201 protein-coding genes and 3 tRNA genes (1 of these 204 only partly in view) are annotated in these 204,161 nt (G+C 66.3%); 85 read left to right on the plus strand and 119 right to left on the minus strand.

Going from position 1 to position 204,161, the window contains the following annotated elements; all coding sequences use genetic code 11:
* Positions 1 to 1,761 carry the 5' portion of a cobaltochelatase subunit CobT gene (gene cobT, locus SLG_RS18365; RefSeq protein ID WP_014078024.1) on the minus strand. It extends 66 nt beyond the left edge of the window, so the window shows 1,761 of its 1,827 coding nt (coding positions 1-1,761); its start codon is at positions 1,759 to 1,761; the stop codon falls past the left edge of the window.
* A gap of 244 nt (positions 1,762 to 2,005) precedes the next feature.
* Between cobT and SLG_RS18370 the strand changes: the two genes are divergently transcribed.
* Together SLG_RS18370 and SLG_RS18375 are read left to right on the plus strand one after the other, a co-directional pair.
* Positions 2,006 to 2,578, plus strand: coding sequence for a PEPxxWA-CTERM sorting domain-containing protein (locus SLG_RS18370; RefSeq protein WP_014078026.1), 573 nt, complete (start codon positions 2,006 to 2,008; stop codon positions 2,576 to 2,578).
* Between the two features lie 500 nt (positions 2,579 to 3,078).
* Positions 3,079 to 3,435 (plus strand): PEP-CTERM sorting domain-containing protein, encoded by a 357-nt coding sequence (locus SLG_RS18375; protein WP_014078027.1) that lies wholly within the window; start codon positions 3,079 to 3,081, stop codon positions 3,433 to 3,435.
* Between the two features lie 122 nt (positions 3,436 to 3,557).
* Here SLG_RS18375 and cobS read toward each other — a convergent pair whose 3' ends face one another.
* The 3 genes from cobS to SLG_RS18390 all read right to left on the minus strand — a co-directional run bounded on the left by cobS (position 3,558) and on the right by SLG_RS18390 (position 6,557).
* Entirely contained in the window at positions 3,558 to 4,565 is a 1,008-nt protein-coding gene (gene cobS / locus SLG_RS18380) for a cobaltochelatase subunit CobS (RefSeq protein ID WP_014078028.1), read from the minus strand.
* A gap of 83 nt (positions 4,566 to 4,648) precedes the next feature.
* Positions 4,649 to 5,947: an Hsp70 family protein gene (locus SLG_RS18385; RefSeq protein WP_014078029.1), complete on the minus strand. Its 1,299-nt coding sequence runs from the start codon at positions 5,945 to 5,947 to the stop codon at positions 4,649 to 4,651.
* A gap of 64 nt (positions 5,948 to 6,011) precedes the next feature.
* The gene (locus SLG_RS18390; RefSeq protein WP_014078030.1) at positions 6,012 to 6,557 is read right to left on the minus strand and encodes a J domain-containing protein; all 546 of its coding nucleotides are present in this window, start codon (positions 6,555 to 6,557) and stop codon (positions 6,012 to 6,014) included.
* A gap of 209 nt (positions 6,558 to 6,766) precedes the next feature.
* Between SLG_RS18390 and SLG_RS18395 the strand changes: the two genes are divergently transcribed.
* The 4 genes from SLG_RS18395 to SLG_RS18410 are packed head-to-tail and all read left to right on the plus strand — an operon-like array spanning position 6,767 to position 8,770.
* Positions 6,767 to 7,051 carry a BolA family protein gene (locus SLG_RS18395; RefSeq protein ID WP_014078031.1) on the plus strand — a complete coding sequence of 95 codons (285 nt, stop codon included), beginning with the start codon at positions 6,767 to 6,769 and terminating at the stop codon, positions 7,049 to 7,051.
* Positions 7,048 to 7,503, plus strand: a complete 456-nt coding sequence (locus SLG_RS18400; protein WP_014078032.1) for an NUDIX hydrolase — start codon at positions 7,048 to 7,050, stop codon at positions 7,501 to 7,503. The genes SLG_RS18395 and SLG_RS18400 overlap by 4 nt, the downstream gene beginning before the upstream one ends.
* Positions 7,504 to 7,517: 14 nt before the next feature.
* Entirely contained in the window at positions 7,518 to 8,405 is an 888-nt protein-coding gene (locus SLG_RS18405) for a tyrosine recombinase XerC (RefSeq protein WP_041392224.1), read from the plus strand.
* On the plus strand, positions 8,405 to 8,770 hold the full coding sequence (locus SLG_RS18410) for a hypothetical protein (protein ID WP_014078034.1): 366 nt from the start codon (positions 8,405 to 8,407) through the stop codon (positions 8,768 to 8,770). Before SLG_RS18405 ends, SLG_RS18410 begins: the two co-directional genes overlap by 1 nt.
* 27 nt (positions 8,771 to 8,797) lie before the next feature.
* Here SLG_RS18410 and SLG_RS18415 read toward each other — a convergent pair whose 3' ends face one another.
* The 4 genes from SLG_RS18415 to rsmI are packed head-to-tail and all read right to left on the minus strand — an operon-like array spanning position 8,798 to position 11,636.
* Complete coding sequence (locus SLG_RS18415; protein WP_014078035.1) at positions 8,798 to 9,406, minus strand: DedA family protein; 609 nt, start codon at positions 9,404 to 9,406, stop codon at positions 8,798 to 8,800.
* A gap of 29 nt (positions 9,407 to 9,435) precedes the next feature.
* Positions 9,436 to 10,395 (minus strand): glutathione synthase, encoded by a 960-nt coding sequence (gene gshB / locus SLG_RS18420; RefSeq protein WP_014078036.1) that lies wholly within the window; start codon positions 10,393 to 10,395, stop codon positions 9,436 to 9,438.
* 27 nt (positions 10,396 to 10,422) lie between these two features.
* Positions 10,423 to 10,779 (minus strand): YraN family protein, encoded by a 357-nt coding sequence (locus tag SLG_RS18425; protein WP_014078037.1) that lies wholly within the window; start codon positions 10,777 to 10,779, stop codon positions 10,423 to 10,425.
* A 17-nt stretch (positions 10,780 to 10,796) separates the two neighbouring features.
* Positions 10,797 to 11,636, minus strand: a complete 840-nt coding sequence (gene rsmI, locus SLG_RS18430) for a 16S rRNA (cytidine(1402)-2'-O)-methyltransferase (RefSeq protein ID WP_014078038.1) — start codon at positions 11,634 to 11,636, stop codon at positions 10,797 to 10,799.
* 11 nt (positions 11,637 to 11,647) lie between these two features.
* Here rsmI and SLG_RS18435 point away from each other — a divergent pair, with 11 nt between their 5' ends.
* Positions 11,648 to 12,850: a penicillin-binding protein activator gene (locus SLG_RS18435; RefSeq protein ID WP_041392226.1), complete on the plus strand. Its 1,203-nt coding sequence runs from the start codon at positions 11,648 to 11,650 to the stop codon at positions 12,848 to 12,850.
* Positions 12,851 to 13,051: 201 nt separating this feature from the next.
* Here the strand turns inward: SLG_RS18435 and fsa are convergent, their stop codons facing one another.
* Positions 13,052 to 13,705: a fructose-6-phosphate aldolase gene (fsa, locus tag SLG_RS18440; RefSeq protein ID WP_014078040.1), complete on the minus strand. Its 654-nt coding sequence runs from the start codon at positions 13,703 to 13,705 to the stop codon at positions 13,052 to 13,054.
* A 189-nt stretch (positions 13,706 to 13,894) separates the two neighbouring features.
* Here fsa and SLG_RS18445 point away from each other — a divergent pair, with 189 nt between their 5' ends.
* Positions 13,895 to 16,063 carry a primosomal protein N' gene (locus SLG_RS18445; protein ID WP_014078041.1) on the plus strand — a complete coding sequence of 723 codons (2,169 nt, stop codon included), beginning with the start codon at positions 13,895 to 13,897 and terminating at the stop codon, positions 16,061 to 16,063.
* 101 nt (positions 16,064 to 16,164) lie between these two features.
* Here SLG_RS18445 and SLG_RS21565 read toward each other — a convergent pair whose 3' ends face one another.
* Positions 16,165 to 17,346 carry a hypothetical protein gene (locus SLG_RS21565; RefSeq protein ID WP_014078042.1) on the minus strand — a complete coding sequence of 394 codons (1,182 nt, stop codon included), beginning with the start codon at positions 17,344 to 17,346 and terminating at the stop codon, positions 16,165 to 16,167.
* 93 nt (positions 17,347 to 17,439) lie between these two features.
* A complete protein-coding gene (gene ada, locus SLG_RS18460) occupies positions 17,440 to 18,480 on the minus strand; it encodes a bifunctional DNA-binding transcriptional regulator/O6-methylguanine-DNA methyltransferase Ada (protein ID WP_014078043.1) in 1,041 nt (346 codons plus the stop codon).
* Between the two features lie 233 nt (positions 18,481 to 18,713).
* On the opposite strand from ada, the gene SLG_RS18465 reads away from it, so the two are divergent.
* On the plus strand, positions 18,714 to 20,288 hold the full coding sequence (locus tag SLG_RS18465; RefSeq protein WP_014078045.1) for a S1C family serine protease: 1,575 nt from the start codon (positions 18,714 to 18,716) through the stop codon (positions 20,286 to 20,288).
* A 6-nt stretch (positions 20,289 to 20,294) separates the two neighbouring features.
* On the opposite strand, the gene SLG_RS18470 is transcribed toward SLG_RS18465, so the two are convergent.
* Positions 20,295 to 22,040, minus strand: coding sequence for a methyl-accepting chemotaxis protein (locus tag SLG_RS18470; RefSeq protein ID WP_041392232.1), 1,746 nt, complete (start codon positions 22,038 to 22,040; stop codon positions 20,295 to 20,297).
* A gap of 377 nt (positions 22,041 to 22,417) precedes the next feature.
* On the opposite strand from SLG_RS18470, the gene SLG_RS18475 reads away from it, so the two are divergent.
* The 5 genes from SLG_RS18475 (at position 22,418) to SLG_RS18495 (ending at position 27,283) form a co-directional block, all read left to right on the plus strand.
* Positions 22,418 to 22,972, plus strand: coding sequence for a F0F1 ATP synthase subunit delta (locus SLG_RS18475; protein WP_041393709.1), 555 nt, complete (start codon positions 22,418 to 22,420; stop codon positions 22,970 to 22,972).
* A 34-nt stretch (positions 22,973 to 23,006) separates the two neighbouring features.
* Positions 23,007 to 24,536: a F0F1 ATP synthase subunit alpha gene (atpA, locus tag SLG_RS18480; protein WP_014078048.1), complete on the plus strand. Its 1,530-nt coding sequence runs from the start codon at positions 23,007 to 23,009 to the stop codon at positions 24,534 to 24,536.
* A gap of 77 nt (positions 24,537 to 24,613) precedes the next feature.
* The gene (locus SLG_RS18485; protein ID WP_014078049.1) at positions 24,614 to 25,486 is read left to right on the plus strand and encodes a F0F1 ATP synthase subunit gamma; all 873 of its coding nucleotides are present in this window, start codon (positions 24,614 to 24,616) and stop codon (positions 25,484 to 25,486) included.
* 28 nt (positions 25,487 to 25,514) lie between these two features.
* Positions 25,515 to 26,960 carry a F0F1 ATP synthase subunit beta gene (gene atpD / locus SLG_RS18490; RefSeq protein ID WP_014078050.1) on the plus strand — a complete coding sequence of 482 codons (1,446 nt, stop codon included), beginning with the start codon at positions 25,515 to 25,517 and terminating at the stop codon, positions 26,958 to 26,960.
* A 68-nt stretch (positions 26,961 to 27,028) separates the two neighbouring features.
* Entirely contained in the window at positions 27,029 to 27,283 is a 255-nt protein-coding gene (locus SLG_RS18495; protein WP_014078051.1) for an ATP synthase F1 subunit epsilon, read from the plus strand.
* A 23-nt stretch (positions 27,284 to 27,306) separates the two neighbouring features.
* On the opposite strand, the gene SLG_RS18500 is transcribed toward SLG_RS18495, so the two are convergent.
* From SLG_RS18500 to SLG_RS18520, 5 genes are read right to left on the minus strand one after another with little or no spacing between them, the layout of a single operon-like run.
* Complete coding sequence (locus SLG_RS18500) at positions 27,307 to 28,332, minus strand: lysylphosphatidylglycerol synthase domain-containing protein (RefSeq protein ID WP_014078052.1); 1,026 nt, start codon at positions 28,330 to 28,332, stop codon at positions 27,307 to 27,309.
* Complete coding sequence (locus tag SLG_RS18505) at positions 28,325 to 29,119, minus strand: class I SAM-dependent methyltransferase (RefSeq protein ID WP_083853438.1); 795 nt, start codon at positions 29,117 to 29,119, stop codon at positions 28,325 to 28,327. The genes SLG_RS18500 and SLG_RS18505 overlap by 8 nt, the downstream gene beginning before the upstream one ends.
* Positions 29,107 to 30,369 carry a glycosyltransferase gene (locus tag SLG_RS18510; RefSeq protein WP_014078054.1) on the minus strand — a complete coding sequence of 421 codons (1,263 nt, stop codon included), beginning with the start codon at positions 30,367 to 30,369 and terminating at the stop codon, positions 29,107 to 29,109. The genes SLG_RS18505 and SLG_RS18510 overlap by 13 nt, the downstream gene beginning before the upstream one ends.
* Complete coding sequence (locus SLG_RS18515; protein WP_158512741.1) at positions 30,369 to 32,027, minus strand: glycosyltransferase family 39 protein; 1,659 nt, start codon at positions 32,025 to 32,027, stop codon at positions 30,369 to 30,371. The genes SLG_RS18510 and SLG_RS18515 overlap by 1 nt, the downstream gene beginning before the upstream one ends.
* Before the next feature lie 20 nt (positions 32,028 to 32,047).
* The gene (locus tag SLG_RS18520) at positions 32,048 to 33,034 is read right to left on the minus strand and encodes a glycosyltransferase family 2 protein (RefSeq protein ID WP_014078056.1); all 987 of its coding nucleotides are present in this window, start codon (positions 33,032 to 33,034) and stop codon (positions 32,048 to 32,050) included.
* Between the two features lie 260 nt (positions 33,035 to 33,294).
* On the opposite strand from SLG_RS18520, the gene SLG_RS18530 reads away from it, so the two are divergent.
* Entirely contained in the window at positions 33,295 to 34,821 is a 1,527-nt protein-coding gene (locus SLG_RS18530) for a CpaF family protein (RefSeq protein WP_014078057.1), read from the plus strand.
* Between the two features lie 116 nt (positions 34,822 to 34,937).
* On the plus strand, positions 34,938 to 35,744 hold the full coding sequence (locus SLG_RS18535) for a class I SAM-dependent methyltransferase (RefSeq protein WP_014078058.1): 807 nt from the start codon (positions 34,938 to 34,940) through the stop codon (positions 35,742 to 35,744).
* Positions 35,745 to 36,171: 427 nt separating this feature from the next.
* Here SLG_RS18535 and SLG_RS18540 read toward each other — a convergent pair whose 3' ends face one another.
* Entirely contained in the window at positions 36,172 to 37,362 is a 1,191-nt protein-coding gene (locus SLG_RS18540) for a trypsin-like serine protease (protein ID WP_083853439.1), read from the minus strand.
* A 327-nt stretch (positions 37,363 to 37,689) separates the two neighbouring features.
* Positions 37,690 to 40,365 carry an aconitate hydratase AcnA gene (acnA, locus tag SLG_RS18545; RefSeq protein WP_014078060.1) on the minus strand — a complete coding sequence of 892 codons (2,676 nt, stop codon included), beginning with the start codon at positions 40,363 to 40,365 and terminating at the stop codon, positions 37,690 to 37,692.
* A 413-nt stretch (positions 40,366 to 40,778) separates the two neighbouring features.
* On the opposite strand from acnA, the gene SLG_RS18550 reads away from it, so the two are divergent.
* Together SLG_RS18550 and SLG_RS18555 are read left to right on the plus strand one after the other, a co-directional pair.
* Positions 40,779 to 41,744, plus strand: a complete 966-nt coding sequence (locus tag SLG_RS18550) for a MarR family transcriptional regulator (protein ID WP_148276646.1) — start codon at positions 40,779 to 40,781, stop codon at positions 41,742 to 41,744.
* A 61-nt stretch (positions 41,745 to 41,805) separates the two neighbouring features.
* A tRNA-Val gene (locus SLG_RS18555) sits at positions 41,806 to 41,881 on the plus strand.
* A gap of 167 nt (positions 41,882 to 42,048) precedes the next feature.
* Here the strand turns inward: SLG_RS18555 and SLG_RS18560 are convergent.
* The 8 genes from SLG_RS18560 to SLG_RS18590 all read right to left on the minus strand — a co-directional run bounded on the left by SLG_RS18560 (position 42,049) and on the right by SLG_RS18590 (position 49,102).
* Positions 42,049 to 42,483 (minus strand): VOC family protein, encoded by a 435-nt coding sequence (locus tag SLG_RS18560; RefSeq protein ID WP_231848702.1) that lies wholly within the window; start codon positions 42,481 to 42,483, stop codon positions 42,049 to 42,051.
* Positions 42,484 to 42,618: 135 nt separating this feature from the next.
* Positions 42,619 to 42,960: an energy transducer TonB family protein gene (locus tag SLG_RS21855; RefSeq protein ID WP_231848811.1), complete on the minus strand. Its 342-nt coding sequence runs from the start codon at positions 42,958 to 42,960 to the stop codon at positions 42,619 to 42,621.
* 386 nt (positions 42,961 to 43,346) lie between these two features.
* A complete protein-coding gene (locus SLG_RS18570) occupies positions 43,347 to 45,500 on the minus strand; it encodes a TonB-dependent receptor (RefSeq protein WP_014078064.1) in 2,154 nt (717 codons plus the stop codon).
* A gap of 139 nt (positions 45,501 to 45,639) precedes the next feature.
* Positions 45,640 to 46,047, minus strand: a complete 408-nt coding sequence (locus tag SLG_RS18575) for a DUF2946 family protein (RefSeq protein ID WP_014078065.1) — start codon at positions 46,045 to 46,047, stop codon at positions 45,640 to 45,642.
* A complete protein-coding gene (locus tag SLG_RS21860) occupies positions 46,047 to 46,193 on the minus strand; it encodes a hypothetical protein (protein ID WP_158512743.1) in 147 nt (48 codons plus the stop codon). Before SLG_RS21860 ends, SLG_RS18575 begins: the two co-directional genes overlap by 1 nt.
* Positions 46,194 to 46,207: 14 nt before the next feature.
* Complete coding sequence (locus tag SLG_RS18580; protein WP_014078066.1) at positions 46,208 to 47,068, minus strand: class III extradiol dioxygenase family protein; 861 nt, start codon at positions 47,066 to 47,068, stop codon at positions 46,208 to 46,210.
* Between the two features lies 1 nt (position 47,069).
* A complete protein-coding gene (locus tag SLG_RS18585) occupies positions 47,070 to 47,444 on the minus strand; it encodes a protocatechuate 4,5-dioxygenase subunit alpha (RefSeq protein WP_014078067.1) in 375 nt (124 codons plus the stop codon).
* Between the two features lie 197 nt (positions 47,445 to 47,641).
* Complete coding sequence (locus SLG_RS18590; protein WP_014078068.1) at positions 47,642 to 49,102, minus strand: carotenoid oxygenase family protein; 1,461 nt, start codon at positions 49,100 to 49,102, stop codon at positions 47,642 to 47,644.
* Positions 49,103 to 49,306: 204 nt separating this feature from the next.
* On the opposite strand from SLG_RS18590, the gene dinB reads away from it, so the two are divergent.
* Positions 49,307 to 50,407 carry a DNA polymerase IV gene (gene dinB, locus SLG_RS18595; protein ID WP_014078069.1) on the plus strand — a complete coding sequence of 367 codons (1,101 nt, stop codon included), beginning with the start codon at positions 49,307 to 49,309 and terminating at the stop codon, positions 50,405 to 50,407.
* 273 nt (positions 50,408 to 50,680) lie between these two features.
* On the opposite strand, the gene SLG_RS18600 is transcribed toward dinB, so the two are convergent.
* On the minus strand, positions 50,681 to 51,322 hold the full coding sequence (locus SLG_RS18600) for an ankyrin repeat domain-containing protein (protein ID WP_231848703.1): 642 nt from the start codon (positions 51,320 to 51,322) through the stop codon (positions 50,681 to 50,683).
* A 64-nt stretch (positions 51,323 to 51,386) separates the two neighbouring features.
* Here SLG_RS18600 and SLG_RS18605 point away from each other — a divergent pair, with 64 nt between their 5' ends.
* From SLG_RS18605 to SLG_RS18615, 3 genes are read left to right on the plus strand one after another with little or no spacing between them, the layout of a single operon-like run.
* On the plus strand, positions 51,387 to 52,043 hold the full coding sequence (locus SLG_RS18605; RefSeq protein ID WP_014078071.1) for an SCO family protein: 657 nt from the start codon (positions 51,387 to 51,389) through the stop codon (positions 52,041 to 52,043).
* Positions 52,040 to 52,465 carry a YcgN family cysteine cluster protein gene (locus SLG_RS18610; protein ID WP_014078072.1) on the plus strand — a complete coding sequence of 142 codons (426 nt, stop codon included), beginning with the start codon at positions 52,040 to 52,042 and terminating at the stop codon, positions 52,463 to 52,465. The genes SLG_RS18605 and SLG_RS18610 overlap by 4 nt, the downstream gene beginning before the upstream one ends.
* Positions 52,422 to 53,159 (plus strand): M48 family metallopeptidase, encoded by a 738-nt coding sequence (locus SLG_RS18615; RefSeq protein WP_148276647.1) that lies wholly within the window; start codon positions 52,422 to 52,424, stop codon positions 53,157 to 53,159. Before SLG_RS18610 ends, SLG_RS18615 begins: the two co-directional genes overlap by 44 nt.
* Positions 53,160 to 53,201: 42 nt before the next feature.
* On the opposite strand, the gene SLG_RS18620 is transcribed toward SLG_RS18615, so the two are convergent.
* From SLG_RS18620 to SLG_RS18655, 8 genes are all read right to left on the minus strand, one after another.
* Complete coding sequence (locus SLG_RS18620; RefSeq protein ID WP_014078074.1) at positions 53,202 to 55,298, minus strand: transglycosylase domain-containing protein; 2,097 nt, start codon at positions 55,296 to 55,298, stop codon at positions 53,202 to 53,204.
* A 105-nt stretch (positions 55,299 to 55,403) separates the two neighbouring features.
* Positions 55,404 to 55,802 (minus strand): peptide-methionine (R)-S-oxide reductase MsrB, encoded by a 399-nt coding sequence (gene msrB, locus SLG_RS18625; RefSeq protein ID WP_041393723.1) that lies wholly within the window; start codon positions 55,800 to 55,802, stop codon positions 55,404 to 55,406.
* Positions 55,803 to 55,864: 62 nt separating this feature from the next.
* Complete coding sequence (locus tag SLG_RS18630; RefSeq protein WP_014078076.1) at positions 55,865 to 56,143, minus strand: DUF1971 domain-containing protein; 279 nt, start codon at positions 56,141 to 56,143, stop codon at positions 55,865 to 55,867.
* The gene (locus tag SLG_RS18635) at positions 56,140 to 56,589 is read right to left on the minus strand and encodes a group III truncated hemoglobin (RefSeq protein WP_014078077.1); all 450 of its coding nucleotides are present in this window, start codon (positions 56,587 to 56,589) and stop codon (positions 56,140 to 56,142) included. The genes SLG_RS18630 and SLG_RS18635 overlap by 4 nt, the downstream gene beginning before the upstream one ends.
* Before the next feature lie 61 nt (positions 56,590 to 56,650).
* The gene (locus SLG_RS18640) at positions 56,651 to 57,634 is read right to left on the minus strand and encodes a putative DNA polymerase III subunit delta (protein WP_014078078.1); all 984 of its coding nucleotides are present in this window, start codon (positions 57,632 to 57,634) and stop codon (positions 56,651 to 56,653) included.
* 10 nt (positions 57,635 to 57,644) lie between these two features.
* On the minus strand, positions 57,645 to 58,133 hold the full coding sequence (gene lptE, locus SLG_RS18645; RefSeq protein ID WP_014078079.1) for an LPS assembly lipoprotein LptE: 489 nt from the start codon (positions 58,131 to 58,133) through the stop codon (positions 57,645 to 57,647).
* Positions 58,133 to 60,658: a leucine--tRNA ligase gene (leuS, locus tag SLG_RS18650; RefSeq protein WP_014078080.1), complete on the minus strand. Its 2,526-nt coding sequence runs from the start codon at positions 60,656 to 60,658 to the stop codon at positions 58,133 to 58,135. Before leuS ends, lptE begins: the two co-directional genes overlap by 1 nt.
* A 123-nt stretch (positions 60,659 to 60,781) precedes the next feature.
* Complete coding sequence (locus SLG_RS18655; RefSeq protein WP_014078081.1) at positions 60,782 to 61,231, minus strand: DUF3576 domain-containing protein; 450 nt, start codon at positions 61,229 to 61,231, stop codon at positions 60,782 to 60,784.
* Between the two features lie 407 nt (positions 61,232 to 61,638).
* On the opposite strand from SLG_RS18655, the gene SLG_RS18660 reads away from it, so the two are divergent.
* Positions 61,639 to 62,352, plus strand: coding sequence for a hypothetical protein (locus SLG_RS18660; RefSeq protein WP_051003815.1), 714 nt, complete (start codon positions 61,639 to 61,641; stop codon positions 62,350 to 62,352).
* Between the two features lie 57 nt (positions 62,353 to 62,409).
* Here the strand turns inward: SLG_RS18660 and SLG_RS18665 are convergent, their stop codons facing one another.
* On the minus strand, positions 62,410 to 62,946 hold the full coding sequence (locus SLG_RS18665; protein ID WP_231848705.1) for a thiamine phosphate synthase: 537 nt from the start codon (positions 62,944 to 62,946) through the stop codon (positions 62,410 to 62,412).
* 73 nt (positions 62,947 to 63,019) lie between these two features.
* Here SLG_RS18665 and SLG_RS18670 point away from each other — a divergent pair, with 73 nt between their 5' ends.
* On the plus strand, positions 63,020 to 63,712 hold the full coding sequence (locus SLG_RS18670) for a YggS family pyridoxal phosphate-dependent enzyme (RefSeq protein WP_014078084.1): 693 nt from the start codon (positions 63,020 to 63,022) through the stop codon (positions 63,710 to 63,712).
* 34 nt (positions 63,713 to 63,746) lie between these two features.
* Here the strand turns inward: SLG_RS18670 and SLG_RS18675 are convergent, their stop codons facing one another.
* The gene (locus SLG_RS18675) at positions 63,747 to 66,605 is read right to left on the minus strand and encodes a TonB-dependent receptor (protein WP_041392239.1); all 2,859 of its coding nucleotides are present in this window, start codon (positions 66,603 to 66,605) and stop codon (positions 63,747 to 63,749) included.
* 143 nt (positions 66,606 to 66,748) lie between these two features.
* A complete protein-coding gene (gene pdeM, locus SLG_RS18680) occupies positions 66,749 to 67,420 on the minus strand; it encodes a ligase-associated DNA damage response endonuclease PdeM (protein WP_014078086.1) in 672 nt (223 codons plus the stop codon).
* A 122-nt stretch (positions 67,421 to 67,542) separates the two neighbouring features.
* On the opposite strand from pdeM, the gene trhO reads away from it, so the two are divergent.
* The gene (gene trhO / locus SLG_RS18685; protein ID WP_014078087.1) at positions 67,543 to 68,397 is read left to right on the plus strand and encodes an oxygen-dependent tRNA uridine(34) hydroxylase TrhO; all 855 of its coding nucleotides are present in this window, start codon (positions 67,543 to 67,545) and stop codon (positions 68,395 to 68,397) included.
* Here the strand turns inward: trhO and SLG_RS18690 are convergent.
* The 6 genes from SLG_RS18690 to SLG_RS18715 form a co-directional block, all read right to left on the minus strand.
* Entirely contained in the window at positions 68,344 to 69,441 is a 1,098-nt protein-coding gene (locus tag SLG_RS18690) for a retroviral-like aspartic protease family protein (RefSeq protein WP_014078088.1), read from the minus strand. The genes trhO and SLG_RS18690 overlap by 54 nt on opposite strands.
* 71 nt (positions 69,442 to 69,512) lie before the next feature.
* Positions 69,513 to 71,924 carry a ligase-associated DNA damage response DEXH box helicase gene (locus SLG_RS18695; protein ID WP_014078089.1) on the minus strand — a complete coding sequence of 804 codons (2,412 nt, stop codon included), beginning with the start codon at positions 71,922 to 71,924 and terminating at the stop codon, positions 69,513 to 69,515.
* Between the two features lie 31 nt (positions 71,925 to 71,955).
* On the minus strand, positions 71,956 to 72,153 hold the full coding sequence (locus SLG_RS18700) for a hypothetical protein (protein WP_014078090.1): 198 nt from the start codon (positions 72,151 to 72,153) through the stop codon (positions 71,956 to 71,958).
* A gap of 230 nt (positions 72,154 to 72,383) precedes the next feature.
* Positions 72,384 to 73,766, minus strand: coding sequence for a phosphoglucomutase/phosphomannomutase PgmG (pgmG, locus tag SLG_RS18705; RefSeq protein WP_014078091.1), 1,383 nt, complete (start codon positions 73,764 to 73,766; stop codon positions 72,384 to 72,386).
* Between the two features lie 67 nt (positions 73,767 to 73,833).
* On the minus strand, positions 73,834 to 74,244 hold the full coding sequence (locus SLG_RS18710; RefSeq protein WP_014078092.1) for a molecular chaperone DnaJ: 411 nt from the start codon (positions 74,242 to 74,244) through the stop codon (positions 73,834 to 73,836).
* Positions 74,245 to 74,247: 3 nt separating this feature from the next.
* On the minus strand, positions 74,248 to 75,048 hold the full coding sequence (locus SLG_RS18715) for a division plane positioning ATPase MipZ (RefSeq protein ID WP_014078093.1): 801 nt from the start codon (positions 75,046 to 75,048) through the stop codon (positions 74,248 to 74,250).
* Positions 75,049 to 75,157: 109 nt separating this feature from the next.
* Between SLG_RS18715 and panC the strand changes: the two genes are divergently transcribed.
* Positions 75,158 to 76,000 (plus strand): pantoate--beta-alanine ligase, encoded by an 843-nt coding sequence (panC, locus tag SLG_RS18720; RefSeq protein ID WP_014078094.1) that lies wholly within the window; start codon positions 75,158 to 75,160, stop codon positions 75,998 to 76,000.
* 121 nt (positions 76,001 to 76,121) lie between these two features.
* Entirely contained in the window at positions 76,122 to 76,421 is a 300-nt protein-coding gene (locus SLG_RS18725) for a sel1 repeat family protein (protein WP_014078095.1), read from the plus strand.
* A 45-nt stretch (positions 76,422 to 76,466) separates the two neighbouring features.
* Here SLG_RS18725 and SLG_RS18730 read toward each other — a convergent pair whose 3' ends face one another.
* From SLG_RS18730 to SLG_RS18745, 4 genes are all read right to left on the minus strand, one after another.
* Positions 76,467 to 77,612: a GNAT family N-acetyltransferase gene (locus tag SLG_RS18730; protein WP_014078096.1), complete on the minus strand. Its 1,146-nt coding sequence runs from the start codon at positions 77,610 to 77,612 to the stop codon at positions 76,467 to 76,469.
* Positions 77,613 to 77,680: 68 nt separating this feature from the next.
* Entirely contained in the window at positions 77,681 to 78,145 is a 465-nt protein-coding gene (locus tag SLG_RS18735) for a RidA family protein (protein ID WP_014078097.1), read from the minus strand.
* Between the two features lie 33 nt (positions 78,146 to 78,178).
* Positions 78,179 to 78,820 (minus strand): hypothetical protein, encoded by a 642-nt coding sequence (locus tag SLG_RS18740; protein WP_014078098.1) that lies wholly within the window; start codon positions 78,818 to 78,820, stop codon positions 78,179 to 78,181.
* Positions 78,817 to 79,089, minus strand: a complete 273-nt coding sequence (locus SLG_RS18745; protein ID WP_014078099.1) for a DUF3572 family protein — start codon at positions 79,087 to 79,089, stop codon at positions 78,817 to 78,819. Before SLG_RS18745 ends, SLG_RS18740 begins: the two co-directional genes overlap by 4 nt.
* 69 nt (positions 79,090 to 79,158) lie before the next feature.
* Between SLG_RS18745 and SLG_RS18750 the strand changes: the two genes are divergently transcribed.
* Positions 79,159 to 79,542: a response regulator gene (locus SLG_RS18750; RefSeq protein ID WP_014078100.1), complete on the plus strand. Its 384-nt coding sequence runs from the start codon at positions 79,159 to 79,161 to the stop codon at positions 79,540 to 79,542.
* Positions 79,543 to 79,650: 108 nt separating this feature from the next.
* On the opposite strand, the gene rpmG is transcribed toward SLG_RS18750, so the two are convergent.
* Positions 79,651 to 79,818 carry a 50S ribosomal protein L33 gene (rpmG, locus tag SLG_RS18755; RefSeq protein ID WP_014078101.1) on the minus strand — a complete coding sequence of 56 codons (168 nt, stop codon included), beginning with the start codon at positions 79,816 to 79,818 and terminating at the stop codon, positions 79,651 to 79,653.
* 280 nt (positions 79,819 to 80,098) lie between these two features.
* On the opposite strand from rpmG, the gene SLG_RS18760 reads away from it, so the two are divergent.
* The 3 genes from SLG_RS18760 to SLG_RS18770 all read left to right on the plus strand — a co-directional run bounded on the left by SLG_RS18760 (position 80,099) and on the right by SLG_RS18770 (position 81,640).
* A complete protein-coding gene (locus SLG_RS18760; RefSeq protein WP_014078102.1) occupies positions 80,099 to 80,422 on the plus strand; it encodes a hypothetical protein in 324 nt (107 codons plus the stop codon).
* Positions 80,423 to 80,436: 14 nt separating this feature from the next.
* The gene (locus SLG_RS18765) at positions 80,437 to 81,018 is read left to right on the plus strand and encodes a hypothetical protein (RefSeq protein WP_014078103.1); all 582 of its coding nucleotides are present in this window, start codon (positions 80,437 to 80,439) and stop codon (positions 81,016 to 81,018) included.
* Positions 81,019 to 81,148: 130 nt separating this feature from the next.
* Positions 81,149 to 81,640 carry a Dps family protein gene (locus SLG_RS18770; RefSeq protein WP_041393733.1) on the plus strand — a complete coding sequence of 164 codons (492 nt, stop codon included), beginning with the start codon at positions 81,149 to 81,151 and terminating at the stop codon, positions 81,638 to 81,640.
* Positions 81,641 to 81,718: 78 nt separating this feature from the next.
* Here the strand turns inward: SLG_RS18770 and SLG_RS22395 are convergent, their stop codons facing one another.
* The gene (locus SLG_RS22395; RefSeq protein WP_014078105.1) at positions 81,719 to 82,519 is read right to left on the minus strand and encodes a cold-shock protein; all 801 of its coding nucleotides are present in this window, start codon (positions 82,517 to 82,519) and stop codon (positions 81,719 to 81,721) included.
* Between the two features lie 273 nt (positions 82,520 to 82,792).
* Here SLG_RS22395 and SLG_RS18780 point away from each other — a divergent pair, with 273 nt between their 5' ends.
* The 6 genes from SLG_RS18780 (at position 82,793) to SLG_RS21105 (ending at position 88,215) form a co-directional block, all read left to right on the plus strand.
* Positions 82,793 to 83,410, plus strand: a complete 618-nt coding sequence (locus SLG_RS18780) for a ribonuclease D (RefSeq protein WP_014078106.1) — start codon at positions 82,793 to 82,795, stop codon at positions 83,408 to 83,410.
* Complete coding sequence (gene lptC, locus SLG_RS18785) at positions 83,403 to 84,092, plus strand: LPS export ABC transporter periplasmic protein LptC (RefSeq protein WP_014078107.1); 690 nt, start codon at positions 83,403 to 83,405, stop codon at positions 84,090 to 84,092. The genes SLG_RS18780 and lptC overlap by 8 nt, the downstream gene beginning before the upstream one ends.
* The gene (locus tag SLG_RS18790; protein WP_014078108.1) at positions 84,092 to 84,640 is read left to right on the plus strand and encodes an LptA/OstA family protein; all 549 of its coding nucleotides are present in this window, start codon (positions 84,092 to 84,094) and stop codon (positions 84,638 to 84,640) included. The genes lptC and SLG_RS18790 overlap by 1 nt, the downstream gene beginning before the upstream one ends.
* A gap of 151 nt (positions 84,641 to 84,791) precedes the next feature.
* On the plus strand, positions 84,792 to 85,568 hold the full coding sequence (lptB, locus tag SLG_RS18795; protein WP_014078109.1) for an LPS export ABC transporter ATP-binding protein: 777 nt from the start codon (positions 84,792 to 84,794) through the stop codon (positions 85,566 to 85,568).
* 44 nt (positions 85,569 to 85,612) lie between these two features.
* Entirely contained in the window at positions 85,613 to 87,121 is a 1,509-nt protein-coding gene (gene rpoN / locus SLG_RS18800) for an RNA polymerase factor sigma-54 (protein ID WP_014078110.1), read from the plus strand.
* A 151-nt stretch (positions 87,122 to 87,272) separates the two neighbouring features.
* A protein-coding gene (locus SLG_RS21105) for an IS630 family transposase (protein ID WP_014077526.1) occupies positions 87,273 to 88,215 on the plus strand; the annotation gives its coding sequence in 2 pieces (ribosomal slippage) (positions 87,273 to 87,608 and positions 87,610 to 88,215; 942 coding nt in all).
* A 55-nt stretch (positions 88,216 to 88,270) separates the two neighbouring features.
* On the opposite strand, the gene SLG_RS18810 is transcribed toward SLG_RS21105, so the two are convergent.
* Positions 88,271 to 88,456, minus strand: coding sequence for a DUF1328 domain-containing protein (locus tag SLG_RS18810; RefSeq protein WP_014078111.1), 186 nt, complete (start codon positions 88,454 to 88,456; stop codon positions 88,271 to 88,273).
* Positions 88,457 to 88,610: 154 nt separating this feature from the next.
* Positions 88,611 to 89,678: a peptidylprolyl isomerase gene (locus tag SLG_RS18815; protein ID WP_014078112.1), complete on the minus strand. Its 1,068-nt coding sequence runs from the start codon at positions 89,676 to 89,678 to the stop codon at positions 88,611 to 88,613.
* Between the two features lie 65 nt (positions 89,679 to 89,743).
* On the opposite strand from SLG_RS18815, the gene SLG_RS18820 reads away from it, so the two are divergent.
* A tRNA-Ser gene (locus tag SLG_RS18820) sits at positions 89,744 to 89,834 on the plus strand.
* A 192-nt stretch (positions 89,835 to 90,026) separates the two neighbouring features.
* Here SLG_RS18820 and SLG_RS18825 read toward each other — a convergent pair.
* The 4 genes from SLG_RS18825 to SLG_RS21870 form a co-directional block, all read right to left on the minus strand.
* On the minus strand, positions 90,027 to 91,235 hold the full coding sequence (locus tag SLG_RS18825) for a hypothetical protein (protein ID WP_148276648.1): 1,209 nt from the start codon (positions 91,233 to 91,235) through the stop codon (positions 90,027 to 90,029).
* A gap of 229 nt (positions 91,236 to 91,464) precedes the next feature.
* Positions 91,465 to 91,650 carry a hypothetical protein gene (locus tag SLG_RS18830; RefSeq protein WP_014078114.1) on the minus strand — a complete coding sequence of 62 codons (186 nt, stop codon included), beginning with the start codon at positions 91,648 to 91,650 and terminating at the stop codon, positions 91,465 to 91,467.
* 206 nt (positions 91,651 to 91,856) lie between these two features.
* Positions 91,857 to 93,197: a spinster family MFS transporter gene (locus tag SLG_RS18835; RefSeq protein WP_014078115.1), complete on the minus strand. Its 1,341-nt coding sequence runs from the start codon at positions 93,195 to 93,197 to the stop codon at positions 91,857 to 91,859.
* 54 nt (positions 93,198 to 93,251) lie between these two features.
* A complete protein-coding gene (locus tag SLG_RS21870; protein ID WP_014078116.1) occupies positions 93,252 to 93,764 on the minus strand; it encodes a nuclear transport factor 2 family protein in 513 nt (170 codons plus the stop codon).
* 270 nt (positions 93,765 to 94,034) lie between these two features.
* On the opposite strand from SLG_RS21870, the gene SLG_RS18845 reads away from it, so the two are divergent.
* The 8 genes from SLG_RS18845 to SLG_RS18880 all read left to right on the plus strand — a co-directional run bounded on the left by SLG_RS18845 (position 94,035) and on the right by SLG_RS18880 (position 103,193).
* Entirely contained in the window at positions 94,035 to 96,371 is a 2,337-nt protein-coding gene (locus SLG_RS18845) for a TonB-dependent receptor (protein WP_014078117.1), read from the plus strand.
* Between the two features lie 89 nt (positions 96,372 to 96,460).
* A complete protein-coding gene (locus tag SLG_RS18850; protein WP_014078118.1) occupies positions 96,461 to 97,192 on the plus strand; it encodes a nuclear transport factor 2 family protein in 732 nt (243 codons plus the stop codon).
* A 38-nt stretch (positions 97,193 to 97,230) separates the two neighbouring features.
* Positions 97,231 to 98,028, plus strand: coding sequence for an SDR family NAD(P)-dependent oxidoreductase (locus tag SLG_RS18855; RefSeq protein ID WP_014078119.1), 798 nt, complete (start codon positions 97,231 to 97,233; stop codon positions 98,026 to 98,028).
* Positions 98,029 to 98,141: 113 nt separating this feature from the next.
* The gene (locus tag SLG_RS18860; RefSeq protein ID WP_014078120.1) at positions 98,142 to 99,713 is read left to right on the plus strand and encodes an FAD-binding oxidoreductase; all 1,572 of its coding nucleotides are present in this window, start codon (positions 98,142 to 98,144) and stop codon (positions 99,711 to 99,713) included.
* Positions 99,710 to 100,099 (plus strand): c-type cytochrome, encoded by a 390-nt coding sequence (locus tag SLG_RS18865; protein ID WP_014078121.1) that lies wholly within the window; start codon positions 99,710 to 99,712, stop codon positions 100,097 to 100,099. Before SLG_RS18860 ends, SLG_RS18865 begins: the two co-directional genes overlap by 4 nt.
* Positions 100,096 to 100,629, plus strand: a complete 534-nt coding sequence (locus SLG_RS18870; protein ID WP_014078122.1) for a hypothetical protein — start codon at positions 100,096 to 100,098, stop codon at positions 100,627 to 100,629. Before SLG_RS18865 ends, SLG_RS18870 begins: the two co-directional genes overlap by 4 nt.
* Positions 100,630 to 100,683: 54 nt before the next feature.
* Positions 100,684 to 101,715 carry a LacI family DNA-binding transcriptional regulator gene (locus SLG_RS18875; RefSeq protein WP_014078123.1) on the plus strand — a complete coding sequence of 344 codons (1,032 nt, stop codon included), beginning with the start codon at positions 100,684 to 100,686 and terminating at the stop codon, positions 101,713 to 101,715.
* Positions 101,712 to 103,193 (plus strand): aldehyde dehydrogenase family protein, encoded by a 1,482-nt coding sequence (locus SLG_RS18880; protein WP_014078124.1) that lies wholly within the window; start codon positions 101,712 to 101,714, stop codon positions 103,191 to 103,193. The genes SLG_RS18875 and SLG_RS18880 overlap by 4 nt, the downstream gene beginning before the upstream one ends.
* A gap of 72 nt (positions 103,194 to 103,265) precedes the next feature.
* On the opposite strand, the gene SLG_RS18885 is transcribed toward SLG_RS18880, so the two are convergent.
* Together SLG_RS18885 and SLG_RS18890 are read right to left on the minus strand one after the other, a co-directional pair.
* Positions 103,266 to 103,814 (minus strand): YceD family protein, encoded by a 549-nt coding sequence (locus SLG_RS18885; protein ID WP_014078125.1) that lies wholly within the window; start codon positions 103,812 to 103,814, stop codon positions 103,266 to 103,268.
* Positions 103,815 to 103,817: 3 nt separating this feature from the next.
* Positions 103,818 to 104,333, minus strand: coding sequence for a ubiquinol-cytochrome C chaperone family protein (locus SLG_RS18890; RefSeq protein ID WP_014078126.1), 516 nt, complete (start codon positions 104,331 to 104,333; stop codon positions 103,818 to 103,820).
* Between the two features lie 154 nt (positions 104,334 to 104,487).
* On the opposite strand from SLG_RS18890, the gene SLG_RS18895 reads away from it, so the two are divergent.
* Positions 104,488 to 104,991, plus strand: coding sequence for an outer membrane protein assembly factor BamE (locus SLG_RS18895; protein ID WP_014078127.1), 504 nt, complete (start codon positions 104,488 to 104,490; stop codon positions 104,989 to 104,991).
* Between the two features lie 120 nt (positions 104,992 to 105,111).
* Positions 105,112 to 105,876, plus strand: coding sequence for a hypothetical protein (locus SLG_RS18900; RefSeq protein WP_014078128.1), 765 nt, complete (start codon positions 105,112 to 105,114; stop codon positions 105,874 to 105,876).
* Positions 105,877 to 105,918: 42 nt separating this feature from the next.
* Here the strand turns inward: SLG_RS18900 and SLG_RS18905 are convergent, their stop codons facing one another.
* Entirely contained in the window at positions 105,919 to 108,192 is a 2,274-nt protein-coding gene (locus SLG_RS18905) for an NADP-dependent malic enzyme (RefSeq protein ID WP_014078129.1), read from the minus strand.
* Between the two features lie 199 nt (positions 108,193 to 108,391).
* Here SLG_RS18905 and mutS point away from each other — a divergent pair, with 199 nt between their 5' ends.
* Both mutS and SLG_RS18915 read left to right on the plus strand, forming a co-directional pair.
* Positions 108,392 to 110,977: a DNA mismatch repair protein MutS gene (gene mutS, locus SLG_RS18910; protein WP_148276776.1), complete on the plus strand. Its 2,586-nt coding sequence runs from the start codon at positions 108,392 to 108,394 to the stop codon at positions 110,975 to 110,977.
* Entirely contained in the window at positions 110,974 to 113,760 is a 2,787-nt protein-coding gene (locus SLG_RS18915; protein ID WP_014078131.1) for a [protein-PII] uridylyltransferase, read from the plus strand. The genes mutS and SLG_RS18915 overlap by 4 nt, the downstream gene beginning before the upstream one ends.
* Before the next feature lie 90 nt (positions 113,761 to 113,850).
* Here SLG_RS18915 and SLG_RS18920 read toward each other — a convergent pair whose 3' ends face one another.
* Positions 113,851 to 114,642: a universal stress protein gene (locus SLG_RS18920; RefSeq protein ID WP_014078132.1), complete on the minus strand. Its 792-nt coding sequence runs from the start codon at positions 114,640 to 114,642 to the stop codon at positions 113,851 to 113,853.
* 293 nt (positions 114,643 to 114,935) lie between these two features.
* Here SLG_RS18920 and rpmI point away from each other — a divergent pair, with 293 nt between their 5' ends.
* The 4 genes from rpmI to pheT all read left to right on the plus strand — a co-directional run bounded on the left by rpmI (position 114,936) and on the right by pheT (position 119,105).
* Entirely contained in the window at positions 114,936 to 115,139 is a 204-nt protein-coding gene (rpmI, locus tag SLG_RS18925; RefSeq protein WP_014078133.1) for a 50S ribosomal protein L35, read from the plus strand.
* Between the two features lie 13 nt (positions 115,140 to 115,152).
* Positions 115,153 to 115,515, plus strand: coding sequence for a 50S ribosomal protein L20 (gene rplT / locus SLG_RS18930; RefSeq protein WP_014078134.1), 363 nt, complete (start codon positions 115,153 to 115,155; stop codon positions 115,513 to 115,515).
* A gap of 87 nt (positions 115,516 to 115,602) precedes the next feature.
* Positions 115,603 to 116,715 (plus strand): phenylalanine--tRNA ligase subunit alpha, encoded by a 1,113-nt coding sequence (gene pheS, locus SLG_RS18935; RefSeq protein WP_014078135.1) that lies wholly within the window; start codon positions 115,603 to 115,605, stop codon positions 116,713 to 116,715.
* Positions 116,712 to 119,105, plus strand: a complete 2,394-nt coding sequence (gene pheT, locus SLG_RS18940; RefSeq protein WP_014078136.1) for a phenylalanine--tRNA ligase subunit beta — start codon at positions 116,712 to 116,714, stop codon at positions 119,103 to 119,105. Before pheS ends, pheT begins: the two co-directional genes overlap by 4 nt.
* Before the next feature lie 10 nt (positions 119,106 to 119,115).
* On the opposite strand, the gene SLG_RS18945 is transcribed toward pheT, so the two are convergent.
* Together SLG_RS18945 and SLG_RS18950 are read right to left on the minus strand one after the other, a co-directional pair.
* Entirely contained in the window at positions 119,116 to 119,649 is a 534-nt protein-coding gene (locus SLG_RS18945) for a hypothetical protein (RefSeq protein ID WP_051003819.1), read from the minus strand.
* Between the two features lie 118 nt (positions 119,650 to 119,767).
* A complete protein-coding gene (locus SLG_RS18950; protein WP_231848707.1) occupies positions 119,768 to 120,286 on the minus strand; it encodes a hypothetical protein in 519 nt (172 codons plus the stop codon).
* 124 nt (positions 120,287 to 120,410) lie between these two features.
* Between SLG_RS18950 and SLG_RS18955 the strand changes: the two genes are divergently transcribed.
* Positions 120,411 to 121,991 carry a peptide chain release factor 3 gene (locus tag SLG_RS18955; protein ID WP_014078139.1) on the plus strand — a complete coding sequence of 527 codons (1,581 nt, stop codon included), beginning with the start codon at positions 120,411 to 120,413 and terminating at the stop codon, positions 121,989 to 121,991.
* A 5-nt stretch (positions 121,992 to 121,996) separates the two neighbouring features.
* On the opposite strand, the gene SLG_RS18960 is transcribed toward SLG_RS18955, so the two are convergent.
* On the minus strand, positions 121,997 to 122,377 hold the full coding sequence (locus SLG_RS18960; protein ID WP_014078140.1) for a bactofilin family protein: 381 nt from the start codon (positions 122,375 to 122,377) through the stop codon (positions 121,997 to 121,999).
* Complete coding sequence (locus tag SLG_RS18965) at positions 122,355 to 123,389, minus strand: M23 family metallopeptidase (protein ID WP_231848708.1); 1,035 nt, start codon at positions 123,387 to 123,389, stop codon at positions 122,355 to 122,357. Before SLG_RS18965 ends, SLG_RS18960 begins: the two co-directional genes overlap by 23 nt.
* Positions 123,390 to 123,868: 479 nt before the next feature.
* On the opposite strand from SLG_RS18965, the gene SLG_RS18970 reads away from it, so the two are divergent.
* Positions 123,869 to 123,960, plus strand: a tRNA-Ser gene (locus SLG_RS18970).
* Between the two features lie 111 nt (positions 123,961 to 124,071).
* On the opposite strand, the gene SLG_RS18975 is transcribed toward SLG_RS18970, so the two are convergent.
* Together SLG_RS18975 and hemN are read right to left on the minus strand one after the other, a co-directional pair.
* The gene (locus SLG_RS18975) at positions 124,072 to 124,779 is read right to left on the minus strand and encodes a sulfite exporter TauE/SafE family protein (RefSeq protein WP_014078142.1); all 708 of its coding nucleotides are present in this window, start codon (positions 124,777 to 124,779) and stop codon (positions 124,072 to 124,074) included.
* A gap of 86 nt (positions 124,780 to 124,865) precedes the next feature.
* Entirely contained in the window at positions 124,866 to 126,188 is a 1,323-nt protein-coding gene (hemN, locus tag SLG_RS18980; protein WP_014078143.1) for an oxygen-independent coproporphyrinogen III oxidase, read from the minus strand.
* A 136-nt stretch (positions 126,189 to 126,324) separates the two neighbouring features.
* Here hemN and SLG_RS18985 point away from each other — a divergent pair, with 136 nt between their 5' ends.
* Positions 126,325 to 127,011 (plus strand): OmpW/AlkL family protein, encoded by a 687-nt coding sequence (locus tag SLG_RS18985; RefSeq protein WP_014078144.1) that lies wholly within the window; start codon positions 126,325 to 126,327, stop codon positions 127,009 to 127,011.
* Positions 127,012 to 127,354: 343 nt separating this feature from the next.
* Here SLG_RS18985 and ccoS read toward each other — a convergent pair whose 3' ends face one another.
* From ccoS to ccoN, 8 genes are all read right to left on the minus strand, one after another.
* Positions 127,355 to 127,510 (minus strand): cbb3-type cytochrome oxidase assembly protein CcoS, encoded by a 156-nt coding sequence (ccoS, locus tag SLG_RS18990; RefSeq protein WP_014078145.1) that lies wholly within the window; start codon positions 127,508 to 127,510, stop codon positions 127,355 to 127,357.
* The gene (locus SLG_RS18995) at positions 127,507 to 129,651 is read right to left on the minus strand and encodes a heavy metal translocating P-type ATPase (RefSeq protein WP_014078146.1); all 2,145 of its coding nucleotides are present in this window, start codon (positions 129,649 to 129,651) and stop codon (positions 127,507 to 127,509) included. The genes ccoS and SLG_RS18995 overlap by 4 nt, the downstream gene beginning before the upstream one ends.
* Positions 129,648 to 130,139 (minus strand): FixH family protein, encoded by a 492-nt coding sequence (locus SLG_RS19000; RefSeq protein ID WP_014078147.1) that lies wholly within the window; start codon positions 130,137 to 130,139, stop codon positions 129,648 to 129,650. The genes SLG_RS18995 and SLG_RS19000 overlap by 4 nt, the downstream gene beginning before the upstream one ends.
* Positions 130,136 to 131,596, minus strand: coding sequence for a cytochrome c oxidase accessory protein CcoG (gene ccoG, locus SLG_RS19005; RefSeq protein WP_083853441.1), 1,461 nt, complete (start codon positions 131,594 to 131,596; stop codon positions 130,136 to 130,138). The genes SLG_RS19000 and ccoG overlap by 4 nt, the downstream gene beginning before the upstream one ends.
* 220 nt (positions 131,597 to 131,816) lie before the next feature.
* The gene (ccoP, locus tag SLG_RS19010) at positions 131,817 to 132,764 is read right to left on the minus strand and encodes a cytochrome-c oxidase, cbb3-type subunit III (RefSeq protein ID WP_014078149.1); all 948 of its coding nucleotides are present in this window, start codon (positions 132,762 to 132,764) and stop codon (positions 131,817 to 131,819) included.
* The gene (locus SLG_RS19015) at positions 132,757 to 132,948 is read right to left on the minus strand and encodes a cbb3-type cytochrome oxidase subunit 3 (RefSeq protein ID WP_014078150.1); all 192 of its coding nucleotides are present in this window, start codon (positions 132,946 to 132,948) and stop codon (positions 132,757 to 132,759) included. The genes ccoP and SLG_RS19015 overlap by 8 nt, the downstream gene beginning before the upstream one ends.
* Entirely contained in the window at positions 132,945 to 133,679 is a 735-nt protein-coding gene (gene ccoO / locus SLG_RS19020; RefSeq protein ID WP_014078151.1) for a cytochrome-c oxidase, cbb3-type subunit II, read from the minus strand. Before ccoO ends, SLG_RS19015 begins: the two co-directional genes overlap by 4 nt.
* A gap of 12 nt (positions 133,680 to 133,691) precedes the next feature.
* Positions 133,692 to 135,371, minus strand: coding sequence for a cytochrome-c oxidase, cbb3-type subunit I (gene ccoN / locus SLG_RS19025; RefSeq protein WP_014078152.1), 1,680 nt, complete (start codon positions 135,369 to 135,371; stop codon positions 133,692 to 133,694).
* Between the two features lie 174 nt (positions 135,372 to 135,545).
* On the opposite strand from ccoN, the gene SLG_RS19030 reads away from it, so the two are divergent.
* Positions 135,546 to 137,066 (plus strand): PAS domain-containing sensor histidine kinase, encoded by a 1,521-nt coding sequence (locus tag SLG_RS19030; RefSeq protein ID WP_014078153.1) that lies wholly within the window; start codon positions 135,546 to 135,548, stop codon positions 137,064 to 137,066.
* Positions 137,059 to 137,679 carry a response regulator transcription factor gene (locus SLG_RS19035; protein ID WP_014078154.1) on the plus strand — a complete coding sequence of 207 codons (621 nt, stop codon included), beginning with the start codon at positions 137,059 to 137,061 and terminating at the stop codon, positions 137,677 to 137,679. Before SLG_RS19030 ends, SLG_RS19035 begins: the two co-directional genes overlap by 8 nt.
* Before the next feature lie 243 nt (positions 137,680 to 137,922).
* On the opposite strand, the gene SLG_RS19040 is transcribed toward SLG_RS19035, so the two are convergent.
* Entirely contained in the window at positions 137,923 to 138,642 is a 720-nt protein-coding gene (locus SLG_RS19040) for a PEP-CTERM domain protein (RefSeq protein ID WP_014078155.1), read from the minus strand.
* A gap of 337 nt (positions 138,643 to 138,979) precedes the next feature.
* Between SLG_RS19040 and SLG_RS19045 the strand changes: the two genes are divergently transcribed.
* On the plus strand, positions 138,980 to 139,354 hold the full coding sequence (locus tag SLG_RS19045) for a response regulator (RefSeq protein WP_148276650.1): 375 nt from the start codon (positions 138,980 to 138,982) through the stop codon (positions 139,352 to 139,354).
* A gap of 55 nt (positions 139,355 to 139,409) precedes the next feature.
* On the opposite strand, the gene SLG_RS22415 is transcribed toward SLG_RS19045, so the two are convergent.
* The 3 genes from SLG_RS22415 to tldD all read right to left on the minus strand — a co-directional run bounded on the left by SLG_RS22415 (position 139,410) and on the right by tldD (position 142,369).
* Complete coding sequence (locus tag SLG_RS22415; RefSeq protein WP_014078157.1) at positions 139,410 to 140,525, minus strand: DUF924 family protein; 1,116 nt, start codon at positions 140,523 to 140,525, stop codon at positions 139,410 to 139,412.
* Positions 140,526 to 140,679: 154 nt separating this feature from the next.
* The gene (locus SLG_RS19055; protein WP_014078158.1) at positions 140,680 to 140,916 is read right to left on the minus strand and encodes a putative signal transducing protein; all 237 of its coding nucleotides are present in this window, start codon (positions 140,914 to 140,916) and stop codon (positions 140,680 to 140,682) included.
* 10 nt (positions 140,917 to 140,926) lie between these two features.
* Positions 140,927 to 142,369, minus strand: coding sequence for a metalloprotease TldD (gene tldD / locus SLG_RS19060; RefSeq protein WP_014078159.1), 1,443 nt, complete (start codon positions 142,367 to 142,369; stop codon positions 140,927 to 140,929).
* 172 nt (positions 142,370 to 142,541) lie between these two features.
* On the opposite strand from tldD, the gene SLG_RS19065 reads away from it, so the two are divergent.
* Positions 142,542 to 143,159 (plus strand): murein L,D-transpeptidase catalytic domain family protein, encoded by a 618-nt coding sequence (locus SLG_RS19065; RefSeq protein ID WP_014078160.1) that lies wholly within the window; start codon positions 142,542 to 142,544, stop codon positions 143,157 to 143,159.
* Between the two features lie 26 nt (positions 143,160 to 143,185).
* Here the strand turns inward: SLG_RS19065 and SLG_RS19070 are convergent, their stop codons facing one another.
* Entirely contained in the window at positions 143,186 to 144,385 is a 1,200-nt protein-coding gene (locus SLG_RS19070) for a L,D-transpeptidase family protein (RefSeq protein ID WP_148276652.1), read from the minus strand.
* Positions 144,386 to 144,526: 141 nt separating this feature from the next.
* Positions 144,527 to 144,757 (minus strand): zinc-finger domain-containing protein, encoded by a 231-nt coding sequence (locus SLG_RS19075; RefSeq protein WP_014078162.1) that lies wholly within the window; start codon positions 144,755 to 144,757, stop codon positions 144,527 to 144,529.
* Between the two features lie 144 nt (positions 144,758 to 144,901).
* Here SLG_RS19075 and SLG_RS19080 point away from each other — a divergent pair, with 144 nt between their 5' ends.
* Together SLG_RS19080 and SLG_RS19085 are read left to right on the plus strand one after the other, a co-directional pair.
* Complete coding sequence (locus SLG_RS19080; protein WP_148276653.1) at positions 144,902 to 145,561, plus strand: hypothetical protein; 660 nt, start codon at positions 144,902 to 144,904, stop codon at positions 145,559 to 145,561.
* 116 nt (positions 145,562 to 145,677) lie between these two features.
* Complete coding sequence (locus SLG_RS19085; protein ID WP_014078164.1) at positions 145,678 to 147,282, plus strand: ABC-F family ATP-binding cassette domain-containing protein; 1,605 nt, start codon at positions 145,678 to 145,680, stop codon at positions 147,280 to 147,282.
* An 86-nt stretch (positions 147,283 to 147,368) separates the two neighbouring features.
* Here the strand turns inward: SLG_RS19085 and rpsI are convergent, their stop codons facing one another.
* The 4 genes from rpsI to SLG_RS19105 form a co-directional block, all read right to left on the minus strand.
* Complete coding sequence (rpsI, locus tag SLG_RS19090) at positions 147,369 to 147,887, minus strand: 30S ribosomal protein S9 (RefSeq protein ID WP_014078165.1); 519 nt, start codon at positions 147,885 to 147,887, stop codon at positions 147,369 to 147,371.
* Positions 147,887 to 148,366 (minus strand): 50S ribosomal protein L13, encoded by a 480-nt coding sequence (rplM, locus tag SLG_RS19095; RefSeq protein ID WP_014078166.1) that lies wholly within the window; start codon positions 148,364 to 148,366, stop codon positions 147,887 to 147,889. The genes rpsI and rplM overlap by 1 nt, the downstream gene beginning before the upstream one ends.
* Before the next feature lie 141 nt (positions 148,367 to 148,507).
* Positions 148,508 to 148,831, minus strand: coding sequence for a divalent-cation tolerance protein CutA (gene cutA, locus SLG_RS19100; protein ID WP_014078167.1), 324 nt, complete (start codon positions 148,829 to 148,831; stop codon positions 148,508 to 148,510).
* Positions 148,828 to 149,895, minus strand: a complete 1,068-nt coding sequence (locus SLG_RS19105) for a COX15/CtaA family protein (RefSeq protein WP_014078168.1) — start codon at positions 149,893 to 149,895, stop codon at positions 148,828 to 148,830. Before SLG_RS19105 ends, cutA begins: the two co-directional genes overlap by 4 nt.
* Positions 149,896 to 150,068: 173 nt before the next feature.
* On the opposite strand from SLG_RS19105, the gene SLG_RS19110 reads away from it, so the two are divergent.
* From SLG_RS19110 to SLG_RS19115, 3 genes are all read left to right on the plus strand, one after another.
* The gene (locus SLG_RS19110) at positions 150,069 to 150,443 is read left to right on the plus strand and encodes a MerC domain-containing protein (RefSeq protein ID WP_014078169.1); all 375 of its coding nucleotides are present in this window, start codon (positions 150,069 to 150,071) and stop codon (positions 150,441 to 150,443) included.
* Positions 150,444 to 150,599: 156 nt separating this feature from the next.
* Positions 150,600 to 150,764 carry a DUF1674 domain-containing protein gene (locus SLG_RS21120; protein ID WP_083853442.1) on the plus strand — a complete coding sequence of 55 codons (165 nt, stop codon included), beginning with the start codon at positions 150,600 to 150,602 and terminating at the stop codon, positions 150,762 to 150,764.
* Between the two features lie 232 nt (positions 150,765 to 150,996).
* Complete coding sequence (locus SLG_RS19115; protein WP_014078170.1) at positions 150,997 to 151,563, plus strand: hypothetical protein; 567 nt, start codon at positions 150,997 to 150,999, stop codon at positions 151,561 to 151,563.
* A 118-nt stretch (positions 151,564 to 151,681) separates the two neighbouring features.
* On the opposite strand, the gene SLG_RS19120 is transcribed toward SLG_RS19115, so the two are convergent.
* The 11 genes from SLG_RS19120 to SLG_RS19170 all read right to left on the minus strand — a co-directional run bounded on the left by SLG_RS19120 (position 151,682) and on the right by SLG_RS19170 (position 160,013).
* Positions 151,682 to 152,044, minus strand: a complete 363-nt coding sequence (locus tag SLG_RS19120; RefSeq protein WP_014078171.1) for a HesB/IscA family protein — start codon at positions 152,042 to 152,044, stop codon at positions 151,682 to 151,684.
* A 51-nt stretch (positions 152,045 to 152,095) separates the two neighbouring features.
* Positions 152,096 to 152,581, minus strand: coding sequence for an SUF system Fe-S cluster assembly protein (locus tag SLG_RS19125; protein WP_014078172.1), 486 nt, complete (start codon positions 152,579 to 152,581; stop codon positions 152,096 to 152,098).
* Positions 152,578 to 153,834: a cysteine desulfurase gene (locus tag SLG_RS19130; protein ID WP_014078173.1), complete on the minus strand. Its 1,257-nt coding sequence runs from the start codon at positions 153,832 to 153,834 to the stop codon at positions 152,578 to 152,580. Before SLG_RS19130 ends, SLG_RS19125 begins: the two co-directional genes overlap by 4 nt.
* Before the next feature lie 41 nt (positions 153,835 to 153,875).
* Positions 153,876 to 154,628, minus strand: a complete 753-nt coding sequence (locus SLG_RS19135; RefSeq protein WP_014078174.1) for a SufD family Fe-S cluster assembly protein — start codon at positions 154,626 to 154,628, stop codon at positions 153,876 to 153,878.
* Positions 154,625 to 154,981: a hypothetical protein gene (locus tag SLG_RS19140; RefSeq protein WP_014078175.1), complete on the minus strand. Its 357-nt coding sequence runs from the start codon at positions 154,979 to 154,981 to the stop codon at positions 154,625 to 154,627. Before SLG_RS19140 ends, SLG_RS19135 begins: the two co-directional genes overlap by 4 nt.
* Positions 154,978 to 155,724, minus strand: a complete 747-nt coding sequence (gene sufC / locus SLG_RS19145) for a Fe-S cluster assembly ATPase SufC (RefSeq protein WP_014078176.1) — start codon at positions 155,722 to 155,724, stop codon at positions 154,978 to 154,980. Before sufC ends, SLG_RS19140 begins: the two co-directional genes overlap by 4 nt.
* Positions 155,724 to 156,191, minus strand: coding sequence for a hypothetical protein (locus tag SLG_RS19150; protein ID WP_014078177.1), 468 nt, complete (start codon positions 156,189 to 156,191; stop codon positions 155,724 to 155,726). Before SLG_RS19150 ends, sufC begins: the two co-directional genes overlap by 1 nt.
* 181 nt (positions 156,192 to 156,372) lie before the next feature.
* Complete coding sequence (gene sufB / locus SLG_RS19155) at positions 156,373 to 157,848, minus strand: Fe-S cluster assembly protein SufB (RefSeq protein WP_014078178.1); 1,476 nt, start codon at positions 157,846 to 157,848, stop codon at positions 156,373 to 156,375.
* Complete coding sequence (locus SLG_RS19160) at positions 157,845 to 158,300, minus strand: RrF2 family transcriptional regulator (RefSeq protein ID WP_014078179.1); 456 nt, start codon at positions 158,298 to 158,300, stop codon at positions 157,845 to 157,847. Before SLG_RS19160 ends, sufB begins: the two co-directional genes overlap by 4 nt.
* 233 nt (positions 158,301 to 158,533) lie before the next feature.
* Entirely contained in the window at positions 158,534 to 159,064 is a 531-nt protein-coding gene (locus SLG_RS19165; protein ID WP_014078180.1) for a GNAT family N-acetyltransferase, read from the minus strand.
* Positions 159,065 to 159,134: 70 nt separating this feature from the next.
* Positions 159,135 to 160,013, minus strand: coding sequence for a helix-turn-helix domain-containing protein (locus tag SLG_RS19170; protein WP_014078181.1), 879 nt, complete (start codon positions 160,011 to 160,013; stop codon positions 159,135 to 159,137).
* Positions 160,014 to 160,401: 388 nt separating this feature from the next.
* On the opposite strand from SLG_RS19170, the gene SLG_RS19175 reads away from it, so the two are divergent.
* The gene (locus SLG_RS19175; RefSeq protein WP_014078182.1) at positions 160,402 to 161,436 is read left to right on the plus strand and encodes a quinone-dependent dihydroorotate dehydrogenase; all 1,035 of its coding nucleotides are present in this window, start codon (positions 160,402 to 160,404) and stop codon (positions 161,434 to 161,436) included.
* A 110-nt stretch (positions 161,437 to 161,546) separates the two neighbouring features.
* Positions 161,547 to 162,542, plus strand: a complete 996-nt coding sequence (locus SLG_RS19180; RefSeq protein WP_014078183.1) for an adenosine kinase — start codon at positions 161,547 to 161,549, stop codon at positions 162,540 to 162,542.
* On the opposite strand, the gene SLG_RS19185 is transcribed toward SLG_RS19180, so the two are convergent.
* Genes SLG_RS19185 through SLG_RS19205 form a run of 5 tightly spaced genes read right to left on the minus strand, consistent with a single transcriptional unit; the run spans position 162,511 to position 167,802 of the window.
* Positions 162,511 to 162,777, minus strand: coding sequence for a ribbon-helix-helix domain-containing protein (locus SLG_RS19185; RefSeq protein WP_014078184.1), 267 nt, complete (start codon positions 162,775 to 162,777; stop codon positions 162,511 to 162,513). The genes SLG_RS19180 and SLG_RS19185 overlap by 32 nt on opposite strands.
* Positions 162,778 to 162,794: 17 nt before the next feature.
* A complete protein-coding gene (phbB, locus tag SLG_RS19190; protein ID WP_014078185.1) occupies positions 162,795 to 163,517 on the minus strand; it encodes an acetoacetyl-CoA reductase in 723 nt (240 codons plus the stop codon).
* Between the two features lie 31 nt (positions 163,518 to 163,548).
* Entirely contained in the window at positions 163,549 to 164,577 is a 1,029-nt protein-coding gene (gene hemH / locus SLG_RS19195; RefSeq protein ID WP_014078186.1) for a ferrochelatase, read from the minus strand.
* Positions 164,574 to 166,853 carry a xanthine dehydrogenase family protein molybdopterin-binding subunit gene (locus tag SLG_RS19200; protein ID WP_014078187.1) on the minus strand — a complete coding sequence of 760 codons (2,280 nt, stop codon included), beginning with the start codon at positions 166,851 to 166,853 and terminating at the stop codon, positions 164,574 to 164,576. The genes hemH and SLG_RS19200 overlap by 4 nt, the downstream gene beginning before the upstream one ends.
* A complete protein-coding gene (locus SLG_RS19205) occupies positions 166,846 to 167,802 on the minus strand; it encodes an Mrp/NBP35 family ATP-binding protein (RefSeq protein ID WP_041393777.1) in 957 nt (318 codons plus the stop codon). Before SLG_RS19205 ends, SLG_RS19200 begins: the two co-directional genes overlap by 8 nt.
* Positions 167,803 to 167,996: 194 nt before the next feature.
* On the opposite strand from SLG_RS19205, the gene hflK reads away from it, so the two are divergent.
* The 4 genes from hflK (at position 167,997) to SLG_RS19225 (ending at position 173,334) form a co-directional block, all read left to right on the plus strand.
* A complete protein-coding gene (gene hflK / locus SLG_RS19210; RefSeq protein WP_041392251.1) occupies positions 167,997 to 169,094 on the plus strand; it encodes an FtsH protease activity modulator HflK in 1,098 nt (365 codons plus the stop codon).
* Complete coding sequence (gene hflC / locus SLG_RS19215) at positions 169,091 to 169,936, plus strand: protease modulator HflC (protein ID WP_014078190.1); 846 nt, start codon at positions 169,091 to 169,093, stop codon at positions 169,934 to 169,936. Before hflK ends, hflC begins: the two co-directional genes overlap by 4 nt.
* 158 nt (positions 169,937 to 170,094) lie before the next feature.
* Complete coding sequence (locus tag SLG_RS19220) at positions 170,095 to 171,594, plus strand: Do family serine endopeptidase (RefSeq protein WP_014078191.1); 1,500 nt, start codon at positions 170,095 to 170,097, stop codon at positions 171,592 to 171,594.
* 141 nt (positions 171,595 to 171,735) lie between these two features.
* On the plus strand, positions 171,736 to 173,334 hold the full coding sequence (locus SLG_RS19225) for a helicase HerA-like domain-containing protein (RefSeq protein ID WP_014078192.1): 1,599 nt from the start codon (positions 171,736 to 171,738) through the stop codon (positions 173,332 to 173,334).
* Between the two features lie 164 nt (positions 173,335 to 173,498).
* On the opposite strand, the gene queF is transcribed toward SLG_RS19225, so the two are convergent.
* The gene (queF, locus tag SLG_RS19230) at positions 173,499 to 173,945 is read right to left on the minus strand and encodes a preQ(1) synthase (protein ID WP_014078193.1); all 447 of its coding nucleotides are present in this window, start codon (positions 173,943 to 173,945) and stop codon (positions 173,499 to 173,501) included.
* 77 nt (positions 173,946 to 174,022) lie between these two features.
* Between queF and sseA the strand changes: the two genes are divergently transcribed.
* The 3 genes from sseA to SLG_RS19245 all read left to right on the plus strand — a co-directional run bounded on the left by sseA (position 174,023) and on the right by SLG_RS19245 (position 177,137).
* On the plus strand, positions 174,023 to 174,868 hold the full coding sequence (gene sseA, locus SLG_RS19235; protein WP_014078194.1) for a 3-mercaptopyruvate sulfurtransferase: 846 nt from the start codon (positions 174,023 to 174,025) through the stop codon (positions 174,866 to 174,868).
* Entirely contained in the window at positions 174,865 to 176,091 is a 1,227-nt protein-coding gene (gene metC / locus SLG_RS19240) for a cystathionine beta-lyase (RefSeq protein WP_014078195.1), read from the plus strand. The genes sseA and metC overlap by 4 nt, the downstream gene beginning before the upstream one ends.
* Positions 176,092 to 176,372: 281 nt before the next feature.
* Positions 176,373 to 177,137, plus strand: coding sequence for a TorF family putative porin (locus SLG_RS19245; RefSeq protein ID WP_014078196.1), 765 nt, complete (start codon positions 176,373 to 176,375; stop codon positions 177,135 to 177,137).
* A 130-nt stretch (positions 177,138 to 177,267) separates the two neighbouring features.
* Here the strand turns inward: SLG_RS19245 and SLG_RS19250 are convergent, their stop codons facing one another.
* Positions 177,268 to 177,927 carry a peptidylprolyl isomerase gene (locus tag SLG_RS19250; protein WP_014078197.1) on the minus strand — a complete coding sequence of 220 codons (660 nt, stop codon included), beginning with the start codon at positions 177,925 to 177,927 and terminating at the stop codon, positions 177,268 to 177,270.
* A 116-nt stretch (positions 177,928 to 178,043) separates the two neighbouring features.
* Here SLG_RS19250 and SLG_RS19255 point away from each other — a divergent pair, with 116 nt between their 5' ends.
* The 4 genes from SLG_RS19255 (at position 178,044) to pgeF (ending at position 181,332) form a co-directional block, all read left to right on the plus strand.
* The gene (locus tag SLG_RS19255) at positions 178,044 to 178,568 is read left to right on the plus strand and encodes a sterol desaturase family protein (protein WP_014078198.1); all 525 of its coding nucleotides are present in this window, start codon (positions 178,044 to 178,046) and stop codon (positions 178,566 to 178,568) included.
* A 124-nt stretch (positions 178,569 to 178,692) separates the two neighbouring features.
* Positions 178,693 to 179,565, plus strand: coding sequence for a prolipoprotein diacylglyceryl transferase (gene lgt, locus SLG_RS19260; RefSeq protein WP_014078199.1), 873 nt, complete (start codon positions 178,693 to 178,695; stop codon positions 179,563 to 179,565).
* Entirely contained in the window at positions 179,555 to 180,568 is a 1,014-nt protein-coding gene (locus SLG_RS19265; protein WP_041392253.1) for a class I SAM-dependent methyltransferase, read from the plus strand. Before lgt ends, SLG_RS19265 begins: the two co-directional genes overlap by 11 nt.
* Positions 180,565 to 181,332 (plus strand): peptidoglycan editing factor PgeF, encoded by a 768-nt coding sequence (pgeF, locus tag SLG_RS19270; RefSeq protein ID WP_014078201.1) that lies wholly within the window; start codon positions 180,565 to 180,567, stop codon positions 181,330 to 181,332. The genes SLG_RS19265 and pgeF overlap by 4 nt, the downstream gene beginning before the upstream one ends.
* Positions 181,333 to 181,361: 29 nt before the next feature.
* Here the strand turns inward: pgeF and SLG_RS19275 are convergent, their stop codons facing one another.
* The gene (locus SLG_RS19275; protein ID WP_014078202.1) at positions 181,362 to 182,042 is read right to left on the minus strand and encodes an HAD family hydrolase; all 681 of its coding nucleotides are present in this window, start codon (positions 182,040 to 182,042) and stop codon (positions 181,362 to 181,364) included.
* 76 nt (positions 182,043 to 182,118) lie between these two features.
* On the opposite strand from SLG_RS19275, the gene SLG_RS19280 reads away from it, so the two are divergent.
* From SLG_RS19280 to SLG_RS19295, 4 genes are all read left to right on the plus strand, one after another.
* On the plus strand, positions 182,119 to 183,228 hold the full coding sequence (locus SLG_RS19280) for an ABC transporter permease (RefSeq protein ID WP_014078203.1): 1,110 nt from the start codon (positions 182,119 to 182,121) through the stop codon (positions 183,226 to 183,228).
* Entirely contained in the window at positions 183,225 to 184,049 is an 825-nt protein-coding gene (locus SLG_RS19285; protein WP_014078204.1) for an ABC transporter ATP-binding protein, read from the plus strand. Before SLG_RS19280 ends, SLG_RS19285 begins: the two co-directional genes overlap by 4 nt.
* A gap of 74 nt (positions 184,050 to 184,123) precedes the next feature.
* Positions 184,124 to 185,086 carry an MlaD family protein gene (locus tag SLG_RS19290; protein ID WP_014078205.1) on the plus strand — a complete coding sequence of 321 codons (963 nt, stop codon included), beginning with the start codon at positions 184,124 to 184,126 and terminating at the stop codon, positions 185,084 to 185,086.
* Positions 185,087 to 185,100: 14 nt separating this feature from the next.
* Positions 185,101 to 185,724, plus strand: a complete 624-nt coding sequence (locus SLG_RS19295) for an ABC-type transport auxiliary lipoprotein family protein (protein WP_014078206.1) — start codon at positions 185,101 to 185,103, stop codon at positions 185,722 to 185,724.
* Between the two features lie 27 nt (positions 185,725 to 185,751).
* Here the strand turns inward: SLG_RS19295 and pepN are convergent, their stop codons facing one another.
* Positions 185,752 to 188,355, minus strand: coding sequence for an aminopeptidase N (gene pepN / locus SLG_RS19300; protein WP_014078207.1), 2,604 nt, complete (start codon positions 188,353 to 188,355; stop codon positions 185,752 to 185,754).
* 240 nt (positions 188,356 to 188,595) lie between these two features.
* Between pepN and SLG_RS19305 the strand changes: the two genes are divergently transcribed.
* Positions 188,596 to 189,423, plus strand: a complete 828-nt coding sequence (locus SLG_RS19305; protein WP_014078208.1) for an epimerase — start codon at positions 188,596 to 188,598, stop codon at positions 189,421 to 189,423.
* On the opposite strand, the gene SLG_RS19310 is transcribed toward SLG_RS19305, so the two are convergent.
* Together SLG_RS19310 and SLG_RS19315 are read right to left on the minus strand one after the other, a co-directional pair.
* Positions 189,367 to 190,284, minus strand: coding sequence for a DMT family transporter (locus tag SLG_RS19310; RefSeq protein ID WP_014078209.1), 918 nt, complete (start codon positions 190,282 to 190,284; stop codon positions 189,367 to 189,369). The two genes, SLG_RS19305 and SLG_RS19310, sit on opposite strands and share 57 nt — an antisense overlap.
* Positions 190,281 to 191,282: a threonine aldolase family protein gene (locus tag SLG_RS19315; protein WP_014078210.1), complete on the minus strand. Its 1,002-nt coding sequence runs from the start codon at positions 191,280 to 191,282 to the stop codon at positions 190,281 to 190,283. The genes SLG_RS19310 and SLG_RS19315 overlap by 4 nt, the downstream gene beginning before the upstream one ends.
* 254 nt (positions 191,283 to 191,536) lie before the next feature.
* On the opposite strand from SLG_RS19315, the gene kdsA reads away from it, so the two are divergent.
* Positions 191,537 to 192,349, plus strand: a complete 813-nt coding sequence (gene kdsA / locus SLG_RS19320; protein WP_041393779.1) for a 3-deoxy-8-phosphooctulonate synthase — start codon at positions 191,537 to 191,539, stop codon at positions 192,347 to 192,349.
* 28 nt (positions 192,350 to 192,377) lie between these two features.
* On the opposite strand, the gene SLG_RS21125 is transcribed toward kdsA, so the two are convergent.
* From SLG_RS21125 to hemE, 12 genes are all read right to left on the minus strand, one after another.
* Positions 192,378 to 193,320, minus strand: a protein-coding gene (locus SLG_RS21125; RefSeq protein WP_014077526.1) for an IS630 family transposase whose coding sequence is annotated in 2 segments (ribosomal slippage) — positions 192,378 to 192,983 and positions 192,985 to 193,320 — 942 coding nt in all. Because the reading frame shifts where the segments join, the coding sequence is not laid out codon by codon here.
* Positions 193,321 to 193,527: 207 nt separating this feature from the next.
* Complete coding sequence (locus tag SLG_RS19330; RefSeq protein ID WP_014078212.1) at positions 193,528 to 194,454, minus strand: ParB/RepB/Spo0J family partition protein; 927 nt, start codon at positions 194,452 to 194,454, stop codon at positions 193,528 to 193,530.
* Positions 194,451 to 195,233 (minus strand): ParA family protein, encoded by a 783-nt coding sequence (locus SLG_RS19335; protein WP_014078213.1) that lies wholly within the window; start codon positions 195,231 to 195,233, stop codon positions 194,451 to 194,453. The genes SLG_RS19330 and SLG_RS19335 overlap by 4 nt, the downstream gene beginning before the upstream one ends.
* A complete protein-coding gene (gene rsmG, locus SLG_RS19340; protein WP_014078214.1) occupies positions 195,230 to 195,952 on the minus strand; it encodes a 16S rRNA (guanine(527)-N(7))-methyltransferase RsmG in 723 nt (240 codons plus the stop codon). The genes SLG_RS19335 and rsmG overlap by 4 nt, the downstream gene beginning before the upstream one ends.
* The gene (mnmG, locus tag SLG_RS19345) at positions 195,949 to 197,808 is read right to left on the minus strand and encodes a tRNA uridine-5-carboxymethylaminomethyl(34) synthesis enzyme MnmG (RefSeq protein WP_014078215.1); all 1,860 of its coding nucleotides are present in this window, start codon (positions 197,806 to 197,808) and stop codon (positions 195,949 to 195,951) included. The genes rsmG and mnmG overlap by 4 nt, the downstream gene beginning before the upstream one ends.
* 85 nt (positions 197,809 to 197,893) lie before the next feature.
* Complete coding sequence (gene mnmE, locus SLG_RS19350) at positions 197,894 to 199,192, minus strand: tRNA uridine-5-carboxymethylaminomethyl(34) synthesis GTPase MnmE (protein WP_014078216.1); 1,299 nt, start codon at positions 199,190 to 199,192, stop codon at positions 197,894 to 197,896.
* A 28-nt stretch (positions 199,193 to 199,220) separates the two neighbouring features.
* Positions 199,221 to 199,478, minus strand: a complete 258-nt coding sequence (locus SLG_RS19355; protein WP_014078217.1) for a DUF6489 family protein — start codon at positions 199,476 to 199,478, stop codon at positions 199,221 to 199,223.
* A gap of 115 nt (positions 199,479 to 199,593) precedes the next feature.
* Positions 199,594 to 200,280 carry a TerC family protein gene (locus SLG_RS19360; protein WP_014078218.1) on the minus strand — a complete coding sequence of 229 codons (687 nt, stop codon included), beginning with the start codon at positions 200,278 to 200,280 and terminating at the stop codon, positions 199,594 to 199,596.
* A gap of 25 nt (positions 200,281 to 200,305) precedes the next feature.
* A complete protein-coding gene (rho, locus tag SLG_RS19365; RefSeq protein ID WP_014078219.1) occupies positions 200,306 to 201,562 on the minus strand; it encodes a transcription termination factor Rho in 1,257 nt (418 codons plus the stop codon).
* Positions 201,563 to 201,743: 181 nt separating this feature from the next.
* Positions 201,744 to 202,415 (minus strand): nitroreductase, encoded by a 672-nt coding sequence (locus SLG_RS19370; RefSeq protein WP_014078221.1) that lies wholly within the window; start codon positions 202,413 to 202,415, stop codon positions 201,744 to 201,746.
* Between the two features lie 2 nt (positions 202,416 to 202,417).
* A complete protein-coding gene (locus SLG_RS19375; RefSeq protein WP_041393781.1) occupies positions 202,418 to 202,858 on the minus strand; it encodes a CopD family protein in 441 nt (146 codons plus the stop codon).
* A 133-nt stretch (positions 202,859 to 202,991) separates the two neighbouring features.
* Positions 202,992 to 204,023 carry a uroporphyrinogen decarboxylase gene (gene hemE, locus SLG_RS19380; protein WP_014078223.1) on the minus strand — a complete coding sequence of 344 codons (1,032 nt, stop codon included), beginning with the start codon at positions 204,021 to 204,023 and terminating at the stop codon, positions 202,992 to 202,994.
* Positions 204,024 to 204,161: the final 138 nt, after the last annotated feature.

A 204,161-nucleotide genomic window follows, 5' to 3' on the forward strand; every position in this document is an offset into this window, starting at 1 on the left:
GATCGTGACGGCGCGCTTGTAATAGCGCGTCACGTCATGGCCGATGCCGATCGCGATCAGCTCGACCGGCGACCGGCTCTCGATCCAGGCGATCACTTGCCGCAGATGCCGCTCCAGATAGGTGCCGTTGTTGACCGAAAGTGTCGAATCGTCGACCGGCGCGCCATCGGAGATGACCATCAGGATGCGTCGCTCCTCTGGCCGGGCCAAGAGCCGTCCATGGGCCCAGAGCAGTGCCTCGCCGTCGATATTCTCCTTGAGCAGCCCTTCGCGCATCATCAGGCCCAGATTGGCCTTGGCGCGGCGCCAGGGTTCGTCCGCCTGCTTGTAGATGATGTGCCGCAGGTCGTTCAGGCGGCCGGGCTTGGGTGGCCGCCCGGCGGCAAGCCACTGTTCGCGGCTCTGCCCGCCTTTCCAGGCCCGCGTGGTGAAGCCGAGGATCTCGGTCTTCACGCCGCAGCGCTCCAGCGTGCGGGCCATGATGTCCGCGCTGATCGCCGCGATGCCGATGGGGCGGCCGCGCATGGAACCGGAATTGTCGATCAGCAGCGTGACGACGGTGTCCCGGAAGTCGGTATCGCGCTCCATCTTGTAGGACAGCGAATGGGCGGGATTGACGACCACGCGAGCGAGGCGCGCCGCATCGAGCAGCCCTTCCTCCTGATCGAAATCCCAGCTGCGGTTCTGCTGGGCCAGCAGCCGCCGCTGCAGCCTGTGCGCCAGCTTGGAGACGGCACCCTGAAACGGAGCGAGCTGCTGGTCGAGGAAGCCGCGCAGGCGCACCAGCTCATCGACGTCGCACAGGTCGCGTGCGCCCACGGTTTCGTCGAACTTGGTGGTGTAGGCCGTGTAATTGAAGTCGGGCGGCAGGTCCGAGAAGGGACGGTTCGGCCGCACCGGCATGACGCCCTCGTCGTCCTGCGCGTCGCCATCGCCCTCGTCGTCCGAATCCGAATCGTCATCCTGACGATCCTCGGTCATTTCCTCGCCCGATTCGCCCTTGTCTTCGCCGCGCGTCTCGGCGCGGGACTGGTCGTCGTCCTCGGGCTGCTCGTCCTGATCCTGCTCGTCCTGCCTCTCCTGCTCGCCTTCCTCGCTTTCCTCATCCTCATCGGGCGATTCGGGCGGGACCTCGGCGCGCACCAGCTCGAGATGCTCGAGCATGGACATCACCTTGTCCTGGAACGCGGCCTGATCATCGAGGCAGAGCGCCAGCCCCTCGAAATCCGTCGCGGCCTTCTCGTCGATCCACTCGCGCAGATATTCGATGCCCTTGAGCGCTTCGGGAGGCGGTGCCTGCCCGGTCAGCCGCTCGCGCAGCAACAGGGCGACTGCGCCCTGAATGGGCACTTCGCTCGCCGACTGGGCGCGCGTGATGGGATCGGCATGCGTGCGCATGTCGAGTGCGGCCGCGAGATTCGCCCGCATGCCGGGATAGTTCCGGGAGCCCAGAGCCTCGTAGCGGACCATCTCGACCGCATCATAGACTGCCCGCGCCGCCGGCTGGGCAGGCGCGCGACTGGCATGGAGCCGCGCATCATGATGACGCAGCTTCAGCGCGAAGCTGTCCGCGAAACCCCGGGCAAGCGCCACCTGCTCGGGCGGCAGGCCGCGCGTGGGCGTGGGCACCTTGATCTGCTTGCCGACCAGATGAGGCGCATCGGCCGTGAAGCCGAGCTCGACTTCCGGGTCGTGCGCGATGGAGCGGGAAGCGCCGGCAAGGACATCCTTGAAGCGATCAAGCAGGGAACGGTCGGCCATGCGGATGGGGCTGAGCCAGGCTTGCCCGGCTGTCAAGCCTCTCGCCGCCGCGCGGACCGCCTGCAAGGTCGCTCGTTGGCGCCGTTAACTTCTTCGCTCGCTGCTGTCTCGCCGCGAGACAGCGCGAAAAGGCCAGGGAATTTCGTGGTTAAGCGCGTTTATGATCGGCCTCGCCTTCCCTAACTCCGCATCGGGGACATCGCCGCAAGCACCCGTTCGCGGTTTGCAAAGGAAGCCACAGCCCATGATCCGCGTCGTCAGCCTTATCGCCATCGCCATGGCCACCGCATCGCTGCCCGCGCAAGGCGTGCAGGCGACCGTCACGATCAACGGGCGGATCAGCCAGGTGGTCGGCGCGCTTCACTCCAGCGCGCATCTCTCGCCCGACGGCTTCGCCTTCTCCGTCCGGAACGGCGCCACCACGCAGCAGCTGTTCACCGGCATCGAAGGTGTCCGCGCGTTCAACCAGATCGGCCAGCTGAACAGCTGGGCCAACGGCTTTGGCGGCTCTTCCTACGGCTCGGGCTACAGCTTCACTCATTCCGTGCTCGGCAGCTACTTTACCCAGAGCCAGCAGGGCGGCGGCTATCGCTTCACGCACAGCGTGCTCGACAGCTATTTCGGATCGCCCTCGCCGGAGCCGGCCCTGACCGCCCAGCTGCGTTTCGCCGAACCGCTGACCGAGTCCCTCCCCATCGAGGTCGCCCCGATTGCCGGCACCGTCCCCGAGCCCGCCACCTGGGCCATGCTCATTGCGGGCTTCGCGGGGATCGGCGCCCTGATGCGCCGCCGGTCGCACGTCGCCAGCCTCGCCTGATCCGTCAGGCCGGCCCGCCGCGCGGGCCCTTTATCACCGGGCGGCCTGATCCCCGCGGAGACGCGGACGCCGTTGTGCCGCGCACAATCAGGTCGTGGCAAAGCGTGCACAGCTTATCGATGCTTTCGGCGCTGCGTGGCGGTAACGCCGCCCACCAAATGCATGAAATTCAATCGGAAAGATTCGGCATTCGTTTGCCGCCAAGCGCCTGAAGAGCCCATGAATCCGGGCTTTCCTGGCATTTCCGGAGCCACGACAGGCCGAAGCATCCGCGCCCGCAACGGGCTGATCCGGCCAGCCGGACCGGCTCCGGCCAGATTTGTCACGCGCCGTTAACTATGGCAAAGTTCTCCTGCTGCATCGCAATGAGAGCGATGACTGGTCGCTGATTCCGACGGCATTTTGCCGAGTGGAGCGGAAGATGAAGGCGCTGCAGCGACATCGAGCGTAACCGCGGCTCGGCCTCGCGAGAGGTCCGCCGCAAACAAGTGGGAGAACGCATGTTCAAGACTGCGCTCATGATGACGGCCGCCTCTGCCGTGTTGCTGGCGACTGCGCCGGCAGCGGCAACGGTGACGCTATCCGGGACCCCGGTGGCATCCTCCTCCCCGTTCGGGGAAAAGAGCGATTCCACGTTCAGCTGGGTCAACATCAAGCCCGGCGTATGGGCTTTTGAACCCGGAAAGCCGACCGTGTTCGAGGCAAGGGGCGGACCGGCTCCGATCACCGATTTCGATGAGGTCACGGCGCTGCCCGAGCCGATGAGCTGGGGTATGATGCTGATCGGTCTCACCGCCGTCGGCTGGACCTTGCGCACGCGCAAGCGTTCGGAGCAGAGGATCGTCTCCTTCGTTTGAGACGCCCCGTCAAATGATCGAAAGGGCGGTCCCTCGCGGGGCCGCCCTTTCTTTTTTCCGATGACGCTGGCGGGACCAACCGGCGCCTCATGGACCGGCGCGCGAACCCGTCAGGCGATCCTTCAGTCAGCCTTGGCCGCCACGCTTTCCGGCAGATCCTTGCCGAAGACGCGCTGATAATATTCGGCGACGAGCGCACGCTCGGCCTCGTCGCACTTGTTGAGGAACGACAGCCGGAACGCGAAACCCACATCCTTGAAGATCAGGGCGTTCTGCGCCCAGCTAATGACCGTGCGCGGGCTCATCACGGTCGAGATGTCGCCGTTGACGAAGCCCTGCCGGGTGAGCTCGGCGACCCGGATCATGTTCTGGACTTCCTTGCGGCCACCCTCGTGATCATATTCGCCGGACTTGGCCAGGACGATCTGCGCCTCGGTCTCGGCGGGCAGGTAATTGAGCGTGACCACCAGGTTCCAGCGGTCCATCTGGCCCTGATTGATCTGCTGCGTGCCATGGTAGAGGCCGGTCGTGTCGCCCAGGCCGACCGTGTTGGCGGTGGCGAACAGCCGGAACCAAGGGCTGGGCCGAATCACCCGGTTCTGGTCGAGCAGCGTCATCTTGCCGTCGGCTTCCAGCACGCGCTGGATAACGAACATGACATCGGGGCGACCGGCGTCATATTCGTCGAACACCAGCGCGACGGGGCGCTGCAGGGCCCAGGGCAGCAGCCCTTCCTTGAACTCGGTGACCTGCTGGCCATCCTTCAGCACGATGGCATCGCGCCCGACGAGATCGATGCGGCTGATATGCGCGTCGAGATTGATGCGGATGCAGGGCCAGTTGAGCCGCGCCGCCACCTGCTCGATATGCGTCGATTTGCCGGTGCCGTGATAGCCCTGCACCATCACGCGGCGATTGAAGGCGAAGCCGGCGAGAATGGCGAGAGTCGTGTCCGGGTCGAACACATAAGCGGGATCGGCATCCGGCACCCGCTCGTCCGCCTCGGAGAAAGCCGGGAGGGCCATGTCCACATCGATACCGAAGACCTGGCGCGCGTCCACCGTGCGGTCGGGAGCATCGAGCAGCACTTCGCTGCGCATGTCGGTATTGGTGTTCGGAATATCGGTCATATCGTCTTTTCCACAGAGTCGAGACTGCCCCTAACCGATCGGGGAAGGCTGTGTCGAGGGACAGGGGCTGTTCAGGGCGCCGATCATGCCTCCCATGCGGCGGGATCGTCTTCCTGTCCGATGAGCGCAAGCCCGTGCGCGATCGACGTCAGCTCGCCCCCGCTGGCGATGCGGCCGGCCCCGAAGCGGGTGTCGAAAAGGCGACGGATCGCCGGGATCAGGGACGATCCCCCGGTCAGGAAGACCTGGTCGATGTCCGCCTCGGTCACCCCTGCCGCCGCGAGCGCCTGATCGACGGTCGCATCGATCCGCGCGATGTCCGCCGCGATCCAGCGCTCGAAATCGGCGCGCTTTATATCGGCCTCGATGAGGAGGTCCTCCGCCTCGAACCGGAACGAGGCATGCTCCGCCTCCGACAGCGTCCGCTTGAGCGCGCCGACCGCATCGTAGAGCCGATAGCCCAGCTCCTGCTCAATCAGCATGATCATGCGCCCGATCGCGGCCGGATCGCTCGCGCTGCGCCGGAGACGGTCGAGCTCGGCCAGCGTCCGCCGGTTACGCATCAGCGCGAGCCGCGACCAGTCCGCGAAGTCCGCGAAATAGTTGCGCGGGATCTCCAGCAGCTTGTCGAACGAGCGATAGGTGCCGCCCTTGCCGAGCATGGGCAGGACGAGATGGTCGACGATGCGATAATCGAACGTGTCGCCCGCGATGCCGATGCCGGCCGACCCCAGCGGCTCGCAGCGACGATTCGCGCCCGGCGCAGCGATGCGGACGACCGAAAAGTCACTGGTGCCGCCGCCGAAATCCGCGACGAGAATGGTCGCCGGGCGCGTGAGCCGGCTTGCATAGCTGAACGCGGCGCCCAGCGGCTCGTACACATAATGGATTTGCGTGCCGAAGGCGCGGAACATGGCGTCGTAACGCTGGCGGGCCAGCGCCTCGTCCGGCCGGGCACCAGCATAGCGCACCGGCCGCCCGACAATGATCCGCTCGGGCCGTGCGTCAAGACAGCCGCCGGCATGCGCCACCAGCCTTTCGAGGAACTGGGCGCCCAGTTCCTCGAACCGGAACCGCTTATCGAACACGCTGGCATGCTCGAACAGGGCGCTGGCGGCCACGGACTTGAACGACTGGATGAACCGGCTGCCTTCCGGGAAATCGAGATATTCGGCGATTGCCCAGGGTCCGGCCTCGTGCGCCAGGCCGCCCCGCGTCGCTTCATCCTGCCAGAAGCACAGGGCCGAGCGGAAGACAGCACCGCTCGCTGCCTCTCCCTTGAACTCGACAAGGCGCGAGCCATCCCCGTCCGCCAGCGCGACGACGCTGTTGGTCGTGCCGAAATCGAGCCCGAGGGCGTGAACCGTCACGCCGTCTGGCATGGCCTGTCTCCGGTCTTGAAGGGCCGGCGCCTATGGCAGCCGTGGCACGGAACCGCAAGGCCGCTCAGGCGAATGCCGGTGCCTTGCGCAAATGGCCATAAGCCGCGATCACGTCCTGCAGCGCCTTCTCATGCGTGCGGTCGCCGCCGTTATGATCGGGGTGGAAGCGCCGCACCAGCTCCGTGTACCGTGTCCGCAGGGCCCGCCGGTCGGCATCCGGCGAGAGGCCAAGCGTCTTCAGCGCGGAACGATCCGCGCCCGAAAGCGGCTTGCCGTCGCGCCGCTCGGCCATGTCCGCGGCGCGGGAGCGGAAGCGGGCACCGATGGCATCGAGCGGATCGGCAAAGTCCGCCCAGCGCGGCGGCGGCGTGCCGCTGGCCGCCTGGGACGAGAATGCCCGCGTCTCGGCGCCCCAGCCCGAATAAGGCCGCTGGGCCTCGTCGATCTCTTCCGCGCTCATTCCCTTGAAGAAATTATACCCCTGGTTGAACGCGCGAATATGGTCGAGGCAGAACCAGCGCCATTGCGGCGGTCCGTCCGGCGCGTCCCGGCGATTCTCGGGAGGCGCGCGAAATTCCCCCGCCTCCTCGCAGCCGGGGACGAAACACATATGGCGCGTGCCTTCGACCCGCCCGTGGAAACGCGTGTGGCGACGTCGACCATTTTCACTGGCGTCCTGCCCTGACAAAACTGCGCGATCCTTTCTGCTTATATTGAGCGTCGCTGAAGACGCGGCCGGGCGAACCGGGGTCGCACCCGAAACCGGCCTGAAAGGCGAATTCTCGAACTGACTTTGGGCAAAGCGCCTATATATGGGAAATGACTGACTCTTCGCTAGGCCCGGTAGGGCGTGAAATTGCCGAACGGCTGATGGCCGCCCTGTCGCCTGACCGCCTCGTCGTGACCAATGACAGCGCGAAGCATCGCGGCCATCTGGGGGACGACGGATCGGGCGAAAGCCATTTCACCGTGGAGATCGTGACGGCGCGCTTCGCCGGCCAGTCGCGCCTGGCCCGCCAGCGCATGGTCAATTCCGCACTGGCCGATCTGCTGCGGGAAAAGGTCCATGCCCTCGCCATCGTCGCGCGGGCGCCCGGGGAATGATCCGGCGCGCCAAGCGGCCCGCTGCCCGGCTGCTGGTCCTCGACCCGCAAGGCCGGCTGCTGCTCTTCCGCTTCACGCCCGATGATCGCCCGCCCTTCTGGGTGACCCCGGGCGGTGCCGTGGACCGGGGGGAGACGTTCGAGCAGGCCGCCCGGCGCGAATTGCGCGAGGAAACCGGGCTGCTCCACGATCCGGGACCGGAAGTGGCGGTGCGCCACGTGACCTTCGTGACGCTCGAAGGCATCGAGGTGGATGCCGAGGAGCGTTATTATGCGGTGCGCGTCGAGGAAACGGCGATCGACACCTCCGGCCATACGAATGTCGAGCAGGCCTTCATGCTGTCCCACCGCTGGTGGACGCCCGAGGACCTGCTGGCGCAGGAGGAAGTCTGGTATCCGGTCGACCTCATCGACATCTGGCGCGATCTGCTGGACAGCCGGAGCGCGGCGTGAGCGCGGAGACGCCGATGGCGCTCATCGGGAGCTGGCGCGGATATCTCGCGCAGGGCCGGCGCCGCTCGCCTCACACCGTCCGGGCCTATGTGGCCACGGCGGAGCGCCTCATGGGCTGGATGGAGGAGATGGACGGCCGCGCCCCGGACCGCGCGGCGCTCCTGGCGCTGACGACGTCCGACCTGCGCGCCTATCTCGCGGCGCGGCGCGCGGAAGGCATCGAGAACAGCTCGACCGCCCGTGAGCTCTCCGCCCTGCGCGCTTTCCTCCGCTTCATCGGCGGCGAAGGCGCGTCCGTCCCGCTCATGCGCGGGCCGCGCGTGAAGCCCGGCGTGCCTCGCCCGGTGAGTCCCGACGAAGCCATCGCTCTCGCGCAGGACGTGGCGGAAACGGCGCGGGAAGGCTGGATCGGCGCACGGGACTGGGCCGTGCTGCTGCTCCTTTACGGCGCCGGCCTGCGCATCAGCGAGGCACTGGGGCTCATGGGCGATGCCTTGCCGCTGGGCGAGACGATCCGGGTGCTGGGCAAGCGCGGCAAAACCAGGGTGGTGCCGCTGCTGCCGCAAGTGCGCGAGGCGATCGAGGACTATCTCGCGCTGTGCCCTTTCGCGCCGGCCGGAGATGAACCGCTGTTCCGCGGCGCGCGGGGCGGCCCGCTCTCCCCCGCATTGATTCGCCGGGCGGTGCAGGGGGCCCGCAGGCGCCTTGGCCTGCACGAGCGGACGACGCCGCACGCGCTGCGCCACAGCTTCGCGACGCATCTCCTCGGCCGTGGCGCGGACCTGCGGGCGCTTCAGGAGCTGCTGGGCCATGCCAGCCTTTCCTCGACGCAGATCTACACCCGGGTGGACGCGGCTCATCTGCTCGACGTCTACCGCAACGCGCATCCCCGCGCGTCCTGATGGGCGCGGATGCCGCCGCCGCGATGCAGGCACGCCTGCGCGCCGACCTGAAGCAGGCCCTGCAGGCTCGCGCGACGCTGGACACGCGCGTGATCCGGGCCCTCATCGCCGCGATCGACAATGCGCAGGCCATCACGATCGATCTGGATGGCGCGGCCAGCGCCATGCGCGCCTTCGGCGATTCGTCCGGGGAGGTTTCGCGGCGAGCGCTCCCGGCTGACGCGCTGCGCACGCTGCTGATGCGCGAGGCGGAGGAACGGGAGACCGCCGCCTTGGAGTTGAAGGATCTCGGCCGACCGGAGGACGCCAACCGGCTCCTGGCCGAGGCGACGATCGTGCGGCGCTATGCTTCCGCGCCGGGATGACGGGCTGCGAGCGGCGCGGAGCTGTGGCTAGGCGCCCCGGTCCTGCCCCTTCCACCGCACCAGTCGCCACACATATGCGATGGCCATCAGCCCGACGGCCGCATTCGCGAGCGGCCCGAGCCAGTCATCGATCGCCTTGAAGTTGGCGCCGAGATAATAGCCCGCGCCCACCAGCACGACGTTCCAGATCAGCGCGCCACCGGTCGTCCAGAGCGCGAAACGCCATGGCGACATGCAGAAGAGCCCCGCCGGCAGCGAGATGATCGTCCGGAAGGCGGGCATGAAGCGGAAGATGAAGACGATCTTCTCGCCATGGCGCCGGAACATGTAGCGCAGCCATTTGATGTCGCGCCAGCGCAGGGTCAGCCATCGCCCGTGCCGTTCGACAAAGGGGCGCAGGCGCTTCCAGCCCAGCCGGTATCCCAGGAAATACCAGAAGAAATTGCCGATCGTGGTGCCGAGCGTGCCGGCGACGAGGAGCGGGAAGACCTCCATCCGGCCCTGCCCCACGCGAATGCCGCCGATGCCCATGATGAGTTCGGACGGGATGGGCGGGAACACATTCTCCAGCACCATCAGCAGGGCAATGCCCCAATAGCCGCCCCCGTCGATGAGGCGGACGACCCAGTCATTCATATCGGGTGCTCATGCGGACGGCCGGCGGCTCAGGCCGCCCGCTCCCGGAGACGGCGCTCGACGGCGTCCCAGATCATCGCCCCGGTGTCCGTGCCGTTGAAGGCGTCCATCGCCACGATGCCGGTCGGCGAGGTCACATTGATCTCGGTGAGATATTTGCCGCCGATCACGTCGATACCGACGAACAACAGGCCCTTCTCTCTCAGCTCCGGGCCGAGCGCCGCACAGATTTCCAGCTCGTCGGGCGTGAGATCGGTCTTCGCGGCCGTGCCACCGGCGGCGAGGTTGGAGCGGATCTCGCCCTGGCCGGGAATGCGATTGATCGCGCCCGCGACCTCGCCATCCACCAGCACGATCCGCTTGTCGCCCTTCGCCACATCCTTGAGGAACGCCTGCACCATGAAGCTCTCGACCCACATCTGGCCGAAAAGTTCCACCAGCGCGGCGAGATTTCCGCCGTCCTGACCGATCCGGAAGACCGCCGAACCCGCATTGCCGTAAAGCGGCTTCACCACGATCTCGCCATGCTCGGCCAGAAAGGCCCGCGTTTCATCGAGGCTGCGCGTGATCATCGTCGGCGGCATGAACCGGGCGAAATCGAGCACATAGAGCTTCTCGGGCGCATTGCGCACCGATGCGGGATCGTTGACCACCAGCGTCTCGCCGGTGATTCGCTCGAGCAGATGCGTCGCCGTGATATAATTGAGGTCGAAGGGCGGGTCCTGGCGCATCCAGACCACATCGACGTCCCGCCCGAGATCCAGCCGGACGGTCGCTCCGAAGCTGTAATGATCGCCTTCCACGCGCTGAACCGTCACTTCGCGGGCCTGCGCATAGAGCCGGTCATCCCGCCAGGTCATGTCATCGGGGCGGTAGTGATAGAGACGATGCCCGCGCGCCTGCGCCGAGAGCATGATCGCGAAGGTTGAATCGCCCGCGATGTTGAGCGATTCCATGGGGTCCATCTGCAAGGCGACCTTGAGCGACATGCGGGGCATTCCTCCCTTTGCGGGGCTTCATCCCCCGTGCCAGACATTCTCCAGATGGCGAGGCGGGCGGCCCGGCGCAAGGAGGATCACGTCGATGCGCATGTCGTCCCCCGGGCCGAGCCATGTGGCGGCCACTGCCTCGGCGGCAGCAGCGACACGAGCGAGCCTGCGCTCGTCGATGGCCTCGTCCAGCGACCGGGCGCTGGCCCTGGCCTTCACTTCGACGAAAGCGACCATATTGCCGCGGCGCGCGACCAGATCGATCTCGCCGGCCCGGGTGCGCACGCGCCGCGCCAGGATGGACCAGCCCTTGAGGCGCAGCCACCAGCCCGCCAGCCGCTCTCCCTGCCGGCCCCGCTTCTCGGCAGCGAGCCGGGAAGGCACGGGCCCGCCGCCTCGTGTCACGCCTTGCCCCGCAGGGTCATGGCGCGCGCATAGAGCGCCTTGCGGTCGAGCCCCAGCGCGCGGGCGACTTCCCCGGCGGCCTGCGAAACGGGCAGGCGCGCCAGCGCATCGCGCAGCGCTGCGTCGATCTCGGCTTCCTCCGGCGGCGGCCGCTCGCCCGGCGGGCCGACGACGAGCACGATCTCGCCCCGGGGCTCCCGCGCCGCGCAGGCAGCAGCCAGTTCCGAAAGCGAGCCGGTCAGCACTTCCTCGAAGGCCTTGCTGATCTCCCGGCACAGCGCGGCGGGCCGATCGCCAAGCACCGCCTGCATATCCCCGAGCGCCGCGGCACAACGCGGCCCGCTCTCGTAAAAGACCAGCGTCGCGCGCACCGACCGGATCTCGTCCAGCGTGTCGGACCGCGCTTTGGTCTTGCTGGGCAGGAAACCCATGAAGAGGAACCGGTCGCTCGGCAGGCCGGAAAGCGTGATCGCGGCAATGGCGGCGCAGGGGCCCGGAAGGCTCGTCACCATTCGCCCGGCCGCGCGCGCATCGCGCACCAGCTTGTAGCCGGGGTCGGAAATCAGCGGCGTTCCGGCGTCCGACAGAAGCGCCACCGCCTCTCCCGCCATGCGCTCGACGAGCCGGGCACGCACCCGCTCGTCGCTATGATCATGATAAGGCACCATCGGCCGGTCGGACCCGGCATGGCGCAGCAGCCGCGCGCTTACCCGGCTGTCCTCCACCGCGATCACATCGGCATCCCGCAGGATTTCGGCCGCGCGCGGCGACAGATCGGACAAGTTGCCGATCGGTCCTGCAACGATATATAGGCCGGGCGAAAGTTCAGCGGACATAGAGGTGAGCCATGGCAGAGAGGAGCCTTGCGGGGCAAGAGGGGGTTGGATTCGTACCGACCCGGTTGCGGCAGGGCCTTGCGCTGCTGGGCGCGTTGTTGCTGTCGGCGTGCGCCTCGGTCGTGCCGCGCACCGAGCCGCCCCCGCCACCCCCACCGCCGAAGACCGGCGATCTCGATCTCGACAAGGGACTGCCCACCGACACGCAGCGGCATCGCGTCGCGCTGCTGGTGCCGCTGAGCGGGACCAATGCGGGCGTCGGCCGTTCCATCTCCAACGCCACGACGATGGCGCTGCTCGACACCAAGACAGAGCGCCTGCGCGTCACCACCTACGACACCGGCAAGGGCGCTGCGGAAGCGGCGAAGCAGGCGGTGGCGGAAGGAAACCGGCTCATCCTTGGGCCGCTGACCGCTGACGAAGTGCGCGCCGCCGCGCCGGTGGCCCGGGCGGCGAAGGTCCCGATCATCAGCTACTCCAACGACGAGAGTGTGGCAGGCAATGGTGTGTTCCTGCTGGGCTACAGCCCCGAGCAGTCCGTGGAGCGCGTGGTCGGCTACGCCCGCTCGCGCGATCTCAGCAATTTCGCCGCACTGGTGCCGCGCGGCGTCTATGGCGAGCGTGCGGGCGCTGCGTTCCTCTCGCGCGTGAAGGCAGCCGGCGGCACCGTCGTCGCGATGGAGACCTTCGATCGGTCAGCTGCTTCGGTGCAGGCGGCGATCAAGCGCCTCGCGGCGAGTTCCAGCTATGATGCGCTGCTCATCGCGGATGTCGGGCGAATTGCGTTGCAGGCGGGACCGCTCGTACGGGCCAATGGCGGGGCCGATGTCCGCATCCTGGGCACGGAACTGTGGAATACGGAAACCGGCCTGACCAGCAGCGCTGCCCTGCGCGGCGCCTGGTATGCCAGTGTCTCGGACAATCTCTACCGCACGCTCTCCAGCAAATATCGCGCATCCTTCGGCACGGCGCCCTACCGGCTCGCCTCGCTCGGCTATGATTCGGTGCTGCTGGCCGTGCGAATCGCGGCGGACTGGAAGCCGGGCACAGCCTTCCCCGTCGGGCGCCTCACCGATCCGGAGGGCTTCTCCGGCATCGATGGCGCGTTCCGCTTCAGCCGGGACGGCATTGCCGAACGGGCGCTGGAAGTCACGGAGATCGGCGCCGGCGCCACCAGCGTGGTCGACCCCGCGCCCCGGGGCTTCGCCAAATAGGCGAGGCTCCCCGGCGGGGACGGCGCGGAAGGGAACGGCGCTGGCCGGTGGAATGGCTTACAGTCCGCCGGTCGATCCGAGGGTCCGCCATGGCGCGGAAAACCGCTCTTTTTTGCCGATCGGCGGCGGAGAAACCGGACAAAACAGGACAGATAAAAACAGGCACAGCCGCCGCCCTTGCCGGGGCGGCGGCTGCGGTCGTTACAGGATCGACTGGCCCGTCTTCGCCCAGTCGGCCGCGAAGGATGCAAGGCCCTTGTCGGTCAGGACATGGTTGAACAGCGCCTTGATGACTGCGGGCGGCGCGGTGATCACATCGGCGCCGATCTTTGCGCATTCCAGCACATGGATCGGGTGGCGCAGCGAGGCGGCGAGGATCTCGGTCTCGAAGCCATAATTGTCGTAGATCAGCCGGATGTCCTCGATGAGCTTCATCCCATCGAACCCGTTGTCGTCATGGCGGCCGACGAACGGCGAAATGAAGCTCGCGCCCGCCTTGGCCGCGAGCAGCGCCTGATTGGCCGAGAAGCAGAGCGTCACATTGACCATGCAGCCCTCTTCGCTCAGCGCCTTGCAGGTCTTGAGCCCGTCAATGGTGAGGGGCACCTTGATCGCGACATTGTCCGCGATCTTCCGCAGCACGGCGGCTTCCTTCATCATGGTTTCGTGGTCCAGCGCCACGACTTCGGCGGAGACGGGGCCGTCGACCAGCCCGCAAATCTCCTCCACCACTTCCAGAAACTTGCGGCCGGACTTGTGGATCAGGCTGGGATTGGTGGTCACGCCGTCCAGCAGGCCGGTCTCGGCGAGGTCCCGGATTTCGGCGGTGTCGGCTGTATCGACGAAGAATTTCATGGTCGGCGCGCTCCTGTCTCTCAAATCGTGGGGCGCCTATAGCGAAGGGCGCGGCGATGCGTAAGGAGATTGCGCCCGTCTTGCGCTGCTGGCGCGATGTGGTTCGAACGGCCCGGTGAGCATATATTCCGCGTGCGACCGCCATGCGGGTTCCAAGGTCCGGGCTCAGCGCCTAACTAGGCAGCTTCGATGACCCGCGCGCGCCTCATCCTGCTCAATGCCGCTCTTGGCCCCCTCGACTACCGCGTGCCGGCAGGCATGTCGGTGGAGCCGGGCAGCATCGTCGTGGCGCCGCTCGGCCCCCGGCCCATGACCGGCGTGGTCTGGGAAGCCGAGCGCTTTCCCGACGTGCCCCCGGTGGGCGACAATCGCCTGCGGCCGCTGCTTGGCGTGCTCGATGCGCCGCCACTGCCCGCGGCGTTGCGGCGCCTGATCGAATGGACCGCTGCTTATTATCTGGCGCCGCACGCCGCCGTGCTGCGCATGGCCCTTGCCTCCATGTCCGCTCTGGAAGGCGGCAAGACGGTCATCGAATACCGGCCGAGCGGCGCCTTGCCGGAGAGGCTGACCGCCCAGCGTGCGCAGGCGCTGGAGCGAATCGGCGAGCGGCAGGGCCTCGTGCGCGAGCTCGCGGCGATCGGCGATGTCAGCGACGCGGTCATTCGCGGCCTCATCAAGCAGGGCGCGCTCGAGGCCGTCGAGGTGTCGACCGACCTGCCCTTCCCCCGGCCCGACCCCGACCACGCCGCCATATCGCTGAGCCCGGGACAAGAAGCCGCCGCGCAGCGCCTCGTCGCGCAAGTGAGGTCCGGCGAATCCCATACCGTGCTGCTCGACGGCGTCACCGGATCGGGAAAGACCGAGGTCTATTTCGAGGCGATCGCGGAAGCACTGAGGCAGGGCCGCCAGACCCTCGTCCTGCTTCCCGAGATCGCGCTGACGGAACCGTTCCTCGACCGCTTCACCGCGCGTTTCGGCTGCGCGCCTGTGCCCTGGCACTCGGGCCTCAAGCAATCCGACCGGCGGCGGGCATGGCGCGCCATTGCCGAGGGCGAGGCCGGCGTCGTCGTCGGCGCCCGCTCCGCCCTGTTCCTGCCCTATCGCAAGCTCGGCCTGATCGTCGTCGATGAAGCGCACGAGACCAGCTTCAAGCAGGAGGAAGGCGTGCGCTACCATGCGCGCGACGTGGCGGTGATGCGCGGTCTCATGGAGAGCTGCCCGGTGGTGCTGGCGTCCGCCACGCCGGCCATCGAAACCCGCCATCAGGTGGAACTGGGCCGCTACGAGGAAATCAAGCTCCCGTCCCGCTACGGCGGCGCGGAGCTGCCCGAGATCATCGGGGTCGACCTGACGCACGACCCGCCGGATCGCGGGCGCTGGCTGGCGCCGCCGCTCGTCCAGGCCATGCGCGAGACGCTGGCGCGCGGCGAGCAATCGCTGCTGTTCCTGAACCGGCGGGGCTATGCGCCGCTCACCCTGTGCCGCCATTGCGGCTACCGCTTCCAGTGCCCCAACTGTTCGGCCTGGATGGTCGAGCATCGCCTCACGCGGCGCCTTGCCTGCCACCATTGTGGCCACGAAGTCCCGACGCCGGACAGCTGCCCGGAATGCCATGAGAGCGATGCGCTCGTGGCTTGCGGCCCCGGGGTGGAGCGAATCGCGGATGAAGTGAAGGCCCTCTTCCCGGACGCGCGCACGGCCATCGTCACCTCTGACACGCTCTGGTCGCCGGCCAGGGCGGCGGCGTTCGTTAGGGATGTGGCGGGCGGCGCGGTGGACATCATCGTCGGCACGCAGCTCGTCACCAAAGGTTATCATTTCCCGGAGCTGACCTTGGTCGGCGTGGTCGATGCCGATCTGGGCCTCGATGGCGGCGATCTGCGTGCGTCCGAACGGACCTATCAGCAGATCGTGCAGGTCTCCGGGCGCGCCGGGCGCGGCGAGAAGCCCGGCCGGGTCTTCATCCAGACGCGCGCGCCCGATGCGCCGGTAATGCGCGCGCTGCTCGAAGGGGACGATGCAGCTTTCTATGCGGCGGAAACCGCCAGCCGCCGCTCCGCCAATGCGCCTCCGTTCGGGCGATTCGCCGCGATCATCGTGAGCGACACGGACGCGGCGCTCGCACGGGAAACGGCCCGGCGTATCGGGGCTGCCGGGCCGCGGCAGGAGGGGCTGGAAATCTATGGACCGGCCGAAGCGACGCTGGCCGTGCTACGCGGGCGGCATCGCTGGCGACTGCTGGTTCATGCCCGACGCTCGATCGATCTGCAGGCCATCGTGCGCGACTGGCTCTCGGCGATCGACTGGAAAAGCAGCACACGCGTGAGCGTGGACGTCGATCCTTACAGCTTCGTTTGAGAGAAACACGACGCAGCCGCCCGGCGGTGGGAGGGGGGTGGTGCCGGGCGGCTGCTCGACCCTGTCAAAGGGCCGACATGCGTTCGAATGTTATCCGGAGTTTATGTACGGACGGGCTTCCAGCCCCGCGAGCGCGATGCGGCTGGCGCACCGAAGCTGTAGACAGGCTGACGCGCGGGCTCGGCTGCCGGCGCCGGGGCGGGCGTGACCTGCGCCGGACGGTGCGGCTCCTGCGCAGAGGCCATGGGAGGCGTGCCCTGGCGAAGGAGGAAGGAGGCCCGACGCAGGCGCTGACGACGCGTGCGGAACGGATTCTCGGCAGAAGGCGCCTCGGCGACCATCGCCTCCAGCGCGCTGTCGTGCTTGCCGTTTGTCGCCGGATTGGCTGCGCGCGCGGCGGCCGGGGCGGGTGCCGTAGTGGACACAGTGGCCGGCTCCACCGGATGCGCGGCGGGGGCCACCGTCGACACTGGAACTGCGTCAGGGTGCGTCACTGAGACCGGCTCGGCCACAACATGATCGCGAGCGGGAGCATACGCCGGGGCAATCGCCTCTTCGCCGCGCTTGCGACGACGGAGCATCACCAGGCCGCCCGCGCCAAGGGCGAGAACGGCACCGGCGGCGCCGAGGGCCCAATAGGCGGTCTCGTCGCTCTCAGCCTGCTGCGGCGTTGCGGCCATGGTTTCCGTAGCGGCCGGGCTCTCACCCGCGCCTTGCGGGGCAACGGTCTCGTTCGGAACGTCAGGTGCGACCGTGGCCGCGAGCGGAGCCTGGGCTTCCTGTGCCTCGGCTGCTTGGGTGGGCGTAGGGGTGGATTCGCGCGGGGCTTCAGCGGCCGGAGCGCGGGCTGAGCGCTGCGCGCCTTCACCCGAGTCGGCCGTCGAGGCGCGGGTTTCCGCACGCGGCGCAGCCGGCGCCTGGCGCGCTTCCGGTGCCGGGGCGTTCACCGCGGGAAGCGGCGGCGCGGCGACCGGAGCCGGCGAACTCACCGACGGAGCCGGGGCGGCCGTCGTGGCGACCGGCGGAGCACTGGTCGTGGGAGCACTGGTGGTGGGCGCACTGGTGGTAACAGGGGGCAAAGTCGTCTGAGGCAGCGGGATGGGCTGGCTCGACTGGGCACGCGGCACCACGATGGACGGCGCACCGGTTTGCGGGGCCGCGTCGGCAGGCGCGGGCTCGGAAACCGGCGCCGCGACCTGCGCGACCGCAGTTGTTGAAAGGAGCGCCAATGCGGCGGCAATCGCCGTCGGCGCAGGGCGGATGAGGGGGGTGTGGTTCTTCATAGCAGAGCAAAAACTCTGCGCGGGGATGGCGGGTTGCTTCAGAGGGGCCCGTTTCGGGGCGATTTGTTGGATATGAGCGCCAGAATGACGCGCTCAGCCCTGCGACTCGCGGGAAAGGAGCGCCTCTTTCCGCTCAACGCCATAAGCATAGCCGCCCAGAGACCCATCGCTGCGCAGCACACGATGGCAGGGAACGAGCACGGCGAGATCGTTTCGACCGCACGCCGATCCCGCCGCGCGGACGGCACCCGGCCGGCCCGCGGCGGCGGCGATCTGCGCATAGGTTCGCGTCTGCCCGGGCGGAATGGCGCGCAGGGCTGCCCAGACCGCTTGCTGGAAGGCCGTGCCCGCAACGTCGACGGGCAAGTCGACCGAACGGGCGGGGTCATCCACCAATGCCACCACATCGCGGACCACCGCCTCGAAATCGGCATCGGCCTCCACGATGCGCGCATTCGGGAACCGTGCGCGCAGGTCCGTCGCGGTTTCGTCGAACGCGATGCGGCAAAGGCCCCGCGCGGTCGCCGCGACGAGAAGCGGGCCGAGCGAACTTTCGGCCAGCGCGAAGCGGATGACAGCGCCCTCCCCGCCCTTGCGCCAGGCGGACGGGCTCATCCCCAGTCGCGCCTGCGCATCGGCATAAGCGCGGCTGGGCGCTTCATAGCCGGCTTCATAAATGGCGTCGGTGATCCGGCCCTGCCTGCCCAGTTCGTCCGCGAAGCGCCGCGCACGCAAGCCGCGGGCATAAGCCGCCGGGGAGACGCCCACCTCCCGGGTGAAGAGGCGCTGGAAATGGTGCGGCGCATAGCCCACGGCGGCGGCAAGCGCGGCGAGGGCAGGCGCGGTCTCGCTGTCGCCCAGGATGGCGAGGGCCTGATCGATCGCGCGCCGGTCCCGGCTCACCTCGTCGGGCCGGCAACGCAGGCATGCACGATAGCCCGCCGCGCGCGCGGCTGCGTTATCCGGATAAAGCCGGACATGTTCCGGGCGCGGATGGCGGGCCGGGCAACTCGGCTTGCAATAGATGCCCGTGCTCGTCACCGCGATGACGAACTGCCCGTCCTTGCTGCGATCACGCGCCTCGAAGGCCGCCAGTGCGGCGTTCTCGCCGAGCTCTTCAAGCATCGTTGGCATGGCATCTGGTCCTGTGGTTGCGAGCCGCGAAACGATCAAGGGCGCTCGCGGCGTTGACTATAGGCCTCGGCCCTTTGCCCGGACAACATGCGGATCGAACGGGCGCGCGATCCCGAAGGAACCGGGGCCTTGTCGTCCATGCCGGCGGCTCGGGCTTCCCATCGATTGCGATCAAAGCGGGCGCGTGCGAATTCCCCTGTCGGGGAAGCCCTGTCGACGCTAAGAAGCCCGGCATGACGGCATGCTTCCACGGACCGCGCTCGCGCCTCATTGCGGCCCTTCTCCTCTCGTTCCTGATGCTCGTGCGGGCGCCTTCCGCTCGTGCGGAAGTGCAGGACATTGCCGCGGCGTCGCGCAGCGTGGTCCGCGTGGCACTGGTCGCCACCGATGGCGACAATGCCTATTTCGTCGGCCATGGCAGCGGCGTGGTCGTCGCGCCGGGGAGGGTCCTCACCAACGCGCATGTCGTCGAGCTCACCCGCAGCGAGCCGAACATCGTCATCGGCATCATCCCGCCCCAGGGCAAGAAGAGCTTTGGCGGCAAGGTCATCGCTTATTCGCCGGGGAACGACCTTGCCCTGATCGCCGTGGACGGCGCATCGCTGCCCGTCGCCACATTCTTCACCGGTTCGCCGCAGGATGGCGACCAGGTGACGGCGATCGGCTATCCCGGGTCCGTGGACCGCGCGCAGGGCATGAGCCTGGAGGACATCATCCGGCCGATGGCGCCGGTGCGCACGTCCGGCACCGTGTCCGGCGGACGGGCCTCCAAGCAGTTCGACACCGTGCTGCACACCGCGCCGCTCGCCTCCGGCAACAGCGGCGGACCGCTGGTCGACCAGTGCGGGCGCGTGGTGGGGCTCAACAGCTTCGGCTCCCTCTCGGAAGGCAGCGATGCCGAATATGGCTTTGCGGTCTCCAATCGCGAGATCGCCAGTTTCCTGCGCCAGGCGGGCATCCAGGCCGCCCGCTCCAGCGAGGCCTGCCGCTCGATGGACGAGATCGAGGCGGCGCAGGAAATCGCCGACGAGCGGGCCCGCGCCGCGGCCGCCAAGCGCGCGAGCGACGCGGAAATGGCCCGGCGCGAACAGGTGATCGCTGCCCGCGCGCAGGCGCAGCAGGACGTGATTGCCCGGCGCGAGAACATGATGGCGCTCTCGGCCCTGCTGCTTGCCCTCGCCGTCGCCGCCGGCGGCATGGCGATGCTCGGCCAGTCCAAGGGCGATCTCACGCGCACCCGCCGGTTCGGCGCCGCAGCGGGCTTCCTGACGCTGGCCGCGATCGCCGTCTTCCTCCTTCGCCCCGGGTTCGGCAGCCCCAATGACGCAGAAGGGGGCGCGACGAATGAAGCGGCCGGGCCCGACAACATGGCGGAAGCGGCCCCCGCGGCCTCAGGGGATCGCCTTTGCCGGCTCGATACGAGCCTGAGCCGGGTGACCGTCTCGGAGACGCAGGACATGTCCTTCAACTGGCGGGCGGACGGCTGCGTGAATGGCCAGACGCAATATGTCCGGGCCCAGGAGCAGTGGGTGCGGATCCTCGTCCCCAGCGACGACGCGGCGATCTCCGTGCGCCGCTTCGATCCCTCGATCGGCCGCTATCGCACCGACCAGTATCTGGTGGACGCCGAGACGCTCGAGAATGCGCGGACGATGCGCGACGGCCTTGCCCGGTCGGGCTGCACGACGGATCCGCAGAAGCTGGCGGAGCTTGCCGCCGCGCAGGCCGACATCCAGGCCCTGCTGCCGGCGCAGCCCAACGAGCGGCTCGTCTACCAGTGCCAGGCTGCCACGCGCGGCGCGCCCTGATATCGGTCAGGCCGCGCTGCTCAGGTCGCCGCGCAGCGCACTGAACTCGCGGCCCAGCTCCGCGATCTGACCGGCAATCGCATCCGCCGTGTCCCGCAGGCACGCCGCCGTCTCGACCAGCTCGGACGAGCCGGCGCTCGCGTCCTGCGCCGCCTGCGCGATCTCGCGCATCTGGACATGCGTCTCGGAGATCGACGCCACCATGCGCCGACTCGCATCTTCCTGGGAGCCGGCGAGCGCCTCGACCGAATCGGCCTGCTCGCCGACGCCGGTCGCGAGTTGTTCGACAAGAGTCGTGCTCGCCAGGAAATCCGCCGCCGTCTCGTTCACGAAGGCGAGCTGACGCGCGATCTGCCCGGCCGCCTCGCCTGAATCGAGAGACAGCGCCTTGATCTCCCGCGCCACCACGGCAAAGCCGAGCCCCGCGTCGCCGGATCGATGCGCCTCGATATTGGCATTGACCGAAAGCAGATTGGTCTGCGCCGCCACGCGCTTGATGAGATCCAGCGCATGGCTGATGCCGCTCACCAGCTCCGAGAGGCGCTGCGCATGCGCGCGGTTGCGACCCGACTGGTCTATGACTTCATTGCTGTGCATGCGCGTGGTGCCCGCGCTGCTGCGCACGTCACCGACCAGCCGCAGCAGGCCGATGCCGTCCTTCTGCACCTCGTCCGCCCGCATGGCCGCCGCGGCGATGCTCCGCGCGATGGCGTCGGCGCGGTCCCGCGACTGCGAGGACGCCGTCGCAAGCGTCATCGCCATCTCGCGCATGATCGCGGAGGCATGGGAAAGCGCCGCCACGAGCTGGGACAAGGCGGCGTCGAACCGCGCGAAACCCTCGTCGACCAGCCGGGCGCGCGCCTGAGCGCGACGCGAATCGTCCAGCTCACGGCGGCGCAGCGCGTCCTCGGCCTGTTCCCGGTCGCGTCTCGACTGGTCCGCCAGGCGCGCTGCATCCTGCGCGTCACTCAACGCCCGCGCGATCGCCCCGATCTCATCCTCGCGCTCAAGGCCGGGCACCGCCTCTCCCGCGGGGCCCGTCCCGCCCTGCCGCACATGATCGGCAATGGCGACGAGCGGCCGCGCGAGGCGTCTCTCCGCCATGCGCGCGATCAGGATGCCGCCCGCGAGCGCGGCGATGGAGACGGCGACGAGCAACAGTTCAGCGGCAAAATTGACCCAGCGAAGCACCGCGCGATCCTGCCCGGCAGTCGCGCGCAGTTCCTCGGTCGTCCGGGCGATCTTCCCGAGCAGCGGGTCGACGCCGCCGAAGAACTGCCCGGAAAGGAAGAAGTCCAGCCGTTCGCGATCGCTTCGTTCGAGCAGGACCTGAAGACGATCCAGCGCCCGGTCGGCATCGGGCCGCTCCACCGAGAATCGCGTGGCCACGGTCGCGCCCGATTCGCCCAGCTCTCTCCAGTCCCGGCCCAGCCTGCTCCTGATATCCCGCAGGGCGGTCGCGCCGCCGGTCGGGTCGATGGTGCCGACACGCACCTTGTCGGCAATGGCCCAGCTCGTCTGATAGGCCGAAGCGATGGTCTGCAGCTGGCTCATCGGCACGATGCGCTGCTCCACCAGCCGGGTGGAAATGGTCCGGTTGATCGTCAGCGCGCCGAGCTGGGCCACGATCAGCAGCGAGAGCAGTGCCCCGGCGGCCAGCAGCAACCGGCGAAACTGTCGCGAGATCGAATCTCTTCTTTCGTATCGCGTGACGATGGTCCCGCCCGACTGCCCGTCGCGAAGCGCATGCATTGATATGGCCTCTTGCTGTTCCCTGGTCCGGCCCGCCGGATCCCCCTGCGCGGCCAGATAGTGAATCGCTCGTTGACGAACCATGAAGATTTCGGGAATATGGCTGTAATATCAATGTCATAAAACTGTCATCGAGCCGCGGAGGAGCGAGATCGCACGGTGTCGGCGATGCCAGGAATCGCCTCCGATGCGCGCATCGGGAGGACCGGCGGCGTCGCTCCGGCGGGCGGAAAGGCGGACCCGGCGCGCCACGTCGCCTCTCGACTTGCATCCGCGGGCCACCCCTGCTAACCGCCGCCGCGTGTCGAGGGGGGTGCTGCAACGCCTCCCCTTTTCTGGCGCAATTCAACTCGATGAAGACGAGGTATCAGGCGCGCGTGGAGAATTCCGGCGGTATTCAGGCTAGCTTGGCAGGGCGCTATGCGCTTGCGCTGTTCGAGCTGGCACGGGACGAGAAGGCTCTCGATTCGGTCGACGCGAGCCTGACCACGCTCAAGGCGGCAATTGCCGATTCGGCGGATCTGCGGACGCTCATCCAGAGCCCGCTCATCGGGCGCGACGCTGCGGGCAAGGCAATCGCTGCCGTGGCCGCCCAACTGCAGCTCGACATGCTGACGACCAGGACGCTGGGCGTGCTCGCACAGAATCACCGTCTCGGGCAGCTGCCGGCCGTCATTCGCGCGTTCCGCACCCTGCTCTCCGCCCACAAGGGCGAGACGCGTGCCGAAGTGACCTCGGCCTTCCCGCTGACCAAGACGCAGCAGACTGCGCTTGCCAAACAGCTCAAGGCACGCACCGGCCGCGACCCGGCTCTCGATCTCACTGTGGACCCCGCGATCATGGGCGGCCTCATCGTCAAGATGGGCAGCCAGATGATCGACGGCTCGCTCCGCACCCGACTGAACAGACTCGCCCAGGCGATGAAGGGCTGAAGAGCCCTCACAAAGGTTCGATGAAAGGCTGAACATGGACATCAACGCCGCAGAAATCTCGAAGGTCATCAAGGACCAGATCGCCAATTTCGGCACCGAGGCCGAGGTCAGCGAAGTCGGCACCGTGCTGAGCGTCGGCGACGGTATCGCCCGCATCCATGGGCTCGACAATGTGCAGGCCGGCGAGATGGTCGAGTTCGCCAATGGCGTGCAGGGCATGGCCCTCAATCTCGAGGCGGACAATGTCGGCGTCGTGATTTTCGGCTCGGACGCCGAGATCAAGGAAGGTGACGTCGTCAAGCGCACCGGCACCATCGTGGACGTGCCCGTCGGCAAGGGCCTGCTCGGCCGCGTGGTCGACGGCCTCGGCAATCCCATCGACGGCAAGGGCCCGATCATCTCCGATCAGCGCAGCCGCGTCGAGGTGAAGGCGCCCGGCATCATTCCGCGCCAGTCGGTGAGCGAGCCGGTGCAGACCGGCCTCAAGGCCATTGACGCGCTCGTGCCCGTCGGCCGTGGCCAGCGCGAGCTGATCATCGGCGACCGCCAGACCGGCAAGACCGCCGTCGCGATCGACGCCTTCATCAACCAGAAGGGCGTGAACGCCGGCACGGACGAGTCGAAGAAGCTCTACTGCATCTACGTCGCCGTCGGCCAGAAGCGCTCGACCGTCGCGCAGATCGTGCGCCAGCTCGAAGAAAATGGCGCGATGGAATATAGCATCGTCGTCGCCGCGACCGCATCCGAGCCCGCGCCGCTGCAGTTCCTCGCGCCCTATACCGGCGCCGCGATGGGCGAGTTTTTCCGCGACAACGGCATGCACGCCGTGATCGTGTATGACGATCTTTCCAAGCAGGCTGTCGCCTATCGCCAGATGTCGCTGCTGCTGCGTCGTCCTCCGGGCCGCGAAGCCTATCCGGGCGACGTCTTCTATCTGCACAGCCGCCTGCTCGAGCGCGCGGCCAAGATGAACGATTCGCTGGGTGGCGGCTCGCTGACCGCGCTGCCGATCATCGAGACGCAGGCCGGCGACGTCTCCGCCTACATCCCGACCAACGTGATCTCGATCACTGACGGCCAGATCTTCCTCGAGACCAACCTCTTCTATCAGGGCATCCGCCCGGCCATCAACGTGGGCCTCTCGGTGTCGCGCGTCGGCTCCGCCGCGCAGACCAAGGCGATGAAGAAGGTGTCCGGCTCGATCAAGCTGGAGCTCGCGCAGTATCGCGAAATGGCCGCGTTCGCGCAGTTCGGTTCGGACCTCGACGCCTCGACGCAGAAGCTGCTCAATCGCGGCGCGCGCCTCACTGAGCTGCTCAAGCAGCCCCAGTTCAGCCCGCTGCCCTTCGAGGAGCAGACCGTGTCGATCTTCGCCGGCACACAGGGCTATCTGGACAGCGTCGCGACTGTCGATGTCGTGCGCTACGAGGCGGCGATGCTCGCGCACTTCCGCGCGCATCACGCCGATATCCTCGCCGCCATCCGGGACAGCCGGGACCTTTCCGACGATGTCCGCGCCAAGGTCAAGGATGCGCTCGACGCCTTCGGCAAGACCTTCGCCTAAGCACGTGCCGGGCATCCGCACCGGCGGGTGCCCGGACGGGGTTCTCGCTTCAAAGGGAACACGACACAGGGAAAGACATGGCTAGCCTCAAGGAACTCAAGGGCCGCATCGTCTCGGTCAAGTCGACCCAGAAGATCACCAAGGCCAAGCAGATGGTCGCTGCGGCCAAGCTGCGCCGTGCGCAGGCCGCTGCCGAGGCCGCTCGCCCCTATGCGGAGCGCCTGGAAAAGGTGGTCGCCAGTCTCGCTGGCAAAGTGACCGGTGACAGCGCGCCCCGCCTGCTTGCAGGCACGGGCAAGGATGACACGCATTTGCTGGTCGTGGCGAACGGGGACAAGGGCCTGGCCGGCGCCTTCAACGCGAACATCGTCAAGGCTGCCGTCCTCAAGGCGCGCGCGCTGATCGCGCAGGGCAAGACGGTCAAGTTCTACCTCGTCGGACGCAAGGGCCGCGCCGTCATCTCGCGGACCTTTCCCGGCATGATCGTCGGCGAATATGACACGACCGAAGTCCGCACGCCCGGTTTCGACGAGGCCAGCGCGATCGCGCAGGACGTCTCGAACCGCTTCTTCGCGGGCGAGTTCGACGTTGCTCACCTCTTCTATTCGGGGTTCAAGTCGGCGCTCGCGCAGATCCCGACCGAGCAGCAGATCATCCCCGTCAAGATCCCGGCCGATGCGCCGGCCTCATCGGGCGCCGCGGTCGAATATGAGCCGGACGAGGAAGCGATCCTCGCTGACCTGCTGCCGCGCAACATCACGATCCAGATCTTCAAGGCCCTCCTTGAGAACATGGCATCCGAGCAGGGCGCCTCGATGACCGCGATGGACAATGCGACGCGCAACGCGGGCGACCTCATCAAGCGACTCACGATCGAATTCAACCGCAGCCGTCAGGCCGCGATCACCACCGAGCTGGTGGAAATCATTGCGGGCGCCGAAGCGCTCTAAACCGGATTAGAAGGCAAGGAACGAAACCATGGCAGCTACCAACAATGTCGGCAAGATCAGCCAGGTGATCGGCGCCGTCGTCGACGTGACCTTCGATGATGCGCTCCCGGCGATTCTCTCGGCGCTCGAAACGAGCAACAACGGCCAGAAGCTGGTTCTCGAGGTTGCCCAGCACCTCGGCGAGAACACCGTCCGCACGATCGCCATGGACTCGACCGATGGCCTGACCCGCGGTCAGGACGTGGTCGACACCGGCGCGCAGATCTCCGTGCCGGTCGGCCCCAAGACGCTTGGCCGCATCCTCAACGTCGTCGGCGAGCCGATCGACGAACGTGGCCCGGTCAATGCCGAGATGAAGGCACCGATCCACGCCAAGGCCCCCGAGTTCACCGACCAGGCGACCGAAGCGGCCATCCTCGTAACCGGCATCAAGGTCATCGACCTGATCGCGCCTTATGCGCGCGGCGGCAAGATCGGCCTGTTCGGCGGCGCCGGCGTGGGCAAGACCGTGCTCATCCAGGAGCTGATCAACAACATCGCCAAGGGCCATGGCGGCGTGTCCGTGTTCGCCGGCGTTGGTGAGCGCACCCGCGAGGGCAACGACCTCTATCACGAGTTCCTCGACGCAGGCGTCATCGCCAAGGATGCCGATGGCAACCCGACGAGCGAGGGCTCCAAGGTGGCGCTGGTCTTCGGCCAGATGAACGAGCCCCCGGGCGCCCGCGCGCGCGTCGCGCTCTCGGGCCTCACCATGGCCGAGTATTTCCGCGACCAGGAAGGCCAGGACGTGCTCTTCTTCGTCGACAACATCTTCCGCTTCACCCAGGCGGGCTCGGAAGTGTCGGCGCTGCTCGGCCGCATTCCCTCGGCCGTGGGCTATCAGCCGACGCTCGCGACCGACATGGGCGCGCTGCAGGAGCGCATCACCTCGACGACCAAGGGCTCGATCACCTCGGTGCAGGCCATTTACGTGCCGGCAGACGACTTGACCGACCCGGCCCCGGCCACCAGCTTCGCGCACCTTGACGCCACGACCACCCTGTCGCGCGCCATCTCCGAGCTCGGCATCTATCCGGCCGTGGACCCGCTCGATTCCACCTCGCGCGTGCTCACCCCCGCCGTTGTCGGCCAGGAGCATTATGAGGTTGCCCGTCGCGTCCAGCAGACGCTGCAGAAGTACAAGTCGCTGCAGGACATCATCGCCATTCTCGGCATGGACGAGCTCTCCGAAGAGGACAAGCTGACCGTCGCGCGCGCGCGCAAGATCCAGCGCTTCCTCTCGCAGCCCTTCCATGTGGCCGAGGTCTTCACCGGCATTCCGGGCAAGTTCGTCCAGATCGAGGACACCGTGAAGAGCTTCAAGGCAGTGGTCGACGGCGAATATGACCATCTGCCGGAAGCCGCTTTCTACATGGTCGGCGGCATCGACGAGGCTGTCGAGAAGGGCAAGAAGCTCGCCGCTGAGGCGGCCTGATCGCCCCCGGATGATTGAGAACCCTTCCCGCTCCCGCGGGGAGGGCCTTTGATGAAGGTATCGAGGCCATGGCCCTGCATTTCGAACTCGTGACCCCAGAGAAGCTTGTCCTGGCCCAGGACGTCCACATGGTCGTCGTGCCGGGCGCCGAGGGCGAGTTCGGCGTGCTGGAAGGCCATGCGCCCTTCATGTCCACCGTGAAGGACGGCGTGCTCAAGGTCTATGACCGCGACGGCGCCGAGCCCCGCCTGATCCCCGTCGAGGGCGGCTTTGCCGAAGTCAGCGAGGCAGGGCTTACCGTGCTGGCGGAAAAGGCGGGCTGAGCGGGCTGCGCGGCCGGATCCGGTCAGGACCCCGCGATCACGTCATTTCGAATGACCCCGGTTCGATCGAGCCGGGGTTTTTTCTCGTCTGCGCCCGGCGCACGGGCATAGCGAAGCAGGACGAGCCCCAGCGCGAAAGCCAGCAGGTCGCCCAGCGTCGTCACGAGCCGCAGCAGAAGTGCCGCGGCGATGGCGCGCTCGGGACCGATGATCGGTGCCAGCCCTTCGCTCAGGATGAACTCCCGCACGCCAAGCCCCGCCGGAGCGCCTACCACGAGAAAGCCCGCGACCCAGGCTCCGCAGAATATCGACACGCTCCGGGCAATCGTGGCGGGATCACGCGCAAGGGCAGGCTCAAGGAGCAACAGGGCACAGGCTGACAACAGCGCCCCCGCTATCGTGAGCAACACCGGTACGGCGAGGCGCCCCGGGGGGCTGAGGGTGCCGAGGGTGCCGAATCTGACGGCAAGCATCCCCGCGGCCAGCCGGCGGGTCCTGATTGCAAAACCGCCGACCAGGGCCACAAGCGCGAGGATGCCAGCGACGATCGCGGCCGCCCGCCACATTTCGTCGAGATGCGCCATGAGCAAGGGCGCGCCCAGAAGCGCCATGACCAACACGCCGATCGCCATTTCGATAGCGACCGAGGTGATGGTCAGGCGGACGGGAACGCCATGGCGAAGCGCCAGGGTCGCGCGGCCGATATGCTGTGCGATATTGCCCGGCAGATACTTCCCGAACTGCGTGGTCAGGAAGATCGCGGCTGTCAGGCCGATCGGAAGGTTCTTGCCGAGCATGGCAAGAATGGCGCGCCACGCCATGGCCACGAAGATGCATGCGATGAGGCAGAGCAGCACCGCCAGCGGCATGGCGGCGACCGCCTCCCGCGCCAGCGTCGGCAGGCTCTCCTGGAGCGAGTGAACGCGCTGCGCGAAGAACAGCAGGCACAGTAGGCCCATGACCAGCCCGAGACGGCGCAGCCAACGGACGAGCCCATCGCTCTTCCCTCCGGCAGGTGCGTCGACTTGGACGTCGTCCGGATCAGCCATCGGCCTTGCGTCCGACGCCGATCCATCCGGTCCCGTGCTCGGAGCGGCGGAAGAGACGCTGCAGCCGGACGGCGCCTTGCAGCATCTGCCGGCATGGGAATGCCGTCATCACCGGAAAAAGTCGCGTCTCCAGCCCGCGATCAACCCCGCTATTCTCCGTTGCCGCCTTCATCGATCTGCTGCTGGCCCCGGCCTTCAGCTTGCGGCCATGATAGGCATTACGCAGCGGTTCGATGAAGTTGGAGACGGGGAAACCATAGGCTTCAACTCGCACGTCGGTCAGGCCGGCGGCTTGAAGAAGCGCTTCGAACTGCGGTCTCGAATAGCGCCGGAAGTGGCCTGCGAAGATGTCCGAATTGCCCCACAATTTCATGTGCGCGGGCACGGAAAGCACGGCCAGCCCCCCCGGTTTCAGCCAGCCCACCCATTCACGCAGCGCCGCAAGGTCATCCTCGATATGCTCCAGGACTTCGAAGCTGAAGAGGTAGGAGAAATGCGCATGCCAGTCCTCCGGCGTCTCCCGTACCGTCATCCGTGCTTGCCCATTGGCGAAGACGTCCGAGAGCGCGCGCCCTTCGACCGACATTTCCAGCCCGGTGACATCGAAGCCGAGAGCAGCGAACTCCGAGAGCAGTGCTCCCGCGCCGCAGCCGACCTCGATGATGTTTCCGGGCGGCAGATCCCGCATGGCTTCCATGATGGAAGCGCGCCGGAGGATATAGCGCGGCGCAGGCACCCATCCACCCTCCGGGAGAGCGGGGCCAAAGGGCGACATTACGAGCGACATGCGGGTTCTCCCCGGGCAAGAGTCAGAAGCTGAACGAGGGCATCCACGCCATCGTCCGGAGACAGCGCGGCGCGGGCGGTTGCCGCGATCACCGCGGGGCGAGGCCGAGCGAAGGCTTGCGCAACCGCTTCCGCCAGCGCGGGCGCATCACCCGGCGGCACGAGGCGAATCGCATCGGGATAGCGCTGGGCAAGAGCGGCCACGGCAGGACTCGCGCGCGTGATGATCGCGCCGCCAGCGGCCAGTATCTGAAACATCTTGTTGGGAATGACGCGGGCCGCCTTGTCGCTGGTCCCGAAAATGCCGAGCGAAATGACCGCCCCGCGAATGATCGAGGGGAGCTGCGCATAGTCGACCCAGGGAAGCCAGGTGACGTTCCCGGGCGCGTGGCGGTCCAGAAAGGTCCTCGCCGCGGCATCTTCCTGCCCCCGGCCGATGATGAGCCAGTGGACCGGCGTGCCCACGCTCGCCAGTGCCGCCTCAAGGATCGTCTCGATGCCATGCAAGGGAATGAACTGGCCATAGAAGAGCGCATAACGGGGCGGCAGACCGGCAGGCGGCGCAGGCAAGTCGGCCCGGTGGCGCGCGTCCCAGAACAGGGGCTCGGCGCCGACCGGCACCGTGATGCATCGTGCAGCCGGCACGCCAAATGTTTCGCTGAAATATCGTCCATGCTCGTCCGTATCGACGAGCACGACATCGGCCATGGCGAGCGCAAGCCGTTCAACCTGCCACAACAGCCTTGCGCGCAGGCCCCCGCGACGCAGCCACTTGCGGTCGTTCACGATCGTGTCGTGCAACGGAATGAACGCATCGAAGATGATCGCCTGCCGACGCAGGCGCGCGAATGGCCACAGGACAAAGGCGTCGAGAATGGCCGGATAGGGCAGCAGGACAGGCAGCGTGCGCGGCTGACGCAGCAATTGCAGGATCGCGCGGGGATAAGTCGCAAGGGCCCGTGCGATCGCGATCGCCATCCGGCCCTTGCCGGCCACGGCCTTGTCTTCGATGCCCTGCCATATGTCGATATGGATTTCCCCGGCCAGCCTTCCCTTGCGCCGCAAGGCGTCGATCAGCAGCCTGACGCGCGGCTTGCCCTTGTCATAGCTTCCCCAGGCGACCAGCCGGACGTCCGCCTTCGCGCCGGTTCCCGCGTCTGCCGACGAGGACTTGGCAGAGCCAGCCCAGCCTGCGCCGGACGCTGCCGGTCGAGAAGGCGTCGAAGCGACGCGGGAGACGGTGTCGTACATCAGAACGACGTCACATAAGGCTCGGGGGGTGGTGGGCTGCCCGGGACGCGGAGGTCGCGCCCCCAGACGAGCCTGGCATCACGCGCGCCGCCTGCGCCAATCTCATGCCGCCCCCGCGCGAGGCGGACGATCGCGCCCGGCTGATAAGTCGCGCCGTCGAGGCGAACCGCGCCGTCGCGCACCGTATAAGGGCCCGGCACCAGCATATCGACGGGTTGGACGGCCGAGCCGCCCGGCACCTGGCGTCCGGCGACCCAGTAAGGGCCCCACAGATGGATATAGGTGCTGCGCATCACCGCCACGTCCCGCGGCAGGAACTCGGGCGCCGGCCCCTGTCCCTCGAACACCGCGTCGAACATCGGATCATTGGCCATGACCAGCGGAACGGTCTCGCGCGCCATGATCGCTTCCATGCTTGGCGACATGCCCATCCGGTACTGCTCGCCGCCCCATGGGGTCATGAAGATATTTGCCTTGGGGAAGCGGCCCAGCATGCCGCTGAAGTCGAAATAGGCCACCGGCTCGGGGAACATGGCTTCGGCCGCTTCGATAAGCTGGCGCTGCTTGTCGATCGGGCTGGGTGGCTCCAGCGCCCGCACGGTCAGGGCACAGACCAGCATCAGCAGAGCGAGCAGGCCGGCCCCGTAGCGCGCGGCAAGCATCTTCGCGCTCGCCGCGCAGGCCACGGCAACCGGCGGCAGCATGAAGGTGTAATAATAAGGCGCGCTATTATGATAGAAGGCCAAGGTCGTGAGCGGCAGGAACAGGCCGATAAGCGCAAGCCGTTCGGCGGGACGGAAAGCCGACTTCATCAGCGCGATGGGGAAAGCCAGGATGAAGAGGGTCAGCACCGGCGCCAGGATCGCGCCCTTCACCGCAAAGCGCCAATAAGGCGGTATCCCCAGGCTGAACATCTTGCCGGAAGAGCTGGCGATCACCGCCTTCGCCTGCTCATCGGCATATTCTCCCAGTCCCCGGGCGTGGAGCCAGTAGACCAGCGCGAAGACGATCGCCGCCAGGAGGCCGGTGCAGGCGACTCTCAAGGCATAAGCAGGGCTCCGCCCCAGCTCGGTCCATCGCAGCCAGAGGATGCCCGCGAAGGCCGGCGCATAAAGGACCGCCTTTATCGTCATCATGAAGGCCAGGCCGAGGAGAAGGCCCGTCGCAAGGATGGCTTTTGCATCCAGTCGCGAGCGCAGCAGGACCCAGAGGGCGAGCATGAGCAATGCCGCCGTCGGCGCATCGAAGCGGAAGGAAAATCCGTGCTGCAGGACGAACCCGGCCGAAAGATATCCAAGCGCGCAAAGCAAGGCGACGGTGCGATCTGCAAATCGCCCGGCAATCCCGACAATCGCTGCCAGGATCGCGATCTCGCTCAGATACATGAAGACACGGATGAGAAGGATGTGCTCGACGACCGAGCCGGGAACATGCACGACCCAGGCGAAGAAGCGGGTGTAGAGTGTCTGGAGCGGGAGCGTGAGCGTTCCTCGCGCCAGCATCTCCACGCGGCTGTAATGATAGAACTCGTCCCAGTTGATGGCCCTGCCGAAGACCATTTCCAGCTGGACGAGCAGGATCACCACGAGAGCGGCGATCGAAAGCGCTCGCGTGTTCATCCACGCCGGCCGCGCGAGGCCCTTCTCTCCTGCGTTCAAGCGCAATCCTGCCATGCGTGTCATGCTTGCCTCTTGCGGGGCTCACGCCGCGCGACGGGAGGGGCGAGGCCCTGCTCCTCCAGCTTGCGCACCCGCTCCAGCGTCATTTCAAGCAGTTTCCGGTTGCCCGCGATCAGATCGGCCAGAACGCCGAGCATGACGGATACGGTGCCGAGCACCAGCAGCGCGCCGCCCAGCACCAGCGACTGGACGTGCCCCGCACCCTCCCCCACCGCGTAATAGTAAAGGAACCGCACGATCGGGATCGCGCCGGCCAGGCTGCAAAGGCCGCCCGCCAGAACGAAAACCCGGAGCGGATTGTACATGGTGTAGGTGCGCGCCATCGTGACGCAGGTATTCAGGATGAACTGGGGAATGCTGCGGAACAGCCGCGAGGGACGGACCGTCCGGTTGGTCGGCACGGGCACGCTGACGATCCCGAGCCTCTTGCGCCCGGCCTGGATGAGCATGTCGGTGGTGTAGGAAAACTCGGTCGTGATCGCGAGGCGCTGCGCGGCTTCACGGCTGATGGCGCGGAACCCGCTGACGGCATCGGGAATGTCGGTCCGTGCCAGCCGCTGGACGACCGCGCTGCCCAGTTTCTGCAACAGGCGCTTGACCGGTCCGAAATGGGCATTGGTTCCCACCCCCCGATCACCGACGACGATGTCCGCCATGCCATTCATGATCGGAGCGACCAGCGCGGGAATGGCGGCGCCATCATACTGCCCGTCCGCATCCGTATTGACGATGATGTCCGCGCCGGCGGCCAGCGCGACATTGAGGCCGGTCTGGAAGGTGGCCGCCAGTCCACGATTGGTGCGATGACGCACGACATGATGAACGCCGAACCGCCGCGCCACCGCGCCGGTATCGTCATCGCTGCCATCATCGATGACCAGCAGTTCGATCTCGTCGATGCCTTCGATGCGGCGGGGAATCCGCAGGAGCGTATCAGGGAGGCTTTCCGCTTCGTTGAAGCAGGGTATCTGCACGATCAGCTTCATTCGCAGCCTTCCCCGCGTGGCGCGGTCTCGTCGCTCCGAATGCCGGCCCTGAAGGCCATGCACGAGCGCGCGTTCCTGCGGACTGCTATGCCAATGACGGTTAATTTTCCCTTGCGCGCCGATCCCGGCATCCCGGTTTCGGACAGGGTCGGAGCCTCGGGATCGCTCCCGTCGCAGCCCATTAGCCATTTCTCAAACCTTGCCGCCTAGTCCCGTAGGCACTGTGCCGGTCAGCCGGCGCCTCGAACATGGGCCGTGAGATGAGTGCATTTGGACGAAAGAACGGTTTGGGCGGCAAGTCATCCTTCGGCGTGGCCCGCCCGATGCACGTCTCCGGCGCTTCGCCTTTTGCTTCCCCGGCCGCGCCTGCGGGCGGTGCTCAGTTTCCGCCGATTTCGCCCGATCAACCTCCCCTCGGCGGGCCGTCGGCGGGGGCTTCGGGCCTCGACCGCAATGCCGATGCCATGGGGCGGCTCAACGAACGGATGAATTCGGAGCACGCGCCGAACGAGCAGGCGCAGGGATTCGAGGCGAGCGTCCACAAGATCAAGGAGCAGGTGCTGCCGCGCCTGCTCGAGCGAGTCGATCCGGAAGCGGCGGCCACGCTCACCAAGGATGAGCTGGCCGAGGAATTCCGGCCGATCATCATGGAAGTGCTGGCCGAGCTCAAGCTGACGCTCAACCGGCGCGAGCAATTCGCGCTCGAGAAAGTGCTGGTCGACGAACTGCTCGGCTTCGGCCCGCTGGAAGAGCTGCTGGCCGACCCGGAAGTCAGCGACATCATGGTCAATGGCCCGGAACAGACCTACATCGAGAAGAAGGGCAAGCTCCAGCTCGCGCAGATCCATTTCCGCGACGAGGAGCATCTTTTCCAGATCGCCCAGCGCATCGTGAACCAGGTCGGCCGCCGCGTCGACCAGACCACGCCGCTGGCCGACGCCCGCCTGCCCGACGGAAGCCGCGTCAACGTCATCGTCCCGCCCCTTTCGCTGCGCGGCACAGCCATCTCCATCCGTAAATTCTCCGCCAAGCCGATCACGCTCGACATGATGGCCAAGGGCGGCTCGATGTCCGAGAAGATGGCGACCGCCCTGAAGATCGCCGGCGCCTGCCGGTTCAACATCGTCATTTCCGGCGGCACGGGCTCGGGCAAGACGACGATGCTCAACGCCCTTTCGAAGATGATCGACCCGGGCGAGCGCGTGCTCACCATCGAGGACGCGGCCGAACTGCGCTTGCAGCAGCCGCACTGGCTGCCGCTCGAAACGCGCCCGGCCAATCTGGAAGGCCAGGGCGCGATCACTATCGGCGACCTTGTGAAGAACGCCCTGCGTATGCGCCCGGACCGCATCATCCTGGGCGAAATTCGTGGCGCCGAGTGCTTCGACCTGCTCGCCGCCATGAACACGGGCCATGACGGCTCCATGTGTACGCTCCACTCCAACAGCCCGCGCGAATGCCTGGGCCGCATGGAGAACATGATCCTGATGGGCGACATCAAGATCCCCAAGGAAGCCATCTCCAAGCAGATCGCCGATTCGGTGGACCTCATCGTCCAGGTGAAGCGCCTGCGCGACGGCTCGCGCCGCGTCACCAACATCACCGAAGTGATCGGCATGGAAGGCGAAGTGATCGTCACGCAGGAGCTGTTCAAATACGAGTATCTCGACGAGGATGCCGAGGGGCGGATCATCGGCGAGTACCGCTCGATGGGCTTGCGGCCCTACACGCTCGACAAGGCCCGGCAGTTCGGGTTCGACCAGGCCCTGCTCGACGCCTGCCTCTGAAGCGGCCGGGCGGGGCGCGCCTGCGCCGGTCCACGCGAAGATTTCAGCGGCTTGCCCTTCCGAAGGCATTGCGACACTGTGCGGGCTACGCAACGCCCTGCCAGGAGAGAGCTGCCATGTCCCCCTTCCCCATCCGAACCCTGTTTGCCGCTTTCGCGCTGACCGCCGGCGCGGGATCGACGGCGGCTTACGCCCAGTCTTCCGAGAGCCCGAAGGCCAGCGCCGACATCAAGGCCGCCGTCGCGGCGCCGGGCAGGACGCCGGCCAATGTCGCGCGGGACAAATATCGTCGTCCGGCCGAAACGCTGAGCTTTTTCGGCGTGCAAGGCGGGCAGACGATCGTCGAATATTTCCCGGCCGGCGGCTGGTACATGGAGATCCTCGCGCCGCTCACGGCAAAGGGCGGCGGCACCTATTACGGCGTGCAGCCGGCCGGCCGCTATCGCGACGCCGCACAGAAGACGGTCGACTCGAACCCGGCCCTTTCCGGCAAGGTGAAGCTCGTCGAGCTTGCGGACGTGCCCGCCGGGAGCGCGGACACGGTGCTGACGTTCCGCAACGTCCATAACATGGTGATGGGTGGCAACGCGCCGTCCGTTTTCTCGGCGTTCTTCCGGATGCTCAAGCCGGGCGGCGTGCTCGGCATCGTCGACCATCGCCTGCCGGAAGACAGGGACGTCGCGCTGGAGAAATCGAGCGGCTATCTCAAGGTCTCGACCGTCCGCAAGCTGGCCGAGGACGCGGGCTTCGTGCTGGATGCCAGCTCGGAAGTGAATGCCAATCCCAAGGACACGGCCGATTGGCCCAAGGGCGTCTGGACCCTGCCGCCCACCCTGCGGGAAGGGGACACGGACCGCGAGAAATATCTCGCCATCGGCGAGAGCGACCGGATGACCTTGCGCTTCCGCAAGCCGGCAGCCTGATCCACCGCGACGCGGGCGCCCCGCTCTCCCTCGGGGAGCGAGGGCGCCTGACTGCGCGATCGATGACAGCGCGGGGCGTGATGAGTCGTGGCGCGGCGATACGGAATGGCGGGCGGTTTTCGTTCGATCGGTAGCGACCCCTGATCGATCGGTGTCGCCGGGAACGCCGGCTTGCTTGCTATCGAGCGCCGGACGCTGGCCAGAAGCTCGGCAGGCTTCACTCTCCTGACGGCAGTCCCTCCCTGCCGGCCGCGCTAGCGCATTGGGATATGCCCGCGATTCTGGTGCGCAGGCTGATGGACGACCTCGCATAGCGAAAGAGCGCGCACCCGGCGCATGATGGCGACGCCGCGCGCTCTATATCTGATTTGGCATCTCGGTCATGGCCGGAAAGCCGCTTGGGCTTCCCGGCATCATGATTTCGATGTCAGGCGCCGGCGAGCGCCGTGCGGCGGGCCCGGATGCGCAGCGCGCTACCGAGAATGCCGAAGCCGGCGATCATCTGCAGCCAGACGGCCGGTTCGGGGATCGGAGCGATCGCCGGAACCAGGTTGCCGAGGATGAAGTCCTTGTGGAGGTAAACCGGCACAAAGCCGCCGAACTCACCGCAGCTGCTGTTCAGCCCGGTGCGGCAGTCGCCCCAGGCCGTCCCGAACGACAGACCATAAGAGTTGATCGACGCCAGCTTGCCATCGACGAAGCCCGGACCACCCGAGTCACCGCCAGCGATGCCGGCCTCGCGCTCACCATGGCCGAGATCGCAGAAGACCGCGCCCGCGGCACCGGCAATGTTGCTCGCCTGCGCGATGCGGCAGGAAGCGTCATTGGCGGCAAGACCGCTGTCGAAGTCCGCGATGTAGGAATATTCGATCTGCGAGAAGGGCTCGTCCAGCACGGTCGCCCAGTTGGTGCCGAAGAGCTCGTCACCCAGACGGAAGTCATAGGTGTTGTCGCCTTCGCGCAGCCAGCCCGTCTGTGCGTCGTTGCCGAGCGCACCACCGACAGTCGAACGACCGCCATAACCGGCCACGTTGAAATCGACGCCGGTCAGGTCATTCTCGAAGTAGAAATCATAGCTCTGGGCGAAATCGGGCGCCGCCTGATCGAGGCGGAGCACGGCGATGTCATTGTGGTCGATCACTTCACCGGTGTAGAGCGGGTTCACGAAGATATCGCTGACCGAGATCATCGACGACAGCGCGTTGAAGGGCACGCGAACGTCCCCGCTCGAACCGTCGTAGAAATAGGCGTCGACCGATGCCAGGCCGGCATCCGGCACGCCGCCGCTGCTGACGCAGTGAGCGGCCGTCACGATCGAGCGACGATCCGGCGCCAGCGAACCCGAGCAGATGAAGCGCGAGCCGTCATTGTAGGTCATGATGAGCGAAGCGACGCCTGCATGGACGCTGTAGTCCGGCAGGAAGGTCGGGTTGCCGCCACCCGAGGTCGGGCCGTCGGCGGTCGGGGTCATTGCGATGATGGTGTTCTGAGCGGTCCAGCTCATGTCGCCATAGGAGCCGGATGCCTTGTTTCCGGCCGCATGCGCAGCGCTGAGCGCCACGGGTGCGAGCAACGCAGCCGATACAAAGGCCGCGCGCCTTACGAACTTGATAGTCATGATGCCTCCCACTTTAGGTCCCACGACGCCGAGTCCCGTCGGCGTCCTTTAACCATGTTGCGACGCAAAAGCTGGGAGGTCAAGACGTGGTTAATAAGCTGTTAACCGAGCAGGATGTGCCACAGTGGCACGTTCGGAGCGCCGATCGGGGATAAGGCTGCTCGCAGGCCGCTCCCAAAGGCGACAAGGCGCCCGGTAAAAGCGACGTATTGAAGGCGCATGTGGAACTCGCGCGGGCAGTTGCGAACAAGCGTCAGCTGCCGCGTGGAGGAGTTCCTGCACCGGGAGAGGAGCACGGGACGCCGCCGCGCGGCGCCCCGTTGCGGGTCAGGCCGCCAGCTTCCTCAGAACATAAGGCAGGATGCCGCCGTTCAGGAAATAATCGAGTTCGTTCACGGTATCGATCCGGCAGAGCGCTTCGAAGGTGAAGGCAGTGCCGTCGGCGCGCTTCGCCTCGACCGTGACCATCTGACGCGGCTTCAGGCCGCCGACATTGCGGATCGTGAAGCTCTCGTCGCCCGTCAGGCCCAGCGTCTCGCGATTGACGCCGTCCAGGAACTGAAGCGGCAGCACGCCCATGCCGACCAGGTTCGACCGGTGGATCCGCTCGAAGCTTTCCGCGACGACGGCGCGCACGCCGAGCAGGCGCGTGCCCTTGGCGGCCCAGTCACGCGACGATCCGGTGCCATATTCCTTGCCGGCGATCACCACGAGCGGCGTGCCATCGGCCTGATGCTTCATCGCGGCATCATAGATGGGCATCACTTCGCCCTTGTAGCTGGTCATGCCGCCCTCGACGCCGTCCAGCATCAGGTTCCGGATGCGGATGTTGGCGAAGGTGCCGCGCATCATCACTTCATGATGACCGCGACGCGAGCCGTAGCTGTTGAAGTCGGCAGGCGCGACCTGACGCTCCTGCAGCCACTGGCCGGCGGGGCTGGACGCCTTGATCGAGCCGGCCGGCGAAATATGGTCGGTCGTGATCGAATCCGCGAAGATGGCGAGAGGCCGCGCATCGAGAATGTCCGACACCGGGGCGGGCGTCATTTCCATGCCCTCGAAATAAGGCGGGTTGGCAACATAAGTGCTGCCCGCGCGCCAGGCATAGGTGTCCGATCCCGTCACGTCGATCGCCTGCCAGCGATTGTCACCGGTGAAGACGCCGGCATAGCGGCTCTGGAACATCTCGCGGCTGATCGCGCCGTCCATCACCGAGCGGATCTCGTCGTTGCTCGGCCAGATGTCCTTGAGGAAGACGTCCTGCCCATCCTTGCCGGTGCCGATCGGCGTCTCGACGAAATCGGTCGTGACGGTGCCCTTGAGCGCATAGGCGACGACCAGCGGCGGCGAAGCGAGGAAGTTCGCCCGCACGTCCGGCGAGACGCGCCCCTCGAAATTGCGGTTGCCCGACAGGACCGAAGCGGCAACGATGTCGTTGCCGTTGATCGCCTTGCTGATCGGCTCGGCCAGCGGGCCCGAATTGCCAATGCAGGTCGTGCAGCCATAGCCCACGAGGTTGAAGCCGACGGCATTCAGATAATCCTGAAGGCCGGCCTTCTCCAGATAATCGGTGACGACCTGGGAGCCGGGCGCCAGCGAGGTCTTCACCCAGGGCTTGGGCTTGAGGCCGAACTCGACGGCCTTCTTGGCGACGAGGCCGGCGGCGACCAGAACGCTCGGGTTGGACGTGTTGGTGCAGCTCGTGATGGCTGCGATCACGACGTCGCCATCGCCGATGTCATGATCCTTGCCCTCGACAGGCACCCGCACGGCCGCCGCCTTGTTGTAGATCCGGGAAAGATCGTCGTTGAAGACGTCATCCACCTTGGTCAGCACCACCTTGTCCTGCGGGCGCTTGGGGCCCGCGAGGCTCGGCGTCACGCTGCCCATGTCCAGCTCCAGCGTATCCGTGAAGATCGGATCGGCCGCCTGCGGATCGAGCCAGAAGCCCTGCGTCTTGGCATAGGCTTCCACGAGCGCGATCTGGTCCTCGTCGCGACCGGTGAGGCGCATGTAATCGAGCGTCTTGCCGTCGATCGGGAAGAAACCGCAGGTCGCGCCATATTCCGGCGCCATGTTGGCGATGGTCGCGCGGTCCGCGAGGCTGAGCGAGGAAACGCCCGGCCCGAAGAACTCGACGAAGCGGCCGACCACGCCCTTGGCGCGCAGCATCTGGGTAACGGTGAGCACGAGATCGGTGGCCGTGATGCCCTCGGCCAGCGCGCCGGTCAGCTTGAAGCCGACGACTTCCGGGATGAGCATGGACACCGGCTGGCCGAGCATCGCCGCTTCTGCCTCGATGCCGCCGACGCCCCAGCCCAGCACGCCCAGGCCATTGACCATCGTGGTGTGGCTGTCGGTTCCGACGCAGGTGTCGGGATAAGCCACGGTTTCGCCTTTCGCGTCCACGCTCGTCCAGATCGCCTGTGCGATATGCTCCAGATTGACCTGGTGGCAGATGCCCGTGCCCGGCGGCACCACCTTGAAGTTGTCCAGCGCCTTGCTACCCCATTTGAGGAATTCATAGCGCTCGGCGTTGCGCTGATATTCCAGCGCCACATTGTCCTCGAAGGCCTGCGGCGTGCCGAACTCGTCGACCATCACCGAGTGATCGATGACGAGATGGACAGGGACCTGCGGATTGATCTTGCTCGCGTCCGCGCCCAGCGCGTTCATCGCGTCGCGCATCGCCGCCAGATCGACCACGCAGGGCACGCCGGTGAAATCCTGCATCAGCACGCGGGCGGGCCGGTACTGGATCTCGCTGTCCGACGCGACCGGGTTCTTCTGCCAGTCGATGATGGCCTTCACGTCGTCGGTGGTGACAGTGACGCCGTCCTCGAAGCGCAGCATGTTTTCCAGCAGCACCTTCATGGAGAAGGGAAGCCGCGAAACATCGCCGAAGCGAGCCGCCGCCTTCGACAGGGAATAATAGCCGTAGCGCTTGCCACCGACATCCAGCGTATCGCGCGTGCCAAGCGTGTCCTGTCCGGTCGCGGTCATCAGTTCTGTCTCCTCAATGTCTGTGTCGGACGCTCGGCGGAGGCGGGCTGAGCGGGCGGGCGAACGCCGGGCGCTGCGTCTTCACCGCTGGGCCATAGCGCTTCAAGGCAGTGTGTCAACGGGCGCCCGGACAAGGACTGTGGGCGCGGCGCGAGAGGGTCATCCCCGATATTCCTCCGGCATGGAGGAAGTTTCCGGCTCTGCTCCGGGCTGCTCTTGAGCTTACGCCAAAACGGATCAAACAGGGTTCAAAAGTGATTTATTATGGTACATAAAGTAAACAAACCAAATACATCTGGAGGGCGGAAATGAGATCGGACTTTGAGGTCGGCCGGCCGGGCGAGAGAATCCCCCTCATGGCGAGCATCGGCAAGCCGGTGGCGCCAGCGGAAACGAATCGAAAAACCGCACTCGTGATCGGAGCCGGCACAAGGGCGTGCGCCCTTGCGCGCGCGGCCAGCGGGGTCGGATTTGGCTGCACCGAACCGGAAGAACCCCGGCATGCGCTCGCGCGGCTGGACAAAACGGCCCGGCTCGACCTCATGTTGCTGGACGCGCGCGGCTTCGAGGCGGCGGCACTTCTGGAAACCGGGGTGGCCGCCGGCCTGCTTGACCATGTGCGGCGCATGCAGGCCCGGCTGGTGGTCATCACGGACCTTGCCGGCATCGATCCCCTTCTCGCGGCGCTCGACGAGGGCGAGACCGCGTTTCTGTGCGAGCCGGAAGATGCCGACATCGCCGCGCTTCTTGTTCTGGCGGCCACGCGCGCGACGCACCGCAGCGGGTTCTGCGACTCGACGGGACAGAGCGAGAAGATGCGCCTGGAAGAACTCAGCGAGGAAGTGCGGCGCCTCACGGCGACCATCGAACGCCTCACCGGACGACACAGGACTGCTTCTGAAGGGGGATCGCCAGACCGGTTCGCGGGACTCCGGACGACACGGACGGTGCCCAGCATGCCTGTGCATTTTCCGGCGAGCGGTGCGCCCGCCCGATCGACGCAGAGCCTTGATGAAACCGCACCAAGCCATGCCGAATTGCGCGCGCTGGTGCGGGCGCGGCGGATGCGGGACCAGTTTCTCCCGGCCGACCTGTTCGGCGAACCGGCATGGGACATGATCCTCGATCTCATGGCCGCCCGCACGGCCGGGCAGCGCGTGTCCGTATCCAGCCTGTGCATCGCGGCCGCCGTTCCGCCCACGACGGCGCTCCGCTGGATACGCCACCTGACGGACCGGGGCATCTTCATCCGCATCGACGATCCCATGGATCGCCGGCGCGTGTTCATAGAACTCAGCGAGTCGGCCGCCGAGGCCGTCAGCGCCTGGGCACTTTCGGTACGCAAGAAAGGTGGCTTGCTTGCCCCGGGGTTTCACTGAGCGCCGCGCTTGACCGGCGCCCCGATCGCCGCGATAGGGGCGGTGACCCGGACGGAGACGGGGGCGATTAGCTCAGTTGGTAGAGCGTCTCGTTTACACCGAGAATGTCGGCGGTTCGAGCCCGTCATCGCCCACCATTCCTATCCGCCGCGTGTCGCCGCTCACACCGCGCGGCTGACGGGCGCGAGGCGTCCGGCAATCTCCTTCACCTCCGTTCTGTAGACTCCTGGCAGCCATGGTCTGGCCGCGCCTTGATGAGCATCCAATGCTTCCCTTCCAGGCGCACGCCGGGGCCATCATCGTGTCAGCTTTCATGCTGCCAGCTCTTGAAGACGAATTCGAGACTGTAGCCATCCGGGTCTGCGACCTGCGCCGCGAAATAGCGAGGATCATAATGGAGCTGCGGGCCGGGTGCATGGATCTCCGATGCGCCGGCCGCCAGAGCCTCGGCATAAGCGGCGCGCACCATCGCTTCGGACCCGGCCACGAAGCCGACATGGACGGCGCCGGGCGCCGCCGCACCCTCCCGCAGCCAGAAGAACATGCGGCCCCTGGCACCGAAGCCCTTGAGATCCGGATGCCCGGCCGGGCCAGCCTCGCCATCATAATCGAGGCGCGCGGTGATGCCGAGAACGGGAAGCACCCTCTCGTAAAAGACGAGCGAGCGATGGATGTCGCTCACGGTGAGGAAGATGTGATCGAGCATGACGTCTCCCGGAGGAATGTTGGCGCTGGCCATCCAGATGGTCCGCGCCCTGATCGGCTGATTTTCCTGCGCCTGCAAGCGGGCCACTTGTCGGCGAGCAGCGCCTCGGACCTCACTTCATCTCGTCCCGGCCCCTCTGCGAAGGACTGCCTGCGCGGGAGATATGCTTCAATCGGGGCGTTCCCGGCCGAACGTGACAGGCACTTCGAACTGAAGCGCGTCTTCCGCCAGTTCCTCTGGCGGCGCCGGAAAGGGACTGGCCTGCCGGACGGACCGCAAGGCGATACCGTCGAGAAGCATGAGCCCGCTCGATTTCGTGACCTCGCACGAAATCAGCGCGCCGCCATGATCGAGCTGGAACCGGACTCGCACCGTACCCGCCATGCGCGTGGCGCGCGGGCGATGCGCCGCGATCTGCGCCCAGAGAATTTGCTGATAGGCCTGTAGGCGCGACGGCTCATCCGCCGATGGCGTGGTCTTCGGGGAAGGCACGGCGGGAGCGGACATCATCGACACGGCTGGGGCGGATGGCACCGCCGGAACAAGGGCAGGGAGCGGCACTGATCCCTCGAACGATCCGGCAGGCGGCTTCGCTTTGTCGCCGTGCAACGGCACCAACGATCTCTCGGCTCCGGGGGGCGCTGCGTCGCGGACCCCCTCGACGTGCCTCGTCTCGTGGCGAGGCAAGGGCTCCGCCAGCCGCGGCAGGGCAAAGACCCTGATAGCCTCTCCGCCTGACGCCACCGGCCGCGACGAAGGCGCCAGCAGGACGAGAAGCGCGACGAGCCCATGCACGGCAAGGGCCGCAACCATGGCGGCCGCCCGGCCCCCGCCCCGCCCGCCGAACGTCCGGCAAGCCGATCTGGCGGGCAGGGAGGGACCGGGCGGCACCATCGTCAGAAGCGGGTCGAGAGCCCGATGTTGAACGATCGGCCCCGTCCGGGCACCGGGCGCAATGGTCCTCCGGCGATATAGTCTCCCAGCGAGAGACCGCCGAGCGGCAGAGCATAGCCCGCGTCGAACAGATTCTCCGCCTCGACGCTCAGCCGCACCGCGCCCACCGTGTAGGCGACACGTGCCGTCACCAGAGCATAATCGTCGGTGCGCGGCTCGTTGCGCGTGATGTCCACCCGCTTCTTCTCCGCGACCCAGTCCAGGTCCACACCCGCCTCGAAGGCGCCCTGACGATGCTCGAGGCCCATCTTCAGGTTGAGCGGCATCTGGCGATAGAGCGCCCCGCCGTCCGAGAGATTGTCTCCATGGACATAGCTGAGCGCGAAGGTCATCGCGGTGCCATCGGTCCCCTTGCCTTCCCGCAGGCGGACCATGCCGGACACGTCGATGCCGTAGAACTCGGCCTTCTGGTTCACGAAGCCCAGCTGCACGAAGCCGCTCGGCATGCCCATCATGTCCGTGAAGGCCTTGATCGGGGTGGCATCGATATAGTCGTCGACATGGGTATAATAGGGCGCGACCTTGAGCGACCAGCCCGCCTGCTTGTCCTCCAGCGCGAGCGCGGCGCTCACGGTGTCGGCGCGTTCGGGCTTGAGATCCATGTTGCCGACATAGCCATTGCCGTCGCCATACCAGCCGATCATCCGGCTCGACATGGAGCCACGGCCCCAGGCATAGCGCTCGTAGAGATTGGGCGAGCGAACCTTGTGCGCATAGCCCAGTTCGAGCGCCACCAGATCGCTCGGCGCATAGCTGACCAGTGCCGATGCGCTCCAGTTATTGTCGATTCGCTTGCGGTCGCGCGCATTGAACGCATTCGCCGCCATGGCGTCGTCCATGTTCATCATGCTGGTCGAATAGGGCTGCACGTCGCCCGTATTCATGCTCACGCGATCGTATCGGACGCCGAAGAGCGTCGAGAGGGCTTCCGACCAGTGCCGCTCCCATTCACCGAAGGCGCCGATCCGGTCCCGATGGGCGGCATTCACGTTGATGTAGCGGTTCGGCCCCATCATCATGCTGCCCGCAACCGGCGGCCAATAGTCGTCCAGCCACTGATGATGGAACTCGGCACCGGCGCGGACGCTGTCCCGCGTGGAAACAGGCATATCGATCTTCAGCGCGGTGCTTGCGGAATGCACCTGCGTGTTCATCGGCATGCCCCCGTCGGCCGTGCCGCCCTTGTCGGCAAGGAAGTTCATTTCATGATCGGTGTCGCGATAGTCGGCCCGAAAATCGACCGAGCCCCAGTCGAAGCTGCCCTGATAGCGCCCGCTCAGGAACCAGCTCTTGTTGGAGGTCATGTCCATGTACTGGTTGGGAAACCCCTCATAGGGGGAAAAATGATAGCCGCCCTTCAGCTCGAAGAGGCCGGCCATGGATTGCCAGGCAAGCGCCAAGGCATGATCCGTCTTGGCATATTCGGTGGAACGCACGGTCCCCTTGCCGTCCCCGCCGGCATAATTGCCCGCTTCGGTATAGGAGCCGGTATAAGTGGCACTCAGCGTTCGCCCCGCGACGGTGAGCGTCGTGCCACCGCCAAAGCCATCGCCATTGGACCGGTAGAAGGCCGAGGCCTCGCCAGTGACGAGCAGGGCGCCGTCCGTGGCGAAACGCGGCGCCGGACCGCTCACGCTGATGACGCCGCCGATGCTGTCACCGCCCATGCTGACCGGGGACACGCCGGTGATGACCTGAATGGCATTCACCGTTTGCGGGTCCGTGTAGGAAAGCGGCGTGTTCATGTCATTGGGGCAGGCCATGTCGATAGGCGTGCCGTCGACGAGGATGGTGAAGCGCTGTTCCGAAAGACCGCGCAGCACCGGCATGGCCGAAAAGCCGCCGCCTGTGTTCGCGCTGACGCCCGGCAGGCGCGTGAGCAGGCCCGCGACGTCACTGGACTGGCTTTGCAGCCTGCGCAGCCGGTCCCGCGAAACCGTCTCGCTGGTGAGAGGCGCCGTCGCGATCTTGGCGGGGCCGGGGCCGGCCTCCACCTCGACAGGGGGCAGTTCATGCACAGGCTGGGCGAAGAGGGGCGCGCATGTGCAGGCGGACGTAAGAAGGGCAAGGCGCAGCGCGCCGGAAGCGATGGTCATGTATCGTACTTTCCATTGAATGCAGGTTTCCAGGCGCCGGGAGGCAGCCAGATCGGCCGCGCCCGGCGGGAATGGTGACGCGGCGCCAGTGCCGGACGGTCGGCGGCTGGCGACTTCAGGTCACGTCATCGATGCTTCATCAGGAAAGGGGCGGTCCCCGGAGCGGCGGGCGCAGGAACGGAGTCCGCCCACGCGAGGCGGGGCGCACAGGCACAAAGCCGGACACCAGGATGAACAGGGCGGCTGCCGCTGCGATGGGCGCATCGATCGCGCCCCAGGCCCCCATGCCGAGCGACGTGAACGGGCAATGCTGGTCCGGCTCGTCGCGATCGCTCGACTTGCCCGGTGCGCTCTCCATCGGGATGGCGATCTGGGCCGTCCTGTGAGTCGCGCCGTCGAAGCAGAGCTGAACGGTCAGGTAGCGGGTCTCAGCCTCCCGGCCGAGCATGAAGCCTTGCGGGATCAGCAACTTCACGCCCAGCGCGAGCGCGAACAGCCATATGGCCGCGACGCGATTGGCTCGCCAGAAGGCACGGATAGCGCTCATCACATGCGCTCATAGCGTTGCGGCAGGATCGCGCAATTGCTGCTGGCGATGGCAGCGAACAGATCGGTGCCGCGTGCCGGACGCCATGCGCTGTCGCCGCGAACATCAGAGCCCGCCGCGCCACCCCCGGCACGACGGGCTCTCATGCTGGTCCTGCCCCTCAGGCGACGCGGCTGAGCGCTTGCCCGGCTTCCAGCAGCATGGTGGCCGCTGCGGTGTTGGAAATGGGGATATGATAATTGCGGCTCACTTCATGAACATGCGGCCCCATGGCGCCCCGCGCGGCGATCCAGTTGACGATCTCGATGCCCTGGCTGCCGGCCAGTTCCACGATGTCCACGGCGCTGTGCGTGGTGAGCGCGTCCGGGTCGTCGCCCAGATTGTCCATGCAGAACCGGTCATAATCCTTGTTGATGAAGCCGGCACGCTCGCCATCGAGCTGGTGCGAGAGACCGCCGGTGCCGAAAATGACGACCCGTTCCGCGCCTTCCCATGTGAGCAGCGCCTCGTGCACGGCCCGTCCGAGCGCAAGGCAGCGCTTGGGGCTCGGCAGCGGATGCTGCACCGTGTTGATCGCGATGGGGACGATCTTCACCGGCCGGTTGTCGGCCCCCGGCCAGGACAGGGCGAGCGGCACGGTGAGCGCATGGTCCACCGTCATGTCCTGACACATGGTGATGTCGAACTCGCTGTTCACCAGATGCTCGATGATATGCCAGGAAAGCGCCTGCGCGCCCGGGAATGGCTTCATCACCGGCAGGCCCCAGCCCTCGTCGGCATTGTGATATTCGGCTGCGGCGCCGACCGCGAAGGTCGGCATCTTGTCCAGGAAGAAGTTCAGGCCATGGTCGTTGTAGAAGATCACGGCCACGTCCGGCCGCGCGCCTGCCAGCCAGCGATGGATGGGGTGGAAGCCGTCGAAGAAGGGCTTCCAGTAGGGATCATCCTGCAATCCCCGGGCGATCGCCCCGCCGATGGCGGGCACATGGCTGGTGAAGATGCCGCCGACGATGTGGGCCATCTCAGTTCTCCGCTTCCTGAAGGAGTTTTTGCTTGAACGCCTCGACCGTCATGCCGGTCTGCTGCGCGCCCACATCCTGCACGTTGAGGCCGAAGATGCCGGCCAGCTTGGCGAGATAGTAGATGTTGCCGCCCGCCGCGATCATGGCGAGCACATCGCGCGCGGCAACGGCGTCGCGCTGCGCGGGCGTCAGGCCGAAGCGGGCGCAATAGGCCTCCTCATCGGCGCGGAAGGCCTCGCGGTTCGCCGCGTCATTGAAGGAATAGCACATGGCGTTGAGGGCATAGCCGCGCGAAGCGGCATCGCCGTCGAACAAAGGCGTGCCCGGGATGGTCCGGCTTCGCTTCGTCGAAGCGGTGTCGACCGTCATGTTCATGAAACGCATCCTTCTGCAAACTCTCCTGGCCGAGGATCGGCCAAAACGCTGCTGTCGCATTGACGTGAATCAAATGATGATCATTCATCAACTGCCCGGAACACCGGAACAGACTTACGCCAGAAGGGAGCCGCGCACTCTGGCGCGGCCCCGGCTTCTGGCGGGGATGGACTCGTTTTTTGGCGAAGATGGAGACGTCAGGCGGCGACGGCCAGCCGACTTGCGTCGGCCCAGTTGCCGTGGAGGCCCTGCCGGATGCGCACCGGCAGCTTCGCGCGCGCGATGGGGCCTTGATCGACATGCTGCGCATCGAAAATCGCCAGATCGCTGTAGTTGGCGACATGATCGTCCACGAGCGCGATCACATAGCCGTCGCCTTCCGGCGCATCGGGGCTGCGGGGAATGAAACAGGGCTCCTGGATCGCGCAGCGGGGCCCGGCCCACCAGCTGCTCGACTTGCCCGTCGCCAGATCGATATGCCCCAGCGTATTGGTGAGCGCATAGAAGGCGCCGCCCGGCCCCTCATAAGGCTTCTCCGTATCGAGGATGAGCATCCAGCCATGGCGATAGGCCTGTGTCGCATAGCGCTCGTCGATGCGGGGGAACTCGTCTGGCCGGTCGAACAGCCGCTCGGTCTTCTCGAAACTGTCGCCGTTCGAGGCCATGTCCACCGTCCATCGGGTGAGAAAGCCCTGCCCGGCGACGGGATCGAAGGGCGCGCCATGCACATCGGGAAAGAAGGGGAAGCTGTTGTTCCGCGAGACGGGCATGTCGATATGCACTTTCGTGCCGTCGTTGAACGCGTTCATCACATGGCCGACGAAGCAGTTGCCGGTCTTGAACCAGCGCAGGTCGCGCGCGTCTCCGTTACGCGGCAGAATGCCCAGATAGCAGGGAAGCGTGGTGTCGAAGCCGAAGAAAGGCAGGCGCTGCTTCAGCCGGCCCCATGAACTGAGCAGGGGCATGACGGCGAAAACCGCATAGTCCTCGGTCACCCCGAAGTCGTGCATCATGCAGTAATAAGGGTTCTGGAAGGGAATCTCCTTCAGCAGCTCTCCCGTCGGGCTGATCTCGATATAGGCCATGTCCAGCGTCATCAGCCCCTTGGCGCCATAAGCGAAGGCGCAAAGATTGCCGGTGACGGGATCGATCTTGGGATGCGCGCAGAAGGTCTGGCTCTCCAGCTTGCCGTCGAAATTGGTGTAGCCCTCGGTCTCCAGCGTCAGCGGGTCCATGATGAGGCAGGGGCTGTCCTCCTTCATGGCATAGAGCTTGCCGGCATGGACCATCACATTGGTGTTGGCAGTGCCCCGGATCATGCCCTGGACGCTCGCATCGTCCGTCAGCGGATTGCGATAGGCGCCGAACAGCGACTTGCCGGCCTTGCGCTCCACTTTCCACTTGTCCGTCTGCGCGTAACGCTGCCGGAAATCGATCTTGCCGTCGTGAAAGCGGAACAGGCTCACCATGCCGTCCCCATTGAAGAACTGGTCATCCTCGAACCGGGGCGGGAATTGCGCATCGGGATGCACCCGGTGGAAGGTCCCGTTCAGTTGCGGGGGCACTTCACCCTCGATCTCGATGTCCAGAATATCGCCCTCGATCCGGAGCGGTCGAAGTGTCCCGGAAAAGCCGGGTGTCTGCGGGAAATGGGCCATGCATCCTCTCCATGCGTGAGCCACCAGTCTAGGGCTCGCCGGGCAGGCGCTCTTGATCTCGATCAATCCGGGAGAGCCCGTGCGCATGGGGCCGCGCCGCCGGTGCCATGGTGCACCGCGCCTCGGGTGATCCGCGCCAGATTCGCGAAACGCGCATCATTGTTCCCCTTTCGTTCGAACAGTTGCCGTGGCATAACGCGCCGCATGGAGGCGGCACCGGTCCAGCATCGCAAGATCATCCATGTCGACATGGACGCTTTCTATGCGTCGGTGGAGCAACGCGATGACCCGTCCCTTCGCGGCAAGCCCATCGCTGTCGGCGGGGGCGGCCCGCGCGGCGTCGTGGCCGCGGCGAGCTACGAGGCGCGTGTGTTCGGCGTGCGTTCGGCCATGCCGGGCGGACAGGCGCGGCGCCTGTGCCCCGAGCTCGTCTTCGTGCGTGCCCGTTTCGATGCCTATCGCGCGGTGTCCCAGCAGATTCGCGGCATTTTCGAGCGGTTCACGGATGTGATCCAGCCGCTCTCGCTGGACGAGGCCTATCTGGACGTCACGCAAAACAAGCTCGGGATCGTCTCGGCAACCTATGTCGCGCAGGAGATCCGCCGCCTCATTCGCGAGGAGACGGGGCTTACGGCGTCCGCAGGCGTTTCCTGCAACAAGCTCATCGCCAAGCTCGCGTCGGACCAGAACAAGCCGGACGGCCTGTGCATCGTGAAGCCGGAAGAGGCGGAAGCCTTCATGGCGGCCATGCCGGTCGGACGTATCCATGGCATCGGCCCCGTGACCGCGCGCCGCATGGCGACGCTCGGCATTCACAGCGGCGCAGATCTCAAGGCCTGGCCGCTGCCCGCCCTTCAGCGCCATTTCGGCAAGTCAGCCACTTTCTATCATGATGCCGCGCGTGGCATCGACGATCGTCCGGTGCGGGATCGCGAGACGCGCAAGTCGATCAGCGTGGAAGATACGTTCGAAAGCGATATCGGCGCCGAGGGCCAGTTGCTGGCGGAACTGGAGAAGATCGCCGCCCGTCTGTGGACGCGCGTCATCGCGGCGCGCGCGCTCGGCCGGACGGTGACGCTCAAGATCAAGCTCGGCGACTTCCGCATTCTCACCCGCTCGCGCACGCTACCCGCGCCGCCCGTCAATGCCGAGGACCTGTATGCGATCGGCACGGACCTGCTGCGCGCGCAGCTTCCCTTGCCGATCGGCGCGCGGCTGCTGGGGCTCGGCCTGTCCAATCTGGTCGACCCGTCGGCCGAAGAGGATGAGCAGGAGCAGGTCCAGCTCAGGCTTGCCTTCGGGTGACGCTAAAGTGGGTCGCTCGGCCAAACGGACTGGATTTTTTCGAACTGGCGAAGTCCGACGCGCTGAGCGCCTCATCAGGCTTGGGGCTGATCGACACTCAACCTCTGGAGCGCGTTCCCTCCCTGTAAAACGTCATGCTGAACTTGTTTCAGCATCCATCGCGCTTCAAGCTCCGGTCTCAGCCGCGAAATGGATGCTGAAACAAGTTCAGCATGACGGAAACATTGGCGGGAAGGGTGCCTGTTCGACGGAAGAAATAAATGTCGATCAGCCTTATAGCGAGGGCCCCTGCACGGCCTTGTCCTTCGGCGCACTCTGCTTGGCCGTCAGCGCCTCGATCATGCCGCCCACCGGCGGGCCGGCCTTGGCGTAATCGAGCGCGGACATGCCGGCCAGCGCATCGCGGCGATTGGGGTCCGCCCCATTGTTCATCAACAGCCTCACCATCTCCAGGTCGCGCATGTGGACGGCCCGGATCAGCGGCGTCTCGCCACTGCCGTTGGGCTGGTTGGGATTGGCCTTCTGCGCGAGCAGGCGCTGCGCGCCCTCGATGAAGCGCTTCTCCACCGCCAGCATCAGCGGGCTTCGTCCCGAATTGTCGGTGAGATCGGGCCGTGCTCCGCGGGCCAGCAGATAATTGGTCATGGTGAGATCGCGACGACCGATGGTGATGAGCAACGCCGTTTCGCCGTTCGTCTTGTCCTTGGTGTTGACCAGCGTGACGCCGGGCTGCTCCAGAAATTCCAGGATCTTGCTGTTGTCCGACTTCCGCACGGCCTCAAGGAACTTGTAGCTGTCCGAGAACTGCGCCGCAGCCGGCTGCGCGACGAGCAGGAGGCCGATCAGCGCCGCCAGCGCGGCCATGGCCCGTCGGGCCAGCGGACGCATCGTCAGGTCACGGCCAAGCTGTATCACGTCTGAAATCCCCCTCGTACCGGCAGGCTGCCTCTTGCGGTTGCGTTGGCTCCAATAGCAGGGCATGGCTGGCCCTGTCATGAACAAAGCCCGCAAAAACATCATTTTCATCCTGGCCGCGCTGAGTCTCGCGGGCTGCCAGACGGGCGGCCCCGGCAACGAAACCAGTGCGGTGCCGGAAGGCAATCTGGTCGGCGCCCGCATCGGCGGCGATTTCGCCTTGACGGACCAGACCGGCAAGACTGTCCGCTGGAGCGATTTCAAGGGCAAGTATCGACTCGTCTATTTCGGCTACACCTGGTGTCCCGACGTATGCCCGGTCGACCTGAACAAGTTCATGGCGGGGCTCAAGCTGCTGGAGGCTTCCGACCCTGAAAAGGCCGCGAAGATTCAGCCAATCTTCATCACCGTGGACCCGGAGCGGGACACGCCAGACGTCATCGCGCCTTATGTGGCGGCGTTCCACCCCCGCCTCATCGGTCTCACCGGCACGCCCGAACAGATCGAGGCGGTCAAGAAGGATTTCGTGGTGATCGCCGGGAAGGAAGGCGATCCGGCTGCCACCAGCGACTATCTCGTCAGCCATACCCGCACCCCGGCCCTGTTCGACCCGGACGGCAAGCCCATTGCCCTGGTGCCGGTCGACGATGTGCTGAACGATGACAAGGATTCGGCGCCGCCCGAGGCAGTGCGGGACTTTCTCGCGGCCTATGTGCGATGAACTTCTGGGAGCAGCCGCTCGAGACGCTTGACCGCGCACAGTGGGAAGCCTTGTGCGACGGCTGTGGAAAATGCTGCCTTCACAAGGTGGAAGATGCCGACACGGGCCACATCTATCCCACGAATGTCGCGTGCCGGCTGCTGGATCGGGAAACGGCCCGGTGCAGCAATTATCGCCAGCGCCGGGCCTTCGTGCCCGATTGCCTGCGCCTGACGGCCGCCAAGCTGCGCTCCATCGCCTGGTTGCCTGCCACCTGCGCTTACCGGCTGCGGGCGGACGGCGAGCCTCTGCCGGCGTGGCACTACCTCATCTGCGGCGACAGGGAAGCGGTGCATCGCGAAGGCCATTCCGTGCGGGGCTGGACCATTGCCGAAACGCTTGCCGGCGATCTGGAGCATCACATTGTCGAGCGCCCGCTCTGAACATGCGCTGATCCTCGCCGACGGCGCCACGGTGCCGCTGGTCGTCCAGCGCCATGCCCGCGCCCGCAGACTGCGCCTGCGCTTCGACGGCCTGGCAGGGGAGGCATTGCTGACCATGCCGGCGCGCGCCTCCCTGCGCACCGCGCTCGACTGGGCCGGGCAGCAGACGGGCTGGGTGGAAGCGCAACGCGCCCGGGCGGCGGGACGGGTGGTGCTGGGGGATGGCGTCTGGCTGCCCGTGCAGGGCGAGCCGTTGCTCATCGTCGCCACCGGCGCTCCGGGTCGCCGGATCGAGCGAGAGGGCGACCGGCTGCTCGTCGGCGGACCTGCCGACCATATAGGCGCGCGGATCTTGCGCTGGCTCGCCACTGAAGCACGCGCGGTGCTCACGGACGAGACGCGCGCGCTTGCCGGAGAGCACGGGCTGCCCCTCGGCCGCGTATCGATCGGCGATCCGAGGGCCCGCTGGGGAAGCTGCTCGGCGCGCGGCGACATCCGTTACAGCTGGCGACTGATCCTCGCGCCACCCCATGTGCGGCTCGCGACGGTCGCGCACGAAGTGGCGCATCTGCGGCACATGCATCATGGACCGGACTTCCATGCGCTCGTCCGGGCGATTTCCCCGGTCGACCCGGACGTGGCCCGCGCCTGGCTTCGCCGCGAAGGCACTGGCCTGCACCGCTACGTCGGCTGATCGCTCCGGCAGGGGCAGGGGCGGGAGGAAGCGCCGGGCCGGTCAGCCCTGCGGCCGCGCCGGCGCCGCTTGCGACGGGCTCGGACGGGGCGTCGGCTGCGATGCGGGGGGCGTGCGCTGGCCGCGGCCCAGCACTTCGTCGATCCAGCGCTGATCGATGCGCTGCGGTGCTTCTGCCGGGGCGGCCGGCGGCGTGGGCTGCTCGGTCTCGCCGGTGGAATCGGTCTCGGGAGCTACCGGCGCGTCGAGAGGCAGGCCATTCTCGTCGACCATCATGCCATTGTCCGGCTGGCCATAGGCCTCCTCGTCCGGCTCGAGCTGCCATTCGGGCAGCGTGACTTCGGTCTCGAAGGTTTCGACCGGCCGGTTCGCGACCGCGACTTTCATATAGTTCGCAAAGGCACGCGCCGGTGCGCGTCCGCCCGCGAGGCCGCCCACGGCGCGCCCATCGTCCCGGCCCATCCAGACGCCGGTCGTGATACCGCTCGAAAAGCCGATAAACCAGCCATCCTTGTTGCTGCTCGTCGTCCCGGTCTTGCCAGCGACGGGGCGGCCGATCTGCGCGTTGCGGCCCGTGCCGGTATTGACCGCGGTCTGCATCAGGTCCGTCATGCCCGCCGCCACCCAGGGCGCGACCAGAACGCGGCTGGTATCGTCCTTGTGCTCGTACAGCACTTCGCCGTCGGCCGTCGCGACCTTGAGGATGCCATAAGGCCGCACCGCGACGCCCTTGCGCGCGACGGAAGCGAAGGCCTGCGTCATGTCGATGAGGTGGACCTCGGACGTGCCAAGCACCATCGAGGGATGCGTGTTGATCGTCGTCGAAATGCCGAAGCGCCTCGCCATGTCCGCGACCGATGCAAAGCCCACTTCCATGCCCAGCTTGGCCGCGACCGTGTTGACCGAGTAGGCGAAGGCGGTCCGCACATCGATCTCGCCGACATTCTTGCGATTGTCGTTGCGCGGGCTCCAGCCGTTGATGGTCACCGGACTGTCGTTGACGCGGGTATCCGGCGAATAGCCCGATTCGAGCGCGGCCAGATAGACGAACAGCTTGAAGGCGGAGCCCGGTTGCCGCTCGGCGGTCGTCGCGCGATTATAGTTGGAGCTGATGTAATCCAGCCCGCCGACGAGCGCCCGCACCGCGCCGTCCCGATCCAGGCTGACGAGCGCGCCTTGCGCGCCAGACGGGACATTGCCTTTGATCGCGGCAACCGCCGCCCGCTGCAGGCGCAGGTCGATGGTGGTGTAGACGTCGAGCGGCTGCTCCTGCTCGTCGATCAGGTCGTCGAGCTGCGGCAGGACCCAATCGGTGAAGTAGCGCACGCTGTCCTGCGCTTTTTCCGGCACCATCTCGACACTGCCGAGATCCACGGCCGCCCGTTCGGCCTGGCTGATGTCGCCATTGGCCGCCATCACGTCCAGCACCACGCCGGCACGGCCGGTCGCCGCCTCGGCATCAGCCGTCGGCGAGTAATGGGAGGGCGCCTTGACGAGGCCCGCGATGATGGCGGCTTCCGCGAGATTCAGCTCGGTTGCCGGATGATTGAAGAATTTGCGGCTCGCTGCGTCCACGCCATAAGCGCCACCGCCGAAATAGACCTTGTTCAGGTAAAGCTCGAGAATCTCGCGCTTGCTGAACTTGCGCTCGATCGCCAGCGCGAGCACGATCTCGCGCAGCTTGCGACCGGCGGAATAGCTGTTGTTGAGGAAGATGTTGCGAGCCAGCTGCTGGGTAATGGTCGACGCGCCCTCGATCCGGCGCCCCTGCCCGCGCCGCTCGAACGCGCGCCAGGCGCCGCGTCCCATGCCGATCGGATCGACGCCCGGATGCATGTAGAAGCGCTTGTCCTCGACCGAGACGAGCGCGCGCGTCATGACTTCGGGAATCTGGTCGTAGCTCAGCCAGCGCCCGTAACTCGGGCCCAGCGAGACGATCACCGTGCCGTCCGCAGCGTGGACGCGAATCATCTGGCCGTTCGGCGAGCTTTTGAGCGCGTCAAATCCCGGCAATGACTGCATCGCGATCACGACCGCGATGGCCAGCATGATGAGCCCGGCGATGCCGAGCGCGATCCCGATCTTGAGCAGCCTGAAAAACCAGAGCCGGACGCGGCTCACCGCTTGTGCCTTGGCCATGCCTCGCCTTGCTTCGCTCCGCCCTGCCGCGCGCACGTTTCGCGCAGCACGCTAGAAGCGTTCCCCGCCTTTACACGCGCTGAATGGGATTTCCAGCCGCTTTCCTCAATCGTCCTTCGGCTCGAAATCGAGAGCGACACTGTTCATGCAGAAGCGCAGCCCTGCCGGTCCCGGTCCATCGGGGAAGACATGGCCGAGATGGCCGTCGCAGCGCGCGCAACGGACTTCCACGCGGCGCATACCGTGGGTACTGTCCTCATAGGCGGTGACGGCATCTTGCGCCATCGGTGCGGTGAAGCTGGGCCAGCCGGAGCCGCTGTCATATTTATGGCCACTGTCGAACAGCGGCAGGCCGCAACCGGCGCAATGATAAATGCCGGCATCCTTCAGCCCATCATATTTGCCGGCGAAGGCCCGTTCCGTCCCGTGCTCGCGCAGGACGTGATATTGCTCGGGTGTGAGCCGTTCGCGCCATTCGGCGTCGCTGAGATTCATCTTGTCCATGGCAGTGATATCGGGAGGATGCCGGCGAGCGTCAATGGCGCCGCGCCGCCCCGGCGGCATGCTCAGGCGGGCAGCGGCGGCAGACTGTGGAAATCCACCTGCATCCTCATGGGGCCAAGAGGCGTCACGAAGTGGATTTCGCCGGGGTTCACTTGCCCGGGGCTCCCGGGTGCGAGCAGTAATGTGCGACCGGTTTCGGGGAAGGTCAGCTTCAGCTCGCCTTCGATCACGCGGATCAGTCCCCAGGTGCCGGCCTTGGTGCTGTGGCTGGCGCGCAGCGCGGCGGGCAGGGTCTCCTCGTCGAAGACCGGCGTGGAGCGATAAGGCAGAGGGGCAGTCATGGCCGGCCGGCCTCGGTCAGCGATCTGGCCGCACGCTGGCGATCGACGGCGGCAAGATCATCGGGCCCGAAGAACATCGCCAGCTGCAGGCTCTGCGCGATGCGCTGCGCCCGGTCCTGCAGGGCGAGGGCGGCCGCGGGCGTCATCAGTTGATTGCTCACCTGCGCCCAGAGATCGAGCCATCGCTCGAACAAGGCCGGTGTGATCCGTGCGCGATGCTTCATGTGCGCCGGGACCGGGCGGCCCTTGTAACGGCCGCTCGTCAGCATCACCGAGGACCAGAAAGCGGCCAGCTTCTCCAGATGCGCCGGCCAGTCGTCGATCGCATCGTCGAAGATGGGCCCCAGCGCCGCATCGGCACGCACCCGATCGTAGAAGGCGGCCACCAGGCGGCTCAGTCTGTCTTCGTCAAGCTCGAGCAGGCCATCATGAATTTCCTGGGTCATGACATGGCATCTAGGGGCGGTGACGGGCGCCCGCCATCCGGCGATCTACGGATAGGCCTGCTCAGCGACGGCGGGCCGCCAGCCTCGCGACGTTGACCAGTTCCTGCGCCAGCACCGTTTCCCCCATGCCGTGCGAGAGGCGGCTCGTTCGCTCGGCCTGCGCCATGCGCCGAATGGCGCGCCCCAGATCGTCAGCCGACCAGCGCTGCGCGAGATCGTCGTCTCCCCGTCCACCGTAGCGCTGGCCCTGGCCCGCCTGCGTCTGCGCCAGCCCGACGGCTCTCTGGAGCGTGATGCGCAGGAGGCCGGCGAGCGATCCGCCGCTCTGGCGCAGCCGCGCCATCTCCTGCTCGGTGCCCCGGATGTTGCCGGAGAGCACGGTCATCGCCGCCTTGAACAGCTGCTGCTCGCCGCCCTCGGCGCCAAGCGCGTCCAGCGCTTCGTCGGTGGCCGCCCTGGGCGCTTCCGGCGTAGCATCGAGATAGAGGACAAGCTTCTCGATCTCGCCGGCCAGCAGGCCCCGTTCCCCGCCGGAGAGCGCAACCAGCCGTCGCGCGAGATCGCCGGGCAGTTCCAGACCGGACTCGCGCGCCATGGTGACGGCGAGCTGCTCGGCATTGCGGCCTTCCGGCGCATAGCTGACGATCGTCACGGCGGCTTTGTGCGCATCGCAGAAACCGAGCAGCTTGCTTGTCTTGCGCAGGTTGCCGGCAATCATCACCACCGGATCGCCAGTGGCATCCGCCTCCAGCAGCGTCTGCACCGCCGGCAGGACTTCCTCACCGGCCGGCTGGACGCGGATCCAGCGACGATCCCCAAACATGGAAATGGCGGCGGCTTCGTCCGGCAGGCGAGCAGGATCGCTGCGCAATGCCGCACCGTCCAGATCGACGCGTTCCGCGCCGGGTCCCATGGCCCGGGCAAAGCGGGCGGCCAGTGCCTCGCTGCCCGCTTCATCGGGACCGAAAAGCAGGTAGAGCCGGATGTCCGCGGCGGGATTGTCGAGCGCCTTGAGCGCCGCTGCATTGTCGGCGCGCAGGCTCATGCCGCGCCGGTCATGGCCGCGCGTCCAGCGCCACCCGCGCCAGCACGCGGTCCGCCACGATCTCGGTCAGCCGTTCGAGCGCGCTGTCCTCCGCGGCGACTGTCGCATATTCGCTCGACGTGACGTCGATGCCCGCGTCCCACCCGGTCGTGTCATCCAGCACCGTCTCGCCGCTGCTGGTGTCGACCAGCTGGTAGCGGGCCCGCAGAGTGCGCCGCTCGCGCGTCACCACGTCATTGGCGCGCACACCCAGCCCCTCGATCCGGTCGTCGAGCTGGACCTTGAGCAGATAGCGCGCCTCGCCATCGCCCATGGCAGCCAGCCGGTCGTTCAGCGCATTGCGCATCAGCCAGCCGCTCTTGCCCTCGATGGCTTCCACCCGCACGCCGGCAAGCGCGCGCGCCGCTTCGCCGCTGCGGCCGCCAGCATACATCGGCTGGAGGCCGCAGCCCGCGAGACTCGCGAGCAGAAGAAACAAGGCTGGGGCTGTCCTGCGCATCAGATGACCACATTGACCAGGCGGTCGGGCACGACAATCACTTTCTTCGGCGCCGCCCCGTCCAGGGTGCGGACGACATTGGGCGCGGCCAGCGCCAGCGCTTCCAGTGTCGCCTTGTCGGTGCCCTTGGCGACGGTCAGCGTATCGCGCAGCTTGCCTTGCACCTGCACGGCGATGGTCACTTCGTCCTCGACCAGCAAGGCCGGATCGACGACCGGCCACATGGCATCGGCAATCAGACCCTCGCCGCCCATTTCGGCCCAGGCTTCTTCCGCCAGATGCGGCGTCATGGGCGCGACGAGCAGCGCCAGCGTGCGGATGGCATCCGCACGGCTCGCGGACGGACCGGCCTTCTCGATCGCGTTGGCCAGTTCGTAGATCTTGGCGACGGCCTTGTTGAAAGCCAGCGCTTCGACGTCCCGGGCTACGCCGTCGATCGTCTGGTGCAGCTTGCGGTCGAGCGCCTTGTCGATCGCGCCGTCACCTGTCTCGGCGACCTTCCCGAAGATGCGCCACAGCCGATTGACGAAGCGCCAGGCACCATCGATGCCGGCCTCGGTCCACGGCAGATCGCGCTCGGGAGGGCTGTCCGACAGCATGAACCAGCGCACCGCGTCCGCGCCGTAACGCTGGATGATCTCGTCCGGGTCCACGACATTCTTCTTGGACTTGGACATCTTGACCACGCGGCCGAGCGTGACCGCTTCCCCCGTCCCGTCCACGAAATAGGCGCCTTCCCGCCGCACGACTTCCTCCGGGGAAAGCCAGCGGCCATCCGGGGCCTGATAGGTCTCGTGCGTGACCATGCCCTGCGTGAACAGGCTTTCGAACGGCTCCGTGATGCCGATCTTCTGGATGTGGTTGAGCGCCCGGGTCCAGAAGCGCGCATAGAGCAGGTGAAGGATCGCATGCTCGATGCCGCCGATATACTGCCCCACCGGCAGCCAGCTCTCGGCCTCTTCCCGATCGAAAGGCTTATCCGAAGGCTGGCTGGCGAAACGGATGAAATACCAGCTCGAATCGACGAAGGTGTCGAGCGTGTCCGTCTCGCGAACGGCAGCCTTGCCGCATCTGGGGCAATCGACATGCTTCCAGGTCGGATGCCGGTCGAGCGGATTGCCGGGCGTGTCGAAACTGACATCCTCGGGCAGGACCACGGGAAGCTGGTCCTTCGGCACCGGCACCACGCCGCAGCCGGCGCAGTGAATGAACGGGATCGGCGTGCCCCAGTAACGCTGGCGCGAGACGCCCCAGTCGCGCAACCGCCAGACCGTGGTGCCCTTGCCCCATCCGCCGGCTTCGGCGCGGGCGATCACCTCGGCCTTGGCGGCTTCGACCGCCATGCCGTCGAGGAAGCGCGAATTCACCAGCTTGCCCGGCCCGGTATAGGCCTCGTCATGGATCGGCGCGGTCTCCTCACCCGCAGGCGCGACGACGCGCTCGACCGGCAGCATATATTTGCGCGCGAAATCAAGGTCGCGCTGGTCATGCGCCGGCACGCCCATCACGGCGCCCGTGCCATAATCCATAAGCACGAAATTGGCGACGAAGAGCGGCAGCTTCCAGTCCGGATCGAAGGGATGGACCACCGACAGGCCGGTGTCATAGCCCTTCTTGTCCTGCGTCTCGACCTCGGCGGCGGCAGTGCCGGTGCGGCGGCACTCCTCGGCGAAGACCGCGAGATCGGCATCCTGCTGCGCCAGCGCCAGCGCGATCGGATGATCGGCGGCGATGGCGGCGAAGCTGGCGCCGAAGATGGTGTCCGGCCGGGTGGAGAAAACCTCCAGCCGCTCGATCCCCTCGACCGGCGTTTCCAGCGCGAAGCTGAATTGCAGGCCGACGCTCTTGCCGATCCAGTTCTCCTGCATCAGCCGCACCTTGTCCGGCCATTTGTCGAGATCGCCCAGCCCGGCCAGCAGATCGTCGGCGAAATCGGTGATCTTGAGGAACCACTGGCTGAGCTTGCGCTTCTCGACCAGCGCGCCCGAGCGCCATCCCCGTCCGTCGATCACCTGCTCATTGGCGAGCACGGTCATGTCGACCGGATCCCAGTTTACCGCGCTTTCCTTGCGGTAAATGAGGCCGGCTTCGTAAAGGTCCAGGAACAGGGCCTGCTCCTGCCCGTAATAATCGGGCTCGCACGTCGCCAGTTCGCGGCTCCAGTCGAGCGCGAAGCCGAGGCGCTTGAGCTGCGCCTTCATCGCCTGGATGTTGGAGCGCGTCCAGTCGCCGGGATGGACGCCCTTCTCCATCGCCGCATTCTCGGCAGGCATGCCGAACGCGTCCCAGCCCATCGGATGCAGCACGTCATGGCCGCGCATGCGCCGGAAGCGCGCCAGCACGTCGCCCATGGAATAATTGCGGACGTGCCCGATATGGATGCGTCCCGAAGGATAGGGAAACATCTCGAGCACATAGCTTTTCGGCGCACCGGGACGGGCGCCGGCCCTGAAGCTCTCTCGTTCGTCCCACACGGCCTGCCAGCGGGCGTCGGCCACGGCGGGATTGAAGCGTCTCTCGCTCACATCATGCCTCGTTTAACGGAGCTTTTCGGATTCCCCTGCGGGCGGGGCCGGCTCCCTTCATGAATTCCGCCTGTTCAGCCTGTCCGGTGCGGGCGGCACCATGCCGCCCGGCCGCAGCTTGGCTCAGCCGCCGATCGCGCGGCGACGCAGGTCGCGCGCCTTGGTGAGGATGATCTCCTCAAGCTTCTGCGTCGTCGCCGCCTGAACCGGCGCGTCGATCCATTCGCCGTTCTGCAGCGTCTGCCGGCTCGCCGCGACGCGCAACGCGTCGGCGCGCAGATCCTGGTCGAGGATCGTCACCGTCAGTTTCATCCGCTCATTGGTGGCCGCCGGATTGATATACCAGTCGGTCAGGATCACGCCGCCATCGGAATCGGTCTGGAGCAGCGGCATGAAAGCCAGCGTGTCGAGGCTCGCGCGCCAGAGATAGCCATTGACGCCGATACTGGTGACGCGCGACGCCGCGAGATCGGCACGCGGCCGCTCCCGGCCACCGCCGCAGGCCGCAAGGGCACAGCAGGAGAGTGCCAGCACCAGCCCGCTCGTCAGTCTCTTTCGTTCGCACCGAACCATGTCGTTCCGTTCCTGTGATGTCCGGCCTTGGCCGGGCTCCCTGTCGATCAGCCTCTATAGTGTACGTCGTCCGAGGCACAAGTGGCGGATTCCGCAGCCGGACGGGGCCGGAGATGCCCTTCGGCGGGGCCCGGCGCGCCATCCGTGAAGGGCGGCGGGGGCTTCAGGCCGGATCGATTCATGCTTGATCTGGCCCGCGACGATGTGAAAGAGAGCGGCCGAGGGGATGCGGCTTTCGCGGACAAGGCGGCGACTGTGGATAAATGGTCACGCTCCGGGGCAATTTACGTGCCGCGCTAGTTCGTTAAGACCCTTGATGCTATATCACGACTTCGCAATGCCCGGAGTCGGGCTGGGAGTGAAACGTGCGTTTGAGTCGGAGCCGTATCGCGATTTTTGGGGGTCTTTTGACCGCCGGTTCGCTTGCGCTCTCTCCTGCGCTGGCCGCGGTCGTCCAGGCGATGTCTCCGGGGTCGGAAATTTCCCCCGTATCGCTCAAGATGCTCGGCAGCATCGGTTCCTTCACACCGGTGACGACGGACGACAAGCTGGCGAAGGCCTATGCGCGGGCCGCGCGCGAATCGCAGAGCCGGGGTTTTCGCTTCACGCCGAGCAGTGGTTCGGTCAACGGGCGCTCGCTGACCATTCTCGTCAGGGCGCCGGGGGCAACGCCCTCTGCCTCCGATGGCACGTCCGGTCGCGTCCTTCCGAATCTGGGCGTGGCGCCGGTGGCGTATCGGCTGGGCGTCTCCAAGGGACTCAGCCAGTTCATGGCCGCGCCGGGCCTCGATCCCGCCATTCCGGATCCGATCCTCGAGAAGAAGCTCAAGGAGCCCGTGCCCAGCTATACGCTGCGTCCGAAGAAGGATCGCTTCTCGGCCAATGTCCAGATCGAGAATCGGGAGGCTACGGCCATTTCCCCGGTCGAGGAGGCGCCGCAGACGCTCAGCACGGAGCAGAGCTATGCGGTTGACGTGTCGAGCAGCTATCGCCTGACCCGCAACCTGAACCTGCAGGCCGGCGTCCGCTACAGGGGCCCGAACAATCGTCTCGCGCCCATGGTGACGGATCAGACGCAGGACAGCCAGGCCGTCTACGTCGGCACCACCTTCAAGTTCTGATCTCGGCCGTCTGAAATCGGTCAAGCGCGCTGCATTTGTGCGAGCGAAGCCGTCTTCTCACCGCCGCCGATAGCCCGACAAACCATCGATGGCGGCAAAGCCGTGCGCGCCCAGACGGCGGACCAGCGCGGCATGATGCGGACGAACCCCGCCCAGCGCGATAACCGGAACCGGCGAATAGCGAGCAAGCGCGGCGAACCGGACGGCGCCGAGCGGCCTGGCGTCCGGGTGAGAGCGCGTGGCGAAGAGAGGCGAGATCAGGACGGCATCGGCACCGGCACGAACGGCCGCGCGCAATTCGCGCTGGTCATGGACCGGGGCGCTGTGCAGCCATGGCCGCTCGCGACCGGTGGAAAATCGCGAAGGCTTCACCCGCCCATGATGCCCGTCCGCGCCCAGAGCGCGTGCTACCGCCGGATTGCCTGCGACCAGCAGGCGGCATCCGCGCCGCAGCGTCAGGGTGCGCAGGCGGTCGAACAGCGCGAGGCGCGCCGTCTGCGCCGTCGCATGGTGTCGCAGCACGACAGCCGATCCGCGCGGCAGCCGCGCCACGGCCCGCAGCAGCTGTGCTTCGCTCAGGCGCTCATCCGTCATGAGCCAGATGGCAGGGACATCCCCGCGCGATTTGCCGTGGCCTTGGCGCATGGGGCCTCTTATAGCGGCGCCGATGAACGGGCATAGCGACGAGATGACGGCCGCCGCCGGGCGATTGGCGGATGTCAGGGAAGCAATCCTGCGGGCCGAGCGGATTGCCGGCAGGGCCGCGGGATCGGTGCAGCTGATTGCCGTCAGCAAGACGCATGACGCCGATGCCATCCGCCCCCTCATCGCAGCCGGACAGCGGCTGTTCGGTGAGAACCGGGTTCAGGAAGCGCAGGCGAAATGGCCTGCCCTCCGCGCGGAAACGCCGGACATCGCGTTGCATCTGATCGGGCAGCTCCAGTCCAACAAGGCGGAGGATGCCGTCGCGCTGTTCAATGCGATTCACTCGGTGGACCGTCCCTCGCTGGTCGAGGCGCTGGCGAAAGCCATGGCGAAACTTGATCGCTGGCCGGAGTGCTTCATCCAGGTGAATATCGGGGAGGAGCCGCAGAAGGGCGGCTGCGCCATCGCGGACCTACCTTCTCTGCTGGAACAGGCGCGTGCGGTCGGCCTGCCGGTGGTCGGGCTCATGGCGGTGCCGCCGCTCGATGTCGAGCCGGCGCCCTATTTCGCCCTGCTGGACAAGCTCGCCCGCGATCATGGCCTGACTGGCCGCTCCATGGGCATGTCCGGCGACTACGAGACGGCGATCATGCTCGGCGCGACGCATGTCCGCATCGGGACGGCCCTGTTCGGCACCCGCCCGCCGGTCGCCTGACTCCCTCCCCCGCCGGGAGAGGGAGCCGGCATTTTCAGAACTTGCCGCGCAGCGTGATGCCGTAGGTGCGCGGCTCGGCCAGATAGGCCGAGAAGAGCTGGTTCGACATCGTCCCGAAGCGGCCGAGCTGCCCGGTCGACTGGTTGTTGGGGCTGGAGCTTTGCAGCGGGCTGTTGAAGGCCACCTGCGTATAGTCGCTGTCGAAGATGTTCTGTCCCCAGAACTCGATTGCCCAGCGTTCGTCCGGTCCCCGGATGCCGATGCGGGCATTGGTGACGATATAGCCATCCTGCCGCTTCTCGGGATAGAGGTCCGAGCCGGTGTTGTGATCGCCGGTCATGCGGGTATCCACATAGAGAAGGCCCGAATAGCCACCGCCGATGGGCGGCGTCCAGGCGAGGCTGGCGGTGGTCACCCAGCGCGGCGCGTTGCTGTTGTCCTGCCCTTCGAGCAGGAACAGCGCCGGATCGAGCGGGGTGGAGCCGCTGGCATTGCCGACGAGCTGATCGGCGAATTGCGCCTTCGCATAGGTAACGCCGGCCGTGCCGCGCAGATAGCGCGTGGGCGCGACATAGGCCTCCAGCTCCACGCCCTCGCTGATGAGGCCGGGCTTGGTATCCTCGCAGGTGCCATTCGCCGCCTTCGCACTCTTGCAGCCATTGATGTTCTGCACGACGAAGCTGGTGCCGTTGAAGGTGTTGAGCTGGAAGTTGCTGAACTCCTGACGGAACAGCGCGGCATTGAAGCCCCAGCTGCGCTTGTTGACCTTCAGGCCGATCTCGAACGCGTCCACCGTCTCGGCGCCGAACAGCAGCGAGGAGGCATCGGCATTGGTGCGCGGCGAGAAATAGGTGATCGGCGAGATGGCGGGGGCGACGCCCCGATTGCCGAGCTCGAAGCGATCGAGATTATAGCCGCCCGCCTTGTAGCCGCGCGAATAGCCGCCATAGACCATCACGCCGCCGCCGACCTTGTAGGAAAGGACGGCGGTTCCCGTGAACTCATCGTCATTGAAACTGTCCTGCAAGTCGAGGCCGTTCAGGCTGGTGCTCGCATTGCCCAGGCACGCGAGAGTCAGGATGCCGCCCGCGAGCTGTGCCGCGCTGCCGAGTTGCGCGTTGGTCGCAACGCCGGGCAGCGCAGAGGCCTGCAGCGCCGCGCACGTCGCATTGTTGTTGTTGAGATCGGCCGAGAAGCGCTTGCGCTCGTTGGTGTAGCGCAGGCCCAGCGTCAGATCGAGCCGATCAGTCAGGTGGACGATATTGTGCGTGAACAGCGCCCAGTTCTCGCTCTTCTGATAGTAACGCGTATCGGTGTCACCCGCACCGGTCGGGATCGTGGCGAGCGCCGTCAGACCCTGCCCCAGACCGCCCGAGATGGCCGCCGCCTGCGCCTGCGCGTTGGCCAGCGGCAGACCGGCATTCACGAAGGCCTGCGTCAGTCCGGCGTTGAGATTGGCCTGGGTGCCGGCGATCAGATTGCCCACGTCGGGCGTTGCCGGATTGCCGTCGATCGGTGCGCCGCAGAGTGCAAGCTGCGCCGGCGCCAGATTGCTGGTGTTGCCGGCGCCCGCCATCAGGCGGCAGGCAGCGAAGCGGCCATAATCTGCGCCGAAGCGGATATTGTCGCGCAGCGTCAGCTTCTCGTTGGCGTAATAACCGCCGACCAGCCAGTCGAGCGCCTCGCCGAAGGCCGAGCCCTGCAGGCGCAGTTCCTGCGTGAAGGTCCTGAACTGGCGGAACGTGCCGGGGTCGCGATAGAGCAGATCGGCAGTCGAATAATCATAATCGCCATAGTCTGCCGACTTATAGTCGCGATAGGCCGTAATGCTGGTCAGCTTCGCGCTGCCCAGATCATAATTGATCTCCGCGGAGACGCCCCAGTCCTTGAGATCGCTCACATAATCCCGGCCGGGCGTGATGCTGATCTTCCGCTCATAGGGATCCTGCGCGTAAGGCGTGGCGCCGTTCGGAAAACGGGTGCCCAACGCGCCGAGGATCGTCACGATCCGGTTGGTGGCGTTCTGCGCGTAGTTGGTCGGGCTGGTGCCGACTTCCTCGCCCGTGTCGATGAACACCGCGCCGCAGCAGCTCTCGTCGCGATTGGTATAGTCACCGATCAGACGGATGGAGAGATCGCTCGTCGGCTCGAAGAGCAGCTGACCGCGCAGGAAATAGCGATTGCGGTCATTGGTATCGCCGGTCTCCTTGCCGGTCGCATCGACGATCTTGAGGAAGCCGTCGCGGCGTGAATAGACGCCGTCGAGGCTGGCGGCGATCGTCTCGCTGATCGGGCCGGTGACTCGCCCGGCCGCGCGCCAGAACTCGTAATTGCCATAGCTCAGCTCGCCACTGGCGCCGAAAGTGAAGCTCGGGGCCTTGCTGACAATGTTGAGCAGACCAGCCGAAGCATTGCGCCCGAACAATGTGCCCTGTGGCCCGCGCAGCACCTCGATCCGCTCGATCTCGCCCAGATCGGTGAGGCCGGCGCCGGTGCGCGAACGATAGACGCCGTCGATGAACACCGCCACCGAGCTTTCAAGGCCCGGATTGTCGCCCACCGTGCCCACGCCGCGAATGCGCGCGGCGCCATTGGCTTCCGAGCCGGTCGAAGACACCAGCAGCGAAGGCGCGAGCTGGTTGAGCTGGCGGATATCGTTGGCGCCGCTGTTCTGCAACGACTGGGCCGTCACGGCGGAGACCGCGATCGGCACTTCGGCGAGGGGACTGGCGCGTCGGGTCGCGGTGACGATGATGTCGCCTGCGTTATCGGGATCGTCGGCCGCATCCTGGGGAAGGGAGCCGGCACTCCCGTCCTGGGCCAGAGCTGGCGCGGCGAGCGCGCAGAGCATTGCCGCCAGACTGGCGGACACAAAGAAGGCGGGCCGTTGCATGGCTGATACTCTCCTGCGTTCTTTTTTCGGGCGGCGTCTGCCGCTTCTGGCGAGAATCATACGCCATGCCCGATCGCGCTGGAATTCCCCCTTTTCCGTTGATTCGTCCCTGTTGCCGATTTGCGACACTGGCGTGGGTTTAGTCAGGCGGGAACGGAGAATCTGAGCAGCCGGTCGGAGATCGGGACGAGCGCTTCGCTCCCCTGTCCCACCAGTGCGCGGATTACCGGCGCCGCTACGTCAAGGCCGCCGGCATAAGCACCGAACGCCGGCATGATGAGCTTGCGTGCGCTCAGCACGAAGCAGCGCCGCGAGACGAGCCGCCCTCGAAGATTGAGGCGCCACTTGGGATGAAAATGACCGGATATTTCAGCCCCGGCTTCGTTCGGCCGAGCTTCGTGGCGCAGGATGATGTCCGCGACTCGGGTTTCATGCAGCGTTTCGCCGCCCATGTCCGGCGTCGGTCTCGGATCGTGGTTGCCGGTGATCCAGATCCAGCGGCAGCTTGCCGTGAGACGGGTGATGCGGCGGCGCGTGCCCTCATCCATGCGGTCGCAGGCACCCATGTCATGGAAGCTGTCACCAAGGCACCACACCTCGCGCGGGCGGATGCGCGCCATCAGCCCTTCCAGAGCGTCCAGCGTCGCGACACTGTCATAGGGCGGCAGCATGCTGCCCCGGCAGGCATAAGCGCTTGCTTTCTCGAAATGCAGGTCGGCGAGGATCAGGGCCGATCGTTCCTGCCACACCAAGGCCCCCTCGGGCAAAGCCTGCCAGGTCTGACCGCCGAAAGCGAAAAGGGATTGCGCGCCCATGGTGACGCTAATGACGCGATGCCGGCGCGCTTTCAATCGCTCTTTCGAACAAAAGCGGAACCCGGCCCAGCCCCGGACAATGCAGCATTCCCATGAGCCCGCTCTGCGCCTAGAGCGGCGCCATGTCCGACTGTCAGCCAGCGCCGGTGCGCGTCGCCGCTTTCTATCGTTTCGCGCCGATTGCCGAGGTCCAGGCGCTTGCCGAAGACCTGCGTGCGCAGGGCAGCCGGGACGGGCTGGTCGGCTCGGTCATTCTGGCGCAGGAAGGCGTGAACGGCACGATCGCCGGGGCGCCGGACGCCGTGGACGGCTTGCTCGATCGCTTGCGGGCGCTCCCGGGATGTGCCGATCTCGCCCCGCGCGTCCACCAGGCGGAAAGGCTCCCGTTCGCGCGCTGGAAGGTCAAGGTGAAGCCGGAGATCGTGACGATGGGACGCGAAGGGATCGACGCGGCGCATGGCGCGGGCATCCATGTGCCCCCCGCGCAGTGGAACGCGCTGATCGCCGATCCCGACACGATCCTCATCGATGCGCGCAATGACTATGAAGTGGCATTGGGCCATTTTGCCGGGGCCATCGATCCCGGGACGCAGGGCTTCGGCGATTTCCCCGCATGGTTCGACGCGCAGGCGGATGAATGGCGGCAGGAAGCGCAGGCCCGGGGGCGCAGGCCGCGCATTGCCATGTATTGCACGGGCGGCATTCGCTGCGAGAAATCGACCGCTTACGCGCGGGCGCGCGGGTTCGACGAGGTCTATCATCTGGAAGGCGGCATTCTCGCCTATCTCGCCGAAATCGAGGAAGAAGAGAGCCTCTGGCGAGGTGAGTGCTTCCTGTTCGACGAGCGCGTCTCCATCGCGCATGGCGAGCGGACCGGGGCCGCGGCCCTGTGCCCGGATTGCGGCCAGCCCTATCTCGTCGGCTCAGGGCAGGACTGCGGCCGGTGCGGCGGCGCTGGCGAGCCGGGCGGCATCTGACTTGCGGAAGCCGGTGTCGAGGTGGAAATCGACGCGCCGGCTGCCGAAATCGATCGCGATCCTGTCGAAGAGGCGCAGCATGCGCATGCCGAGCAGCATGGCGGGCTTGTCGGCAAGATCGAGCTCCTCGAAAGGCGCGGCGTCGAGGAACACCATGGGCACATTGTCCAGCGTCACAGACCCGATCGTGATGCGCCGCACGATGGTGAACAGCGCCGGCACCTCGGCCCCGGTCACGCTGGTGAGCATGGTGGGCTGCGGAGGCACCACGAGCTTCTTGAGCTTGAGGCTGCGGAACAGCGCCATGTTGCCAACGCTCATTTCGGCCCCGGTATCGAGGATCACGCTCACGCGGCGTCCCTCCACGCGGGAGTCCACGAGAATGAGCTGGCCGAAACGGCTGCGTGCCTGCACCACGATGGTATCCGGGTCGCTCGTGGGCGGCCGCCGCCGGCTTTCCCCGATGTCCATGCGCCGTTTCCTGAAGTCGAGCGTGAGGCGCTTGTCCTTCAGCGTATCGAGCCCGATCAGCCCGGCCCCGCCGAGATCGGCATGGGCGATGCTGAGCGCCTTGAGATCCTCGATGGCATGCTCGCCCAGCCTGAGGCCTTCCAGCGCCACGGAGGGGACGGTGACTCGCCCGGCCATGCTGACGATCTCGACCGGAGGCAGAGACGGCAAGGCAAGACGCTGCGCGAGTTCCGTCGCGACGATGGTGCGCTGGGAGCCGGTGTCGATGAGGAAATCATAGGAGCTGCCGGCGATCTCGACCGGCATGGTCATCCGGTCGGACCGGTCCTTGCCCAGCAGGAGCAGCCGCTCGGTCAGCTCGAACAGCGAGGGATCGAATGCCTGCCCGTCCTTCCCCGCACCCACGACGAAATCGCCGGGCACCGGGTCGGGCGAGGGAGCCGGGGCAGCCTTGTCCTGGGCCGTGGAACCCTGGGCCGTGGAGTTTTGTGCCATGGCCCCCGGCGCCGTGAACGGCGCGCCGAACGCCAGCGCCCCCAATCCTCTCATGATGAGCCTGCGTGCGAACGACATGACTCGACCTCTCCTTGGAGCGGCAGATTATCATGTCGCGGGCGCAGGCCAAAGCATCCCGTGCACTCTGCTCAGTCGGGCGTCATGGCGATCCGCGCAAGGGCTTCGGCCTCGATCAGCAGGGCCTCGTCCGTGGCGCGCCCGGCCACCTGCTCGCGGCCGATCATCACCAGCACGGGCACGGCGAGCGGGCTCACCCGGTCAAGGGACACATGCAGCAGCGTCCCGGCGGCACGATCGATCAGCTCGCCCAATCGCCCCACATCCGTCATCCGGGCACGGGCATCGGCCCAGGCGGCCCTCAGCAGCAGGTGGTCGGGCTCGTAGCGGCGCAATACATCGTAGATGAGATCGGTCGAAAAGCTGACTTGCCGCCCCGTCTTCCGCGCGCCGGGCTGCTGCCGCTCGATCAACCCGGAAATGACCGCCACGTCGCGGAAGGCCCGCTTGAGCAGGCTGCTGTCCTCGACCCATTCGACGAACTCATGGTCGAGGATATCCGCCGAGAAGAGAGGCGTGGGGTCCTTGACCGGTTCCAGCGCGTAGACCGCAAGCGCATAATCGTTGGAAACGAAACCGACGGGCTTCAACCCACGCTCTTCCATCCGGCGCGTGAGCAACATGCCGAGCGACTGGTGCGCGTTCCATCCCTCGAAGCTGTACACCACCATGTGATGCAGCCCCTCATGCGGGAAGGTCTCGACCAGCAGCTGGTCCGGCCGGGGCAGCACCGAGCGTATCGCCTGCATCGCGAGCCATTCGTGCACATCCTGCGGGAAGCGATGCCATTGCGCGGGATCGGCGAGGAACTGGCGGACCCGCCCCGCGAGATGAGTGGACATGGCCATGCGCGTGCCGCCCCAGCTCGGAATCCGCGCGGACTTCGCGGAGGCCCGAACGAGCAACTCCGCTTCGGTCTGCCGGACGACTTCGAGCGACATGCCCGAGAAGAAGAAACTGTCGCCGGGCGCCAGCGTCGCGGCGAACATCTCCTCCACCGTGCCCAGCTTGCGCCCGTTGGCGAAGCGAATGGCCACGGCGGGCTGATCGACGATGATGCCCGCATTGAGGCGGTGCATTTGCGCAAAGCGGGGATGGGCCAGCCGCCACCGCCCGTCGCGCTCATGCACCAGCCGCTGGAAACGGTCATAAGCGCGCAGGGCATAGCCGCCGGTGGAAACGAAACGCAGCATGTCATCGAGCTGCGCGCGCGTCATGTCGGCATAAGGCGTGGCGCTCGTGACTTCGGCGAGCAGCGCATCCGGTTCGATGGGCCCCGCGCAGGCCAGCGCCATGATATGTTGCGCCAGCACATCGCGTGCGCCGGGGCGGAAACGCTCGGCATCGCGCTCGCCCGCCATCACCGCGTCCCATGCCGCCTGCGCCTCGAGATACTCGAATCGGTTGCCCGGGATGATGATGGCCTTGCTGGGCTCGTCCATGCGATGGTTGGCGCGGCCGATCCGCTGAAGCAGGCGCGAGGATCCCTTGGGCGCGCCCATCTGGATCACGCAGTCTATGTCCCCCCAGTCGATGCCGAGATCGAGGCTGGCCGTGGCGACGAGGCCGCGCAGTTTGCCGGCCGCCATGGCCGCCTCCACCTTGCGCCGCGCTTCGCGGGAGAGGCTGCCATGATGGATGCCGATGGGCAGATTCGCATCGTTTCCAGCCCATAGTTCCTGAAAGATGAGCTCGGCCAGCCCGCGCGTATTGCAGAAGACAAGCGTCATGCGATGCGCCGCGATGATGTCGATCACCTGGCGGGCGGCATATTTGCCGCTGTGGCCGGACCAGGGGACCCGGTCCTCGGGAACGAGGATGGAGAGATCGGGCGGCGCGCCGGGCTCGCTCTCGACCAGCGCCACGCGATCCGCCTCTCCTGCCGGCGCGAGCCAGCGACGATAAGCGTCGGGCTCCGCAACCGTAGCCGACAGGCCTACGCGCCGGAGTTCCGGTCGCATGGCCTGCAGTCGGCTCAACGAGAGGCTGAGCAGGTCACCGCGCTTGTCCGCCGCGAAGGCATGGATCTCGTCGATGATGACGGTTTCGAGGTCCGCGAACAAAATGGCCGAATCGGGGTAGGACAGCAGCAGGGACAGCGACTCGGGCGTCGTCAGCAGCATCTGCGGCGGGCGCACCCGCTGGCGCGCCTTGCGTTCGGACGGCGTGTCGCCGGTGCGGGTTTCCACGCGGATCGGCAGCCCCATCTCCTCGATGGGCGTGAGCAGATTTCGCTGCACGTCGACTGCCAGCGCCTTGAGCGGCGAGATGTAGAGGCTGTGTAATCCGTCCCGGGGCCGGGACACCAGATCGGCGAGGCTGGGCAGGAACCCTGCGAGTGTCTTGCCTGCGCCGGTCGGCGCGACCAGCAGCGCGTGCCGTCCCAAGGCCGCGGCTTCGAGCATTGCAAGCTGGTGAGCGCGCGGCGCCCAGCCGCGCGCCGCGAACCAGTCGGTAATGGGTGCGGGAAGCGCGATGTCCATCCCTATAAGGTGGACATCGTTTCAGGCGGGCTCAAGCCTCCGTCGTGGTTCGATGATCCCGTCGCTTGTCTTCCTGATCGAGCTGATCGCGCAGGCGCTTGGCCGCCCGATCGCTGTGGGCGACATCGCCCGGTCCGGTTTCCCTCCGGTTGCGCCAGATCGCGTAGGCCAGCGTGAGCGCAAGTAGGATGGGGCCGGCTACCGTGATGAGCAGCCAGAACGAGTCCATGGGAATCTCCTGTCGTGGTCCATGGGAAAAACGCAGGGATCGCCAGGGGGTTGCACGAAGCGCCGACGAAAAAAAAGGCCGCCCCGAAGGACGGCCTTGGAAGTTTTAGGAGAGGATGCCTGAAAGGCCCGATCCGTATGCGTTACATACTAATTTGATGCAATTGCGAAATGACGCGCATCGAGTGCAGAAACTGCAATTGCGATCATTATCAAGACATCTGCTAGAGTTCAGTGTCCCGCCTGAGCGCCCCTTTGCAGGCCAGAAAGCGCCAGTTGTTCGTCGATCTGGGCCATCAGCCTGTCCAGCCCCGCCTCGTCCCGAGCCTCGGCCCGGGCCACAAGAACATCCTGCGTGTTGGACGCGCGCAGCAGCCACCAGCCGTCCGGCGTGTTGACGCGGGCCCCATCCGTGGCGTCGACCTGCGCACCCGATTCGCGCAGCCGGGCAAGCACTTCGTCGATCACGGCGAACTTGCGGCTCTCATCCACCTGAAAGCGCAATTCCGGTGTATTGACCATGGGCGGCATTTCGCCCCGCAGCTCCGTCACGGACTTGCCCAGATCGCTTGCCGCGCGAATCAGGCGGACGGCTGCGTAAAGCGCATCGTCAAAACCGTAATATTCGTGCTTGAAGAAGATGTGGCCGCTCATTTCGCCGGCGAGAGGGCTCCCGGTCTCGCGCATCTTCGATTTGATGAGGCTGTGCCCGGTCTTCCACATGAGCGGTGTGCCGCCAAGCTGCGCGACCCGGTCAAACAGGGCCTGGCTGGCCTTGACGTCGGCAATGATGGTCGCGCCGGGCACCGCCCTCAGCACCGGCTCGGCGAAGATCGCCAAAAGCTGGTCGCCCCAGATGATGCGGCCCTCGCCATCGATCGCGCCGATCCGGTCTCCGTCCCCATCGAAGGCGACTCCGAAATCAAGCGCCTTCTCCGCCACCAGGGTGCGCAGATCGGTGAGGTTCTTTTCCTCAGTGGGGTCGGGATGGTGGTTGGGGAACGTGCCGTCCACCTCGGTGAAGAGGGTGTAATGCTCGCCGGGCAACAGGCGGACGAGCTTTTCGACAATCGGGCCCGCCGCGCCATTGCCGGCGTCCCACCCGATCCGAAAGGCCTTGCCCTCGAAGCCTTCCACCAGCCGTGCGGCATAGCGGTCCGCGATCTCGACGGTCTCGCTCCCGGCCGAGCCGTCTACCCAGTCGCCGCTGGCGGCCATCGTCCCAAGCGACTGGATGTCCGGTCCGAAGAAGGGCCCATGGTGCAGGACCATCTTGAAGCCATTATAGTTGGCGGGATTGTGGCTGCCCGTGATCTGGATGCCGCCGTCGACGTCCAGCACGGCTTCCGCATAATAGAGCATGGGCGTGGGCCCGAGCCCGATGCGCAGCACATGGATGCCGCTTTCGTTGAGGCCACGCACCAGCGCTTCTTCCAGAGCGGGCGAGGACAAGCGGCCGTCATACCCGACGGCCACCCGGCTGCCGCCAGCCCGTGCCACGCGCGTCCCGAACCCGCGACCGATGGCGTATGCGTCCCCCTCGCCCAGCGTTTCCCCTATGATTCCACGGATATCATATTCGCGCAGCGTGGTCGGGTGGAACTGATGCGGCATGAAGTCTCCTGCGTCTCTGAAGGATGGATCGGGTTCGGTTGCGACCGGTCTTATTTTAGTATCATGGCTATTTGAGTAAAAGGTCGCGCGCCGCGTTGAGACGGGCGGCAAGTCCGGCGGAACCACCGGCATCGGGATGGTTGCGCGCGATCAGCCGGCGATGCGCGGCAATGATCGCATCGCGATCGGCATCGGGCGTCACGCCGAGGAGTTCGGCTGCTTCCGCCCGGCTGAGATCGGCCCGGCTCGTCGGCATGGGCGCGGGCGATGTCCGGCCTGTCAGCATGCCGCCGTAGCGCAGCCACAGCCCCGCACCGGTGGTCACCAGCGCGCCGACCACGGGCATGCCCTTCGCGACCAGCACGGCGCCGATGAGCGTGCCCGCAATGCCGAGCCAGGCCGCGGGGATCTGCTTGCGCCTTTTGCCCAGCCACAGCCAGAGGCCGAGCCCGGCAAGCGCGGCGAGCAGCAGCAGCATCGTTCAGGCGGCGGTTTGGGCCGGGTGCCCGCTGTTGAGCATGGGCAGCGCCAGCCCCGCGATCATTTCCCGCAATTCCTGCCGCGCCGCCACATGGCTGACGCCCAGTTCGCCCAGATGACCGCGATCGAGCAACGTCAGGCCCGAGGGAAAAAGCTCGCGGAAGATCACGCGTTCGGACAGGCCCGGGATCACGCGGAACCCCACGCGCCGCGCGAGTTCGGTCAGGGCGTCGCCCACGCGCTTCTGGTTGCGGGCTTCCATATGGTGCAGGCGATTGCGCAGGACGACCCAGTCGATCGAGGAGCCATCGGCCTTGGCGCGTGTCTTGCGCGTTTCCCACATCAGCTCGGAATAGAAGCTGAGGCGCTTCACCTTGAAATTCTCCGGATCCACCTGCCCGATGAGGTCGAAATCGACGAAGCTGTCATTCATCGGCGTCACCAGCGTGTTCGCCGCCGTCGCGGCGTAGCGGGCGAGCGGATCGTCACGGCCGGGCGTGTCGATCACCACGACGCGGGCGTTCGTGGCCGCGCTGGCGATCATCTCGTTCAGCCCCGCGGTGCTGTCGCCGTCATAGACGTGCCAGGACGGCGAGGGCAGTTCGGCAGCGCGGCGCTGGGCCGTTTCCGCGCGATTCTCCAGATAGCGTGCCGAGGTACGCTGCCGGTGATCGAGATCGATGACAGCGACGGAAATGCCCTGCGCCGCCAGCGCGACGGCGGCATGAACGCACGTGGTGGATTTTCCGGTCCCGCCCTTTTCATTGGCAAAGACGATGAGGTGCGGCGCTGCGCTGGTCATGGATCCCGTCGAAACTCTTCGTGATGGTCGCGGCCCCTTGACCGCCCGGGCCGGACAGGCGAAGCCAGCGACCGACCTTGTGACCGGCCTTATCGGAGCCTCGAGCGGCGTGCAAATCTTCCGTGACATTCCCTCGCTTCGCACCGGCGTGGCTGCCTTGCGTGCGAGCGGCGGCGGCATCGCCATGGTGCCGACCATGGGCGCGCTGCATGATGGGCACATGGCGCTTGTGGCCGAGGCGCAGGCGCGGGCGGCGCATGTGGTCGTGTCGATTTTCGTCAATCCCACCCAGTTCGGGCCCAATGAGGACCTTGCCGCCTATCCGCGCCGCGAGGAGACAGATGCGGCCATGCTGAAAGCGGCCGGCGTGGCTGCCCTGTGGGCGCCTGACGTGGACGTCATGTATCCGCAGGGCTTCGCCAGCAGCATTCATGTGGCCGGCCTGTCGGAAGGGCTGGACGGGCACTGGCGCCCCGGCCATTTCGACGGTGTGGCCACCGTGGTCGCGAAACTCCTGGGCCAGGTGCGACCGGACGTCGCCTGTTTTGGCGAAAAGGATTATCAGCAGCTCGCCATCATCCGCCGCATGGTCCGCGATCTCGATCTGGGCGTGAGGATCGTCGGCGTGCCGACGCAGCGCGATGTGGACGGGCTCGCCCTCTCCTCCCGCAACGCCTATCTCGGGCCGGAAGAGCGCGCCCGCGCCATCGCCTTGCCCGAGACTCTGGTCGTCGCCGGCGAGGCGATTCAGACCGGAGAGGACGTGCCGGCGATTCTCGCCTGGGCGACGCAATTCCTCCTCGATTCCGGCTTCGACTCGGTCGATTACTTCGCTCTTTGCGATGCGGAGACTCTCGAACCTGTCACCCGGCTGTATCGACCGGCCCGTCTCCTCGCCGCCGCGAGAATCGGCGGGACGCGGCTGATCGACAATATCGCCATTAACCTCTGAAACGCCCGGATCATCGGCGAAGAGACCGCGAGCACGGCTCACGCCTCACCGCGGCGTTAACCATTTCTCAAGCCGCCCATGATTGTTTCATCCCCATAGCGAAGTGAAGCTGGGGATTATCATGGCGAGCAGCATGGAGAGTGCCCGTTTTCTGATCGACAGCCGCATGCGGGAAGCGGCCTATGGTGATGCGCAGGCCCGTTTCGACCTGGGTGTTGCGTTCAGTTGCGGTACCGGTGGCGTCGACGTCAATCTCGTCGAAGCACATAAATGGTTCAATCTCGCAGCCCTTGCCGGCAGCGAGGAAGGGCAGGCGTGCCGCGCGGAGATCGCCGATGAAATGACCGCGCGCGAAATCGCCGAGGCCCAGCGCCAGGCCCGCGCCTGGCTGATGCAGACGGCACCCCGCTGCGCTGCATGAGCTGATCTGCGGCGCACGGCACGCAGCCCAACGCTCAAACAAGGTTCAGCGCTCGGGCTCGCTCCTGCGGAAAGGCGTGCGCTCTTCGAGCAGGGGCATGTCGCCGCTCAGCATCATGGCCTCGCGCTCCACATAATCCGCCACGGCCCTGCGAAAGCCGGGGTCCGGTATATAATGCGCCGACCATGTCGCGACGGGCCGGTAGCCGCGCGAAAGCTTGTGCTCCCCCTGCGCCCCGGCCTCCACGCGACTGAGGCCGCGCGCGATGGCCGCCTCGATCGCCTGATAGTAACAGAGCTCGAAATGCAGGAACGGCACGTCCTGCGTGCAGCCCCAATAGCGACCATAGAGCGTGTCCGAGCCGATGAGGTTGAGCGCGCCCGCGATCGGCACGCCATCGCGCAGCGCGAACATCAGGAGCACTTTCTGCGCCATCCGCTCGCCCAGCAGCGAGAAGAAGCGCCGGGTCAGATAGGGATGCCCCCATTTCCGGCTTCCGGTATCCTGATAGAAGCGCCAGAAATCGTCCCAATGCCGTTCCTGCAGGTCGCTGCCTGTCAGGTGGACGATCTCCAGCCCGGCCTGCGCCTTCGCACGCTCCTTGCGCATGTCCTTGCGATGCCGGCTGGAGAGGACGGCGAGGAAATCCTCGAAACTGCCATAGCCCTCATTGGTCCAGTGGAACTGCGTGCCTTGCCGGATAAGCCAGCCAGCCGAGCGGAACAGCTCCCGCTGGTCTTCGGTGATGAATGTCGCATGGGCCGAGGAAAGGCCGTTCTGGTCGATCACGGCCTCGATCCCGGCGATCAGCGCCGCGCCCCCCTCCCCGTCCCGGAGCAGCAGGCGAGGACCGGGCACGGGGGAGAAAGGCGAGGCGATCTGCAGCTTGGGATAATAATGTCCGCCCGCGCGCTCCCATGCATCCGCCCACCCGTGATCGAACACATACTCGCCCTGGCTGTGACTCTTGAGATAGGCCGGCGCGGCCGCGAGCAGTCCGCCCGCCTCATCATAGACGCCCAGCGGCGCCGGCGACCAGCCAGTGCCCGGACCAACACTGCCCGATTCCTCGAGGATGGCCAGAAAGTCATGGGAGACGAACGGATTGTCGCCCCCCGCGCACGCATCCCAAGCGTGGCCATCGATCGCAGCGACCGAATCATGCAGGTGGATCGTCGCGCCGTCCGTCATTCAGGAAAGGCGACCATCAAGCGGCTCGGCCGCCGGATAAGGGGATAGGAAAGAGGCGCCGCCTGGCATCAGGTCCGGATGGCGACGACGGCATCGATCTCGACCGAGGCGTCGAGCGGCAGCACGGGCACGCTGACCGCGCTGCGCGCATGCCGCCCTGCCTCGCCGAAAATCCGCACCATCATTTCGGAGCAGCCATTGGCGACCTTGGGTTGATCGGTAAAATCAGCGGTGCTCGCCACGAAGGCGCCGAGCTTGACGATCCGCTCCACGCGGTCGAGATCGCCGAGCGCCGCTTTCATCTGCGCCACCAGCATGAGCGCGCACCGTTCGGCGGCCTGCTGGCCCCATGCCAGATCGCGCTCGGCACCGAGCTTGCCGGTCATGAGCGCGCCATCGGCGGCAAAGGGCAATTGCCCGCTGATATGAAGCAGATTGCCCACCTGTACCGTCGGCACATAGGCGGCGACGGGGGCGGCGGGCTGCGGAAGGACGATGCCTTCTGCGGCGAGGCGGGTTTCGATGCTGCTCATGGACCTGAGCCTCAGCATGAGAGGGCGAGCGCGTCAAGTATGACGCAGATCTTCCGCGATGGCCTCGAACTCTTCGAGCCGCGCATTGATCCAGCGTTCCGCTTCGTTCCAGTCGTCGATCCGTGCGTGCGCTTCATGGGCCACATCCACATGCGGCGCCATTTCCGGCTCACCCACGAAATGCAGTCGCCAGCATTGGGGCGCATCCTGCGCCACGGACGCGTGGTTGTTCGCAAGATCGTCGATGAAGAGCGTGAGTGGTGCGCCGGTCTCTTCGATCAGCTTCGCGACAGCGGGCCCCTTCCCGCCGCGGTTGCCGATCACCCGGTAGGGCAGGCCGTGCCGATGGATCTGGTCCGCCCGCGCGGTCGCCAGCTCTTCCCCGATGTTCGTGACGATGACGATGTCGGCACGCTGCGCGAGCCGCGCCATGGTCGCGACGGCACCCGATATCGGCGTCTGGCGATGCATCTCCGTCTGGAAGAAGTCGTTCAGCAAGGTCCATATCCGCGCCCGCTCCACGGGATCGCCACTGTCCTTGTGACGCAGGGCCCGTTCGAAGCCTTCGGAGAAGCTGAAATGGATGCCGTGCAGTTCATCAAGCCAGGCGCGAAACGGCACGACCATGTGCATGAGCACTTCGTCGCAATCGCTGATGATGAGTGGCCGGCTCATCGGCCGATCCGCGCGCGGGCCGCCACCAGCGCGGCGGGCTCGACGGCGAGGTCCCGGGCGCAGGCGATGAGGTCCGGCTCATGGCTTATGACGAAATCCATGAGCGCGCCGAGCAGCGCGGAGTCGGCGAGCCCCGCCCGCAGTGAAGCGGGATCGAGCCCCGTCAGGGCCAGCATCCTGTCGGCACGAACCGAATCAGCCACAACCCACCCGATAAGGCGCAGCGCCATGCTTTCGTCCGCTTCGCTGATCGGATATTCGCTGTTCATCCGGTTAGACCTTGCGTTTCGGCAATCCTGTCGAGAAAACAGCATCGTCCATCGGCTCTGGGAGCAGCCGTGTCAAAACGTGTGTTGGTTGTCGAGGACAATGAGCTCAATCTGAAGCTCTTCTGCGATCTGCTCAAGGCGCATGGGCACGAGACGCATGCGGTGCGCGACGGGCGGGACGCATTCGCGGACGCCACGGCTTTCCAGCCGCATCTCATCATCACGGATATCCAGTTGCCGCATGTCACAGGGCTGGATCTCATCGCATCGCTGCGAGTCGATGCCAATCTCGCCACCGTGCCGATCATGGCCGTCACCGCTTATGCGGGTGTTGGCGACGAGGAGCGAATCCGGGCCGCCGGAGCGAGCGCTTATGTTTCGAAACCGATTTCGGTGATGCGCTTCATGGAAGTGGTGAACAGCCTGCTCGAGCAGCCGTCCGTCAGCATATGAACCGGGCCGGCCGTGACGGCCCGCACATACGCAAAAACCCGGGCGTTGCCACCCGGGCCAGCGATTCGTCCCGAACGGCGCGCCTTTAACGGTGCGCCGGGTCCGCCGTCACTTGATCTTGGCTTCCTTGAACTCGACGTGCTTGCGCACCACCGGGTCATATTTGCGGAAGGTCAGCTTCTCGGTCTGATTGCGGGGATTCTTCTTGGTCACATAGAAAAAGCCCGTGTCAGCCGAGCTGACCAGACGGATCTTCACTGTGGCGGGCTTCGCCATGGCCGGTTTCCTCAACAAAAATGCACTTGTTCGCCGAAGCGGTGAAGAAGCGCTCAAACTCGTGAAATATGGACGCTGCCTTGCCTGCAACGTCCGGTTCGGCGGCGGCCAATGCGGGAATCGCGCAACTTTGTCAAGCTTTGCTGGGGTTCCGGCGCGTCGTCTTCGTCTGCAACATGGGCCCTGCACCGCGGCAAGACAAACGCCGTCTTAACCCTGGATGTGGAATATGGCCATGGCGGCGGGCGAGGCCTGACCGCCGCTCGCCGCTGTGGGAGGAATGACGGTGCATCAGGACGCGACCTTGTTCGTGCGGGCCCAAATGCTGGGGCGCATCGAAACCTTGCAAGAGACATGTGCCACACTGTCCCTCGCGGCCCTGTGCACACAGCTGGATGAGGTTCGCTCCCTCGCCCGCCGGAATGACTATCACGCGGTCGAGGGGCTCGCGAGCATGCTCGAGTCGGTGATCGCCTATAACGGCCACCGGCAGATCGCGCTCAATTACCTCGCCCTGATGCGGGAGGCGGCCGAAGGCGAGACCATGGGGCCGGACTCCGCCCGGGTCTATCTTGCGGCTGCCGCGCTCCAGGGCTGTCGCTGACGAGATACTGAACGATGGACGCGCTGCTGCTGGCCCTGCTGATCGGGCTGCTGCTGGATCAGGGCGACCGATCCCAGAGGCTGGCGCGCAAGGTCGGGCCTGACGGAGCCGCTCTCGTCATCCTGATCGTGATGGCTGGCGCGGCGGTCTCGGCCGGGCTCGGCACGCTGATGGCGCGCCTGCTGCCCGGGGCTGCGGGCATTCTCTTTTTCTCTTTCACCCTGATTGCGGGCGGCCTCGGCCTGCTGGCCACGGGACGCAAGGCGACGCATGCAAAGGAAGCGCGCGCGACGGAAACCCACGCGATGGGGCAGCGCGTGACCGCGAAGCGCACACGACTCTATGTCGCCCTGCTGGCGAACCGACTCGCGGGACGCACCGCCTTCCTGCTCGTCGGCATTGCGGCGATGACCGGCAATGGCTGGGCCACCGCCATCGGCGGCGTGCTCGGCGGCCTCGCTGGCCTGCTCCCGCCGCTGTTCGCCGGCCGCGCCTATGAAGCAGCCTTCGCCCGCACGCGAATCATGCCCCTGCCGGGCGGCGCGCTCGTCATCGGCGGGCTGGGTTGCGCGCTCTGGTCGCTGGGGTTGCTCTGAATCAAAGATCGAGCCAGTCGATCGGTCTATCCATATGTATCCGTTCGCCAACGGCCTTGGGCCGTGCCATATCGGAGGCGGTCGCGGGAAGATCGCGACGGAGTGAGATTTTGTACCGATGGAGATCAAGATGACGGACAGTGCGCTCAAGACACCGACGGATCTCAAGGGAAATGCGGTCAAGGCGGTTGCCCATGCGCTTAACGGGCTGCTGGCGGATTATTACGCGCTTTACCTCAAGACCAAGAATTTTCACTGGCATGTGTCGGGCCCGCATTTTCGCGATTACCACCTGATGTTCGACGAGCAGGCTGCTGAAGTGCTGGCAACCACGGACCTGATCGCGGAGCGCGTCCGGAAGACGGGCAACACCGCCCTTCGCTCGATCGGCGATGTCGCGCGCCGCCAGTCGCTCAGCGATAACGAAGCCGAATTCGTCAGCCCCGCCGATATGCTTGCCGAGCTGCGGCAGGACAATCTGTCGCTGGTCGAGTCGCTGCGGGCCGCCAAGGAACTGGCCGGCGCCGCGAGCGACAACGCCACGGACGGCGCCATCGACGACTGGACCGATCAGGCCGAGCAGCGCGCCTGGTTCCTGTTCGAGGCCAGCCGCAACGTCTGACCTGCCCGCGTCACGCAAAAAAAGAGCCGGGAGCAAATTGCTTCCGGCTCTTTTCATATTGTTAGGTGCCGCTGGCCGTCAGTCGGTCTTGGGCTCCAGGTTGACGGCCGCGTATTTGCCGCGCCGATCCACCTCAAGCTCGAAGTCCAGGCGATCGCCTTCCTGAAGGGAAGCGAGCCCGGCCCGTTCCACCGCGCTGATGTGCACGAATGCGTCAGGCTGGCCATCGTCGCGCTGAATGAAGCCGAAGCCCTTCATCGCATTGAAGAACTTCACCGTGCCGCTCGCGCGCTCGCCGGTGAGCTGGCGCACCGGGGTGCGTTCCTGACGTTCTTCCCGCTCGGGCACAGGCAGAGCCTCGCCCTCGATCTGCAGTTCGGTAGCCGAGATCTTGCCGCCGCGGTCCACGAGCGTGAACTTGAGCTGCTGGCCTTCGGCAAGTCCGGTCAGACCGGCCTGCTCCACGGCACTGATATGAACGAACACGTCTTCGCCGCCATCGTCACGGACGATGAAGCCGAAACCCTTCTGGCCATTGAAGAATTTGACCGTGCCGGAGCCTTCGCCCACGACCTGGGCCGGCATTCCGCCACGACCGCCACCGCCGCCGCCGCCGCCGCGAAAACCGCCGCCGCCGCCACCGCCGCCACGGAAACCGCCGCCGCCGCCGCCGCCGCGATCACCGAAGCCGCCACCACCGCCGCCGCCGCCGAAACCGCCACGATCACCAAAGCCGCCTCTATCGCCGCCGAAACCGCCTCTGTCGTTCCGGGAGCCGCCGTATCCGCCGCCGAAATCGGAATATCCTTCGAACTGCGGTTCTCCGAAACCATCCCGCTTGTCCCTGCCGCGCCCGCGGCGTCCTCTGTCAAAACTCATGCCCTGTTAATCACTTTCGCGCGTCCCTTCTACGGTCATCACCCGTGCCGGACGACAAGCACGGAGACTCGGCCGAAGCCCAAACTCAGCCAAGTTTCGCTATAGCGGTATTTATCCACAAGGGCGAATGATTTTGGCGCGTTTCGTCGTGACGAAATGTTTCGTCGTCCGAATCTGGCAACCATGGCGTGTATTTCAAGCGCCTGACGCTACCCCGATCACTTTCTTCCAGGGAGGTTTCCCTGCGGCCGACATGCGGCTAAGGATGCCCTCATGACCGTATATCTGCATGAAGAAGACCTGCCCGCAGACGTTCTGGCCGAAGGGGCAGTGGCGATCGACACGGAAACCATGGGCCTCATCACGCCGCGCGACCGATTGTGCCTGGTCCAGATCAGCGATGGCCGGGGGGACGAGCATCTCGTGCGTTTCGCGCCGCACAGCAATTTCGCCGCGCCGAATCTGCGCGCCATCATCGCCGATCCGAATCGGCTCAAGCTCTTCCATTTCGGGCGCTTCGACATCGCCGCGCTCCAGCATTATCTCGGTGTGCTCGCCGCGCCCGTCTACTGCACCAAGATCGCCTCGCGGCTCACCCGGACATACACCGATCGCCATGGCCTCAAGGAGCTGGTGCGCGAGCTGCTGGGTTTCGACATCAGCAAGCAGCAGCAGAGCTCGGACTGGGGAAGCCCGCAACTGAGCGACGCCCAGCGGGATTATGCCGCCTCCGACGTGCGCTATCTTCATCTGCTCAAGGCCGAACTCGATCAGCGGCTCGCGCGCGAAGGGCGGACGGCACTGGCCCAGGCCTGCTTCGACTTCCTGCCCCATCGGGCGCTGCTCGATCTTGCCGGATGGCCGGAGACAGACATTTTCGCCCATGCGTGACCGCCGCGGCCATATACTGACCGGCGAAGAGATGGCCTTGTCCGCCGAGGCCACGGCCCAGCGGACGAAGCGGCAGCATTGGGCCACGCCCGGCGGCAGCCATGACAGGATGATCACGCTGCTCAAGCGCGTGCTGCCGGTGGTCGTCGCGGTCCTGGCCATCTTCCTGTTCACGGCCCCCTTCACGCATGAGAACGAAGTCAGCTTCGTCCTCGACAAGAATCGCGTGGACATGGCGACGGAACGGCTGAAGGTCGTGGAAGCGCTTTATCGCGGCGAGGATGCCAGCGGCCGGCCCTTTTCCCTGCGCGCCGGCTCGGCGTTGCAGCGCAGCTCGCGCGATCCGGTCGTCGAGCTGAACGAACTGGAAGCCCGGCTGCAGATGGAGAAAGGCGGCGCTGTCGTGACTGCCCGGCAGGGCAATTACAACATGGACAAGGAAACCGTCTCGGTAATCGGGCCGATCCAGTTCCAGAGCGCCAACGGCTATCGGCTCACCACCCGGGACGTGGACATCCAGTTGCAGCAGCGCAGTCTGCGCAGTCGGGGCAGCGTCGAGGGGCGCATTCCCACCGGGACATTCCGGGCCGACCATCTGAGTGCCGATCTTGAGGCCCGGACCGTGACTCTGGAAGGCAACGCTCGCTTGCGCATGGAACAATTTGGACGCAAGGGGCAGTGATGTTGCGCAACCCGTTGACCCTCTTTTCCATGGCGACCGGATGTGTGGTCCTGATGGCCATGATGCCGGACGGCCGCGCCGACGCGCAGGTGCTGCGCGGGCACGATACGACCGCCCCCGTCGACTTCTCCGCTGACCGCATCGAGGTTCAGGATCGTGCGGACAGGGTCGTCGTCACTGGCAATGTGCAGGTGACGCAGGCCGGGTTGACCCTCACCGCTCAGCGGCTCACCGTCGCCTATCATGACAATAATGGTGTCGAGATCGATCGCCTGGACGCCTCGGGTGGCGTCGTGGTGACGCGCGGCAACGAGCGGGCGAGCGGGTCGGTCGCGATTTACGATCTCAACCGGAAGCTGATCACGATGATCGGCAATGTGCAGCTCAATCAGGGTGGCAACCGCCTGACCGGATCGAGACTCGTGATCGACCTCAATACGGGCCGCTCAACCGTCGACGGCTCCGCCACCGGCGCGCCCGGCACGAGCACGTCGCCCGGCGGCCGGGTATCGGGAACGTTCAAGGTGCGCCAGCAGCCGGGGCAGTGAACGCGCGAATAAATCCGGCGCGGCCCCCTTGCGTTCTGCCGCGGCCATGCAAATTTCCGGCCACATGGAGATTGCGGGGAAAGTCGCAACATGCCAGCACTGAGGTGAATGGCCAGCGGCGGTCGGCAACCTGTCATGAAGAGGACCAAGCATGAGTGACGTGGCTGCTCCCCTCAAGCCGAACGGAGCGGAATCGGAAGCCGGCGAACATCGCCTTCAGGTCATTTCGATCGCAAAAAGCTATGACAAGCGCACCGTGCTCGCCGATGTCAGCCTTGAGGTCGGCCATGGGGAAGTGGTCGGGCTGCTCGGCCCGAACGGCGCCGGCAAGACGACATGCTTCTATTCCATCATGGGGCTGGTGAAGCCGGACAGCGGGCGGATCATCCTTGAGGGTGTCGATATCACTGGCCTGCCGATGTACCGCCGGGCCATTCTTGGTCTGGGTTATCTCCCCCAGGAGACCTCGATCTTCCGGGGCATGACGGTCGAGCAGAACATTCTGAGCGTCCTCGAGCTGGCCGAGCCGGATGCGGCCGCGCGGCGCGAGAAGCTCGAAACGCTGCTGGACGAATTCGGCCTTGCCCGGCTTCGCTCCAGCTCCGCGATGGCCTTGTCCGGCGGCGAGCGCAGGCGCTGCGAAATTGCCCGTGCCCTCGCGGCCAATCCCTCCATCGTGCTGCTCGACGAGCCGTTCGCGGGCATCGACCCCTTGTCGATTGCCGACATCAGGGACCTGGTGAAGGACCTCAAGGTCAGGGGCATCGGCGTTCTGATCACGGACCACAATGTGCGGGAGACGCTGGAAATCGTCGACCGGGCCTGCATCATCTATGACGGGAAAGTGCTGTTCGCCGGCAGTCCCGAAGAGCTGGTGTCCAACGCGGACGTGCGGCGCCTCTATCTTGGCGAGAGTTTCTCGCTGTGAGGCGCCCCTCGCCTCGCGGGATCCGCTGAGGAGATCGCCCGGGCATGACCTTGGCGCCTCGCCTCGATCTTCGGCAGAGCCAGTCGCTGGTCATGACGCCGCAGCTCCAGCAGGCGATCAAGCTGCTGGCGCTGTCCAACCTGGAGCTGGAAGCCTTCATCGGGGCTGAGCTGGAACGCAATCCCCTGCTGGAAGCGGGGGACATCGACAGCCGCCCCGCGCGGGAGGAAGTTGAGCGGCCCGACGGCGCCGAGCCTCTGTCCGGACCCGAAGCCGGAGCCGACACGCTGATGGGCCGGGGCGCGGGCGAAGCCGATTCCCCGCTGGATGTCGATTATGCCTCGGAAACCTTCATCGACGATGGCCCCGGCGACTTGCCATCCCCGCAGGCCGGCTCCGGCGCGGACGCGGGCGGCATGGGCTCGGCCTCCTGGAACGAGGATGCGCCGGACTTCGACAGCTTCGCGGCGGCCGATATCGGCCTGCACACGCATCTGACGCAGCAGGCGGAAGCGGCCTTGTCCGGCACATCCCTGCTCATTGCCCACCAGCTCATCGGGCAGATCGACGAATGCGGCTATCTCGAGGCCGATCTTCTCGAGACGGCTTACCGGCTCGGCGTCCCTCTGGCGCAGGTCGAAGAGGTACTCGCGGTCATCCAGGGCTTCGATCCCACCGGCGTCGGCGCGCGCACATTGAGCGAATGCATCGCGCTCCAGGCGCGCGAGGCCGATCGGTACGATCCGGCCATGGCCTGCCTCATCAACAATCTCGATCTGCTCGCCAAGGGCCAGATCGCCCATCTGCGCCGCATCTGCGGCGTGGATGAGGAAGACATGAGCGACATGATCCGCGAGCTGCGGACCTATGATCCCAAGCCGGGGCTGGCCTATGGCGGAGAAAAGCCGCCCGCCGTCACGCCGGACGTGCTGGTGACCGAGCGCGGCAAAGGATGGGCAATCGAGATCAATGGCGCGACGCTGCCACGCCTGCTGGTCAACCGGCGCTATCATGCCCAGCTGGCCGGGGGATCGCGCGACAAGACGACAAAGACCTGGCTTTCGGATTGCCTCGCAAATGCCAACTGGCTGATGAAGGCGCTCGATCAGCGGCAGCGCACGATCCTGCGGGTCACCGAGGAGATCGTCCGGCGCCAGGAAGGCTTCTTCCGGCACGGCGTGACGCATCTGCGCCCCCTGACGCTGAAGGTGATCGCGGATGCCGTCGATCTGCATGAATCGACGATCAGCCGCGTGACGAGCAACAAATATCTCGCCTGCGCGCGGGGCACGTTCGAGCTCAAATATTTCTTCACCAGTGCGGTGGCCTCGGCCGATGGCGGCGAGGCGGCTTCGGCGGAAGCGGTCAAGAGCCACATCCGGGCGCTGATCGCCGAGGAGAAGCCGGACGCAATCCTGAGCGACGACACGCTGGTCGATCTGCTGCGGCAGCGCGGCTTCGAACTCGCACGCCGAACAGTCGCCAAATATCGCGAAGCCATCGGCCTGGGCTCGTCGGTGCAGCGGCGCCGGCAAAAGGCAATGATGCGCTGATCGCTTCAGGCTGCTCGCCCGGCAAAGGGCAGCGGCGCGTGGACCTTTCCGGACATTTTAGAGCGTGATCTTGTTTGATTGAATCGATTGGGGATTCACGCGGGCTGATTTTTCTGATTCAACCTGCTGGCTGGGCAGGAGGCCAGCAGGGATGAGCCGAGCCTATTCGATTGATCTTCGTGAGCGGGTTGTTGCTGCGATGGCGTCGGGCGCTTCCGCCCGAACGGCAGCGGCGCAGTTTGGCGTGAGCGTTGCGAGCGCTGTGCGTTGGTCTCAGCGCCAGCGCCGGACTGGCGGGGTTGTCCCAGGCAAACTGGGCGGGCACCGCAAGCCGGTGTTGCTGCCGGAGCGGGAGTGGCTGCTGGCGCGTGTTGCAGCAGAACCCGATCTGACGCTGCGTGGCTTGCTGGCCGAACTGGCAGACCGCGGGGTGAAGGCGAGTTATGGCGCGCTGTGGTTGTTCCTCGAACGCGAGGGACTGTCGTTCAAAAAAAAGCCTGTTCGCCAGCGAGCAGGATCGTCCCGCCATCGCCCGCCGACGGATGCAGTGGCGCAAGTACCAGAACCGGCTTGATCCATCGCGCCTCGTCTTCATTGACGAGACCTGGGCCAAGACCAACATGACCCGCACCCACGGTCGCGCCTGGCGCGGACAGAGGCTGCACGCGAAAGTGCCGTTCGGTCACTGGCGCACACTGACCTTCCTCGCCGCGCTGCGCCACGACCGGATCGATGCCCCGTGCGTGCTCGACGGACCAATCAACGGCCAACTCTTCCTTGCCTATGTCGAGCAGTTCCTCGTCCCTACGCTTGCCCCGGGCGACATCGTCATCATGGACAACCTCGGCAGCCACAAAGGCCAGGCCGTGCGTGAGGCTATCCGCAGCTGCGGGGCCAAGCTCCTGTTCCTGCCGCCCTACAGCCCTGACCTCAACCCAATCGAGCAGGTCTTCGCCAAGCTCAAGACGCTCTTGCGAAAGGCAAACGAACGATCAGTCGAGGCAACATGGAAGCGCATCGGATCACTGCTCGACGCCTTCTCCCCCACCGAATGCGCAAACTATCTCAGAAATAGTGGCTATGCTTCAACCTAAGATGATCACGCTCTAGGACACATCCTCACGCCGGAGTCATGAGGCCGGAAGATCCTTAATCGAGCCGCTTCGAAACGCTCCTGCCTGCCAGCAGGCCCAGAACGAGAAAGAGGACGAAAAGGGCAAGGCCCGCAAGGACGAGGATCTTGGCGATGCCGACAAAGGTTCCCGCGGCGCCGCTGAAGCCCAGCAGGGCTGCGATGCCGGCAATGATCAGACAGATAACGGCAAGCCGAATCATGATTTCATCCCTTCCGATGTTCACGTTTGCCAACGCGCCTGGGGGAGGGGCGGTTCCCATCGGGGCAGGCAGTGGACGGCCGCCAGTCCGCCCGACGGAGCCATGGGCCGGTCCGTCAGAGGACTGAACGAAGCGAAAGCGGCCGCTCGCGCGCTCAGGGTTTACGACGAGTCGGAACCGGCATGCTGCAGACGTCGGCGCCGCCTGCAGGCACCTCGAAGAAGGGATCGCTGCGATTGGCGCGCGTGTTCACATAGCGCGCGAAGCTCTCGCTTTCGGTGGACAGATATTGAAATGAAGGCCGCTCGCGAGCGGGGAGATCACTTCCAGTCCGGATGGAAAGGATGGGGACCTGCTGCGCCTCATGCTCATAGAAACCCAGCGGCCCGGTGCCGCGCGGCAGGGTCGAGAGCTGCTCGATCCCCTCGATCACGCGACCCACGACAGCCACGTTGCGATCCAGGTGGCGCGGGGCATGGCCGATCACGGCGTAGAGCTCCGCGCCCGTTCCCGTGTCCGGCGCCATGCCGCGACCGACGCCGACCGTGGCGTAGCAGTGCACTGGCCACATATGCTCACCATCCGAAGCAAGTGGCCAGCCCTCCCGGATCTCGACCCAGGGCGCGAAAGCATCCCGTTCGTGCCAGCCGTTGGGCGCCTTCTCCGTGCGCGAGCCGGCCATGGCGAGCTCGGCGATGCGCGCCGCTTCCTTCTGCTCCGAAGCCAGGCTCTCGCTGAAATCGGCCAGCCCGTCCGCGGCAATCGTCCGGGTCATGGCATCGGCGACGGCGTCCAGCGATGCCTCATAGTCGCTGCGGGGCACCGGCCGCACCGTGGCAGGCACCGCTCGTGCCCGCGCGGCATCTTCCGCATGCGGATCGCCCCATTGAACCACATAATTGTCCTGCACGCGGTTGATGACGGCCCCATCATACCAGCGCGCCAGCGCCAGCGTCCTGATATTGCTCACCCAGCCCTGGCTGAAAGGCGGGGGCAGGAGCTGAATGACCACGCGCCGCGGCTTCCCCTCGGCATCGGGCGCCAGTGTCATGACCAGCAGGTCGCTTGCCGGGATGTCGATCCAGTCGCGCTGCGGCGCGGCCTGCACGATTTCCGCGGGCGAAAGCGCCGGGCCCTGCGCCTGCACGGCAGCGGAGGGAGCGAGGGCCAGCAAACAGGCGAGGAACCGCGCGTGGGGAACATATTTCATCATGACGGACATGCCACAGCGCAGAACCTTGCGAAAGTCGCAATAGCCCGCTAGGGCGCCCGAACTCCAGGGCATGCGGAGCGGTGGCCGAGTGGTCGAAGGCGCTCGCCTGGAAAGTGAGTATGGGTCAAAAGCCCATCGAGGGTTCGAATCCCTCCCGCTCCGCCATTTCAGTCCGAGATGTACATTCAGTCGGGCAAACCCCGATTTTGATTCGAGGCTGCCCCACTTGGCTTTCTGCAGCTTGGCCCGCTGGCGGGTGAGCGCAAATGGTTACGGCGACTGCAGGCCCTTCAGCATGAATGCGCCGCGGGCAGCCTTGGCGAAGGTCCGGTAACCGCCTGGCACCATTGCTGTCGACTACGGCGCCTTGTTAGGCCGAAGCCTCTCGGCATATCCGGTCAGTTGTAGCGCTTGTCTGGGAGACAAAGTGCGCCTTACTTGCTCAATGATCGCGTCCGCTTCGCGTGCATCACCCGATGCGAACTGGCAGCGCGCCAGTTCAATCAACGCGCGCTGCCGCACGGAAAGATTGCCGAACGGATCGAAGAAGGAGTCTATGCGCAAGACATCCTGCACGCCCGTCCAGCTAAATCTGACATCGTCCGCCGTGGCCGCTGCGAGATGACGGAATTGCCGTGAGGCTTGCGCAAGCGTGATCCGACCTGTCAGCAACTCGTAGCGGATACGCAGGAGGTTCGCCTCGGGGCCTTGCTGCCGCGCCTGGAACCGGTCCAGCACATTTCCTACCCACCGCCAATTGACAATGCCGGTTTCGGCTTGGGCGCCAAGAAGGTTGAACGACAGGATTGCCGCCAGATGCTCCGTCGTGGTCGCTGCCTCGACAGCGTCATCGTCGGGTCGATCGTAGGCGGAGGCCTTCACCAGTTCGATCGCCGGATCATGTGAGAGGATGTCATCCAGATCTGGCTTGTGAAAATAACCCACGACGACCAGCACGGTCTTGCCTGGATGGGCGATGGCCGCTGCACGGATGCGTCTTGCCTGGAGGAATGTCCGGTAGAGATAGAGGCGGCGCGGCAGATCCAGGTCTGCCCGGGGCGCAGGGGTCGTAGCCCAGTGTACGACGGCCGCCAGATTCTGCGGATCCTCGGCAGCGAAGAAGTCACGGGTCAAGCTTGCGCGATCCGGGAAGGTCAGGAAACCCTGAAAGCCGCTGGGACGGCGTATTTCCAGCGGTGTATCGAGGTCCAGTCCGAAGCCCAGTTTCGCGTCCTCGACCGGCGGCATCCAGTCGATCGGGCAGAGGGTGGCCCGCGACGCCTTGGCATAAGGTAGGATGATCCCCTGCACCTCATAGGTATATTCGTAATAATCGCCGCGCGCAGCCTGTTCGGGCGGACGCTCGATGCAGATGGCATCGGGTTGCACCTGTTTCAGATAGGCCGCCAACATGCCGGGCTGATCGCGTTCGGAGACGAGTTGGGTGCCATGATCGACCCCCAGCACGATCACGCGCGCGCGCGGCGCATCAGACGGGGCGGAACGCGCCATCTGCAGGGGAAACAGAGCTGTCAGTGAAAAGAAACAGGCAATCAGAAAACGCAAGAATGTGACTCCGAGCTGAGAGACTGGCGCACCACGCAAATACGCATGAGCGACTATTGCAGGGCGGTCTGAATGGGTATCCCCGCGCTTCTGATGCAGCAAGCGCATCATTTTCTGTCCGGCCACGCCGCCGCAGCCTTACAGGGTCGGCAAGCGACGCGTGACATGCCGCCGGGTAGCTTCGGCCGCGTCGGGACATCCGAACAGGGTCGCTGCTTGCCTCGTGCCGTCACAGCTTCCGGCAGCGCCGCGCTTCTACCAGCGGGGGTTTCAGCGCAGCGCTACTGAGGAACAGCAGCAGGATGAGAGCCGCGCCGATCGTCGGCAACAGCATTGTCCTGGGCGAAGGGCGGGCGATCTCGGCGCGTGTGACATCGTCGGCCCTCCAGCCGCCCCGGTCGATCGCGTGCAGCATGGCTGATTCTTCATACGAAAATTACATATCGGACCTGCCCGTCTCCGATATCCAGGAGAGTCGGAAGGCTGTTCGAGCGCCTTAGGGCGGAGTGCAGCCAGCGACCCGGACGGGCGTCAGGAGCGTTCCGCTATCGAGGTGCGAGATCCACCACTGGATAGAAGGGAGGTGCGCGGACTTGGTCCCGGGCTGATCGCCCTTCGCCCCTAGATGATGTCATCCTTGAGCGTGCGCGATGCTTTCCAGTAGTGGAAGGCGGCCCAGAAGGCGAAGCAGGCGCAGATCACCATGGCGTAGCGGATGCCGAGCGTGCCGGCCGCCGCGCACTCGACCGCGGTCTGGGCCGTGCTGCCGTGGCATTGCGCGGCGTAATCGCCCGCGAACATCCGTGCCGCGAACGTATCGCTGAGGAAGCCGACGAAGAGCGGGCCGATGCCCATGCCGACGAGGTTCTGGAAGAAGATGATGATGGCGGAGGCCGTGCCGCGCATGCGCGGCTCGACCATGTTCTGTACCGCGCCGAAGGTGGGGGCGTAGAATGTGAAGGCCAGTGTCGCGCCAATGACGACGAGCGGCATGGCGGTCTGCCAGTTGGGCATGGAGAGGCCGATCATGTAGAGCGGCGCGGCGCATGCGAGGCAGATGGCCGGCAGCCAGGCATACCAGCGCTCGTCCCGCTTGCCCGCCCAATCCGCGCCCATGCCGCCGAGGAGCGTGCCGGTCCCGTTGGAGACGGCCGTGACGATCCCGAAGAGAAGGCCGGCCTGAGTCATGCTCATCTCGTAGGCCCGGCCAAAATACATCGGCAGGAACAGCAGGATGCCGAAATTCACGAAACTGGTGAGGCCGCACGCCATGCCCAGATGCAGGAATGTGCGCTTGGCCCGCAGGATGCGCAGCATCGCCATGAAGCGGGGCGCTTCACGCGCCATGCTGGCGGGATCGTCGAACCGGCCGCGGACCGGCTCCTTGACCGTCAGGATGAGCAGGGCGAGCAGCATACCCGGCGCGCCCACCATGAGGAAGGTGTTTCGCCAGCCGAATGTCTCGCCAAGCCACCCGCCGCCGAAGCCGCCGATGAGCGAGCCGAAGGAAGCGCCGAGCGCCACCACCGCCAGCGCCGTGGCCCTTTTGTTGCGCGGAAAGCGATCCGACACCATCGAGACGGTGCAGGGGCTGGCCGCCGACTCGCCGATGCCGACGCCGAGACGGAGCAGCAGCAGCTGCCAGTAATTGGCGGCATAAGCGCTCAGCATGGTCGTCAGCGACCAGATGGTGGTCGCGATGGCGAGCAGCGGGACACGCTTGCGCCGATCCGCCAGCCGGGCAACCGGGATCCCGGCCGTCGTGTAAAGTAACGCAAAGGCAAGCCCGGTGAGCAGCCCGAACTGCGCATCGCTGATGCCCAGATCGGCCTTGATGGCCGGCCCGAGCGCGGCCACGATCACGCGATCGATGAAGCAGGACAGAGCCACCAGCAGCAGGATGAACATCATCCAGTAGGGGTAAGGCTCCGGCTCCGCCCCAGCTGTTTCATCAACCTTCATCGACTCTCCCCTCCCGGACAATTCTGTGCGCCCTTGATTGAGCGATGGTCTGTTTCAGTCCTTCGTGCCGGGCATTCCCGGTCCGCGATCGACCAGCGCGGTCCCGGCACCCAGTGCCGTGTCCGTCCACATGCGGACGTCCAGATCGGCGATTCGCCAGCTCTTCCCGGCGGACCGAAACAGCGCATGCCATGTGCCCATGCGCCAGGATGCGCCGCGCGGCCAGTACTGCCGGTGGAATTCATGGCGGAAAATCATGCAGTAGGCCGCCACCCGGATGTCTTCTCCCTCACGGCTGAGGCAGGTGGCATTGAACTGGTGCTGGTGGCCATAGGTCTGCGTGGCCCGCTGGCCCATGCTGCCGCCGATGAAGGCCTTGATGCCTTCATGGCCTTCGAAGACGCCCGGGCTGCCGTCCCGCAAGGGGTGACGCAGGATGCCGTCTTCGGTGAAGCAATCGAGATAAGCCGCCAGATCGCCCGAATCGATCGCCCAGGAATAGCGGGCCATGCGATCGGCGATCATGAGCCGGTCGCGCACCGGGATGTCGTCGAAATCCTCGATCATAGCGCGCTTCCCGCGTCGCCAGCCAATATCCGCGTCGTTTTCATCGCGCTCAACACGTCCTCTCCTCCGATATCCTCGCCGGGTCCTCCGCTTCGTCGCGTGGCCCCTGCATGGGCAACGTTGAAGCAGAACGCGCGATGTATGTAAAGTTTGCATTATCACTTGCGCATTCTCGCGACATTGATGTATCGGATACATAAATCCGGCGAGGTCAACTCTCCGGGCGCCCTGTCTTGGACGGGGCGGGCACATCATAGGAGAGGAGAGAAAATGATCTGTCGGTCTTATCCGAAACGCCGCGCCATCCGGGGTGCCTCTTTGCTCGTGCTGAGTGCGCTCGCCACGGCAGCACATGGCCAGCAGGCTGAAACGCCAGCGCCGCAGGACGACAGCAATGCCGACATCGTGGTGACGGCGCAGTTCCGGTCCACCAACCTGCAGGACACGCCGCTGGCGATCACCGCGCTTACTGGCGAGCAGCTTGCCGATCGCAGCTTCAACAACATTGCCGACGTCGGCAGGGCCGCGCCGAGCGTTACCTTGCGCCTCGCCAGTTCGGGCTATGGCAAGTCCACCCAGGCCTATATCCGCGGCATCGGCCAGACCGATTTCAACTTCGCGCTCGAGCCGGCCGTGGGCTTCTATGTGGATGACGTCTACCACGCGTCGCTGTTCGGCACGTCCTTCGACCTGCTCGACCTCGAACGGATCGAGATTCTTCGCGGACCGCAGGGCACGTTGTTCGGGAAGAACTCGATCGGCGGCGCCGTCCGCCTGATTTCGCAGAAGCCCCGGGACCGCTTCGAAGCGTCCATCGAAGGCACTTACGGCAGTTACGACCGGATCGATCTTCGCGGCATGGTGAACATCCCGCTGGTTGCGGAGCAACTGGCCCTGCGCCTCTCCTTCGCATCCAAGGAACGCGATGGTTATGTCGACCGGGTCGACTTCGCCTGCGCCTATCCGGAGCTCGCGGGCAATCTCACCCCCACGGTCTCGCAGCATGGCAACAGCTGCAAGCTCGGCACGCTGGGCGGCGAGAGCGTTCGCGCGGGCCGGGCGGCCCTGCGCTGGACGCCATCATCGGACATCGAGGTCAATCTGGCGGCAGAGATCATCCGCGACAATTCGGAAGGCGCGGCGGACTCGCTCATCTACATCAATACCGCTGCGACCGCGCTGGTGAATCACAACAATAATCGGCTGATTCCCGCTTATGGCATCCCCTATGACGGGCGCTTCATCGTCGATCCCTATGTGTCCTTCGCGTCCTATGACAGCAAGTTCCTGGGGCGCGAAGTGCCGGCCGTGAACACGGTCCATTCCGAGAGCTATTCCGGCGACATCGCCTGGAACATCACCGAGAATGTCCAGTTCAAGTCGATTACCGCTTATCAGAAGTTCAATGGCCGCTTCACGCAGAATGCCAACAACGCGCCGCTGCCTGTCGCCCTGACCGACAATATCGCCGGCTTCGAGCAGTTTACGCAGGAATTCCGGGTCGTGGGCACGTCCTTCAATGACATGCTCGACTGGGCCGCCGGCGTGTTCTATTTCGAGGGCGACAGCAGCCTGGGCGGCGGCGCCTATCTGGCCGCCTCGAACATCGGGTTCGATCAGAACGACAGCACCCATGCGAAGAACCGCTCTGCCTTCGCGCATGGCACGCTGCACCTGACCGAGCAGTTCTCGCTCACCGCCGGCCTGCGCTACACCAAGGAATCCAAGTCCTATCGCTTCGACCGGGTGAACGTTCCGGCGGGCACGCCCTTCTTCGCCGGCGGCGCCTTCACGTCGCCCGAAGCCGAGATGGACCGGGTGGATTATAAGATCGGCCTCGATTACCAGCTTACCGACCGGGTGATGGTCTATGGCCAGTTCTCGACCGGCTTCAAGGGCGGCGGCATCAATCCGCGCCCCTTCACGCCGGCGGCCGCCGTGCCCTTTGGCCCCGAGACGCTGAACGCCTATGAAATCGGCCTCAAGAGCGACCTGTTCGACCGGCTGGTGCGGCTCAACCTGGCAGCCTATCACAGCGATTATTCGAACCTGCAGCTGAGTGCGAACGGCTTCGACAATAATGGCGCGCCGAGCATCGTCATCGCCAATGCCGGCAGTGCCCGCATCAACGGCGTGGAAGCCGAGATGGAAATCCGCCCGGCCCGCGGGCTCCAGATCGACATGTCGGCCAGCTATACCGACTTCAAGATCAAGGATCTGGGGGCGGCGGCCGGCGTATCGGGCGGACCGACGCTGGACAGCAAGGCGCCGGGCGTCCCGGAATGGAAGTATAATGCCGGCATCCAGTATCGCGCCGAACTGGGCAATGGCGGAAGCCTGACGCCGCGCTTCGACGTCTATTACCAGTCCCGGCTGTTCAACGAGTGGACCAACAATCCGCGCGCAGCGGAAGATGGCTATGCGCTCGCCAATGCCCGCCTGACCTACAATGCGCCGGACGAGGAATGGTATGCGGCGCTCTCGGTGACCAACCTCTTCGACCAGTTCTATTATGTGAACCGGTTCATCCAGTCGGGCACCTACATCTTCACCGGCCAGCCCAGCAGGCCGCGCGAATGGGCGGTGACGGTCGGCCGCCGCTTCTGATCTTCGCGCCGAGGGGATGCCATCGGGCAATCCCCTCGGCGGTTTCTTTGGGGCAATGACAGCCGCTGCGCTGCCAAGGTCAGGGAGGCATGGAATTGGCAGAGGAACTCTCGCTGGCCGGACTGGCCGAGGAAGTCGCCCGGCTGCAGCATCGGCTGGGCGTGATGGAAGACATCCAGGCCGTACGGACGCTCCAGTTCAAATATGGCTACTATATGGACAAGGGCCTCTATGACGAGGTCGTGGATCTGTTCGCGCAGGACGGGCAGTTGCACTTCATGGGCGGCATTTTCCGGGGCAAGGCCGGGCTGAGGCGCCTCTACTGCGATCGCCTGCGCAGCAATTTCACCGATGGAAACAATGGGCCGGTCTACGGCCTGCTTGCCGAGCATCTGCAATTGCAGGACATTGTCGACATCGCGCCGGATCGGCAAAGCGCCCGGGGCCGCTTCCGCGCCTTCATGCAGGGCGGCAGCCATGTGACGAAAGAGAAGATCAATCCGCGCCTGCCGCTGCAATGGTGGGAAGCCGGTGTCTATGAGAACAGCTATGTGAAGGAAGACGGCGTCTGGAAGATCGCCGTGCTCGATTATCACATGTTCTGGCAGGCGGATTATGAAACGGGCTGGGCGCACAGCAAGCCCTATGCCGGCCATTTCTTCCAGAAAGTGTTTCCGGACGACCCGGGCGGGCCCGATGAACTCACTGACCGGGAGCCGAATTTCTGGCCGGAAACGCCGATCGTCGACTTTCATTATCCGCATCCGGTCAGCGGAGAGACCTGGTCGGGAGATCGGCCCGACGGACGGCGGCCGCGCTGAGCGCGCGTACCGCCGGAGCATAGACAAGGAGACGGACGATGCCAGCGCTTGCCGGTGAAATTGCGATCGTGACAGGCGCGGGGCGGGGTTTCGGCCGCGCCATCGCGGAACGACTGGCGAGCGAAGGCGCGGCCGTCGCGTTGATCGCGCGCAACAAGGCACAGCTTGACGAAGCCGTTGCCGGCATTCGACAGGCCGGCGGCGAGGCCATCGCGCTTTGTGCGGACGTGACCGATCCGGCGGATGTCGACCGGGCGGTGTCACAGGTCGAAGCAGAGCTCGGCGCCCCGACGATCCTCATCAACAACGCGGGCGTGCCCGGCCCTATCGGCCCCATCTGGGAGCTGGACATGGATGCCTGGTGGGCGGCTCAGCAGGTCCATATCCGCGCGCCCATGCTGTTCCTGCGGCGCCTCCTGCCGAGCATGGTCGAGCGCGACCGGGGCCGGATCGTCATTGTCTCGGCGATCGCCGCGCGGAAGGTGGCGCCCTATCTCAGTGCCTATTGCACGGGAAAGATTGCGCAGAACCGGATCGTGGAGGAAGCCGCGGCCGAGCTTGCGGATACAGGCGTGAAGATTTTCGCGATCGACCCGGGCTTTGTCTTCACCTCGCTCGCCCGCGACACCATGAACGCCCCCGCGGCGCAGAAGTGGCTCCCCGGCATGGTCGCTCGCCTCAAGGAAGTGTCCGACGGCTCCGAGACGGCCGCCGGGCTGGCGCGCTGCGCGCAGCGCTGTCTCGATCTGGTCTCCGGCCGCTATGATTCGCTGTCCGGTCGCTATCTGGAAATCCCCGATGATCTCGATGCGATTGTTGCATCCCTCCCCGCGTAGAAACCTCGATAATGTATCTTTTACATTTATCCGGCCGGTAATCGCTGTTTGCTATGTAATCCTTGCATTATAAACAGCCTGCCGATATGCAGGGGCATAGCAGGGAGAGAGTGATGTCCGAGCTGTTTCCGCCCAATCTAGATGCCCCCCGTTTTTCCCGCGCCCTGAAAGCCTTTGCGGGCGTCGTCGGATCGCAATGGGTCCTTTCAAGCGAGGAAGACCGCGCCAGCTATGTCGATCCCTATGCGCTTGGCGACGGGTTGAACCATGCGGCGTCTGCCGCGATCGCGCCGGCCAGCGCCGAGGAAGTGCAGGCGCTGGTTCGTCTCGCCAATGAGCACAAGGTCCCGCTATGGCCGACGGCACGCGGCAAGAATCTCGGCTATGGCTGGGCCGCGCCGGCGATGCCGGGCACGGTCGTGCTCGATCTTGGCCGGATGGACCGCATCCTCGATGTCGACGTGAAGTTCGGCCATTGCCTCGTCGAGCCGGGCGTGGGCTTCTACGATCTCTACAACTTCCTGCGTGAGAACGACATTCCTCTCTGGATGTCGTTGCCGGGCAATGCCTGGGGCAGCGTGATGGGCAATGCCCTGGAGCGCGGCCTGGGCTACACGCCCTATGGCGATCACGCCGCCAAGATCTGCGGCATGGAGGTCGTGACGCCAACCGGCGATCTGATGCGCACCGGCATGGGCGCGATGGCCGGCAGCAAGACCTGGCAGTCCTATCAGCATGGCTTCGGCCCCTCCTGGGATCAGGCCTTCGTCCAGTCCAATTTCGGCGTCGTCACGAAAATGGGCCTGTGGCTGATGCCCGAGCCGGAAATGACGCTGCGCGCGAAGATCGAGTTGCCGCAGGCCGACGACATCGGATGGGCGATCGATGAACTGCACCAGCTCCGCCTCAACAATGTCGTCGATCACAATTTCGTGTTCGGCAACTATCTGCACGACGCGGCCGTGCTGTCCCAACGCAGCGAATGGTATGATGGCAAGGGTGCGCTTCCCGATGCCATCGCCGACAAGATGATGAAGCATTACGACATCGGCTGGTGGCGTTTCTCGCTCGGCATTTACGGGCATGAAGGCATTGTGCGCGCCAAGGAACAGCTCATTCGCAAGGCACTCGAGCCGCATCTGGGCAAGCCGATCGAGTTCGAGGAATGGCATCGGGGCGAGCCGCTCGACCGGGCTGCGGCGCGCGCGCCCAGCGCCACGGCCCTGCAGATCGTCAACTGGTGGGGCGGCCGGGGCGGTCATATGGGCTTCTCGCCCGTCATGCCGCCCGACGGCGCCCTCGCCCGCAAGACGTTCCGCGCGATGAAGGCGCGTTTCGAGGAGCACGGCCTCGATTATTACACCTCCTTCACCATGGGGCATCGCCACATCAACAATGTGAACATCCTGCTCTATGATCGGGACGACGCTGATATGGTGTCGCGCGCCCGCAAGCTGTTCCATACCCTCATCGGCGATGCCAAGGCGGCCGGCTTCGGCGAATATCGCACGCATCTCGACTTCATGGACCCGGTTTCGAAAAGCTTCGATTTCAATGGCGGCGCGCTGGGCCGCTTCAACGAGACCGTGAAGAACGCCATCGATCCCAATGGCATCATCGCGCCGGGCAAGAACGGCATCTGGCCGGCCCCCTACAAGACGATCGGCACGGGAGACCCGGCATGAAGGCTCTGGGCATGACCATCGTGGCGGCATTGATCGCCGCTGGTGCCGCCGCGGGCAGCTTGGCTTCCCCGGATCAGGCCATGGTTGCTCCTGTCGCCGCCCCGGCGCCTGCCGGGCTGGATGGCAGGGGACTGTTCCTCAAGCATTGCGGCTATTGCCACCTGCCCGGAGGCACGGGCAGCATTCAGCTCGAACGGCGCTGGGGCAAGGCGCGTGCGCTCCTTGCCGAACGGACCGACCTTCCTGCCGAATATGTGAAGGGCGTGGCGCGGCAGGGCATCTTCAGCATGCCGCCCATCACGCGTGTCGAAGTGACGGACGATGAGCTCGACAAGCTCGCGGCCTATCTCGCCACGGCCGACAAGACCAAGGCGCATGTGCGATGATCCGGCGCGACCTTCTCAAGCTCGGCAGCCTCGCAACCGCTGGCCTTGCCTTCCCTGCCCCACTCTTCGCGGCAGTCGATGACGCGCAGGCCATGTCCGTCATCGTCGATCCCCGCTTCAAGGCCGCCCTTGCCTTCGCGGATGCCGCCCGTGGGAGCGGCGCGCGCGTATTTGCCAGCGAGGGCGATCTCGTGAGCGTCTGGCATGGGCCTTTGCGCGGTGCGTCGCCCGCCGGCCTGCGGGGTCTGACGGGCTATGGCGACATGGTCGTGGCGGGCGGTCTTGCCGCTGCCGCCCGACGACCATTCAGCTTTCGCATGTCGCATCATGTTGCGCAGGGTGAACAGTCGCACCGGCAATCCATTGGTTCACCGGCCCAGGCCGACGTGCTTCAGGCTGCGGGCGAGCAATGGCCGCTCGCGCTCTGGAGCCTGATGTCGGCCGGTTCGGGCGCCCCCGGCAATGTGCGGGCTCGGCGAACCGAAGCCGCCGGACGCGAGGGGACCTTGTGGTCCTGGGCCATTGCCTAAGCGACGTGGATCGCCCAAGCTGAGGGCATATTGATTTTGAGGGCGGCGAACTAAATGACGAATATGTCGAGCGAAGGACCTGTCCGCCGCCGGGCGGGAGCGACCCTTGCCGACGTCGCCAGAGCCGCGCGGGTTTCGACCGCCACAGTGTCGCGCGCACTCAATACGCCCGACCTGCTTACCAAGGAGACGCTGGGCCGCGTCCATGCCGCGATTGCCGAGACGGGCTATATTCCGTCCCTCACGACCGGCACGGTCATCACCAATCGCAGCCGGCTGATCGCCATCATGGCCCCGCCCACGCCGCTCGAACTGTTCGATACCACGGTCAGGGCCGCGGTCGCCGCGCTCGATGATGGGGGCTACCAGACCCTGCTTGGCATTTACGAGCGAAACGCGACCCGCGAGAAGATCGTGACCCAGATCCTCAGCCGGCGCCCCGGCGGGCTCATCCTCATCGGCCTGCCGATGTCGCCTGACGTCCGCGCCTTGCTGGTGGAATCCAATCTGCCGATCGTGGAGACCTGGGAGACGCCCATCACGCCCATCGATATGGTCGCGGGCATTTCCCATCATGACATCGGGATCGAGGTGGGCAATTTCCTGCTCCGCAAGGGCTATCAGCGGCCGATGATCTTCTCGACCGACAGCAGCCGTGGCCATATCCGGCGCTACGGGATCTCACGGGTGCTGATGGAAGCCGGCCGCCCGGAACCCAGGAGCATCGACCACACCCTGCCGGGCACGATCGGCGAAGGTCGGCGCAGCTTCGCCCGCATCTGGGAAGCCGGCGAGCGGCCGGACGTGATCGTCTGCTCCTCCGACTGGCTTGCGCAGGGCATCCTCATAGAAGCCTCGGTGCGTGGTGTGCGGGTGCCGGAGGATGTAGCGGTGGTCGGCTTTGGCGATTTCGATTTCGCGCGGGAACTGGAGCCTTCCCTGACCTCGGTCCGCATCGATGGCGCGGAAATGGGGCGGCAGGCCGCCACCCTCATGCTCCAGGCCTTGTCCAGGAGCCAGCGCGAGCGCGCCAAGGCGCCCCGCGTCGACATCGGCTTCACGCTCGTTGAGCGCCGCAGCACATGAGCGAGCCCACCGCGCCGCCGCCCGAAGTGCTGCGCTTCCTCGATGCCTCGCATGGCCTGCTGATCGACGGCGCCTGGCAACCGGCCGCGAGCGGCGAAACGCTGCCCGTGGAGGACCCCGCCACCGGCCGGACGATCGGCAGCATCGCGGCCGGCGGCGCGGCGGACGTCGACAATGCCGTTCGCGCTGCCGGGCACGCGCTCCGCGCGCCCTCCTGGCGCGCCATGCCGCCGGGCGAGCGGACGCGCTTGCTCTGGAGGCTCGCCGATCTCGTCGAGCGCGATCGAGAGGCGCTCGCGTTCCTGGAAAGCCTCGACAACGGGATGCCGCTCTCCCTCGCCCGGTTCAGCGTCGGCGGCGCGATATCGGGGCTACGCTATAATGCCGGCTGGGCAGGCAAGATATCGGGCGAAACGCCGACCGTCTCCGCGCCCGATCATCACGCTTACACCGTGTACGAGCCGGTGGGCGTGGTTGGCGCGATCATCCCCTGGAATCTTCCCCTGACGATGGCCGCGAACAAGATCGGCCCGGCGATCGCGGCGGGCTGCACCATCGTGCTGAAGCCTGCCGAGCTGACATCGCTTTCCGCGCTCTGGCTCGGCCAGCTCGTTCTGGAAGCGGGCTTCCCCGCCGGGGTCATCAATATCGTCACGGGGCTGGGCTCGCAGGCAGGCGCCGCGCTGGCGGCCCATCCACGCGTCTCCAAGATCAGTTTCACCGGCTCGACGGCGACCGGGCAGGCCATTGCCGCCGCTGCCCTGCCGACGCTCAAGCGCGTCACGCTCGAACTGGGCGGCAAGTCGCCCGTCTTCATCTTCCCGGACGCCGATCTCGATGCGGCGGCGCTGGGCGCGGCGAACGGCATCTTCCTCAATTCCGGCCAGGTCTGTGTCGCGGGCTCCCGACTGTACGCCCATCGCGGAGTGTTCGATCGCGTCGTGGAGTCAGTCGCGGCGCATGCCGGGGCGCTGCGTGTCGGGCCGGGGACCGCGGAAGGCACGCAAATCGGTCCGCTTGTGTCGGGCGGGCAGAAGCAACGCGTCGAGGGCTTCCTCGCGCAGGCGGCGACCGATGGCTGCACGGTGGTGGCGGGTGGTGATCTGGCCGATCCGGCAGGGCATTTTGTCCGCCCGACCGTACTCGCGGGCGCCGAACCGCATATGAGCGTGTATCGCGAGGAAATCTTCGGCCCCGTGCTGACGGTCATGCCGTTCGAGGCAGATGACCTCGATCTGATCGCCGCGCGCGCGAACGATACGCGCTATGGCCTGTCCGCGAACATCTGGACACGCGACATTTCCCGGGCACACAGGCTGGCCCGGCTGATCGACGCCGGGACCATAAGAGTGAACGGCGCCGGCATCGATCATGCCCTGCCGTTCGGGGGCTTCAAGCAATCGGGCTGGGGACGCGAGAACGGACGAGAGGGTATTCTCGCTCATATGGAGCTCAAGTCCGTATCCATTCGCCTGTGACGGCGGCAGGGCCGAGGCCTTGCGGTGGTCCCGACGTCGGGTTGCGCGCTGATGTCGAGCTCTGCGGCCCGCTCAGCGCTTCCCGCCGCCTTTCCCTGACAGCACGTCCCTGAACGCCGCAGCAAGCGAGCCGGCCTCATCCTCGCGGAGCACGCCAAGGGCCCGCAGCACCTCGTCGGCGCCCGCGGCCCGGGGATAGGGATCGAGATTGAGCGCGAGCGTCTGCGCCGCTGCTTCGCCGAGGTCGATTCTCTCGTCCTCCAGCGGCAGCAGGTCGCAATCCTCGTCGCGCAGCTCGATCTCGTCTTCCTCCGACTCCGCTGTCTCGAGATCCCGCACGAAGCGAATGACGAAAGGCGCATCCAGATGCGCCGGGACATCCTCGTCCGTGGCGACGCAGGCCTGCACCAGATCCGCCGTCACGGTCCCGTCGATGCGGTAACCATTCGCTTCCGGCGAAATCCGCGCGGATGCCTCCAGGCGATCGAGCCTCCGCAACCCGAAGCGCCCCGCGAGCGCGGCGCGCTCCTGGTCCGTGGCGCTGATGACATGTTCGCGCGTCCCCTCGCCTATTTCGTTGGCGCGGACGATACGGGAAAATTCGGGCGGCCGCTCCGGCATGGTTCAGCCCCGCAACCGGCCGGAAAGAAGCGCGTCGCGATCCTGCCCCGACAAGCGCCCGAAAAGCGCCCGCAATTCTCCCTCGAGATACGCAAGCGCTTCCGGCGCCGGCGCATTGCCGCGATAGAGATTTCTCACCAGCGCCTCCGAAAGGGGCGCCTCGCCGGCCAGACCCGCCCGATAGGCCGCCAGCCGGCCGCCAAGCGCCCCCACCATATGGCCCACCTGTTTGCCGACGACGACATCCCCGAAGCCGATCTGGCGAATCTGGGCATCCATGTCGTCGATGAAAAGCTCCGTCAGCCTGGCGGATTCGCCTTTCGCATCCAGCGCTTCGAGCCGAAGCAGCACCAGCGAGAGCACCGCCGCCACCATGTCGAACCGGCCGTCCAGCGAATCGGCCACGCCGCCGCGCTCATACCAGTGCGGTTCACGGGCCGTGGCGACGATCATCGCATAAAGGGGTCGCAGCGCCGCGCGATCATCCTTGCGAGCGAAAAGAGATGACAAAAGACTCATGTGCGGTTCAGCTTTGCGCAGCCAGGGAAAGTTCAGGATGGATCATGATGGCGGGTCTCCACCATCGGACAGTTGCATATTGATTGCAGAGGCTGGCAATGCAATGGGCGGCGAGGCCCGCCGGGCGCATTTTCGAGAAGGACACGAGCGGACGATGAACATGCAGCGAGGGATGAAGCGACCGCTCCTTGTGGCGAGCGTGGCGGCGATCCTGCTGCTCGCGGGCGGCTGCACCCGGATCCGGGCGCACCAGGGCTATCTTGTCGACCAGCTCATCGTCGATTCCGTGTTGCCCGGCGTGGACAACAAGGCCTCCGTGGAAGGCGCGCTTGGCCGGCCCACCTTCGTCTCGCAGTTCGGGCCGGAGCGCTGGTACTATGTGGCGCGCGATACGCGGGCGCTCGCCTTCAGTTCGCCGCGCCCGACGGAGCAGTTGCTCATCACTGTCCAGTTCGATGGTCAAGGCAACGTCGCCACGATCGATCGCAACGCAACGCTCGATCAGATCGCCAATCTGTCCCCCGTCGGCGCCAAGACGCCGACGCTGGGCCGGAAGCGGAGCCTCCTCGACGAGATTTTCGGCAATATCGGCGCGGTGGGTGCGGGCGGCATGGGCGGCGGCGGCGCGCCGACGGGCCCAGGCCCCAACGGCGGCTGACATCGTCGATCGTCCCGGTGATTTCCGGGACGCTTTCGGCTCGAAGGGCGCCGCGCATGTGGTTTTCCTTGCAATCGACCCGTTGTTGACTTCATGATGGGCAATTGAGGGAGAGCCGCGATGCAGCATTTCGGCGATCTGCAGCCCCTGGGGCGGCCGGATTTCTTTGCCGAGCAGGCGCCGGTCGGCAGATACAGCGCCAGGCGGAGCCGCTGGCGGTTCGCGGTGGGATCGCTTGAAGTCGGCTTCGACCGGGCAAGCGAAACCATCGATGCCGAAACGCCGCGACAACAGGCCGGGCCGCGTCTGGACTTCGCCCAGCGCCTCATGATCCTTGTCGGAACGATAAGCTGTGCCGCCCTCCTACTGGCGCTGGCCGGATGGATGTGGTCGAAGCGCGGCTCGTCCATCATGGGCGGGGAAACCGTCTCGGCTGCGATCATCGATCGCGAGGACGCTGCAGCGCCGGCGAGGCCGGACGAAACGCCCGTCGTGATCCCCACGAAGGCGGTACCGACCCGGCTGACCGCCGTCATCGAGCGGCAGGCGGCTGCCCCGGCGGTGGCACCCACGAAGCGCGCGTCCGTGGCCATCGCGCAGGGCGAGGCCATTGCCCCCAAGGCGGCCGCTATAGGTCCGGCGTCCGCGCCCGACGAAGCGATCGTCGCCTCAGGCAATTATCTGCTCATCCCGAGCGTGGCCCATGCGCTTTCCACTGCCATGGCCAGTGGGGAAGCGCAGAACTGGGTCGCCGGCAACTATCATGGCCTCGTCGTCGTCGGCGACGCGGAGCTCAAGGACAGCAAGCGCTGCCGGCAAGGCACCGTGTTGCTGCGCGATGGGTCGCTTCAGGGCCGGACCCAGCGGTTCGAGCGCTGCCTCTGAGCTGGCGCGCGGCCGGATCGCCGGCCGGACGCGGCGGTCGGTTCAGCGCGCGATGCCGCCGGCAGCGAGCACGGCAAGCGTCACCAGTTCCGAGGCGGTCGACGCCATGGCGGCAATCTGCACCGGCTGGCCCATGCCGATGAGCATGGGGCCGATCACGGAGTCCCCGCCCAGTTCCCGCAGCAGCTTGGCGGAAAGATTGGCCGACTGGAGCCCCGGCATCACCAGCACGTTGGCCGGCCCGGACAGGCGGCTGAAGGGATAGCTCTGCATGACGCGCGCATTAAGCGCCACGTCCGGTGCCATCTCCCCCTCATATTCGAAATCGACGTTGCGCTGGTCGAGCAGGCCGACTGCCTCGCGAATATTGTCGAGCCAGTTGCCGGGCGGATTGCCGAAGGTCGAATAGGAAAGGAAGGCGACGCGCGGCTCATGGCCCATCCGACGGGCGACGGCGGCGGTGCCAATGGCGATATCGGCAAGCTCGGCGGCGCCGGGACGCTCGTTGACGGTGGTGTCGGCCATGAACACCGTGTGACTGCGGCCGACAAGGACATGGATGCCGAAGCAGGTGCGATCCGGCGCTGGATCGATGACCCGGCGCAATTCGCGCATGGTCTGGGCATAAGTGCGGGTGACGCCGGTGATCATCGCGTCCGCCTCGCCCATCTTGAGCAGCAGCGCGCCGAAGATGTTGCGATCGCGATTGACCATCCGCTCGCAGTCGCGCCGCAGATAGCCGCGCCGCTGGAGGCGCTCGTAAAGCGCGTCGACCATTTTCGGCACGAGCGGCGAATTCACGCTGTTGTAGAGCTCGAAGCTTTCCGGGTCGCGGACGCCCAATTCCCTCAGCTTCTCATAGACGTCCTGACGGCCGACCAGCACCGGAATGCCATAGCCGCCGTCCCGGAACTGGATCGCCGCGCGCAGGACGACTTCCTCCTCGGCTTCCGCGAAGAGAACGCGCTTGGGCGCGGCACGCGCGCCTTCATAAGCGAGCGTCAGGACCGAGGTGGTGGGATTGAGCCGGGCGCGCAGGGTCTGCCGATAGGCGGCCATGTCCTCGATCGGCTGCTGCGCCACGCCCGATTCCATCGCGGCCTGCGCGACGGCGGCCGGCACCACTTCCATCAGACGGGGATCGAAGGGCGCGGGAATGATATAGTCCGCGCCGAAGCTGTGCGACTTGCCATAGGCCAGCGCGACTTCCTCCGGCACCTGCTCGCGCGCGAGCGAAGCGATGGCCTGCGCCGCGGCGATCTTCATCGCCTCGTTGATCGCCGTGGCCCGCACGTCGAGCGCGCCGCGAAAGATAAAGGGGAAGCCGAGGACATTGTTGACCTGGTTCGGATAGTCCGACCGGCCCGTCGCCACGATGGCATCGGGCCGCGCCGCCTTTGCGACGGGCGGCAGGATTTCCGGATCCGGATTGGCCATCGCGAAAATGATCGGCCGGGCGTTCATCTCGCCGATCCACTCGGGCCTGAGCGCATCCTTGGCGGAGAGCCCGAGGAAGATGTCCGCGCCCTTGAGCGCCTCATGCAGCGTCCGCGCCTCCGTGCGCACCGCATGGGCGGACTTGAACTGGTCCATGCCGTGCGTGCGCCCCTGATAGATCACGCCTTCGCGATCACACATGGTGACATTGTCATGCGGCACGCCCAGTGCCTTGATGAGTTCGGTGCAGGCGATGGCGGCAGCGCCGGCGCCATTCACGACGACGCGGGCCTCGCTGATGTCGCGTCCGGTCAGGTGGCAGGCATTGATGAGCCCGGCGGCGCAGATGATGGCCGTGCCGTGCTGATCGTCATGCATGACCGGAATGTTCATCCGCTCCTTGAGCGCCGCCTCGATCATGAAGCATTCGGGCGCCTTGATGTCTTCGAGGTTGATGCCGCCGAAGCTGGGCTCGAGCAGCGCCACCGCGTCGATGAAGGCCTGCGGGTCTTCGGTGTCCACCTCGAGGTCGATGGCGTCCACGTCCGCGAAGCGCTTGAACAGGACGGCCTTGCCTTCCATCACCGGTTTTGACGCCAGCGCTCCGAGATTGCCCAGGCCCAGGATCGCCGTGCCGTTCGAGATGACCGCGACGAGATTGCCCCGCGCGGTGTAATCATAGGCCGTCTGCGGATTTTCGGCGATCTCCCGCACGGGAACCGCCACGCCCGGCGAATAGGCCAGCGCGAGGTCGCGCTGCGTGGCCATGGGCTTGGAAGCGATGATCTCGATCTTCCCGGGCCGGCCGGCCGAATGAAAGAGAAGCGCCTCGCGCTCCGAGAATTCGATGGTCGTCTTGTCGCTGGTCGTATCTGTCATGGGAGTGGGGCCCTTCGATCAAGTCTGCCCTAGCGACAATCCGATCCGATCGACAAGGGGTGCGGACATGATTTCCGTCGCGGCAGGCGCCTTTTCGCCATCCGCATGCGCTGCTAACGCAATGCGCGTGACCAATCATGCCATTCCCGGGTCGAAGACCGACAAAGCCGCACGAAGCGCATCCAGCGCGCCTACGCCCATGATGGCCCAGTATCTGGCCCTGAAGGCGGAGGCGGGCGGGGACCTGCTTTTCTATCGCATGGGCGACTTCTTCGAGCTGTTCTTCGATGACGCCAAGGTGGCCGCGCAAGCCCTCGACATCGCGCTGACCACGCGCGGCGAACATCTCGGCGAGCCGATCCCGATGTGCGGCGTGCCCGTGCACAGCGCGGACAGCTATCTGGCGCGCCTCATCAGGGCGGGGCACCGCGTGGCCATCGCCGAACAGACCGAGACGCCGGAACAGGCCCGGGCGCGCGGCTCCAAGGCGCTCGTCGGCCGCGCGATCGTGCGCTTCGTCACGGCCGGCACGCTCACCGAGGAAGCGTTGCTGGACAGCCGCCGGGCCAACCTGCTGGCGGCCGTGGGCGAAAGCGGAGGCGCGAAGGCCGTCGCCGCAGCCGATATATCCACCGGCAGGCTGGAGGTGGTGACGCTCGAAGGAAATGCCATCGAGGCTGAACTGGCCCGCCTGGGCGCGAGCGAGGTTATCGCGCGGCCCGGACTGGCGGAAAGCATCCCGGCCGCCATGCCGTTCGAGAGTCGCAGTTTCGACAGCGCGCGCGCCGAAGAGCATATCCGCCGGCATTTCGGCGTCACGACACTGGAGAGCTTCGGCGCCTTCTCGCGCGCGGAACTTTCCGCGCTGGGCGGGTTGCTCGCTTATCTCGAGCATGTCGGCAAGGGCCGCATGCCGTTTCTCGCTGCGCCGGTCCGGCTGGGTTCGGGCGCACATCTCGCGATCGATCCGGCCACCCGCGAGAGCCTGGAGATCGTGCAGACGCAAAGCGGTCAGCGGGCCGGCAGCCTGCTGGCGGCCGTCGACCGGACGGTGACCGGCGCGGGCGCGCGGCTGCTGGCGGCCGATCTCTCCGCGCCCCTGATGAACCGCGAAGCGATCGAAGCCCGGCTGAGCCTCGTCCAGTGGTTCCACGACGATGGACCGCTCCGCGAGGATGTCCGTGCCCGACTGCGGGCCTTGCCCGATGTCGGTCGGGCGCTCGGCCGCATAGCCATCGGCCGGGGCAGCCCGCGCGATCTGGGGCAATTGCGCGATGGCCTCGATGCCGCCCATCGCCTGCGCGAGAGGCTGGGGCGCCTGCCCTCGCGGCCCGCGCTGCTTGACGACCTGCTGCCGCATTTCGACGGGCACGGGGAACTGATCGACATATTGAAGCGCGCCATCGTCGCCGCTCCGCCGACGGAAGCTGCCAATGGTGGCTATATCGCCGAGGGCTATGATGCCGCGCTCGACGAACTGCGCCGCCTGGCGGGGGACGGCCGGCGCGCGATCGCCAGCCTGGAAGCGCGTTACCGCGAGGAGACGGGGATCGCCGCGCTCAAGATCCGCCACAATGGCGTGCTTGGCTATCATGTCGAAGTGCCTGCCCGCCATGCCGATGCCCTGCTGGCGCAGGACAGCGGCTTCACGCATCGCCAGACCCTGGCCGGCGTGGTGCGCTTCAATTCGGTGGATCTTCACGAACAGGCGGGCCGCGTCGCCCAGGCCGGCGCGCATGCCCTCGCCGCCGAGGCAGCGCATTTCGAGGAGCTGGTCGCACGCACTGTCCGCAGGCGCGAGGCGATCGCCCGGACGGCGGACGCGCTGGCGCGGATCGATGTCGCGGCTGCCCTCGCGGAGCGCGGCGTCGAGGGCGGATGGACGCGCCCGGACTTGGTGGAGGATCGTTGCCTCGATGTATCCGGCGGTCGCCACCCCGTGGTCGAGGCCGCACTCGGGCGCGAAGGCGCTGCCTTTGTCGCGAATGACTGCCGGCTGGACGAGGACGATCGGCTGTGGCTGGTCACCGGGCCGAATATGGGCGGCAAGTCCACCTTCCTGCGCCAGAACGCGCTGATCGTCATCCTGGCGCAGGCGGGGAGCTTCGTGCCGGCCCGCGCCGCTCGGCTTGGCCTTGTCGACCGGCTGTTCAGCCGGGTCGGTGCTTCGGACAATCTGGCGCGGGGCCGGTCCACCTTCATGGTGGAGATGATCGAGACGGCCGCGATTCTCGCGCAGGCGACCGAGCGCAGCTTCGTCATTCTCGACGAGGTAGGGCGCGGCACCTCGACCTATGACGGGCTGGCCATCGCCTGGGCGGTGGTCGAGGCGATCCACGACGTGAACGCCTGCCGCTGCCTGTTCGCGACTCACTATCATGAGCTGACGCGCCTCGCCGAACGGCTGGAAGCGCTGTCTCTTCACCATGTGCGGGCGCGCGAATGGCAAGGCGATCTCGTGCTGCTGCACGAAGTGAGCGAGGGACCCGCCGATCGCAGCTACGGCATCGCCGTCGCCCGACTCGCCGGACTGCCGCCACAGGTGCTGGCCCGTGCCAGGGACGTGCTTGCCAGGCTGGAGGCCGGAAAAGCGCAGACTGGCGGCATTGCGGCCGGCCTCGATGATCTGCCGCTGTTCGCCGCCGCGCTGGCGCCGCAGCCCGACAAGGCACCCGATCCGCTGCGCGAGCGGCTGGCGCAGACCGACGCTGACAGTCTTTCGCCCCGCGAAGCGCTCGAGCTCGTCTATGCCCTCAAGCAATTATCGGACGCCGCTCCTATATGAGTGTCATGAACAAGCTTGCCGAATCGCTGCCCGGACGGCGCGCCATCATCGATCGCCGGCAAGTCGCCGATGTGCTGAACGCCGAGCTGGTCGGCCTCGGCGACGTTATGGCGCGCCGACAGGCGATCGTGGTCACGCTGCGCGAGGCGCTGGCGGCGGGGCGTCGGGAAGTGTCGGCAAGGCTGGCACGCAATCCCACGCGCGGCCGCGACGCAGTGACGGCGCAGGCCTTCCTCATGGACCAGATCGTGCGCCTGCTCTTCGACGCGACGGTCACGCATCTTTATCCGGTCAGCAATCCCACGGCGGCCGAGCGCCTGAGCGTCATCGCCGTGGGCGGCTACGGGCGCGGCGAGATGGCGCCGTACAGCGATGTCGATATCGGCTTCATCACGCCCTACAAGCCGACGTCCTGGACGGAGCAGGTGATCGAATCCATGCTCTATGCCCTCTGGGACCTGGGCCTCAAGGTCGGCCATTCGAGCCGATCGATCGACGAGACCATGCGCATGGCGAAGTCCGATCTCACCATTCGCACGGCGCTTCTGGAGGCACGCTTCATCTGGGGCGACCGTGGCGTCTATGACGAATGCGTGCGGCGCTTCGACAGCGACGTGATGCAAGGCACAGCGCGCAGCTTCGTCGCCGAGAAGCTGGCGGAGCGGGATGCGCGTCACAAGCAGATGGGCGACAGCCGCTATGTGGTGGAACCCAATGTCAAGGAAGGCAAGGGCGGCCTGCGAGACCTGCACACCCTCTTCTGGATCGGCAAATATGTGAACCGCGTGCGCACCGTCGCCGAGCTGGTGGATGTCGGCCTGCTGACGCGGGCGGAGCTCTCCCAGTTCCAGCGCGCCGAGAATTTCCTGTGGGCCGTGCGATGCCACATGCACGAAATATCGAACCGCGCCGAGGACCGGCTGACCTTCGATCTCCAGATCGAGGTGGCGCACCGGATGGGCTTCGTAGAGAAGCGCGGACGCCCCCCGGTCGAGCGCTTCATGCATCTTTATTTCCTGATGGCGAAGACGGTCGGCGATCTTACCGGCGTTTTCCTCGCGCATCTGGACGACACCATGGCCCGCAAGGGCCGCCGCTACATCCCGGCCATCTTCAGCCGTCCGCGCAAGCTGGACGGCTTCGTGCTGGATCGCGGCCGGATCGCCATTCCGCATGACGACTTCTTCCGCGAGCGACCGGTGCGGATGATCGAGATCTTCGCGCTGGCCGACAAGCACGATCTGCAGATCCATCCGAACGCCATGCGCGCCCTCAATCGTGACGCCGTCCTCATCGACCGGAAAGTGCGCAACGATCCGGAGGCCAATGCCCTGTTCATGGGCATCCTCACATCGCCGCGCGACCCCGAGAAAGTGCTGCGCTGGATGAATGAGGCCGGCACGTTCGGCCGTTTCGTGCCGGACTTCGGCCGGGTCGTCGCGCAGATGCAGTTCGACATGTATCATCATTATACGGTCGACGAGCACACGATCCGGGCGATCGGCCTCCTCTCGCGAATCGAGAAGGGGGACCTGCGGGAAGACCATCCGCTCGGCAGCGCAATCATCACCAGGATCAATTCCCGGCGCGTGCTTTACGTCGCGGTCCTGCTCCACGACATCGCCAAGGGACGGGGCGGAGATCACAGCCTGCAAGGCGCCGAGATCGCCGAGAAGCTCTGCCCCAGACTGGGGCTGACCGCCGCCGAGACCGAGACCGTCGCGTGGCTGGTGCGCTATCATCTGCTGATGTCGGCGACCGCCTTCAAGCGCGACCTGGCCGATTACAAGACGATCCTCGATTTCGCCGAAGTCGTGCAGAGCCCGGAGCGCCTGCGGCTGCTGCTGCTGCTGACCGTCGTGGATATCCGCGCGGTGGGGCCGGGTGTCTGGAACAGCTGGAAGCGCCAGCTCCTCACCGAGCTCTATGATGCCGCCGAGGAAGTCATCCGCCCCGGCCACAAGCAGCGGGGCAGGCAGGAGCGGATCGAGGAGAAGCGGCAGAAGCTCAGCCAGCGCCTCGGCATCGGGGACAAGGCCTTCGACAAGCTCGTGAAGCATTTTCCCCAGTCATACTGGATTGCCGAGCCTGACCACATTCTGGAGCAGAATGCGCGGCACCTGCTGTCCGCAGGGCAGACCGGTCTTTCGATCGAGGCACAGCCCTATCCGGAACGTGGCGCGACTCTGGTCACCGTCTATGCGGCCGACCATCCCGGCCTCTTCTATCGCATTGCCGGCGCCATCCATCTGGCGGGCGGCAACATCATCGATGCCCGCATCCACACGCTGAAGGACGGTTCGGCGCTCGACAATTTCCTGGTGCAGGATCCGCTTGGCCGTCGTTTCGATGCGCCCGAGCAACTCGCGCGCATCAAGACCTATATCGAGGACGCGCTAGCCAACCGGCAGAAGCTGCTGACCAAGCTCGACCAGCGGCCCCTGCCCCGCACGCGCGCGGAAGCGTTCGAGGTCGTGCCGCAGGTCATCATCGACAACAAGGCCTCGAACCGCTTCACCGTGGTCGAGGTGATGGCGCGTGACCGCCCGGCGCTGCTGCTGAGCCTTGCCTTCGCCCTGTTCCAGTCCAAGACCATGGTCCACAGCGCCCATGTCGCCACGTTCGGCGAGCGGGCTGTGGACACTTTCTATCTCACGGATCTGCTCGGCGGAAAGCTCGAGAGCAAATCGCGCCTGGCGACGCTGGAGCGGCGGCTGCTCGATGCCGCCGACAATCGATGCGGCGAATTGCTCGACGTCAACAACTTCGCCATGTCGGGCTGAAACGGCAACTGAAGCGTCCGGCGAAACCGGCCGTCCCGGCCCGACGCGTCCGTGAAGAGAGCGGCGCGCCGGGCGACGGGCGGCGTTGCTTCAGTGCGAGATCAGCACCGGCACCTGAGCCTTGGCCAGCAGTTTCCGGCTCGCGCCGCCGAAAATCTGTTCGCGCAGGCGGCTGTGCCCGTAGCTGCCCATCACGCACCAGCGCGCGCCCGATCCGTTCAGTTCGTCGAGCAGTTGCGTGCCGACATCGCCCGTCTTGGGGAGCAGACGGGCCGTGACCTTGCAGCCATGGCGATCGAGATAGGCCGCCACTTCGTCAGGGCTCGCTTCACCTTCGCCGATGGTCAGCACCTCCACTTCGCTGGCCAGCTTGAGCAGCGGAACCGCAGCGCGAACGGCTGCGTCCGCGGGCGCCGACCCGTCCCAGGCGACGAGGACCTTGCCAAAGAGATCGAGCCGCTTCTGGTCCGTCGGCACCAGCAGGATCGGCGCCGAGGTCAGCTCCGCCAGCCGCGCGGCGGCATTGCCCGACTCGGCAATCTCCCCGAGGCCCTGCTTGCCCACGACGATGAGGTCCACCAGACGGATACTGTCGGTGATCGCCACGTCGGACTGGCCGTGGACGCGCGCCCATTCATAGCTCACGCCTTCATTGGCCAGGCGAGGCTCGAGTCGCTCGACATTGCTGTCCTCACGCTCCCGCTCGTCCATGAGCAGGACGCCCGCGCCGCCGCCAACGCCGAATCCATCGGCAATCACCGGCATCTGCACGAGGTCGAGGCAGACCAGATGGCCCTCGACAGCCCTTACGACATCAAGCGCGGATTGCAGGCGCGCTTCCTGGCATACATCGTCATGAATCAGCACCATCACCGTTTTCATGGCAGCCTCCTCGCATTGGGCGGGCCCCGGCCCGCTTCCGGCTTGTGGCACATTGTGCCTGCCAGGCCGAGCTTGCCTTGACCGGAGTCAAAAACAACCCCGCATCCTGCAGGGCCTGCGCGTTGCCCGCGCGATTCCCGCTTGCCTCCCGGCGGGTCCGCGACTATAGCGCCGCGCTTCCATGCGACCATGGATGCCAGGGGACGGGCCGGCCGTAAGGGCTGCCGTGTTCGTCCGCAATCGTCTGCGTCATGCTCCTTGCGAGCGGCGCATAAACGGACAAGGAGACGAAAATGCCCAAGCTCAAGACCAAGAGCGGTGTGAAGAAACGCTTCAAGTTCACCGCCACCGGCAAGGTCAAGCATGGTGTGGCCGGCAAGCGCCACCGCCTGATCTCGCACAATGCGAAGTATATTCGCCAGAACCGTGGCACGGAGGTTCTCTCCGACGCTGACGTCGCCCATGTGCGCCTCTGGGCGCCCTACGGCCTGAAGTAAGGAGTAGAGCGACATGGCACGTGTGAAACGCGGCACGACCACGAAGGCGAAGCACAAGAGGATTCTGGATCAGGCGAAGGGCTATTATGGCCGTCGCAAGAACACGATCCGCATCGCCCGTCAGGCCGTCGAAAAGGCCGGGCAGTACGCCTATCGCGACCGCAAGGTGAAGAAGCGCAGCTTCCGCGCCCTGTGGATCCAGCGCATCAACGCCGCCGTCCGCATGGAAGGCCTGACCTACGGTCAGTTCATGCACGGCCTCAAGCTCGCGGGCGTCGAACTGGACCGCAAGGTCCTGGCCGACATCGCGATGCACGAGGGCGAGGCGTTCAAGGGCATCATCGCGCAGGCCCGCGCGGCACTGCCCGCCGCCTGATCGGCAGCGCAATCCTGTCTCGAAGGGCGCCGGGGTCACCTCCGGCGCCCTTTTCGTTTGCGCCGAATTAGGCTAGCGGACCCGCCCATGAGTGAAGTCACATCCCTGAAGGACGGCCTCGTCGCCGAAATCGCCGCCGCCGATACGCTCGATGCCGTGGAATCGCTGCGCGTCGGCGCTCTGGGCAAGAACGGCGTCGTGACCGCGCTGCTCAAGACGCTTGGCGCCATGACCCCGGAGGAACGGCAGGCCAGGGGCCCCGCTATCCATGAGCTGCGGGAAAGCGTGACGGCGGCGCTGGCCACGCGCAAGGCGGCCCTCGAAACCGCGGCGCTCGATGCGCGGCTCGCGGCCGAACGGCTCGACATGACCCTGCCCGCCGACCTGCCCCCGCAGGGCAGCGTCCATCCGGTCAGCCAGGTGATGGACGAGCTGGCGGAAATCTTCGCGGATCTCGGCTTCTCCGTCGCGACCGGCCCGGAGATCGAGGATGACTGGCGCAATTTCACGGCGCTGAACATCCCGGAGACGCATCCGGCCCGTGCGATGCACGATACATTCTATTTCGGCGACAATTATCGCGCCACCGGCGGCAATGGCGAAACGGCCGCGATGTTGCTGCGCACGCATACCTCGCCGGTGCAGATCCGAACGATGATGCAACAGGACGCGCCGATCCGCATCATCGCGCCGGGCCGAGTCTATCGCTCCGATTCGGACGCGACCCATACGCCGATGTTCCACCAGATCGAGGGCCTCGTCATCGACAAGGGCATTCACCTCGGCCACCTCAAATGGACGCTGGAGACCTTCCTGAAGGCCTTCTTCGAGCGGGAGGACATCGTGCTGCGCCTGCGCCCCAGCTATTTCCCCTTCACCGAGCCGTCTGTCGAGGTCGATGTCGGCTATACCGTCGAGAAGGGACAGCGCGTGATCGGCGGCAGCGGCGACGCGGAGAATGGCGGCTGGATGGAAGTGCTGGGCAGCGGCATGGTCCACCCCGCCGTGATCCGCAACAGCGGCCTTGACCCGGCGGAATGGCAGGGCTTCGCGTTCGGCACCGGCGTCGACCGGCTGGCGATGCTCAAATATGGCATGAATGACCTGCGCGCCTTCTTCGACGGCGATCTGCGCTGGCTGCGCCATTATGGCTTCTCCGCGCTGGATGTGCCCACGCTCAGCGGAGGAGTCGGCGCATGAAGTTCACATTGTCCTGGCTCCGGGAGCATCTGGAGACCGACGCCGCGCTGAGCGATATCCTGCGCGCGCTCAACGATATCGGGCTGGAAGTCGAAGGCGTCGAGAATCCGGCGGAGAAGCTGGAAGGCTTCCGCATCGCGAAGGTTCTCACCGCGAGCCCGCATCCGCAAGCGGACAAGCTGCAGGTGCTGAGCGTCGACGCCGGCGACGGCCCGATGCAGGTGGTTTGCGGCGCGCCCAATGCCCGTGCCGGGCTTGTCGGCGTGTTCGGCATGCCCGGCGCGACCGTGCCCGCCAATGGCATGGTGCTGCGCGTGGCCGCCATCCGCGGCGTCGAATCGAACGGCATGATGTGCTCCACCCGCGAGCTGGAGCTGGGCGAGGATCATGAAGGCATCATCGAGCTGCCGGCCGACGCGCCGGTAGGAACCAGCTTCGCCGATTATGCGCAGCTCGACGATCCCGTCATCGAGGTTTCCATCACCCCCAACCGGCAGGATTGCATGGGCGTGCGCGGCATCGCCCGCGATCTCGCTGCAAAGGGTGTGGGCACGCTGAGGCCGCTGGACGCGATCCTGGCCATGCTGCCTCCGGTCGTGCCGCAGGGGCCCGGGCCGGACGTGCGCACCGATGATCCGGAAGGCTGCCCCGCTTTCTACGCGCAGGCCGTGCATGGCGTCACGAACGGCGCTTCGCCGGACTGGCTACAGCGGCGACTGAAGGCGATTGGCCAGAAGCCGATCAGCGCGCTGGTCGATATCACCAATTACGTCATGATCGGCCTTGGTCGCCCGCTCCACGTCTATGACATGGCGCGCCTCCGGGGCGGGCTGGTCGCGCGCAAGGCGCAGCCGGGCGAGCAGGTCCTGGCCCTCAACGGCAAGACCTATGCGCTGACCAGTGCCATGACCGTGATCGCCGACGAGGCCGCCGTGCACGACATTGGCGGCATCATGGGCGGCGAACATTCGGGCGCGCAGGACACGACCACGGACGTGCTCATCGAGTGCGCTTATTTCACGCCCGAGAGCATTGCACGGACCGGCCAGGCGCTCGGCCTCACGTCAGACGCGCGCCAGCGCTTCGAGCGCGGCGTCGATCCCGCTTTCCTCGACGAGGGACTGGCGATCGCCACTCGGCTGGTGCTGGCGCTGTGCGGCGGCACGGCGAGCGAAGTGACGCGCGCGGGCACGCCGCCCGTGGAACGCCGGACCATCGCTTACGAGCCTGGCCTTGCCGAACGGCTTGGCGGGCTGGCCATCCCCGCGGACCGTCAAGCGGCGATCCTCGAAAGGCTTGGCTTCACGGTCGGCGCCGACTGGCAGGTGACGGTGCCGAGCTGGCGCCGCGACGTGCATGGGCCCGCCGACCTCGTGGAGGAAGTGGTCCGCATCGAGGGCCTGAACGAGGTGCCTTCCGTGCCGCTGCCCCGCGCGGCAGGCGTCGCGAAGCCGACCGCGACGCCGCTCCAGCTCATCGAGCGCCGGGCACGCCGGGCGGCTGCGGCGCGGGGTCTCAACGAGGCGATCAACTGGTCCTTCATTTCCGAAACGGAAGCGGCGCCCTTCGGCGGCGGCGACTGGACGCTGGCCAATCCGATCAGCGAAGACCTCAAGGTCATGCGCCCGACATTGCTTGCGGGCCTGCTCTCGGCGGCGCGGCGCAATGCCGATCGTGGTGCCTCTGCCATCCGCCTCTTCGAGATCGGCCGCCGCTATTTCCGCAAGGCGGATGGAAGCAGCGACGAGCGCCTTACGCTCGGCTTCGTGCTCGTGGGCGAGAAGCAGCCCCGCAGCTGGCAGGGCGGAAAGGCGCAACCCTTCAGTGCATTCGATGCCAAGGCGGAAGCCCTGACTCTGCTCGCGGCAGCCGGCGCGCCTGTCGCGCGGCTGCAGATGATGGACGAGGCCGGCAACGCCTATCATCCCGGCCAGTCCGGTACGCTGCGGCTGGGCCCCAAGAATGTGCTGGCCGCTTATGGCGTGCTCCATCCCCGCCTTGTCCGCGCCTTCGGACTTGATGGGACGGTGGTCGCCGGGGAACTGCATCTTGATGCGATTCCGCTGCCGAAGCGGACCGGCTTCATGCGCCCGCCCTACGCGCCGCCCGCCCTCCAGGCTGTCACGCGCGATTTCGCGTTCCTCGTGCCGGAAGCGCTGGAAGCCGATGCACTGGTGCGTGCGGTGCGCGGCGCCGACAAGGCTGCCATCGTGGATGCGCGCCTTTTCGACCTGTTCATCGGGCAAGGCGTGCCGGAGGGCCAGAAGAGCCTCGCCGTGGAAGTGACGCTGCAGCCCGGCGACAAGAGCTTCACCGACGAGGAACTGAAGGCCATCGCCGAGCGCATTGTCGCGGCGGCGGGCAAGCAGGGCGCGGTGCTGCGCGGCTGAGCCGTCGCGCCTACTTCTGCGTTTCGTCCTTCTTCTTTCCGTCTTCCTTCTTGGGAGCCGGGGGCGGTGGCAGTTTGCATCCGCGACTGACCGCCAGCCCGCGCAGATAGCCGCGCCGGGCCAGCCCGGCATTGACGGCAGCGTCGAACCGGCGCTCCGCGGGCGCCGCGCCGCTCACTTCGCGCACCAGCCCGCGAAAGGGGATGAGCGAATTGACCACTGCCTCGCCGCCCGCCGCGGCGAGCTTGCCGAACTTGTCCTCATTCTCCTTGCTGTTCCCGCCGAAGTCGGGCCCGAGCACGTCGTTCAGCTCCGCGATCTGCGCGACGAGCGTCCGGCACCCCGAGCCCGGGGAGGCATAAGGCTGGGAGACGGCGCGCGTCAAAACCTCGGGGATCTCGGTCTTCTGGATTCCGACGTCGCGCACGGGCTGCGTGGCGATTTCCCCGGCCTTGTCGAGCGTCTTGTCCCCTTCCTTTTCCTGCGCGTCCGCCGCGCCGGCAAGCGTCAATGAAAGGAGGACGGTGAGGACTGCGCGCGCCATGTGATTTTCTCCCTGTCGCATCAGAGCAACGGACCATCCGGGTAACTGATAGCCGTTGCTCTGGTTCCCTCGCGCGGATTCGCCATCCGCTGGCGGTGGACAAGGGCGCCCGTCGGCCTCATTCCGCCGCCGCCATGGCTGATGAGGCGCAGCTTTTCGCGGTGGCGAGACCCCGGAGATAGCCACGCCGCGCAAGCCCGGCATTGATCGCCGCGGTGCGTCGCCGATCCGCTGGCCCCGCGCCCGAGATTTCCCGCACCAGACCCCGGAACGGGATGAGCGAATTGACAATCATTTCCCCGCCGGCATAGGCAAGCTGCTCGACCTTGTCCTCATCGCTCTTGTCCTCGACGTCGAAATCGGGACCGAGCGCCTGATTGAGGCGAGCCAGCTCGTAATTGAGCCAGCGGCAATCCTGGCGACGCGGCACGGCATAGGGCTTCTTGACAGCCTCCTGGAGGACCGGCGGCACCTTGCGTTTGCTGATGCCGACATCCCGCGCGGGCTGGCTCGCGATGCGCCCCGCCTTCTCCAGTTCTTCTTCCTTGGGCGCCTGCGCGGACGGGCATGGTGGCGGGCAGCAGCAGGCCGGCCAGAACGGCACACAGGGGCGCGAGGGTCCGCCTCTGCGGCCCACGCGCCTTCTCCCGCACTCTGAACAGCTTGCGGCCCATGCCTGCCTTTCCCTATAGGAGCGCGATTTCGCTCCACTGACGGCCTCTTCCCCCCGGATCGCGCCACCCTACATCATCGGACAGCCCATGACGATTCCGTCCCGCCGCACTTTCGCGATCATTTCCCACCCCGACGCGGGCAAGACCACGCTGACCGAGAAGCTGCTCCTTGCGGGCGGCGCGATCCATCTCGCCGGCGAGGTGAAGGCGCGCGGCGCCAACCGCCGTGCGCGATCCGACTGGATGAAGATCGAGCAGCAGCGGGGTATTTCCGTCACCAGCTCCGTGATGACGTTCGAGCGGCCGGATGCCGACGGCAATGTGATCACTTTCAACCTGCTCGACACGCCGGGCCACGAGGATTTCTCGGAGGATACCTATCGCACGCTGACGGCCGTGGATTCCGCCGTGATGGTGATCGATGCCGCCAAGGGCATCGAGCCTCAGACGCGCAAGCTTTTCGAAGTCTGTCGCCTGCGTTCGGTGCCGATCATCACCTTCATCAACAAGGTCGATCGCGAAGGCCGCGATCCGTTCGGGCTGCTGGACGAAGTCGCCGACGCTCTCGCGCTGGATGTCTGCCCGATGAGCTGGCCGGTCGGGATGGGCGGCGCATTCGAAGGGATTTTCGACTTCGCGACCAATCGGCTGATGCAGCCCTCGGGGCCGAGCAAGGAATTCCAGGGCGCGGTTCATCAGCTTGACGGGCTCGACGATGCGGCACTGGAGCAGCATCTTTCCAAGGATGGGCTGGCGCAGTTGCGCGAGGAAGCCGAGCTTGCCCGCGGCGGCTATGCGTCCTTCGACCTGCAGGCCTATCTCCATGGCGATCTGACGCCGGTCTATTTCGGCTCCGCACTCAAGAATTTCGGCGTGGCCGAGCTGATCGCCGCTCTGTCCGCTTATGCGCCTTCGCCCCGCGCCCAGCCCGCCGAGCCGGCACCGATCGATCCCGGAAACGATGAAGTGACCGGCTTCATCTTCAAGGTGCAGGCCAATATGGATCCGCAGCACCGGGACCGGATCGCCTTCATGCGGCTATGCTCCGGCAAGTTCCGGCGGGGCATGAAGCTGACGCCGAGCGGCAGCGGCAAGCCGATCGCGGTGCATTCGCCCATCCTGTTCTTCGCGCAGGATCGCGAGATCGCGGACGAGGCCTTCCCCGGCGACATCATCGGCATTCCCAACCACGGCACCTTGCGGGTCGGCGACACGCTTTCGGAGAAGGCGGGAGTCCGCTTCACCGGATTGCCCAATTTCGCGCCCGAAATTCTCCGGCGCATCACGCTCAAGGACCCGACCAAGACCAAGCAGCTGCGCAAGGCGCTCGATGACCTGAGCGAGGAAGGCGTGATCCAGGTCTTCTATCCCGAGATCGGCAGCCAGTGGATCATCGGCGTGGTCGGCCAGTTGCAGCTCGACGTGCTCATCAGCCGCCTGGAGGCCGAATATAAGGTGGGCGCTGCCCTCGAACCGGCGCCGTTCGAGACCGCACGCTGGCTGTCCGGCGAGGGCCGCATGCTGGAGGATTTCGCCGGCGTCAATCGCTCCAGCATGGCGAAGGACAGGGACGGGAACCCGGTTTTTCTGGCCCGCTCAGCCTGGGATGTCGGATATCAGTCGGAGCGGCATCCCGAAATCAAGTTCAGCGCGACCCGGGAACGATAAGGGGCTCAGCCCGCCTCGCTCTTGACGAGCTTGAGGTCGGCCGCCTGTGCGCTGCCCTTGTGGCTCATCCTGCCGTCGATCTGCCCACCCGTGGCGATACTGATGATCTCGTACGTCACGTCGCCAGTGATCCGGGCGCTGGCCTCCAGGATCAGCTCGTCCACGGTGACAGCGCCTTCGATCAGGCCGGCGATGCGCGCGCTTTTCGCGGTCACATGGCCGGTGATGCGGCTGTCGGCTCCCTGTACGAGCTGCGTGCAACTGATGTCGCCTTCGACCTTGCCGTCGATGTGGAGGTCCACGGTCGCCTCGATATTCCCGCTGATGACGACATCGCCGCCGATGATCGAGAAGGGTGTGTGCTTAGCCCCGGTCGCTGCGGTCATGGACACGCCGCTTTGCTGTCTGCTGGACTTCGAGAACATCCTGCCGTGCCTCCAGAAAGGGACGCGGGTTCACTGCCGCGCCGTTCACCCGCACTTCGAAGTGGAGATGCGATCCTGTCGAACGGCCGGTCGAGCCCATGCGGCCGATCTTCTGTCCGCGGCCAATCGTCTGCCCCACTTTCACGTCATAGCCGGAGAGATGGGCATAACGTGTCATCAGGCCCTTCCCGTGATCGATCTCGATCGTGTTGCCATAGCCTTGCTGAACGCCGACATGGCTGATCTTACCCGGCGCCGCGGCGAGGATGGCCTGGCCGTGGGGACCACGGAAATCGATGCCGGCATGAAATGCCAGCATGCCGTTGAACGGGTCACGCCGATAGCCATAGGAGCTGGACTGCATGGGCGCCGCGGTCGGGCGGCCGGAGGGAATGGCCGCGAGCGTCGTTTCCAGCGCATTGAGGCGCGTCAGCAAAACCGCCAGATCGCGCAATTCCGGGGCGAAGTCGAACGACCGGGCAGCGGGGACGAAGGGGCCGCCCTGGCCGCTGGGCATCCTGCCGAGCGCGGCGGGATTGAGACCAAAGCTGCGTATGGCCTTTTCCACGCGGGCAAGGCGGGCTTCCGCTGCGGTGGCAAGGCTGGTCTCAAGCGCGCGCTGACGTTCGAGCAGGGCCTGCATGCGGGCTGTTTCGGGCGACACGCTGCTCAGGGGTTTGCCGGACGCGGCGGCGGGGCCATTGCCGGTTCCGCCTGCTGCAGCACCCTCCACGCCTTCCGGCGCGACACGCAGGTCGACTCGCTGGAGAACCTGCTCAAGCGCCTCCTGGCGCTGTTCGATATCATGCGCGATTTCGCTGACGGACCGCTTGTAGGCGTCCACCTGTGCCTCGCGAGAACTGAGCGCGGCCCGGTCGCGGGCGAGATCGCTCCGTTCCCACCACATGGCGGCCTGGCTCCAGAGCATCGCGAACGTGCCGATGGTCCAGAGCAGCACAACGAAAGCCGCCACGGCGGCCGCCATCCACTGAATGCGCGTTGAAATCCGAAGGAATCGCACCTGCCCGCCAGTGCGCAGGAAAATCTCTCGCTCTGGTGCGAGAGATTGCAGGAACGCGATCACCCCTCCGGGAGTTATGTTGTTCGATGCCACCCGATTGCTCTGTTATATATCATTTGATCAGAGGCGCTGGCGCTACCAGAGGACGCCTCTCCCGGCGAATCGTCCACCCCTCGGCCGCGACGAGTCGAAGGCAAGGCAAGGTGAACCGAGACAGATAGGCGCCGCGGACCCGAAATGAAGGGCCTGCGCGCCCGCGACTCGCCGGCAACCTGGTGCTGGGGCGGTCCTTCTGCGCGCCCTGCCGCCTTTCACTTTTTTCGCTGGAGAGGACTTGGCGCAGGATCGATGAAGGGGCGTTGCCACAGCAATTTTGCGCGGCTATAGGCCATCCCTCGCCATGTGGGGACGCCACTCCCCCGGCGCTGCGCGGAGACGTGGGTGAGTGGCTGAAACCAGCGGTTTGCTAAACCGTCGTAGCCTTAAGGGGCTACCGAGGGTTCGAATCCCTCCGTCTCCGCCACTTTTTCCGTCTCCGTCACCATTTTCCGGCTTCGCTATCCGCCAGAACGGTCAGGCATAGAGTTGCCGAGCCGGCCTGATCGTTCCTCGAATCAGCGCCGCCTTCCTGGCCTCACGCCGAGAACGGGCGGGCCAGCGTGCGGCACCATGTGCCGAAAGAAGCTTCGCTGGCGAGCAGGCTGAGCGCGGCCAGCGCAATCATGGCGGCGCCGAGCCAGCGTTCCCCGCGATGGGCGCGCAGGGCCGATTGCAGGCGGCCGAAACCGAGGCCGGCGGCGATGAGAGCGGGCAAGGTGCCGAGACCGAAGCCGAGCATGACGAGCGCTCCGCCAGCGGCACTGCCGGCGAACAGTGCGAAGAGCAGCGCGCCGTAGACCATGCCGCAGGGCAGTAGCCCCCAGGCGAGGCCACCGGCAAAGCGGCGCGCGGGGACTGGCATGTGCAGCAATGCCCGCGCCATCAGGCGACGCGGCGCGAAGCCATGGCCGAGCAAGGCCGGCGCCGGCGCCATCCCGGCCGTCACCAGACCCATCCAGCCGAGCGAAACGGCGGCGGCCCAGCGCAGCAGATGATGCCCCGCCGCGGCATCCACCTGCCCTGCTGCAAGGCCGCCCGCCGCACCCGCGAGGGCACCGAGCAAGGCATAGCTCAGGATGCGGCCGCCATGGAGCAAGGCCTGCGCGCGCATGTCCGCCGCTGGCGTGGTACAACCGCCGGCATAGCCGAACATCAAGGAGATGCCGCCGCACATGCCAATGCAGTGTAGGCTGGAAGCGAGGCCGAGCGCGACACCCCCGAGAAGGCTGAACGAGGAGGCCATCAGGTCTTCCGCGACCGGACGCCGCACCTCGCCCGGCGAGCATATGGCGTCATGGTGAGGCGTGGGTCGCTGGTCATCGCCCCGGCCTAGATGGCTGTACTGAAACGCTGCGGCTGCTGCGTACGCCAGCGGTCGAACAGCACAGCGATGACGCGGCCATAGGGCCGGCCCTCCTCCGTGATGCGCAACTGCTCCCCCTCCAGCGAAGCGAGGCCGCGCTCGAGGAAGGGCGCGAGGCCCTGGCCGATCGTGGCATCGCCGAGAAAGGCGCCGACATTCGCCGCGCGGCCGCAGAGCAGGTCCGCGATGATGGCAGCGCGGCGCTGGTCCTCCCGATCCCGCGCGACGCCGCGCTCGCCGGTGAGCAGGCCGGCGAGCGCGCCCATGCGATAGCGCCCGCTGTTCTTCTCGTTCTGCACGAGCAGGTCGGGGAACTCGCTGATCGCGGTGGCGCCAAGCCCGATGAGAATGCGCGCCTGATCGTCCGTGAAGCCCTGGAAATTGCGCCGCACCCGCCCTTCGCGCGCGGCGAGGGCCAGCGGATCGTGTGGCAGGGCGAAATGATCGAAGCCCACGGCGACATAACCGGCGGCGACCAGCCGGTCGTGCCCCAGCGCGGCCATGGCGAAGCGCTCGGCCTGGTCGGGGAGATTGTCCGCGCGGATGCGGCGCTGGCGCGGCAGCAGATGCGGCACATGGGCATAGCCGAACAGCGCGATCCGCTCCGGCGCGAGGGCGAGTGTCTCGTCCAGCGTGGCGGAGAGATGCGCGCGATCCTGTCCCGGCAGGCCATACATGAGATCAAAATTGATCGAGCTGACGCCCTGGGCGCGCAACGCCGCGACCGTCTCCACGATCATCTCGCGCGGCTGGACGCGGCCGATCGCTTCCTGGATCGCCGTATCGAAAGTCTGGACGCCGAGGCTGGCGCGCGTCACGCCGGCACGGCCGAGCACGGCGAACCAGTCCGCGCTGGTCGTGCGCGGATCGAGCTCAATCGAGATGTCCGCGCCTTCCGCGTCGAAAGCCCGGCGCATCGTGGCCAGCAGGCGCATGAACTGATCCGGGCTGAGCGCATTGGGACTGCCGCCGCCAAAGGCGATGCGGCCGACCTTCCCCCGCCCGCCCAGCCGGCCCGCGACCGTCTCCACCTCGGCGCACAGCGCATCGAGATAAGCGGTCAGCCGCTGAGCGCGATTGGCCCGGCCGGTGTTGCAGCCGCAATACCAGCAGATCTCCTCGCAGAAGGGGATATGCGCATAAAGGGAAACAGGCTCGTCCGGCGCAATGCGCGCGAGCGCGGCCTCCTGTTGGGCGGATCCGACGGCGGCCGAGAACTCGGCGGCGGTCGGATAGCTGGTGTAACGCGGCACGGGCCGCGCCAGCAGATCGGGATGGCAGCTCCACATGGACGGCACGCTAGCCGCTGCGCACCGCTGGTTCCTTGCGCTCGATCAAAGCGCGGCTTGCCTCCCGTCAAGGCTCCGGCCGGCCGCGTGGCCTAGGGCTGCGGCCATCGTTCAGGGAAAGAAAGGAACGAGAACCATGAAAGCAAGATTTCTCACCTGCGCCGCCGGCGCCCTCGCTCTGGTGATGCCGATGGCCGCGCAGGCGGGCACCCCGGACGGCAAGCTGCAGGTCAAGGTGCTTGGCACCGCGGTATTGCCGAACGGCGAAATCGACGAGATCCGCTCGGCAAGCGTGGCTCTGCCCGCCGGCACCGACACCAAGGCCAGCGACAATTATGTGCCGACCGTGGCCATCGAATATTTCGTCACGCCGTCCATCTCCGTCGAGACGATCTGCTGCACCACGGCGCACCATGTCGACGGTTCCGGCGCGATCGCCGGGGTGGACAAGTTGCTCGACGACATTCTCATCGTGCCCGCGACCTTCACGCTGAAATATCACCTGACCGGTCTCGGTGCGGTGAAGCCCTATATCGGTGCCGGTCCCAGCTACTTCCTGGTGCTCGATTCCAAGGTGGGCAGTGGCGGCGTGGCGGCCCTCGGGGCGGACAGCGGCAAGCTGAAGAGCAAGTTCGGCGCCGCGGTCCAGGCCGGCGTGGACATCGCGATTGGCGATCAGGGCTTCGGCCTGACGGTGGATGCCAAGCGCTATTTCATGAAGCCGATCGCGGCTTTCTACAATGCGTCGGGCGCCACGATCCTCGAGACCCGGCACAAGCTCGACCCGTGGGTCGTGAGCGCGGGTATTTCCTACCGCTTCTGATCTGATCCCCAACCGGGTCGCGGCAACAGCGCGGGCCCTCCGCAATGGAGGGACCCGCGCTTTGCTTTTGCAGCGAGGGCACGGGAGCGATGCGGTCCGGGCCTGTTGCTCCATGCCACTTACACGCGGGCAAAGCCTCAGCTTGTTGCGCGAGAGGACCGTTAACGATGTCGAGCATGGCTTGAGGGGCTGTCGATGAGCCGCACCATTGTCGTCCGGTCTCCGCAGGCCATCATCGGAGGCGCTATCCGCCCTCTCCAGGCGAGCGGCTGGTCCTTCCCGAACGGGTGCGAGCATGAAAAAGCGATCAGGCCTGGATCACTGCCGGGCAGGCATCCCGCCCTCAGGTCGCCGGGCTGTCGTCATCCTCGATGAGGATACGCATGGCGGCGCCGTCCGGATCGTCGAACTGCCCGGCCCGCAGTGACCAGAGGAAAGCCACGAGCCCGGTCAGGCCGAGCAGCAGCGCGACGGGGATGAGGAACAGGAGACCGTTCATTTGACTTTCCAGCGCAGGCGGAGCGAGTTGGCGATGACGATCAGCGAGCTGGTCGACATGGCGACAGCGGCGATGAGCGGTGTCACCTTGCCAGCCATTGCCAGCGGCACGGCGAGGACATTGTAGCCGACCGCCAGCGCGAAATTCTCCCGCACCACGCGCATGGTCGCGCGGGCGGCGCGGACGGCCACGGGAATGCCGCCGAGCCGGTCGCCCAGGAAAACGATGTCCGCCGCCTGCTGGCCGACATCGCTGGCCGAGGCGGGCGCCATGGAGACATGAGCGGCAGCCAGCGCGGGGCCGTCATTGAGGCCGTCGCCGACCATCAGGGGGCGATGACCGGCGGCGATGCGCGCCTCCAGCAATGCCATCTTGTCGGCCGGGCGCATGTCCCCCTCGCCCGGGATACCGAGTCTGTCGGAGACCGCTTTCACGGCGTCTTCCCGATCGCCGGACATGATCCGCGCGGGCAAGCCGAGCGCGGCAAGCTGGGCCAGCGCATCGGCGGCATCGGGACGCAACGCGTCCGTGAAGCGGATGATGTGCGGCGCATCGCCGAGCAGGTCGAGTGCCACGGCGGCGCGCCCGTCGCCATCAGCGGGCAGTTCTTCCGGGCGCGGGCGGCGCATGGCGACCAGATGGTCCCCATAACGCGCTTCCACGCCTTCGCCGGGCTTCTCCACCACATCTGTCAGCGCGGCCGGACCGACATCGGCCCCGCCCAGTGCCTGGCGCAGGGCGATCGCGAGCGGGTGACGGCTCGCCATCGCAAGCGCGCGAACAATGCCGCGTTCAGCCTCGCCGAGTGTCTCCAGTCCGTCAGGCACCGGGCGGCCGAGCGTGAGCGTGCCGGTCTTGTCGAGCAGCGCTTCATCGGCCTGCGCGAGCCGCTCCAGCGCGCTGCCATCCTTCACCAGCAGGCCCGCGCGCATCATGGTGCCGCAGACGACGACCTGCGCCACCGGCACGGCGAGGCCGAGCGCACAGGGGCAGGTGATGATGAGCACCGCGATGGCCACCAGCAGCGACTGGTGCCAGCCGGCGCCCGCGACCATCCAGCCCGCAAAGCTCAGGCCGGCGAGCAGGTGCACGACCGGTGCGTAGAGGCGCGAGGCGCGATCGGCGATGCGGACATAATGCGAGCGCGACTGCGCCGCGCCTTCCATCAGCCGCGCAATCTCCGCGATGGTGCGGGCCTCGCCGACCGCCGTGACCCGCAGTGTCACCGGCGCTTCCAGGTTGAGCGTGCCGGCAGTGGCGGTGTCGCCCGGCCCGGCCACCACCGGCGCGCTTTCGCCCGTGAGCAGCGAGAGGTCGAACCGGCTGCTGCCCTGCTCGATGATGCCGTCCGCCGCCAGCCGCTCGCCGGCCGCGACCAGCAGGCGGTCGCCCACGGCGAGCGCGTCGGCCGAGACCCACTGGCTGCCCCCCGCATCGTCGAGCCGCATGGCGCCGGGCGCGGTGCGCCGCACCAGCGCTTCCGCGCCGCTTGCCGCGCGGCCGCGCATCATCTCGTCGAGCACGCGGCCCGCGAGAAGGAAGGCGAGCAGCATCAGCGCGCCATCGAACCAGGCATGTTCGCCGCCCACGATCGTCTCGTAGAAGCTCATGCCGGTGGCGAGCGTGACGCCGATGGAGATCGGCACATCCATGTTGGTGGTGCCCGCCCTCAGTGCGCGGAAAGCCGATTCGAAGAAAGGCCGCCCGGCATAGGCAACCGCCGGAATGGCGATGAGCGCCGAGATCCAGTGGAAGAGATGGCGCGCATTGCCATCCGCGCCTGACCATACCGAGACGGACAGCAGCATCACGTTCATCGCCGCGAAGCCGGCAACGGCGAGAGCGCGGATCAGGCGCTTGAGCGCGGCGCTGCGTGCTTGGCTGGCGGCCCCCTGAAGCGATTGCGCCTCGAAGCCGATCGCGTCGAAGGCGCGGATGATGTCCGGCTCCTCGAGCGCGGGGGCATGCGCCACCGTGACCGTCTTGCTGGAGAAATTGACGCGCGCGCCCTCAATGCCGGGCTGCGCGGGCAACAGGCGCTCGATCTTGGCGATGCAGCCGGCGCAATGCATGTCCGGCACGGCGAAACGGGTTTCGACCGGCGTGCCGTTCCAGACCTCGCTGGCGTCATGATAGCTCATGACAGGTCGACGATGCGATTGAGCTCCCGGCCATGGGCCTGCGCCCGGACATGAATGATCCAGCGCCCGGCGGGCAGCGCGCCGACACTCTGATAACGGCCGCCGCCGATATGGCGGAACTGCATGGTCCGCTCGGGCGCGCGGCCGAGCGGATGGCGCACCAGCGCGGTGATCCGGGCATCGGTCATCGCCGAGGCAGCCTCGTGCAGCGTGACGTCCAGCCGCTGGCCGGGCGTGCGGGCGAGGTCCAGCGTCCAGCCCAGCGCCTCTTCCTCCCGGGCCTTCTCCAGCCAGCCATTGAACTTCTGGCTCGCGACATAGCTGTTCTCCACGACCTTGCCGCCGAAGGTGCTGCTGGCGAGGCGCGCCATGGTGAGATTGACCGCGATCACGATGCCGAAGAACGTGACCAGAATGGCAGCCATGTGCCGCCCGGTGAACCGGCCGGCGCCCTTGTGTGCCTGCCCGCCATCATGTCTGCCAGTCATTCGCTTTCCTCCGGACGAACAAAGCTTTCTGCATCGCGCGCCTTTTCGCCGCCATCACCCCCCGCCTGGACCGTGAACGCAAAGTCCTCCCGGGCGGAGCCGGTCGCGGGCGCGACGACATAGATATGTTCCTTGAGCACCTGATCGGCAGGCACCTCGACGGTGATGCTGCGTGCGGCGGATTCGCGGGTGTCGCTTTCCTTCCACATGCGCGCGCCGGGCAGCCCCTCGATGGCGATGGTCATTTCGCGCGGGCGATTCTCCATGTTGCGCAGCTTGATGAGCCAGGCATTGCGGATCGACCCGTCCGACAGGCGGACATATTCGGGATTGCGATCGGCATTGGCGGCGATGTCGATCCGCGCCCGGGTGCCGAGCGCGAACAGCATCGCGACGCCGATGGCGCACCAGAGGCCGAAATAGACGAGCGTGCGCGGGCGCAGCAGGCGCCGTATCGCGGGCACGGGCGCTTCGCCGCGCATCTCGCGCTCGCAGTCCAGCTCCGTCGCATAATCGATGAGGCCGCGCGGCCGGTCGATCTGGTCCATCACCTTGTCGCAGGCGTCGATGCACAGCGCGCAGGTGATGCAGCCGATCTGCGGCCCTTCGCGGATATCGATGCCGGTAGGGCACACCTGCACGCACTGCAGGCAATCGATGCAGTCGCCGAAATGCGCGTCGTCACTGGCGGCGCGCTTCTTGCCGTGGCTGCGTGGCTCGCCCCGCCAGTGCTTGTAGGTCACGATCAGCGATTTCTCGTCCGTCATCGCGGCCTGGATGCGCGGCCAGGGGCACATGTAGATGCACACCTGCTCGCGCATGAAACCGCCCAGGATGAAGGTGGTCATCGTGAGGACGAAAGTGGTGCCATAGGCCACGAAGGGGGCCTGACCGGTCCAGAACGCGTGTTGCAGCGTCGGCGCATCGGCGAAATAGAAGATCCAGGCGCCGCCTGTCGCGAAGGAGATGAGCAGCCAGACCGCCCATTTGCGAACCCGCTTCCAGACCTTGCTGGCCGTCCATGGCGCACGATCGAGCCGGATCTGCGCATTGCGATCGCCGTCGAGGAAGCGCTCGACATGCTGGAACAGGTCGGTCCACACCGTCTGCGGACAGGCATAACCGCACCAGGCCCGCCCAACGGCGGACGTGACCAGGAACAGGCCGACACCCGCCATGATGAGCAGGCCGGCGACATAATAGAATTCGTGCGGCCAGATCTCGATCGAGAACATGAAGAAGCGCCGATTGGCGAGATCGATCAGCACGGCCTGGTCAGGCGCATGGGGGCCGCGGTCCCAGCGGATCCATGGCGTCACCCAGTAGATGGTGAGCGTTACCGCCATCACCAGCCACTTGAATCGGCGGAACGGCCCGTCGACCTGCTTGGGGAAGACGGCCTTGCGCTTCTGATAGACGCCCAGCGGCGAATCGGTGATGTCGTTCATGCTATTCATGGCAGCACGTCCCAAGGGGGGAGAAACTCGTGCGCGCGACGCTAGCGAGTCTGACGCGCGAAGCATTGAGGCAGATCAAGAGGCTGCCTGCCCCTGCGTGGCTGCTGCCGGGTCGCCCATGAAGGCTCCCCGCCTCCATCACGCGATCGCTCCGCCCCCGCGTGGGGACGGAGCGACACGACAGACACCGGGCTCGGGGACGCGGGCCCGGTGCCGGAGCCTAGTTGGCCGGGGCGGCCGCCGGAGCCGCGCCGCCTTCGGCCTGCGCCGTCTCGACCGGTGCGGGCGGCGGGGTTGCCTCGCCGCCGCCACGCGAGTGGACATAAGCCGCCAGCATCTTGATCGTGGTCGGGCTCAGATGGCCCCTCCACGCCGGCATGACGCCACGGCGACTGTTGTTGATGGTCTGGGTCAGCGTCTCGCGATCGCCGCCATAGAGCCAGATGCCGTCCGTGAGGTTCGGCGCGCCGAACTCGCGCATGCCCTTGCCCTGTGGGCCATGACACACGGCGCAATTCGCCTCGAAAAGCGCGGCACCGCGCCGCGAGGATGCGCTCTGCTTCTCGTGCCCGCTGATGACGCGCACGAAGGAGACGGTGTCCTGAACCTGCGGCGCCGTGAGAATGCCGTCATGGCCAAAGGCCGGCATCAGGCTGTTGCGGGTCTCCGCTTCGTCCGGATTACGGATGCCGTGGGTGATGGTATATTCCAGCGTCTTGAGGTCGCCGCCCCACAGCCAGTCGTCATCGTTGAGATTGGGATAGCCCTTCGAGCCGCTGGCGCCCGAGCCATGGCACTGCACGCAGTGCGTACGGAAAGCAGCGGCGCCGCCCTGCACGGCCGCGTTCATCAGCTCCGGCTTGGCAGGCAGCTGCTCGATGGGAGTCACGGCGATCGCGGAGAGGATCGGTGCCTTGCGGGCGCCCTCCGTTTCCATCGTCTCGGCAAGCGCGCCGCGACTGGACCAGCCGAACACGCCCTTGGTGGCGCCGGTCAGGCCCGGCAATGCCGGATAGACCACGATATAGCCGATCGAGAACACGATCGTCGCATAGAAAGTCCACAGCCACCAGCGCGGCAGCGGCGTGTTCAGCTCCTCGATGCCGTCCCATTCGTGGCCGACGGTCTCGGTGCCGGTCGGCTGATCGATGCGTTTTTGCTCAGCCATGGTTCTTTTCCCTGTTCCTGGCCGCGCGCTCTTCCTCGTCCTCGACGAAGATCATCGTGGCGGCGGCATCGTTTCTGCGGCGCGAGCCGGGCAGGAACACCCAGATCACGAGCAGGAGATAGGCTGCCAGCATGACCGCAAGGCCATAGCTGTCGGCGAAGTGGCGCAAGTCATTGTAGCTCACCGCTCCACCTCCTGCGGCGCGGCGCTCTCGAAATCGACGAGGGTGCCGAGCATCTGGAGATAGGCGACCAGCGCGTCCATCTCGGTGAGGCGCGTGGGGTTGCCATCGAAATCGCGCGCCTGCGCCTTGGGATAGCGCTGCATGAGATCGGTGGTGTCCGCCTCGGGATCGGCCTGCGCGGCGAGGTCCGCATTGGCCTGCGCGATGTCGGTCTCCGTATAAGGCACGCCGACCCGGCTCAGGGCCGTCAGGTGCCCGGTCATGTCACCGGCCTTGAGATCCCGATCCGCCAGGAAGGCATAACCCGGCATGATGGACTCGGGGACCACGCTGCGCGGATCCTTGAGGTGCTGGACATGCCACTCGTCGGAATAGCGCTTGCCCACGCGGGCAAGGTCCGGCCCGGTCCGCTTGGACCCCCATTGGAACGGGTGGTCGAACATGCTCTCGGCCGCCAGGCTGTAGTGGCCGTAGCGCTCGACCTCGTCCCGGAAGGGGCGGATCATCTGGCTGTGGCAGTTGTAGCAGCCTTCGCGCATGTAGATGTTGCGGCCGGCCAGTTCGAGCGGCGTGTAGGGCCGCACGCCTTCCACCTTCTCCACGGTATTGTCGATCCAGAAGAGCGGTGCGATCTCCACGATGCCGCCGACAGTGACCACCGCGAAGGCGGCTATGGCGAGCAGCGTGACGTTGCGCTCCAGTTTCTTGTGCTTTTCAGCGAAGCTGGTCATGGCTTTGCGTCCTTATTCGGCGGGCTGGGCGTGAGGTGCGGAAGCTGGCGGGGCGATGGCCGGGCGATCCTTGGCGGGATCGAAGGCCGCGTCCGTCATCGGGGCTTCCTCGCGGAGATCGCCGCGGATCGTGCGCCACACGTTGATGGCCATCAGGATCGCGCCGGTCAGGTAGAGGACGCCGCCGAAGGCCCGCATCAGATACATGGGCAGCATGGCGGCCACGGTGTCCGAGAAGGCATAGACGAGGTAGCCGTCCGCCCCATATTCCCGCCACATCAGGCCCTGCATGATGCCCGAGACCCACATCGCGGAGGCGTAGAAGACGATGCCCACGGTCGCGAGCCAGAAGTGCCAGTTGACCATGCGCAGCGAATAGAGCCGCTCGCGGCCCCACAGGCGTGGGGTCAGATAATAGATGGCGGCAAAGGTGATCATGCCGTTCCAGCCCAGCGCGCCCGAGTGAACATGGCCGATGGTCCAGTCCGTATAGTGCGACAGGCTGTTGACGCTCTTGATGGAGAGCATCGGCCCCTCGAAGGTGCTCATGCCGTAGAAGGCGAGCGCCATGACCATCATGCGGATGATCGGATCGGTGCGGACCTTGTCCCATGCGCCGTTGAGGGTCATGAGGCCGTTGATCATGCCGCCCCAGCTCGGCATCCACAGCATGACCGAGAAGACCATGCCCAGCGTCTGCGCCCAGTCGGGCAGCGCGGTGTAGTGGAGATGGTGCGGGCCGGCCCAGATGTAGAGGAAGATCAGCGACCAGAAGTGGATGATCGACAGGCGATAGCTGTAGATCGGCCGCTCGGCCTGCTTGGGCACGAAATAATACATCATGGCCAGGAAGCCGGCGGTGAGGAAGAAGCCGACCGCGTTATGGCCGTACCACCATTGCGTCAGGGCATCCTGCACGCCCGCGAAGGCACTGTAGCTCTTGGAACCCAGCAAGCTCACGGGCATCGACAGGTTGTTGACGATGTGGAGCATCGCGATGGTGAGGATGAAGCTCAGATAGAACCAGTTCGCCACATAGATGTGCGGTTCGCTGCGCTTGATGATCGTGCCGACGAAGACGGCGAGATAAGCGACCCAGACGATGGTGAGCCACAGGTCCACATACCATTCGGGTTCGGCATATTCGCGCGCCTCGGTGATGCCGAGGAGATAGCCGGTCGCCGCCAGCACGATGAAGAGCTGGTAGCCCCAGAAGACGAAGCGGGCGAGGCCGGGAAAGGCGAGCCGCGCGCGGCAGGTGCGCTGCACCACATAGAAGCTCGTCGCGATCAGCGCGTTGCCGCCGAAGGCGAAGATGACCGCCGAGGTGTGCAGCGGCCGCAGGCGCCCGAAGCTCGTATATTCAAGCCCCAGGTTCAGCGCCGGAAAGGCGAGCTGGAGCGCGATATAGAGTCCCGCGAGGAACCCGGCGAGCCCCCAGAAGACCGTCGCGATGACGCCCCAGCGAATGGGGTCGTCATCGTAGCGGCTCTCGTCGGGCACGCGCAGGATACCCCGCGCGATCGCCGTATAATCGGCGCCGCTGATCGTGGCCCAGCACGCAATGAGCGCAGCGGCGCACACAATGGTCATGTGCACCGCGAAGCCGCCGTCCGCGGCCAGCGCCGCGGCCAGCATGGCGAACAGGGCGATGAAGAGGAATATCCCCGCGCGTATCGTCAATCCGGTCATGTGCAGTTCCCCAGTCGGCCCCTCCGGGCCTGATTCGAGGAGGCACGAATAAGCCCCCGGCCGCACGCCATCCTTGACCTCGGTCAAGACGCCCGGCAGTGAGGGGCTGTCGTGCCGGCCCGGGTGGGGGGTCCCGGTCGCGAGAACGCTGCGATCGCAGATTGGGCTGCCGGAATGAAGACGCAGGACACCACCTATTTCGCCGAGGAGCTCAATCTCCTCATCGATGCCGCGCAGGGTCTCGCCATCTACATGCTCGATCCGGCCGGGCGAGTGACGATCTGGAATCGCGGTGCCGAGCGGCTCAAGGGCTGGACCGAGGCGGAGATCATCGGCCAGCATGCCTCGATCTTCTATCCTCCCGATGCCCTTGCGGAAGGCCGGCCGGAAAGCGACCTCCTGCGCGCCCGGACGGAAGGGCGGCTGGAAATGGAAGACTGGCGGCTGCGCAAGGACGGCTCGGAATTTCTGGCGGCTATCTCGATCACGGCCTTGCACGAACCTGACGGCAGCCTGCGCGGTTTTGCCGAAATCGTGTCCGACGTGACCCAGCGGCGCGGCGCGGAGGACCTGCTGCGCTCGCAGGAAAGCCATTTGCGCTCCATTCTCTCCACCGTGCCGGACGCGATGGTGGTGATCGACGAGGAAGGGACCGTCCGGTCGTTCAGCACCGCCGCCGAAGCGCTGTTCGGCTATAGCGAGGCCGAGGTGCGCGGGCGCAATGTGAACATGCTGATGCCCTCCCCCGACCGCGAGCGGCATGACGGCTATCTCAAGCGCTATCTGGAGACCGGCGAGAAAAGGATCATCGGCATCGGCCGCGTGGTGTTCGCGCGACGGAAGGACGGCACCACCTTTCCGGTGGAGCTGGCGGTGGGCGAGGCCATGGGAAGCCGCGAGCGGCTGTTCACCGGCTTCATCCGCGATCTTACCGAGCGCCGCCGTACGCAGGAGCAACTCGAGACGTTGCAGTCCGAGCTCATCCACGTCGCGCGCGTCAGTGCCATGGGCACCATGGCATCGACTCTGGCGCACGAGCTCAACCAGCCGATCACGGCCATCGCCAATTATGTCGAGGCCGTGCGCCAGCAGTTCGGCCGCAACGATCCCGACGACCGCGCGCTGATCGACGAAGTGCTGGAGGAGACGGCGAAGGAAGCCCTGCGGGCCGGCCATATCGTCCGCCGCCTGCGGGACTTCATTGCGCGCGGCGAGGTCGAGAAGACCATCGAGAAACTGCCCGCCCTCATCAACGAAGCCTCCGTGCTGGGCCTCATGGGCACGCGCGAGATGAGCATCGAGCCGGTGTTCGACCTCGATCCCTATGCATCGCCCGTGCTGGTGGACAAGGTGCAGATCCAGCAGGTGCTCATCAACCTCATCCGCAACGCCTGCGAAGCGATGCGCGAGAGCGAAGAACGCCAGCTTATCGTTACCAGCCGCGCCGACGAGCAGCCCGGTTTCGTCCGCGTGATCGTGGCGGACAGCGGCCCCGGCGTGGCGCCGGACGTGGCACGGCAGCTGTTCCGGGCGTTCGTGAGCACCAAGGAAGACGGCATGGGACTGGGGCTTTCCATCAGCCGGACGATCGTGGAGGCCAATGGCGGCCGCATCTGGATGCAACCGCGCGAGGGCGGCGGCACCGAATTTCACTTCACGCTGATGCGTGCCGACGACGAGGAGGACCATGGCTGATCGCAAGCTCATCCATATAGTCGACGATGAAGAGTCCATCCGGAAGTCCACCGGCTTCCTGCTGCGGACCTCCGGCTATTCCGTGGAAACCTGGGCCTCCGGCACCGCTTTCATCAAGGAAGTGCGGCAAGCGGAACATGGCTGCGTGCTGCTCGACATCCGCATGCCGGGGATGGATGGGCTGGAGGTGCAGCAGGCCCTCGCCGACATGGGCGTGACCATGCCTGTGGTCATCATGACCGGCCATGGCGATATCCCGATCGCCGTCCGCGCCATGAAGGCCGGCGCCGTCGACCTGCTTGAAAAGCCCTTCGAGAAATCAGCGCTGCTTCGCGCCATCGAGGAAGGGTTCGCACGCATGGCGGCGGCGGACAGCGCCAGCAGCAGCGCGCGCGATGCCGAGGTGCGGCTCGCCGCCCTCACACCCCGGGAACAGGACGTCCTGACCGGCCTTGCGAAGGGACTGCCCAACAAGACGATCGCCTACGACCTCGGCATTTCGCCGCGCACGGTCGAAGTGCATCGCGCCAACCTCATGGTGAAGCTCGAGGTACGCAGTCTCTCGGACGCCTTGCGCATCGCCTTCGCCGCCGGCCTTGGCCTCGACGGCTAGCGGCGCACAAGACCGGACGACGAGGAATGGGCGGGGAGGCAATGAGCCGCCCGCCTCGAAACGGAACGGCGCCACGCGTCGCGGAGAGTAGTGATTTCCCTGCGCCTCCTCCCCTCACCTCGTGGTACAGACTGTGGAGGCCGACATCGGCCGGGCGGGATGCCACACTCGAAACCCTTAAGGAGGGGTCGGCGGTCGCAATGAAGGCGATCAGGTGGGCGCTCGCTCAGCACAAACTGCTGCTTAAACTAGCCGCACCGCCCGTGGCTGCGCTTGTCGCCGCAGACCTCCCCCAAGCAGACCGAAGCCGACAAGCATCAGCATCCAGGTGGAGGTTTCGGGAACAGCACTTACCTTCACCAGTGAAGCTTGAATGTTCGTCAGAACATAAGAGCCCTGCAAATAGGTAGTCGAGTTGATGAAGCCGAATGATCCCCACTGACCGTCGAACAGATCCAGAGGGGGCAGTTCATCGATCAGATCATTGTCACGAGCTGTCCCGGTAAAATCAAACTTCCCGAGAGAAAACGCAAGATTGATCGGGCCGAAGCCTAGGTCAACAGGAATGGAATCGCCGGTCACTCCATGAGTGCCTGAGATGCTGAAGCTGTCTACGTGCGGAAGAGAGGGCGACACATAGTGGTCGTTCCAAATCTGGATAGTGCTGTAGTCACTGAACAGATTCTCTGTGCTGAACGAGAACGCACCAGCCTGATAATGAGCGCTAACGAGATAGCCACCGTAGATGTTCACCGAAGGGTCTGCATCAAAGGTTGGTGACACAGAATAGCGATCAGTATCGAACTTGGCGATCATTGAGAAGGAATCGCCCACACCGATTGCCGAAGGTATATCCACCGGCTCGAAATGGCGATCCACACTCGAATAGGAACTGATCGTGCCGGAAAATGTCAGCTTATAGATGTCAGCCGAGGCGGGCTTAGCGACGAGCAGTCCAACCAACAGAAGTCCTGACCCAATCCGCATCTCATCCCCCCACGGCGTGTTGCAGAATCCTAACCGTAGGATAATTGGCGGTCAACCAAGCGGGATCGACCGCTAATGCTTATAAATGCTTCCGACGTCCTAAAACACGCCATGTGAGATCATCATGGACAGATGGATCGAGTAAACCGGGCCGGGCCAGAAGCAACATGTCCGCGCTGCCCGGCCGGCACTGTTGACGCGCTAAGGAGCATTACGTAGCGACTGGCGGCATCCGGCCTGCCATGGAACGGGAAATGATAATTCTCGGGACATGATAATGGAGTCCGCTCCGGTCTCCGCCGCAAGACATCAGATGCTGCTTCTCGAAGACGATCCCGGCGTTCGCCGGTCGATGCAACTCGTCTTCCAGGGGCAGGGCTATGATGTACGTGCCTTTGCGAGTGGCGAGGCGCTGCTCGGCGACGCGAGGGCCGTGCAGGCCGCTTGCCTGATTGCGGACTATGCCCTTGCCGGCAAGGACGGCATCTCCGTGCTTTCCAGTCTGCGCAGCGCCGGCTGGCAAGGCCCTGCCCTGCTGGTGAGCGCCTTCGCCACGCCGGACCTCGAGCGTCGCGCGCGACAGGCCGGCTTCGCCGAAATATTCGAAAAGCCCGTGAAGCTGCACCTGCTGATGGATGCGCTCGAACGGGCGAGAGCCGGTCAGCAGGCCCCGGACACGCTCTGCTAGCGGACTCGCGCCGGCTCGAACGGCGCCGTCCCTGCCTGGCTCGGCCTTTCTCCCGCTACCAGCGGCTTCCCGCGGCCACCGCTTCCTCTTCCTGCGGCAGCGTCGGGCGCCCCAGAGCGGCATTGCGGTGAGGGAAGCGGCCAAAGCGCGCGATGATGTCCCGATGCGCCTTGGCGAACTCCAGATTGAGTTCGAAGCCGGGCCGGCTGAACAATTCGACCGACAGGTCCTGATCGGCCAGATCCTCGCTGTGCATGAACGGCATGTAGAAGAAGGGCCGGGCTGCCTCCACGAAGGCATCGTCGAAGCCGCGCTGCAGGGCCGCACGCGCGATCTCGCGCGCCAGCGGGTCGGTCGCGAAGGCACGCGCCTCGCCGCGGAACATGTTGCGCGGGAACTGGTCGAAGAGCACCAGCGCGGCGAGCGCCGTGTCCGCATCGGCGAGGAAGTCTGCCGCCGGCCTGTCCCGCTGGGCTTCCCAGAGCGCGCGGAAGAGATGCAGGCAGCGGGCATCCTCTTCCTCGGTCGCATTGAACCAGCCGTCCGGGCCGATCTCGTTCAGCCAGTAATTGAGGACCGCCGCGACCCAGCCGGGATCGACCGGGGTCTTGTCGGTCGGGCGCTCGGGGAACCGGTCCTGCACGCGCAGCGGCAACCCATCGATGCTGCGCGTGCGGGTGGAAATGCGTTCGAGCCGCTCCGGCGTCTCATTCTGCTCGTGATAGCGGGCAAGCGTGGTGCGCTCCTTCTCGAAGCGCATGAACGGCACGCCCCAGCCGCAACTCTCCTGCACGCTCTCGACGGAAATGAGGAAGATCTGCCGGGTGCCCGGCAGGATCGCGAACCTCCGCGAGACCATGTCCCACTCGTCGTCCTGCGGCAGGATGGCGCGTCCGCGGCCATAGAGTCGCAGGATGAGCGGCGGCTGGTCGAAGGCGCAGAACATGACGGTGATGCGCCCGTCCGCCGCAAGATGCGCCTGCGTCTCGTTGCCCGATCCGCCCACGTCGAGATAGCCGACGAGGTTCGGCCCCAGCACGCGAAAGCTGTCCATCCCCTTGGGGCTGAGATTGATCCGCGCATCCGCCGCCGCAGTCGCCACGAAGAAGACCGGCTGCTTCTCGATGAAAGCGCGCTGTTCGTCGGTGATGGCGGTGAAGAAGTCGGACATAAGCTCTCGGTCTTTGCATCTGAGGCTGCGCACCCTGGCGCGCATGGGGCACACGCGCCGTTCGCGCGCATCGCGTCAGATTCTATCGCGTCCGGCCGGCGCTAGCCAGTCAATCTCACGGACTGCAGAGCCTCTGGCGGCAATCATGCGTCCGTCACGTCGCCCCATCCTGGTCGCTCCCGGGCCCCTCATCCTCGGCCAGCAGAGCCCGGGCGTCCTCCAGATCCTCCGCCAGCACCATCAGCCGCGCCTGGACGGCAAGCGGCGCGTCTTCGGCAATGTTCATGCCGGTGTCGAAGCAGAAAGCCGGGATGCCCGCCGCTTCCAGCCGGCCGCGCACGATCTGGGCAAGCATCGGATCGGCGTAGCGCTGCAGTTCGACAAGGCTCACCGCCGGCGCCTCACGCTGCCGTGCCGCCCACCGTCAGCCCTTCGAGCAGCAGGGTCGGCTGGCCCACGCCGGCCGGCACGCCCTGCCCGTTCTTGCCGCACATGCCGATGCCTTCGTCGAGTGCCAGATCGTTGCCGATGCCGATGACGCGATTGAGCGCGGTCGGGCCATCGCCGATCAGCGTCGCGCCCTTGATGGGATCACCGAGCTTGCCGTTCTCGACCTTGTAGGCCTCCGTGCAGGAGAAGACGAACTTGCCCGAGACGATGTCCACCTGCCCGCCACCGAAGCTCTTGGCGAAGATGCCGCTCTTCACACGCGAGAGCAGCTCTTCGGGATCGTCGTTTCCGGCCCGGGCGAAAGTGTTGGTCATGCGGGGCATGGGTGCATGGGCATAGCTTTCGCGCCGGCCATTGCCGGTGGGCGCGACGCCCATCAGCCGCGCATTGAGCCTGTCCTGCATGTAGCCGCGCAGGATGCCGTCCTCGATGAGCACGGTTTCCTGTGTCGGCGTTCCCTCGTCATCGATGCTGAGCGAGCCGCGGCGGGCCTGGATGGAACCATCGTCCACCACCGTCACGCCGGGCGCGGCGACGCGCTGGCCGATCCGCCCCGAGAAGGCCGACGTGCCCTTGCGATTGAAATCGCCCTCGAGGCCATGACCCACCGCTTCATGCAGCATGACGCCCGGCCAGCCGGGCCCGAGCAGCACGGTCATCTCGCCCACCGGCGCATTCACCGAGCGCAGGTTGACCTGCGCCTGGGCCAGCGCCTCGTCGATCGCGCGTTGCCAGGTCGCGTCCTCGAACAGGTCGTCATAGAGATAGCGCCCGCCAAGGCCGAAATAGCCTGTCTCGCGCCGGCCATTTTCTTCCATGATGATCGAGACGTTGAGCCGCACCAGCGGGCGCACGTCGGTCGCCATGAAGCCGTCCGCCCGGACGATCTCGACGACGGACCAGCTCCCGGCCAGCGCGGCGGAAACCTGCACCACGCGCGGATCGCGCGCGCGCGCCGCCGCGTCGATCTTCGCCATGAGGTCCACCTTCTTCGCGAAAGGCACGAGGTCGAGCGGATTGGCATCCGTGTAGAGATGGCGGTTGGTCCGCTGGGGCGGCGGCGCCATGCCCTGGCGCGCGGGGTCGAGCAGCTTCAGCGTCTCGGCCGCGCGACGAATGGCGGGCTCACTGATGTCGTTGGCATGGGCAAAGCCGGTCATCTCGCCGGTCACGCCGCGCAGGCCGAAGCCCGCGTCCGTGGAATAATCCGCCGTCTTCAGCCGCCCATCGTCGAAGCCGAAGCTCTCGCTGGCCATATATTGGAGGTAGAGCTCGCCATCCTCGCAGCCCTTGAGTGCCTCGGCGGTGAGGCGGCGGGCGCCTTCCGGGTCCAGCGCGCCGTCGCGATAGAGGAAGGCGCGCACATCGGTGATCTGGGAAGCAGAGTCTGTCATGCGCCCGATATAGGCGTGCGAACCATGATGGCCAATGACAAAGCCGGCAAAAGGAACCGGGGAGAGGCCGCATCTTGGAGAATGGCTCCGCATCCCTTATGTTGCAGGCGGGGGAATTGTTCGTGCTGCCACAGTCGCAACGTCCGAAGGGACATGGATCAAGACCGCTCCCATGAGCTCATATTCTCGTTTTCACAGACGTCATTTCCTGAAATTCGCCGGCGGGGCTGCCGCCTCGTCCCTGCTGATGCCTTCCGCGGCGCTGGCCGCCGGGGCCGGTGACGGCTGGACGAAGCTGCTCGAACGCGCCCGGCAGGCCCTCGATCAACATGAGGACGTCATCAGGCATCGGGACCGCCTCGTCCTGGTCGATTTCTCGCTGCCCTCGGCAACCCCGCGCATGATGCTGGTCGACCTGACACGGGGGCGCAGGCAACTGCTACGGGTGTCGCACGGGCGGGGATCGGATCCCGCGCATAGCGGCTGGCTGCGCAGCTTCAGCAATGTCTCCGGGTCGAACGCCAGTTCCCGGGGCGCCTACATTACGGCGGCGACTTATCAGGGCAAGCACGGGCGATCGCAGCGCCTCGTGGGGCTGGAAGAGAGCAACAACAATGCCGAGGCGCGCGCGATCGTGATCCACGGCGCCTGGTACAGCAATGATGACGTCGCGGCGCGCCTGGGCAAGCTCGGCCGCAGCGAAGGCTGCTTCGCCGTCAGCGAGGCGCAGATCGACCCGCTGCTCGACTGGCTGGGACCGGAACGGTTGCTCTACGCTGACCGGGTATAGAGCAGACCGGGAATCGCGGCGCTGCTTCAGCCCGCCGCGCAAGTGCGATCGGAGAGCTGGCGCACTGCCGCCAGGCCGGCCACGCCGAGATCGCGGCTGATGCCGGCATCGAGACCATAGATGTCGTCGAAGCTGTGCAGGCGCCCGTCGGCGTCGGCACGCGCGGTCATGTAGATGACAAAGACAGCCACCGGCCGGGGCAGCTTCGCGGTGATTGTCTCACGCGCCGCCACGGCTTCCTCGATGCGGCCCGGCGTCCACTCGGTGCCGGCCAGCATTCTGGCGGCGAGGTCGAATGGCCGGTCGGTGCGCACGCAGCCATGGCTGAACATGCGCGTCTCCTGCCCGAACAATGTCTTGCTCGGCGTGTCGTGCAGGAAGATGGATAGCGGATTGGGCATGTCGATCTTCATCTGACCGAGCGAATTGGTAGGGCCGGGCTGCTGGACGACATGGAGGTTCGCCCCGCTCCCCGTCCAGGTGTAGCCCCGCGCGCGCGCTGTGTCGGGCCGGTTGCGCACCAGAGCGCCGACGCTTTCCCGGATGATCGATTGGGGCACGGTCCAGGTCGGATTGAAGATGATGCCCGTCGCGGTGGTGGCGAACTGCGGCGTCGGCGTCGCGCGCTTGCCGACGATGACGCGATGCTCCGCCACGGACTTTCCCCCGTCCATGAGGCGAACGACATATTCCGGCACGTTGACGAGGAGATAGCGCTCGCCTAGATCGCGCGGCAGCCAGCGCCAGCGCTCGAGATTGGCGCGGACGCGGGCACGGTCGGACCGCGCGTCAGCCGGCAGGCTCGCCAAGGCCGCGCGCAGCATGCGATAATCGGCATTGGCCGGGGCCAGCCGGTCCAGCGTGCCCGGCACGTCGCCCGTGGCCAGCGCACGGTCGAGCAGTTCCAGCACCGCATCCGGCGTCAGATTGGCGGTTCGGAAATAAGAGAGGCGCCGCTGCGCGGCCGGCACGCGGCCATTGGCGAGATCGCGGGCCAGCAGCGCGAAGCTGCGTGTCGCGGCGGTATCGAGGGCCGTCTGATCGCGTGCGGCGAGCGCGGTCCGCAATCGATCCAGCTCATAGTCGGCCGGGTCGAGGCCATGCGTGCCGATCTTCTCGCCATAATCCAGCAGCCGGGCGGCTGCCTGCACGGTCCAGGGCGTGGCGGCATGGGCCGGCGGCGCAACGCACAGAAGGAAGGAAAGGGCGAGGATGAGGATGCGCACGGAGAATCTCCAGTCGTCGGGCAGCGGTTGCGCGCTGCCCTGCAGCAAGACGGACAGCGCGCGCGATCCCCGTTTCAGGCCGGAAGCGCCGCGTCCGCCATGACATGCATCAATTGGCCGCGTTTACACGGCCCGCGCTTCTCAGAGACTGGCGCCCGAGGAAATGTCCGGCTTGTTCACGATGTCCGGCGTATCGGCCGGCCCGCCCTCGAGCACGAAGCGGCGATCACAATAGCCGCAATCGACATAGCCATGCTCGTCGATTTCCAGAAAGACGCGCGGATGCCCAAGTGCGGCCGGAATGCCATCGCCCGATCCATCGCAGGCGACTCGGCGGGAATGGATGCGGATGATCTCGGGCGGGGCGTGCATGCCCTTGCGGTTAGCATCGGCATGCGCACGGGGCAATATGGACCGAACCAAAATGGCGCCCCCCCGGTTCGATGCCCTTGATCGAGCACAAGGCGCAGAGCCCGCATGCCGTGCCATCTGGCGGCAAGGCCGGGAGTGGAACAGATGAACGAGACGTCTCTTTCGGGCGCAGCAACGCGAATCGCCATGATCTCGGCCATCGCCTGCGCGGCGCTGGCCATCGCTTATGCCGTGGGCCAGATTCTTGAATGGACCGGCGCGCTGGGCTCGGCGGGAGGGCCGAACAGCAGCAGCACGCCGCTTGGCCTCGCCCTGCTGCTCACGCCGTCGCTGCTGCTCGGCTCGGCCTTCCTCATCCTCGCGGCAGCCCTCCACGAGCTGGCGCCGCCCGGTCGGCGGGTCTGGAGCCGGATGGCGCTGGCCTTCGCTACCGTTTACGCGACGCTCATCAGCCTCGTCTATTTCGTCCAGCTCACCTGGGTCGCGCCGCGAATAGCGGCCGGCGATCTCGCGGGGATCGAACCCTTCCTGTTCGTGCCTTATCGCAGCTTCCTCTTCGCGGTCGATCTGCTGGGCTACAGCATGATGAGTCTCGCCACGCTGTTCGGTGCCTTCGCACTGCCGGGCGGTCGCGCCAATGGCCCAGCCAGAAACGCGATGATCGCGAACGGCCTTCTGCTCCCTGCCCTCGCGCTCCAGATGTTCTGGCCCGGGCTGATCTGGGTCGGCGCGCTCTGGGGCTTCACCTTTCCCGCTGCGATGATCCTGATCGCGCGCCTGCTGCGCAGGTCTTCCCCCACCTGATCCTTTGATTCGCGGCGTTCCTGCGCCTATATGGTCACTTCACCCCGCTCAGGAGCGCATCATCATGGACAAGGCACTGGACCGTCATTCGTTCGTCCTCTTGCCGCAGGTGCTCCATGTCCGCTTCCGCTTTTCTCACCCTCGATCGCATTGCCGCCGCCCGGCCTGACGGAACGCGGCTCTTCCAGGATCTGACGCTCGCCATAGGGCGCGAGCGAGTCGGCCTTGTCGGTCGCAACGGCGCCGGCAAGTCGACGCTGCTCGCCATCATCGCGGGGGAAGCGCAGCCGCAGGCGGGGAGCCTGCATCGCGCCGGTCGCATCGGCATGCTTGCGCAGACGCTTCCGGGGCAAGGCAGCGTGGCGCAGGCGCTGGGCATCGCGCCGGCACTGGCGCGGCTGGACCGGCTCGAGGCCGGCCAGGGTTCGCCGGAAGACGCCGCGGAAGCCGACTGGACGCTGCGCGAGCGCCTCGACGGTGCGCTGGCGGACGCCGGTCTTGCCGGACTCCCGCCTCACCGAGACGTCGCCTCGCTGAGCGGAGGCGAGCGCACGCGCCTCGCACTGGCCGCCATGCTCCTCCCCGGCCCCGATCTGCTGTTGCTCGATGAGCCAACGAACAATCTCGACGAGGAAGGGCGGCAGGCCGTCGCGACATTGCTTGCCCGCTGGCCGGGCGGCGCGCTGGTGGCGAGCCATGACCGTGGCCTGCTCGAAGGGATGGACCGCATCGTGCAACTCGCCCCCTCCGGCATCGTCACGGTGACCGGGGGCTGGAGCGATTTCATTGCCGTGCGCAACGCCCTGAAGGAACAGGCGGACAGCGATCTGACGCGCGCCCGCCAGACGCTGGACCAGCAGGCGCGCGCGGCGCAGCAGCAGGCCGAGCGGCAAGCCCGCCGTGACAAGGCCGGCCGGGCGGTGAAGGCCCGTGGCGACTTGCCCCGCATCCTGCTCGGCAAGCGGGCCGATCAGGCCGAGCAAAGCGGCGGACGCGGGCGGCGCGCTGCGCAGGCGCGGATCGACGAGGCCCGGCGTGCTGTGGAGAGCGCCCGGCAGCATGTCGACGTGCTGACGCCTTTGCAGATCGACCTGCCATCCAGCGGCTTGCCGGGCAACCGGACGCTGTTGCGCATGGAGGACGTGGTCCTTTCGCGCGGGGGGCGGCGCCTGTTCGGCCCGCTGTCCCTCACCATCACCGGCCCGTGCCGCATCGCCGTGGAAGGGCGCAACGGCAGCGGCAAGAGCAGCCTGCTGGCGCTGATCACCGGTGCGCTACAACCGGATTCGGGGTGTATCCACCGCGTCGCCCCTGCCATGGCGATGCTCGATCAGCATGCCGCGCTCCTGGCGCCGCAGCTCGACCTTCTCGACAATCTGCGCGCGCATCACCCCGGCCTCACCGTGGGGGAAGCCCATGCCGTGCTGGCCCGGTTCGCCTTCCGCAATCGCGATGCGCGAAAGCCGGCGGGCGTGCTGAGCGGCGGCGAGCGGCTCCGCGCCGCGCTTGCCATCGTCATGGCCGGCCCGACGCCCCCGCAGCTCCTCATTCTGGACGAGCCGACCAATCATCTCGACGTCGAGAGCATCGAGATCCTCGAGGATGCGCTGCGGCGCTGGGACGGCGCACTCATGCTTGTCAGCCACGATGCGGCCTTTCTCGACCGGATCGGCATCGACGAGCGGGTGCGCCTCGGCGGAATGGAGACGCAGGGGGGCTGAAGCGGACCGCCCCAAAAAGAAAAGGGCCGCCCCGAAAGGCGGCCCCATCCCTTGCTTGACGGGATATGGAAACCCCGGCGTGCCGGTCAGCGCTTCGAGAACTGGAAGCTGCGGCGTGCCTTGGCACGGCCGTACTTCTTGCGCTCCACGGTGCGGCTGTCGCGGGTCAGGAAGCCCTCGGCCTTCACGGCGGACCGCAGGGTCGGCTCGTACTTGGTGAGCGCCTGCGCGATGCCATGCTTCACCGCGCCGGCCTGGCCGGAGAGGCCGCCGCCCTTGACCGTGCAGATCACGTCATACTGACCCGTGCGGTCCGTGACCGTGAAAGGCTGGTTGATGACGAGACGCAGCGTCGGACGCGCGAAATAGGTTTCCTGATCGCGGCCGTTGACCGTGATCTTGCCGGTGCCGGGCTTCACCCACACGCGGGCCACGGCGTCCTTGCGGCGACCGGTGGCATAAGCGCGGCCATACTGGTCCAGCTCCTGCTGGCGCAGCGGCGCGTTCGACACCTTCACGGGTGCCACCACTTCCGCGGCCGGCGCGTCGGCGTTGCCCTGGGTGAGGTCCTGCAGATCGGACAGCGAGTTGACGGTATCAGACATCAGGCACCAACCTTGTTCTTGCGGTTCATCGCCGCAACATCGAGCACTTCGGGGTTCTGGGCTTCATGCGGATGTTCGCTGCCCGCGAAGACGCGCAGGTTGCGCATCTGCTGGCGGCCGAGCGGACCGCGCGGGATCATGCGCTCCACGGCTTTCTCCAGAACGCGCTCGGGGAAGCGACCCTCGAGCACTTTCTGCGGCGAGGTTTCCTTGATGCCGCCGGCATAGCCGGTGTGCTTGTAATAGCGCTTGTCGGTCAGCTTGTTGCCGGTGAACCGCACCTTGTCCGCATTGATGACGATGACATTGTCACCGCAATCGACATGCGGGGTGAAGCTCGGCTTGTGCTTGCCGCGCAGGTGATTGGCGATGATCGTGGCAACGCGGCCGACGACGAGACCGTCCGCGTCGATCAGCAGCCACTTCTTCTCGACGGTCGCCGGCGTGGCCGACTTCGTCGTCTTCATGAGCGCCTTCATGGCCTCTTGCCTCCAGATGGATGAACCGGAAAAACAGCAAGGCGGCACCACGCAGGGCACCGCCAACGGCAGAGCTAATGGCCGCGAGGGCTGAAGAAGTCAAGCAAAACCGCCGTCCTGCTGACGGGTATCATGATACCGTCAAACTTCCGGGCTGGTTTCGCGCGTCACCCAGTCGGCATAAGCGGGGGTGGTGACGGCCGGCCAGCTCAGGATCGCGGGCAAGTCATAATCGTGCAGATCCCCCAGCGCTGCCATGAGCGCCTCGAGGCGCCCGGGCGCAGTCTTGAAGAGCACCGGGATCTCGTCCGCCTCTGCGACTTTCCCCTCCCAGGGATAGATGGACGTGCAGGGTGCCAGCAGATTGGCGCACGCGGCCAGCCGCTGCCCGATCATTGCGCGGGCGGCCGACTGTGCCGACTCGCGGTCGCCGAACAGGGCATAGACCAGAGCGATCTCGCTCATGCCGCGCGCGGCGTGCCCAGCCGATGCGCGCCCATGACCGCCACGCCCAGCAGCAGCGCGCCGACAAGCTGGTGCGCCACCGCCAGCACCATCGCGACGCCCGTGACCACGGTGGCGATGCCGAGCATGATCTGCGCCAATGTGATGGCGAGCAGCGCATAGGCCAGGCCTTTCGAGCCAGTGCGATGCAGCCAGCCCGCCATCCAGATAATGGCGCCGGCCGCGACCCAGGCCCACCAGCGATGCAGGAAATGGACGAGGAAGGGATCGCTCGTGATCGTCATCCAGAAGGAGCCCCACCATGTGATGCCCTCGGGCACCAGATGATCGTTCATCAGCGGCCAGGTGTTGGCGACATAGCCCGCGCGCAGCCCGGCGGTGAGCGCGCCCAGCAGGATCTGGAGAAACAGCAGCAATGCCGGGATGGCGCCCGCCAGCTTCAGCTGCGCGCTGCCGCCATGCGGCGTGCGGGCCAGCCGGGCGAAATCGCAGGCGGTCCACACCACGGCCGCGAGCAGGATGAGCGCCATGCCGAGATGGGCCGCCAGCATGGCAGGCTCGACATTGACCCGGTCGGTCAGGCCGCTGCGCACCATGAACCAGCCGACAGCGCCCTGCGCGCCGCCGAGCAGGAGCAGCACAACGAGCCGCGGGCCATAGCCGCGCGGCACCGCCCTGCGCACGGCGAACCAGACCAGCGGCACCGCATAAGCGAGGCCGATCAGGCGGCCGAGCAGCCGGTGAAAATATTCCCAGAAGTAAATCTGCTTGAAAGCGGCGAGCGTCATGCCCTGATTCATCAGCGCATATTGCGAGCTTTGCTTGTAGGCCGCGAACTCGGCCTGCCAGTCCGCCTCGGTCAGCGGGGGAATGGCGCCGGTCACCGGTTTCCACTCGGTGATCGAAAGGCCTGACTCGGTCAGGCGGGTCACGCCCCCGACGGCGACCATGAAGAGGATCAGCCCCGCGATCACGAACAGCCAGCGCGCGAGCAGCGCGGGACGCGCCGGCCCGCCCGGGGCGATGCTGGCGCGGGAGGGGGTCATCTGTGCGAACTCAGCCATGGCGGTTTTCCCATGCGCCGATGCGCGCGGGGAAGCAAGCCGGAGCCCGCCCCTTCCGCCACGCTCAGCCAGGGATCGCTTCCCACCGGCTCGCGGGACAACGGGCGCGCCCCACAAGTATACGAAATGTTATGTTGTATCTTAGCCTTGGCGGGAGTAGGGACCATTCTTCCATGACGAGCTTCGCAGCCTCTCGCTTCCCCCGTCTCGACGGCTGGGCCATTGGCCTTTCCGGCCTTTGCGCGATTCATTGCATTGCGACCGCGGTGGCCTTTGGCCTTCTCTCGTCCGTCGCCGGCCTGCTTGAGGCCCCGATCATCCATGAAGCCGGCCTGGCCATGGCCATGGTGCTCGGCGCCATCGCGCTCGGCAAAGGCGCTCGCGAACATGGCATGCTGCTGCCCGTGGCAGTCGGCGCGCTCGGCCTCGGCGTGATGGCAGGTGCGCTCAGCCTGCCCCATGGCTTTGCGGGCGAGATCGTCTATACGCTGGTGGGCGTGCTGCTCCTCGCCTTCGGCCACGAACTGAACCGCCGCGCCTTCTGGTGACGGAGTAGGCCGGGCGCGACTCGGGCGGGCGTGCGGACACGCTGCTGGCTCTTCGTCAGATATGGCGTCATAAAAAGCTTCAGCGCTCTTTTCTCAAGAACAAGTCACCCGATATCGGCCGTTTCGACGCACAGCGCTCAAGCGAGGGAAATCATCATGGGACGACGCCCCGATCACGTGAAGCCACCGGCCTATCTCTCCAAGAGTCCGCCCTGTCCCCAGCCGGCCGAATCAGAGTCGCAGCCGCGTCCCGATGAAGAACGGCCCGAGCCAACCCGTTATGGCGACTGGGAGATCAAGGGAATCGCTGTGGATTTCTGATCCACAGAGCGCGTCTCATCCGGTTTTTTGCACCTATCTTGCGGAATGTCCCTTTTTGGATCAGTTTTCGCATGCATTACCGTCACGATTGCGTCATATACTGTCGTCACTGCCCCGTCAGAGGGCAGAGAACGAGAATCGGGACGCTGGTCTTAGGACTTGATGCGGGTTTGAACGGCTTGGTGTTCCCACCATTGAGCCATCATGCCCTCATGTTTTCCGGACTGTTCAAGTGACCGATTCAAATCGAACTTCTGCTTCGACTGGCTTTCCCACACCGGTCGACGACGGAACGCCGGTCGGTCATCCCACGCCGGCCGGCGGACCGGCATCTTCCGATCAGCTCGAATTCTTCCCCGATGCCTCCCCCTGCCCGGCGCCGAGCGCTGCGGGGGCCGCGGTCACCGGAGCGATCGGCGATTTCGTGCTGGCCTGGGGGCGCCTCGAGCAAACCACCGCCGCCAAGCTCACGGAGATGCGCCAGTCCTTCGGCGATGTCCGCGCGATAGGCGGGCGCATCCGTCCGAACATGCAGAAGCTGCTGGCCGAATTGCGCGCCCTGGTCGCCATGCGCGACCGGCTCGACACGCAGGCGCTCGATCTCATCACGGACATCGATGGCAGCCTGCAGCGCGCCGCCCAGTTCCGGCTGATCGCCATTGATGGTGCCCAGGATGCGGAGGAAGACCGGCTGATCTGCCGGGACATCAAGAACGGCGCGGTGGAGATTCCCTGCGAGGAGATCGCGCGCGAGACCCGCCAGCTCGAACGCATTCGCGAGCAGATCGCCGCACTTTGAATGTGTCGGGGGTGGAAGAGGCCAGCCTCACGGGCAAGTCGCGGCCGGAACGTCAGGACCACGCTCCTGCCGACAGCCTGCCATTCCGGCGCGAGTGACGCGCCTTTCCCAAAACCGCTCAGACCGTGAAGCTCTCGCCGCAGCCGCAGCTTCCCTTCGCGTTCGGATTGTTGAACACGAAGCCGGCGGTGAAATCGCCCTCCACCCAGTCCATGGTCGAGCCGATCAGGTAGAGCACCGAGGCGGCATCGATGAAGAAGACCCCGCCCGGCGTCTCGATGCGCTCGTCGAACTGGCCGGCCTGCGCCACATAATCGACCGAATAAGCGAGGCCCGAGCAGCCCCGGCGCGGGGTCGAGAGCTTGACGCCGATCGCGCCTTCCGGTGCTTTCGCCATGAGATCGGCAACGCGCTGCTGCGCGGCAGGCGTCAGCATGACGGCGGCCGGGCGCGCGCGGGTGGTGGTCGTGGTTGCGTTCATCGTCTCGTCACTCCGTCGGCGGCCCTGCCCTGCGGCACGAGCCCGCCCTGCTCACAGCATGCCCAGTTCCAGCTTCGCCTCGTCGCTCATCTTCTGCGGGTCCCATGGCGGGTCCCACACCAGATTGACGTCCACCGTGCCCACACCGGGCACCGAGCCGACGCGCAGCTCGACTTCGCCCGGCATGGATTCGGCCACCGGGCAATGCGGCGTCGTCAGCGTCATGGTAACCGCGACATGGCTGCCCTCGCTGACCTCCACGCCATAGATAAGGCCCAGATCGTAGATATTCACGGGTATCTCGGGATCGTAGATTTCCTTGAGCGCCTCGATCACGGCGTCATATGTCGCGCCGCCTGGTTCGCTCGCCGGAGTCTCCACCGGTTTCTGCTGGAGGAAGCCCTCGAGATAGTCCCGCTGACGGGCGCCGCCCGCTGCCGGTTCCTGCGCGCCGCCGTCCGCGTCGCTCACCCGGGCCCGCGGCGGCGTCTCGCCCGCGTCCACTTCCTCGATCCTGATCCTGCTTTCCTCATTCATCCGAATATCGCCCTTACGCGGTCGAGGCCTTTGAGCAGCGCCTCGATGTCGCTTTCGTCGCTGTAGAGTCCGAAACTGGCGCGCGCTGTCGCCTCGACGCCCAGATGCGCCATGAGCGGCTGCGCGCAATGATGGCCCGCGCGAATGGCCACGCCGCTCTCGTCCAATATGGTGCCGATGTCGTGCGGATGAACCCCTTCCATCACGAAGGAGACGATCCCCGCCGCGTCATCCGGCCCGAGCAGGCGGATCGCGTTGATCTCACGCAGTGCCGCGCGCGTGCGCGCCACCAGCGCATCCTCATGCGCGGCAATGACGTCGAGCCCAATCGCCTCGACATAATCGATCGCGGCCGCCAGCCCGATCGTCTCGATGATCGCGGGCGTGCCTGCCTCGAACCGCGCCGGGGGCGGCGCGTAGGTCGTGCCGGCGAACGTCACCTTGTCGATCATCGCACCGCCGCCATGATAAGGCGGCATGGCGGCCAGGATTTCGCCACGCGCCCAGAGCACGCCGATGCCGGTCGGGCCATAAAGCTTGTGGCCGGAGAAGAGATAGAAATCGCAGCCCAGCGCCTGCACGTCGATGGCCAGACGCGGCGCGGCCTGGCAGCCATCGATCAGCAGCAGCGCGCCGGCGCCATGAGCGAGGTCTGCCGCGCGGCGTACGTCCAGCACGCTGCCCAGCACATTGGACACATGGGCCAGCGCGACGATCCTGTGCTCGGCCCGGATCATCGCTGCCATGGCGTCGAGATCGATCCGGCCATCCTGGGTGAGCGGCACGACATCGATCTGCGCGCCGGTCCGCTCGGCAATGAGCTGCCAGGGCACGATGTTGCTGTGATGCTCCAGCGTCGAAAGCAGGATGCGATCGCCCGCCTTGAGATTGGCGCCGCCCCAGCTCTGCGCGACGAGGTTGATCCCCTCGGTCGCGCCGCGCACGAAGACGATCTCGTTCTCCGAAGGCGCGTTGATGAACTGCGCCACGCGGCGGCGCGCCGCCTCGAACGCGAGCGTCATGTCGGCCGAGCGCGCATAGACACCGCGATGCACCGTCGCATAGTCCGTGCCCATCGCGCGCACGGTCGCGTCGATCACGGCCTGCGGCTTCTGCGCCGTCGCGGCCGTGTCCAGATAATGCCAGGGAGCCCCGTCCGCGGTGACGAGGCCAGGGAAATCGGTCCGCAGGGCGGCGCCGGCTCTCGTCTGGAGAGTCGCGCCGGAGAAACCGCGCCCCGGTGCCCCAGCCATTTGCTGGACATTTCCGGACAGGAGATTCGCGCTCGCGCCGCTCATGTCAGCGCCTCCAGCCGAGCCCGCGCCACGGCCGCGAAGCGCGCCTGCTCGGCCTCGTCCGCGATGTCGTCGAACAAACCCGCGATGAACGCTTCCAACAGCAGTGCTTTCGCTCCCGCTGGATCGAGCCCGCGCGACGCCATGTAGAACAGCGCGGCCTCATCGAGCTGGCCGATGCTCGCGCCATGCGCGCATTTCACATCGTCGGCGAAGATCTCGAGTTCCGGCCGGGCATGGGCGCTGGCGCCACGATCCAGCAGCATCGCCTTGAAGCTTTGCGCCGCATCCGTCTTCTGCGCGTCACGCGCGACGCGGATCTGCCCGAGATAATTGGTCGTCGCCCGGCCGGCCGCGATGGCGCGCACGGTCTGCGCGCTGGTCGCCTCCGGCTCGGCATGGTTGAGCGTCGTCACCAGCTCGATGGTCTGCGTGCCGCCGCCGATGAGCGCGGCCTTGAGTTCGAAATGGGCATGGCGGGCGAGCGTCACGTCGAATGTGACGCGGCCCAGCGCGCCGCCGCTGTTCAGCAAGTGCACGGCCAGCGTGCCGCCCGCGCCGATCTCGACGACATGATCGCGGATCACGCTCTCGCCATCGGCGGCGTCCTGCAGCAGCGCGAGCGTGCGCGTTTCGCCCGCGCCGACGACGATCCGCTCCGGCGCGGCGCCCGGCCAGGCCCGCGCGGCCGCATCGATGTCGCTGTAGCGCCAGGCTTCGTCGCGGCGGGTGGGGAGGGACAGGGCGGTCATGCGATGCCTTTCCGCTTCTGCTTGCGAACGGCGGCCTGATAGCGCTTCAGCAGCTTGGGCCGTTCCGCCGCCACGCAGTCGGCCAACGCGGCCTGATTGGTCGCGCCCTTGCGCACGCATGTTCTCGTCACCTTGCACACCGCCGCATCGACGTCCGGAAAGCCGGTCGTATCGCTCAGCACGCAATGATCGCGTCCCTTCGCATCCCGCGTGATAGCGACCGTGATGCTGTTGAGCCTGCGCCCCAGCACGAGGATGTCCTCCCCGGTCTGCGGCTCGGCGGTAGCGGCCGGCTGGGCCGTTGCCGCCCAGGGCAGGGCCAGGCTGACAAGGAAGACGAGTGCCCGGCTCACGCTGCGATCACCTCCGCATAGCCTTCCTTCTCCAGGGCCAGCGCCAGTTCCGGCCCGCCGGATTTCACGATCCGGCCGGCAGCGAGGACATGCACGAAGTCCGGCTTCACATAATCGAGCAGCCGCTGATAATGGGTGATGAGCAGCACGGCCTTGCCCGGTGCGCGCATGATCGCGTTGATGCCCGCGCCGACGGTCTTGAGGGCATCGATGTCGAGGCCGCTGTCCGTCTCGTCGAGGATCGCGAGCTTCGGATCGAGAATGCCCATCTGCACCATTTCCGCGCGCTTCTTCTCGCCGCCGGAAAAGCCGACATTCACGGGCCGCTTGAGCATCTCCATGTCCATGCCCAGCAGCGCTGCCTTCTCGCGCGCCAGCCGCAGGAAGTCGGCGGCGGAGAGCGGTGCCTCGCCCCGTGCCGTGCGCTGGCTGTTCAGCGCCTCGCGCAGGAACTGGACATTGGAAACGCCGGGAATTTCGACCGGATACTGAAAGCCGAGGAACATCCCCGCAGCGGCGCGCTCATGCGGCGCCATCTCCAGCAGGTCCGCGCCCTCGAAATGCACTGCGCCTTGCGTCGCCTCATAGCCGGGGCGGCCGCCGAGCGTGTAGGCGAGCGTGGACTTGCCAGCCCCGTTGGGACCCATGATGGCATGGATCTCCCCGGCATTGATGGCGAGCGACAGGCCCTTGAGGATCGGCTTGCCGTCGATTTCGGTGTGGAGATCGTCGATCCGGAGCATCAGGCCGCCCCTTCCTTCTCATGCGCGCGGATGAGCGTGCGCGCGGTCCAGAAGGCCATGTCGCGCACGTCGCCGGGGGCGGGGAACAGCGTGTCGATATGTCGCTTGATCGGCATATAGGGCCACCAGTCGGCGTCCGGCTCCGGCGCGCCCTTCTCCAGCAGGCTCACGACAAATTCGCTCACCGGCCCCATCCGGGCGAGGTTGGGCGCCTTCGCCTTATGAAAGGCCTTGTCCGTGCGAAGCCGCTCGGTGAAAGCCGCGTCACCCTTGGCCAGCGCGTCCCGGCACTCGGCCTGATAGGCATCGAGATCGCCGAAGTCCTTGACGGCGCGCGGCTGAAGCTCGCCCTCCTCCAGCTCATAATCCTCGGTCAGGATGCGGATCGCGGCCGTCCATGACTGGCCATTGCCGACATCCTCCGCGAAATCGGCGAGGGCATCCTGGATATCGTCTTCGTCGCTCAATTTTCAGTCCTTCAAACGTCTTTGCCCGGGTACGCCTTCGCTGGCGTGAGACCCTCTTCTCGATTGAAACATCCTGCGTCACCCCGGACTTGATCCGGGGTCCAGCTGCCTATGCTGTCACGCCAGAACAAGCGGGATGCCGGATCCAGTCCGGCATGACGTTGGGAGAAACCGCAGGAAATCACCCCACCGATCCTTCGAGGCTGATCCCCAGAAGCTTCTGCGCTTCCACCGCGAACTCCATCGGCAGCTGCTGGAGCACTTCCTTGGCGAAGCCGTTGACGATGAGGCTCACCGCCGCTTCCTGATCGAGCCCGCGCTGCATGGCGTAGAAAAGCTGGTCGTCGCTGATCTTGCTGGTCGTCGCTTCATGCTCGACGACGGCGCTGGGGTTCTTCACCTCGATATAGGGCACGGTGTGGGCGCCGCACCGGTCGCCCAGCAGCAGCGAATCGCACTGGGTGAAGTTGCGCGCGCCATCGGCATTGGCGGCCATGCGAACGAGCCCGCGATAGGTGCCGTTGGAGCGGCCGGCGCTGATCCCCTTGGACACGATCGTCGAGCGCGTGTTTTTACCGTTATGGATCATTTTCGTGCCGGTGTCCGCCTGCTGGCGGTTGTTGGTCACGGCGACGGAATAGAATTCGCCGACGCTGTTCTCGCCGTTCAGCACGCAGCTGGGATATTTCCAGGTGATGGCGCTGCCGGTTTCCACCTGCGTCCAGCTCACCTTGCTGTTGCGGCCCTGGCAGAGCGCGCGCTTGGTGACGAAATTGTAGATGCCGCCGCGCCCGTCCGCATCGCCCGGATACCAATTCTGCACGGTGCTGTACTTGATCTCGGCATCGTCCAGCGCGACCAGCTCGACCACGGCGGCATGGAGCTGGTTCTCGTCGCGCTGGGGGGCGGTACAGCCTTCCAGATAGGAGACGTAGCTGCCCTTGTCCGCCACGATCAGCGTGCGCTCGAACTGGCCGGTATTCTCCGCATTGATGCGGAAATAGGTGGAGAGCTCCATCGGGCAACGCACGCCTTCGGGAATGTAGACGAACGTCCCGTCCGAAAAGACGGCGCAGTTCAGAGCGGCGAAGTAATTGTCCTGCATGGGCACGACTTTACCGAGCCATTTGCGAACCAGATCGGGAAATTCGCGGATTGCCTCGCTGATCGAGCGGAAGATCACGCCCGCCTCTTCCAGCTCCTTGCGGAAGGTTGTGGCGACGGAGACGCTGTCGAACACCGCATCGACCGCGACCCTGCGCGAGCCCGCCACATTGGCGAGCACTTTCTGCTCCTCGAGGGGGATGCCGAGCTTCTCGTAGGTACGCCGAATCTCGGGATCGAGCTCATCCAGGCTCGCCAGCTCCGCCTTCTTGCGGGGCGCGGCATAATAATAGGCGTCCTGATAGTCGATCGGCGGCACGTTCAGCTTGGCCCAGTCCGGCGGGACCATGGTCAGCCAGTGACGATAGGCCTTGAGCCGCCAGTCGAGCATCCATTCCGGTTCATTCTTCTTATCCGAGATGAACCGGACCGTATCTTCCGAGAGCCCCTTGGGCGCGAAGTCCTGTTCGATGTCGGAGACGAAGCCCCACTCATAGTCGCTCACCTTGCGGGCGGCGGCCAGAGCCTCGGCATTCTTGACCTGCGCACTCATTGAACCGTCTCCATCGCGGGATTGTCGGCAATCGGCTGCTGCGCGGGGATCGCGATCAGCTGAGCCAGAGTCACCTGAGCGAGCGCGCCGCGCACCAGCGTGTTGACGCCTTGCCAATGCGGGCGAATCGCACAGGGGCGATCCAGCGCGCAGCAGTCCGAGCCCTCGGCATCCAGGCAGGCGGTGAGCGCGATCGGGCCGTCCACCGCCTCTATGATGTCCGCGAGCGTGATCGCGGCTGCCGGCCGGGCGAGCTTGATGCCGCCGCCGCTGCCCCGCGTTGCACGGATCAGCCCGGCGCGGCCGAGCAGGCTCGCAAGCTTCTGCCCCGTTGGCACGGGAATGCCCGCCTCCTGCGCCAAGCTCGCGGCATTGGCCCGCGCGCCACCGCAATGGGTGGCGGCCGCGCGCATCATCAACACGGCATAATCGGCGAGGCTGGACAGGCGCATTTGCGAACGTTTCTCAAATCGGACTAATTCACTCTGATTGGCACATGGGACTGTCGCGGTGCTAAATCAACCCGAAATTGCGCGCCCCGCCTCGCGTTCGCCCCGGCGTGACCGCAGGGACACGGCGAAGCGAGGCGCGGAAGGGCTTGCCCCGCTATTTGCTCCTACCGGCCACGTCAGCGATCTGATTTGCCGGCGCCCGGCGATCGGTTGCCGTTTCGTTCCGCAGCGAATTATCCGGGGATCGCCCGCGTCATCCAGCGAGCAGGATCGCCATAGGTCGCAACCTTGGCCGCGAGGTCAGGCGAAACCACGCCTTCGACGAAGCCAAGCGCGCGCCAGTAATCCGCCGCTCCTTCGACCGCGATCAGTTCCGCGCTGCGGATGCCGTCCCGCGCGGCCAGTTCGAATGCCCGCATGACGAGGCTTCGGCCCACGCCGAGGCCGCGCCCCAATGACGACACTGCAAGATCGTGAACGAACAGCACCTCGCGCGGCCCGCCATCGGCAAGAACAGCGCCCACTGGCGGTGGCGACTCGCGACGCCAGCCATGGGCAAGGAGATAGCCCAGCATCGCCTGTTCCCGCGGGCCTTCGCGCAGGGCAGCGAGGCAATATGAACCCGAAAGCATGATACGGCTGAGGAAGGGCGCTTCCGCCTCGATCAGGAAAGCGGGATAGGATGCGGACTGGATCGCGAGCGCGGCGGGCAAGTCCCCCGCACTGAGCGGTTGGATCGAAAAGGGAGGAGTTTCACGCGCCATGGCGACTTATCGCCGAGGCGCCGAGAGCCGGCAAGCGGCGCGCGCCGGTCCTGCCCGCAGCGGGTCCACCCTAGCTGATGCGGCTCAACCGGGCGATCTCGCCCTTGATATCCGCGCGGTTCATCGAGAGGCGGATGACGATGCTGGCGCGCTCCCGCAGCTCGGTCGGCGTCAGGCCAGTGAAATGCTTGATCTCGCGGATGAAATGGGACTGGTCGTAAAACACATCGCCGCCCACTTCGCTCCAGTCCAGCTCTTCGCGCGCCAACGCCTGAGCGCAGCGCAACGCGCGATATTTGCGCGCCAGATATTTGGGCGGCGCGCCGTAAAGCCGGTTGCACCAGCGCGCGATCTGCCGCGCGGAGAGGCCCGTGGCATCCTGCAGGGCGTCCACCCGGGGGGACTGCTCCGCGGCGAGCCAGCGATCGGTCTCCTCGATGAAGCGTCGCTCACCGCTTGAAACCGGATGGAGCTGGCCGCGAATGAAGGTCCAGAAGGCCTCCGCCGCCTTGTTCGGATCCTCGATGGACCGCAGGACCAGCAGCATGTCGCGCCAGACCGGACCGAATCGCACTGTGAGATCGGAGGCATCATCGGCCGCCCCGTCCGCATCGCCGGCGCGCAGGGCCGCCCAGCCGAGCGGCAGGACCGTGACGCCGACCACCTGCATGGGCCCCATCACATCGAAATGCGTTGCCATGCTGGTCGGCCCCAGCAGGCAGCATTCCGGCGTCTCCACCGTGCGGCCATCACTGAACAGATAATTGCCGGCTCCGGCGAGCATGAAGCGAATCTGCGCGAAGTCCGCCCGCGTATGGTCTGTCACGCGCGGCTGGTCCGCTGTGAACAGGTACATGGCACCGAAATGGCTCGCCAGATCGGCCGGAGGAACGAAGTAGCTGAGCGCGACCATATTGGCCGCATCCGCGACGGAGAATCTGTGACGCATGCGCGACCCTGACCACTCCTAGAGAAAGATGACGGTCGAACCCTCAGCGCGGCAGGTTCGGAACTCCGGAAAGGCGGCAAGAGTATGGCTTACGCATTCCCCCAATCAGGAAATGCGACTTTCGCATGAATCCGAGGTCAAGAAAACGAAAAAAGCGGTTCAGCCGGCAAAAGCCGGCCGAACCGCCGAAGTGCAAGGTCTCTAAGCCGGACGACTGAGAGCCCTTCGGGTCGCAACATTTGCTTAACCTGATTCGCGAACGCAGGATTGGACGGAATCGTCATGCGCACGCTCGGTGCGACGACCGGCGAAAAAGAACCCGCATGGGCGGGCGCCACAGCCTCCCCGCGCCTTTGACGGCAGCGGCGGCCACTGGCATAGCCGCGCGATGTATCGACTGCTCCGCCCCCTGCTTTTCTCCTTCGAAGCGGAAAAGGCGCATCGCCTCGCGATCGCCGCGCTCAGGTTGCCGCTGCCGGCCGCGCCGCCGCCCGATCCGATCCTGCGCCAGCAGCTGTTCGGTCTCGATTTCGCGAGTCCCGTGGGCCTCGCCGCCGGCTTCGACAAGGATGGCGAGATCGCGCATCGCATGGATCGGCTGGGCTTCGGCTTCGCGGAGCTGGGCACGCTCACGCCGCTGCCGCAGCCAGGCAATCCGCGCCCCCGCCTGTTCCGGCTGGAAGCGGACCGCGCCGTCATCAATCGCATGGGCTTCAACAATGGCGGTCAGGCCGCCGCCTGCGCGCGCCTCGCAGGGCACCGGGTGCCCGCCGGCTTCGTGCTTGGCGTCAATATCGGCGCCAACAAGGATTCGGCGGACCGCATCGCCGACTATGAAGCCGGCGTGCGCGCCATGGCGCCTCATGCCGCCTATCTGACGGTCAACATCTCCTCGCCGAACACGCCGGGCCTGCGCGCGCTGCAGGATCGCGGCGCGCTGGACGCGCTGCTTGGCCGCGTGATGGCCGCGCGCGCCGGCGATGGGCCCCCCATCCTCCTCAAGGTCGCGCCCGATCTCGAGCCGGCGGATATCGACGACATTGCCGAACTGAGCCTTCACCACCGGATCGACGGGCTCATTATCAGCAACACGACCATCAGCCGGCCGCCGCTGCGCTCCCGTCATGCCGACGAGGCAGGCGGCCTCTCCGGGGCGCCGCTGCACGACCTCGCGCTTGAGCGGCTGCGCGATTTCCGCCGGCGGCTGGGCGATCGCCTGCCGCTGGTCGGCGCGGGCGGCATCGGCGACGCTGATCAGGCCTATGCCCGCATCCGCGCCGGGGCGAGCCTCGTCCAGCTCTACTCGGCGCTGCTCTATGAGGGGCCCTGGCTTCCCGCACGCATCGGCCGCGGGCTCGCTGCGCGTCTCTGGCGGGACGGCTTCGCGTCCGTCGCGGACGCGGTGGGCGTCGACGCCGACTGACGGCGGCGCACCACGGAGCCCCATCCCCCGGTTGATCCCGCTCCGCCCCGCCGATAAGGAGAGGCGCGCGTCCCCGCGCTCCAGCTCCCCTGCCAGGAAGGGATTCCCGTTTGTCCGAACCCATTCTCGATGTCGTCGCGATCGGCAATGCCATCGTCGACGTGATTGCCGCCGCCGATGACGCCTTCATTGCCGAACATGCGCTCACCAAGGGTGGCATGCAGCTCATCGACGCGGAAACCGCCGACAGCCTCTACAGCGACATGGGCGCGGGACGGGAGATTTCGGGCGGTTCGGCAGCAAACACGCTGGCCGGCCTGGCAGCGCTTGGCGCCAAGTGCGGCTTCATCGGCCAGGTGTTCGAGGACCAGCTCGGCACGATCTTCGCGCATGACATCCGCACGCTCGGCATCCGGTTCGAGACGGCCATGGCCAAGGATGGCCCGCCCACGGCGCGCTGCCTCATCCTGGTGACGCCGGACGCGCAGCGCACCATGAACACGTTCCTTGGCGCTTCCCAGTTCCTGCCCGCCGCGGCCCTGGACCTCGACATGATCCGCTCCGCGCGGATCCTCTATCTCGAGGGCTATCTCTGGGACCCCGAGCAGCCGCGCGCCGCGATGCGCAGCGCGATTGCCGCGGCCCGCGAGGCGGGGCGGGAAGTCGCCTTCACCCTGTCGGACGCCTTCGTGATCGAGCGCCATCGTGACGACTTCCTTGCCCTCATCGATGAGGGGATGATCGACATTCTCTTCGCCAACGAGACGGAGATCCGCTCGCTCGCGCAGACAGAGGATTTCGAGGCGGCGGTCGCGCGCTTTGCGGACAAGCTGCCCACGCTGGTGGTCACGCGCAGCGAGAAGGGCGCGATCGCGATCCGCGACGGCGTGCGCCATCAGGTCGCGGCGTCACCCGTCGAGCGCGTGATCGACACCACCGGCGCGGGGGATCTCTTCGCCGCCGGTTTCCTCGCCGGCCATGTGCGCGGGAAGGCGCCGGCGGACTGCCTCGCGCTCGGCGCCCTCGCCGCGGCCGAGGTCATCTCGCATTACGGCGCCCGGCCGGAAGCGGACCTCAAGGAACTGGCGGGCAATCTGCTCGCCTGAACGCCTGCGCGAGCAGCCAGCAACGGATCGCGCTCGCCAGATTGGGGGGCTCGGTCCGCGCGATGCGCTCGGCATCGATCCGTGCGACGAGCGCGCTCAGCGGCAGGGCTTCCGCCCGGGCGCGCTCTTCCAGTGCATGCCAGAAGAGCGGCTCCAGGCTGATCGACGTGGTATGGCCGGCGATGGTCATGCTGCGCTTGACCGGGCCTGCGAAGACCGGCGGCGCCTCATCCATCGTCGCCTCCGCGCCTCTCAATACATGTGCTGGCCGCCATTGATCGACATGGTCGATCCGGTGACGAAGCCCGCATCCTCGCTGCACAGGAACGCGACGCCCCGCGCGATCTCCTCGGCATGGCCGAGACGGCCGACCGGGATGCGCGCGACGATCTTCTCCAGCACCGCCTGCGGCACGGCCGCCACCATGTCGGTATCGATATAGCCGGGCGCGATCGCGTTCACGGTCACGCCGGCGCGCGCGCCTTCCTGCGCCAGCGCCTTGGTGAAGCCGTGGATGCCCGACTTCGCCGCGGCATAGTTCACCTGGCCATATTGGCCGGCCTGGCCATTGATGGAGCCGATGTTGACGATCCGGCCCCAGCCGCGCTCGCGCATGCCGGGGAAGACCGCCTTGGCCATGTTGAAGCAGCCGCCCAGATTGATGCGGATGACTTCGTTCCACTCCTCGAAGCTCATCTTGAGCATCACATTGTCGCGGGTGATGCCGGCATTGTTGACCAGCACGTCGATGGGACCGAGATCCTCGGCCACCTGTGCGCAACCCTCGAGACAGGCCTCATGATCGCCGACGTCCCATTTGTAGGATGCGATTCCCGTGGCGTCGGTGAAGGCCTTCGCCCGCTCTTCGTTGCCGGCATAGTTGGCCGCCACCTTGTAGCCCATGTCCCGCAGGGCGAGGCTGATCGCCTCCCCGATGCCGCGCGTGCCGCCGGTCACGATTGCCACTCTGCTCATACGCATCCTCTCCTGATCTCAATCCGACATGTCAGCCATCCTGGCGCGGCAACCCCTCCGTCCAGCCCGCCAGTTCACGACCCAGCAGCGCCTGGTAGAATCGAATAGCGTCCGCGTCCGCGTTTAGACAGGGCAAAAAGGCGAAATTCCGGCCGCCCGAACCCAGAAAGCTCTCCTTTCCGCGCAGCGCCACTTCTTCCAGCGTCTCCACGCAGTCTGCCGAGAAGCCCGGCGTGAGCACCGCGAGCGATGTCACGCCTTTTCCGGGCAGCGCTTCCAGCACTTTGTCGGTGGCGGGCTCCAGCCATTTCGCGCGCCCGAACCGCGATTGAAACGACACCAGCACCTCCCGGCCCAGCGCCTCGCCCAGCAGTCTCGCCGTCTTCAGGCACTGGCAATGATAGGGGTCGCCCAGTTCCAGCGTGCGCTGCGGCATGCCGTGGAAGCTCGCCAGGATACGATCAGGCACGAAGGGCAGCGCGGCGACCTGCCGCTCCGTGCGCGCCCGCAGGACCTCGATATAGCCGGGATCGTCATGATAGGCGGGGAGCATGCGGATCGCGGGCTGCCAGCGCATGCCGGCCAGCGCGCGGCCGACCTCGTCCATCACCGTCGCCGTCGTCGCCGCGCAATATTGCGGATAGAGCGGCGCGACGAGGATGCGGTCATGGCCGCTGTCCTTGAGCGCTGCGAGCCGGGCCGCGATGGCCGGGGCGCCATAGCGCATCGCCCAGTCGACGGTCACGGCATCGCCCCAGGCCGCCTGCAGCCGGTGCGCGGCATCCCGGCTATGAACGGCGAGCGGCGAGCCACCCTCCATCCAGACCTGGCGATAGGCGTGGGATGATTTTTTCGGCCGGGTGTTGAGGATGATGCCGCGCAGGATCGGCTGCCACAGCAATTGCGGGATCTCGACCACCCGGGGATCGGACAGGAATTCGCGCAGGTAGCGCTTCACAGCGCCCGGCCCCGGATCGTCCGGCGTGCCGAGATTGACGAGCAGCACGGCGATCTTGCCGAACGCGACCGGCGCATGGCCGGCAGGCATTGCGCCGCTCATGCCGCCCGCTCCAGGAGAGGCAGCCGGCGGTAGCGCTTGCCGGTGAGCGTCGAGAGCGCGCTCGCGAGCGCAGGAGCGAGCGCCGGCACGCCGATTTCCCCGACGCCAACCGGTGCGGCGGCACTGTCCAGAAATTCCACGGTGATTTCCCCCACATCCGTCAGGCGCGGCAAGCCATAGTCGCCGAGCCGCATGCCCTCCGGGAGCGAGCGGCGATAGCGCGGCGCGGCGCCGAGCGCCATGGCCAGGCCGAAGATCAGCCCGCCCTCGATCTGCTGCCGCGCGATGTCCGGATTGACCAGCCTGCCGCAGTCCGCGACGGCCACGATCCGCTTCATCGCCACCTTACCCTGTTCCAACGCGATCTCGACGAGCACGGCGATGGCGCCCCCGCGCATCATGTGGCAGGCGATGCCCTGTCCGCTGCCGGCGACCCCGCCCTGCCAGCCGCCCAGCGTTGCCGCCGTGGTGAGGCATTGCGCGAGGCGGGGCTGCCCGCCCAGCATCTGGATCCGGAAGGACAGGGGCTCGACGCCCGCCACGACGGCGAGCTCGTCGATGAAGCTCTCGGTGAAGAAGGCGCCATAGCTGTCCGCATTGCCGCGCCAGCGCCCCGTGGGCAGGCCGATGTCGGCGGGATAATGGTCCACGGCGAAATGCGGGATGCCATAAGGCACGTCCATGCCCGAGACGGCCAGCGCGTCCGCCTCGCCGGCCGTCGCGGCCAGCGCGTGCGCGCGCGTCTCGCCATGACCGATGCGGCGCCAGAGCTGGGCCAGCGTGGCGGGCGCGGCGACCTTGGCGGACCAGCCTTCCACCAGCCCGCCGGGGCCGAGCTTCGCGGCCATGCGCGCCCGCGCCGGCGGCCGGGGGCAATCGCGGATGATGTCCTCCGAGCGGGACCACATGAGCTGCACCGGCACTTTCGCCGCGCGCGCGATCAGCGCGGCTTGCACGCCCGCCTCCACTTCCATCTTGATGCCGAACGAACCGCCCGCGAAGAGGGGATAGACCGTGACGGCGCTTTCCTTCACGTCCAGCGCGCGCGCCACGGCCCGCCGCGCGAGGACGGGGGCCTGCGTCGGCATCCAGATCTCGACATCGTCCGGCCGCACGCGCGCCGTCGCGGCCATCGGTTCCAGCGCGAGGTGGGGGGCGGGCGCGACGTCATAGTCGGCCCGCACGATACGCGCGCCCTCGAACACCGGGCCAAGCTCGCCCCGGCGGAAATAGCGGGCGCCGCCGCTGCCATCGAAGGCCGCGTCCAGCGCCGCGCCGATCGATACCTCGTCCACCTCCGGCCCATCGAGCACGAAGACGGGGTCCAGCCTGTCCAGCGCCTGGTTGGCCGCCCACCAGTTGCGCGCCGTCACCGCGACCCAGCCCTGCTCGCGCACGATGCCGATCATGCCCGGCACCTTGCGCGCGGCCCCCTCATTGATCGAGTCGAGCCGCGCGGCATTGACCGGGCCCTGGCGGATCGCGGCATAGATCATGTCCGGCAACCGGATGTCGGCCGCGTAATTGGCCGAGCCGTCGATCTTGGACGGCACGTCGAGCCTTGGCAGCGGCGCGCCGAGCAGCGCCTCGTCCCGCCGTTCGGGGCGATAAGGCAGCACTGCCGGCAGATCGAAGGCGGCGGCTTCCCGCGCCAGTTCGCCGATGCGAGCGCGGCGCGTGCCATCCGTCACGATCCCGCCCTGGATGTCGCAGCTTTCCCAGCCGACGGCCCAGCGCTCGGCGGCGGCCATGCAGAGCAGCACGCGCGCCGCCGCGCCGGCCTGCCGCAGATCGTCCGCGAAGGCGGGGACGGACGTCGATCCGCCTGTCAGCATCAGCGTCGATCGCAGGGCATATTCGTCGATGGCCTTTTCGCCCCATTGCCCGAAGGCCTGCCGCACGGGCCCGTCGAACCATTCGCGCGCCAGCAGCCGGTTGGCATAAAGCGGCCCGGGCGGCGCAGGCTGGACGGCGACGGTGCGCCAGTCCGCTCCCAGCTCGTCGGCGACCATTTGCGCGAAGAGCGTGAACACGCCCTGCCCGAGCTCGGCCTGGGGGACCATCACGATGACTTGCCCGTTGCCGTCGATCTTCAGGAAAGCGCCGAAGGCGGTCTCGCCCTCCACGACATCGGCCTGCTGTTCATAATGGCGCGGCCAGATCGCCCAAGCCAGCGCCAGACCGCCGCCGGCCGCGGCCCCGGTCAGCAAGGCGCGGCGGCTGATGCGGGGGAGCCCCGGCGCCTTGCGTGCCTGCCGATCGCGGGTCTCAGCCAATCGGCGCCCCCGTGCGCTGCGCATCCAGCCAGTGCGCCACCCGCTCGGCAATGGCGCGGAACGGCGCGCCGACCGGATCATCGCCGGCCGCCGGCGGCTGCCCCTCGTCGGAGGCGCGGCGCAGTGCGATGTCCAGCGGAACCCGGCCAAGGAAAGCCAGGCCCATGGCCGCCGCTTCCGCCTCGGCCCCGCCGGAGCCGAAGGGATCGGACACTTCCCCGCAATGCGGGCAGACATAGCCCGCCATGTTCTCGACCATGCCGATCACCGGCACCTTGGCCTGATCGAAGAAGCTGATGGCGCGCGCGGCATCGATGAGCGCGAGGTCCTGCGGGGTCGAGACGATGACGGCGCCCGCCGGCTTGTAGCGCTGGATCATGGTGAGCTGCACGTCGCCGGTGCCGGGCGGCAGATCAACGATCAGCAATTCCGTGCCGCGCCAGTCGGCATCGATGAGCTGGCCCAGCGCATTGCCCGCCATCGGGCCGCGCCACGCGATCGCCTGGCCGGGCTTGGCGAGGTGGCCCATGGAGAGCATCGGAATGCCCTGCGCATTCGGCACGGGGATGAGCCGCTTGCCTTCGGCTTCCGGCCTTTGCCCTTCGCTTGCCAGCAGGCGCGGCAGCGACGGGCCGTAAATGTCCGCGTCGACCATGCCGACCCGCTTGCCCAGCCGCTTGAGCGCCACGGCGAGATTGACCGCCAGCGTCGACTTGCCCACGCCACCCTTGCCGGAGCCCACCGCGACGATCACCGGCGCCGCCGATCGCTCCGCCGTCATGGCGATCCGCACGTCCGTGATGCCCGGATGGTCGCGGCCGGCCTGCATGACCTTTTCCGCCAGCGCGTCACGCCCGGCCGGATCGAGACCGCCGACATCGAGAACGAGGCTCAGCACGCCGTCGCGCAGGCGCAGCCCGCTGGCGCGCCCCTGCGCGGTCATGTCCATCCGCTCGGCCAGCGCCGCGTCGATCGCCTGTCCGGCGTCCCTCGATCCATCACTCATGCCGGCGCTCTTAAGCGCAAGTGGCGCCGGCGCAAAGCTTCGCGAGGCCGGAATTTATGCGTCGGGGGCGGAATATTGGCGCCCGCACCCTGTATTTCCCCGGATAGCCTCCCTATAGAAGTCTGATGGACACAGACATGACGCAGCGCCCCGGCCAGCCCTCGGCGATGAGCGAAGGCGGTCCCTGGGGTAGCAGGGATGAGGAACCATCGACCGGAAGAGGCGGCGACGGGCCGCGCAACCCGTGGACGCCGCCGCCGCGCGGCGAGCCGGGTGGCCGTGGCACGCGCGGGCCGAGCGCGATCGACGAACTGCTGCGCCGCGCGCGTGACAGCTTCGGCGGCGGCCTGCCGCCGCGGGCGGGCGGGCGCGCCATCTGGCCCTATCTGCTCGGCGGCGTCGCGCTCATCTGGATCGCGACGACCAGCGTGCACCGGATCGGACCGCAGGAACGCGGCATCGTCTCGATGCTCGGCAGCTACAGCCGCACGATCGGCCCCGGCATCAACTGGACGCTCCCCGCGCCTCTCGAGAGCGTCGCGGTGATCGACGTCGAGGAGATCCGCACCATCGATCTCGGCTCGGCCGGCGAGGAATCCGAGAAGCTGGTGCTCACCGGCGACCAGAACATCATCAATCTGGGCTATTCGGTGCGCTGGAACATCCGCGATCCCCAGCAATATGCCTTCCAGATCGCCGATCCGGACGCGACCATCGCGGCGGTGGCCGAATCGGCCATGCGCGCCGTCGTGGCGAACGTCTCGCTGACCGACGCGCTCGGCGCGGGCCGCAACGCCATCGAGAGCCAGGTGCAGGAGCGCATGCAGGGCATCCTGGACACTTATGGCGCGGGCGTGCGCATCCAGGGCGTGGCCATCAAGCAGGCCGATCCGCCGGACGCGGTCAACGACGCCTTCAAGGAAGTGAGCGCCGCCCAGCAGGCCGCGGAAACCTATCTCAACCAGGCCCGCGCCTATTCGCAGCAGCTCGCCGCCCAGTCGCAGGGCGAGGCTGCCGCGTTCGACAAGGTCTATGAGGAATACCGGCTCGCGCCGGACGTCACGCGCCGCCGCATGTATTACGAGACGATGGAAAAGGTGCTTTCGGGCGTGAACAAGACGATCATCGAGGCCAATGGCGTGACGCCTTATCTGCCATTGCCGGCCGTTCGTCCGCGCACGCCCACCGCGAGCGTCGAGGCCAGTCCGCAGCCCCAGCAGGGAGGCGGCCAGTGAGCTCCGTGCCACGCAACCCCGTCATCCTCGCCGTCCTGGCGACGATCGCGCTGTTCCTCATCGGCAGCACCTTCGCCATCGTGCCCGAGACGCGCCAGGCCGTCGTGCTGCGCTTCGGCGAGCCGGTGCGCATCTACAACAGCTACAAGCCCAACGAGACGTTCGGCCATACCGGCGCGGGGCTGAAGGTCCGTGCGCCGTTCATCGATCAGATCGTCTGGATCGACAAGCGCGTCCAGTCGGTCGCGATGGAGCGCCAGCAGGTGCTGTCCACGGACCAGCTCCGGCTGCAGGTGGACGCGTTCGCCCGCTATCGCATCGTCGATCCGCGCCGCATGTACATCTCGGCGGGGAGCGAGGAGCGCGTCGTGGACGCACTGCGGCCGATCCTCGGTTCCGCGCTGCGCAACGAGCTGGGCAAGCGGCGGTTCGACATGCTGCTGAGCCCCGAGCGCAGCGAAGTGATGCAGAACATCAACCGCAGCCTCAACCGGGTCGCCGCCCAATATGGCGCGGAGATCATCGACGTGCGGATCATGCGTGCCGATCTGCCGGACGGCACGCCACTGCAGAGCGCGTTCCAGCGCATGCGCACCGCGCGCGAGCAGGAAGCGCTGACCATCCGGGCCGAGGGCGCCCGCCGTGCCCAGATCATTCGCGCCGAGGCCGACGCCGCCGCCGCGAAGGTCTACGCGGCAAGCTTCGGCAAGGATCCGCAATTCTACGACTTCTACCGTGCCATGCAGTCCTACCGCACGACCTTCGCGCAGGACAGCCAGGGAGAGACCAGCGCGATCCTGGGCGCGGACAATGATTATCTCCGGCAGTTCCGGGGACGCTGAATGGGGCTGGCGCGGCGCCCGGGGGCGCCGTGCGGTCCATTCAATGCCGGTTAATCCGGCGCTCGTCATGGCCCCTCATGGGGAGCCCATCGGGTCCTTTCTCGGGTTGAACCGGGGCAGGACGCCATGAAGACAGTTTGATTGAGAGGAAGGTTTTCGTGCGCTACGCTTACGCAATTACCGCAGCTTTGCTCCTCGGCGGAACCACGCTTGCCCTGACGTCCCATTCGACGAGCGTGATTGCCCAGACCGCCCAGAACGAAGGGTCCTCGGCCGCCGCGCCGCAGGGTGCCCCGGCCAGCCTCGCCGACATGGTCGAGAAGCTCCAGCCGGCCGTCGTCAACATCTCCACGCGCCAGCGGGTGCAGGTGCAGAATCCCTTTGCCGGCACGCCCTTCGGCGGCCTCTTCGGCTTCGGCGAGGGCGGCCCGCAGACGCGCCAGGCCCAGTCGCTCGGCTCGGGGTTCATCATTTCGGCCGATGGCTATGTCGTCACCAACAACCATGTGGTCGCGCCCGGCGCGCGCGGCGCGACGGTGGACGAGATCACCGTCACGCTGCCCGATCGCACGGAATACAAGGCCAAGCTGGTCGGCACCGATCCCCGCTCGGACCTCGCTGTGCTCAAGATCAATGCCGACAAGCCGCTGCCGTTCGTCAAGTTCGGCGATTCCAGCCGCGCGCGCGTGGGTGACTGGGTGGTGGCCATCGGCAATCCGTTCGGCATCGGCAGCACCGTGACGGCGGGCATCATTTCCGCGCTCCACCGCAACACCGGCGGTGCCGAGCGCTTCATCCAGACCGACGCCTCGATCAACCAGGGCAATTCCGGCGGCCCGATGTTCGACATGCATGGCAACGTCATCGGCATCAACAGCCAGATCCTCTCGCCCACCGGCGGCAATGTCGGCATCGGCTTCGCCATTCCCGCGGAGCAGGCCGTCCCGGTCATCGAGACGCTGCGCAAGGGCCAGAATGTCCAGCGCGGCTATCTCGGCATCCAGATCAGCCAGCTTTCGGACGACATGGCCGAATCGCTCGGCCTGCCCAAGAATCGCGGCGAGTTCGTGCAGGCGGTGGAAAGCGGCAAGGCAGCCGAGAAGGCCGGCATCCGCGCCGGCGACGTCATCACGAAGATCAACGGACGCACGGTGACCCCGGACGAGACCCTGTCCTACATCGTCTCGAGCCTCCCGGTCGGCTCCACCGTGCCGATCGAACTGGTGCGCGGCGGCAAGACGGTGACGGTGCGCGCGACGATCAGCGAACGCCCGCCAGAGGAGGAGCTGGCCAACTTCTCGCAGCAGAACCCGGACGATTTCTCCGACCAGGACGAGCAGAGCACCCGCCAGGCGTCCCAGCAGTTGCTCGGCCTCGCCGTCCAGCCGCTCACACCGAACATCGCTCGTCAGCTCGGCATCGCGACGGAGACGCGCGGCGTCGTCATTTCCGCGGTCGATCCCTCGACGGACGCCGGCTCCAAGGGCCTTCGTCGCGGCGACGTGGTGATGATGGCCAATGGCCAGCCCGTCACGACCGAGGCCGAGCTGGGCAAGGCCGCGCAGGCCGCGAAGGACAGCGGCCGCAATGCGGTGCTGCTCCAGATCCTGCGGCGCGGCAGCCCGCCCATCTTCCTGGCGGTTCGCCTGCGCAGCTAGTAAGGATCGCGATCACGGCATGTACGGAAAGGGCGCGTGGGAACGCGCCCTTTTTCGTTGCCGCGCGGCGCGTTGAGCGCAAAAACTGTATCGAGGGTTCTGCCCGGGTCGCGCGCGGCCCGACATGGGAGGGTAAGGGCAATGACGGACGAGACATCCATCTTCATCGGCCTTGGCGGCGGGGAGCCGCAGAAGCTCGTCCTGCGCCGCGCCAATCGCCACGGCCTGATCGCCGGCGCCACAGGCACGGGCAAGACGGTCACGCTGCAGGGCCTTGCCGAGAGCTTCTCCGCCCGGGGCGTGCCGGTGTTCGTCGCGGACGTGAAGGGCGATCTCTCGGGCATTGCCATGGCCGGCTCGCCGACCGCGAAGAATGCGGACAAGCTGATCGCCCGCGCGCAGGAAATCGGCCTCGCTGATTATGCCTTTGCCGACAACCCCGCCATGTTCTGGGATCTCTATGGCGAGCAGGGTCATCCCATCCGCACCACCGTCTCTGAAATGGGGCCGTTGCTGCTGGCACGCATCATGGGCCTCAACGAGACGCAGGAAGGCGTGCTCACCATCGCCTTCCGCGTCGCCGACGAGGAAGGGCTGCTGCTCCTCAATCTGGAGGATCTGCAATCCATGCTCGCTTATTGCAGCGAGAAGGCGGACGAACTCACGGCCCGCTACGGCAATGTCAGCAAGGCCAGCGTCGGCGCGATCCAGCGCCAGCTTCTCCAGCTCGAATCGCAGGGCGGCGGGCATTTCTTCGGCGAGCCGGCGCTCGACATCCAGGATTTCATCCGGACCGACGAGAAAGGGCGCGGCTACGTCAACATCCTCGCGGCGGACAAGCTCATGCAGAGCCCCCGGCTCTACGGCACGTTCCTGCTCTGGCTGATGTCCGAACTGTTCCAGACGCTTCCCGAGGTCGGCGATCCGGACAAGCCGGTGCTCGTCTTCTTCTTCGACGAAGCGCATCTGCTGTTCGACGACGCGCCAAAGGCGCTGGTCGACAAGATCGAGCAAGTGGTGCGGCTCATCCGCTCCAAGGGCGTGGGCATTTATTTCGTGACGCAGAACCCGATCGACATTCCCGAGGATATTGCCGGGCAGCTCGGTAATCGCGTCCAGCATGCGCTGCGTGCCTTCACGCCGCGCGAGCAGAAGGCGATCAAGGCAGCCGCCGAGACCTTCCGGCCCAATCCCGCGCTGGACGTGGCCGAGGCCATCACGCAGCTACGGGTCGGCGAGGCGCTGGTGTCGCTGCTTCAGGAGGATGGATCGCCGTCCATCGTCCAGCGTACGCTCATCGCGCCGCCACGCTCCCGGCTGGGGCCGCTGGAGGCCAAGGAGCGGGCCATCATCCAGTCCATCTCGCCCTGCGAGGGCCAGTATGAGGAGGAAGTCGACCGCGAATCGGCCGAGGAGATTCTCGCGGCGCGTGCCGATGCCGCCATCGCCGCGGCCGCGGCCGAGAAAGCGCAGGCCGAGGCGGACAAGGCCGCCGCCGCGCAGGCGAAGGTCGAGGCGAGACAGCGCGAGGTCGAGGCGCGGGCCCGGGCGCGCGAGGCGGCCAAGCCCTCCAATCTCGACCGGGCGATCCAGTCCGCCACGCGATCCGCCGGCTCGTCGATCGGCCGGCAGGTCGCGAACGAGCTCGGCAAGCAGATCCTCGGCGGATCCTCACGCAGCCGCAGCGGCGGTCTGGTCGGCAAGCTCGTGCGCGGCGTGCTCGGCGGCCTGTTCAAATAGCTGTCCTACAGGGCGCCGCCGATGGCATGACGACCGCATGCGATCACCATGCAAGCCAGGTTTAATCGATGCAGTCGATCAGTATCCCGCGTGGGGAACCAAAACCTCACGACCCGTGGCGTGAACTTTGTAAACTTCCGCGGAAACCTGATCGACCGAAGCGATCAACCGCGTCCGCGATAGCCCGGCACGCCCTGATCGGGCAGCCACACGCTCTCCGGCGGCGGGCCGGACTGCCAGAAGACATCGATGGGAATGCCGCCGCGCGGATACCAGTAGCCACCGATGCGCAGCCACAGCGGCTGCATCTCCGTGAACAGGCGCTCGCCGATGCCGACCGTGCAATCCTCGTGAAAGGCCGCATGGTTGCGGAAGCTGCCGAGGAACAGCTTGAGCGACTTGGATTCGACGATCGTCTCGCCCGGCACATAGTCGATGACCAGATGCGCGAAATCGGGCTGGCCGGTCACCGGGCAGAGCGAGGTGAATTCGGGCGCCGAGAAGCGCACCAGATAGGGGCGCCCCTGCCGGGGGTTCGGCACATAGTCCAGAACCGCGTCCTCGGGGCTTGCGGGAAGGGCGCTCGACTGGCCCAGATGCTTGAGTGTCATGGCCGGGCCTTTAATATGATTCCCGTCCCGCGCGAACCCCCTTGCGCATCGGGGCAAACGGGAGAAGGGGAAAGGCCATGGATCTGCTCGTTTCAACCCAGTGGCTGGCCGATGCGCTCGGTGCCGCCGATCTGCGCATCGTGGATGCGACATCCTTCCTGCCCGGCACGCCGCGCGATGCCCATGCCGAGTATCTGGAGACGCACATAGCCGGCGCCCTGTTCCTGGATCTGTCGTCGCTGAACGATCCCGGCGATCCCCGTCCCGCGACCGTGCCGACGAACGCGCAATTCGCCGCGCGCATGGCGGAGCTGGGCATCGGGCAGGATGATCGCATCGTCGTCTATGACAACAGCCCGCTAGTGAGTGCGGGCCGCGCATGGTGGCTCTTCCGCATTTTCGGTGCCCGGCAGGTGGCGATCCTCGACGGCGGGCTTGCCCGCTGGATGGCGGAAGGACGACCAGTCGAGCAGGGGTCGGGTACGCCCGCCGCGTCGGACGGCTTCAATGCGCATCGGGACGATAGCGCCATCGCGACGAAAGCGGATGTTCTCGCCAATCTGGACAGTTGCGCTGCGCAAGTGGTCGATGCGCGCGGGGCCGACCGCTTCAGCGGTGCCGATCCCGAACCGCGCCCGGGCATGGCGTCCGGCCATATTCCCGGATCGGCCAACATGCCCACCGGCATGATGCTCGAACCCGATGGCCGGTGGAAGCGCGGCGAAGCACTGCGGCGCAGTTTCGCCGATGCCGGGGTCGATCTCGGCAAGCCGCTCATCATGAGTTGCGGCAGCGGAGTCACGGCCTGCAATCTCCTGTTCGGCGCGGCGCTCCTCGGCAAGGACGACGTGCGCGTCTATGACGGAAGCTGGTCCGAATGGGGCGCCGATCCCGCCACGCCCAAGGCGACCGGGCCGGCATGAGCGACAGCGGGAAGGACAAGGGCGGCAAGCCGCTGAGCGCTGCCACGCGGCTCGTGCAGGCCGGGCGGCGCGCGGAATGGACGGGCATGCCGGGGCAACCGGGCGGAATCGTCAACCCGCCTGTGTGGCGGGCATCGACCATCCTCTACGAGGACGTCGCGCATCTGCGCAGCGCAGACATCAGCGATCCGCACCGCCTCTATTATGGCCGGCGTGGCGCCCCGACGAGCTGGGCGCTGGCCGAGGCCATCACGCAGATGGAGCCGGAAGCGGCGGGCACGATGCTCTATCCTTCCGGTGTCGCGGCCATATCGGGCGCCTTGCTGGCCCTCCTCCGGCCGGGCGACGAACTGCTCATGGTCGACAGCGTCTATGGGCCGACCCGCGCCCTGTGCGAGGGGCTGCTGCGCGAGATGGGCATCACCACGCGCTATTATGATCCGCTGATCGGCAGCGGGATCGCGGACCTGTTCCAGGCGAACACGCGGGCAATCTTCATGGAGAGTCCCGGCAGCCTCACTTTCGAGGTGCAGGACATCCCGGCCATCGTCGCAGCAGCGCGGGAGCGCGGCATCGTCACGCTGCTCGACAACACCTGGGCAACGCCGCTGCTGCTGCCCGGGCTCGGCATGGGCGTAGACGTCTCCATTCTCGCCTGCACGAAGTATATCGTCGGCCACAGCGATGTCATGATGGGTTCGGTCAGCGCCAATGCCGCGCTCTGGCCCCGCATCCGCCAGGGCGCGCACACGCTTGGGCAGATGGCCAGTCCGGACGATGCCTGGCTCGCGCTGCGCGGCTTGCGCACGCTGGCGGTGCGGCTCAAGCATCAGGGCGAAAGCGCTCTGGCCATCGCGCGCTGGCTCTCCTGGCGGCCGGAAGTGGCGCGCGTGCTGCATCCGGCACTGCCCGACTGCGCGGGGCATGACATCTTCCTGCGCGACTTCGCCAGCGGCACCGGCCTCTTCGCGTTCGAGCTGGCGGGCGGCGGCGAGCGGGAACGTGCCACCTTCATCGACAGTCTTGGTCTGTTCGGCATCGGCTATAGCTGGGGCGGATATGAGAGCCTCGCCATTCCCGTCGACCTCAAAGGTCTGCGGAGCGCGACTGCCCCGGCGCGGGGCCCGCTCGTGCGCGTCAATATCGGCCTCGAGGACGTCGCCGATCTGATCGCCGATATCGAGCAGGCGCTCACCGTCTGGAAAGAGGCCATCGGCCCCTGACCGCGCACGGGTCTCCGGCTTCCCTTTTACAAGAAGCTGTTTTCGTTCCCTTTTCTCGGCACTCTCTGTCCCGGGAATAGCCTTCCCACGCGTTGCAAAGCTGCAACAGCGCCGGATTCAGCAACATTAAGTTACAAATTTTGCTTGTGCGATGCACAACGCGATGCAACCTGCGCGTGGATACAGGACAGGTTCCTCGGCTGCCCCAAGGGCGGGATAATGAAGGGATCGCCGTAACCGCAGGTAGGGACGATCGCATTTATCTCGACAAGGGGAATACCATGCGCAAGTCCATCATCGGCCTTTCGGCCTTCGCTATCCTTGCCTCCGCGACGCCAGCCCTGGCGCAGGAGGAGGCCAGCAGCCCAGTAACCATTTCCGGCTCCGCCACTCTCGTTTCCGACTATCGCTTCCGTGGCTTCAGCCAGAGCAACGAGAACATCGCGGTGCAGGCGGGCATCGATATCAGCCACGAGAGCGGCTTCTATGTCGGCACCTGGGGCTCGAGCATCGGCTTTGCCGGCAATGCCGAGATCGACGTCTTCGGCGGCTACACCACGGATGTGGCGCCGGGCCTCAATGTGGATGTCGGCATCCTGGCCTATATCTATCCCAAGGCCGGCTACAGCGATTCGACCATCGTCGAGCCCTATGTCACGCTGACGGGCACTTACGGCCCCGCCTCGCTCGCCGTCGGCATCAATTATGCCTGGGATCAGGCCTCGCTGGCCAGCCTCGATACGGGCGATAAGTCGTCCGCCATCTATGTGCACGCCGAGCCTTCGATCACCGTGCCCAACACCCCGCTGACCGTGGATGGCCATATCGGCTATTCCAAGAGCAATTCCTTCCTGGGCGGCTATGGCCCTGACCATCATGTCTGGGATTATTCGGTCGGCGTCTCCGGCGGCTATGGGCCCCTCACCTTCGGCGTCCATTATGTGAACACGGACGAAGCCCGGCAGCGGTCCTATGCGCCGGGCACGGGCGCCGAGGATCTCGGTGCGGATGGCGCGGTGATCTTCTCGGTCGGCGCATCCTTCTGAACTCACGAAAGCACGCCGCCGTCCGTGGGAACGGCGGCTTGCAAGGAGGCTGCGGGCCGGGCCGCAGCCTCATTTCGTTCAGCCCTATGATTCGGAAACGCCGGCAGGTCCGTGCCGGACATGCGAGTCGCTACTGAGCCGCTTTCGCGGCCGGCGCACGCCGCGCGGTGACGATGCGGATCTGCGGTTCGAGCATCTCGCCTTTCATCACGCCTTCCCCCGCCGTGGGGCTGCGGGGTGAATCGGCAATCGCGCGGACCACGTCCATGCCTTCGACGATCCGCCCGAACACGGCGAATCCCGGCTGCTTCTCGTCCGCATCGAAGCCGGTCATGTCTCCCAGGATGATGAAGAAGTCGCCGGTGCCCGTGCCTGGCTCGCCCCGTGCCAGCGAGATCGCGCCGTCGACATGGGAAAGCCCTGTCTGGCTCGTCGGCTCGTGTGGGACGGGCTTGAGGATGCGCTTTGGATCATTCTGGGTGCCGCCCTGGATGAAGCCGCCGGGTGTTCCGTCGCTCCACTTGAACGAACGATAGAAGACGGTGCCGTCGAGCCGCTTCTGGTCGACATAGCGCAGGAAATTGGCGGCGGTGAGCGGGGCACGCTCCACCTCCAGCGCGATGGTGATGGGTCCGCGCTCGGTGGTCAGGACCACCGGAACGGTCCGCGCCGGGACCGCGGGTGCGACCGCTTCCGCGCCCGGTGCCGGCGGAACCTCCTGCGCTGCGAGAGGAGAGATAGGCCCGCCGGCGACGGCCAGGGCTGCAAGAGCAAGGACGATCGTCTTCATGGCCTTGATGGTAGCGCAACCGCGTCCCGAGGCAAGGCGGGACGGGACGAGGCACCGCCCGTCCAAAAGCATCGCGGGCAATTCACATCGCGGCGCGGCGCGCCTATAGCGGCGCCATGAGCTGGCCCCTGCTCCTCCTCCTGTTCCTGGTGACCGTCGCGCTGATGGAGGGCTTCGCCTATGTCATGCATCGCTGGGTGATGCATGGGCCCGGCTGGTTCCTTCATGCCAGCCATCACCGGCCGCGAACGGGCCGGTGGGAACTCAACGATCTCTATTTCGTGATCTTTGCCCTCCCCTCCATCCTGCTCCTCCTGGGCGGCGTACAATGGGGCTGGGGAAACTGGGCCACGGCCGTCGGCGCCGGCATCGCCGCTTACGGCGCCATCTATCTCGGCTTTCATGACATCATCGTCCACCGCCGCGTGGCGCATCATTATGTGCCGCGCTCGCTCTACATGAAGCGCATCGTCCAGGCGCACCGGCTCCATCACGTCGTGGAGACCCGCGAAGGCAATGTGAGCTTCGGTTTCCTCGTCGCGCCCGCGCCCGAGACACTCAAGAAGCAGCTCGCCGGCATGGCGCAAGGCAGGCTCCGCCAGCCCGGCGGCGCTGCCGAAACGACCGTCGGAAAATCATAGCCCGGAACGGCACGGGTCTGAAGGATAAGCCGCGCCTCCTGATGCCCTTCCTCTCCGGCCTTGGTCTCCTTCCCGTCTTGCACTATGCAGCGCGCATGCAGCCCAGAACCGCCGGGGAAAAGAATTGACGATTGCGTTGCTCGCGGCCGCTGCCGCCCAGTCCATCCACTTCGACAGCCTGGGCCTGAACCCGGTTGCGCTCGACCTCGGCTTCTTCACGATCAAATGGTACAGCCTGGCCTATCTGGCCGGCATCCTGATCGGCTACTGGTATCTGACCGTGCTGATCCGCCAGCCCGGCGCGCCGATGGCCCGCCGCCACGCGGACGATTTCATCTTCTACGCCACGCTCGGCATCATCCTGGGCGGCCGGCTCGGCTATGTACTGTTCTACCAGCCCGATATCTTCCTGCGCCCGCTCGACATCTTCAAGCTGTGGGAGGGCGGCATGTCCCTGCATGGCGGCACCATCGGCGTGATCGTGGCGATCTGGTGGATGGCGCGGCGGGAGGGCCTGAGCTTCCTGCGCGTGTGCGATTATATCGCCTGCGTGGTGCCATTCGGGCTGTTCTTCGGCCGCCTCGCCAATTTCGTGAATGGCGAGCTGTGGGGCAAGGTGACGAGCGTGCCCTGGGCCATCGTCTTCCCCGATGCGCCGGGCGACCTGCCGCGCCACCCCAGCCAGCTTTATGAAGCGATGCTGGAAGGGCCGCTGCTGTTCGCCATCCTCGCCTTCTTCTTCTGGAAGACCAATGCCCGCTACGAGCCCGGCAAGCTCTTCGGCATCGCCGCACTCGGCTATGGCGCGGCGCGGTTCTTCGTCGAATTCTACCGCGAGGCCGATGCGCAGCTGATGGAGTTCGCCGAGCGCACCGGCCTTCACATGGGCCAGTGGCTCACCATTCCGCTGCTGGTGCTTGGCCTCTATCTCGTCGTCACGGCGAAGGGCCGGCGCACCCGCGTGGAGCCGACAGCTGGGACGAACAGTGTCGCCTGAGGGCGCCGACGGGGCTTCGCTTCTCTCGGTGCATGACTTCATGGCCGCCGCCAATGCGGCTTATTACGGCAGCCGCGATCCGCTCGGCCGCGCCGGCGATTTCACGACCGCACCGGAGATCAGCCAGATGTTCGGCGAGCTGATCGGCCTGTGCTGGGCCGATCTCGTCCTGCGGGCAGGCGCTGGCGAGCATGCGGCCTATGTGGAACTGGGCCCGGGCCGGGGCACGCTGGCCGCCGACGCCTTGCGCGCGATGAAAGGCGCTGGCCTCGCACCGCCCGTCCATTTCGTGGAAACGAGCCCGGTGCTGCGCCGCAGGCAGGCCGAGGCGGTGCCCGCCGCCCTCTCGCACGAGACCATCGACAGCCTGCCCGCCGACCGGCCGCTCGTCGTCGTCGCCAATGAATTCTTCGATGCCCTGCCAATCAGGCAGTTCGAGCGCATGCCGCGCGGCTGGCGCGAACGGATGGTCGCGGGCACGCGGTTCACGACTGGCGATCAGGACCGCGCGGACGACATCCCCGCCCCGCTTGCCGATGCCCCCATCGGCGCGATCGTCGAGCGATGCCCGGCCGGAGAGGCGATCATGGCGTCGCTCGCGGGCAGGATCGCTCGCCAGGGGGGCGCCTTGCTCGCGATCGATTACGGCTATGAGGGGCCCGCAACCGGCGATACGCTGCAGGCCATGAGCGCTCATCGCTATGCTGATCCCCTGGAGGCGCCCGGTTCGCGCGATCTCACCGCGCATGTCGATTTCGCGATGCTGGCCGCTGTCGGCCGCGCCCAGGGACTGCGGCCCTCGCCCTGCATCGGTCAGGGCGCCTTCCTCACGCACCTGGGCATTCAGGCGCGGGCCAGCGCCCTCAAGCGCGCCAATCCGGCGCGCGGACAGGAACTGGACGAAGCCGTGCAAAGGCTGGTCGCTCCCGATCAGATGGGCCGGCTGTTCCGCGTTCTCGCTCTTCGCCATCCCGAATGGCCCCAACCGGCAGGATTTGCATGACCATCGAAGTTATCCGCGCGGCGTCACTCGGCATGGTGCCCCATGGCTTTCTCGGCCGACAGGGCGGCGTTTCGACGGGCATTCATGCCGGCCTCAATGTGGGCCTGGGGTCGGACGACGAGCGGGACGCGATCCTGCGCAACCGGGATCTCGCGCGCGATGCGGTCCTTCCCGGATCGACACTGGTCACTCTGCATCAGGTCCATTCCGCCGACGTCGTCACGGTCACGGAGGCAATCCCGCTGGACGCGCGCCCGCGCGCCGACGCGCTGGTGACCGACCGGCCCGGCCTGCTGCTGGGCATTCTCACCGCCGATTGCGTGCCGATCCTTTTCGCCGACGAGACCGGCCGGGTCGTGGGCGCAGCCCATGCCGGCTGGAAAGGCGCACTGACCGGTGTCGCGGAAGCGACCCTCGATGCCATGGTCGCGCTCGGCGCCGCACGAGAAGGCATCGCCTGCGCGATCGGCCCGTGCATCGGCCGGGCGAGCTATGAAGTCAGCGCCGGCTTCGAGGCACCGTTCATCGCGCGCGATGGCGAGGATGCCCGCTTCTTCTCGGCCGGGCGGCCCGGCCATCTCCAGTTCGACATTGCCGGCTATGTCGCCGCGCGTCTGGCCGCGGCCGGCGTCGGTGCCGTCACGATGCTGGATGAGGACACGTACAGCCAGCCGGAGCGCCTCTTCTCCTATCGCCGTGCCTGCCATGCAGGAGAGCCGGGCTATGGGCGGCAGATATCATTGATCGGGATCGCGCAGGCCTGACCTCCCGGCAAGCGCGCCGGGTCGCCGCCTCACCAGCGGACGATCGGCCAGCCCCGCAGCGTGGCCAGCCGCTCAAGCTTGGCGTGCGGATTGGCCGCGACGCCCTCGTCGGCGAAGTCGAGCAGCGGCGCATCGGTCACATGGTCGCTATAGGCGCGGACATGCGCCTGATCGCGCTCGATGCCCTGCCCCTTCATCCAGCGCTCGATCATCCGCAGCTTGGCGACGTCGTAGCAGTTCTCCCCCGCGATCCGGGCGCGCAGATAATCGAAGTCCTGGCTGAAATGATCGGTCGCGATCACGTCGTCGAAGCCGAGGCGCCGGGCGATCGGCTCGACATAGAGGCGGAAGGATGCGGAGGCGATCAGCAGGCGATAGCCGTCCGCCCGGTCGTCCGCGATGCGGCGCAGCGCGCCGGCCCGCACATTGCCGGCCACGACCTTGTCGGCATAGGATTCAACGGCAGGCTGGATGCGCGCACGGTTGACGCGCCAGCCGATGAGCAGACCCTGATTGATTTCCTTCGCGCGCGCGCGGCTAACCAGCCGCAGGACATAACCGATCATCACCAGCCCGGCGACGGGGAGGAAAATGAGCCGCCAGGGCGCCACGCAGCGCGCCATATGGACCAGAAACGCAGCATAAGTGCCGGTCACCGTGATGGTGCGATCCATGTCGTAAATTGCAATCTTCTGCACGCCTGCATCCATTCCGGCTCTTCCGCGTTGAGGGCGCATGAGCCAAATCGGCTTGCCGCGCAATGCAAACTGGCACAGTGTGCAGTCGATGATCAAACCTGCCGACTTCAGCGAACGCGATGACGCGCAGGGCCGGACCATCGCTCTGACGGGAACGCTTTCACTTTCATGCCTCGACCATCTGCCGCAGCGGATGGATGCGATCGAGGGCGATGTCGCCCGCATCGACCTCAGCGAGGTCGATCATATCGACACCATCGGCGCCTGGATCGTCCATCGGCTGGCCGTCCGCACGCAGGCCAGCATCGTCGGCGCCAATGATGACGCCTCGCGGCTGCTCGACGTGGTGGCGCGCAACGATCAGCCGCTGGAAGAGCCGCCCAAGCCGCCCAATCCACTGGTGCGCATCGCGGACCAGATCGGCGAGGCGACCAAGCTGACCGGCACCACCATGGTCGGCCTTCTGGGCTTCCTCGGCGCCACCGTGATAAGCTTCGGCCATCTGATCCGGCATCCGCGCTCGATCCGGGTCAATGCCGTGGTGCAGCGCCTCGAGGTGGTCGGCGTGTCGGCGCTGGGCATCATTGGCGTGATGAGCTTCCTCGTCGGCATCGTCATTGCCCAGCAGGGCTCCGTGCAGCTCGAGCAGTTCGGCATGGAAGTGCTGACCGTCAATCTCGTGGGCCGGCTCACCTTCCGCGAACTCGGCGTGCTGATGACGGCGATCATGGTGGCCGGCCGATCCGGCTCGGCCTTCGCCGCGCAGATCGGCACGATGATGCTGAACGAGGAAGTGGACGCCATGCGCACCATTGGCGTGCGGCCCATGGAAGCGCTCGTCATGCCGCGCATCATGGCCGTGGTCATCATGATGCCGCTGCTCGGCTTCTATGCCTCGGTCGTCGCGGTCATCGGCGGCGGCTTCCTGTGCGCGATCGCGCTGGATATCCCCCCGATCACGTTCGTGCAGAGATTGCGGGAAGTCGTCCCGATCACCGATCTCTATGTCGGGCTGGTCAAGGCGCCCGTCTTCGGGCTCATCATCGGCATCGCCGGCTGCTTCCAGGGACTTCAGGTGCGCTCGAACGCGGAGGAAGTGGGCCTGCGCACGACGGCGGCAGTGGTGCAGGCGATCTTCCTGGTGATCGTGCTCGACGCAATCTTCGCGGTGTTCTTCACATGGATCGGCTGGACATGACGGACGCCATCACGTCCCCCAACCCCGCGCCGGGCGAACCGATCATTTCCATTCGGGGGCTCGTCAACCGCTTCGGCGAGCAGATCATCCACGATCAGCTCGATCTCGACGTGAAGCGCGGCGAGATCCTCGGCGTCGTCGGCGGCTCGGGCACCGGAAAGTCCGTCCTCATGCGCTCGATCATCGGGCTGCAGCGACCCGCCGCCGGCTCGATCAACGTGCTGGGCGAGCCGATGCTCGATCGCGACCCCAATGATCCCGCCTTGCTGGCCGTGCAGAAGCGCTGGGGCATCCTTTTCCAGAACGGCGCATTGTTCTCGACATTGACCGTCTCGGAAAATGTGCAGGTGCCCTTGCGCGAATATTATCCCGACATGACGCCCCGGCTTCGCGAGGAGATCGCGGCCTACAAGATTCTCATGTCCGGGCTTTCGGCCGATGCAGGCCCCAAATATCCGTCCGAGCTTTCCGGCGGCATGCGCAAGCGCGCGGGTCTCGCGCGGGCCCTGGCGCTCGATCCGGACCTGCTGTTTCTCGATGAGCCGACCGCCGGGCTCGATCCCATCGGTGCCGCCGCCTTCGACGAACAGACGCGCGAGCTGCAGCGCACGCTTGGCCTCACTCTGTTCCTGATCACGCATGATCTCGACACGCTGCATGCCATCTGCGACCGGGTAGCGGTGCTGGCGGATCGCCGCGTCATCGCGGTCGGCACGATCGACGAGCTGCTGACGCTCGACCATCCCTGGATACAGGAATATTTCAACGGACCGCGCGGCCGGGTGGCGCACGGCATCACGGCACTGGCGGACGCGCGATGACACGGCGCGCTGGCCCGGCATGGACAGGCGCGCACAGGCTCGCCATAACCCGCTCTGGAAGGCACAGGGGATAGATGGAAACACGATCCAACAATGTGTTCGTGGGCGTGATCGTCCTGTTGCTCGCGGCCCTCGCGATCGGCGGTGCGTTCTGGTTCGCGCGGATCAGCGAGGCGGACCAGCGGGAATATGACATATTCTTCCGCCAGTCGGTCAGCGGCCTCGCCAAGGGTTCGTCGGTGACTTACTCCGGCGTGCCTTCCGGGCAGGTCAAGAACATCGAGCTCTGGCACAAGGACCCGCGTTTCGTGCGCGTCCGCGTCGTCGTCGATCGCAAGACGCCCATCCTTCAGGGCACGACCGCGACGATCAATGGCGTGGGCTTCACCGGCGTTTCGGAAATCCAGCTCGCCGGCGCTGTGCGGGGCGCGCCGCCGCTCGGATGCCCCGAGCGGGACCGCGATTCCGTCTGCCCTGAAGGCGTACCCGTCATCCCGACGAAACCCGGCGCGCTTGGCGAGCTGCTGAACAGCGCGCCGATGCTGCTGGAGCGGATCACGACGCTGACCGAGCGACTGACCGAGCTGCTCGACGATCGCAACCAGCGGAACATCGCGGGCATTCTCGCCAATATCGACAAGCTGACCGGTGATCTCGCGGCAAGCGGTCCCGAGCTGGCCCAGACGATCGTGCAGACCCGCGCGACGCTGGAGAGCGCCGCCAGGGCCGCCGATGCGCTCGCGCAGGCAGCGAACAATACCAATGAGCTGGTGACGAGCGAGGGCAAGCCACTGATCGCCGATCTTCGCGCCACCGTTCAGTCCGCCCGCTCCACGCTGGATGGGCTGGACGCGACCATCAAGGACGCGAAGCCCGGCGTCGACGTGTTCACGCGGGACACGATGCCGCAGATCGGGCTGCTGGTCCGGGATCTGCGGCAGATGTCGCGCGCGATCCTCGCCGTGACCGAGAGGATCGATCAGCAGGGCGCCGGTGGCCTTATCGGCTCGCCGGCCCTGCCGGATTACAAGCCATGACAGGAAGGGCCGCCATGACACCGTTCCCCGCGCGCACGCGGATCATCGCGCTCGCCATGCTCGCCCTTGCCAGCCTGTCGATGACGGGTTGCGTGCGGATCGGCACGAAGCCGCCCGAGCGCCTCCTGTCGATCGCGGCCGCGACCTCGGCCCCGGCCGGCCAGACCCTGTCGGCCTCGCGGGATTCGGTCCTCTTCGTCGATCTGCCGACCGTACCGCGTGCGATCGCTACGGTGCGGGTAGCCGTGCGCACCGGCGACACCAGCTTTGCCTATGTGAAGGATGCGCTCTGGGTGGACGTCCCGGCGCGGCAGTTCCAGGGCCTGCTGGCGGAGACCATCCGCACGCGCACCGGCCGGCTCGTCCTTGACCCCACGCAGTTCCTGGCCCGCCGGGGCCAGCTCCTGGAAGGGAGCCTGCTCGAATTCGGAATCGACGCGGGACGGCGCCTCGCGATCGTCACATATGACGCCAGCCTGCTGGCGCCCGACGGGCAAAGCCTGACGCGCCAGCGTTTCACCGCCTCGGTGCCTGTCACGGCCATCGACAGCCAGACCGTGGCGCCAGCCATCAGCGAGGCGGCCAATCAGGTCGCGACCGCCGTTGCCGACTGGCTCAAGGAGCGGCCGGCCAACTGACCGCGCCGCTCCGGCGTCTTGCCGCCCTCAGGCCAGGCTCTTGGTGGCCTGCTCCAGCACATCCCGGGACAGTCCCGGGGTGGCCGCGATCCGCTCCAGCTCAGCGCGCATCATTGCCCCGCGCGCGCCATCGAAGCGGCGCCAGCGGCCGAGCGGTGGGACCAGCCGTGCCGCCGTCTGGGGATTGAGTTTGTCGAGCGCGATGATCGCGTCCGCGACCATGCAATAGCCCTTGCCGTCCGCCCGGTTGAATGCCCACTGATTGGCCGCGAAGGCCGAATAGAGCGCGCGCGCCCGGTTCGGATTGGCCAGCGTGAAATCGGCATGGCCGGCGAGCGCCTGCACGATCTCGACCGTGTCGGGATGGAAAGCCAGCGCCTGCGTCTGGAACCATTTGTCCACGACCAGCGCGTTGCCGGCATAGCGGCGGTAGAAGGCCGCCAGCGCCTGGTCGCGCTCGGGCGTTTCCCGATTGACGAGGATGGCGAGGGCCGCCTGCCGCTCAGTCATGTTGTCCGCCCGGTCGAACTGGCCGAAGGCAAGCGCCGAACCGTCGGGCGCGCCGGATGCCACGAGATAGGAGAGCGCCACGCCGCGCAACTTGCGGGCCGCCCGCGCATCTGCCGAAAGGGAGAAGCCGTTGCGGGCACATTCGGCATGGAGCGCGCGCCACTCGGATTCGAGCGCTTCGCCGATGCCGGTCATCAGCCGCTCGCGCGCCGCATGGATGGCGTCGGGATCGACGACCTGCATCTGGTCGCCCAGATAGGCCTCGCTCGGCAGGCGGACGGCCTCGGCCACGAAGGAGCGGTCGAGCGTCGGATCCGTGATCGTCCTGCGGATCGAATCGATGATGACGTCGCTTTCCAGCGGCGCGCCGGAGATATGCGCGAGCAGGCCATTGATCATCAGCTGCTGCATCGCTTCATAGCGGCTGAACGGATCATCGTCGCGCGCGGCGAGGAAGGCGAGATCCTGCGCGCTTTGCTCCGCCTCGACGATCACCGGCGCGGCAAAACCGCGGTTGAGCGACAGGACCGGCGCCTGGGCAAAGCCTTCCCGGCGCATTTCGAGCTGGTCGCGCGTCAGCACCACCAACTCCTCGCCCCCATGCTCACCCGTTGCCGGATCGAACAGCGCGAACTTGACGGGAATTGCCATCGGCGCCTTCTCGGGCTGGCCGGGCGTCGGCGGCAACGTCTGGCGCAAGGTGAGCGACAGGCTGCCGCTGGCCGGATCGTAGCGCTGCCGCACGGTGAGGCGTGGCGTACCGGCTTGGCTGTACCAGAGGCGGAACTGACCCAGATCGATCCCGCCGCCATCTTCCATGGCCTTGACGAAATCCTCGCACGTCACGGCCTGGCCGTCATGGCGGTCGAAATAGAGGTCAGTGCCCTGCCGGAACCGCTCCGGGCCCAGCAGCAGCGCGATCATGCGGATCAGCTCGGCGCCCTTGTTGTAGACGGTCGCGGTGTAGAAGTTGCTGATCTCCATATAGGATTCGGGCCGCACCGGATGCGCCAGCGGACCGGCGTCCTCCTGGAACTGGGCTGCGCGCAACGTGCGCACGTCCTCGATGCGCTTGACTGCCGCCGATCCCATGTCCGCCGAGAAGCACTGGTCGCGATAGACCGTGAAGCCTTCCTTCAGGGACAGCTGGAACCAGTCCCGGCAGGTGACGCGGTCTCCCGACCAGTTATGGAAATATTCGTGCGCCACGACGCTCTCGATCGCGTCGTAGTCCGGATCGGTCGCGGTTTCGGGATCGGCCAGCACGTAGCGCGAGTTGAAGATGTTGAGGCCCTTGTTCTCCATCGCCCCGAAATTGAAGTCCGAGACGGCGACGATGTTGAACACGTCGAGGTCATATTCCCGGCCATAGACGCGCTCGTCCCAGGCCATGCTGTTCTTCAGCGCCGTCATGGCGTGGCTGGTGCGCGGCAGGTCTTCCTCTCGCACCCAGATCCCCAGCCGCACCGCGCGGCCGCTCATGGTGGTGAAGCTGTCCGCATTGCAGGCCAGGTCACCGGCCACCATCGCGAAGAGATAGCTCGGCTTGGGATAAGGATCGACCCAGCGGGCCCAGTGCCGGCCATCGGGCAACTCGCCCTCTTCCACCGGATCGCCATTGGCCAGCAGCACCGGATAGGTCGCCTTGTCGGCGCGCATCGTGACGTCATAGCGCGAGAGCACGTCCGGCCTGTCCGGAAAGAAAGTGATGCGGCGGAAGCCTTCCGGCTCGCACTGGGTGCAGAGCAGGCCGCCCGAAGCATAGAGGCCCATGAGCTGGGTGTTGGTCGCGGGCGCGATCTGCACTTCCGTCTCGACCTCATGGGCATTGCCGGGCAGCGCGATGACGAGCACATCATCGTCCAGCCGCCAGTCTGCCGGGCTCAGCGCCTTGCCGTCCACCGCGACGCTCAGCGGAACCAGCCCGTCCCCGTCGAGGCGCAGCGGCCGGTCATGCCGGCCAGCGCGCGTGACGCTGAGCCGCGCCTTCACGCGCGTCGCGTGCGCGTCGAGGTCGAACTCGAGCCGGATGTGGTCGACCAGCCAGAGCGGCGGTTGATAGTCCTCGCGGCGAATGACGGGAGGCGTGGCGGGGGCGTGCGTGGTCTGGGTGTCTGCCATGGCCTATCCCTATGATGCCGCAGGCAAACGCACAACCTGGCATGGGCCCGGATGAGACGGGCGACACAGGACCACCGCACCATGCGTCGCCTTCGTGCATCTGTCCCCGCCCAGGGCCCACTGCGGGCAACATGACGTCATGCTGACCGATGGCGAATGGCCCTTGCCCGCGCCGGGGAAAGGCGCCAGTCCGGCAGCGAAGGCGCGGGCATTGGCCCGTCGGCCATTTCCGGAGCCGGCATGGCAAAGCATCTTCTCATTTTCGGGCTCGGCTACAGTGCCGGCCGGCTCGCGAGGCGCCTTGCCGCAGCGGGCTGGACGATCGAGTCCACCGGACGCGCCGGTTCGATGCCGTTTGACGACGCCGGACGTGTCCATGACGCCATCGCCCGCGCCACGCATATCCTCTCCTCCGTGCCCCCCACGGAAGCAACCGACCCGGTTCTGGATCGCTACGGAGCGGCACTGCGAGCCGCACCGGCCGCGTGGATCGGCTATCTTTCCTCCACCGGCGTCTATGGCGACACGGGCGGAGCCTGGGTGGACGAAAGCGCGCCGACGGGCGGCGGGCGGCGCGATGCCCGCGCGCGGGCGGACAGCGCGTGGCAGGCGCTCGGCCGACCGGTCCATATCTTCCGTCTGCCCAGCATTTACGGCCCCGGGCGCAGCGTGCTGGATCGCATTCGGGCAGGGAAGGCCCGTCGCGTCGCACTGCCCGGGCAGGTCTTCAGCCGCATCCATGTCGATGATATCGCCGCGGGCGTGGTCGCCGGCATGGATGGACCGGCAGGCGTCTACAATCTCGCCGATGACCGCCCCTGCGCGCACAATGACGTCATTGCCTATGGCTGCGCCTTGCTGGGCCAGCCGCGCCCGCCCTTGCTGCCGCTGGAGGACGCCGGACTCTCGCCTGCCGCGATGGCTTTCTATGCCGAGAACCGGCGCGTTTCGAACGGCAAGGCCCGGCGCCTGCTGGACTGGACGCCGGCCTTTCCCGATTATCGCGCCGGTCTAGCGGCGTGCCTTGCCGCGGAAACGGGCGCGCAAGGCGATGACCATGCCGCCTAGCGCCAGCAGCACGCCGGCAATCGCCAGCGACGTCCAGCGATAGCCCTCAAAGAGGGTAGAAAGCCCCATCGCGAGGATCGGGACGAGGACGCTGCTATACGCCGCCGGCCCCGCGCCGATCCGCTGGATGAGGCGGAAGTAGAGTGGAAAGGTGATGACCGAGCCGGCAATCGCCAGATAAGCGACGCCCAGCCAGTATGCGGGACGCGGGTCGATCACGGGCGGGCCAGTCGTGATCCACGCCCAGACGGCATCCGCCGCCGCGCCAATCGCCATCGCCCAGGTGAGCAGGCTCGCCATCGGCACCGTGCGCGCAAGCGGCGCCGCCTGCATGACGTTGGACACCGACGCGAACATCACCGCGATCACGCAGATGCCGAAGCCCAGCAGGACCTGCGCCGGCGTCGCCATCACGCTGGTGCGATACTCATTGAGGAAAAGCAGGGCGATACCGGCAATCGCCACGGCCGAGCCGAGCACGAAGCCGCCGGTCACGCGCTCGCCGAAGAAGATGCGGGCGAGCAGGCTGTTGGGGATCATCAGCAGCGCATAGACCAGCGCGCAGAGCCCGGAAGTCAGGAAGACCTCGGCCCGGTAGAGAAGATTGAAGTTGAAGGCGAATTGCGCGAGGCCGAGCGCGGCGGCGAACAGCATCGCCCGCCGGTCGATCGCCAGCGAGGCGCCGCTCAGCCGCGCGACCACAGCCATGCCGAGCGCCGCCAGCGCGAAGCGATAGCAGACGGACCAGCCCGGCGGCACGATCGCGAGCTGATCGCGGATCACGATCCAGGTCGAGGACCAGATGAGGGTGACAGTCGCGAACGGCAGGATGATGCCACTCGCGGAAGGGGCTTTGCTCACAGAGCGGAGAGCGCGGCGGCGAGCGGCGCCACCTCGGCCTCGCCCTGATGCCAGCTCGTGACCAGCCGCGCGGCGCCGGCCCCCCAGTCGTAGAAGGCGAAGCCCTGCCCGCGCAGCCGGGCGGCCTCGTCCGCCGAGAGACGCAGAAACAGCTCGTTCGCCTCGACGGGATGGAGCAGCCGCTCGCCCGCCGCCTGCGCCAGAATGGTCGCGGCGGCATTGGCGGCGCGCGCGTTCGCCAGCCACAACTCGCCCTCCAGCATGGCGTGAAGCTGGGCGGCAATGAACCGGCCCTTGGAAAGCAGATGGCCGGCCCGCTTGCGCCGCCGCCGGGCCTCGTCCGCCCGGGCGGGATCGAAGAGGATCAGCGCTTCCGCGTTGAGCGCGCCATTCTTGGTGAAGCCGAAGCTCAAGGCATCCACGCCCGCGCGCCACGTGACGTCCGCGGGCGCGCAATCGCGGCTTGCGATCGCATTGGCGAAGCGCGCGCCGTCCATGTGTAGCGCCAGCCCATGCTCGCGGCAGAAGGCGCCGATCGCCGCCAGCTCGTCGGGCGTGTAGACCCGGCCATATTCCGTGGCATTGGTGAGCGAGACCGCATGCGGCTGGACCTGATGCACGTCCCTGCGGACCTGCGCCATCCGCTCGCGCAGGCTCTGCGCCGAGAGTTTTCCACCCTCGGCGCGGCAGGTCATCAGCCGCGCGCCACCGGTCTGCAGTTCCACGGCACCGCATTCATCCGCGACGATATGCGCGTCCTCATGCGTCAGCACCCCGCCATAAGGGGGGCACAGCAGCGCAAGCGCAAGCGCATTGGCGGACGTCCCCGTCGAGGTCCAGATGACCGCCACGTCCCGTTCGAACAGCGCTGAAAAACGCGCGTCGAGCCCTTGGCTGAGCGCGTCGCCATCATAAGCGGTATCCACGCCATTGGCGGCCTCCATCGCCGCCAGAAGCGCGGGATGGACAGGGGCTGCATTGTCGGAAAAGAACTGCATGGCACCCCGCGCATGGCGTCTCACACGGGCCTCGTCAATGCAGCGTGGAACCGCGATTGTCGAAAAGGCGCGCGCATCCATGGCTGCGGGCTTTCCGCGCGGCGACGGCCCCGCTAATGCGGCCGGAAACTTTCAGGAAGGAACGCATGTCCGATGAGGATGCCCGGTCATTTCAGGCCCCCAGCCGCGCCGACCCCGCGCAGGCCGCGCGGAAACCGGTCTCGCCTGTGACGGCCGTGCAGCCCCGCACTGTCATGGTCGGCGATATCGCAATCGCCAATGACCGGCCGCTGGCGCTGATCGCCGGCCCCTGCGCGATGGAATCGCGCGCACATGCGCTGGAGACGGCGCAGGCCCTGGTCGAGATGACCGGCGCGCTCGGCATGCCGCTCATTTACAAGAGCAGCTTCGACAAGGCGAACCGGACCTCGGTCGATGCCGCGCGCGGAATCGGACTCGCCGCCGCGCTCGACATCTTCGCCGAGGTGAAGGCCCGTTTCGGCTGCCCCGTCATCACCGATGTGCATGAGGCCGGTCAGTGCGCCCCCGTGGCCGAGGTAGTGGACGTGCTGCAGATCCCCGCCTTTCTCTGTCGCCAGACCGATCTCCTGCTTGCAGCCGCGGGCACCGGGCGTGCCGTCAATGTGAAGAAGGGGCAGTTCCTCGCGCCGTGGGACATGGCGAATGTCGCGGCCAAGCTGATGAGCACCGGCAATGAGAAAGTGCTGCTTACCGAGCGCGGCGCGAGCTTCGGCTACAACATGCTCGTCAGCGACATGCGCGCGCTGCCCGTCCTTGCTGAAACCGGCTGCCCGGTGGTGTTCGACGCGACGCACAGCGTCCAGCAGCCCGGCGGGCGCGGCACGAGCTCCGGGGGCGAGCGGCGTTTCGTCCCCGTCCTGGCGCGAGCGGCGGTCGCGGTCGGCGTGGCGGCGGTCTTCATCGAGACGCATGAAGCGCCGGACCGCGCGCCAAGCGATGGCCCGAACATGGTCCCGCTGGATGAGCTGCCCGCGCTTCTCGCTGATCTTCAGGCCTTCGACCGGCTGGGCAAGAATCGGGCCTGAGGCCGGGAGACATTAGAGCGTGATCATCTTAGGTTGAAGCATAGCCACTATTTCTGAGATAGTTTGCGCACTCGGTGGGGGAGAAGGCGTCGAGCAGTGATCCGATGCGCTTCCATGTTGCCTCGACTGATCGTTCGTTTGCCTTTCGCAAGAGCGTCTTGAGCTTGGCGAAGACCTGCTCGATTGGGTTGAGGTCAGGGCTGTAGGGCGGCAGGAACAGGAGCTTGGCCCCGCAGCTGCGGATAGCCTCACGCACGGCCTGGCCTTTGTGGCTGCCGAGGTTGTCCATGATGACGATGTCGCCCGGGGCAAGCGTAGGGACGAGGAACTGCTCGACATAGGCAAGGAAGAGTTGGCCGTTGATTGGTCCGTCGAGCACGCACGGGGCATCGATCCGGTCGTGGCGCAGCGCGGCGAGGAAGGTCAGTGTGCGCCAGTGACCGAACGGCACTTTCGCGTGCAGCCTCTGTCCGCGCCAGGCGCGACCGTGGGTGCGGGTCATGTTGGTCTTGGCCCAGGTCTCGTCAATGAAGACGAGGCGCGATGGATCAAGCCGGTTCTGGTACTTGCGCCACTGCATCCGTCGGCGGGCGATGGCGGGACGATCCTGCTCGCTGGCGAACAGGCTTTTTTTTGAACGACAGTCCCTCGCGTTCGAGGAACAACCACAGCGCGCCATAACTCGCCTTCACCCCGCGGTCTGCCAGTTCGGCCAGCAAGCCACGCAGCGTCAGATCGGGTTCTGCTGCAACACGCGCCAGCAGCCACTCCCGCTCCGGCAGCAACACCGGCTTGCGGTGCCCGCCCAGTTTGCCTGGGACAACCCCGCCAGTCCGGCGCTGGCGCTGAGACCAACGCACAGCGCTCGCAACGCTCACGCCAAACTGCGCCGCTGCCGTTCGGGCGGAAGCGCCCGACGCCATCGCAGCAACAACCCGCTCACGAAGATCAATCGAATAGGCTCGGCTCATCCCTGCTGGCCTCCTGCCCAGCCAACAGGTTGAATCAGAAAAATCAGCCCGCGTGAATCCCCAATCGATTCAATCAAACAAGATCACGCTCTAGCTGCGGATTTTTCGCCGGTCGGATCTTTCGCGACCGACCGGCAATAGGTCTTGCCGCCTCGGGCCGAACGAATGCCTGTGACGGATAACACCGGCGTCCCCGCGAGCTATACCTCAGAAACCGCCGCCGGTGAGCTTCTGGCAGATCATGTCGAGCTGCTCGAGGCTGGAATAATTGAGCGTGAGCGAGCCCTTGCCGTTCTCGAACGCAATGCCGACCTTGAGGCCGAGCAGGTCGGAAAGATGCTGCTCCATCGCGACGAGATCGGGGTCGCGAGCCCCGCCAGCATTGCTTGTTTCTTCACGTGGAGAACGGCCTTCTCGCTTGAGCCGTACGAGCTTCTCGGTTTCGCGCACGGACAAGCCCTTATGCGCGATGTCGCGAGCCAGTTGCGAGCAGTCGGCCGCGCCGATCAGCGCGCGCCCGTGCCCCATGCTCAGCTGCCCGCCCATCACGAGATCCTGCACATCGTCTGGAAGGTCGAGAAGGCGCATCAGGTTGGCGATGTGGCTCCGAGACTTGCCGACGATCCGCGCCAGCGCATCCTGGCTATGCTGGAATTGGTCGATCAGCCGCCGATAGGCCTGCGCTTCCTCTATGGGGTTCAGGTCCTCGCGCTGGATATTCTCCACCAGCGCGATTTCCAGCGTCTCGGCCTCGCTGAAATCGCGGACGATCGCAGGAATTTCGTGAAGCTGCGCTTTCTGCACGGCGCGCCAGCGCCGCTCGCCCGCGACGATCTGATAGCGCCCACCGGCGACCGGGCGCACGATGATGGGCTGGATCACCCCGCGCGCGCGAATGCTCTCCGCCAGTTCATCCAGCGCCTGCTCGTCGAATTGCCGACGCGGCTGCTCGGGATGCGGCGCTATGCGGGAGACCGGCAGGAACTGGACCGAGCGATTATTCTCTGGCCGCCCGCCATCCGCACCGTCATTGCTCACGGGCACGTCTTGCGTCACGTCGCCCAGCAGGGCCGAGAGACCCCGCCCCAGCGGTCGCCGCGCTTGCGCCCGGTTGGTCACGTCACCTTCACTCATGCCGCAACCTCCGCCTTGGGCAGCTTGTCGATCAGTTCCCGGGCCAGCGCCATATAGGCCTCCGATCCAGCGCAGCGCATATCGTAGATGAGCGCCGGCACGCCATGACTCGGCGCCTCGGAAAGGCGCACGTTGCGCGGAATCACGGTCTTGAAGACCAGATCACCCAGACAGGCGCGCACATCCTCCGCCACCTGTTCGGTCAGCCGGTTGCGCCGATCATACATGGTCAGTGCCACGCCGAGGATCGACAAGTCCTCATTGAAGCGCGCACGGATACGCTCGAATGTCTGGAGCAGTTGGGACAGACCCTCCAGCGCAAAGAATTCGCATTGCAACGGCACGAGAATGGACTGCACTGCCACCATGGCATTCACGGTGAGCAGCCCGAGCGAAGGCGGACAATCGATCAGGCAAACGTTCCAACGGTGGGTCCCGGCCGATTGCAGCGCATTGAGGAGACGATGGGTGCGCTGCTCCACTTCGATCAGCTCGATCTCCGCGCCGGACAGGTCTTGTGTTGCCGGGATGATATCCAGGCCGGGGACCAGGCTGCGAATGACCGCGTCATCAATGGTGCAATCGCCCATCAGCAGATCATAGCTGGACCGCTTGCGATCGCGCACCTGCACGCCGAGCCCCGTCGACGCATTTCCCTGCGGATCGAGATCGATCAACAGGGTGCGGTGGCCTGTCGCTGCAAGCGCGGTGGCGAGATTGATCGCGGTCGTTGTCTTGCCGACCCCGCCTTTCTGGTTTGCGATAGCAATGCTGATCATGACCGTACTCGCGCGCCGCGAGATCTGGTTGCCGCTCGCTTCGGGCGCTGGCGAAGCGATGCTGCACTGCGGGGCGCCGGGCCCCGCCCGGGCCTGTGGAGGTCCTTGATTGTCACGACGACACTCTCGGGATCGGTGATGCTATGTTCCACGTGAAACATAGCTTGCCAGTCCTGACGGATGTTTTCCAGTTCCTTCTCGCCATTTCGGCCCTTCGGCAGCAACCAAAGCGTCTTTTCATCCGAAAGATGAGCGGCGCTCGCGAGGAGACGATCGAGCGGAGCGTAAGCGCGCGCGGAAATGACGGCTGCCGGCGCCTCCCCATGAACGCGCTCGACTTTTCCCGTCACGACCTCGACATGTGCCAGTCCCAATGCGTCCACACAGCGCTGGAGAAACGCGCTCCGCAAAGGCCTGACCTCGATCAGCTTTACAGGACCCGATCGGAGGCACGCCACGACCATGCCGGGAAATCCTGCACCCGTGCCGAGATCGATCCATGCGCCCTCACCTGCCCCGGCGCCTTCGGAAAGAGCGAGGAGCTGAGCCGAGTCCACGATATGGCGGGCCCAGAGATGCTCCCGGCTTGCCGCCGATATCAGATTCTGTCGTTCCGATTCTTCGAGCACCATATCCGCAAAAGCCCGCAACCGTTCACCAGCTGCCCCCTGCCACCAGCCATGCCCATCAAGCCACGCTTTCGCTTCCTCTTCGGTCATGCCGCATGCTGCCGAATGGCCACGAGAAGTGCTGCCAGGGCTGCGGGCGTTATGCCCCTGATTCGCGCCGCAGCACCCAGCGTCTCGGGGCGCGCCAAAGTCAGGCGTTCGACCATCTCCGTGCTCAGGCCCCCGATCGCGCCATAGTCCAGATCGTCCGGCAGTCCGATCGCCTCATTCGCCCGCAGCGCCCGCACCTCGGCATTTTGCCGCTCAACATAGGGCGCGTAAACGGCATCCTGCATAAGCTCATCCAGAAGCTCTCCGTCGCCCGCCTCTCCCAGGGCCGGGGCCACCTTCAGGAGATGATCGACCGTCACCGCGGGAAAGCGCGCCCACTCATGCAGCGGGCGCTTGATTCCGTCATCCTTCACATCCGCACCAGCAGCGCGCAATATGTCCGCCCCCACAACTGCGCCGAGGGCCTGGACAGCTTCTTCCCGGCGCACTTCCCGCTCGTGCCACCAGAGTTCACGCTCCTCCCCCAACAGGCCGAGTTCGAGCCCGACAGGCGTCAGCCGCGTGGCTGCATTGTCGGCACGGAGCCTCAAGCGAAATTCCGCACGTGCGGTGAGCATCCGATAGGGTTCAGTGATTCCCTGCAAGCACAGGTCATCCACAAGGACCCCAAGATAGCTTTCCGCCCGATCAAGAATGAGAGGTGCAAGATCGCGCGCATGAGCAGCCGCATTGGCACCGGCGAGCAAGCCCTGCGCGGCCGCCTCTTCATAGCCGGTCGTTCCGTTGATCTGCCCGGCGAGGAAGAGTCCGGGCATCGCCCGCAGCGCGAGCCGCCTGTCCAGCGCGCGCGGATCGATATGGTCATATTCGACCGCATAGCCCGCCACCGCAACCTCGACTTGGGCAAGCCCAGGCAATGTCCGGAGAAATGCGCGCTGCACGTCCGCTGGCAGCGATGTGCTCAGCCCATTGGGATAAACGAGATGGGTGTCCAGACCCTCTGGCTCCAGAAAGACCTGATGCCCATCCCGGTCGCCAAAGCGGACGATCTTGTCCTCTATGGACGGGCAATAACGCGGGCCCCGTCCTTCGATATCCCCCGAGAAGAGCGGCGACTGGCCGAGATTATCCCGAATGATCGCATGAGTATGCTCGTTGGTACGGGTGATGGCGCAGCGCAGTTGCGGCAAGCTCTGCCTGCCCTCCCCGCCCAGGAACGACATGGTCCAGTGCTCGCTATCGCTCGGCTGCTCCTCCAGCGCGGACCAGTCTATGGTTCGGCCGTCAAGCCTCGCCGGGGTGCCTGTCTTGAGGCGTCCCATCGGCAGATCGAGCTCGCGAAGCTGGCGCGCCAACTGGCTCGCGCCATGCTCATCGATCCGCCCGCCCTCGATGCGCTCCGCACCCCGGAACATCAGGCCACCGAGAAATGTGCCGGTCGTGAGCACGACGGCGCGGCCCTCAACACCAGTGCCATCCGCAAGGACGACGCCACTCACCAACCCTCCTGCGCGCTGCTGGAGCGCAGCGACCTCACCCCGAAGGACGTGAATGCGCTTCTGCTTTTCCACCGCGCTTTGAACCGCCGCGCGATACAGCCGGCGATCAGCCTGCACCCGGGGACCCCGCACGGCGGCACCCTTACTGGCATTCAGCATCCGCCGATGAATGGCCGCTGCATCGGCCGCTCTGGCCATGATGCCGTCGAGGGCATCGATCTCGCGAACGAGATGCCCTTTGCCAAGGCCGCCAATGGAAGGGTTGCAGGACATCTCGCCGATCCGCGTGGGATCGGCCGTGATCAGCGCGACGCTGGCCCCGCGACGCGCGGCAGCTGCCGCAGCCTCGGTCCCTGCATGACCGCCGCCGACAATGATGACATCGAAACCGTCCATGGCTCGCCTCTAGAACGCATGGTCACAATGGTCAAAGCGGAACGGACTTGGCGTCACTGTTCCACGTGGAACAATGTAAACGCACTCACTTTCCGATGCAGAATCCGGAAAAGACCTCATCGAGAACGGCGTCAGTGGTGGATCGGCCGGTGAGCTCATCCAAAGAGGCCAGAGCCTGCCTCAGGCATTCGCCCACGAGAATCTCATCATCCAGTTCCCCGGCCTCGCCGACGGACAGCGCCGCACGCCCCACAATCTCTCGTTGACGTTGCGACAGGGCATAATCTCCCGGGATCGGTAGGAGTAACATTGCCTGCGCACAAATGGCCCCGACCAGCCGATCCATCCCCTCGCCCGAGACAGCGGAAATCGCGAGGCCTTCTGCATGCCTCTGCCCGAGATCCGCCTTGGCCTGAACGCAAATCACGTACCCTGTGACGCCAGGGCGATCTGCCGGGTCGCCAAGCCACAGGATGATATCCGCCCCCGAAAGAAAAGCCGATGCCCGGGATATTCCGATACGCTCGATCTCGTCGCTCGAATCCTCGCGCAGCCCGGCCGTATCCGCAAGGATGATGGGAATGCCATTCAAGGAAATAGTGGCCTCGATCACATCCCGCGTCGTGCCGGCATGCGGTGAGACGATCGCCGCTTCCCGCCCCACAAGATAGTTGAACAAGGTGGATTTGCCGGCATTGGGCGGCCCGCCAATGGCTACCCTGATGCCTTCCCGCATCCGTTCGGCACCCGGGCGGACCAGCTCACTTTCCATATCACGGGCGATCGTGCGGCAGTCTTCTGCAAGCGCATCGCTTATGGCCCCGGCGCGCGACACATCATCCTCATCCGCAAAATCGAGCTGGGCTTCCACCTGCGCGGCGAGCCGCGTGAGCGCCTGCGTCCACGTGGAAATACGCCGGGAGAATTGCCCAGCCATCATCGCCATTGCAGCGCGGCGCTGTAGGGCCGTCTCGGCGGCCAGCAGGTCGCCCAGCCCTTCGATGGCCGCCAGATCGGTCCGGCCATTCAGGAAGGCCCGTCGCGTAAATTCACCCGCCTGCGCAAGGCGCAGACCCGGTAGGGCCGCCAGCGCCGCTTCGATACCGCGCACCACGGCCCACGACCCATGACAATGGAGCTCCGCCATCGGCTCACCCGTCTCCGTCCGGTCCCCCGGAAAGCAGATGAGCAGACCCTCGTCCAGCAGCTCCCCACTTGTCGGATCGACAAAGCGCCGCAGCCCCGCCTGGCGCGGCGGTGGCAGATCGCGCGTGGTCAGGCGCCGCGCAGCATCGAGAGCGTCCGGGCCCGAGAGCCGAATGACGGCAATGGCGGCCGGCGGCCTGCCACTCGACAAGGCAAAGATGGTATCGGGGCTCGCCATGGAGAATGAACCGCGAGAGACGGGAGTCTCAGCCGTCCTTCTTCGCGGGGCCCCCGGCAGCGGCATTCATGCCGAGGTCCATGAAGCTGGAGAACAGCTTCATGCCAGCGTCGCCCAGCGGCGAAAGACTGCGGAACATCCGTTCCATCTGCTCGAGATTGGTCTGCCCGCTCATCGTGTCGAGAACGGTCTGAACATAGAGGTCATGGATCGGCCTCATGTCCGGCAGGCCCAGAAAGGTACGGGCTTCCTCGGGCGTGCATTGCACATCGACATTGAATTTCATGGTCGCGATGCTCCGACTGTGATCCGCCAGCTTCTGCCATGCCCGATCTTTCGGCCTTTGGCCACCGGCTTGCCGGCAACCGGACTGCCGCAAGGCAGCACGCGGTTGCCAGTTCCTACTGGAACAACTGCAGCAGACCGATCTTCTGGTCAGTGATGCCAGTATAGATCATCGTCACAGCCACATAGAGGATCACCAGCAGGCCGATCCAGGCAATCCAGCGATAACGCTCGATATATTTGGCGATGATGTTGGCCGCGAGACCCATCAGGGCAACCGCGAAGACGAGGCCGATCATCAGGATACCCGGATGCTCGCGCGCTGCACCGGCAACCGCCAGCACATTGTCGAGGCTCATCGAGACATCGGCGATGGCCACGGCCCAGGCCGCGCCCAGGAAGCTCTTCGCCGGCTTGAGGCCGCTGCTCTCGTCGCCTTCGATCTCGGGCGATCCGGGGCTTTCCACCGCGGCGGCGCCATGGCCGATCTCGCGATACATCTTCCAGGCGACCCAGAGCAGCAGAACGCCGCCAGCGAAGACCAGCCCGATTACCTGCAGGAGCTGCGTGACCACCAGCGCGAAGCCGATGCGCAGCACCAGAGCGGCAATGATGCCGATCAGGATGACCTGGCGGCGCTGGTGGGCGGGCAGGCCCGCCGCCAGCGCGCCGATCACGATCGCATTGTCGCCGGCTAGAACGATGTCGATGAGCAGCACCTTGCCGAAGGCCGACCAGGCGCTGAGGTCGCCCGAGAAGAGATGCGCGATATCCGCGACGATGAGGTTCCAGATGTCGGTCATGACGAAGTGATAACCCCCGGCTCGCCTACTGGTTCATTGTGGCGAAGAAATCCTCGTTCGTCTTGGAATCCTTCATCTTGTCCAGCAGGAACTCCATGGCGTCGATCGTGCCCATCTGCATGAGGATGCGGCGCAGCACCCACATCTTGGAGAGCTTGTCCTTCTCGACCAGCAGCTCTTCCTTGCGGGTGCCGCTCTTGCCCACGTCCAGCGCCGGGAAGATGCGCTTGTCCGCCACCTTGCGGTCAAGCACGATCTCGCTGTTGCCGGTGCCCTTGAACTCCTCGAAGATCACTTCGTCCATGCGGCTGCCGGTGTCGATCAGCGCGGTGGCGATGATCGAGAGCGAACCGCCTTCCTCGATGTTGCGCGCGGCACCAAAAAAGCGCTTGGGCCGCTGCAGCGCGTTGGCGTCGACACCGCCGGTCAGCACCTTGCCGGAGCTGGGGACGACCGTGTTGTAGGCGCGGCCAAGGCGCGTGATCGAATCGAGCAGGATGACCACATCCTTCTTGTGCTCGACGAGGCGCTTGGCCTTCTCGATCACCATTTCGGCGACCTGCACGTGGCGCGTGGCAGGCTCGTCGAAGGTCGAGGAGACGACCTCGCCCTTCACGCTGCGTTGCATGTCCGTGACTTCCTCGGGCCGCTCGTCGATGAGCAGCACCAGCAGGAAGACCTCGGGATGATTGTCCGTGATCGCCTTGGCGATGTTCTGCAGCAGCACGGTCTTGCCGGTGCGCGGCGGCGCCACGATGAGCGCGCGCTGGCCCTTGCCCTGCGGCGCGATGATGTCGATCACGCGTGCCGACTTGTCCTTGACCGTCGGGTCGAGCGTGTCGAGCTTCAGCTTCTCGTCGGGATAGAGCGGCGTCAGATTGTCGAAATTGACGCGATGGCGCACCACGTCCGGATCGTCGAAATTGACGCTGACGAGTTTGGTCAGCGCGAAATATCGTTCGCCATCCTTGGGCGCGCGGATCTCGCCTTCCACCGTGTCACCGGTGCGCAGGCCGAAACGACGGACCTGGTTGGGGGAAACGTAGATGTCGTCAGGACCGGCGAGATAATTCGCTTCCGGGCTGCGCAGGAAACCGAAACCGTCCGCCAGCACCTCGATGGTGCCCAGACCCATGATCTGCTCGCCATTTTCCGCCTGCTCCTTGAGGATGGCGAACATGAGATCCTGCTTGCGGAGCGTCGATGCGCCCTCCACGCCCAGTTCTTCCGCCATGGCGACGAGTTCGGCAGGCGCTTTGCGTTTGAGATCCTTGAGATGCATTTCGAGAGTCCGGAAATTGGCGTGTGGAGCCAGATGGAAGGATTTTTTGCCGGATTCGCCATTCGACGGCGTGGGGAACGCGCGGGTCGCGATCCGGAAAGGAACAGCTCCGAATTAGGGGCTGGCCCGCCCCAAGTCAAGCGACCGGAGACGGGGCGGAATCCGGCGCAGATATTATGTCTTAGTCCTTGAGAATATGAAGGATTTCTTCCGGATCGGCGCGGTCTGCGATCACAGTGTTCACTGGCGCATGCGGATCGGCCCGGCCGATCGAGAGCCCGCAATAGAGCGTCAGATGGTCCGGGACGCCAAGCTGTGCACGCACCGTGCTGTGAAAGACGGACCAGCTGATCTGCGCGCAGCTGTCCAGCCCGGCTTCGGTCAGCAACAGCATCACCGTCTGCAGATAGATGCCCAGATCCGCCCATTGCGAAGGTCCGGCGGCCTTGTCGATGAACAGGAACATCGCGGCCGGCGCGCCAAAGGCCTGGTGGTTGTTGTAGACGTAGCGCAGCCGGCCGTCATGATCCTCGCGAGCGATGTCCATGGCGGCATATTGCCGCTCCCCGCAATGAAAGCGGCGAGCGGCATAAGGGTCTTCCAGCGGCTCGGGATAGACCGGGAAGGGCCGCTCGTCGAAGGCGGGCGGAACGACGCTGCGGGCCCGCGTCGCGTCCCGGAGCGCCTCGAGCCGGGCACCGGTCACCAGCCACACATGCCAGGGCTGGATATTGCTGTTGGAAGGGGCCCGCAGCGCCTTGCGGAGCACTGTCTCCAGCAGGCTCTGGTCGATCGGCTCGGGCAGGAACGCACGGATGGACCGGCGGCTGGCGACGGCATTGCTCACGTCCATGGTCAGAAGGGCCGTACGATCACGAGGATGACGACGAAAGTGACCAGAAGCGCGGGCACTTCGTTGATCATCCGCAGCCGCTTTTCCGGCCAGGGCCGCTGGCCTGCGGCGAGCTTTTTCGAATAGCCCACCATCCAGCCGTGGAAGCCCGAAAGGATGAGCACGAGCAGCAGCTTGCCGTGGAACCAGCCCTGGCTCCAGGCCCCGACATGGAATGCCAGCATCAGGCCGAAAAGCCAGACCAGCACGAGCGAGGGATTCATGATGATGCGGCGAAGTCGGCCTTCGCGCTCGATCCAGGCGAGATCCTCGGGCGATCCGAGGTCCGTCTGCTGATGATAGACGAAATAGCGCGGCATCATGAACAGGCTGGCCATCAGGAAAATCACGAAGATGACATGGGCGGCCAGAACCCAGGGATAGGCGGCGCCCAGAAATCCGATGCCCGGCAGGATCGACATGGAAAGTCTCGTTTCTCTTTGTTTGCGGCTTGCCCGACCGCCGCCTTCTAGAACCGCGCGAGGAAAATTGGAACGGCCGGAATCACGGGTCGCCGCAACGCCTCCGGACTGTGGCTCAGCCGCGCACGCGCCGCACCAGCCGCTCGACATGCTCGATCGGTGTATCGGGCAGGATGCCATGGCCCAGATTGAAGATATGCGGGCGATGCTGCAGCGCTTCGAGGATCGTGTCGACCGCCCGGTCCAGCGTCTCGCCTCCGGCAATGAGCGCGAGGGGATCGAGATTGCCCTGCACCGGCAGCCCGGCCGGCAGCGCCTTATGGGCCCAGACGGGATCGATGGTCTCGTCCAGTCCGAGCGCGTCGACCCCGGTTCCCTCGGTATAATCGGGCAGTTTCGCGCCCGCGCCCTTGGGGAAGCCGATGACCGGCGTTTCGGGATGGCGCGCCTTGAGCGCTGTCACGATCGCTGCGTTGGGTGCGATCACCCACTGGCGGAACTGCTGGGGGCTGAGCGATCCGGCCCAGCTGTCGAAAAGTTGCACGGCATCGACGCCTGCTTCGATCTGGGCCGAGAGATAATCGATCGTCGTCGCCACGATCGACTCGATGATAGCGCCGAACCGGGCGGGCTCCTGATAGGCCATGCGCCGGGCCGCGGCGTGATCCTTGCTGCCCGCGCCGGCCACCATATAGGTCGCTACGGTCCAGGGGCTGCCCGCAAATCCAAGGAACGTGGTCTCTGGAGACAAGGCGCGCTTCACCTTGCGGACGGTCTCGATAACCGGTGCGAGGCGCTCCGGTGCGGCCTGAAGCGTCGCGAGCTCGGCCTTCGCCAGCGGCGGCGCGAGGCGCGGTCCTTCGCCTGCCTCGAACCAGAGGTCCTGCCCCAGCGCGTGCGGCACCACCAGAATGTCGGAAAAGAGAATGGCGCCATCGAAGCCGAACCGGCGGATCGGCTGGAGCGTCACTTCGGCGGCCGCCTCGCTGTCATAGCACAGGTCGAGAAATCCGCCCTTTTCCGCGCGCAAGGCCCGGTATTCGGGGAGATAGCGCCCGGCCTGGCGCATGAGCCAGAGCGGCGGGCGGCTGGGCCGCTGTCCGCGCAGAACGCCGAGCAGGGGCGGCAGGACAGTCCGGTCATCCACGAGTCTATATCCTGAATCTAAGTTAAAGAGGGTTGTTGGAATCTGTTGGGGCGTGGAAGCCGGGCATTATTGCTTCCTCCGCCTTTTGCCAACAGCTTGACCTTTCCGTTGCCGCGGCCACGCGATGAGTCCCGGCAT

The sequence above is a fragment of the Sphingobium sp. SYK-6 genome, from assembly GCF_000283515.1.
Lineage (GTDB): Bacteria > Pseudomonadota > Alphaproteobacteria > Sphingomonadales > Sphingomonadaceae > Sphingobium > Sphingobium lignivorans.

Coding starts and splice junctions, on each gene's coding strand:
- SLG_RS18875 (WP_014078123.1), top strand. CDS start 100,684: ATGACGAATATGTCGAGCGAAGGACCTGTCCGCCGCCGGGCGGGAGCG.
- atpA (WP_014078048.1), top strand. CDS start 23,007: ATGGACATCAACGCCGCAGAAATCTCGAAGGTCATCAAGGACCAGATC.
- SLG_RS18640 (WP_014078078.1), bottom strand. CDS start 57,634: ATGAGCCTGCGCGCCGACAATGCAGCGGCGCTCAAGGCGCTCGACAAT.
- rho (WP_014078219.1), bottom strand. CDS start 201,562: ATGCATCTCAAGGATCTCAAACGCAAAGCGCCTGCCGAACTCGTCGCC.
- SLG_RS18570 (WP_014078064.1), bottom strand. CDS start 45,500: ATGACCATCGCTTCCGGCGCGCTGCGCCTTGCCCTTCTTACGTCCGCC.
- mnmE (WP_014078216.1), bottom strand. CDS start 199,192: ATGGCGAGCCCCGATACCATCTTTGCCTTGTCGAGTGGCAGGCCGCCG.
- phbB (WP_014078185.1), bottom strand. CDS start 163,517: ATGAGCAGAGTGGCAATCGTGACCGGCGGCACGCGCGGCATCGGGGAG.
- SLG_RS19280 (WP_014078203.1), top strand. CDS start 182,119: ATGATCAAACCTGCCGACTTCAGCGAACGCGATGACGCGCAGGGCCGG.
- SLG_RS18915 (WP_014078131.1), top strand. CDS start 110,974: ATGAGTGTCATGAACAAGCTTGCCGAATCGCTGCCCGGACGGCGCGCC.
- SLG_RS18865 (WP_014078121.1), top strand. CDS start 99,710: ATGAAGGCTCTGGGCATGACCATCGTGGCGGCATTGATCGCCGCTGGT.
- SLG_RS18880 (WP_014078124.1), top strand. CDS start 101,712: ATGAGCGAGCCCACCGCGCCGCCGCCCGAAGTGCTGCGCTTCCTCGAT.
- SLG_RS19255 (WP_014078198.1), top strand. CDS start 178,044: ATGAGCTGGCCCCTGCTCCTCCTCCTGTTCCTGGTGACCGTCGCGCTG.
- SLG_RS18700 (WP_014078090.1), bottom strand. CDS start 72,153: ATGGACTCGTTCTGGCTGCTCATCACGGTAGCCGGCCCCATCCTACTT.
- SLG_RS18985 (WP_014078144.1), top strand. CDS start 126,325: ATGAAAGCAAGATTTCTCACCTGCGCCGCCGGCGCCCTCGCTCTGGTG.
- SLG_RS18590 (WP_014078068.1), bottom strand. CDS start 49,102: ATGGCCCATTTCCCGCAGACACCCGGCTTTTCCGGGACACTTCGACCG.
- SLG_RS18470 (WP_041392232.1), bottom strand. CDS start 22,040: ATGCATGCGCTTCGCGACGGGCAGTCGGGCGGGACCATCGTCACGCGA.
- SLG_RS22415 (WP_014078157.1), bottom strand. CDS start 140,525: ATGTCCGACTTCTTCACCGCCATCACCGACGAACAGCGCGCTTTCATC.
- hemH (WP_014078186.1), bottom strand. CDS start 164,577: ATGAGCGGCGCAATGCCTGCCGGCCATGCGCCGGTCGCGTTCGGCAAG.
- rplT (WP_014078134.1), top strand. CDS start 115,153: ATGGCACGTGTGAAACGCGGCACGACCACGAAGGCGAAGCACAAGAGG.
- SLG_RS18900 (WP_014078128.1), top strand. CDS start 105,112: ATGCAGCATTTCGGCGATCTGCAGCCCCTGGGGCGGCCGGATTTCTTT.
- SLG_RS18745 (WP_014078099.1), bottom strand. CDS start 79,089: ATGAACAGCGAATATCCGATCAGCGAAGCGGACGAAAGCATGGCGCTG.
- SLG_RS18400 (WP_014078032.1), top strand. CDS start 7,048: ATGATCCGGCGCGCCAAGCGGCCCGCTGCCCGGCTGCTGGTCCTCGAC.
- SLG_RS18530 (WP_014078057.1), top strand. CDS start 33,295: ATGAGTGCATTTGGACGAAAGAACGGTTTGGGCGGCAAGTCATCCTTC.
- SLG_RS19315 (WP_014078210.1), bottom strand. CDS start 191,282: ATGCAGTTCTTTTCCGACAATGCAGCCCCTGTCCATCCCGCGCTTCTG.
- SLG_RS19045 (WP_148276650.1), top strand. CDS start 138,980: ATGCTGCTTCTCGAAGACGATCCCGGCGTTCGCCGGTCGATGCAACTC.
- rpmI (WP_014078133.1), top strand. CDS start 114,936: ATGCCCAAGCTCAAGACCAAGAGCGGTGTGAAGAAACGCTTCAAGTTC.
- SLG_RS18385 (WP_014078029.1), bottom strand. CDS start 5,947: ATGCCAGACGGCGTGACGGTTCACGCCCTCGGGCTCGATTTCGGCACG.
- SLG_RS19105 (WP_014078168.1), bottom strand. CDS start 149,895: ATGGCTGAGTTCGCACAGATGACCCCCTCCCGCGCCAGCATCGCCCCG.
- SLG_RS18560 (WP_231848702.1), bottom strand. CDS start 42,483: ATGGCCAGCGCCAACATTCCTCCGGGAGACGTCATGCTCGATCACATC.
- SLG_RS19110 (WP_014078169.1), top strand. CDS start 150,069: ATGACGAGCTTCGCAGCCTCTCGCTTCCCCCGTCTCGACGGCTGGGCC.
- metC (WP_014078195.1), top strand. CDS start 174,865: ATGAGCGACAGCGGGAAGGACAAGGGCGGCAAGCCGCTGAGCGCTGCC.
- SLG_RS19185 (WP_014078184.1), bottom strand. CDS start 162,777: ATGGATGAGGCGCCGCCGGTCTTCGCAGGCCCGGTCAAGCGCAGCATG.
- SLG_RS19335 (WP_014078213.1), bottom strand. CDS start 195,233: ATGATCAGCATTGCTATCGCAAACCAGAAAGGCGGGGTCGGCAAGACA.
- SLG_RS18740 (WP_014078098.1), bottom strand. CDS start 78,820: ATGAGCCGGCCACTCATCATCAGCGATTGCGACGAAGTGCTCATGCAC.
- hflK (WP_041392251.1), top strand. CDS start 167,997: ATGACGCAGCGCCCCGGCCAGCCCTCGGCGATGAGCGAAGGCGGTCCC.
- pgmG (WP_014078091.1), bottom strand. CDS start 73,766: ATGCCGCATCAGTTCCACCCGACCACGCTGCGCGAATATGATATCCGT.
- SLG_RS21860 (WP_158512743.1), bottom strand. CDS start 46,193: ATGAGAGCCCGTCGTGCCGGGGGTGGCGCGGCGGGCTCTGATGTTCGC.
- SLG_RS18765 (WP_014078103.1), top strand. CDS start 80,437: ATGGACGCGCTGCTGCTGGCCCTGCTGATCGGGCTGCTGCTGGATCAG.
- kdsA (WP_041393779.1), top strand. CDS start 191,537: ATGGTCGGCGATATCGCAATCGCCAATGACCGGCCGCTGGCGCTGATC.
- rpsI (WP_014078165.1), bottom strand. CDS start 147,887: ATGTCTGATACCGTCAACTCGCTGTCCGATCTGCAGGACCTCACCCAG.
- tldD (WP_014078159.1), bottom strand. CDS start 142,369: ATGACAGACTCTGCTTCCCAGATCACCGATGTGCGCGCCTTCCTCTAT.
- SLG_RS19245 (WP_014078196.1), top strand. CDS start 176,373: ATGCGCAAGTCCATCATCGGCCTTTCGGCCTTCGCTATCCTTGCCTCC.
- SLG_RS18495 (WP_014078051.1), top strand. CDS start 27,029: ATGGCCCTGCATTTCGAACTCGTGACCCCAGAGAAGCTTGTCCTGGCC.
- SLG_RS18690 (WP_014078088.1), bottom strand. CDS start 69,441: ATGTCGTTCGCACGCAGGCTCATCATGAGAGGATTGGGGGCGCTGGCG.
- SLG_RS18665 (WP_231848705.1), bottom strand. CDS start 62,946: ATGACGGATGAGCGCCTGAGCGAAGCACAGCTGCTGCGGGCCGTGGCG.
- SLG_RS18710 (WP_014078092.1), bottom strand. CDS start 74,244: ATGCTGCTGCTGCTCGCCGCGCTTGCCGGGCTCGGCCTCTGGCTGTGG.
- SLG_RS18920 (WP_014078132.1), bottom strand. CDS start 114,642: ATGAAAACGGTGATGGTGCTGATTCATGACGATGTATGCCAGGAAGCG.
- lptE (WP_014078079.1), bottom strand. CDS start 58,133: ATGCGCAGGACAGCCCCAGCCTTGTTTCTTCTGCTCGCGAGTCTCGCG.
- SLG_RS19305 (WP_014078208.1), top strand. CDS start 188,596: ATGGCAAAGCATCTTCTCATTTTCGGGCTCGGCTACAGTGCCGGCCGG.
- SLG_RS19290 (WP_014078205.1), top strand. CDS start 184,124: ATGGAAACACGATCCAACAATGTGTTCGTGGGCGTGATCGTCCTGTTG.
- SLG_RS18905 (WP_014078129.1), bottom strand. CDS start 108,192: ATGACAGATACGACCAGCGACAAGACGACCATCGAATTCTCGGAGCGC.
- atpD (WP_014078050.1), top strand. CDS start 25,515: ATGGCAGCTACCAACAATGTCGGCAAGATCAGCCAGGTGATCGGCGCC.
- pdeM (WP_014078086.1), bottom strand. CDS start 67,420: ATGGGCGCGCAATCCCTTTTCGCTTTCGGCGGTCAGACCTGGCAGGCT.
- SLG_RS18405 (WP_041392224.1), top strand. CDS start 7,518: ATGGCGCTCATCGGGAGCTGGCGCGGATATCTCGCGCAGGGCCGGCGC.
- SLG_RS18995 (WP_014078146.1), bottom strand. CDS start 129,651: ATGAGCTATCATGACGCCAGCGAGGTCTGGAACGGCACGCCGGTCGAA.
- SLG_RS19120 (WP_014078171.1), bottom strand. CDS start 152,044: ATGAACGCAACCACGACCACCACCCGCGCGCGCCCGGCCGCCGTCATG.
- SLG_RS18580 (WP_014078066.1), bottom strand. CDS start 47,068: ATGGCCCACATCGTCGGCGGCATCTTCACCAGCCATGTGCCCGCCATC.
- SLG_RS18725 (WP_014078095.1), top strand. CDS start 76,122: ATGGCGAGCAGCATGGAGAGTGCCCGTTTTCTGATCGACAGCCGCATG.
- hemN (WP_014078143.1), bottom strand. CDS start 126,188: ATGTGGAGCTGCCATCCCGATCTGCTGGCGCGGCCCGTGCCGCGTTAC.
- SLG_RS21120 (WP_083853442.1), top strand. CDS start 150,600: ATGGGACGACGCCCCGATCACGTGAAGCCACCGGCCTATCTCTCCAAG.
- cobS (WP_014078028.1), bottom strand. CDS start 4,565: ATGACCGATATTCCGAACACCAATACCGACATGCGCAGCGAAGTGCTG.
- SLG_RS19125 (WP_014078172.1), bottom strand. CDS start 152,581: ATGAATGAGGAAAGCAGGATCAGGATCGAGGAAGTGGACGCGGGCGAG.
- SLG_RS18500 (WP_014078052.1), bottom strand. CDS start 28,332: ATGGCTGATCCGGACGACGTCCAAGTCGACGCACCTGCCGGAGGGAAG.
- SLG_RS18870 (WP_014078122.1), top strand. CDS start 100,096: ATGATCCGGCGCGACCTTCTCAAGCTCGGCAGCCTCGCAACCGCTGGC.
- ccoG (WP_083853441.1), bottom strand. CDS start 131,596: ATGAATAGCATGAACGACATCACCGATTCGCCGCTGGGCGTCTATCAG.
- rpoN (WP_014078110.1), top strand. CDS start 85,613: ATGACCTTGGCGCCTCGCCTCGATCTTCGGCAGAGCCAGTCGCTGGTC.
- ccoN (WP_014078152.1), bottom strand. CDS start 135,371: ATGACCGGATTGACGATACGCGCGGGGATATTCCTCTTCATCGCCCTG.
- SLG_RS19170 (WP_014078181.1), bottom strand. CDS start 160,013: ATGCGTCACAGATTCTCCGTCGCGGATGCGGCCAATATGGTCGCGCTC.
- SLG_RS18770 (WP_041393733.1), top strand. CDS start 81,149: ATGACGGACAGTGCGCTCAAGACACCGACGGATCTCAAGGGAAATGCG.
- SLG_RS18445 (WP_014078041.1), top strand. CDS start 13,895: ATGACCCGCGCGCGCCTCATCCTGCTCAATGCCGCTCTTGGCCCCCTC.
- pepN (WP_014078207.1), bottom strand. CDS start 188,355: ATGGCAGACACCCAGACCACGCACGCCCCCGCCACGCCTCCCGTCATT.
- SLG_RS18895 (WP_014078127.1), top strand. CDS start 104,488: ATGAACATGCAGCGAGGGATGAAGCGACCGCTCCTTGTGGCGAGCGTG.
- SLG_RS18435 (WP_041392226.1), top strand. CDS start 11,648: ATGGCAGAGAGGAGCCTTGCGGGGCAAGAGGGGGTTGGATTCGTACCG.
- SLG_RS18790 (WP_014078108.1), top strand. CDS start 84,092: ATGTTGCGCAACCCGTTGACCCTCTTTTCCATGGCGACCGGATGTGTG.
- msrB (WP_041393723.1), bottom strand. CDS start 55,802: ATGGACAAGATGAATCTCAGCGACGCCGAATGGCGCGAACGGCTCACA.
- SLG_RS18370 (WP_014078026.1), top strand. CDS start 2,006: ATGATCCGCGTCGTCAGCCTTATCGCCATCGCCATGGCCACCGCATCG.
- SLG_RS19080 (WP_148276653.1), top strand. CDS start 144,902: ATGAACGAGACGTCTCTTTCGGGCGCAGCAACGCGAATCGCCATGATC.
- SLG_RS18655 (WP_014078081.1), bottom strand. CDS start 61,231: ATGGTTCGGTGCGAACGAAAGAGACTGACGAGCGGGCTGGTGCTGGCA.
- SLG_RS18830 (WP_014078114.1), bottom strand. CDS start 91,650: ATGCTGCACGCGATCGACCGGGGCGGCTGGAGGGCCGACGATGTCACA.
- sufC (WP_014078176.1), bottom strand. CDS start 155,724: ATGCTCCGGATCGACGATCTCCACACCGAAATCGACGGCAAGCCGATC.
- lptB (WP_014078109.1), top strand. CDS start 84,792: ATGAGTGACGTGGCTGCTCCCCTCAAGCCGAACGGAGCGGAATCGGAA.
- SLG_RS18860 (WP_014078120.1), top strand. CDS start 98,142: ATGTCCGAGCTGTTTCCGCCCAATCTAGATGCCCCCCGTTTTTCCCGC.
- SLG_RS18670 (WP_014078084.1), top strand. CDS start 63,020: ATGAACGGGCATAGCGACGAGATGACGGCCGCCGCCGGGCGATTGGCG.
- rsmG (WP_014078214.1), bottom strand. CDS start 195,952: ATGACCGAAGAGGAAGCGAAAGCGTGGCTTGATGGGCATGGCTGGTGG.
- SLG_RS18610 (WP_014078072.1), top strand. CDS start 52,040: ATGAACTTCTGGGAGCAGCCGCTCGAGACGCTTGACCGCGCACAGTGG.
- SLG_RS19165 (WP_014078180.1), bottom strand. CDS start 159,064: ATGGCGCGTGAAACTCCTCCCTTTTCGATCCAACCGCTCAGTGCGGGG.
- acnA (WP_014078060.1), bottom strand. CDS start 40,365: ATGACCGCGACCGGACAGGACACGCTTGGCACGCGCGATACGCTGGAT.
- SLG_RS19355 (WP_014078217.1), bottom strand. CDS start 199,478: ATGAAATTCAATGTCGATGTGCAATGCACGCCCGAGGAAGCCCGTACC.
- rsmI (WP_014078038.1), bottom strand. CDS start 11,636: ATGTCCGCTGAACTTTCGCCCGGCCTATATATCGTTGCAGGACCGATC.
- lptC (WP_014078107.1), top strand. CDS start 83,403: ATGCGTGACCGCCGCGGCCATATACTGACCGGCGAAGAGATGGCCTTG.
- SLG_RS18585 (WP_014078067.1), bottom strand. CDS start 47,444: ATGAACATGACGGTCGACACCGCTTCGACGAAGCGAAGCCGGACCATC.
- SLG_RS18675 (WP_041392239.1), bottom strand. CDS start 66,605: ATGCAACGGCCCGCCTTCTTTGTGTCCGCCAGTCTGGCGGCAATGCTC.
- SLG_RS18630 (WP_014078076.1), bottom strand. CDS start 56,143: ATGACTGCCCCTCTGCCTTATCGCTCCACGCCGGTCTTCGACGAGGAG.
- ccoP (WP_014078149.1), bottom strand. CDS start 132,764: ATGGCTGAGCAAAAACGCATCGATCAGCCGACCGGCACCGAGACCGTC.
- SLG_RS18540 (WP_083853439.1), bottom strand. CDS start 37,362: ATGACTATCAAGTTCGTAAGGCGCGCGGCCTTTGTATCGGCTGCGTTG.
- cutA (WP_014078167.1), bottom strand. CDS start 148,831: ATGAGCGAGATCGCTCTGGTCTATGCCCTGTTCGGCGACCGCGAGTCG.
- mutS (WP_148276776.1), top strand. CDS start 108,392: ATGATGGCCCAGTATCTGGCCCTGAAGGCGGAGGCGGGCGGGGACCTG.
- SLG_RS19085 (WP_014078164.1), top strand. CDS start 145,678: ATGTCCGCTTCCGCTTTTCTCACCCTCGATCGCATTGCCGCCGCCCGG.
- SLG_RS18575 (WP_014078065.1), bottom strand. CDS start 46,047: ATGAGCGCTATCCGTGCCTTCTGGCGAGCCAATCGCGTCGCGGCCATA.
- SLG_RS19370 (WP_014078221.1), bottom strand. CDS start 202,415: ATGGACGTGAGCAATGCCGTCGCCAGCCGCCGGTCCATCCGTGCGTTC.
- SLG_RS18520 (WP_014078056.1), bottom strand. CDS start 33,034: ATGAAGCTGATCGTGCAGATACCCTGCTTCAACGAAGCGGAAAGCCTC.
- SLG_RS18395 (WP_014078031.1), top strand. CDS start 6,767: ATGACTGACTCTTCGCTAGGCCCGGTAGGGCGTGAAATTGCCGAACGG.
- queF (WP_014078193.1), bottom strand. CDS start 173,945: ATGACACTCAAGCATCTGGGCCAGTCGAGCGCCCTTCCCGCAAGCCCC.
- SLG_RS18735 (WP_014078097.1), bottom strand. CDS start 78,145: ATGAGCAGCATCGAAACCCGCCTCGCCGCAGAAGGCATCGTCCTTCCG.
- SLG_RS18845 (WP_014078117.1), top strand. CDS start 94,035: ATGATCTGTCGGTCTTATCCGAAACGCCGCGCCATCCGGGGTGCCTCT.
- SLG_RS18890 (WP_014078126.1), bottom strand. CDS start 104,333: ATGAGTCTTTTGTCATCTCTTTTCGCTCGCAAGGATGATCGCGCGGCG.
- SLG_RS18815 (WP_014078112.1), bottom strand. CDS start 89,678: ATGTCCGTCATGATGAAATATGTTCCCCACGCGCGGTTCCTCGCCTGT.
- SLG_RS19065 (WP_014078160.1), top strand. CDS start 142,542: ATGAGCTCATATTCTCGTTTTCACAGACGTCATTTCCTGAAATTCGCC.
- SLG_RS19000 (WP_014078147.1), bottom strand. CDS start 130,139: ATGACTGGCAGACATGATGGCGGGCAGGCACACAAGGGCGCCGGCCGG.
- SLG_RS18505 (WP_083853438.1), bottom strand. CDS start 29,119: ATGTCGCTCGTAATGTCGCCCTTTGGCCCCGCTCTCCCGGAGGGTGGA.
- SLG_RS18635 (WP_014078077.1), bottom strand. CDS start 56,589: ATGACCCAGGAAATTCATGATGGCCTGCTCGAGCTTGACGAAGACAGA.
- SLG_RS18410 (WP_014078034.1), top strand. CDS start 8,405: ATGGGCGCGGATGCCGCCGCCGCGATGCAGGCACGCCTGCGCGCCGAC.
- SLG_RS19205 (WP_041393777.1), bottom strand. CDS start 167,802: ATGGACATGACCGCGCAGGGGCGCGCCAGCGGGCTGCGCCTGCGCGAC.
- SLG_RS19175 (WP_014078182.1), top strand. CDS start 160,402: ATGTATCGACTGCTCCGCCCCCTGCTTTTCTCCTTCGAAGCGGAAAAG.
- fsa (WP_014078040.1), bottom strand. CDS start 13,705: ATGAAATTCTTCGTCGATACAGCCGACACCGCCGAAATCCGGGACCTC.
- SLG_RS19295 (WP_014078206.1), top strand. CDS start 185,101: ATGACACCGTTCCCCGCGCGCACGCGGATCATCGCGCTCGCCATGCTC.
- SLG_RS18730 (WP_014078096.1), bottom strand. CDS start 77,612: ATGACGGACGGCGCGACGATCCACCTGCATGATTCGGTCGCTGCGATC.
- SLG_RS18975 (WP_014078142.1), bottom strand. CDS start 124,779: ATGGCCTCCTCGTTCAGCCTTCTCGGGGGTGTCGCGCTCGGCCTCGCT.
- SLG_RS18510 (WP_014078054.1), bottom strand. CDS start 30,369: ATGTACGACACCGTCTCCCGCGTCGCTTCGACGCCTTCTCGACCGGCA.
- SLG_RS18960 (WP_014078140.1), bottom strand. CDS start 122,377: ATGACCGCAGCGACCGGGGCTAAGCACACACCCTTCTCGATCATCGGC.
- SLG_RS18375 (WP_014078027.1), top strand. CDS start 3,079: ATGTTCAAGACTGCGCTCATGATGACGGCCGCCTCTGCCGTGTTGCTG.
- sufB (WP_014078178.1), bottom strand. CDS start 157,848: ATGAGTGCGCAGGTCAAGAATGCCGAGGCTCTGGCCGCCGCCCGCAAG.
- pgeF (WP_014078201.1), top strand. CDS start 180,565: ATGACCATCGAAGTTATCCGCGCGGCGTCACTCGGCATGGTGCCCCAT.
- pheT (WP_014078136.1), top strand. CDS start 116,712: ATGAAGTTCACATTGTCCTGGCTCCGGGAGCATCTGGAGACCGACGCC.
- pheS (WP_014078135.1), top strand. CDS start 115,603: ATGAGTGAAGTCACATCCCTGAAGGACGGCCTCGTCGCCGAAATCGCC.
- SLG_RS18715 (WP_014078093.1), bottom strand. CDS start 75,048: ATGACCAGCGCAGCGCCGCACCTCATCGTCTTTGCCAATGAAAAGGGC.
- dinB (WP_014078069.1), top strand. CDS start 49,307: ATGGAGGCGGCACCGGTCCAGCATCGCAAGATCATCCATGTCGACATG.
- SLG_RS19160 (WP_014078179.1), bottom strand. CDS start 158,300: ATGCGCCTGTCCAGCCTCGCCGATTATGCCGTGTTGATGATGCGCGCG.
- SLG_RS18945 (WP_051003819.1), bottom strand. CDS start 119,649: ATGGCGCGCGCAGTCCTCACCGTCCTCCTTTCATTGACGCTTGCCGGC.
- SLG_RS18760 (WP_014078102.1), top strand. CDS start 80,099: ATGACGGTGCATCAGGACGCGACCTTGTTCGTGCGGGCCCAAATGCTG.
- trhO (WP_014078087.1), top strand. CDS start 67,543: ATGTCCGACTGTCAGCCAGCGCCGGTGCGCGTCGCCGCTTTCTATCGT.
- gshB (WP_014078036.1), bottom strand. CDS start 10,395: ATGTCGCTCAAGGTCGCCTTGCAGATGGACCCCATGGAATCGCTCAAC.
- SLG_RS18835 (WP_014078115.1), bottom strand. CDS start 93,197: ATGAAGGTTGATGAAACAGCTGGGGCGGAGCCGGAGCCTTACCCCTAC.
- SLG_RS18695 (WP_014078089.1), bottom strand. CDS start 71,924: ATGGACATCGCGCTTCCCGCACCCATTACCGACTGGTTCGCGGCGCGC.
- SLG_RS19250 (WP_014078197.1), bottom strand. CDS start 177,927: ATGAAGACGATCGTCCTTGCTCTTGCAGCCCTGGCCGTCGCCGGCGGG.
- SLG_RS19330 (WP_014078212.1), bottom strand. CDS start 194,454: ATGAGTGAAGGTGACGTGACCAACCGGGCGCAAGCGCGGCGACCGCTG.
- SLG_RS18885 (WP_014078125.1), bottom strand. CDS start 103,814: ATGCCGGAGCGGCCGCCCGAATTTTCCCGTATCGTCCGCGCCAACGAA.
- SLG_RS18855 (WP_014078119.1), top strand. CDS start 97,231: ATGCCAGCGCTTGCCGGTGAAATTGCGATCGTGACAGGCGCGGGGCGG.
- SLG_RS18955 (WP_014078139.1), top strand. CDS start 120,411: ATGACGATTCCGTCCCGCCGCACTTTCGCGATCATTTCCCACCCCGAC.
- SLG_RS21855 (WP_231848811.1), bottom strand. CDS start 42,960: ATGATGTCCGCTCCCGCCGTGCCTTCCCCGAAGACCACGCCATCGGCG.
- SLG_RS18850 (WP_014078118.1), top strand. CDS start 96,461: ATGGAATTGGCAGAGGAACTCTCGCTGGCCGGACTGGCCGAGGAAGTC.
- SLG_RS19130 (WP_014078173.1), bottom strand. CDS start 153,834: ATGGCTGGGGCACCGGGGCGCGGTTTCTCCGGCGCGACTCTCCAGACG.
- SLG_RS19225 (WP_014078192.1), top strand. CDS start 171,736: ATGACGGACGAGACATCCATCTTCATCGGCCTTGGCGGCGGGGAGCCG.
- SLG_RS18390 (WP_014078030.1), bottom strand. CDS start 6,557: ATGTGTTTCGTCCCCGGCTGCGAGGAGGCGGGGGAATTTCGCGCGCCT.
- SLG_RS19135 (WP_014078174.1), bottom strand. CDS start 154,628: ATGACCGCCCTGTCCCTCCCCACCCGCCGCGACGAAGCCTGGCGCTAC.
- rplM (WP_014078166.1), bottom strand. CDS start 148,366: ATGAAGGCGCTCATGAAGACGACGAAGTCGGCCACGCCGGCGACCGTC.
- SLG_RS19035 (WP_014078154.1), top strand. CDS start 137,059: ATGGCTGATCGCAAGCTCATCCATATAGTCGACGATGAAGAGTCCATC.
- SLG_RS22395 (WP_014078105.1), bottom strand. CDS start 82,519: ATGAGTTTTGACAGAGGACGCCGCGGGCGCGGCAGGGACAAGCGGGAT.
- SLG_RS21870 (WP_014078116.1), bottom strand. CDS start 93,764: ATGATCGAGGATTTCGACGACATCCCGGTGCGCGACCGGCTCATGATC.
- SLG_RS18465 (WP_014078045.1), top strand. CDS start 18,714: ATGACGGCATGCTTCCACGGACCGCGCTCGCGCCTCATTGCGGCCCTT.
- SLG_RS18535 (WP_014078058.1), top strand. CDS start 34,938: ATGTCCCCCTTCCCCATCCGAACCCTGTTTGCCGCTTTCGCGCTGACC.
- SLG_RS19285 (WP_014078204.1), top strand. CDS start 183,225: ATGACGGACGCCATCACGTCCCCCAACCCCGCGCCGGGCGAACCGATC.
- SLG_RS18620 (WP_014078074.1), bottom strand. CDS start 55,298: ATGGCCAAGGCACAAGCGGTGAGCCGCGTCCGGCTCTGGTTTTTCAGG.
- SLG_RS19030 (WP_014078153.1), top strand. CDS start 135,546: ATGAAGACGCAGGACACCACCTATTTCGCCGAGGAGCTCAATCTCCTC.
- SLG_RS18780 (WP_014078106.1), top strand. CDS start 82,793: ATGACCGTATATCTGCATGAAGAAGACCTGCCCGCAGACGTTCTGGCC.
- mnmG (WP_014078215.1), bottom strand. CDS start 197,808: ATGGACGGTTTCGATGTCATCATTGTCGGCGGCGGTCATGCAGGGACC.
- SLG_RS19275 (WP_014078202.1), bottom strand. CDS start 182,042: ATGGATGCAGGCGTGCAGAAGATTGCAATTTACGACATGGATCGCACC.
- SLG_RS19075 (WP_014078162.1), bottom strand. CDS start 144,757: ATGCACGCCCCGCCCGAGATCATCCGCATCCATTCCCGCCGAGTCGCC.
- SLG_RS18415 (WP_014078035.1), bottom strand. CDS start 9,406: ATGAATGACTGGGTCGTCCGCCTCATCGACGGGGGCGGCTATTGGGGC.
- ccoS (WP_014078145.1), bottom strand. CDS start 127,510: ATGAACGGTCTCCTGTTCCTCATCCCCGTCGCGCTGCTGCTCGGCCTG.
- ccoO (WP_014078151.1), bottom strand. CDS start 133,679: ATGACCAGCTTCGCTGAAAAGCACAAGAAACTGGAGCGCAACGTCACG.
- SLG_RS18810 (WP_014078111.1), bottom strand. CDS start 88,456: ATGATTCGGCTTGCCGTTATCTGTCTGATCATTGCCGGCATCGCAGCC.
- SLG_RS18485 (WP_014078049.1), top strand. CDS start 24,614: ATGGCTAGCCTCAAGGAACTCAAGGGCCGCATCGTCTCGGTCAAGTCG.
- SLG_RS18605 (WP_014078071.1), top strand. CDS start 51,387: ATGGCTGGCCCTGTCATGAACAAAGCCCGCAAAAACATCATTTTCATC.
- ada (WP_014078043.1), bottom strand. CDS start 18,480: ATGCCAACGATGCTTGAAGAGCTCGGCGAGAACGCCGCACTGGCGGCC.
- sseA (WP_014078194.1), top strand. CDS start 174,023: ATGGATCTGCTCGTTTCAACCCAGTGGCTGGCCGATGCGCTCGGTGCC.
- rpmG (WP_014078101.1), bottom strand. CDS start 79,818: ATGGCGAAGCCCGCCACAGTGAAGATCCGTCTGGTCAGCTCGGCTGAC.
- SLG_RS19360 (WP_014078218.1), bottom strand. CDS start 200,280: ATGACCGACATCTGGAACCTCATCGTCGCGGATATCGCGCATCTCTTC.
- SLG_RS21565 (WP_014078042.1), bottom strand. CDS start 17,346: ATGAAGAACCACACCCCCCTCATCCGCCCTGCGCCGACGGCGATTGCC.